This is a genomic window from Streptomyces malaysiensis subsp. malaysiensis, from assembly GCF_040653035.1.
GTDB lineage: Bacteria > Actinomycetota > Actinomycetes > Streptomycetales > Streptomycetaceae > Streptomyces > Streptomyces malaysiensis.
This window is the reverse complement of sequence record NZ_JBEZNG010000001.1, coordinates 650,881-876,462: the sequence shown is the minus strand read 5'-3', so window position 1 is coordinate 876,462 and position 225,582 is coordinate 650,881. Positions and strand designations below refer to the sequence as shown.

Here is a 225,582-nt window from a genome sequence, read left to right as displayed (position 1 = left end):
ATCATGCCGGGGCCGGGCATGATCCCCGGCGGACCCGCCGCCAAGAGGCGGCGGCGGTCACCCGGGCTACGAGAAGGGGCACATGGTGCGGAGATTCGAGGGGTACGCGGTCATGCTCACCGGCGCGGGACGCGGGATCGGGGAGGTGACCGCGCGCCGTTTCGCCGACGAGGGGGCCAGGGTGCTGATCACCGACCTGGACGGCGAACGGGCCGCCAAGGCCGCCGCGTCCATACGGGCCGACGGCGGCGAGGCCGAGTCGCTGGGCTGCGACGCGGCCCTGCGGGCGGACGCCGAGGCGGCCGTGGCGCACGCCGTAAGGAGCTTCGGAAGGCTGGACGTCCTGGTCAACGGCGCCCACTCGTGTCATGTCGACACCCCGCTGTTCGAGGACCAGCCGGAGGACGAGTGGCAGCAGGACATCGATGTCACCCTCGGAGGGGCCTTCCGCTGCTCCCGTGCCGCGCTGCCGCATCTGGCCGCCGCGGACGGCCGGGGCGCGATCGTCAACGTCGGCTCGGTCAACGGCCTCCAGGACTTCGGCAACCACGCCTACAGCGCCGCCAAGGCGGGTCTGGGCAGCCTCACCCGCACCCTGGCCGCCCACGCCGCCGGGCGGGGCGTCCGCGTCAACCTCGTGGCCCCCGGCACGATCCGCACCCCCGCCTGGGACGGCCGGGAGGACACCCTGCGCCGCGCCGCCGAGGTCTACCCCCTCGGCCGGGTCGGCGAACCCACCGACATCGCCGCCGCCATCACCTTCCTCGCCTCTTCCGACGCCGCCTGGATCACCGGGATCACCCTCCCCGTGGACGGCGGGATCACCACCACGAACGTGGCGGTGCGCAGGGCTTTCGGTCACTCCGAGACGCCCAGCGAGACATAGTCGTAACGGCCCTGCCATGGCCCGCCCGTATAGACGTTGGTCAGCCGGGAGCCGCGCCAGATCACGCTCTTCTGGAACAGGATGGGCAGAAACGCGGCGGAGTCGGAGATCCTCCGATTGATCTGGGCATAGTCGCTCCCGGCCTTCTCCGGGTCCTGTTCGGCGATGGCCGTGTCGAAGAGGTGGTCGATGGCGGGGTCGTCCAGCTCCGCGATATTGGTGTTGCCGGTGCTCCGGATGAGACGGCCGTCGGCGAGCGGCTGCAAGAAGCCCTGACCGCTCGGGAAGTCGGGGAGCCACCGGTAGATGACGATGCCGTAGCCCTTCTTCTTCACCGTCGAGGGGGAGCCCACCGTCTCGTGGTATTGCGCGAAGTCGATCCGATCGATCTCGACCCTGATACCGACCTTTCGCAGCGACGACTGGAGCGACTCGGCGACGTTCATATCGCTTCCGCTGTTACGGACCGGGATGGTGGTCGTGAAGCCGTCGGGCTTGCCACATGCCTTCAATTCCGCTTCGGCTTTGGCGGTGTTCGGCTTGCCCTTGTTCTTGAGCGTCCCGTACGGGTCGTAGGAGGAGTCGGAGCCCGGGATCGCGGGCGGGAGCATATGGGGCGCGATATCGCCGGCCAGCGGGCCGCCGGAGGCTGTTCGGACGTTCTCCCGGTCCGCCGCGTAGAGGACCGCCTTACGGCAGTGGACGTTGTCCATGGGTTTGACGGAGCGCGGGAGGGCCGCGAACAGGAGCCCCGCGGTGTGCGGGTTGTCCAGCTGATCACTGAGGCGGGAATTGCCCTTGGCCATGGCGAGGGCTTGGTCGGTGAGCCCCCAGGAATCCAGGTCCAGATCGTACTTGCCTGAGAACAGGGCCTGTGCGTTCGCCTGGTCGTCCTCGTTGAAAGCCACCGTGATCTGGTCGGGAAGGGCGGTGCGGATCGGGTCGGACGACCGATTCCACTTGCTATTGCGGACCAATTTCAGCGACTGGCCCGGCTGATAGGGGCCGAATTCGTAAGGTCCCGAGGAGAAGGGCTTCTTCTGGTACTGGTCCTTGGCGTCCTTCTCTTTTTTCACGGGGGACGCGGACGGGGTCGCGAGCATATGCTCGAAGTCGCCGTTGGCTTTCGGCAGTTTGAAGACGATGGTCCGCTCGTCCCGGATCTCGATGGCCTTCAGGCCCAGCTTGTCCTCGGAGGTGTCCTTGTACGGCCCCTTGTAGGTGAGGCCGGGGTCGAGTGCCTCCTGGAGGAAGGTCGGGCCACCCGGGATCTCGTCCTGGGCCCAGATCCGCTCGATGCCGTATTTGATGTCCTCGGGCGTGATCGGGGAGCCGTCCTCCCAGGTGATCCCCTTGCGCAGGGTGTAGGTGTACGTCTTGCCGCCGTCGGTCACCTCGGCCTTCTTCTCCGCGAGGTCCGGGACCAGTTCGTTGCCGCCCTCACCGGGTTTGGGGGCGTAGGTGACCAGTTGGCGGGCGTAGTAGCGCGAGAAATTCCAGACGCCGCCGGAATAGGTGCGCTGGGGGTCCCATGAATCCGCTTCGTTCCTGCTGATGAACTTCAGCGTCCCGCCCGGCTTCGTCGAGGCGTTGACGACGGCGTCCTTGGTCGCGGTGTCGTACCCGGAGGTGGGGCCCGGCTTCGGCTTGCCGGACGACTTCGACTCCGACGGGTGTTGCCCGGAGTTGTCCTTGGCGGAGTCCTTCATCCAGGACATCGCCAGGGGTATGCCCGCGGCCACCAGGGCGACGACGAGCGCTCCCGCCAGCCCGTAGGCGACGGCGCGGCGGCGGCCCGATGAGGCGCCGCCGGGGGAGGGGAGCGGGGCGGGCAACGGCAGGGCCATCGGCGACCAGGTGGGCATCGGCGGCACCCCGGGCGGCGACGCGGCCGCCGGGCCCGGTGCGCGGTCCGAGGACCTCGGCCCCGGCTCGTACGGCGGCGTGCCAGTGCCAGTGCCAGTGCCAGTGCCCGTGAACGTGCCCGTGAACGTGGGTGGCGGCGTCGGTTCGTGGTCGTACGGCGGGGGCGGTGGGCCGAAGCCGGGCGGCGCCCAGAGGGCATTGCGGGCCAGGGCGAGCCCGCCCGCCGTATTGCGGTCGCGCTTCTGCGGCAGCGGCCGCCCCTTGGCCCGCAGCGCGCCGTACACCTGCGCGTAGACCGTGTCCAGGTCCAGCAGTTCCGGTCCGCCCGGCACCCCTCCGCGCAGCAGCCGCAGCAGCTCGCCTGTGAAGGCCGTATGGGGCTCACCGGGCGGGGCGAGCGCGAAGCTGGTGTCGGGGACGGAGGCCAGCAGATAGGTGCCCTCGATCTCCACCTGGTCGATCACCGCCGCCGCGCCCGCCGCGCCCATGAACCCGAGGACGCGGCCGCTGAAGCAGCAGTCCAGCAGCATCACTTGACGCCCGGCCCGCCCGTCGAGCACGACGTCGCGCAGTGTGCCGTACGGCAGCCCGGTGTAGGAGCGGTGCTGGATGGATCCGCTCAGCCCCAGGAAGAGCTCGCCGCGGCGCGGTTCCACGAGGCCGTGTCCGGCGAAGTACACCAGCAGGGTGTCCGTGGCCTCCTCGGCCGCGGTCCGGACGGCCTCGAGGACCTCGACCGCGGTGGCCGGGTCCTCGATGACCGCGCAGTGCTCGGGCGCCAGCCCCCAGGACAGCGGGGCGCACAGGGCCTCGGCCAGCGCGCTCAGATTGTTGGCCACCGCCGGGATCTGCTCCAGGTGGGCGTAGCGGCTGGTGCCGATGAGCACCGCGCGGCTGGCGGCCGGGTCGGGCAGAACGGCCACGGCTATCGCCCTTCTCCGCCGTCGGCCCGACCGTCCCGGTCCCGGTCCCGGTCCGGGTCGGGCGGCTCGGGGGCGGTTGGGGGCTCCAGCACGTCGAGCAGACGCCTCAGCTCCTCGTCGTCGCCGCCGTCGAGGGAGACCGTAAGGTCGCCGCGGCGTACGGTGATCCGCCGGGCGTGCGGGCGCGTCTGCCGCCAGGTGGACAGCGCCAGCGCGAAGGATGCCGCGCTCCAGGCGTTGTCCGTGATCAGCTGGAGCACATCGGTGACCACGCCCATCTGGCCGGGCGACGGCTCGGCCTGGACCAGCTCCACATGGGCGCCGCGGCGCGCGCCCGGATCCCGGCTCAGCCAGTCGCGGAGCGATCGCAGCTCCGCCTCCCCACCGCTCACCGCTACGTCGATCCGCACCAAGTCCCCCTTGTGACGACCGTCTCCCCGATTCTGTCCTACTCGGGGCCTTTGCGCAGGATCAACGAAGCGCAAGGTCAGCGGAGTTCGGGTGCGAGCCGCCCGCTCATGGCTGCCGTGCCGATGGTGTGGCCAGCGCCCGGCGCCACTGCTCGGTGACCGACCGCCGCAGGCGTTCGGTGTCGACGGCGGGCGGGTCGAGAAGTCGTTGCAGCCCGATTCCTCGGAGCTGTCCGACGATCGCCGGCGCGACCTCCTCGGGTGCGAGGTCGTCGCGGATGGTGCCGTCGGCGATTCCGGCCGCCACCTCGACGCGCAGATCGGCCCTGAACGTCTCGTCCCGCTCGCGGAAGATCGGTGCCAGTTCGGGCATGGTGGGCGCCTCGGCCCACAGCAGCAGGAACGCGTGACGGGCGGCGCCCACCTGGCCGAGTTCGCCGATGTAGCCGTCGATCAGCCGCAGGAGGCGGTCCAGTCCTGGGGGCAGATCGGCAAGGCCCGGCACGAACCCGGCTTGTGCGGTGCGGGCCAGGAGCTCGAGGAGAGCCTGCTTCGAACCGAAGTGGTGGGCGATGATCCCGCGGCTGTACCCGGCTCGCTCACCCACCCGCGCCAGCGTCAGCGAGTGCACTCCCTGCTCGACGACCAGCTCGGCGGCTGCCGCCAGCAAGGCGGCTTCGGCCTGGTCGCGGCGCTGCTTCTGGGTGCGGCGGGGGGTCGGCATGACGAGAGTCCTCACTAACTTGCGTGTCGTCCAACAAGTTTATACGGTGCCACTCATCCTGACTGGAGGTTTCGATGATCGACATGGATGAGCGCGCCCTCGATGTCTTCCTGGCCGAAGACCCCGGCGGCCCCGTGGTGATGCTGAACCTGCTGCGGTTCCGCCCGGACGGCGGGCGCGAGAGCTACCAGCGCTATATCGAGGCGCTGGGCCTGGAGATCAACGCGCGGTACGGATTGCGGGTGGAGTACCTCGGGAACGGCGGTCATGCCCTGGTCGCCGAGGAGGGGCAGGCATGGGACGCGGTGCTCCTGGTGCGCTACCCCAGCCGCCGGACGTTCGCCGACATGGTCCGTGACCCCGACTACCGGGCGGTGTCCCATCTCCGCGCCGAGGCGCTGGTGGAATCGGTCTTGCAGCCGACCGTGCCGCTCCAGGGGAGCGTGGTCTGATGCCCGCCGTCTTCGTACACGGCAATCCCGAGACGGCGGCCGTCTGGGACCCCCTGCTCGCCGAGCTGAAGGCCGCCGGCGCTGCTCCGGCCGACCTCATCTGTCTGTCCCCGCCCGGATTCGGCGCGCCGCTGCCGCCCGGGTTCGGGGCGACCGTCGGGGCGTACCGCGACTGGCTGATCGGTGAACTGACACGCTTCGCCGAGCCCGTGGACCTGGTGGGCCACGACTGGGGCGGCGGACACGTCCTCAACGCGGTGATGAGCCGCCCGGACCTGGTACGGAGCTGGGCCAGCGACACGATCGCGGTCTTCGAACCCGACTACGTCTGGCATGAGCTCGCCCAGCGATGGCAGACGCCGGGAATCGGAGAGGCCGATGTGGCCGCACGCTTCGGCGCCCCCGTCGAGCAGCGGATCGCGACGCTCGTCGAGCGGGGGATGGGCGAGTCGGCGGCCGAGCGGGTCGCCCAGGGGCAGAACGAGGAGATGGGCCGGGCCGTCCTCGCGCTCTACGCCTCCGCCATGCCACCGGTGATGGCCGAGCTCGGCCGGGACCTGGAAAACGCGGCGCGACGGCCGGGACTCGTGTTCCTCGCCACCGAGGACCACGTGGCCGGCACCGCCGAGCAGCGCCGCCGCGCCGCGCGCCGCGCCGGTGCCCGGGTGGAGGTCCTCGATGGGCTGGGCCACTGGTGGATGACACACGACCCCGCCCGCGGCGCGGCGGCGCTCACCCGTTTCTGGGCGTCGCTGGACCACGCGTAGTCGCACACACCTGGATGCCGCACAGGCGAGGGTGCCGTCCGGGACGGAGACGGCGCCCTTGTCCATCCCCTCGCGGCTTGGAGGCGATCTATGCGGCCAGTACGAGCGATCAGGCTCGGAAGAGCGGAACGGGTCCGGGTCATCCTTCGCCGTTGCGGGATTACGCAGCCGTACCGGAAGCCGCGGCAGCACTCGTCGGACAAGAGGCGGCCTGAAACACGAAGCGGGTCAACTGGCGTGCAGCATCAGCCCGATGCCCGCCACCATCAGCCCCGCCGCCACGATCCTCGGACCGCCGAACCGCTCCTTGAAGAACAGCGCCCCGATGGCCGCGCCCACGATGATCGACGATTCGCGCAGCGCCGCGATCGGGGCGAGTTCGGCCTGGGTCTGGGCCCACAGGACCAGGCCGTAGGCGCAGACCGACAGCAGCCCGCCGAGCAGTCCGCGCGCCGCGACCGGCCGCAGCTGCCCAAGGAGCGCACCGCGCCGGATGGCCAGGGCGCAGCAGGGGATGGCGAAGCCCTCGAGGATCATCAGCCAGGCGATATAGCCGGGCGGACTGCCGGAGGCGCGCACCCCCAGACCGTCCACGACGGTGTACGCGGCAATGGAGAGACCGGTGGCGATGGCGGCCGTAAGGGCGAGCCACTGCGGTGCGCCCCCGCCGCTCGCCCCGCCGTTCTCAATGCTCTCGTCGTTCTCGTTGCCATCGTCGGCTTCGCGCTCGGCGTGCCGCGACCCCCTGATGCCCCACAGCGCCACGCCCACCAGCCCCGCCGAGGCCAGCGCGACCCCCGCCGCCTGCCAGTGGTCCGGCCGCTCACCGACGAAGACCGCGGCGGCCACGGTCACCACGAGCGGTGCGGTGCCGCGCGCGATGGGATACATCTGGCCGAAATCGCCCAGGTGGAACGAGCGCATGAGTAGCAGCTGATAGACCACATGGATGGCCGCGGAGGCCAGCAGATACGGCCAGGCGCCCGCCGCGGGCAGCGAGGCGAACGGCAGCAGCGCCAGCCCGCACAGCGCCCCGCCGCCGCCCACCAGGGTGAAGGCGATCAGTTGGTCCCTGATGCCGTGCGCGATCGCGTTCCAGCTGGCGTGGGTGACGGCCGCGATCAGCACCGCGGCCGCGACCAGCGGGGTCACGCGGACCGCTCGCGCACATCCACCAGGGTGCCGTCGGCATGCGCGACAAGGGCCTTGGGGTCGAGCGGGAAGACGGTGTGCGGATTGCCCGCCGCGGCCCACACGGTCCCGTGGTCCAGCAGCCCGCGGTCGGCGAGGACGCGGGTGCGGGTGCGGTGGCCGAAGGGCGGCACCCCGCCGATGGCGTAGCCGGTGGTCTCCCGCACCAGCGCGGCGTTCGCCCGGCGGACGCTCCCGGCGCCCAACTCGCGCCGTACGAGCTCGACGTCGACCCGTGACGACCCGTCCATCAGCACCACCACCGGCTGTCCGTCCGCCTCGAAGACCAGCGACTTGACGATCTGGCTCAGCTCACAGCCGATGGCCGCGGCGGCCTCCGCGGCGGTGCGGGTGGCATCGGGGAAGCGGCGCACCTCGACGTCCAGGCCGAGCTCGCGCAGGGCTTCGGCGAAGCGGGGGTGGGCGGCGGTGTCAGGGGTGGGATCGACCATGGAACGACGCTACCGACGCGCCCGCGGCCCACGCCATGACTTTTCCCCGCGGTCGCACCAGCGTCCAAGACCGCGCCCGGTGTTTCGAGGATGATCGGGCCATGGATACGCGACCCGTCAATGTCCACGAGGCGCTGGCCTCCTTCGACGATGTCTACAGCCCCCGGATCGTGGCCCGGATGAACGACTACGACGTCCGGATCGCCCACACCCTGGGCGAGCACGTCTGGCACGCCCACGACGACACCGACGAGTTCTTCCTGGTCCTCGACGGCCGGTTCGACATCGCCCTCAGGGACGCCGACGGCACCGAGCGCACGGTCGTGCTGCACAAGGGCGACACGTTCGTGGTCCCCAGGGGCACCGAGCACAAGCCGTCGTCCCCGGGCGGCTCGATCCTGATGTTCGAGCCCTCGGGGACCAGCTCGACCGGCGACCGCCATGACGGCGAGATTCCCGCTCATGTGGACAGCACCACCGGCCGCGCGCTCGGCTGACGGTGCCTGGCCGACCGCTGATCCCATCGCCGACCGGCCGGTCGGCCGAACGCGAAGGAGCCGGGTGGGCGCTTGAGCGCCCGCCCGGCTCCCGTGCCGTCACGCCGGCGGAACGAACCCCGGCGGAACGAACCGTGACGGAGCGAACCCCGGCGGAATGAACCGTGACGGAACGAACCGCGGTGGAAGGCCCCGCTCAGCCGCCCGCGCGCAGCAGCGCCGCCACCATCGGGCCCGCCGTGTCGCCGCCGTGGCCGCCCTCGGGGACCACACCGGCCGCCGCGACATCGTCGCGGTACGCGCTGAACCAGCCGTTGGGCTTCTCCTGGTTGTCCACCTCGGCCGAACCGGTCTTGGCGCCGAAGTCACCGCTCATCCCGGCCATCGCCTCCGCGGCGGTGCCCGAGGTGGCCGTCAGGTTCATCAGCTTCCGCAACTGGTCATGGGTGCTCGACTTCATCGTCTTGCTCGCCTTGGCCAGCGTCCGGTTGTCCAGCGACGGCGAGACCAGGTACGGCTGGCGGAAGGTGCCGGTGGACGCGGTGGCCGCGACCGACGCCATGTTGAGCGGGTTCATCCGCACCCCGCCCTGGCCGATCAGCGAGGCGGCCTTGGAGGCCGCGGACTGCACCGGCACGGAGCCGTCGAAGGTGGGCACACCGGTCTGCCAGTTGAGCCCGATGCCGAAGACGTTCCGGGCCTCGTTGGTCAGGTCGTCGTTCTTCAGCTTGCCCGCCTGGCTGATGAAGGCCGTGTTGCAGGAGCGGGCGAAGCTCTGCTCGAAGGTGCCGTTCTTGATCTCGAACTTCTTGTCGTTCTGGAACTTCCAGCCGCCGTAGGAGAAGTACTTCGGGCACGGATGCGGCTTGCCGTACGCCGCCAGACCCTTGTCGATCAGCGTCGCCGAGGTGATGATCTTCATCGTCGAGCCGGGTGCGTACGAGCCCTGGAAGGCGGTGTTGAAACCGCTCGCGGGGGAGTTGGCCAGCGCGAGGATCTCACCGGTGCTGGGCTTGACCGCCACCACCGACGCCTTGGTGCGCTTGCCCACCTGCTGCTCGGCCGTGCGCTGGAGCGATGCGTCGATCGTGGTGCGCAGCGTGCCCGGAGTGCCCTTGGAGAGCACCTTCAGCGTCTTGTCGGGGGACTTGGAGCCCTTGGCACGCGCGATCCAGGTCTCCACGCCCGGCTCGCCGCCCGCCTTCTTGCCGTACCGCTCGCGCAGCGCGGCCAGGACGGTCTTCAGGGTCGGGTGCTCGGCGGCGGTCAGCTCCTTGCCGTCCCGGTCCACCGCCTTGATCGGCGGCGCCTCGGACGCACCGGTCTTCAGCGTGTCGCCCTCGGCGAGGTCGGGGTGGACCACGGAGGACTTCCAGGCGACGACCGGCTTGCCGGTCTCGGTGTCGCGCGTCACGGTCAGCGAGGATTCATACGTCCAGGGGACGCTCGCACCGCCGGAGGAAATCTGCGCGTTGACCGAGAACGGCACCTTCGCACCGCTCGCCTGCCCCGCCTCCAGCGCCACCTTGGCCACATGGGCCTTCTTGCGGTAACCGCTCAGCGCCGTGGTGGCCGCGCCGCTGTCGTCCGTAAGGGCGGCGGCCTTGGCCGTCTCGCCCTCCGCCCAGGCCGCCAGGAACGCGCGGGCGGTGGTCTTCACCTCGGCCGCGCTCGGCGGGCCGGTCTTCACCTTCTTCAGCGACGGCTTGTCGTCACCCGAGCCGGCGCTCGCACCGTCCTTCGCGCTCGATGAATCGTCCTGGCCGCTGCCGCAACCGGCCACTCCGACCATGGCGGCGAACACCGCACCGACGATCGCGGCTCTCGCGCCACTCCGCATTGCAGAACCCCCACACTGTGTTCTCGGGTCCCTCCATCAGTCGATGGAGGTCGCGGTGCCCGGCACTCTACCGGCACCACGTGACGCCCCCGCGCCCTCACAGTAGGGGGCACGGGGGCGGTGGCCGGAACCAGACGGCGGGCCGGGGGTCAGATCCAGGTATCGAGCCACATCCGGGCCCGCCAGTCGTCCATGGGGATTGTCTGGCCGGTGTAGAGCGGGAAGAAGTAGATGAAGTTCCAGATGATCAGCAGGACGAGTGCGCCCGAGCCGACCGCGCCGATCACCCGGCGGGTTTCGCTCGCGCCCGGTGGCCCCAGCAGCGCGCCGATCATCATCGCCACCGCCAGGCACAGGAAGGGCACGAAGACCACGGCGTAGAAGGAGAAGATCGTCCGGTCCTGGTAGAGGAACCACGGCAGATAGCCCGCGGCGATTCCGCAAAGGATCGCGCCGGCCCGCCAGTCGCGCCGCAGCGCCCACCGGAAGAGCAGGTACAGCAGGGCGAAACAGGCCGTCCACCACAGCAGCGGGGTGCCGATGGCCAGCACCTCGCGGGCGCACTTCTCGGCGGCGTCCTTGGGGCAGCCCTCCTGGCCGGCCCGCGGGGACTCGTAGAAGTACGAGACCGGGCGCGACTGGATCAGCCAGCTCCACGGATTGGACTGGTAGACATGCGGTGAGTCGAGGTTGACGTGGAACTTGTAGACCTCGGACTCGTAGTGCCACAGGCTCCGCAGCGGGTTGAGCAGCCAGTCGAAGGCGCCGCCGGTGCCGTAGCCGCCGCCGTCCGGCTTGCCGGATTCGGCCCAGTGGCGGAAGTAGCCGCTGTGCCGCCAGCCGCGGGTCCGGTCGAAGGTGCCGCTCGCGGTGAACCAGCCCGACCAGGAGGCGATGTACGTGACGATCGCCACCGGCACCAGCGAGCCGAACGCCCAGCCCAGATCGCGCCGCAGCACCGCCCGGTAGGGGCGGAGGGCGCCCGCGGTACGGCGGCTGCCCACGTCCCACAGGACGGTCATCAGGCCGAAGGCCGCCAGCACGTACATCCCGTTCCACTTGGTGCCGATGGCCAGGCCCAGCAGAACCCCGGCCGCGATCCGCCATGGCCGCGCGCCCAGCTTCAGACCCTGGCCCACCGCCGGGTCCGGCCGCGCCGTGCCGTCCTCACCGGCCGGCAGGGCGGCCGCCAGCCTGGCGCGCGCCCGGTCCCGGTCGATGAGCAGAGCCCCGAAGGCGGCCAGCACGAAGAACATCACGACCAGGTCGAGCAGCGCCGTGCGGCTCATCACGAAGTGCAGCCCGTCCACGGCCAGCAGCGCGCCCGCCAGACAGCCCAGGAACGTCGACCGGAACAGCCGCCGCCCGATCCGGCACAGCATCAGCACCGAAAGCGTGCCGAGCACCGCGACCATGAACCGCCAGCCGAACGGGTGCAGCCCGAAGAACTGCTCGCCGAGCCCGATGACCCACTTGCCCACCGGCGGATGCACCACATACGAGGCCGCGTCGCCGAGCGGGATGTGCTGCGGGGCGTCGAGGATCCGGTCATTGGCGTTTTTCGGCCAGGTGCCCTCGTAGCCGTACTCCCAGACCGACCAGGCGTCCTTGGCGTAGTACGTCTCGTCGAATATGACGTTGTCCGGGCTGCCCAGCCGCCAGAAACGGGTCAGCCCGGCGCACAGCGCGACCAGCAGCGGACCGCCCCAGCCGCTCCAGCGGGCGATTCTGGCCGCCGCCGAGGGGGTCGCGCCGAGGACCTCCCAGAGCCGGGTGCCCGGCTCCGCGTACGGAGGGACCAGCCGCTCCCGTACGCCGGGCCTGGTCTGGCCCGCGTATCCGAAACGGCGCAGCCGGCGCTGCCAGGCCGGCGGCTGATGGCCGGTGGCTTTGCCCGGCTGGGCGTGGGTCGCGGTGTCACTGCTCACCGGGCCATCGTAGGGAAGGGGTCTGTGAGTGTGGCGGGGAAAGGCGGCGAACGGGGATTCGTGCCCGGGGCGGCCGCCGCGGGGCCGGACCTCGGCGCCGGGTTCGGCCTGGTTCCGCCGGGGTCGGCCTGTGGCCGGGCCCGCCGCGCCCGGCTGCGAGGATGGTGGGCGTGACTGGAACGCTCGTACTGGCAGGGACCCCCATCGGCGACACGGCGGACGCGCCCCCGAGGCTGGCCGCCGAGCTCGCGGCCGCCGATGTGATCGCCGCCGAGGACACCCGGCGGCTGCGCCGCCTCACCCAGGCCCTGGACGTGCGCCCGTCCGGCCGGGTGGTCTCCTATTTCGAGGGCAACGAATCGGCCCGTACGCCCGAGCTTGTCGAGTCGCTGGCCCAGGGCGCCCGGGTGCTGCTGGTCACCGACGCGGGCATGCCGTCGGTCTCCGACCCCGGCTACCGCCTGGTCGCCGCCGCCGTGGAGCGCGGCATCACCGTCACCGCCGTGCCCGGCCCGTCCGCGGTGCTCACCGCCCTGGCGGTCTCCGGGCTGCCGGTGGACCGCTTCTGCTTCGAGGGGTTCCCGCCGCGCAAGGCCGGGGAGCGGCTGACGCGGCTGCGCGAGGTCGCCGACGAGCGCCGCACCCTGGTCTGGTTCGAGGCCCCGCACCGGCTGGACGACACCCTGGCGGCCATGGCCGAGGTGTTCGGCGCGGACCGCCGCGCCGCGGTGTGCCGGGAGCTGACCAAGACCTACGAGGAGGTGCGGCGCGGCCCGCTGGCGGAGCTGGCCGCCTGGGCGGCGGAGGGCGTGCGCGGCGAGATCACCATCGTGGTCGAGGGCGCCCCCGCGCCCGGCCCCGACGAGGCGGGCCCCGCCGAGCTGGCCCGCCGGGTCGCGGTGCGCGAGGAGGCCGGTGAGCGCCGTAAGGAGGCCATCGCGGCGGTCGCACAGGAGGCCGGGGTGCCCAAACGGCAGGTGTTCGACGCCGTGGTGGCGGCGAAGAACGTGACGGGGAGCACGCCACGCGAAGGTAAAGCACCGTAGCGAAAAGCAAAGCTCAGGTTAGTAGCCGGGCAGTTGCTCACCGGTTTGGGAAGGCCGGGGCCAAATCTCCCTCAAAGAGAGGGAAGAGCCGGTGCGGTCGCGCCGGGAAAGGCGTCCACTGGTTGTGGAAGACCTGGGGCCATCCCATCCCGGAAGACTTGTCCTGTGTGACAAGAGGAGCTGCCATGAGCGATATAGCGGGAACCTCGAGCGGTGCTCATCCGATAGCCGCCCGCACCCCCTCCGATGAGCCCGGCGAGGTGGCCCACGAGGCGTATGCCTTCGCCTGCATGAAGTGCGGGCACGGCTGGGAGCGGTCGTACGACATCGAACACCACGTGGACGGCGAGGGCCGTGCCTTCGTCGTCTACTTCACCGGCGGCCGGCGCGTCCCGTCCCCGCTGACGAGCCCGGACTGCGTCAACTGCGGTGCGCATCTGGTGCGGATCATGCGGTCGGGCCAGGTCTCCTCGGTCCTGGAGAGTGCGCGGCGCGGGAGGCCGCACACCGCCCGGCGCCGGGGCGACGGCACGGGCGCGGCGGACGCCCCGACGGACGCCCGGACGGACACCCCGACGGACTCCGCGCCCGATGCCGCAGGGGCACCGGAAAACGAGGACTCCGCGCGGCACCGTGGGCACCATTGGCACCTTCCGAATCTGCTGCATCCCTTTCAGCACCACCGCGACTGAGGACGATCCGGTTCATATGAGCTGTTTCACATGAGCCGGTTCCGCGTCGGTTCATATGAGCCGGTTCCACGGCCGTTTCATATGAGCTGGTTCACATGAGCCGGTCGCGGGTCAACTGAGCGGGCGGACGCGATTCACCGCACATTCACCGGGATTCATAGAATCGCGACCATGGCGAAAACAGCATCGACCCGCGGCGGCAGTGACAAGGCGAACGGCGGGCAAATGGAAAAGGACGCGCCCCCGCCGCCGCCGGAGCCCCTGCGGGTCCCGGTCGCCGATTCCCACACCCACCTGGACATGCAGTCGGGCACCGTCGAGGAGGCACTGGCCAAGGCCGCCTCGGTCGGTGTGACCACCGTCGTCCAGGTGGGGTGCGATCTGGCGGGGTCCCAGTGGGCGGCCGAGACCGCGGCGGCGCACGAGAGCGTCTGGGCCACGGTGGCCCTGCACCCCAATGAGGCGCCCCGTATCGTCCTCGGCACCCCTCCTTCCGGGGGGCGGGCCCCCCGGACCCCCCGCGACGGCCGGTCCCGGCAGGGCGCGCGCGAGCCCGGCGGCGACGCCGCCCTGGACGCGGCCCTCGAACGGATAGCGGCCCTCGCCGCCCTGCCCCAGGTGCGGGGCGTGGGCGAGACGGGCCTGGACTACTTCCGCACCGGCCCGGAGGGCATGGCCGCCCAGGAGCGCTCGTTCCGCCGCCATATCGCCATCGCCAAGGAGCACGGCAAGGCGCTGGTCATCCACGACCGCGAGGCCCATGACGACGTACTGCGGGTGCTCGCGGAGGAGGGCGCGCCCGACACCGTCGTCTTCCACTGCTACTCCGGTGACGCGGCCATGGCGAAGATCTGCGCCGAGCACGGCTACTACATGTCGTTCGCGGGCAACGTCACCTTCAAGAACGCCCAGCCGCTGCGCGACGCCCTCGCCGTCGCCCCGCTCGACCTCGTCCTCGTCGAGACCGACGCCCCGTTCCTGACTCCCGTCCCCTACCGCGGACGGCCCAACGCTCCATATCTGATTCCGCTCACCCTGCGGGCCATGGCCGAGGTCAAGAACGTCCCCGAGGACACCCTGGCGACCGCCGTAGCGGCCAATACGGCGCGCGTTTTCGGCTATTGAGAGGCGGTGGCGCTCCGGAGCGGGTGATCACACAGCGTGATGATCTTCCTTTGGAGAGTCACCTCCACTCCGCTACAGTCCCGGACCCAACGCCCTGATCAGTGGACTTGTGGAGTGTTACCGGAGTGTTGTCGTGAGCCGCAGTGGCAGCCACCGCGTCCCGGGTGGCCGTGGAGCCGCCCGCCGAGCCGCCCGGCGCGGCGCCCCCGGGCGGGCCGACCCGATGCGGCGGCTGCTGCCGCAGGCGATGGTGGTCGCCGCGCTGGCGGGCGGCACCTCCGCCTTCGTCGCCCAGGACAAGGCCGTACGGCTCAGTGTCGACGGCGACGCGCGCACCCTGCACACCTACGCCGACGACGTGGGCGAGCTGCTGGCGGACGAGGACCTCCGCGTCGGCGCCCACGACATCGTCGCCCCCGCGCCCGGACAGCGGCTCGCCGACGGCGACGAGATCGCCATCCGCTACGGCCGCCCGGTCACCCTCACCCTCGACGGGGAGCGCCGCCGGGTATGGACCACGGCGCGCACGGTTGACGGCGCACTGCGCCAACTGGGCGTACGTGCCGAGGGGGCGTATCTGTCCGCCTCCCGCTCCGCCGCCATCACCAGCCGCGGTCTGCTCCTGCACGTCCGCACCGAGCGGACTGTCACCTTCCGCGCCGACGGGCACGAACACCCCGTCCGCACCAACGCGGCCACCGTCGGCGAGGCCCTCACCGCCGCCGGGCTCACGCTGCGCGGCCAGGACACCACCTCCGTACCCCTGGACAGCTTCCCGCGCGACGGCCAGACGGTGACGGTGATGCGGATCACCGGCGGCAAGGAGGTCCGGTACCAGCCGGTGCCCTTCACCACCGTCCGCCGCGCCGACCCCACGCTCCCCAAGGGCACCGAGATCCAAGGACGACCTGGCGAACCGGGCACCCTGCGCATCACCTACCGGGTGCGCAGCGTCAACGGCGTACGGCAGCGGCCGCGGAAGATCGGCAGCGAGATCGTCAAGGCGCCGGTGGCCCGGATCGTCCGAGTCGGCACCATGATCGTGCCCGCGCGGGTCGGCGGCCCGGCGGACGGGCTCAACTGGCGGGCGATGGCCCGCTGCGAATCGGGCGGCCGCCCGGACGCGGTCGACGACTCCGGCCGCTACGGCGGCCTCTACCAGCTCGACCAGGGCACCTGGCACGCCCTCGGCGGCCACGGCCGCCCCCAGGACGCGCCCCCGGCCGAACAGACCTACCGCGCCAAGAAGCTCTACCAGCAGCGCGGCGCAGGCCCCTGGCCCACGTGCGGCCGCAAGCTGCACCAATGATCCGGGTCCGGATCGCCTCCGGGACGCGCTGAGCGCTCCGCGGGAAGCGCGCTGAGGGAGGCCGTCGCTCGTCCGCGGCCGCGCGGCGGAGCCGCGCATCGGCACAGCCCCGAGCAGGGCGCGGGGCTGTGTCGAATCGCCGACTCCCGCTGCTGGGAGGGTGTCCCTGCCGACGGCCGACCGCACTCGGTCGCCCACGCGACGGCGCGCGCACGTTGACCGCAGCACGCGCTCTCAGCGCCCGCTCGCCCTTACGACAGCGACGCGCCCCTTCGGCGCCCGGCTGGGGGTGCCGCCGAGGGCGGGGATGCCCCGTCCCGTCCGTGAATCGGGCTCCGACGTGGGTGAGCCGGGTCCCGATGTCTGCGTACCGGTCTCCGATGTCGGTGGACCAGGCTCCGACGTCCGTGGGAACCGGGGCCCGAAGAGCAGCCGTAAACTTCCCAGGTGAGCTCCACCGATCCCGTCCCCGTCCCCGGTCCCGATGCCGATGCCCTGCTCGGCCCCGCCGACATCCGCCAACTCGCGGCGCGGCTCGGCGTACGCCCGACCAAGCAGCGCGGTCAGAACTTCGTCATCGACGCCAACACGGTCCGCCGGATCGTTCGGACCGCCGGGGTGCGCCCCGAGGACGTGGTCGTCGAGGTCGGCCCCGGGCTCGGCTCGCTGACCCTCGCGCTGTTGGAGGCCGCCGACCGGGTCACCGCCATCGAGATCGACGACGTCCTAGCCGCCGCCCTCCCCGCGACCGTCGGGGCCAGGCTGCCGCACCGCGCCGATCACTTCGCGCTGGTGCACAGCGACGCCCTGCGGGTGACCGAACTCCCGGGCCCCGCCCCGACCGCACTGGTCGCCAACCTGCCCTACAACGTCGCCGTGCCCGTGCTGCTCCATATGCTCGGCCGGTTCCCGACCATCGAACGGACGCTGGTCATGGTCCAGTCCGAGGTCGCCGACCGGCTCGCCGCGCCCCCCGGCTCCAAGGTCTATGGCGTCCCCTCCGTGAAGGCCGCCTGGTACGCCCACGTCAAGCGCGCGGGCGCGATCGGCCGCAACGTCTTCTGGCCCGCGCCCAACGTCGACTCCGGCCTGGTCTCGATGATACGCCGGGACGAACCCCTGCGCACCACGGCCACCCGGGAGCAGGTCTTCGCGGTGGTCGACGCGGCGTTCGCCCAGCGCCGCAAGACGCTCAGGGCGGCGCTCGCGGGGTGGGCCGGGTCGGCGGGGGCCGCCGAGGAGGCCCTGAGGGCCGCCGGGGTCTCGCCGCAGGCGCGCGGCGAGGCGCTGACGGTGGAGGACTTCGCCGCGATCGCCGAACACGGCCCGGCGGCCTGACCCGACGTAGCGCCTGCGGTCGCGCTTCGTTCCCCACCCCCAGGCCCCCACAGGCGGGACAATGGCCCCACCGGAACACCCGAACCCCACCAAGGAGCCCCGTGACCCGCCCCGTCACCGCCCGTGTGCCCGCCAAGGTCAACGTCCAGCTCGCGGTCGGCGGACTGCGCCCCGACGGGTTCCACGACCTCGCCAACGTCTTCCTGGCCGTCGGGCTCCACGACGAGGTCACCGCGACCCCCGCCGACTCCCTCCGCATCACCGTCGAGGGCACGGACGCCGGCCAGGTGCCCCTGGACCGCACCAACCTCGCCGCCCGTGCCGCCTCCGCCCTCGCCGAACGGCACGGCATCGCGCCCGATGTCCATCTCCACATCGCCAAGGACATCCCCGTCGCGGGTGGCATGGCGGGCGGCAGCGCGGACGCCGCCGGGGCGCTGCTGGCCTGCGACGCGCTGTGGGGCACCAAGGCGCCCCGCGCCGAACTCCTCGAGATCTGCGCCGACTTGGGCAGCGACATCCCGTTCAGCCTCGTCGGCGGCGTGGCCCTCGGCCGTGGCCGGGGCGAGCTGCTGACCCCGCTGGAGACCGGCGGCACCTTCCACTGGGTGTTCGCCGTGGCCGACGGCGGGCTCTCCACCCCCGCCGTCTACCGCGAATGCGACCGGCTCCGCGAGGCGTCCGGCGCGGGCGCGAGCGCCGCCGACGTCCCCGAGCCGGAGCCCTCCGAGGCGCTGCTGGACGCGCTGCGCACGGGCGATGCCACCGCGTTGGCCGCCGCCGTCTCCAACGATCTTCAGCCCGCCGCGCTCTCGCTGCGCCCCGCGCTCGCCGACACCTTGCGCGCCGGCGCGGACGCGGGCGCACTCGCCTCCCTCGTCTCGGGTTCCGGCCCGACCTGCGCCTTCCTGGCCAAGGACACCGAGGCCGCGCAGGCGGTGGCGGGCGCGCTGACCGCCTCGGGCACCTGCCGCACGGTCCGAATCACCTCCGGCCCGGTCCCCGGGGCACGGCTGGTCGGGGCCTGAGCCCTGGCCCTCGGGACGCGGTTGGTCAGGGCCCGAGCCCTGGCCCCGGGAGCCCAGCCCTGGCCCCCGGGCCCGAGCCCCAGCCCCGGCCCCCAGGGCGCAGCCGGTCGGGCCCGAGTCCCGGTCCCCAGGTCGCGCCTCCCCAGGCCCTGAGCGAGGCGCTCCGCGCGGCGACTACCCTGGGATGCCGATCGATCCGCGTAATGGAGTGTGATGGCGACCAACCTGGTCAACGTTGAATCCGTCGGCAAGGTGTACGGCACCCGTGCGCTGCTGGACGGCGTCTCCCTCGGGGTGAACGAGGGCGACCGCATCGGCGTCGTCGGCCGGAACGGCGACGGCAAGACCACGCTCATCCGGATCCTCGCCAAGCTGGAGCCCGCCGACGACGGCCGCGTGACCCACTCCGGCGATCTGCGGCTCGGCGTGCTCACCCAGCACGACTCCCTGGACCCCGGGGCCACCATCCGCCATGAGGTGATCGGCGATCTCGCCGACCACGAGTGGGCCGGTGACGCCAAGATCCGGGATGTGCTCACCGGGCTGTTCGGCGGGCTGGACCTGCCGGCCTTCCCCCAGGGGCTCGATACCGTCATCGGCCCGCTGTCCGGCGGTGAGCGCCGCCGTATCGCGCTCGCCAAGCTGCTGATCGCCGAGCAGGACCTGATCGTCCTCGACGAGCCCACCAACCACCTCGACGTCGAGGGCATCTCCTGGCTGGCCGGGCATCTGCGGGCCCGCCGCTCGGCCCTGGTGGTGGTCACCCACGACCGCTGGTTCCTGGACCAGGTCTGCACCCGGATGTGGGACGTCCAGCGCGGCGCCGTCCATGAGTACGAGGGCGGCTACAGCGACTACGTCTTCGCCCGCGCCGAGCGCGAGCGCATCGCCGCCAGCGAGGAGGCCAAGCGGCAGAACCTGGTGCGCAAGGAGCTCGCCTGGCTGCGCCGTGGCGCCCCCGCCCGTACCAGCAAGCCCCGCTTCCGTATCGAGGCGGCCAACGCGCTGATCGCCGATGTGCCGCCGCCCCGCGACAGCGCCGAGCTGATGCGGTTCGCGAACTCCCGGCTCGGCAAGACCGTCTTCGACCTGGAGGACGTGACCGTCACCGCCGGGCCCAAGGTGCTGCTCAAGCATCTGACCTGGCAGCTGGGGCCCGGCGACCGGATCGGCCTGGTGGGGGTGAACGGCGCGGGCAAGACCTCGCTGCTGCGCGCCCTGTCCGAGGCCGCCCGCAGCGAGGGCGAACGGCAGCCCGCCGGGGGCCGGATCGCGGTCGGCAGGACCGTGAAGCTGGCGTATCTGTCGCAGGAGGTCGCCGAACTCGACCCGAACCTGCGGGTCCTGGAGGCCGTCGAGCAGGTGCGGCAGCGGGTCGACCTCGGCAAGGGCCGGGAGCTGACCGCCTCGCAGCTGTGCGAGAAGTTCGGCTTCACCAAGGAGAAGCAGTGGACCCCGGTCGGCGATCTGTCCGGCGGTGAGCGGCGCCGGCTCCAGATCCTGCGGCTGCTGATGGACGAGCCCAATGTGCTCTTCCTGGACGAGCCCACCAACGACCTGGACATCGAGACCCTGACCCAGCTGGAGGACCTACTCGACGGCTGGCCCGGTTCGCTCGTGGTCATCAGCCACGACCGCTACTTCATCGAGCGCACCACCGACCGGGTGCTCGCGCTGCTGGGCGACGCCACCTTGCGGATGCTGCCGCGCGGTGTGGACGAGTACCTGGAGCGGCGGCAGCGGGTGCTGGCCGCGGCCGCCCCGGCCGCCGCCGCGCCCGCCAAGCGGAAGACCGACGAACAGGCCGCCCGGCAGCGGTCGGCGGCCGAGCAGCGCGCCGCCAAGAAGGAACTCCAGCGCATCGAGCGGCGCCTGGACCGGATCAGCGGGCAGGAGTCCGAGCTGCATACCCGGATCGCCGAGCACGCCACGGACTTCGCCAAGGTCGCCGAGCTCGATGCCCAACTGCGCGAGCTGACGGGGGAGCGGGACGAACTGGAGACCCGCTGGCTGGAGCTGGCCGACGACGCATGAGCGCCGGATGAGCAACGCACGAGCACCGGCTGAGCGCCGGATGGGCGCCGGATAAGCGGTGAATGAGCGGTTGACGGGCGGCAGGCGGACAACGGACAAGCGGACGGGCCGCCTCTCCATGTGAGTGGCCTGAAAGCATCGTGTGAAGAGGTTGTGCGGCGGTGGCGCGTGCCCTGGCAACGGTCGCGTCACAGGCCGGTCTCAGCTGGTCGATGACCTGGGCACTGGTCCCTATAACGCCCCTTACGGGTGATACAAAGAACTCCCGCCTGCCTTCCGCTCAATGGCGGGGTGCCCTGTCCGATTCGCTCCTTCCCGGAGGGTTTTGAACCACCGGGATCGCGGGGGAGGCCGGTCGGTCGATGGGCCCCGCATCTGAAGGACTTCGCATGTCACAGCCGCCTCCGCCGCCCAACCAGCCGCCGCAGGGTGGCTTCGGCGCGCCGCAGGATCCTGGTTACGGCTATCCGCAGCAGCCGCCCACGCCGCCTCCGGGCCAGCAGGGTTACGGCTATCCGCAGGCCCCCGGCCAGCCGCCACAGGCTCCCGGTCAGCCGCCGCAGGCTCCCGGTCAGCCGCCGCAGACCCCGCCTCCGCCGCCGTCGGCACCGCCGGCGCCGCCGCAGACGCCCCCGCAGGGCGCCGGCGGCTACGGCTACCCGGGGCAGCCGGCGTACGGCCAGCCGCCCCGGGGCGGCGCGTCGTCGCCGTACGCATCCGGCCAGCAGCCTTACGGGCAGCCGCAGTACGGTCAGCAGCCTTACGGACAGCCGCAATTCGGCCAGCCGCAGTACGGCCAGCCGCCGCAGGCCCAGTACCCCGGCGCCCCCGGCCCGGGCGGCCCCGGCGGCTCCGGCCAGTCCAAGCAGCGCATGGCGATCATCGTCAGCGTCGTGGTCGCGGTCGCCCTGATCATCGGCGGTGGCATCTGGTTCGCCACCCAGGACGACGACGGCGGCGGCAGCGAGGCCAAGGGCAAGGACAAGCAGTCCAGCCAGGGCGGTTCGAAGGGTTCCTCGGGCGGCGGGGACAAGCCCGCCGAGGCCGTCGACGCCAAGCTGCTCAACAAGGTCCCGATGCCCAAGGTCTCCGACCAGGTCACCGTCGAGGGCATGTGGGTCACCGACGACGCCTTCGTGAAGGCCGGTGTCTACAAGATCGTCGGCTATCCGCTGAGCGGCGGCGCCGCGAAGTGGACGATCCCGCTGGACGGCGCGGTCTGCTGGTCCTCGGACCATCTCACCAAGGACGGGCTGACCACGGTCCTCTACCAGGAGGCCAAGCCGTCGGCCGCCGACAAGTACCCCAGCTGCACCGAGGTCGGGCTGCTCGACCTGAAGAACGGCAAGATGCTGTGGCACCGGAACGTCAAGGAGGGTGACTCGAAGATCTCCTTCGACGAGGTCACCATCGGCGGCGGCACGGTGGCCGCGGGCGGCACCAGCGGCGGCGCCGCCTGGTCCAGCTCGGGCCAGGCGCTGTGGAAGCCCAAGTCGGGCGAGCAGTGCTCGGACGACGGCTACGCGGGCGGCGAGGACAAGCTGGTCGCGGTGCGCCGCTGCGGCGACTACGACAACCCGCAGATCCAGGTCCAGACGCTGAACCCGAAGACGGGCGCGGTGAAGTCGGCCTACAAGGTCTCGCAGGGCATCGACTACGTCCATGTCGCCTCCACCGACCCGCTGGTGATCGGCCTGGACGCCGGTGACTCGACCGGCTCGGCGGTCTCGGACTTCCTGTCCATCGACGACAGCGCCAAGGCCGGCAAGGTGCTCGGCAAGATCGGCACCGAGAACGGCAAGTACGACGCCAAGTGCGAGTCGACCAACGTCGAGGGCTGCCGGAAGATCGCCGTCTCCAAGTCGGCCAAGACCCTCTTCCTCGGCTCCGAGGACCGCACCGACTCCAGCGCCGCGACGGCCAACGAGGTCGTGGCCTTCAGCCTGGAGAACGGCAAGCCGATCGGGAAGACCGACGGGGTCAAGGGCGCCGCGCTCACCCCGCTCGGGCTCGACGAGGACGGCTCCGTCCTCGCCTATCAGGAGAGCACCTGGCAGGCAGGCGGCGCTGTCTGGCGGATCGACCCCAAGTCGTACGCCAAGACCAAGCTGCTCCAGAACCCCGTCACCAGCCATGAGCTGGAGTCGAAGTTCAGCCCCAGCTACTCGGAGATCATCTACTCCGCGGAGCACCTCTACCTGAGCGACGTCTACGCCAGCAAGCCCTCGGGCACCTACGACCGGGACGACCCGCTGGCGCTCGTCTTCGGCGCGAGCTGACCCTCGGCGTCCGCCGAACCACCCCACGGCGGCCCCGCCCGTACCCACCGTACGGGCGGGGCCGCCGCTTTGCGCGCCGGCGAAGCACCGGGGTGCGCGCCCCCGCGGAACCCGGCCGCGGCGATCCGATTGGGGCGTCAACCGGACGTCAAGTAGGCACGAATGGCCGGGATTTCGGCATTCCGAGGGGCTTCTCCCCGGTAAGGGGCGCGCAACGTCGAACAAGCGTGTAGCTTTCCCCCCTGAGCGAATGGGGGGAGCTCATGGGCGTGCGACTCATGGTGGTCGACGATCACCGTCTGCTCGCGGAGGCGCTCGCCTCGGCGCTGAAGCTGCGCGGGCACCGGGTGCTCGCCGCGGCGGCGCCGAGCGCGGGCGCGGCGGACCTGGTGGTGAGCCGGGCGCCGGAGGTGTGCCTGCTGGGCACGGCGTCACCCGCGGAACCGGGGGTGTTCGACCCGGTGATGCGGATCAAGAAGGAGCGGCCGCAGGTCGCGGTGGTGGTGCTCGGCCCGGTGCCGAGCCCGCGCGGAATAGCCGCCGCCTTCGCCGCCGGGGCCTCCGGCTATGTGCGCCACGACGAGCGGATCGAGGGTGTCGAACGCGCCATGATGAAGGCGCGGGCGGGCGAGGCGGCCGTGGCGCCGCAGCTGCTCCAGGGGGCGTTCGCGGAGCTGCTCAACCCCGCGGCCCAGCCCGACGACGAGGGCGCCCGGCTGCTGCGCATGCTGACCCCGCGCGAGGTGGAGGTGCTGGTGCGGGTCGCCGAGGGCGAGGACACCCGGCTGATCGCGGCGGGCATGGGGATCGCCCCCAGCACGGCCCGCACCCATGTGCAGCGGGTGCTGATGAAGCTCGGGGTGGGCTCGCGGCTGGAGGCGGCGGCCCTGGCGGCGCGCACCGGGCTGCTGGACCGCGCCGCGTCCCGCCGTACGACCGAGGAGCCCCCGCCCCAGCCGCCCGCGTCGCCCCGGCCGCCCGCGTCGGCGCCGTAGCGCGCGCTGCCGCCGTAGCCCGTACCGGCGCCGTCAGCCGTACCGGCGGGGTGGCCCGTGCGCCGCTCAGCCCTCCCCGGTGCCGGTGCCGGTCCCCGGCCCGTTCTCCGCTCCTGGCCCGGTCCCGGCCCCCGGCTCGCTCCCGGGCCGGGAGGGACCCGGCTTGGGCACGGCCCCGGGGGCGGACAGCGGCCTGAGCTTCATCCAGAGCAGGAAGAGCAGGCCGACCGCGAGCACGCACCATCCGGTCCAGAGGTTGATGTTGATGCCCGACGCCTTCTTCACATCCGCGTCGGAGGCGGTGTACCCGGCGATGAGGACGATGATCCCGTAGACCACGAACAGCCCGCCGATGATGCGCCGCACATCGAACAGCCGGGCCGCGGTCGCCGACTTCTCCGCCAGCTCCTCGACCTCGTGCCGGTATTCGTACTCCTCACTCATGGTGTGGACTCCTTGTCCGCCGGAGGGTCACAGCGAGAACGGGATGTAGCACACGGCCGCGAGGATCAGCGCGCTCCAGCCCAGCACGGCCGGGCGCCGGTACCACGCCTCGTCGCCCGGCGCCGGTGGCTCGGCCACACCGGGCGCGGTGGTGCCGTAGACCAGACCGGCCAGCGACTCCACCGGCTTGGGCTCGGTGAACAGGGTCACCGTGATCATCACCACCCCGCCGACCACGAAGGCCACGATGGCGGAGACGAAGTTGGCGCCCTGGTCGCTGGGGATGGAGATGACGTCCGCCCGGTAGAGCCAGAAGTAGTTGATCAGCGCGGCGAGCGTGCCGCAGAGCAGCCCCCAGAACCCGGCCGGTGCGGTGGCCCGCCTCCAGAACATCCCGATGATGAAGACGCAGAACAGCGGCACGTTGAAGAACGAGAACAGGGTCTGGAGGTAGTTCATGATGTTGCTGAAGGAGGAGGCGATGAAGGCCGTGCCCATACCGACCAGCACCCCGATCGCCGTCACCACCCGCCCGGTCAGCAGGTAGTACCCGTCCGACCGGTTCCGCCGGATGTACGCCCGCCAGATGTCGTGGGTGAAGACCGTGTTGAAGGACGACACATTGGCCGCCATGCCCGCCATGAAGGCGGCCAGCAGCCCGGTCACCGCGAGCCCCAGCACCCCGTTCGGCAGCAGCTCGCTCATCAGCAGCGGAATCGCGTCGTTGTACTGGAGACCGCTCTTCTTCGAGCCGATGTCCGGCCGCAGGACCAGGGAGATCAGCCCGGGTACCACCACGATCAGCGGGATGAACACCTTCGGGAAGGCGGCGATCAGCGGGGTGCGCCGGGCGGCCGAGAGATTCCTGGCCGACAGGGCGCGCTGCACCTCGGCGAAGTTGGTCGTCCAGTAGCCGAAGCTCAGACAGAAGCCGAGGCCCAGCACGATGGTCAGCCAGTTGGCCCCCAGCGGGTTGGCGGAGCCGATGCCGGTGCCGCCCCAGGCGGAGACGAAGTTGGGGCCGTGGGAGGCCACGAGCGAGTCCTTGAGCCCGCCGAAGCCGCCGATCCGCCTGAGGCCGACGACGGTGAGCGGGATCAGGGCGGCCAGGATCACGAAGAACTGGAGCACCTCGTTGTAGATCGCCGAGGAGAGCCCGCCCAGTGTGATGTACGCGAGCACGAAGAGCCCCGCGACCACGATGGCCACCCACTGCGGCCAGCCGAGCAGCGCCTCCACCACGATCGCCATCGCGTAGAGGTTCACCCCCGCGATCAGCACCGACGCCACCGAGAAGATGATCGAGCTGAGGAGGTGCGAGGACGGTCCGTAGCGGTGCAGCAGGAACTCGGGCACGGACCGTACCTTGGAACCGTAGTAGAACGGCATCATCACCAGGCCGAGAAAGACCATGGCCGGAATGGCCCCGACCCAGTACCAGTGCACGGTGTACACCCCGTACTGCGCGCCGTTGGCGGCCATGCCCAGGATCTCCAGGGCGCCCAGATTCGCGGCGACGAAGGCCAGGCCGGTGACCCACGCGGGCAGCGACCGGCCGGAGAGAAAGAAGTCGAGGCTGGTCTTGACGCTCGCTCTGGCGGCGAATCCCACGCCCAGGACGACGGCGAAATAGAGGATCAGGATCGTGTAGTCGAGCGCATTGGTGGGGAGCCGGAGCCCTTCTGCCAGATAGTGCATGGTCTCGCCTCATCGCCTGAACGGAATGCACCAGAAACGTTCGGTGAACGTATCCGAATTCTTGTGGTTTGTCCGAGCACCTTCCCCGTGCATTGACGATGCTGTTGGCTTGTGGTTCATTATGTTGAGTTGTGTTGGGTGCATCTGACAGGAGCTGGCGGAGTGAAGAAGACGGCGACGCGGCTTGCGGACGGACGCGAGCTGATCTATTACGACGCGCGCGACGACGCGGTGCGCGACGCCGTCGACCAGCGGCCGCTCGACCCCATCGCGACCCGCTCGGAGATCCGGCACGACCGCCTGCTCGGCGACCGGGTCGCGGTCGCCTCCCACCGCCAGGCGCGCACCTACCACCCGCCGGCCGACGAATGCCCGCTGTGCCCCTCCCGCGAGGGCCGGCACAGCGAGATCCCCGCCGCCGACTACGACGTCGTGGTCTTCGAGAACCGCTTTCCGTCACTGGCCGGTGACTCGGGCCGGTGCGAGGTCGTGTGCTTCACCTCCGACCACGACGCCTCCTTCGCCGACCTCGACGCCGAACAGGCCGCGCTGGTGCTCGACGCCTGGACCGACCGCACCGCCGAGCTGGCCCACCACCCCGCCGTGGAGCAGGTCTTCTGCTTCGAGAACCGCGGTAAGGAGATCGGCGTCACCCTCGGCCATCCGCACGGCCAGATCTACGGCTATCCCTTTGTGACGCCTCGCACACAGCTGATGCTCCGTTCGCTCGGCGAGCACCGTGAGGTCACCGGTCGGAATCTGTTCGATGATGTGGTCGCCGATGAACTGGCCGACGGGCGCCGGGTGGTGCTCGACGGTGAGCACTGGGTCGCGTTCGTCCCGTACGCCGCCCACTGGCCCTATGAGGTGCACCTCTACCCGAAGCGGCGGGTCCCGGACCTGCCCGCGCTCGACGAGGCCGCGCGCACAGAGTTTCCACAGATGTATCTGGAACTCTTGAAGCGCTTCGACCGGATTTTCGGTGAAGGTGAGCCGCCCACGCCCTACATCTCCGCCTGGCACCAGGCGCCGTACCACCTGACCGACCGCGGTGAATTCGCACTTCACCTCGAGCTTTTCACCATCCGCCGCACTTCCGGCAAGCTGAAGTTTCTCGCGGGTTCCGAATCCGGCATGAATGTGTTCATCAACGATGTGCCGCCGGAGGCCGCGGCCGAACGACTGCGAGAGGTAGCGAGCAAGTGAGCAATGCGCAGCAGAAGAAGTACCTGGTCACCGGCGGTGCCGGCTATGTCGGCAGCGTGGTCGCGGCGCATCTGCTCGAAGCCGGGCACCGGGTGACGGTGCTCGACGACCTGTCCACCGGGTACCGCGTCGGAGTCCCCGAGGGCGCGGAGTTCATCGAGGGCCGCATTCAGGACGCCGCCAAGTGGCTCGACCCCTCCTATGACGGCGTTCTGCACTTCGCGGCGTTCTCCCAGGTCGGCGAGTCCGTCGTCAACCCCGAGAAGTACTGGGTCAACAATGTGGGCGGCACCACCGATCTGCTCGCCGCGATGCGCGACGCCGGGGTGCGCACCCTCGTCTTCTCCTCCACCGCCGCCACCTACGGCGAACCCGACCAGGTCCCGATCACCGAGGACCTCCCGACCGCGCCCACCAATCCCTACGGGGCCAGCAAGCTGGCCGTCGACCACATGATCAGCGGTGAATGCGCCGCCCACGGTCTGGCCGCGGTCTCCCTGCGCTACTTCAACGTCGCGGGCGCCTACGGGGCCTACGGCGAGCGCCATGACCCCGAGTCCCACCTCATCCCCCTGGTGCTCCAGGTCGCCCAGGGCCGGCGCGAGGCCATCTCCGTCTTCGGCGACGACTACGCCACCCCCGACGGCACCTGCGTCCGCGACTACATCCACGTCGCCGACCTCGCCGACGCCCATCTGCTCGCCCTCGGCGCGGCCTCCTCCGGCGAGCACCTCATCTGCAACCTCGGCAACGGCAACGGCTTCTCCGTCCGCGAGGTCATCGAGACGGTGCGCCAGGTCACCGGCCACCCCATCCCGGAGATCGCCGCCCCGCGCCGCGGCGGCGACCCGGCGGTCCTGGTGGCCTCCGCCGAGCGTGCCAAGGAGCGCCTGGGCTGGCGCCCGACCCGCGCCGACCTGGCCGGAATCGTCGCGGACGCATGGGAGTTCGCGCAGCGGAGGGAGAGTCAGTGACGGACGAGCACGGCCCCGGGCGGGTCACGGCGGGGTTCCGCGAGGTCTACGGCACCGAGCCCGGCGGCGTCTGGGCGGCGCCGGGCCGGGTCAATCTGATCGGCGAGCACACCGACTACAACGACGGCTTCGTGATGCCGCTCGCCCTGCCCCACACCTGCCTGGCCGCCGCCTCCCCGCGTACCGACGGGGTGCTGCGGCTGCACTCGGGCGACGTCCCGGGCGGGGTCGTCGAGCTGCGGGTCGAGGAGCTGACGCCGGTCGCGGACGGCACCGGCGGCGGCGACCACGGCGGCTGGGCGGCCTATCCGGCCGGAGTGGTCTGGGCGCTGCGCGAGGCGGGGCTGCTGACGGGCGCGGCCGGCGGTGCCGAGCTGCACTTCGAGTCCACCGTGCCCACCGGCGCCGGCCTTTCGTCGTCCGCCGCGCTGGAGGTCGTCACGGCCACCGCGCTGAACGACCTGTACGGACTGGGGCTCACCCCGCCGCGCATCGCCCAGCTGTGCCAGCGCGCGGAGAACGCGTTCGTGGGCGTGCCCTGCGGGATCATGGACCAGATGGCGTCGGCGTGCTGCACCGAGGGGCACGCCCTCTTCCTCGACGCCCGTGATCTCACCCAGCGTCAGGTGCCGTTCGACCTGGCGGCGGAGGGGCTGCGGCTGCTGGTCGTGGACACCCGCGTCAAGCACGAACTGGGCGACGGCGCCTATGCGAACCGGCGGGCCGCCTGCGAGGCGGCCGCGCGGGCGCTCGGGGTGCGGGCGCTGCGCGATGTGCCCTTCGACGGGCTGGAGGCGGCGCTCGCCGAGCTGGAGCGGCTGGGCTGCGACGCGGTCACCCGGCGCCGGGTGCGCCATGTGGTCACCGAGGACCGCAGGGTGGAGGAGGTCATCGAGCGGCTGGACGCGGGGGACACCCGGTCCATCGGACCGGTGCTGACCGCCGGGCACGCCTCCTGCCGCGACGACTTCGAGATCTCCTGCGCCGAGCTCGACCTCGTCGTGGAGACGGCGAACGCGGCGGGTGCGCTCGGGGCGCGGATGACCGGCGGCGGCTTCGGTGGCTCGGCCATCGTGCTGGTGGCGGAGGGGGACGCGGAGGCGGTGAGCAAGGCGGTGACCGAGGCGTTCGGCGTGGCCGGCCACCGGGCTCCGCGGATCTTCCCGGCGGTGCCCAGCGCGGGGGCGCGAGGGCTGTGAGGGGCGGGTGCGACGGCTGAAACCGGGGAGCCGGGCCGTCGCACCATCCCCCTTGATCGCTTCTCGGTGGATTTCCATCGCTCGTAGATCACCGACTCCTCAAGAGCGAACAAGAAACGCACAGTGAACAGCCGAGAGCGGTCAGTTTCGCTAATCCGCTTCCGATATGAGACCACGGCCTTACTCTGAGTACAGCGTCGGTGGGGGCCGACGCTTATCAGGGGGCGAGACAGTCAGGTACGACGCCCGGGGCGGGGTAGCAATCAGAGCACGGCGGCGGCCGTGCGGGTTGTGGTGACCTTGCGCCGGGCGCCGTACCCGCACTGTTTCTCGGTGTATCCGGGATCTTCATCCGGCGACGTGGGGGGTTGTTCGTGGCACGTATTCGGGTTCTCGTGGTCGACGACCATCGTATTTTCGCCGAGTCCTTGGCGGCCGCCCTCGCGGCGGAGCAGGACGTGGACGTGGCGGCGGCCGGAAGCGGCCCGGCGGCGCTGCGCTGTCTGGAGCGCGCGGCGGCCGAGGGGCGCCGCTTCGACGTTCTGCTGGTCGACGCCGATCTGGGCACGGCCGCCGATGGCGTGGGGCCACCGCTCCACGCGTCGGCCGAGCCGGTCTACGGCGGGGCCAACGGCACACCGCACACCGGCATCCATGGCGGGCCGCATGGCGGGCCGTACGGCGGTGCCCATGGCGGGCCGCACGGCGGCCCCACCCGGGCGGTGAACGGCCGGGCGGCCGACGGTATATCGCTCGTCGGCGCGGTCCGCTCCGCACAGCCTGGGGTGCGCACCGTGGTGCTGGCCGAGCGCGACGAGCCGCGCCGCGCGGCGGCGGCGCTCCAGGCCGGGGCGTCCGGCTGGGTCGCCAAGGACTGCTCACTGGTCCGGCTGCTCGCGGTCATCCGGGGGGTGCTGCGGGACGAGACACATCTGCCGCCCGCCCTGCTCACCGGCGTTCTGCGGGAGTTGACGGCCGCCCGTAAGCACCGCACGGAAAGCGAGCGGCTGGTCGAGTCGCTGACCCCGCGTGAGCGGGAGGTGCTGCGCTGCATGGTGGCCGGGCTCGGCCGTAAGGCCGTCGCCGAGCGGCTCTTCCTCTCCCCGCACACCGTCCGCACCCATATGCAGAATGTGCTGGGCAAGCTGGGTGTGCACTCCACGCTTGCGGCCGTGGCGCTGGCCCGGCGCGCTGGCGTGGGCCCGGTCGACCTAGCCGGGGAGATTGTCGAACGGGGCGGTCAGCTGGCGTAGCAGCGCGGCCAGTTCGGCGCGCTGGGCCTGGGAGAGCTCGGCCAGGATGGCGTGCTCATGGTCCAGCAGCCCGGCCAGAGCCTGATCGGCGCGGTCACGTCCTTCGGCGGTCAGCCGGACCAGCACACCGCGCCGGTCGCTCGGGTCGGGCCCCCGCTCGACCAGCCCCTTCTTGGCGAGCCGGTCGATGCGGTTGGTCATGGTGCCCGAGGTGACCAGGGTCTGGGTCAGCAGCTGCCCGGGGGAGAGCTGATACGGGGACCCGGCCCGGCGCAGCGAGGTCAGGACGTCGAACTCCCAGGGCTCCAGATTGTGCTCGGCGAAGGCGATCCGCCGTGCCCGGTCGAGATGGCGGGCGAGCCGGCTGACCCGGCTGAGCACTTCGAGCGGTTCCACATCGAGGTCGGGGCGTTCCCGCCGCCACGCCGCGACCAGCCGATCGACCTCGTCCTCCATGGCGATCAGTGTAGTGGGTCTGTCGACATGAAGTCTCTTGACATCAAGAGATACCGTGGACCACGGTAAGGCGCGGGGCCGAGACATGGCGGCCACGGCGTCCCATACCGACCGTACCCACAGGGGGAAGACCATGACCACCGCGCCCAACTGGGATCCCCGGCAGTATCTGCGCCATGCCGGCCACCGCACCCGGCCCTTCCTGGACCTGCTGGCCCGCGTCCCCGAGCTGCCCACCGACCCCGGCCGCCCGCCCCGCATCGCCGACCTGGGCTGCGGCCCCGGCAATGTCACCGTGCTGCTCTTCGACCGCTGGCCCGGCGCCCATGTCACCGGCCTGGACAACTCCGCCGAGATGCTCGCCGAGGCCCAGCCCCTCGCGGGCCCCACCACCGGCGGTGGCCGCCTCGACCTCCGCCGCGCCGATGTGCGCGGCTGGGCGCCCGACGAGCCCTACGACCTGATCGTCTCCAACGCCGCCCTCCAGTGGGCCCCCGGCCACGCCGACTCCTTCCGGACCTGGCTGACCGGACTGCGCCCCGGCGGCACCTTCGCCTTCCAGGTCCCCGGCAACTTCACCGCCCCCAGCCACACCCTGCTGCGCGACCTGTGCAACGCCCCCGAGTGGCGCGACCGCCTCGCCGACCACCTCCGCGACCCGGCCTCCGTCCTGGAGCCCACCGAGTACCTGGAGCGCCTGGCCGCCCTCGGCTGCGAGGTCGACGCCTGGGAGACCACCTATGTGCAGGTCCTGACCGGCCCCGACCCGGTCCTCGACTGGGTCAAGGGCACCGCCCTGCGCCCGGTCCTGACCGCCCTCGCCGACGACCCGGCCGCCCGCGACCGCTTCCTCGCCACCTACGCCGCCCTCCTCCGCGACGCCTACCCCACCGGCCCGCACGGCACGGCCTTCCCCTTCCGCCGGATCTTCGTCGTGGCCCGCCCGGCCCACCGATGATCGCGGCCCTCGACCACGTCCAACTCGCAGCCCCACCGGCCAGTGAGCCCGCGCTGCGTGCCTACTACGGCGAGACGCTCGGCATGACCGAAGTCCCCAAACCGGCCGCCCTGGCGGCGAACGGCGGCCTGTGGTTCGCCCACGGCCCGGTCCAGCTGCATCTCGGCATCGACCCGGACTTCCGCCCCTCCCGCAAGGCCCACCCCGGCCTGAGGGTCACGGACATCGACGCCTTCGCCGCCCGCCTCACCGCATACGGCGCCCCGGTCGTCTGGAACGAGGAGCTGCCGGGCTACCGCCGCCTCTACTCCGAGGACCCGGTCGGCAACCGGCTGGAATTCCTGGAGCCGATCGGGTGATATCACCCGATCGGGTGATCGCGGATCCCCGTCGTCAGCTCTTGCGGTGGCCTATCAGGCGCGGTTTCGGTTCCAGCCCGTCCAGGCCGTGCCAGGCGAGGTTGACCAGGTGGGCGGCGACCTCGGCCTTCTTCGGTTTGCGGACGTCCAGCCACCACTGGCCCGTCAGCGCCACCATGCCCACGAGCGCCTGCGCGTAGAGCGGGGCCAGTTTGGGGTCGAAGCCGCGGGCCTTGAACTCCAGGCCCAGGATGTCCTCCACCTGGGTGGCGATATCGCTGATCAGCGAGGCGAAGGTGCCCGTCGACTGGGCGACGGGGGAGTCGCGGACCAGGATCCGGAAGCCGTCCGTGTACTCCTCGATGTAGTCCAGGAGGGCGAATGTGGCCTGTTCGCACAGCTCCCGCGGATGGCCCGCGGTCAGCGATGTGGTGACCATGTCCAGCATCCGCCGCATCTCACGGTCCACGACGACCGCGTACAGCCCCTCCTTGCCGCCGAAGTGCTCGTACACCACCGGCTTGGAGACCCCGGCCTTCGCCGCGATCTCCTCCACCGAGGTGCCTTCGAAGCCACGCTCGGCGAAGAGCGTGCGACCGATGTCCAGCAGCTGCTCCCGGCGCTCCTTGCCGGTCATCCGGACCCGGCGGGGCCGCCGGGTCCCGGTTCCGGAGGACCGGCCGGCCCGGCCCGGCCGGTCCTTTTCACCGCTGGTATCACTGTCGGTCGCCACGCTCTCCATCATGCCGCTCCGGCGGTCTCCTCCTGACGGCGGGCATCGATACGGGCCTGGCTGGGCCACCGGACGTCATACGCCCAGCCCGCCTTCTCGAACCAGCGGATGATCCGGGCGCTGGAGTCCAGCTGCCCCTTCATCACACCGTGCCGGGCGCAGGTCGGGTCCGCGTGGTGCAGGTTGTGCCAGGACTCGCCGCACGAGAGCACCGCCAGCCACCACACATTGCCGGAGCGGTCCCGCGACTTGAACGGGCGCTTGCCCACCGCATGGCAGATCGAGTTGATCGACCAGGTCACATGGTGCAGCAGGGCAACCCGGACGAGGGACCCCCAGAAGAAGGCGGTCAACGCGCCCTGCCAGGACCAGGTGGCCAGTCCGCCGATCAGCGGGGGCAGCATCAGCGAGACCACGGTCCACACCACGAACTGCCGGGAGACCGCCCGGACGGCACCGTCCTTGATCAGATCCGGTGCGTACTTGTACTGCGGGGTCTGCTCCTCATCGAACATCCAGGCGATATGCGCCCACCACAACCCCTTCAACAGGGCCGGAATGGTCTCGCCGTACCGCCACGGGGAGTGCGGGTCGCCCTCCGCGTCGGAGAACTTGTGGTGCTTGCGGTGATCGGCCACCCAGCGGACCAGCGGACCCTCCACGGCCAGCGACCCGGCGATCGCCAGCGCGATCCGCAGCGGCCGCTTCGCCTTGAACGAGCCATGGGTGAAGTAGCGGTGGAAGCCGATCGTGATGCCGTGGCAGCCGATGAAGTACATCGACACCAGCAGCGCCAGATCCAGCCAGCTGACCCCCCAGCCCCAGGCCAGGGGAATCGCCGCGACCAGCGCGACGAAGGGGACGGTGATGAACAGGAGCAAGGTGATCTGTTCGATGGAGCGCTTGTTGTCCCCGCCGAGCGTGGCGGAGGGAATCGGGGCCTCCGGGGCCTTCGGCGTGTCATTGACCACGTCGGGGCTTGCAGTCATGGGATCCCTCGTGGGGCTCGGGGCATGGCTACGGATCCGTAACCTACGGCGTCGTAAGTATGGCAGGGCCGGGAAGCGGGGCAATAGGGCTCTGGTTTCTCCCAGGGGTGTGCCGCCTATCCTGGGGGCGTCGGACAGCGCGGTCCGCACATGGCCGAAAGCACCGGGTCAGCAGCCCGCGGCGCCCGCCGCGCAAGCCCTGATGCCGCGCTTCGAACTCCGTTCACTGCAAGGAGCCCGCACCTGTGAGCAGTGCCGACCACACCAATGCCGCCCTGCGTGCCGATATCCGCCGTTTGGGTGACCTGCTCGGCGAGACCCTCGTCCGCCAGGAGGGACCTGGCCTCCTCGAACTGGTCGAGCGCGTCCGTGCCCTCACCCGCAGTGACGGCGAGGCCGCCGCCGAACTGCTCGGCTCCACCGACCTCCAGACCGCCGCCAAGCTGGTCCGCGCCTTCTCCACCTACTTCCACCTGGCGAACGTCACCGAACAGGTGCACCGCGGCCGCGAGCTGCGCGCCCGCCGCGCCGCCGAGGGCGGCATCCTCGCCCGCACCGCCGACCAGCTCAAGGACGCCGATCCCGAGCACCTCCGGCAGACCGTCGCCAACCTGGGCGTACGTCCCGTCTTCACCGCCCACCCCACCGAGGCCGCCCGCCGCACGGTCCTCACCAAGCTGCGCCGCATCGCCGAACTGCTCGACACCCTCGCCGTCAGCGGCGACGCCCGCCGCGCCGATCTGCGGCTCGCCGAGAACATCGACCTGCTCTGGCAGACGGACGAGCTGCGGGTCGCCCGTCCCGAACCCGCCGACGAGGCCCGCAACGCCATCTACTACCTGGACGAGCTGCACGCGGGCGCCGTCGGCGATGTGCTGGAGGACCTCAGCGCCGAGCTCGAGCGCGTCGGCGTCGAACTGCCCGCCACCACCCGCCCCCTCACCTTCGGCACCTGGATCGGCGGCGACCGCGACGGCAACCCCAATGTCACCCCCGAGGTGACCCGCGACGTGCTGATCCTCCAGCATGAGCACGGCATCACCGACGCGCTGGAGATCATCGACGATCTGCGCGCCGCGCTCTCCAGCTCCATCCGCAACACCGGCGCCTCCGAGGAGCTCCTCGCCTCCCTCCAGCGCGACCTCGAACAGCTGCCGGAGATCAGCCCGCGCTACAAGCGGCTCAACGCCGAGGAGCCCTACCGGCTCAAGGCCACCTGCATGCGGCAGAAGCTCGTCAACACCCGTGAGCGGCTCGCCGGGGACACCCCGCACCAGCCCGGCCGCGACTACCTCGGCTCCGGCGAACTCCTCGCCGACCTCCACCTCATCCAGGACTCCCTGCGCGCCCACCGCGGTCAGCTCATCGCCGGCGGTCGGCTCGAACGCTCCATCCGCACCCTCGCGGCCTTCGGCCTCCAGCTCGCCACGATGGACGTCCGCGAACACGCCGACGCCCACCACCACGCCCTCGGCCAGCTCTTCGACCGGCTCGGCGAGGAATCCTGGCGCTACGCCGACATGCCGCGCGACTACCGCCGCAAGCTGCTCGCCAAGGAACTGCGCTCCCGGCGCCCGCTCGCCCCCACCCCGGCGCCCCTCGACGCCGCCGGTGCCAAGACCCTCGGCGTCTTCCACACCATTCGCGAATCCTTCGAGCGCTTCGGCCCCGAGATCGTGGAGTCCTACATCATCTCCATGTGCCAGGGCTCCGACGATGTCTTCGCCGCCGCTGTCCTCGCCCGCGAGGCCGGGCTGATCGACCTCCACGCGGGCTGGGCCAAGATCGGCATCGTTCCGCTGCTGGAGACCACCGAAGAGCTCAAGATCGCCGACAAGCTCCTCGACGAGATGCTCGCCGACCCCTCCTACCGGCGGCTCGTCGCCCTCCGCGGCGATGTCCAGGAGGTCATGCTCGGCTACTCCGACTCGTCCAAGTTCGGCGGCATCACCACCTCCCAGTGGGAGATCCACCGCGCCCAGCGGCTGCTGCGCGATGTCGCCCACCGGCACGGCGTACGGCTGCGGCTCTTCCACGGCCGCGGCGGCACCGTCGGCCGCGGCGGAGGCCCCACCCACGACGCGATCCTCGCCCAGCCGTGGGGCACCCTCGAAGGCGAGATCAAGGTCACCGAGCAGGGCGAGGTCATCTCCGACAAGTACCTCGTGCCCTCGCTCGCCCGCGAGAACCTGGAGCTCACGGTCGCCGCCACGCTCCAGGCGTCCGCCCTGCACACCGCGCCCCGCCAGTCCGTCGAGGCGCTCGCCCGCTGGGACGCGGCCATGGAGACGGTCTCCGAGGCCGCCCACGGCGCCTACCGCGCGCTCGTGGACGACCCCGACCTGCCCGCGTACTTCTTCGCCTCCACCCCGGTCGACCAGCTCGCCGAGCTCCACCTGGGCTCCCGGCCCTCCCGCCGCCCCGACTCCGGCGCCGGCCTCGACGGGCTGCGGGCCATCCCGTGGGTGTTCGGCTGGACCCAGTCCCGGCAGATCGTCCCCGGCTGGTTCGGCGTCGGCTCCGGCCTCGAGGCCGCCCGCGAGGCCGGGCTCGACGGCGTCCTGGACGAGATGCACCAGCACTGGCACTTCTTCCGCAACTTCCTCTCCAACGTCGGGATGACGCTGGCCAAGACGGACCTGCGGATCGCCCAGCACTACGTGGACACGCTGGTCCCCGACGAGCTGAAGCACGTCTTCGAGGTGATCCAGGAGGAGCACGAGCTGACGGTGCGGGAAGTGCTGCGCATCACCGGTGAGCGGGAGCTCCTCGACTCCAACCCGGTGCTGAAGCAGACCTTCCACGTCCGGGACGCCTACCTCGACCCGATCTCGTACCTCCAGGTGACCCTGCTGCACCGCCAGCGCACCGCGCGCGAACGGGGCGAGGAGCCCGACCCGCTGCTCGGCCGCGCGCTCCTCCTCACGGTCAACGGCGTCGCGGCGGGCCTCCGCAACACGGGTTGAACACGGCGCGACGGCGGGCGGGCCCGCTCCCTCAGGGAGCGGGCCCACCCGCCGTGTATGGGTAACAAGTATTCCCGGGGGCTCCGCCCCCGGCCCCCCAGCCAGGCAGCAGCCTCCGCCGCTGCCGCACGCCCCCGCGGTGGGCACGCCATGCCCTGGGCCACGCGACCGGTTGCACGATGGCGGGGTGACTTCTTTTCCGCCGCGGCGGTGAGGACCCTCACGATGGTCTCCGGCGGTGCCGAGCGGCCCGCGCCACGGGACCGGTCACGCCACGGTGGGATGGCTCCTTTTCCCGCCGCGATGGCGAGGACCCCCACGTTGGTGTTCGGCGGTGCCGAGCTGTCCGTGCCACGGGGCCGGTTCACGCCGCGGTGGGGTGGTCCCGGGACGGAGGGTGAGTGTACGAGGACGGGGGGTCGGGGTAGCGCTACAGCGTAAGCGTGGCGAAGGACGCGCCCAGTAGTGCCGCGCCCAGTAGGCCCATGACCCAGCCCGTGCGGCGCAGGCGGAGGCCGCCGGCGACGATCAGGGAGGTGAGGAGGAGGGAGCCGCCGAAGGGGACCCAGGCGTGGAGGGTGCCGGCGATGCCGGTGCGGACGGCGTGGTCGGTGCCGGGTTTGAGGGCAACCGCCACATGGTCGCCCGTCCCGTCCGTGACCGCCTTGTCGATCCGCACCCGGCCATGTGCCTTGCCGCCCGCTTCGGCCGGGGTGAAGGAGCCGGTGCACCATTCGTCGTCGCAGTCGGAGACCGCGACCGTGCCGCGCTCGAGCCCCTTGGTGAGCATCGTGGGCTTGGCGTCGCCCCAGGAGGACCACACCCCGGCGGCCAGGATCAGCGCCGCGACGAGCACCATCGTCACGTTCTTAGCGATCAGCAGAAGTCCGTACGCGCTCTCGCCCGCCCGCCGGCCACGGCTGCGCTTGGTCACACCGGTGAAAGCCATGGCGGCGATCCTCGCCATCCCCGGGCCGCCGGTCAACCTTCCGCCGAACAAACGGGCGAACAACGTTTTTCAGGAGTTGTACGTACCCTGCGCGCGCTCCAGCCCGTCCGCGATGAGCGTCTCCACCGCGTCCGCCGCACGGTCCACGAAATAGTCCAACTCCCTGCGCTCCGCGGCGGAAAAGTCCTTCAGCACGAACGCCGCGACATCCATCCGGCCGGGTGGACGGCCGATTCCGAAGCGCACCCGGAAGTAGTCCGCACCCAGCGATTTGGTGATCGACTTCAGGCCATTGTGGCCATTGTCACCCCCGCCGAGCTTCAGCCGCAGCGCACCGTAGTCGATGTCCAACTCGTCGTGGACGGCCACGACATGACCGACCGGCACCTTGTAGAAGTCGCGCAGCGCGGTGACCGGGCCGCCCGAGAGGTTCATGAAGGACATCGGCTTGGCGATCACGACGCGGCGGCTCGCCGGTCCGGGCGGGCCGACCCGGCCCTCGACGACCTGGGCCCGCGACTTGTGCGCCTTGAAACGGGCACCCATGCGCTCGGCCAGCAGATCGGCCACCATGAAGCCGACGTTGTGGCGGTTGCCCGCGTACTCGCCTCCGGGGTTGCCGAGGCCCACCACAAGCCAGGGGCTCGTGTCGTCCGTCATCTGGATGTCTCTCCTCGAGGACGGCCGCCGCCCCACCCCCTGGCCGGCGCCGCCGTACGGAAGACGGCGGCGACGGAGACGGGGGCGGGACGGCGGCCGGGAAAGCGGTAAGGGGGCAGCGGAAGACTACGCCTCGGCGCCCTCGGCCTCGCCCTCGGCGCCCTCCTCGGCCGGAGCCTCGGCCTGGGCGGCCACCACCTGGAGTACCGCGGCGTCGTCCTCGACGGCCAGCGTGGTGCCGGTCGGGAGGGTGATGTCCTTGGCGTGGATGGTGGCACCGGCCTCGAGGCCCTCGACGGAGACGGTGACCGACTCCGGGATGTGGGTGGCCTCGGCCTCGACCGGCAGGGCGTTCAGCACGTGCTCGAGCAGGTTGCCGCCCGGGGCCAGGTCGCCCTCGGTGAGGATCGGGATCTCGACGGTGACCTTCTCGCCACTCCTGACCAGCAGCAGGTCGATGTGCTCCAGAACGCCGATCTTGATGGGGTGGCGCTGCACGGCCTTCGGGATGACCAGCTCGTCCTTGCCGCCCTCGACGCCCAGACGGATCAGCACGTTCGGGGTCTTCAGCGCCATCAGCAGGTCGTGCGCCGGAAGCGTGACATGCAGCGGCTCGACGCCGTGGCCGTAGACCACGCCGGGAACGCGCTCGGCGGCACGGGTACGGCGGGCCGCGCCCTTGCCGAACTCGGTACGGGGCTTAGCGGAGATCTTGACCTCGGCCATGGGGCACTCCTCGTAGATCGTTTACGGTGTGTGGGCGTCACCCGGCCCACGACAGACCTGCTACGAAGAGCGCGTCGATAACGGACAGCCGCGGTAAAACGCGACCTCCCTCGCCGAGCAACTCCACGATTCTACCAACGGCAGAGGCCACCCCCTCACGGGAGTGGCCTCCGGATCGGGCCTGGGGACGTTAAGCCGCTCACGCCTGCTCCTCGAACAGGCTGGTCACCGAGCCGTCCTCGAAGACCTCCTGGACCGCGCGGGCGATCGTGGGCGCCATCGACAGCACCGTCACCTTGTCCAGCTCCACCTCGTTCGGGGTCGGCAGGGTGTTGGTGAAGACGAACTCGCTGACCTTGGAGTTCTTCAGCCGGTCGGCCGCCGGACCCGACAGCACACCGTGCGTGGCGGTGACGATCACGTCCTCCGCGCCGTTCGCGAAGAGCGCGTCCGCCGCGGCGCAGATGGTGCCACCGGTGTCGATCATGTCGTCGACCAGCACACACACCCGGCCGCGCACATCGCCGACCACCTCGTGCACGGTGACCTGGTTGGCCACGTCCGGATCCCGCCGCTTGTGCACGATCGCCAGCGGCGCGCCCAGCCGGTCGCACCAGCGGTCCGCGACCCGCACCCGGCCGGCGTCCGGCGAGACCACGGTGAGCTTGGACCTGTCGACCTTGGCGCCCACATAGTCGGCGAGCACCGGCAGCGCGAAGAGATGGTCCACCGGACCGTCGAAGAAGCCCTGGATCTGGTCGGTGTGGAGATCGACCGTGAGGATCCGGTCGGCACCCGCCGTCCGGAACATATCGGCGATCAGCCGGGCCGAGATGGGCTCGCGGCCGCGGTGCTTCTTGTCCTGGCGGGCATAGCCGTAGAACGGAACGATCACCGTGATCGAGCGCGCGGAGGCCCGCTTCAGCGCATCGAGCATGATGAGCTGCTCCATGATCCACTTATTGATCGGAGCCGTGTGGCTCTGGATCAGAAAGCAGTCGGCACCGCGTGCGGACTCCTGGAAGCGGACGTAGATCTCGCCGTTGGCGAAGTCGAATGCCTTGGTCGGGACCAAGCTGACGCCCAGCTCATGGGCGACCTCCTCGGCCAGCTCGGGGTGGGCGCGGCCGGAGAAGAGCATCAGCTTCTTCTCGCCGGTCGTCTTGATCCCGGTCACAACAAGTCTCCTTGGATGTCACTTTGGTGCACTTCTCACCGTACGCCCCGCACGGCAGACCTGTGCACATGTCACTGTTGGCCCTCGTCCTCCCGACGAGCGGCCTCGGCGGCTCGCGCCGCGGCGCTTCCGGGGCGCTTACGGGCGACCCAGCCCTCGATGTTCCGCTGCTGTCCGCGTGCGACGGCGAGCGAGCCCGGGGGCACATCCTTGGTGATGACCGATCCGGCGGCGGTGTATGCGCCGTCCCCGATCGTGACGGGAGCCACAAGCATGTTGTCGGCTCCGGTCCGGCAGTGGCTGCCGATGGTGGTGTGGTGCTTGTTCACCCCGTCGTAGTTCACGAAGACGCTCGCGGCACCGATGTTGGTGTGCTCGCCGATCGTCGCGTCGCCCACATAGGACAGATGCGGCACCTTGGTGCCCTCGCCGATCGTGGCGTTCTTCATCTCCACGTACGTACCCGCCTTGGCCTTGGCGCCCAGCCGGGACCCGGGGCGCAGATACGCGTACGGCCCCACGCTGGCCCCCGCGCCGATCTCCGCGCCCTCCGCGACGGTGAACGCGACGACCGCGCCCTGGCCGACGGCGGTGTCGGTGAGCCGGGAGTTCGGCCCGACCTCGGCACGGGTGGCGAGATGGGTGGCGCCCAGCAGCTGGGTGCCGGGGTGGACCAGCGAGTCCGGTTCGAAGGTGACGGTCACATCGACCCAGGTGGTGGCGGGGTCGACGACGGTGACCCCGCTCAGCATCGCCCGCTCCAGCAGCCGGTCGTTCAGCAGCCTGTTGGCCTCGGCCAGCTGGACGCGGTTGTTGATCCCGACGATCTCGCGGTGGTCGGCCGCCACACACGCGCCCACCCGGTGCCCGGCCTCGCGCAGAATGCCGAGCACATCGGTGAGGTACTCCTCGCCCTGGCTGTTGTCGGTGCGCACCTTGCCGAGGGCGTCGGTGAGCAGCTGCGCGTCGAAGGCGAAGACCCCGGAGTTGATCTCGCGGATCGCGCGCTGCGTGGCGGTCGAGTCCTTGTGCTCCACGATCGCGGTGACGGCGCCGGTCGCGTCGTCCCGCACGATCCGGCCGTAGCCGGTGGCGTCGGGGACCTCGGCGCTGAGCACGGTCACGGCGTTCCCGTCGTCCGCGTGGGCCGCGGCGAGCCGCTGGAGCGTCTCGCCGGTCAGCAGCGGGGTGTCACCACAGACGACGATCACGGTGCCGTCGAGGGCGACCCCGCTGTCGGACAGCTCCTCCAGCCCCATCCGGACGGCGTGCCCGGTGCCGTTCTGCTCGTGCTGGACGGCGGTGCGCACCTCGGCGTCGATCTCGGCCAGATGCGCGGAGACCTGCTCCCGGGCGTGGCCGACCACGACCACGAGATGCTCGGGCGAGAGCTCACGGGAGGCGGCGACGACATGCCCGACGAGGGAGCGGCCGCAGAGGGCGTGCAGAACCTTCGGGGTCGTCGATTTCATGCGGGTGCCCTCACCCGCTGCGAGGACGACGACGGCTGCCGGGCGGTTGGCGCTCACGGGTGTGCCCTTCGGCTTCGGGGGTGGACACCCGCAGGATACCGAGAGGTTTCCGGGCGGAAAGGAAGGAGGGTCCCGAGCCGGGCGGTCAGGCCCCGGGAAGGCGGAATATAAGGCTCCCCCGCCAGGACTCGAACCTGGAACAACCGGACCAAAACCGGCCGTGTTGCCAATTACACCACGGGGGATGGCAAGAGGGGTCAATTCGGACAGTGGATCAGTCCGCCGACTTGGCCTCCACCACTATGCCGTACCGCCGGGCTTCAATGCGACGGTATAGGTCAGCCCGGTTGGGGGGTGTGGACGACGGGGTGGCGTCGGTGGTCCGCTCATCCGGGGTCGCGCGGCCGTTCGCTATGCGGACGCGCCGGGTCGAAGATGTGGGCGATTGGGGTGTTCGAGTCGAATGAGCGGTTTTACCTCGCGTTCGAGTCCCTTGTGCGCCGCCGTGTCCCCGGGAAAAGCGCTGGCGCGCGGCCGTAGGCTGGTCGCTATGACTTCGACGGGGGAAGACGCGACGGGCGCGCGGGGCGCGCCCGCGGGGCCGTTGTGGTGGGCGCGACGGCGAAGTATGGGGCTGGATGTCCTGCTCGCCGTGGCGTCGGCGGCCGAGTGCGCGGCGGAGGGCGTCGGATTCGCCCACGATGCCCGGATTCCGGTCGTCGCCGGTGTGCTGCTCGGCGCGCTCGTCGGGTCCACGCTGGTGCTGCGGCGGCGCTGGGCGATCGCCGTGATGCTGATATCGATCGCGGTCACGCCCGCCGAAATGGGTCTGCTGCTCGGCGTCGTGGGGCTCTACACCCTGGCCTCGTCCGAGGTGCCGCGCCGGATCACGGCGGTGCTGGCCGGAATGACGGCGGTGGGGAGCTTCCTCGTCACGGTGATCGGCCTCCGGCGGGACAATCCGCAAAGCGGCTTCGGGACCTCCGTATGGGAGGCCCCGATGTTCGCCACGGTGCTCACCTTGGGGCTGACCGCTCCGCCCGTGCTGCTGGGGCTGTATGTCCGGGCCCGGCGGCGGCTGGTGGAGAGCCTGCGGGAGCGGGCGGACGGTCTGGAGCGTGAGCTCTCGCTGCTGGCGGATCGGGCGGAGGAGCGGGCCGAATGGGCCCGTAACGAGGAGCGGACCCGGATCGCGCGCGAGATGCACGACGTGGTGGCGCACCGGGTGAGCCTGATGGTGGTGCACGCGGCGGCGCTGCAAGCGGTGGCCCTCAAGGACCCGGAGAAGGCGTCGAAGAACGCGGCGCTGGTGGGCGACATGGGACGGCAGGCGCTCACGGAGCTGCGGCAGATGCTGGGGGTGCTGCGGTCCGAGGACGGTCTGCGGGCCCCGGGTGCCGCCTCGGCCGCCGCCGCTTCCGTGCCCGCCGCCGGGGATTCCGCCGCGGATGCCGCTGGTTCCTCCGCCGGTTCCTCCTCCGCCGGTTCCTCGGGCGCGGGTTCCTCCGCCGAGGAGAAGCCGCTGGCGGCGGTCGCGGCCGCCGCCTCGGCCGCCGCCGAGGCGGCGGGGGGCGGCGGGCGGGGCGCGGAGGTGATCGCGGGGCCGCGGCTGGCGGAGCTGGAGGCGCTGGTCGGGCAGTCCCGGGCGGCCGGGATGGCCGTGGAGCTCTCGGTCGAGGGCGAGGAGCGGCGGTATGCGGCCCCGGTGGAGCAGACGGCCTACCGCGTGGTCCAGGAGGCGCTGACCAACGTCCACAAGCACGCCCCGGGCGCGAGCGCCCGGGTCCGGGTGGCGCATCGTACGGCCGAGATCGCGGTCCAGGTGGAGAACGGGCCCTCGGAGCGCGGCGCGGCGGACGCGGGGCTGCCCAGCGGGGGGAACGGTCTGGTCGGGATGCGGGAGCGGGTCTCGACGCTCGGCGGGGGCTTTGTGTCGGGGGCCACGGAGGCGGGTGGCTTCCGGGTGTCGGCGGTCATCCCGGACCGCACGGATCGCACGGATCGCACGGACCTTACGGATCACACCGAGCGTACGGATCGTGCAGATCGCGCCGATCGCACGGACCGCACCGATCGCGCCGACCGGACGCGCCGTACGGATGGCGCGAATCATACGGTCCGTGCGGATGAGACGGATCACACAGAGCGCGCGGACCGTGCGGATGAGTCGGCGGACCGCACCGCCGCCGAGGGCCGCGGCGGGGGCGTGGAGCGGGCGAAGAGCGCCTGAGCGCTCCGCCGGAAGTGCGCTGAGCTCGCTGGAGCTTCTCCGAGCCGCCGTCGATCGGCCGTCGCCGTCGTCGTGGCTGGTCGCCCACGCGGCGGAGCCGCATATCGACCCAGCCGCTGCTGAGCCGCGCATCGACACAGCCCCGCGCCCCTTCAGGGCGCCTCCGCACCGCGGCCGACTTCCGCCGGCCTGCTGAGTGCCCGCGCGCCCGTCCCGCCCGTCCCGTCTCATCGCGCGCGGTACGCGCGCTACGCGCGGGTCAGTCTGGCCGGGAGCGCGCCCGTGACGAGGGTGCTGAGGGCGGCGTCCAGGGTGGGGCCGAGGTACCAGTCGCCGGTGTGGTCGAGGCTGTAGATCCGGCCCTCCGCGTCGATGGTCAACAGCGCCTGCCCGTCGGCCTCTTCGCCCAGTGGGGAGACCTCGGTCTCCAGGGCCCGGCCCAGGTCGCCGAGGGTGCGGGCGAGGTGGAGGCCGTGGAGGGGGTCGATGCGGAAGGGGGTCGGGGCGATCTCGCGGCCCGTGCCGGGCGGCTGGATGTGCAGTCCGCCGAACTCCGCCCATGCCTCGACCGCCGCCGGGAAGACGGAGTGCCGGTGGCCCGCCGGGGAGGTGTGGGCGCGCAGGGCGTCGGCCCAGACCTCGGCGCGTCGCATGTCCCAGCGGCCGGGCTGCCAGCCGGCCTCGCGCAGGGCGGCGTCCACGGCGACGGAGAAGCGGGTGACGTCCAGGCGGTCGATCGGCTTCCGCGCCGGGCGTGTCGGCTGTGTCCGGGCCGCGCCCGGAGCCTGTGCCGTCTGTTGTGCTTGGTGTGCTCGGCTCACGTGCTCTCACCCACCACCCGTACGCCGAAATGGGCCAGCAGCGCGGCGCAGGACAGGCAGGGCGGGGCGTAACTGCCGTGCTGCGGATCGCCCGCCTCCCGGATCCGGCGGGTGGTGAGCTTGGACTGCTTGAGGGAGCGGCGGGCCTCACCCTGGGTGAGCGGTTTGCGGGAGGCGCGCTTGGAGCGGCCCGCTTCGACGTTCGACAGATGGCGGGAGAGCAGGATGGCCTCCGGGCAGCGGCCGGTGAATCGTTCGCGCTGGCCGCTGGCGAGCGCGTCGAGGAATTCCTGGACCAGTGGGTGGAGCGTCGGCGGCTGGTCTCCCTTGCCTCCGGTGCAGGTCAGCGTGGAGCCACGGACGGACAGCGCGGCCGCCACGGCGGGCAGGATGCCGTCGCGGCGGTGGCGGACCGGCGGCGGGCCGGCGTCGGGGTCGACGCTGCTCCATCTCAGCCGGGGATCGCCGGCCGCGGGGGCGGCGCCGTCGCCGCCTCCGTTGCTCTGCGTGATGTGCATGTGGTGCATCCCTCCCTGTGCAATCCCCCGGTTGCAATGATCAGATTGCCAAATCCCGTGGGCGCTGCGGTAGTCCGGGCCTGAACGACCTGGTGGGGGCCGGGACCGCCGCGGGGGCGGGTGGCCGCCCGGTTCGGACTGTTGCGTCACCGCATAGGCTGTGCCCAGTAGCCAGCATCAGCAGGGGGCAACCGCCATGACGACAGGTCGGCTCGGGCAGCATGCCGCGCCACCGAACACGGCCTACGCCGGGCAGGTCGTGCACTTCCCGGATCCCGTCCGGGCCGCACGCCACCCCAAGGGCGTCCGAGTGGACGAAGACGGCTTTCCGGACTTCTCGCCGTATGCGCGCGCGGCCGCCGAAATCGCCGAGCCCCCGGAGGGGTTCGGCGTCGACGAGCTGCGGCTGACGGACTACGTCTCGGCGAACGCGGCGCTGCACGCCACGGGCCATGAGCTGTGGAACGGATCGTCGGCGGTGGCCACCCCGCACGGCTGGACCTGGCACCACGTCGCCGGCACCCGCCGTATGGAGCTGGTTCCGGTCGAGGTCAAGGCCCTGCTCCGGCACCACGGCGGGCTCGCGACGGCGCAGGTCGACCAGGAGAAGCGGGGCACCCGCCCGTTGCAGGAGACCCGGCCGATCCATGTGGGCCTGCCGCTGAAGGGCGTTTCGGTCACCGAGGAGCAGGTGCTCGGCGTCGAGGAGGACCTCGGCTATCGGCTGCCCGAGTCGTACCGCTCCTTCCTCAAGGCGGCGGGCGGCTGCGCACCGGTCGGCGCGGCGCTGGACCCGGAGCTGGGGCTGCTGATCGACCAGCCCTTCTTCACGGTGCGCGACGAAGCGGCGATCAACGACCTCGTCTATATCAACAAGTGTCTGCGGGACCACTTCACCAAGGACTATCTGGGCGTCGGCTTCGTCCAGGGCGGTGTGGTCGCGGTCAAGGTGAAGGGTGACGCGATCGGCTCGGTGTGGTTCTGCGCGTACGACGACGCACGGGACCGCGACGGCTGGACCGTCCAGGAGCGCGTGGAGCGGCTGATGCTGCCCTGCGGCGACGACTTCGACGCCTTCCTGCTCCGGCTGGCGGGCAATCCGCCGGAGCTGGAGACCGTGGCGAACCTGATGGTGGACGGTGGATTCGCGTACGCCGTCCCGGTGGAGGGGTGAGCGCGATGGTGACCTACGCACAGGCGCAGGAGCGCGCGGAACTCTGGATCAACGGCGATGTACCCGCCTATCAGCAGCGCGAGGCGCGGGTCCGGGAGTTCGACCTGGGCTTCGTGGTCTGGGCCGAGGACCGCGCGGACGGGCCGGTCTCGGGCCGGAGCGCCGAGGGCGTGCGGATGGTGATCGCCCGCGACAGCGGCGAGACCACGCTGTGGCCGGGGCTGCCGGTGGGTGAGGTGATCCGCCGTTACGAGGAGCGGTACGGCACGACCGACGGCTCCCGCGACGAGTCCACCAGCGGCCGCCAGCAGCGCATCGACTTGAACGCGACGTCCTTCCTGCTCACTCCGCCGGAGTGGCTCCAGGAGGCGGCGGACGCGATGAGCAGCAGGTCCGAGGGGCGGCTGGACCTTCCCGAGCAGCGGCCGGGGGCGGAGCCGGGTGGCGGTGCGCCCGATGCGGCCGCTGCCTCCGCTGCCGCCGCTGCTTCCGCTGCCTCCGCGCCGGTTTCGGGCCCTCCCGCATCCGCCACGCCATCCGCCGCTCCGCCTCCTTCACCTCCCGCGCCCGCCCAGGACGGCTGGCCGGCGGCCGGTGGGTCGGGGCAGAGGGCCCAGAGCATGGACGACTGGCCGGCGGACGGCGGGGCGCAGGGCGCGCCGCCCGCTCCACCCGCGCCCGTCTCTGGTGCTCCCGCCCCCGGCGCTCCCGTTCCCGGCACTCCCGCTCCGGGCGCTCCCGCTCCGGGTCCGTCCCAGGGGCGGGGCGGGGCCGTGGACGACTGGCCGTCCGACGGTGTCGCACGCCCGCTCGCGGCCGACCGGCAGCAGGACGCCCCGCCCGCACCGGGTGCCCCGTCCGGCGGCGAGGGCTGGCGGAGCGCGCCGCCGGCCGGTGGGCCGAGTCCGTGGGCCCCGCCCGCGCCGGGCTCCGGTACGCCCTCCTCGGGCGGCCAGGCCGGTAACGCGGCCACGCCCGGCGGCGGTACGCCATGGGCTGGTACGGACATCACCGGCGACGATGACGACGACCGCTCGGTCGCCCCGCCCGCCACCGTCTTCGCCCCGCCGCTCGCGGGCTCCGACGACGAGGACACCCCGCCGCCGGGCGTACGGCCGGACGCCAAGACCGAGTTGATGTCCGGCGGCAGCTCGCTGCCGCCCACGGCCATCGCCCCGGGCCTCGACTTCCCGCCGCCGCAGGGCGGCCCCACCGCCAGGCCGGGCGCGGGCCCCAACACGAGTGACCTCGCCGACGCCGCCACCCACAAGGCGGGTGGCGGCGCTACGCCTCCGCCGCCCGGCGCCCCCGGGACGCCCGGCGCCCGGCCGGGCGCGGACTCCACGCCCCCGACGCCTCCGCCGGCGCCGTCCGGACCCGGCGCCCCCGGCGCTCCGGCCGGGGGGTACGTACCGACGCAGCTGGTCTCGCAGCTCGGCCCCGACGGTCCTGATGGCCCCGGTGGCCCCGGTGGCCCTGGCGGTGCCCCGCAGCCGCCCGGCCCTCCCGGTGCGCCTGGTGTGCCTGGTGGTGGGCAGACGCCTCCGCCTGGTGCTCCGGGTGGGCCCGGTGGTGGGGTGCATGCCGCCGCGACGATGCTCGCGGGTGGTCCGGGCGCCCCCGGTGGTCAGACCCCGCCCCCGGGCGCCCCGCAGCCGCCCGGTCCCCCCGGACCTCCCGGGCCGCCCGGACCTCCCGGAGTGCCCGGAGCCGGGCAGACGCCGCCTCCTCCGGGTGCGCCTGGTGTGCCTGGTGGTGGGCAGACGCCTCCGCCTGGTGCTCCGGGTGGGCCCGGTGGTGGGGTGCATGCCGCCGCGACGATGCTCGCGGGTGGTCCGGGTGCCCCCGGTGGTCAGACCCCGCCCCCGGGCGTCCCGCAGCCGCCCGGCCCGCCCGGTCCCCCCGGCGCTCCGGGCCAGGGTGCCCCGTCCGGCCCGCAGCCGCCCGGCCCACCCGGTGTCCCCGGTGCGGGTGGTCCGCATACGCCGCCGCCCCCGCCGGGCGCGGCCGGGCCGCCCTACCCGGGCGGACCCGGGGCGCCGGGCGCCCCCGGTATGCCTCCGCCCGCCGGCGCGCCCGTTCCGGGTATGGCGCCGCCTCCGGGTGCGGCCGCGCCGGGTATGGCGCCGCCGCCCGGCTATGCCTATCCGCCGCCGCCTCCCGGTCAGCCGACCGTGGGTCCGGGCTATATGGCGGTGCTGCGCTACCGCGCGCAGGACGGCTCGGAGCAGCAGCTGATCCGGCGTTCGGCGCCCGGGACCCCGCATCCGGAGTGGCAGATCCTGCATGAGCTGCGGGCGATGAACGTGCCGCCGCAGCAGGTGCTCGAGCTGCACACCGAGTTGGAGTCGTGTGATCTGCCCGGTGGCTACTGCGCCCGGATGATCCGGGAGAGCTGGCCGCAGGTGCGGATCAGCCACACCGCCGCGTACGGGCGCGATCACGCCACCCGGCAGCAGGGTGTGCGTCATCTGCTGGAGCACCAGGGCGAGCTGCACCAGGTGGCGGACGGCCCGGCGCGTCCGGCGCCGAACCGGGTGCCGCTGCCGCACCCCAGCCAGGTACAGCCGATTCCGCCGGTGCCGCCGGAGGGTCTTGCGCATGAGCTGGGCCAGGCGTTCGGGCCGCAGGGCATCGTCCGCTTCGACCAGCGCGCGGTGTCGCGGACGGGCGTTCCGGACGTGGTGGCGCAGACGCTGGTGTGGGCGGGGCTGCCGCTGGACTTCGGTCCGTTCTTCTGGGCGCAGGCCCAGGCGGGCCGCCCGGTGCCGACGCTGGCGGAGCTGGCGGCGGAGCGCGGGGTGCAGTCCGCGCCGGACGCGGGCTCGTACCTGGTCATGGGCAATGACTTCGGCCGCCAGCTGTGTGTGCAGTACGGCACGGCGAACATCGTGGCGGTGCCGCTGGAGGCGACGCCCCAGCCGACACCGCCGCAGTTCGTGAACACCGGCCTGCCGGAGTTCGTGCGCTGCATGGCGCTGCTGGGCCGGATGTGGCGGCTGCGGTACGGGCTGACGCCGGACCAGGCGGGCCGTTGGACGGTGGACTTCCAGGCGCAGCTCGCGGGCCTGGACCCGGCGGCGCTGTCCACTCCGGACAACTGGTGGGCGGTGCTGCTGGAGCAGATGTGGGACGGGCTGTTGTGAGTCCGGCCGGGCATGTCGTGAGCCCGTGAGCCCGTGCGCGCGGTCCTCAACCGCGCGCCCACCGGACGAACGGTGCACGCCACCGAACGAACCGAACGAACCGAACGAATGGCGATCGAGGCGCCCGACCCCCGTGACGGGGGCGGGCGCCTCGTCGTTGTTGTCACCGGCGGTGCTCCCGGCGTTGCCACCGGCGCGCCTCCTGGCCGGAGATATGGGCGGAGTGTCGCGTTATGGGGGATGAGAGGCCATCTATAAAGATGTGCGCCGAAGCGCGTTGCATACCGGACAAAAGGGGTTCCAAGGATGGGCGCATCGGTGTCACGTCATGGCTTCACCATCGTCGGCGGACGGGGCCGTGGCTACCGTCCCGCGCAGGTCGACCACTATGTGGCCGAGCTGTCCGAAACGCGGGACGCGGCGTGGGAGCGCGCCGCGCGCCTCACCGTGCTGGCCAATGAGCTGACCGCCGAGGCGGAGCGGCTGCGCGAGGTGATCGCCCAACTGGTCCCCCAGACCTATGAGTCGCTCGGCGACCGGGCCCAGCTGATCCTGATGGCGGCCGAGGAGGAGGTCGTCTGTCTGCGGGCGGCGGCCGAGGCGTCGGCGCAGGAGGAGTGGGAGGCCGTGCAGGCCGTGGCCCGTACGGTGCGGGACGCCGCCCGGGACGAGGCCGAGCAGGTCCGCGAGGTCGCCGAGGCGGTGGCGCGCGCCACCGTGGAGTCGGCCCAGGTGGACGTGGACGAGCTGCGGGCCGCCTCGCGCCAGGACGCCAAGGAGTGGCGGACCCAGGCGCTGGCGGAGCTGAAGGAGATGCGGCAGCGCACCGCCGAGATCCTGGCCGAGCAGGAGCGGGAGCACACCGAGCGGTGGGAGGCGGCGGGCCGTGAACTGGTCGAGCGGGACAACGCGATGACGGCCCGGCTGGCCCAGCTGGAGGAGTACGCCCAGGCGACGCTCGCCGACGCCAAGCGGGAGTACGGGATGGCCGAGCAGGCCGCGCGGCTGCGGCAGGAGGACGCGCAGGCACAGGCGGCGGAGATCATCGCCCAGGCGCGGGCCCGGGAGGAGCGGCTGGCGCGGGAGACGGAGCGGACGCTGCGCGAGCATGTGGAGCGGCGTGAGGAGCTCAAGGCGCATCTGGAGCATGTGCGCGGCAGTCTGGCGGCGCTGACCGGCAAGCCGGTGGCCGAGGACGCGGCGGCGGCCCCGCACCACGAGTCCTGACCCGCTCGCGGACCGCCCACGGGCCTAGGGGTGTCTGACGGATCGTGACGCCTGCGGCGGGCTGTTCCCCTCCCCGCCCCTTCCCGAAACTGGGGCTCCGCCCCAGACCCCCGGCCGGGGCTCCGCCCCAGACCCCCGCCCGGGGCTCCGCCCCAGACCCCCGCCCGGGGCTGTGCCCCAGGCCCCCGTTCGGGGCTGTGCGCCAGGTACCTGTTCAGGGCTGCGTCCCAGAACCCGGCCCGGGGCTGCGCCCCGGACCCCGGGGGTCCAGGGGCGGAGCCCTTGGTAACGGGAAGGGGCGGGGAGGGGGAAGGCCCGTCGGGCACCCTGTAGGCATCGGCGCACCGCTGACCGACGCACGCGTCGGCGGCCGCGGTCGCCTCCGGTCGCCGTTCAGGCTTCCGCGTCCGCGTCCGCCTCCGTACGGATCGGAAAGCGGCGCGGGGCGAGGAACACCAGGGCCAGCAGGGCCAGTAGCGCGGCGGTCGCCGAGCCCAGGTAGACGTGGTCCACGGCGGTGTCCACGGCCCGCCGGAGATAGTCGGCGGCCTGGTCGGTGAGGGTGCCGGGGTGCTCCAGGGCGCGGGAGACCGAGTCCAGGTCGTCGGGCAGCCCCGGCCGGATGGCGGCGGGCGCCTCGGTGAGCCGCGAGGCCAGGGTCGCGTTGGCCACGGCGCCGAAGAGGGCCGCCCCCACGCTCTGGCCGACCTGGCGGCAGAAGAGGATCGAGGCGGTGGCCGTACCCCGCTCGGCCCATTCGACCGACGACTGCACCCCGATGATCAGCGGCAGCTGGAAGAGCCCGAGCGCGCCGCCGAGCAGCAGCATGATCAGCGCGGGCTGCCAGGGGGCGCCCGGGTAGGGGAGGAAGGGGAAGGCGGCCAGGACCAGCGTGGCGGCCGTCATACCGGTGATGGCGCACCGCCGGAAGCCCACGCGGTTGTAGACCCGGCTGCTGAGCGCGGCCGCGATCGGCCAGCTCAGCGTCATCGTGGACAGCACGAAACCGGCCGGTATCGGTCCGAGCCCCAACACCGACTGGGCGTAGGTGGGCAGAAAGACGGTCGGGGCGATCATCAGCAGACCGAGCGCGGCGAAGGCGACGTTGACCGCCGAGATGGTGCGGCGGCGCCAGACCCAGCCGGGGATGATCGGCTCGGCGGCGCGCCGTTCGATCCATACGGTGGCCGCGACGCACACCGCGGCGCCGCCGAGCATGGTGAGCGAGGGCGCGGACAGCCAGCTCCAGGCCACCCCGCCCTGGACGAGCGCGGTCAGCAGCAGTCCGCCGGTGAGGAAGACGCCGAGCGCCCCGGCCCAGTCGACCTTCGGGCGGCTCTCCCGGTGCCGTACCGGCTCGTGCAGATGGCGGGCGATCAGGGTGAGCGCCAGGGCGCCGACCGGCAGATTGATGAGGAAGATCCAGCGCCAGTCGGCGTATCCGGCGAGCAGTCCGCCGATCGCGGGGCCCGCCACCGAGGACAGCGCCCAGACCGAGGAGAGCCTGGCCTGGATCTTCGGGCGCTCCTTGAGCGGGTAGAGATCGGCGGCGACGACCTGGATGGTGCCCTGGAGCGCCCCGCCGCCCAGCCCCTGGACGACCCGGAAGGCGATCAGGGACGCCATGTTCCAGGCGCCGGCGCACAGCAGTGAGCCGATGACGAAGACCACGATGCCCGCGAGCAGGATGGGTTTACGGCCGAAGGTGTCGGAGAGCTTCCCGTACAGCGGCAGCGAGACGGTGACCGCGAGCAGATAGCCGGAGAAGAGCCAGGAGAAGACGGAGAAGCCGCCGAGATCGCCGACGATCTGCGGTACGGCGGTGGAGATGATGGTCGAGTCCAGCGCGGCCAGCGCCATGCCGAGCATCAGGGCGGCGGCGACCGGGCGGCGGCCTCGGGGGGTGGGAGTCCCGGGATGTGGCTGGGGTGCGGGGGGCCTGGGGTCCGCGTCCATCGGCCGTCGTGCGGTGCCGCCCACGCTGGCGCGCTCCCTTCGCCGGTCCGCGCCGGCAGGTGTCCCTGACTCTCGTACGACGATTCTTGTACTACCCACGATTCCATGTCGGACCGGGGCCGGGGAAGAACGCATCCGGGCTGCCCAGAAGGCCCCACTTGAGCCTCACGCGGCGGCAGGGTGCAGGATCGACCCCGAGTCCGGGTCAGCCTCAGGACTCACTCCCCTAGGGGATGCCCACCCTGTACTCCTACTCCCGGTTCGTCCGGGCGGATGAGGAGCCCGTCCTCCCCACTTCATAAGGTTGCTACGGGCTGCGCGACCGAGGGGGTGGGGCTAGCCCCACCGCTAAGAGGGAGTCATTCCCCATCGCGGAGGTTCCCGGATCGCGGCAGTCTTGATGCGGTGATCGGGGAACAGAGCTCGCCGATCGGACACCTAAGGAGAAAGACCGTGACAACGGCTGTATCGATTCCCAGGACCGGGGGCAGCGGAGGACATACGGCCGTCGCCGCCCGTGCACGTCAGGTGGTCAAGGCATACGGCTCCGGGGAGACCCGGGTGGTCGCGCTCGACCATGTGGACGTGGACATCGCGCGTGGTCAGTTCACCGCGATCATGGGCCCGTCCGGCTCCGGCAAGTCGACCCTGATGCACTGCGTGGCCGGTCTGGACACGGTCACCTCGGGGGAGATCTACATCGACGAGACCGAGATCACCAAGCTGAAGGACAAGAAGCTCACCAAGCTGCGCCGGGACCGGATCGGCTTCATCTTCCAGGCGTTCAACCTGCTGCCGACGCTCAGCGCGATCGAGAACATCACGCTGCCGATGGACATCGCGGGCCGTAAGCCCGATCGGGCCTGGCTGGACCGGGTGGTGGAGACCGTGGGTCTGGCCGGCCGGCTCAAGCACCGGCCGAACCAGCTCTCCGGCGGTCAGCAGCAGCGGGTCGCCGTGGCCCGTGCCCTCGCCGCCCGCCCCGAGATCATCTTCGGCGACGAGCCGACCGGAAACCTGGACTCGCGGGCCGGTGCCGAGGTGCTGGGCTTCCTGAAGCGGTCGGTGGACGAGCTGGGTCAGACCATCGTGATGGTCACCCATGACCCGGTCGCCGCCTCCTATGCCAACCGCGTGCTGTACCTGGCCGACGGCCGGATCGTCGACGAGATGTACAACCCGACGGCCGACCTGGTCCTCGAGCGCATGAAGCACTTCGACGCGCGTGGACGGGTGTCATGACCGTCCTCAAGACCTCGATGCGCAACTTCGTCGCCCACAAGGGGCGGATGGCGCTGTCCGCCATCGCCGTGCTGCTGTCGGTGGCGTTCGTCTGCGGCACGCTCGTCTTCACCGACACCACCAATGCCACGTTCGACAAGCTCTTCGCGAGCACGGCATCCGATGTCACGGTCAGCCCGAAGGGCGTCAGCGACAAGGACACCCGGCAGGGCCGGATCCGTAGCCTGCCCGGTGCGGAGCTGGCGCAGCTGAAGCGGGTGGACGGCGTCAAGTCGGTGACCGGCGACGTCACCAGCCAGTCCGTGACCGCCGCCGACCGCGATGACAACAGCATCGGCTCGGACACCGGCGCCCCGACCATCGGCACCAACTGGGACCCGACCGAGAAGCGCTCGGTGGAGATCACCTCCGGCCATGCGCCGCGTGGCCCGACCGAGATCATGGTCGACGCCGACACCGCCAAGAACAAGAAGCTCGGGCTGGGCGACGAGGTGCGGATCATCGCCATCCCCGGCGAGTTCCGCGCGAAGATCGTCGGCATCGCCACGTTCCAGGTGACCAACCCCGGCGCCACGCTGATCTACATGGACACCGACACCGCGCAGCGCAAGCTGCTCGGCGCCGCCGGGGTGTACTCCAGCTACTCGCTCACCGCGCAGGCGGGCGTCAGCCACGACCAGCTGAAGAAGAACGTCGTGGCCGACCTCGGCACCGGGGTCAAGGTGCAGACGAAGGCCGAGTCCAGCAAGGAGGCCGAGGACGACATCGGCTCGTTCCTGGACGTCATGAAGTACGCGATGCTCGGCTTCGCCGGGATCGCCGTCCTGGTCGGCATCTTCCTGATCGTCAACACCTTCTCGATGCTGGTCGCCCAGCGCACCCGTGAGATCGGCCTGATGCGGGCCATCGGCTCCAGCCGGAAGCAGATCAACCGGTCGGTGCTGATCGAGGCGCTGCTGCTCGGCGTCGTCGGCTCGATCCTCGGTGTCCTCGGCGGGGTCGGCCTCGCGGTCGGCCTGATGAAGATCATGGGCAGCGCGGGGCTCCACCTGAGCACCGACCAGCTGACCGTGAAGCCCACCACGCCCATCGTCGGCGTCGGCATCGGCGTCGTCGTCACCGTCATCGCCGCGTACATCCCCGCCCGCCGGGCCGGGAAGATCTCCCCGATGGCGGCCCTGCGCGACGCGGGCACCCCGGCGGACGCCAAGTCCGGCTGGATCCGCGGCGCGATCGGCACCCTGCTCACCGCGGGCGGCGCGGCCTCCCTGGTGGTCGCCGGGAACGCGGACAAGGCGGTCGACGGCTCGATGTTCCTGGGCCTCGGCGTGGTGCTGACCCTCATCGGCTTCATCGTGATCGGCCCGCTGCTGGCCGGTCTGGTGGTCCGTGTGCTGGCCACCGTCGTACTGCGGATCTTCGGCCCGGTCGGCCGGCTCGCCGAGCGCAACGCGCTGCGCAACCCGCGGCGCACCGGCGCCACCGGCGCGGCCCTGATGATCGGCCTGGCGCTGGTCGCCTGTCTGTCGGTGGTGGGCTCCTCGATGGTCGCCTCGGCCACCGACGAGCTGGACAAGTCGGTGGGCGCGGACTTCATCGTCCAGTCCGACACCGGCCAGCCGATCACCAAGGGGATCGCGGACGCGGTGCACGGGGCCAAGGGCCTCAAACACGTCAGCGAGGCCAAGGACATCGAGGGCACCAAGATCACCCTGCCGGACGGCAAGACGGTCACCAAGGGCCTCTCGGCCGCCAGTCCGACGTACGCCGAGGACCTGCGCACCCCGGTCGTCGAGGGCGACCTGGCCGCCGCGTACGGCAAGGACGCCATGTCGGTGCCGGAGGGCTTCGCCAAGGACCACAAGGTGAAGAGGGGCGACACCCTGACCGTCGACTTCAAGGAGGGCCGGACCGCCAAGCTGACCGTCGCCGCGATCACCTCGGACGACGTCAGCCTCGACAAGGGCGCGATGTACCTCAACATCGCCACCGTCGAGCGCTATGTGCCCGCCAAGATGATCCCGGCGGACGTGATGATGCTGGCGCAGGCCAAGGACGGCCAGGAGAAGCAGGCGTACGCCTCCCTCAAGGCCCAGCTGCACCACTACCCGTCGGTGAAGGTGCGCGACCAGACCGACTACAAGCAGGAGGTCAAGGACCAGGTCGGTCAGCTGCTCAACCTGGTCTACGGGCTGCTGGCGCTGGCGATCATCGTCGCCGTCCTCGGTGTGGTGAACACCCTGGCCCTGTCGGTCGTCGAGCGGACCCGTGAGATCGGCCTGATGCGCGCGATCGGCGTCTCCCGCCGCCAGATGCGCCGCATGATCCGTCTGGAGTCCGTGGTCATCGCGCTCTTCGGCGCCCTGCTGGGCCTGGGGCTCGGCATGGGCTGGGGGACCACGGCCCAGAAGCTGCTGGCGCTGGAGGGTCTGAAGACCCTGGAGATCCCGTGGCCGACGATCATCACGGTCTTCATCGGCTCCGCCGTGGTGGGCCTGATCGCGGCGCTGGTCCCGGCGTTCCGGGCGGCGCGGATGAATGTGCTGAACGCGATCGCCACGGAGTAGCCGACGGGACGGAGCGGCCGACGGGGGAGATGAGGCCGCTGCCCTCCATAGGGGTGAGGCGGATGGCCGACCGGCCGGCCCGGTGCGCGACAGGGGAGCGCATCGGGCCGGCCGCGTGTTCCGGGGCGAAACCGCGAGAATCGAGGCAGGCTTCGTGCATTGATCGGTACGGCGGAGATCTCCGCGCCGGGGACCGATGAGTTTCACGGCGTACCGGGGTCCTGGAAGGTGAACGCAACACTCCAAGGGAGATCACCATGTCCGAGACCGCGAAAGACACCCGGCTCGCCGAGGTGGGCCGGGTCGCCGTCACCGTCGCCGATCAGGACCGGGCGCTGGAGTTCTATGTGGGCACGCTCGGCTTCGAGAAGCGTGCGGACATGCCCTACGGCGACGGTCACCGCTGGATCGAGGTGGGCCCGGCGGGCGCCCCGACCGGGATCGCGCTCGTCCTGCCGCGCGAGGACGGCAAGGGGCCGGGGCCCGGCTATGAGACCGGCATCATCCTCACCTCCGAGGACATCGACGCCGACCATGCGACGCTGCGCTCGCGCGGCGTCGACACCGACCCGGAGGTCCAGCGCTGGGGCGCGCCGGTGCCGCCGATGTTCAGCTTCCGGGATGCGGACGGCAACGCGCTGATGGTCGTCGAGAACGGCTGACCGGAACCTGGTCAGGGACTGATCAGGAGCTGGTCGGGCGCCGGTTGAAGAGCCGGTCCGCGAAACGGGGGCGGACCGGCTCTTCGGCCGTGGGGGAGTCAGTCGCGGGGGAGCAGGGTGCCCAGGGGGCCGAGGTCCAGGTTGAGGTCCTCCGGGGTCAGGCCGTGCTGGTCGCACAGCTCCGCCATGCGCTGGTCGAGCAGCATCAGCGTGGTGCCGATGCGCTCGATCTGGTCCTCGCTCAGGCCGCCCGCGTCGATACGGCGGATGGCCTGGCGCTCCATCAGCTGGCGGAGGAGTTCGACGACCGTCAGCACCAGGGCCACCAGGTCGCGGCCGACCGAGTCGCGGTCGATGTCGACGCGGGACGGGGGCGCGGAGGCGGCGGGGTCCGAGGGGGTCATAGCGGGCCGCTGTCGGTCCATGGGGCCTGGACCCGTTCGTTGACGGAGGAGAGGAGGGCGTGCAGGGAGAGGCGGACGAGGGGGACCTCGGCGATCGCGATGACCAGGTCGCCGGAGATGACGACGCCCGTGGCGAGCACCCGGTCGAGGAGGTCCACCAGGGGCACGCCGAGCGGTCCGAGGGATTCGGCGGGGGTGGTGCCCCAGTCGGGAGCCGCCTTGCGGGCGGTGGCGGCGGGGGCCGCTTCCCACAGGGCTTTTGCCGGGGCGGTTTCCCAGGAGGCTCCGGTCATGGGGTCGTCCCGGCGTCGGCGAAGGAGTAGGGGGCCCATGGGCCGGAGAGCTCGATCTGGATGTCCGTCTCGTCGTGGCGCAGCGATGCGAGGGCGGCGCGCAGTTCGCGCTCCCGGCCCAGGTCGAGGAGGTAGGCCGCGTTCAGCACATGCGTACGGTGCTTCCCGGTCACCTCGACGCCGTGCGGGCGCAGCCGTCGCGCGGCCACGGCCAGGCCCCGGACGGCGGTGTCCACCCGCTCGGCGGCCCGTAGCGACTGGGCGTGGCGCTGTTCGCGGCTCTGCCGGCGGGTGCGGACGCGGTCCAGATAGGCGCGGCCGCTGCCGGGGCCGTCTGTCGACGGGGCCTCCGGGGCGGGCGGCGGTCCCGTGGGCGCGTAGACCTTGACGCCCCATTCGGCCCGGCCCGCGATCCGGTCCAGGGCGGTCAGGAAGGATGTCTGCCGTTCGTCCAGGGCCTCTTGGACGCGTCGGTCGTCGAGGTAGAGGGTGGCCAGGGGCAGCGGGACGGTGGGGGCGAGCGCCGATGCCGCCGTGATCACCGCGTGGTGGGCGCGGGCGCAGCGCTCCAGCTCGGCGCGGTCGGAGAGCTGCCGTCGCAGCGCCTCCTCGCCGAACCCGGCCGCGGGCACGTCCTGGACCACGGCGGTGAGCGGGCCCGCCGGGAGCGTACGGACGGGGGTGCCGGTGCCGAGCCCGGGGAGTTCCGCCAAACCTTCTGCCAGCCTTTCCGCAGGCCGTTCGGCCGATGCGGTGGGCCCGCCGCCGCGGCAGACCGCGAAGACGTAGCTGAGGGTGGGGACTTGGGACGGGGTCATCGGTCGCTCCGCTCCTCCGCGGTGGCGCCGACCGCGCTCAGCTCCTCGGAGCCGATGCGCGACTCCAGGGCGTGGAGCCGCTCGCGCAGTTCCGCGTTCTCCTGGGTGAGGGCGTCCCGCGCGGCGCGCGAGGAGAGCGCGGGATCGGTTTCCCACCAGTCGATTCCGGCCTTGCGGGCGGTGTCCACGGAGGAGACGAACAACCGCAGCCGGATGGTGAGCAGTTCGATGTCCAGCAGGTCGATCTTGATGTCCCCGGCGATCACGATGCCCTTGTCCAGCACGCGCTCCAGGACCTCGGCGAGGTCGGAGGGGTGCCGCTCGGCGACCGCGGGAGCGGGGTACGCCGGCTCGCGTTCAATCACGGTGTCTCATCCTTGCCTTCCCTTCTCGGCCGCCGGATCGCTCCAGCAGGTCCAGCAGCCGGTCCTCCTCCCGGTCGAATTCCTCGGGGCCGATCGCCCCCGACTCCAGCGCCTCGTTCAGCGCGGCGAGCCGGGCGCGCAGCACCGACGGATGGCACAGCTCCTCCTCCGCGACATCCCTCATGCGCTCCGCGATCCACACCACCCCTCGCACCGGTGCCAGCGGAAAGAGCACGACCTGGCTCAGCACGCCCATGTCAGACCCGGCCTTCCGTGAAGCTGTAGCAGGGCAGCGGGCCGGTGAGCAGCAGCTCCACCCGGTCGCGGTGGCCGGTCGCGAAGCGCTCCACCACACCGTGGAACCGCCGCTCCTCGCGCCGGTGCAGCAGGAAGGAGACGTTGAGCACGCACCCGTCGACCGCCGGGCCGCGCACCTCGGCGTCCGCCACGGCGGAGAGCTCCGCGAGCACCGTGGCCGCGGCGGCCGCCGCTCTGCGCTCGAGCCCGCGCGCCACGGCCTCGCCCAGCCGCACGCTCGCCTCGTACCCCGGGGCCCGGCGGGCGGCGCTGCGCAACCGGCTCACCTCGGGGTCCTCCCGTACCAGCGAGCCCAGGCCGGTCTCGGTGGGCATGGCCTTGAGGTTCATCTCGACCCGGCCGTCGACGCGTTCGAGCGCGGCCAGGCAGTCGTGCCGCGCGGACAGCAGCTGCTGCCGCACCGACTCCTCGTCGGGGGCGACCATCCCGAAGCGCATCGGCAGCACCGGCCCGTCCTTCCCCAGCGTCAGGGCGAGGTCCTGGTGGGCGAGGAGGTCGCGGCGCTTGGCGCGCAGCCGGGCCGGGGCGTCGCTGATCACCGCGGCCAGCGCTCCGGCCCGGAGGGTACGGACCGGGGCGGGCCGCTCGCCCACGCCGGTGTGGCCGGGCGGCACCGTGTGGGAGGCGCGGACGACGCCGTAGACGTACACGCCGCGGGGCGCGGTCATGGATCAGTCCTCCTCGGAAGCGGAGCCGGAGGACGGAGCGGAACGGCGGCGGGGGCGGGCGGCGGTGGACGCGGTACCCCGCCGGGAGCGGCCCTCCCGCGCCTCCTGCTCCTCTTCCTCCTCCTCGTCGTCGTCACCGGCTCCGACGGCCCTCTTGACCTTCTCTCCCACCCCTGCCACCGCCTTCTTGGCCTTCTTCTTGCCGAGGCCGGCGGCCATCTGCCCGGCCGGGCTCCCGCCGCCGCCCGCGACCCCGCCCAGCAGTTCGGGAACGGTCTTGCTGCGGTCGAATTCGAGGTCCATGCGGTTGCAGGCTTCGGCGAAGCGGAGGTAGGTGTCCACGCTGGCCACCACGATGCGGGCGTCGATCTTCAAGATCTCGATACCCACGAGGGAGACCCGGATGAAGACGTCGATCACCATGCCCCGGTCGAGGATGAGTTCCAGGCAGTCGTAGAGGGTGCCGGTCCGCTGGATGCGGACGACCTCTTCCGTGTAGGTGCCAGTGGGCATCGCGGGGCGTCCTTTCGGCAGCGGTCTCAGCAGTCGTCGGCCGCACCGCGCCGGTAGCGGCGGACCCTCCGGTATTCCTGGAGTTCGCCCCGCTGGTCGATGTGCACCTCGTACGTGGCCAGCAGGCTGGTGGTGTCGGGGATCCGGGCGACCTCGAGGACGTCCACGCTGACGACCCAGCCGTCCTCGTCACGGGTCACGCCGCTGACGCCCTCGGTCTCATGGACGATCAGCGAGTCGAGCTGTTCACACGCGCGCCGGGCGGCCTCGGCCGGCTTGGGCGGCCGGGGCCGGGTACTCGTCCTGGTGGCCGACGGGCGCGGCTCTCGCTCTGCCATGTGCATCAGGTGATCACAGGACATGTCCGGCCGCCCGCCGGGATGGGCCGGACGCGGGACCGCCGGGCGGCTACCGCCGGGGGTCGGGGGCGCCCTGGAGGGGCGCGGGGCCGTGTCGAAATGCGGCTCCGCCGCGCGGGCGCGACCGGCCACGACGGTGCCGCGGACGATCGACGGCAGCTCGGAGAGGTTCCAGCGAGCTCAGCGCGCCTCCGGCGGAGCGCTCAGGCCCCCTCCGCCTCGTCCCGCTCCTCCGTGCTCAGCGAGGACCACAGCCGCTCGCTCGCACAGTGCATATGCTCCGCCATGGCCCGCTCGGCGGCCTCCGGATCGCGGTCGCGGATGGCCTGGAGGATCGCGGCGTGTTCCTTGAGCGTGCCGGCCACCGTGCCCTCGATGTCGCCCGCGCGCTCCATCCAGACCTGGAGGAGCGAGCGGATGCTGTGCAGGATGTCGCTGAGCACGGAGTTGCGGGCGATGGTCGCCGTCTCCAGGTGGAAGGCGATGTCGGCGTCGATGAAGGACGTGACGTCGCCGCCCGCCTCGCGCATGTGCTCCAGATGGGCCTCGAGGCGTTCCACGTCCGCTGGTTCGGCGCGTTCGGCGGCGAGGCGGGCGGACATGCCCTCCATGAAGGTGCGCACCTCGACCAGGTCATGGGTGCGGCGCTGCCCCAGCATCAGGCCCCAGTTGATGGCGCGGGGCAGGAACTCGGAGGTGCCGGCCCGGACGTACGACCCGGAGCCGGGGCGGATCTCGATGATGCCGAGGACGTCGAGGGCGGACAGCGCGCCACGGACGCTGGACCGGGCCACGTTCAGCGCCTCGGCGAGCTGGCGCTCCGCGGGGAGCCGCATACCGGGCTGTAGATGACCTTCGGAGAGATGGTCGAGCAGCCGCTTGGCCACCTCGCTCACCGACGACTCCCGGACGACGGGGCGCAGCAGGGCGGTGAAGTTCGGCTGGTCGGACTCAGCGCTCACGTGGCGTTCCCCTCAGCGGTCTGGGCTGGACACACCAGTACATCACCAGTGGCCGGAGTGGAAATCCCCGGCCATCACTTAAGCGCTCGGCGGGAGTCTGTCAAGAGGCCATTGGCCTGCGATAAAAGCGATGCTCATCACTTTGGTTAATTGGTGACCAATTTTCGACGAGTGGCTAGCGTGAGGCTCACTCCACTGGACAACGCCGTCCCGCCCCGTGAGGAGCCGCCATGGGCACCCCTGTTGTCACCCCGGTCACGACGGACGTCGAGAGATCGGCGATCAGGAAGATCTCGATCCGACTCGTCCCGTTCGTCGCCCTGATGTTCTTCGTGAACTTCCTCGACCGAACCGCGGTCTCTTTCGCGGAGCCCAACGGGATGGGCGAGGACCTGGGCCTCAGCGCCGCTCAGTTCGGGCTCGCCTCGGGCGTCTTCTTCATCGGCTACATCCTGCTGGAAGTGCCCAGCAACATGGCGCTGCACCGGTTCGGCGCCCGCCGCTGGCTGGCCCGGATCATGGTCACCTGGGGAATCGTTTCTCTGCTCTTCACCTGGGTGAACTCCACCGAGCAGCTGTATGGGCTGCGCTTCCTGCTGGGTGTCGCCGAGGCCGGGTTCTTCCCCGGTGCGATCCTCTTCCTCAGCCAGTGGGTGCCGGCCCGCCACCGCACCCGGATCCTGGCGCTGTTCTACCTCGCCCAGCCGCTCACCACGGTGATCGGGGCGCCGCTGGCCGGGCTGCTGATCAACCAGCACGGCTCGTTCCTCGGCCTCGACGGCTGGCGCTTCATGTTCCTCGGCGTCTCGGTGCCCGCGATCCTGCTCGGCGTCATCGCCTGGTTCTATCTGATCGACCGCCCGGCCGACGCCAAGTGGCTCACCGGCGAGGAGAAGAACTGGCTGACCGGCGCGCTGGCACGGGAGGAGAGCGAGAAGACGGCCGGCCACGGCGGGGGTGAGGGGCTGAAGGCGGCGTTCGCCAGCGGCCGGGTGTGGGTCCTCGCCCTCATCTACTTCGGCTTCATCTACGGCCTGTACGCCCTGGCGTTCTTCCTGCCCACCATCATCAGCGGCTTCGAGGACCAGTTCGGGACCCACTTCAGCGTGATGGACAAGGGGCTGATCACCGCCATCCCCTATCTGCCCGCCGCGATCGTCCTGTTCTTCTGGTCCCGGCACGCCACCCGGCACGGGGTGCGCGCCTGGCATGTGGCCGGGCCCGCGGTGGTCGGCGGCGTCAGCATCCCGCTGGCCCTGTCCATGGGCTCGCCGACCGCGACCGTCGCCGTGATCACCGTCACCGCCTGCTCGATCTTCGCGGCGCTGCCCGCCTTCTGGTCGCTGCCCTCGCGGTTCCTCACCGGAGGCGCCGCGGCCGCCGGTATCGCCCTGATCAACACCGCCGGGAACGTGGCGGGCTTCGCCGCGAGCTACATCACCGGCTGGCTGCGGGACCTCAGTGGCTCCTACTACGCGCCGCTGTTCCTCGTCGGCGGCTTCATGCTCCTGTCCGCCGTGCTGATGGTGCTGCTCGCCGCCCGCCGCGGACCCACGGCCCCCGCCCCCGAACAGGAGCTGATCACCGCCGGGCACTGACCCCCGCCCGCCGTCCAGCCCCAGCACCGAGCACCCCCCCCCGCGGCCCCGGGAGACCGCCAGCCATGACACGACTCTTCAACAACCCAGCCGCCTTCGCGGACGAGGCCCTGGAGGGCTTCGCCGCCGCCCACCGGCGCCTGGTCCGGCGCGTCCCCGGCGGCGTCGTCCGGGCCACCGCCACCGCCCCCGGCCAGGTGGCCGTGGTCGTCGGCGGCGGCTCCGGCCACTACCCGGCCTTCTCCGGTCTGGTGGGGCAGGGCCTGGCGCACGGTGCCGCCGTCGGCAATGTCTTCGCCTCGCCCTCGGCCCAGCAGGTGCACCAGGTGGCCAGGGCGGCGCAGTCCGGCGGCGGGGTGCTGCTGGCGTTCGGCAACTACGCGGGCGATGTCCTGCACTTCGGCCAGGCCGCGGAGCGCCTCACCGCCGAGGGCGTCCCCTGCGCGACGCTCGCCGTGACCGACGACGTCTCCAGCGCCGCGGCCGGGGAGTCGGAGAAGCGGCGCGGGGTCGCGGGCGACCTCGCGGTGTTCAAGACCGCCGCCGCGGCGGCCGAGGCGGGGCTGCCCCTGGCGGAGGTGGTCCGGCTCGCGAGGCTGGCCAACGCCAGGACCCGTTCGTTCGGCATCGCCTTCTCCGGCTGCACCCTGCCCGGTGCGGACGCCCCGCTCTTCACGGTCCCGGCGGGCCGGATGGCGGTGGGCCTGGGCATCCACGGCGAACCGGGGCTGGCCGAGCGCCCGGTGCCCAGCGCCGACGAGGCCGCCGAGCTGCTGGTCTCCACCCTGCTCCACGAGCTGCCGGAGGGGATGGAAAGCTCCCGCGGACAGCGGGCGGGCGTGATCCTCAACGGCCTGGGCTCGGTCAAGTACGAGGAGTTGTTCGTCGTCTACCGCCAGGTGGCGCGGCTGCTCGCCGAGGCGGGGGTCGAAACGGTCGACCCCGAGGTGGGCGAGCTGGTCACCAGCTTCGACATGGCGGGCGTCTCGCTCACCCTCTTCTGGCTGACCGATGAGCTGGAGCCGCTGTGGACGGCCCCGGCCGAGGCCCCCGCGTACCGGAAGGGGACGGTCGTACCGGTCGCGGCCGCCGAACCGTCCACGACCGGCGAACCGTCCGCGACCGCGGACCCGGACCCCGTTGAGAACACCGCCGTCCCCGAGGCGAGCGAGCCCTCCCGCGCCGCGGCCCGCACCGCGCTGGCGGCGCTCGGCGCCATCGAGGCGACCGTCCGGGCCCACGCCGATGAGCTCGGCCGCATCGACGCGGTCGCGGGCGACGGCGACCACGGCATCGGCATGCGGCGCGGCTCCGAGGCGGCGCACGCGGCCGGACGCCGGGCCCTGGAGCGGGGCGCGGGCGCGGGCACCCTGCTGCACCACGCCGCCGACGCCTGGGCCGACCGGGCCGGTGGCACCTCCGGGGCGCTGTGGGGGGTCATCCTGCGGGCGCTCGGCACGGCACTCGGCGACACCGAACGGCCCGACGCGCACGCCGTCAGCGTCGGCGTGGACGCCGCCGCCGACGGAGTGATGCGCCTCGGCAAGGCGGAGACCGGCGACAAGACGATGGTCGACGCCCTGGTCCCGTTCGCCGACGCGCTGAGCGACGCGGTCGGCGGGGGAGCGCCGCTGGCCGCCGCCTGGGACACCGCGGCCACCGCCGCCGACGCCGCCGCCGAGGCCACCGCCGGTCTCCTGCCCCGGCTGGGCCGTGCCCGGCCGCACGCCGAGAAGTCGCTGGGCACCCCCGACGCCGGTGCGGTGTCCCTCGCCCTGATCGTCCGCGCCGTGCACGGCGCCCTCGCCGGTGCCACGGCAAAGCCCACCGCCGAATCCACCGCCTAGCCCCCTAGCCCACCGCCAAGAAAGGCTGAGATGAACGACAAGCTCCGTATCGTCGTCGGATCCGATGACGCCGGATACGACTACAAGGAGGTTCTGAAGCGGGACCTTGAGGCCAGCGAGTTCGTCGCGGCCGTGACGGACGTGGGCGTGGACGCCGATGGGCACACCGCCTACCCGAAGGTCGCGATCGCCGCCGCCGAACTCGTGGCCGCGGGCGAGGCCGACCGGGCGCTGCTGGTGTGCGGTACCGGACTCGGGGTCGCCATCGCGGCCAACAAGGTCAAGGGCATCAGGGCCGTCACCGCCCACGACAGCTTCTCCGTCGAACGCGCCATCCTCAGCAACAACGCCCAGGTGCTCACCTTCGGCCAGCGCGTCGTGGGGCTCGAACTCGCCCGCCGCCTCGCCCGGGAGTGGCTCACCTACCGCTTCGACACCTCCTCGGCCTCGGCCGCCAAGGTCGAGCTGATGTGTGCCTACGAAGAGGGCACGGCCGCCTGATGTCCGCCCCGCATCTCCCGTCCGTCACCATCGGCGTCAGCCTGAAGATGTACTTCGGGCACCATCGGACGCTCAACTGGTGCCGTCGCATCGCGGCGATCGCCGAGCGGCACCCGGCCGTCACCGGCGGCCTCGCCGAGACGTTCGTCCTGCCCTCCTTCCCGACGCTGGTCCCGGCCGCCGGGCTGCTCGCCGGGACCGGGGTCCGGATCGGGGCACAGGACCTGAGCGCCGAGGAACCCGGCGCGTTCACCGGCGAGGTGAGCGGCGCCCAGCTCAAGGAGATCGGCTGTGCCTACGCCGAGGTGGGCCATGCCGAGCGGCGCCGGCTCTTCCACGAGGACGAGACGGTCGTGGCGGCCAAGACCGCCGCCGCGCTGCGCCACGGTCTCACCCCCGTGCTGTGCGTCGGTGAGCCGGAGCGCACCGACCCCGGGCGGGCGGCCGAGCGCTGCGCCGCCGAGGTCGAGTCCGCCCTCGCGGCGGCCGGACGGGCCGGGGCGCTCGGCCCGGTGGTCGTGGCGTACGAGCCGCAGTGGGCCATCGGCGCCCCCGAGCCCGCCTCGCCCGAGCACATCCGCGCCGTGTGCACCGCCCTGAGCACCCGGCTGGTGGAGCGGGCGGAACTCGCGGGCAGCCGGGTGGTCTACGGCGGCAGCGCCGGACCGGGGCTGCTCACCCGGCTCGGCCCCGAGGTCGGCGGGCTCTTCCTGGGCCGTTTCGCCCATGACCCGGGCGCGTTCGAGGCGGTCCTGGACGAGGCCGTGGCCCTGCACGGGACGACTGTGGCGGGGGTGGGGTGAGATGGCCCTGGGACTGAGCACCTACGCCTTCTTCTGGCAGATCTCCTCCGGGGCGCCCCGGCCGCTGACGCTGGCGGACATGCTCCGGCGCACCCATGAGCTGGGCGCCGACGTCTTCCAGATCTGCGACTACCCGCTGATCGAGACCCTCTCCGACGAACTGCTCGCGGAGGTGCGCGCCACCGCCGACTCCCTCGGCATCCGGCTGGAACTGGGCACGCGCGGGGTCCGCCCCGCGCATCTGCTGACCTATCTGGACCTCGCGGAGCAGCTGGGTGCCCGCTTCGTCCGATCCATGCTGAACACCGCCGACCACCGGCCGTCCGTCCGTGAGGCGGTCGGGCTGCTGCGCGAGGCGGTGCCCGCCTACGCCGAGCGCGGCGTCACCCTCGGTCTCGAGACGTATGAACAAGTCTCGACGGACGACCTGCTGGCCGTCGTCACCGGCGTGGACAGCCCGCACCTCGGCGTCTGCCTGGACCCGGGCAACAGCGTGGCCCGTCTGGAGCGGCCGGCCGATGTGATCGGCCGCACCGCCCCGTACGTGGTCAACATCCACGTCAAGGACTTCGCCTTCACCCGCCGGGACGGCTGGGTCGGCTTCACCCTCGCCGGCTGCCCGCTCGGCGAGGGGCTGCTCGACTACGACGGCATGATCGCCGCGGTCGGCCCGGAGGAGAAGGGCGTCAACCAGATCGTGGAGCACTGGCTCCCGTGGCAGGGCGGCTTCGAGGAGACCGCCCGGCTCGAGGACCAGTGGACACAGCACAGTGTCCGCACCCTGAACACCCTGATGAGGAGCACCTGATGGCCACCCCCGCCACCGAGCCCACGACCGTCGCCGTCATCGGCGCCGCCGGAAAGATGGGCCTGCGCGTCTCGGCGAACCTGGAGCGGAGCGACTTCCGCGTCCTGTTCAGCGAGAACTCCCCCAAGGGCCAGGAGGTCCTGGCCGAACTGGGCCGCGAGGTCATCGACTCCGCCAAGGCGGCGGCCGAGGCGGACGTGGTCGTCCTCGCCGTCCCCGACCGCGTCCTCGGCGCGGTGTCCGAGGCGCTGGTGCCGGTGATGAAGCCTGGCTCGGTCGTCCTCACCCTGGACCCGGCCGCCGCGTACGCGGGGCTGCTCGCCCGGCGCGACGACGTCGCCAACGCCTGTGCGCACCCCTGCCACCCGTCGGTCTTCCTGGAGCGCACCACCAAGGAGGAGTGGGCCGACACCTTCGGCGGGATCGCCGCGCCGCAGGAGGTCGTCGCCGCGTTCGAGTCCGCGGACGCGGCGGCGCGCGAGCTGACCGAGACCGTGATCCGCACGATGTACGCCCCGGTCGTGGACGTCCACTGGGTGACCGTGAAGCAGCTGGCCGTGCTGGAGCCCACCCTCGTGGAGACCATCGCCTGCATGGTCGGCGCGCTGCTGACGGAGGCCCTGCACGAGACCGTCCACACGGTGGGCGTCCCGGAGCCGGCCGCCCGTGCGATGCTCCTCGGCCACACCCAGGTCGCCCTCGCCAACACCCTCAAGGGCGACAACCCGTTCTCCGACGCCTGCCTGATCGCGATGGACTACGGACGGGAGTCGATCGTGCGGGACGACTGGAAGAAGGTCTTCCAGGACGAGGAGCTCGACAAGGTCATCACCCGCATGCTCAAGATCAAGGAGATCCGCCGCACGGCGTGACGCCGAACGCTGTGCGGTACGCCCCCGGTCACGGTGCGCTCACGGGGGAGCGCACCGCGACCGGGGGCTTCGTCGGCTCGGTCCGCCGTGGCGTCCGGGATGCGTTCGGGATGAGTGAGGTGTGGGGGCCTTCGGGTGTCCCGGGCGGCGCTTTTCGGTGTCCCGGCCGGACCCGGCGCGGGCTGTCGGCGGGTGGCCGTACTCTGGAAGACCCCCGGCCCGTGACACGTGTCGGGTCGTTCGCGTTGTCCGCCTCCGGGATGGAATACCCCTTTATGAGCCTCACCGGTCTGCTCGACGTCGTCGTAAGGGACCCCGCGCTCGCCGAGGCGGTGCGCGGTGCCGCCGACGGCCGTCGTCCCCACGTCGATCTGGTCGGCCCGCCGGCCGCCCGCCCGTTCGCCATCGCCGCGCTGGCGCGCTCCGCGGGCCGTCCCGTGCTCGCCGTGACCGCCACCGGCCGGGAGGCGGAGGACCTGGCGGCGGCGCTGCGCTCGCTGCTGCCCCCGGACGGGATCGTGGAGTACCCGTCCTGGGAGACGCTGCCGCATGAGCGGCTCTCACCGCGCTCGGACACGGTCGGGCGGCGCCTCGCGGTGCTGCGCAGGCTGGCCCATCCGCGCCAGGACGATCCGGCGGCCGGCCCCGTCTCGGTTGTGGTCGCGCCCGTGCGGTCCGTGCTCCAGCCGCAGGTCAAGGGGCTCGGGGACCTGGAGCCTGTGAGTCTGCGGGCCGGGCGGACCGCCGATCTGGAGGAGATCGTGGACGGGCTCGCGGCCGCCGCGTACTCCCGGGTCGAGCTGGTCGAGAAGCGCGGCGAGTTCGCCGTGCGCGGCGGCATCCTGGACGTCTTCCCGCCGACCGAGGAGCATCCGCTCCGGATCGAGTTCTGGGGCGACGACGTCGAGGAGATCCGCTACTTCAAGGTGGCCGACCAGCGCTCCCTGGAGGTCGCCGAGCACGGGCTGTGGGCGCCGCCCTGCCGGGAGCTGCTGCTGACCGACGAGGTGCGGGAGCGGGCCGCGGCCCTCGCCGCGGCCCACCCCGAGCTGGGCGAACTGCTCGGCAAGATCGCCGAGGGGATCGCGGTCGAGGGCATGGAGTCCCTGGCCCCCGTGCTGGTGGACGACATGGAGCTGCTGCTTGACGTCCTCCCGGCGGGCAGTATGACGGTCGTCTGCGAGCCGGAGCGGGTGCGCACCCGGGCGGCGGACCTGGTGGCCACCAGCCAGGAGTTCCTCCAGGCGTCCTGGGCGGCCACCGCCGGGGGAGGGGAGGCCCCGATCGACGTCGGCGCGGCCTCCCTGTGGAGCATCGCGGACGTCCGCGACCGCGCCCGTGAGCTGGGCATGATGTGGTGGTCGGTGAGCCCCTTCGCGGCCGATGAGGAGCTCGCCGAGGACACCGTCAAGCTGGGGATGCACGCCACCGAGAGCTACCGCGGCGACACCGCCCGGGCGCTGGCCGACACCAAGGGCTGGCTCGCCGAGGGCTGGCGCACGGTCTATGTGACCGAGGGCCACGGCCCCGCCTCCCGCACCGTCGAGGTGCTCGGCGGCGAGGGGATCGCGGCCCGGCTGGACGGCGACCTCACCGAGATCAAGCCGTCCGTGGTGCATGTGGCCTGCGGTTCGATCGACTACGGCTTTGTCGACCCGGGCCTGAAGCTGGCCGTGCTGACCGAGACGGATCTGTCCGGGCAGAAGGCCGCGGGCAAGGACGGGGCGCGGATGCCCGCGCGCCGCCGTAAGACCATCGATCCGCTCACCCTCGAGGCGGGCGACTTCATCGTCCATGAGCAGCACGGCGTCGGGCGCTACATCGAGATGGTGCAGCGCACCGTCCAGGGCGCCACCCGCGAGTATCTGGTGGTCGAGTACGCCCCGGCCAAGCGCGGCCAGCCCGGCGACCGGCTCTTCGTCCCCACCGACCAGCTGGAGCAGGTCACCAAGTACGTGGGCGGGGAGGCGCCGACCCTGCACCGGCTCGGCGGGGCCGACTGGACCAAGACCAAGGCGCGCGCCAAGAAGGCCGTCAAGGAGATCGCCGCCGACCTGATCAAGCTCTATTCGGCACGGATGGCGGCGCCCGGCCATGCCTTCGGCGCGGACACCCCCTGGCAGCGGGAGCTGGAGGACGCCTTCCCGTACGTGGAGACCCCCGACCAGCTCACCACCATCGCCGAGGTCAAGGAGGACATGGAGAAGTCGGTTCCGATGGACCGGCTGATCTGCGGCGACGTCGGCTACGGCAAGACCGAGATCGCGGTCCGCGCGGCCTTCAAGGCGGTCCAGGACGGCAAGCAGGTCGCGGTGCTCGTGCCCACGACCCTGCTGGTGCAGCAGCACTTCGGCACCTTCGGCGAGCGGTACGGCCAGTTCCCGGTCAACGTCAAGGCGCTCTCCCGCTTCCAGACCGACACCGAGGCCAAGGCGGTGCTGGAGGGGCTGCGGGACGGGGCCGTCGACATCGTCATCGGCACCCACCGGCTCTTCTCCTCCGAAACCAAGTTCAAGGACCTGGGCCTGGTCATCGTGGACGAGGAGCAGCGCTTCGGCGTCGAGCACAAGGAGCAGCTGAAGAAGCTCCGCGCCAATGTGGACGTGCTGACCATGTCCGCCACCCCCATCCCGCGCACCCTGGAGATGGCGGTCACCGGCATCCGCGAGATGTCCACGATCACCACCCCGCCGGAGGAGCGCCACCCGGTGCTGACCTTCGTCGGGCCGTACGAGCAGAAGCAGATCGGCGCCGCCATCCGGCGTGAGCTGCTCCGCGAGGGCCAGGTCTTCTACATCCACAACCGGGTGGAGTCCATCGACCGGGCGGCCGCCCGGCTGCGCGAGATCGTCCCCGAGGCGCGGATCGCCACCGCCCACGGCCAGATGTCGGAGAGCGCCCTGGAGCAGGTCGTGGTCGACTTCTGGGAGAAGAAGTTCGACGTCCTGGTCTCCACGACCATCGTCGAATCCGGTATCGACATCTCCAACGCCAACACCCTGATCGTCGAGCGCGGCGACAACTTCGGCCTCTCCCAGCTGCACCAGCTGCGCGGCCGGGTCGGCCGCGGCCGCGAGCGCGGTTACGCGTACTTCCTCTACCCGCCCGAGAAGCCGCTCACGGAGACCGCCCATGAGCGGCTGGCCACGATCGCCCAGCACACCGAGATGGGCGCGGGCATGTATGTGGCGATGAAGGACCTGGAGATCCGCGGCGCGGGCAATCTGCTCGGCGGTGAGCAGTCCGGCCATATCGCCGGCGTCGGCTTCGACCTCTACGTCCGGATGGTCGGCGAGGCCGTCGCCGACTACCGCGCCTCGATCGAGGCGGGCGACGGCGAGGTCGCGGAGGCGCCGCTGGAGGTCAAGATCGAGCTTCCGGTCGACGCGCACGTTCCGCACGACTACGCCCCGGGCGAGCGTCTGCGCCTCCAGGCGTACCGCGCCATCGCCACCGCCACCAGCGAGGACGACATCCGTGCCGTCCGCGAGGAGCTCACCGACCGCTACGGCAAGCTCCCCGAACCGGTGGAGAACCTCCTCCTGGTCGCCGGGCTGCGCCTGCTGGCCCGCGCCTGCGGCGTCACCGACATCACCCTCCAGGGCGCCAACATCCGCTTCTCCCCGGTGGAGCTCCGCGAATCCCAGGAGCTGCGCCTCAAGCGCCTCTACCAGCGCTCGGTGATCAAGCCGACCACCAAGCAGGTCCTGGTACCCCGCCCCGCCACCGCCAGAATCGGTGGAAAGCCGCTGGTGGGACGGGAGCTGCTGGCCTGGACCGGGGAGTTCTTGACGACGATCCTGGGGTCGTGAGGGCGATCGGGGAGCCCGCGACGGCGATCGCGGCACGCCCGGCGCCGGTGCTCATGGGCCGGTTGCCGGGCGGAGCCGTGGCGCGCCCCAACCGCCCCGCGATGCCTGTGCCATGCCGCGTAAACCCGGGCGCTATCGCGCTCAGGCGATACGGATCTGTTGATCGTCGACCTCGAGCACCAGCGTCAGGCGCGCGCCCAGGGCCTGCGCATAGGCGCGCATCACCGTGAGATCCACCGCCTTGCCCTGCTCCAGCTGGGAGACGCGGGCTTGGGTGATGCCGAGCTGGCCGGCGGCCTGCTGCTGGGTGAGCCCCCGCTCCCTCCGCAGCTGCCGCAGGTGATGTCCCAAGAGGTGAGCCTCCTGCTGTAGACGGGCCGCGTCCTTCCGTGCCGTCCACTCGGCCTCGCCCACCTCGGGGTGGGCCTCGCGACGGACTCGCTCGGCGTTTCTCTTGACCTCGTCCCACGAGGTGAAACCGTTCATTCCGCCGCCTTCTCCTTGTGGTCGAGGTACTGCTGGTAGCGCTCTTCGGCGAGTGGGACGGATGTGTCGTACCAGCGCCGCCAGTTGCCCGCCTTGTCGCCCGCCACAAGGAGGATGCACTCCCGGTCGGGGTCGAAGACGAAGAGGATGCGGATTTCGGTCCGGCCCGCCGAGCCCGGGCGTAACTCCTTGAGGTTCTTCATCGAGCTGCCGTGGATCACATCGGCCATGGGACGACCGAGGCCCGGTCCTATGTCCGCCAGCAGTTCGATGGCCTGCTCCACCGAGTCGGCCGAATGCGGATCGTGAGCACATAGGGCGAGGAACCAGTCGGCCACCTCGTCATGGATGTTGATTGACCACGTCACGGGCAAGTATAAGCACCCGCTTGTAAAAGCGCACGCTTCTATTGCCGGAGGGTTCCCTCGAAGGGGTGGGCCTGTGCCCAACAGGGACAGGGGCGGGCCGCGCGCAACACCCCCGTCGTCGCGCGGCGGCCTACCCCGGCTCGTCAAGGACATTAGGCGGGCGGGGCCGCGGCGGCGAGGAACGATATGCACAGTGAGGGCGCCGCGTGGTTCCCGTTCGAACGGTGAGTGCTCTGGTGAACGGTGAGTACGGAAGCGAATGGTGAGTGCGCCGGCGGGGCGGTTGGGCGCACCCCTTCGGCCGAGGTGCTTCCGGTCTCAGAGCGAGCCCAGCGCCCGCATCGCCAGCCACAGCTCGTACTTCGCGCTCGGCGCGGTCAGCAGGGAGCGGCCCAGCACGTCCTCCGCCCTGGTCAGCCGCTTGCGGGCACCCGGTAGCGAGATCCCCAGGGCGGCGGCCGCGGCGGGCAGCCGGGCGTCCGCGCGCAGCCAGGTCCGTACGGTCTCCAGGGCGGCCGTCGGCCTGGCCTGCTCCAGCGGGCGCAGCTGGACGCGTGCCCAGGTCCCGGCGGCGGAGGTGCCCAGCACCGCGTCCAGCGTGGCGGTGCGCCCCGGCGTTGCCAGGGCGCGGGCGGCCGCGGCCTGGGGCGCCGTGTGCAGCCGCAGTGCGAGCCAGGCGGCCGACTGCGCGGGCAGGCTGCGGCTGACCTCCACGCCCAGCAGCTCATCGAGATGGCGTATCCGCGCGGCGAGCGTATTGCGGTGGATCTTCAGATGGCGGCTGGCCGCCCCGCCGAAGCTGAGCCATGAGCCGAGGGTGCCCAGCAGCTCCTGCGGGCCGGGGTCGGCACGGCGGGCCGGTGCGTACCGCAGACAGGGCGCCAGGAGTTCGCTCGCCCACAGATAGCCCTCGGGGCCCGCCAGGACGGTCACATCCACGTCGCCGCCGAAGCCGGCGCGGTGCTCGGGCGCGTTACGGGCCACCGCCAGCGCGTGGATGGCCTGCTCATAGGCGGTCGGAGTGTCCCGCAGCGCGACCGCCGCGCTCACCCCGACCCGGCACTCGGGCACCAGCCGGACGATCAGCAGGTCCAGTGGCTCCTGGGGCGGGCCCGTTCCGGTGACGGCGGTCGGGGCCGTGACGGGTGGCGAGGCGGTTCCGGGGGGCGCGGCCGTTCCGGGGGGTACGAGCGCTATGAGGTGGTTGGGGCGGACCGGACACGGCACGATCCACGCCCCGCCCCCGGCCTCACGGTCGATCCGCTGGGCGATCTCGCGCCGCCGGGGCTGCGGACACTCGATCACATACACCTGGATCACCGAGGGCAGCGCCGCCCGCAGCGCCCCGGCGATCCGCTGCGCCGCCGGCACGCTGCCCACCATCAGCAGATGCAGCACCGCCTCCCGGCTGTGCCCCTCGGCCGACTCGATCCGCCGCCGCTCCCGCTCGGCCCACTCCAGCCGCCAGCACAGGCCGAGGGTGCGGGCGGCGTCGGCGAGCAGCGTTCCGCAGCGCGGATCGTCGGGACCGACGACGACCAGATACGTCCTCGGGTCGGCGTCGAGCGCGATCAGATGCACCGGCGGCCCCTCGCCCCCGCCCAGCACCGCGGACGGCGCCCCGCGCCGGTGCAGCTCCACGGCGGCCTCGGCGGCGAGCCGCGCGACCGAGGGGTCGCTCTCCCCGCCCGGCCTGGCCAGCACCCGGCCCGTGTCCCCGACCAGTGCGGCCGGGCCGCCGGTGCGCCAGGTCAGCCAGCCGAGTATGTCCCGTATCGCCCCGCGCCTGGTGGCCAGCCGGGCGAGGGCGAGAATGTCGTCAGCGCGGTCCGCGCGGTCGGCGCGCACATCGGATGGCGAGGCGGGCATGAAACAGCACATTAGTTCCGATCGCATGGGTTTCCGAAGTGCGCGGCCCGGCCTGTGGAAACCTGTGGAAAAGGCGGAGATCACGGGAGGGTGGGCGCGGGCGGACGCGGCTCAGCGGATCGGCGGACGTCGGCTGCGGTTCGAGGCGCCGCGAAGGGGCGCGGGGCCGGGCCGATGTGGGCTCGGCCGCGGCTGTGTCGATATGCGGTTCCGCCGCGCGGGCGATCGGCCACGATGGCGCCGCGGACGATCGACGGCAGCTCAGCGCACTTCCAGCGGAGCGCTTAGGCTCGGCCGGTGTCCACCGTCATAGCCGCCATGATCACCGCCGTCGTCGGCATCCTCGGGACCCTCTTCGCGCCCCTCCTCCAGCAGCGCATGACGGCACGTCAACGGGTCGAGGACGCGCTGGCCGAGGACCGGCGGCGGCGCTTCGAGGAGCGCCGGACCGCGTACACCGCGATGAACCGCGCCTCCCGGCAGTTCCACACGCTCCTCAAGGACGCGCTGCACCGGATCCGCGACGATGTGTACACCGACGAGGACCGCGTCCGGCTGGAGGAGGCCCGCCGCGACTACCGGGACCGCTACGCCGAGGCGCAGATGATCGTTCCCGAGCGGGTCCTGGAGGCGTCCCGTGAGCTCAATACGGTGCTCGCCGGGATCGACGCCCTGGCCAAGCGGATCGACCGGGGCCTCCAGAGCGACGGCAGGACGGCGGCGGACGCGCTGCTGGAGCTGAAGGAGGCCGAGCCCCGGCTGTCGGCGATGCGCCGGATCATGCGGGAGGACCTGGGTATCTTCGACTGAGACCCGGGCCGCGCGGCCATGACCTCACGGGTAATCGACGGCCTGGGCAGGGCCCGGCAGGCTGATCCGTATCCGCCGATCTGCCTGGAGCACCTGGAGGAGCCATGCCCGCCGCCTATGCGCTTGCGCATCTGTACGGTCGCAGTCCGCACCCCGACGTCATCGAGTACCTGGAGCGGATCCAGGCCACCCTCGACCCCTTCCACGGCCGCTTCGTCATCCACGGCGACGGGCTGGAGGTGGTCGAGGGGGAGTGGCCGGGCAGCGTGGTGCTGATCGAGTTCCCGGGCGGGATGGCGGACGCCCGCGCCTGGTACGCGTCGCCCGCCTATCAGGACATCCTGCCGCTGCGCACCGATCACATCCAGGGCGATGTGATCCTGGCCGACGGCGTCGGCCCCGGGTACGACCCGCTGAAGCGAGCCGAGAAGCTACGGTCCGCGGACCCCACCGGCTACGCCCCCTAGCGCGCCCGCCGCCCGGCGGATCTGTCCCCTCCCCGCCCCTTCCCGAAACTGGGGCTCCGCCCCAGACCCGGAGGGGTGGCGAGTTGGCCGTCGCCGTTGTGAGCACTTGCATCGGTGGGCTGATCGTGGGTGGGACGTCGGCGCGGTGGATGGCTTGGCGGGCGGTCGCGCACATTTGGGGCGTCCGGTCGGGGGCTGGGGCGGAGCACCAGTTGTGGGAAGGGGCGGGGAGGGGAGTAGCTCGCCGCAGGCGTCACGATCCGTCGGGCACCCCTTGGCCGGCCGGCGCGCCTGCCGCCCCGCAGCGGTTACCGCCCTACCGCGTACCCCTGCGCGCCCCGCGGATTCGCGGCGGCCAGTAGTACGCCCGTCTCCGGGTCGCGGGCGACCGCGCACAGGCGTCCCTCCGACCAGGGGTCGCCGATCACCACATCGTGGCCGCGGCGGCGCAGTTCCGCGATGGCGGCCGCGCCGATCCGGGACTCCACGACCACCCGTCCCGCCGTCATCGCCCGTGGGTGGAAGGAGCCGGGGAAGGACTCCTGGTGCCAGTTGGGGGCGTCGATGGCGCCCTGGAGGTCCAGCCCGGAGCGCACCGGGGCCCGCAGCGCGACCCCGAGGAAGAAGTGCGTGCTCCACTGGTCCTGCTGATCGCCGCCCGGGGTGCCGAACGCCATGACGGGGGTGTCGCCGCGCAGCGCGAGCGAGGGGGTGAGCGTGGTGCGGGGACGGCGGCCGGGGGTGAGGGAGTTCGGCAGCCCGGGGTCCAGCCAGGTCATCTGGAGCCGGGTGCCGAGCGGGAAGCCCAGCGCGGGGATGACGGGGTTGGACTGGAGCCAGCCGCCGCTGGGCGTGGCCGCGATCATGTTGCCCCAGCGGTCCACGACGTCGAGATGGCAAGTGTCGCCCCGCGTCACCCCGTCCCGCCCGACGGCCGGTTCCCCGGCGGCCGGTCCGCCGACCGTCGGCTCCCCGCCGCCCGGCCCGGCGGCCGGTCCGCCCTCCCCGGAGGCCGCGCGGGCCACGGCGGCCAGCGCCTGCTTGCTCAACCGGGGCGTACGACCCCCGGGTTGCCCGGGGCGCAGTTCGTACGAGGCGCGTTCGCCGATCAGCGTCCGCCGCTCGTCGTTGTACGGGCGGGAGAGCAGCTCCGTCAGCGGTACGTCGGCGGCGTCCCCGTACCACGCCTCGCGGTCGGCCATGGCCAGCTTGCCGCCCTCGACGAGGGTGTGCAGGAACTCGGGCGTGCCCAGGTCGTCCTCGCCCAGTCCGTCCGGCAGCAGCGCGAGTTGCTGGAGCAGCACCGGCCCCTGGCTCCAGGGCCCGGCCTTGCATACGGTCCAGCCGTTCCAGGAGTGGCGGACCGGCGGTTCGTACGTGGCCTCGAAGGCGGCCAGATCGTCCCCGGTGAGCGTCCCGGCGTTGCGTTGCCCGGAGGAGTCCATCGCGGGCCGGGCCGCCGCGTCGGCCAGCTCCCGCCCGATGAAGCCCTCGCGCCAGACCCGGCGGGCCGCCTCGATCTGGGTCTCGCGCCCCGGCCCGGCCGCCTCGGCCTCGGCGACCAGCCGCCGCCAGGTGGCGGCCAGCGCGGGGTTGGTGAGCAGCCGTCCGGCGACGGGGGACTTCCCGTCCGGCAGATACAGCTCGGCCGAGGTCGTCCACTCGGTCTCGAACAGCTCCCGCACCGTCTCGACCGTCTCGCCGATCCGTTCGACCGCGGGATGGCCGTGCTCGGCGTAGCCGATCGCGTACCGCAGCACCTCGGCGAGCGGCTTGGTCCCGTGGTCGCGCAGCAGCACCATCCAGGCGTCGAACGCGCCGGGCACCGCCGCCGCGAGCGGGCCGGTGCCGGGGACGAGGTCGAGGCCGAGCGAGGTGTAGTGGTTGATCGTGGCCCCGGCGGGGGCCGGGCCCTGTCCGCACAGCACGGTGGGTTCGCCGCCCGCCGGGGCGAGGATGATCGGCACCTCGCCGCCGGGCCCGTTGAGATGGGGTTCGACCACATGCAGGACGAACCCGGCGGCCACGGCCGCGTCGAAGGCGTTGCCACCGTCCTCCAGGACGGCCATGGCGGATTGTGAGGCCAGCCAGTGGGTTGAGGACACCATGCCATGGGTGCCCTGAAGGGTGGGCCGGGTGGTGAACATGCGGCGGGCTCCTGGTCTCGTACGGGGTGCGGGCGGGCGCGGGTGTGTGCGGGCGGGTGTCTCGGGAGGGCGGCCTCAAGGAGCGTCTCGGGAGGGCGCCCTCGAGGAAGGCCGAGGGAGCCTCAGGGGCAGGGACAGCGGTCGGGGTCAGGGGTCAGGTGATCGTCACGGGTCAGGTGATCGTCACGGGTCAGGGCGCCGCGGCGTCCGGCGCGGTGCCGTCGTCCGCCACCAGATGGCAGGACACCTGCCGCCCGCCGCCCTCCGCAAGCCGCCGCAGCGCGGGCGGCTCCGTGCGGCAGCGGTCGACGGCGAGCGGACAGCGGGTGTGGAAGCGGCAGCCCCCGGGCGGATCCAGCGGGCTGGGCAGCTCCCCGCTGAGCACGATCCGGGCGCGCGACCGCTGCGCGGCCGGGTTCGGCACCGGGGCCGCGGACAGCAGCGCCTGGGTGTACGGGTGCTTGGGGTCGGCGAACAGCTCGGCGGCCGGGGCCTGTTCCACCAGCTGTCCCAGATACATCACGGCGATCCGGTCGGCGAGGTATTCGACGGCGGCCAGGTCATGGGTGATGAACAGACAGCCGAAGTGCCGCTCCCGCTGGAGGTCCACCAGCAGATTGAGCACGGACGCCTGGACGGAGACGTCCAGCGCCGACGTCGGCTCGTCCGCCACCAGCAGCTGGGGATCGACCGACAGCGCGCGGGCGATCGAGACCCGCTGCCGCTGCCCGCCGGAGAGTTCATGGGGCCGCCGCCGCGCCAGTTCGGGCCGCAGCCCCACCTGGGCCAGCAGCTCGGCCACCCGGTCGCGCAGCGCGTCGCCGGACGCCAGGCGGTGCAGCCGCAGCGGCTGGGCGACGATGGCGCCCACGGTCATCCGGGGGTCGAGCGAGGAGGACGGGTCCTGGAAGACCAGGTGGAAGTCCTTGCGCAGCGGACGCAGCGCCCGTTTCGAAAGACGGGTCACATCGCGGCCGTTGATCGTCACACTGCCCGCGGTCGGCCGGTCCAGCCGTACGGCGCACCGCCCCACCGTGGACTTGCCGCTGCCGGACTCCCCGACCAGGCCGACGATCTCGCCGCGGCCGATGCTGAGGCTGACCCCGTCGACCGCCCTGACGGTGCCGGCGGGCCCGGTGAAGTGGCGGACCAGGCCGCTGATGTCGAGCACGGTGTCATCCCGGGACGCCTCCGGGGGCGCGATGGCGGCGGTCATGAGCGGGCCTCCTGTCCGGGATGTTCGGGTTGTCGGGGGTGGACCGGCACCGGATACCAGCATGCGGCCTCGTGCTGTACATGCCCTGCACTCAGCTCATGTGGTACGCCTCGCCCGCCACGTTCACCCTGCTCGGCCCGTTCGTCCCGTTCCCGCAACGGCCCCAGCGCGGGCCGCTGCGCGCCGCACCGTTCGTCGGCGTAGGAGCAGCGCGGCTGGAAGGTGCAGCGGTCGGGCTGTTCGGTGAGGCTCGGCACCAGTCCGGGGATCTCTTGGAGCCGCCCCCGCTCGCCCTCCGCCCGCCGCCGGCCGGGCACCGGCACCGCGCCGAGCAGCCCGTGGGTGTACGGATGGCGGGGCGTGCTGAACAGCTCGTCCACCGGGGCCTGTTCGACGCCCCGCCCCGCGTACATCACCAGCACCCGGTCGGCGATGTCGGCGACCACGCCCAGATCGTGGGTGATCAGCACGATGGCGGTGCCGAGCCGCTCCCGCAGGGACTGGAGCACCTCCAGGATGCCCGCCTGCACGGTGACGTCCAGCGCGGTGGTGGGCTCGTCGGCGATGAGCACGGCCGGATCGCAGGCGATCGCGATGGCGATCATCACCCGCTGCCGCATACCGCCGCTGAGCTGGTGCGGATAGTCGCGGGCCCGCTGTGCGGGGGCGGGGATGCCGACGAGGTCGAGCAGGTCCACGGCCCGTTCGCGCGCCTCGCGGCGGCCGATCCCCTGGTGGCGCCGGAGGACCTCGCCGACCTGGCGGCCGATGGTGAGCACGGGGTTCAGCGAGGTCATCGGCTCCTGGAAGATCATCGCGATCTCCCGGCCGCGGACGTCCCGCAGCTCCCGCTCGTCCGCCCCCACCAGTTCCCGTCCGCCCAGCCGGATGGAGCCGCCGACGCTCGCGGTGGGCGGCAGCAGCCCCATCACGGCGGTGGAGGTCACGGACTTGCCGCAGCCGGACTCGCCGACCACGGCCAGCACTTCACCGGCGGCGATGTCGTACGACAGCCCGTCCACCGCGTGCACGACACGGGTCGGGGTGCGGAAGATCACGGACAGGTCCCGCACGCTCAGGGCAGGAGTCGTCGTGGGCGTGGTCATCGGCTGTCTCCCTGGGGGTCGAGGATGTCGCGCAGCCCGTCCCCGAGCAGATTGAACGCGAGCGTCGCCGCGATGATCGCCAGTCCCGGGAAGACCGCCATCCAGGGCGCGGCGGCGATGTACGCCTGGGCGCTGGAGAGCATCACCCCGAGCGAGGGGGACGGCGGCTGGACGCCCAGGCCGAGGAAGCTCAGCAGCGCCTCGCCGATGATCGCGGTGGGGATGCCCACGGTGGCCTGGACGGTCAGCGCGGACAGGGCGCCGGGGAGGATATGGCGGAAGAGCACGGTGCCGTCCCCGCCGCCATTGGCCACCGCCGCCGCCACATAGTCCAGGTGTTTGAGCCGCAGCGTCTCCGCCCTGGTGATCCGGATGACGGCCGGGATCTGGGAGACGCCCACCGCGATCGTGGCGTTGAGCAGGGACGGCCCGAGGATGGTGGCCAGGCCGACCGCCAGCACCAGGAAGGGGAAGGCGAGCAGGGTGTCGGTGAGCCGGGAGATCACCGAGTCGGCGAACCGCCCGTAGTAGCCCGCGATCAGCCCGAGCGGCACCCCGGCCGCGAAGGCCAGCGCCACCGCGAGCAGCCCGATCTGGAGCGAGGCCCGCACCCCGTAGACCACCCGGGAGAGCTGATCACGGCCCAGGTCGTCGGTGCCCAGCCAGTGGGCCGAGCCCGGCTCCTGGAGGGCGGCGGCGAAGTCCGGCCGGGCCGGGTCGTACGGCGCGATGAGCGGTGCGAACACCGCGATCAGCACCAGGACCGCGGCGGCCACGGCCCCGGTGAGGGCCAGCTTGTTGCGGGTCAGCAGCCGGAGCCGGGACAGCGGGGCGAGTGGCGCCCGCTCCCGCTCCTCGGCGGCGGGGAGGGTGGTGGCGGCCGCGCTCACTGGGCACCTCCGAGCCGGATACGGGGGTCGATCACCGAATAGGCCAGGTCGACCGCGAGGTTGACGAGGATGTAGGCGGTCGAGGCGAACAGCACCACGCCCTGGACCATCGCGTAGTCGCGGGAGAAGACGGCGTCGATGGTGAGCTTGCCGAAGCCCGGCAGGACGAAGATCTGCTCGGTGACGACCGCGCCCGAGATGAGGTGCCCGAGCTGGAGCCCGAGCACGGTCACCACGGTGACCAGGCTGTTGCGCAGGGCGTGCCCCATGATCACCTGACGCCTCGAGAGCCCCTTGGCGCGCGCGGTGCGGACGTAGTCGGCGGACAGCGAGCCCAGCATGGCCGCGCGGGTCTGCCGCATCACGACCGCCGCGAGACCGGAGCCGAGGACGATCACCGGGAGCACCATATGGCGCAGGTTCTCCATCGGGTCCACGCCGAACGGCACGAAACCGGAGGCGGCGAAGACCGGGACGGCGATGGCGAAGGCGAGGACGAGCACGATGCCGAGCCAGAAGGCGGGCACCGAAAGCCCCAGCAGCGCCACCGCGTTGACCAGCCACTCCTCGGGCCTGCCGCGCCGGACCGCCGCCACCACCCCGGCGCCCACGCCGACCACGACCGCGAGCAGCAGGGCCAGCGCGGACAGTTCGAGGGTGACGGGCAGCGCCTCCAGGACCGAGTCGAGGACGGGCAGCCCGGTGCGTGAGGAGACGCCGAGGTCGCCGGTGGCGGCGTGCCGCACATAGCGCACGTACTGCACCACGATGTTGTCGTCGAGCCCGTAGCTCTCACGGATCTGGGCGATCGCCTCGGGGGTGGGCTCCTCCCCGGCCAGTGCGGTGGCGGTGTCGCCGGGCAGGGCCCGTACACCGGCGAAGACCACGACGCTGACCAGGAAGAGGGTGATCAGCGATTCGCCGAGGCGGCGGATCGGATACGACATCAGCTCCCTCCCTTCGCGTACCCGGCGTCCTTCACCCGGATCAGCCCGTCGCCGAAGACCTTCAGCCCGGCGACCTTCTTCGTCACGGACACGTAGTTCGTGGGCTGGATCAGATAGAGCACGGTGTGCTGGGCGCGGACGCGCTCGACGAGCTCTGCGTAGATCTTCTTGCGGGCGGCCTTGTCCGCGGTGGTGCCGCCCTCGGCGATCAGCCGGTCGATGGCGGGGTCGGAGAGGCCGCCGTAGTTCTGGGCGCCGCCGGTGCCGGCGAACACGTCGATGTTGCCCGCCGGGTCCAGCCGTCCGGACCAGTTGGTGGTCGCGGCCTGGAAGTCGCCCGCGCGGGAGTGCTCCAGGCCGGTGGCGAACTCGGTCGGCGCCAGGCTCACCGCGAACCCCGCCTCCTTGGCCATGGCCTGGATGACCTGGCCCAGCCGGTTGTCCTCCGGAGTGGTGCTGATCTGGAGCCGCACCCGGACCGGGGTGGCCACCTTGGCGGCCTTGAGCAGCCGCTTGGCCCTGGCCGGATCGCGGGCCGGGCAGTGGGTCCCGGTGGCGTACGGGGTGCCGGAGGGGAGCGGACCGCAGGTGGGCCGGTAGCGGCCCTGGAAGACGATGGTGTTGATGAGGTCGCGGTCCAGGGACAGGTCGAACGCCTCGCGCACCCGCACCTCCCGCGCGATCGGGGTGTCGATCCGGCCCGGCGGCGCCCCGGCGCCCTTGGTGTTGCCGATGTTGAGGGTCAGTCCGTAGTAGCCCAGCGAGGGGGAGTTGAACAGCTGGAGCCCGGGTTCGGTGAGCGCCCTGCCCACCTGCACCGGGTCCATCTGGTCGCCCACCTGGATGTCACCGGACTGGAGATTCGCCAGCCGTACGTTGCCGTCGGTGATGGTGCGGTAGATCACGCGCCGCAGATGGACGGCGTCGGCGTCGTAGTAGTTCGGGTCCTTGTCCAGCACGATGCGGTCGCCCACCACACGCTCGGCGTAGCGGAACGGGCCGACGCAGGTGGGGTGGCTCGCGAAGCCGTTGCCGTAGCGCTTCAGCGCCGTCGGGGACATCACCATGCCCGCGCGGTCGGCGAGCAGTGCGAGCAGCGGGACGTACGGCTTCTTCAGCCGCAGCCGCACCGTGTCGTCGCCGACCGCCTCCACGGCCGTGACGGGCTTCAACTCGCTCGCGCGGACGGATCCGGTCAGCGTGCGGTGCCGGTCGAGGGAGGTCTTGACCGCCTTCGCGTCCATCCGGGTGCCGTCGGCGAACCGGACGCCGTGCCGCAGCCTGATGGTCACGGTGCGGCCCCCGTCGCTCGTCGTGGGCGGGGCGGCGGCGAGCTGCGGTACGAACCGGTTCCGGGCGTCGACGTCGTAGAGCTTCTCGCACATCGCGGCGAACACCGTCCGGCCCACAGCGGTGCTGGCCAGGGTGGGGTCCAGCTTGTCCGGGTCCGATTTGAGGGCGATGGAGAGCGTTCCGCCGTCGCGGACGGCCCGGGGGTCGGTCATCCGGTCGGCGCCCACCTCGGCCGCGGGGGAGGCCAGGGAGGCGCAGCCGGCGGTGGCACCGGCGATCAGCACGCACAGCCCCCGGGCGGCGAGAGCCGCGGCGCGCGGTCGGTGGCGGGTGGGTGGTGGGGGCCGGTCGCTGGGTCCGCTCGTTCTTTGGCGCATGGCGGGATGCCTCACTGCTGGGGACGTGGTGCGCGCGCTGCGGTGCGGCCAGGATGGCGCAGGGGACAGCGATTGGTCCACTGGTCGGACCAACTTGATGTCGGCAGACGCTAGTGGGAAGAGCCCGCGGCTCTGGTTGCCCGCCCGTCACCACCTGGTTAAATCCGGTCGCGCCGGCGGCCGGGAGTACGGCGGGGGAGCCGCTCGGCGGATATGAGACTCTGGACCACCGGCGGGAACGGAAAAGGCCACAGGAAAGCCCGGGAAGCTCGGGAAAGTCTGGGAAAGGCCCGGGAAAGCTGAAGAAGGCGGAGGAAAGCCAGGAGATGGACTGGCGGCAACTGCGGCACTCCACCCTGTCGAGGCCGGACGCCCTGGCCGTCGGCCTGGAGCGGCTGATCCTGAGCGGAGAGCTGACACCCGGTTCCCGCGTCCCGCCGGAGCGGGAGCTCGCGGAGAGCCTCGGCGTCTCCCGGGGCTCGGTCCGCGAGGCGCTGCGCGCCCTCGCCGCCCGCGGACTGGTCGCCCGGCGCCCCGGCTCCGGCACCGTCGTGCTCGACCCGGGGGCCACACCGCGCGGCGACATCCTGGCCTCGGGGCTCGACGCCACGGCGGAACTGCTTCAGGTCATGGAGGTGCGCGCGTGCATCGAGCCCTCGGTGACCGCGCGGGCCGCCCGGCGCGCCACACCCTCCGACATCGTCCAGCTGCATGCCCTGCTGGACGCGATGCGACGGGAGCCCACGCGCCAGGAGTTCACCGAGCTGGACCGCACCTTCCACCGGGCCATCGCCCAGTACACCCGCAACCCGCTGCTGCTGCGGCTGCTGGACCGGGTCTACGAGATCGGCGAGCCGGGGCGGCGCAAGACCTCGCTGTCCGCCGCCCGCCGCCGCGCCACGATCGAGGAGCACCAGGCCATCCTGCGGGCGATCGAGGCCCGCGACCCGGAGGCGGCCCGCGCGGCCTCCGAGGCACATCTGGACTCGGTGCTGCACCGGATCGAGGAGCAGCGGCGGCGTACGGAGGCGCGGGGCGGGGAGAGTTGAGCCCGGCCGTCCGGGCGGGGCTCGGTGCGGACGTACGGGGCGGGCCCAGGGGCGGACGTGGCGATTGGCCTCGGGGTGGACGTGGAGATTGGTCCCGGTGCGGACGTAGCGGCCCGGCCAGGGGTGGACGTAGCGGTCCGGCCAGGGGCGGACGTGCCGGTCGGCTTACGGGCGGACGTAGCGGTCGGGCTTGCCCTGGGGCCAGTTGACGGTGAGGCGCTGTCCGCCGTCGCTGACCACGGCCTGGCCGCCGGAGATCGTCTCGCCCTGGCAGGTCATGGTGACGGCCATGCCGGCGCTGATGGTCCCGGGGCAGGACTTGCCCTGGTACCCCACGGTCAGGGAACCGCCGGTCACGGTCATGACGAGCGCGTTGCCGTTCGGGTCACGCACCTCGGAGTACCACGTGCCCTGAACGCTCGCCGGGGCGCCCGCGGGGGGCTGCGCGGGGGCCTGCGCGGGGGCCTGCGTCCTGGGGGCCGTGCGGCGGGGGGCCGGGGTGGTGCCGTCGGCGGTGCGGGTGGCCCGGGGGCTGCTCGGGCTCGCACCGGGGCTCTTCTCGGCGGGCTTCGTACGGCTCGGGCTGGGGCTCGCACCGGTGGGGGTGGCGGACGGGGTGCCGCGTTCCGCGTCGTCGGCCTGCTCGGCGGCCGCGGTCCTGTCGGAGGTGCCGGACGACTGGTCGCCCTTGTCGTCGTCCTTGCCGCAGCCGGTCAGCGCCAGAGCCAGTGCCGCGACGGCCACGGTGGCGGCCGCATTTATTTTCCGCACGAGAATCCCTGATATTCCTGAGTGAACGGGGAAGGCATGAGGGAAGATCTTGACAGGCGGGTCCGATGCATTTCCATGGGTTCCGGCAATGTTCTCCAGGAAATGTGAACTGGAATCCGGATCAGTTTCCGCCGTGCCCCGGCGGGCGTTGGCCATCTCACCGGCCCGGCGCCGAGCGCGCCGATGGCGTCGGCCACTCGGTGAACAAAGGGTTAAGCAGCTCAAAAGACACGGTTGCCGAGTTGGTCATTTCCTATGTGCAACTACGTTCGATCAAGGCCATGACCTGCGGCTGCCGGAAACTAGGGAAATCTCGGAGCAACCGCTCATCAGGAATCACGGTCTACCGGGGCGATCGGAAACACCAATTCGCCGATGGCCGGTACCCGGTGACTGAAACCGCGCTTTTCCACCGGCCCGATCGGCACTGATCGCACGAAGGGCAATACCCCTATGCGCATGTACCGGACCATGGCCGCCACGGCCACCCTCGCGCTCGCCCTGGGGGGAGCCGCACTCGCGGCGCCCGCAGCCCAGGCGGCCGCGACGACCTCGGGCTCCCTCGTCCATGAGGACGGCGAGCTCTGGTACAAGGCCGCCGCGGGACAGAAGAACGACCTGACGGTCTCCGAACAGATCGTCAGCCGTGGGGAATTCGAGTCCTATTACGTCCTCACCTTCCGCGACAACGGTGACATCACCATCGATCCGGAGGCGGCGAACTGGGACGAGTGCGTCCACCCCGCCGCGGGCGATCACACCGTCGCCCAGTGCGCGGTCGAAATCCCGCAGAACTCCGACGACTCCGATAACTTCGACGTCGATCTCGGTGACGGTAACGACACCGCGAAGATCGACCCCAATGGCTCGGCATACGCCGGAATTCACGGCGGCTCCGGCGACGACGTCCTCCAGGGCAGCGCCGCGCCCACGTTCTACGGCGAGGATGGCAACGACAAGATCGACGGTGGCGGCGGCGTCATGGGCTTCGGCGCCTATGGCGGCGACGGCGACGACACCATCACCAACTGCGCGCAGGAATGCCGGGGCGGCGCCGGGAACGACACCATCGTCGGCGGCTCCGAGGACAACATCCTGCGCGGTGAGTCCGGCGACGACATCCTGCGCGGCGGCAAGGGCACCGACGCCATCTACGGTGGCGAGGACGACGACGAGCTGTACGGCGAGGAGGGCGACGACACCCTCTACGGCAACAGCGGCGACGATGTGCTCTGGGGCGGCCAGGGCAATGACACCCTCTCCGGCGGCCCGGGCCACAACGAGGTCCACCAGGACTGAGCCACCGGGAGACGCGTACGGGGCCGGGGCTCCCACCGGGAGTCCCGGCCCGCCGATCCGGCCTGGCGACGCGGGGACGGTCCCCCTCCTAGGCTCGGACCATGACGGACCACCACCACAGCGCGGCCGGGGCGTCGCACGGGCCGGACGAGCCGGCCATGGCCGCACTCCTGGACCTCGACGCCGAAGTCCTGCACACCTTCCTGTCCGACGTGACGTCGACTCTGGCGGACCTCACCCGCGACGAACCACCCCGCCGAATCGTGGACCTGGGCAGCGGCACCGGCGCCGGAACCCTCGCCCTCCTCCGGCGTTTCGAGGACGCCGAGGCCACAGCCGTGGACCGATCCCCTGAGCTCCTGGACCATCTGCTCGCCAAGGCCCGGGACCGTGGAGTGGCGGGCCGGGTGCGCACCGTCCAGGCGGATCTGGACGACGCATGGCCGGACCTGGGCGCCGTTCACCTGGTGTGGGCGTCGGTGTCCCTCCACCACCTGGCCGACCCCGACCGAGGATTGCGGAAGATCTTCGAGCTGCTGCGCCCGGGCGGGCTCCTGGCCGTGATCGAGATGGCCGGATTCCCGCGGTTCCTCCCCGATGACATCGGCCGGGGCCGCCCCGGACTCGAAGCCCGCTGTCATGCCGCACGCGCCGAAGCCCACGCCGAGCACCTGCCGCACCTGGGCGCCGACTGGGGCCCCCGCCTCTCCCGCGCCGGATTCGCCGTCGAGGTGGAGCGCCCCTTCACCATCGATCTGCGACCCCCACTGCCGGAGCCCGCCGCCCGCTACGCCCATGCCTCGCTCCAACGTCTGCGTTCACACGTCGCCGAGAAGCTGAGCTCCGACGACCTGGCGACACTCGACCACCTCATCGACAGCGACGGCCCCGACAGCGTCCTGCGCCGCGACGACCTCACCGTCCACGCCGAGCGCACGCTATGGGCGGCCCGCCGCCCATGACCGGACCGAACCGGAACGGAACTTGAGACGCCGCTTCGACGTGATCCATAGGTGGTGAGCAACTGCTCGCCGTACGTGTGGTGCACAACGGGAGGCGCTCTGTGGCCGAGGGAATGGCGAACGACACGAAAGCGGAAGACGCCGAAGCGCGCTGCCCGGTGGGGAACCTGGGCGACCCGGGGGACTTGGGCGACCTGGGGGACTTGGGCGACCTGGGGGACTTCCCCTTCGTGCCGGAGCACCCCCTGGAGCCCCCGAAGCAGTGGGCGGCGCTACGGGCGGAGGGGTGCCCGGTGCCGGAGCTGACCCTGCGCTCGAGCGGCGCCCCGGTGCGCGTGCTGACGCGGTACGCGGATGTGCACGCGATGCTGTCCGATCCGCGCTTCCCACGGGACGTGAGTGAGGCGGGCCCGGACGGGATCGGCACCGGCGAACGGCACCAGCGCTGGCGGCGGTTGGTGGGCCAGGCGCTCACCGCCAAGCGGGTCACCGCACTCCGCCCCCGTATCGTCGCCATCGGCCATGCCCTGGTGGACGCCATGGAGGCCGGGCCGAAGCCCACGGACCTCTGGGCGGGCTTCGCGTACCCGTTTCCGGTACGGGTCGTCGGCGCCCTGCTGGGCGTACCGGAGGAGGACTGGGACCGCTTCGCGTACTGGTCGGGCGCCCTGTTCGGCGGGGACCGCTACGGCGAGCGGGAGACCCTCACCGCCCGTGGGGACCTCCTGGCGTATCTGCGCGAGCATGTGACCCACAAGCGCCGCGAACCCGGTGACGACCTGATCAGCAAGCTGATCGAGATCACCGACGCCGCCGACCCCCGCCCGCCCGAGGCGGTCCTGGTCCAGATCATGCAGGGGCTGATGCTCGCCGGGCACGAGACGACGTCCAGCGTGATCGGGAAGCTGGTCCCGGTTCTGCTCGACGACCGTTCCCGCTGGCAGCGCCTGCTGGACGACCGCTCACTGATCCGCCCGGCCGTCGAGGAGTTGCTGCGCTTCGACGTCAACCGGGGCCCGGGTATGCCGCGTTACCTCACGGAGGACGTCGAACTGGGCGGCGAGGTGCTCCCCAAGGGCAGCACGACCGTGTCGGTCGTCGCCTCCGCCAACCGCGACGAGCGGATGTTCCCCGACCCGGACGTACTGGACCTGACCCGTACCCCCAACCGCCACCTCGCCTTCGGCGCCGGTGCCCACTCCTGCATCGGCCAGGCCCTGGCCCGCGCCGAACTGCATATCGCCCTGGAGATCCTGCTGGAGCGCCTGCCCGGCCTCGACCTGGCGGTCCCATCGGCCGACCTGGCACGGCGCGAGGGAGTCCTCACGGACAGCTTCGAGCAGGTCCCGGTCATCTGGTAGCGCCTCCCGACCGCCTCCGGGGGCCGCGTCCCGCCCCGCGCCCCCGGAAGCCACCCGACACCGCACCGCCCCCTCCGCCGACGTGCGGTCAGCCGCCGACGGCCCAGAGGAGGGCGGCGGTGCCCGCGAACCCGACGACCCCGAGTGCGGTTCCACCGACGGCGACCCACAGCCGACCGATGCCGCGGCGGGCGTGGTGAACCCCCATGGAGCCGAGCGCGACGGCGAGCCCCCCGGCGATGACCGTCCACGGAAGGCTGACGAGCACGAACGCCGGCACCCATGCGCCTACGGCGGAGAAGAGACCGAGAACAAGCGCGATGGGACCGAGCGCGACACCAGGCGAATCACTCCGACCGGCCGCGGACCCGGCCCCGGAAACGGACCTGGACACGGTCGACTCAGCCATGACCTGCTCCCCATGGGACGAATTCCCGTTCTGCACTGATCGTACTATCCCGGCCAGGTCGACCAACTGTCCTGCGAGCCGCTCCACTTCGGCCACCACGTGAGCGGGGATGCCGCCTGCTACATGAGCGTGATCGGGGTCGTACTCCCAGCGCCAGTCGGAGCTCACCGCGGCGCGAGAAGGCATCGGACAGGGCCGCGAGGCCGGGGATCACCGCGGATGTGACCATCCCCGGCAGGCGGCGTCCCCGGATGTGTCAACCCCACCAAGGGTCCGCGGATGACCTCTTAGTCTTTCAGGATCCCGGCGGAGCGGGCGGCGGTGAGCCACTGTGGGAACTCTTGGAGCAGCTGGTCGTAGAGGGCGGCGTCGGAGAGGGCCTTCGGGGTCGGTCCGGCGGCGAAGAATCCGGCGTTGTCGACGATGCGCCGGTCCGGGACCGGCAGGTCGTCGAGCCGGTGCAGAAAGCGGAACTCGTCGTCGCCGAACCCTACGAACTGCCAGAAGATGGGCAGACTCGCGGCCGTGCACAGCACATGCTCGGCCGCGGCCTTGGACGTGGGGGAGCCATCGGTCTGGAAGACGACGAACGCCGGGTCGTCGGCCCCGGACGACTGGTAGTGGTCGATGACGGCCTGCATGGCGACGTGGTAGTTGGTGCGGCCCATGTGCCCCATCGAGTCGTGCAGGGGGTTGATCCGGTCCCGGTAGGCATCGAGGCCGATCTCGGCGGTGCCGTCGATACCCGTGGAGAAGAAGACGACCGGCACGACTCCGTCGTCATCGAGGTTCGCCGCGAGGGCGAGCGTCTGCTCCGCCAAGTGCTGCACGGAACCGTTCCGGTAGTACCTGCGCATGCTTCCGGAGCGGTCCAGGACCAGATACACCGCGGCCCGCTGCCCACCGGCGTTGTGTTTGGCCAGGGAGACCGCGGCGGTCTTGTAGAGGCTGACCAGCTCGGGAGCCCGGGCGGCGACCTTTTCCAGACTGATCGCGGGGGCGGGTGCCTTGGGGCGCTTACGGTAATCGATGGCCATAGCCGGTGATTCTCCCCCAGCCGACGCATCTCGTCATGGTCTTGGCGGATGCCTCCGATGAACCTCTGGCTACTGGCGGGAGAGCACCCGGGTGACGCCCGCGGCGAGGGCCGTGGCCAGCAGCCACCCGGCGCCGATCAGGAGCCAGGCGATCCACTGGGTCGGCCCCATCGGCTGGAACGCCCGCTCCTGGCCGAAGTCGACCACGGGGAGGAGCAGGTCCAGGCTGTACATCACGGGATGGAACACCGGATGGGGCGTATCGCCCAGCGGGTGGGGCCGGTACAGGCCGAAGACGGTGGCGCCCGTGGCGAGCAGGGCCAGCAGCCACACCGCGGCACGTTCCGGCAGATAGCCGTATCCGACGGTGGCATCCTGCACATACCCCCAGGCACGGACGTACCAGGGGAGGGTCGTACGGCGGCGACGCTGGCGGGTCAGAAGCACGGTCCGGGCGTCCCGGTCCTGGCCGATGGACTGATGGACGGTGGCGAGCTGCTGGTACGGCTGGGGCCGGTACCCGTCGGGATCACGGCTCAGCAGCTCGAGGTGGTGGTCGACGGGGTGGTGGGGTTCCAGCGAACGGTAGACCAGCCCGTCGAGTCGCAGAGGCGGCTGCTGGTGAGGGTCGTCATGGAGCCGGAGCACACCGATGGCGGCGTGCCGCAGATCCACACCCCCCGTGGCCCGCGCCGGTCGCAGAAGCAGCTCTCCGGCCTGGAGATGGGCGCAGGAGAGGGCGTTTCCCCGGGTGGGGGTGAGGGACGCCGCGTCGAAGCTGACCGTCCCGCCGACGGTGGCGCTGGTCAGCGTTATGGCTCCGGCCGCGCGGAACCCCTCGTCGCAGTCGATGTCCGTGGGGACCTGGATACCGGTGGCGGAGAGGGCCTCACCGCCAGGATGACGCAGCGTGGCCCCGCGCAGGCGCAGCCCCTCACCGAGGCGCGCCTGGAACAGCCGCAACTCCCCGTCGGCGCGGAACCCCTCGGTTCCGACGATGCCCTTCGTCTCGACACGGGTGGCGTTCAGCGCCACACCGTCGGCATGGGAGAGGTGCGCGCCCTGGAGGAGCAGACTCCCGCTGATACGGGCGTCATGCACGGTGACCCCGCCCTGGACACGGCAGTTCATGAGGTCGAGGTTCCCGTCGACCGTCGTGGCGCCCATCCCGAGCCCCGGTAAGTACGAGCCGCCGAAACTGGTCACCCGCAGTTTGGCCCCGTACAGCTGGGGCGCCTCCTCGAACCAGCACTCCTCCAGCCACAGCACACAGCACACCTCGGCGAAGACCAGGCGCAGCTTTCCCGAGACCCGGGCGCCCACCAGGTGGACCATGGGCGTTTCACCGCTGACGGAGTCGGCGGCGCCCAGCAGCAACGAGCGGATCACCGAGGCCCGCACCTGCCGCTCCGGGCCCCAGCCGCGGCCGTCCATCACGGGCCCGCCGTCAGCGCCGCCGTCCGTTTCCCCGTCAGCGCCGCCCGGACGCAGGTCGACTTCGTCCCCCGCGGCGAACGCCTCCCAGAGCCGGAGTTCCGGGCCGGTGAGGTCATCAGGGCGCATCCGGGGTCCTCCGGGGTCGGGAGGTCGTAGAGCCAGATCTTCCGCGACGGCGGTCCACGCTGTCCATGGCCTACGCGCATGAAGATCCTTTACAGATACCCGCGGTTCAGCCGCAGTGGACCCCGCCGGTACCGCTGTCGCCGGTCGCGATGGGCCTGTTCGCGCTCACCTGGCCGAACACACGGATGCACTTGCCCGCTGCCGGGATGCTCACCGGTCCGGCGTAATAGAGGAAATTCCCATAATCGTCGTCCCAGGTCTCGTCTCTCCAGTCGCATTGCGCTCCGGGCTTGGATGTGGAGCAGCGGTAGAGAGTGACACTCGCATAGCTCGATGTGCCGTATCCGCCGGTGGCGTTCTTGAGAGTGACCGCACAGTTCCGACGCGTCGACGAGTTGTAGTAGAGGCGAATCTGCCCGTAGGTGGTTCCCGCACTGGTCCGTACCGGATAGGTGTCTATCAGGGATCCGGAACAGCCGTATTCCGCGACCGAGGCATCGGCTGCTGTGGCATCGGCTGCCGTGGCGGCGGGTGCCGCCGTGAACGACAGCGCGGTAGTGGCTGCGAAGGTGGCCAGGACGGCGGTGGCCCTGCGTATGGTCAACAATGCGTTCCCCCTTTGTGTGGAGCCGTGTCTCAGCCGCAGTGCACGCCGTTGCTTCCGCTGCTGCCATCGGCGTGGGGCGGTGAATCGTTCACGGCTCCTACGACATGGATGCACCGGCCTGCGGCGGACAGTTCGACCGGTCCCGCGTAATAGGTGTAGTTGCCCCAGTCCTGGCGCCACGGTTCCCCACTGGTGTTGCACCATGCGCCGGGTGTCGAGGTCTTGCAGCGCTTGAGAGTGACGCTGACGTGACTCGCCTTTCCGTACCCTCCGAGTGAGGTCTTCACGTTGACTGCGCAGTTGCGCCCCGTCGCGGAGTTGTAGTAAAGGCGGATGTTTCCGTATGTCGCCCCGGTCGAGGTACGCACCGGGTAGGTGTCGATCAAGGAACCGGTGCAGCCGTATTCCGCGGCCACTCGTTCACTGGCGCCGGCGCTGTTCGTGACTCCGAGGAAAATCCCCAGGGCGGCGGCAACGGTGGTGTACCTGGTCAGATTTCGCGCGTATATCGAACGCATGATTCTCCATCTGCGCTCCATGGCTCATCCCTTTGAGATGAGGTCTCCAGGGCGGGAGAATGGTGGCGCCTCCTTTGGCGCTTCCATGCGTCGGCCATGCCTGGTCCACGCAAGGTCCCCCGTTTACGTGCACATCGACAGATCTATTTTTAACCTGCTTTACCAAGATCTGGAGAGTGCTTTAAGACAAGGGTGGCCTTTTTCCGGACAGCAATGGATGTGTCCGGACGGCAGTTCGACCGCCTCCGTCGTTTTGGTTGGTCGGCCGTTGCCGGGCACGCACGCGTTCATTCGGGACGGTGACAATCCGCCTCCCGCGCGACGAGGCATCGGCGCCCCGCCGAGAGCGTGTCGAGGGTCCGGGGCGAGCCGTGCAGTCGGTCGGCCAGGGCATCCGTCAGCACGAGGAGGCAGCGGGACTCGACCGAGCGGGCGGAGAGGTACCGCGCGGCGAAGGCGAGCTGGCCCGTGAACACGCGCTCGTCATCCACGAACACGGCCGCCGCCAGGGAATCCAGCAACCGGCCCAGAAAGTCGGCGCCCTCCTCGTGTTCCCTGCCCGTACCTCCCCACAGGGCGGGGAACACCTCGCGCAGGGCGTGGGCCAGGTGCTCCAGCAGTTCGGGGCGTCGCCTGACGAGGGTCGCGTACGCCGCCACGGCATCGGCCCGGACCGACGACTCCCCGCACAGCACCGGCGGCCAGCGGCGAAGCAGCGCCTCCGCCGCGCCGCGGGCGTCGGCCGCGTACAGGTCCGCCCCCAGCGCGTACGCCCATATGCCCTGGGGGCCGAACCCCGGCCCGCCGGCCATGACGGGAACACCGGCGCATCTGCACGTCGCGATCTGCCGGTGCGCGAGCGGAAGGTTCGACGACAGCGTGCACGAGAGGGCGACCACGTCGGGGCCGTTCTGATGGACGTCCGAGAGAAGCTCGCCCGGGGAGACCGATCCGCCGAGTGAGCGCACCTGGAAGCCTCGCAGCCGCAGCACCTCGGCGAGGATGTGGGAGGGCAGCACATGCCATTCGCCGTCGCCGCACGCCACCAGCACATGGCCCGGTGAGCCGGCCCCCACGGGGGCGCGGGCGGCGGCCGCCACCGCGTCCACCGCCCGCCTGCTGACATAGGTGGCCGCGTGCTCCCGCGCCACCGTCCACTCGCCGGACTCCCACCTCTCGCCGACCCTCACCTGGGCAGGTGCCACCAGTCCGAGCAGTACGTCTTCCGCGCTCACCCCGCTCGTCACAAGGCCGACGGCCAGCTCCAGCGCTCCGTCCTCGTCCGCGTCCGCCAGGCGGGTGTCGAAGTCCGCCCGGACGACGCCGGTGATCCCGGTGGCACTCATGGGTCCCCGGGCTCCCCGGATTCCCCGGATTCCCCGGGCTCCCCGGCGCGTACGGACCCGTCGGCGCTTACGGACCCGCCAGGGCCCTCGCGCTGATGGTGCGGCGGTGGGCCACCGCGGGGAGGCGCTTGAAGCGTCAGGATGGAGATGTCGTCGTGCGGGCGCCCGGCCAGCCATTCGGTCGTGAGGAGCTCCAGCCGCTCGGCGACCGACGCCGCCTGCATGCCGAGGCAGCTGGCCAGCGCGTCGACGAGGCGTTGGTCGCCGTAGATCTCCCGTCCGCTCGCACCACCTCGTGCATCGGTGACCCCGTCGCTGTGGAGAAGCATCAGCTCACCGGGTGCGAGGCGGGACTCCGTACGGCCGAAACTGGGATCCGGCACCGCCCCGACGAGCATGCCCTCGCAGACGATTTCCTCCACCCTGCCGTCGCCACGGAGTGCGAGCGGGAAGGGATGGCCGCCGCTGGCGATCTCCACCTTCACCGAGCCGTCGTCGCAGGGCCGGGCGGACCCCGTGACCAGGGTCGTGAAGCGGTGGCCGTCACCGAGGACGAGTTCGTTGAGCAGCTGGAGGTCGCGCAGGGGCTCGGGCCCCTTCTCGACCATGGCCAGGGTTCGCATGCTCTGCCGTACCCGCCCTGCCAGCACCGCGGCCTCCGCACCCTTGCCGGACACATCGCCGAAGAAGAACGTGACGCCGCCCTCGGGGCGAGCGGCCACGTGGTAGAAGTCGCCGCTGATGCGCAGAGCCTCCGCGGCCGGCCGGTAGGCGGCGCCGAGCCGGAGGCCCTCTACCACCGGCAGCGGTTCCGGAGCCATGCTGGCTTGCAGGACGGCGATGGTGTGGGCCTGCTGCGAGTAGAGCGCCGCCGTTGCCAGCGCGAGCCCGGCCCGTACGGCGAACCGATGCGCCAGGTCGATGTCCGCGTCGTCGAAGCGGGCACGCTCCGGGCCGCGCAGCATGATCAGCGCCCCGGCCGGAACGCCTCCCGCGGCGAGCTGAACCACAAGCGCCTCCGGCGCCGCCTCGCCGTGAACACTGCCCTGAACGCCGCCGGGAACTCCGCCGTGAACGTCGCCTTGGACGCGCTCATCGGGGATGACGTCATCGAGCGCGTCCAACTCCTGGGCGTGTATGACAGCGGGGCGCGGTAGGAGTCCGTACAGCGCGTCCGCGACCGGGGGCACCCGCTCGACCGCCTCGACCGCCACCTCCCCGGAGCACCGGGCACCGCCCGGACCCGCCCGGTGCCACTGCGTATGCCGCCCGTTCGCGGGCAGGACCACCACGGCCACGTCCGCCAGTTTCGGGATCACGATCTCCACGAGCGCACGGACGGTACGGCCGTGATGGAGCGAGGCGCCCAGGCGCCGGGTGGTCTCCTCCAGGAAGGCGGACCTGTCGCGCTCGTCGAAGAGCGCGGCCTCGGCCTCCTGCGCGCCGCTGACCTGATGGACCAGCCACACCGCCAGTCCATGGGCGGTACGCAGCCGCCCACGCAGCCTGCGCCCCTCATGGACGGTGTAGAAGCACTCCGCCCGTGGGGCGGCGATATGCGCGAGGGGCGCCGCCGACATGCTCACCGGCCTACCCGGGCGCAGCCCGGGGAAGAGCCGGGCGGCGGCGCGGTTGAACCCACGGACGGTCCCGTCGACCCGGTCGCAGACGACGACGCCCTCATCAACAAGATCCAGCAGCTCGCCCAGCCACGCGGGGGCACACCCCCACGTCCCCCAACCGTCGCCGTCGCCCGTCATAGGCCACCGCCTCTTGCACCGTCCGCCGCAGCGCCCATAGCGCCCAGGTAGCTCCCCTTCCATTGTGTGCGGACAACCAGAAGTCAGCCCTCCGCCCAGGCCACCCCGATCGGCCGGAGGCCATCACCTGATCGCCACCTCACGCGCCGACGCCACCGACAACTCCAGCCGTCTCCACGCCGACGAGCCTCTATGACCGGGTCGTGTCGAGCGGGAGCACGACGAGGGCCCCGGTGCCATCGGCACCGGGGTTCGTGATTGATGCCAGGGAGGCGCGACCCGGCCGGAGGACTTGAAGCGGTAGCTCAAGCAGACCGTCCTTGCCAGGACGCAGACCGCACCCCGGTGCGGGACCGACCCGCCAGCCATCTGACGCCCTACTCACTCGGCCCCTTACCCGTCTGAGCCGGTCCGTCGCTCTCGCACTCGCCCGGTCCAGGAAGACGCCCGCCGCGACTCTCGGCGATCCGGAGCGCGTCTTGTAGCGCTTCGATCAGGCGGTTCGAGAGGTAGCGGAGCTCTTGGGCAGCCGCCTTCCGGTCGCGGAGCAGTAGGCGTGCGTGGCCGATGAGTTCGGTGCCCATCTGGAGCTGAACGGCTTCCATTTCGTCGGCCAGCCGCGACAGATACCCCGCACCGTCCGCGTCCGACACCAGGTAGCACGGCTTCCCGGCAGGTCCGGGCCATGGCAGCAATCGCGGTTGCGCACTCACTTGACCACCACCATCCCGTGCGGAGCGCACAACAGCTCCACGCGAGACACGTCCTTCCCGCGTCGTTCCTGCCTCCGATCCGACCACTGATGCATACGCGGGAGTCGCAGGGTCGGCGCGTTCGCACAGGGCACCGAAGCGCATGTCTCATCGGCGCGATGACGACCGGCGCCGGGCGCCAGTAGTCGCCACAGCCGGCGCACGAATCGAGGCATATGGTCTGGCACGTTGACGCTCCTATGCGGCGTTGATCACGCCCCCGGGCCGCTCGCATCGGTCGCGGGGTCTCTTGTGTCTGCCAACTGTGCTGCGGAGGAATGACGATGGCTTCCCGCCGGTGGCTATCCCCGTCATGGGTAGGCCCCGCGGCGCGCGTCTCCGAGTAGCTGAGCTGGAAGACGGTGAATGCCGGGTCGTCGGGACGGTCGCCTGCGTCCCGCCCCGGGTACACTCGGTGCAGGATGATCAACGCTCAGTAAGATCGCAACGCTGGGGGTGCTTCTTTGGCCGGGTCCGTCGCACCCAACGTCCTCCCGGAACGGCTGTTCGCTCGCGAGGACGTGCGCGCGGCGCTGGCGCGGCACGACTTCGGCGCTTTCTTCGCGCTCGCGCGCAAATGGTCTGGCATCAGCTACATGCGGATCGCCGATGCCTGTGACATGAAGCCGGAGCGCGTCGGCAAGCTGGCACGCGGCGAGGGTCGGGTGACGAGCGTGGAGAAGATGGAGCAGATCGCAGATGGGCTGCGTGTCCCTGGTGGGTTGATGCGGCTGGCTCCCCGTCCTTGGGAGGGCCGCGAAACGCAGCGTGTTGTGGCCACTCGGGAAGGGCGCGGTCAGCCCGTGCCGTGCTCGAAAGCAAACCCTGATGCGGCGGCGGTGGAATCCTTTCGGGCGGCGGACCGGCAACTGGGCGGTGGCCATCTGTACGCCTCCGTCCTCCACTACCTCCACCACACGCTGGGGCCACGGGTCTTCGGCGGCGAGACCGGCCGTGACTCCGCTCGGACGTTCCAGGCGGCTGCCGCGCTCACGGAAATGGCCGGATGGATGGCTCATGACACTGGGCAGAACCGGCGGGCCGGCGACCACTTCACCAAGGCTCTTTCGCTGGCGAAGGCCGGAGAGGATCAGGCCCTGGGTGCGAACGTCATGGCCAGCATGAGTCATCTCGCCTTACAGATGGGGCACCTGGACAAGGCCGTATCCATGGCGAGGGCGGGACGCGACCACGTAACCGGTGGGTCCCGCGTCCCTACGCTGATCGCGAGACTCCATGCCATGGAGGCGCGAGCGCTCGCCCAGCTCGGGGAAGGCGAAACGGCCCGCCGCGCACTGACTGTGGCGCAGAAGGAGATCGCCAAGATGTCGGATATCCCGTCATCTCCATGGGTCAGCTCCTTCGACATGCCCGCATTGGCGAGTGAGACGGCGCTGTCCTTGCTGGACGCGGGCGACTTGCCCGCTGCTGTGGATGCGGCCGAAGAAGCGATCGCCCTCCGCTCCGGCGACCGTGCGAGGAGCCGGGTGTTCAGCCAGATCACCTTGGCACTGATCCGTACGCGACGCGGCGAGCCGGAGGCCGCGTGTGAGGTCGGGCGTGCGCTCCTCGGTGGGTGTGTGACGCTCGGATCGTTGCGCATCACTCAGCAACTCGACCTTTTGGGACACGCCTTGGCTCGCTACCGCGCGGAACCGATCGTGCGGGACTTCCTGGACTGCCTGGCCGAGACGAGGCGGCAACGGGCACTCCTCCTGGCCGGGATCGCCACGCCCACCGCCGCAGGAGGTGCCGTCATATGACCACTCACCCCCGGCCGGGCACAGCCGAATGGGACGCCTACCTGGCGGAGGGCAACGCCAAGCAAGCACGCAAACGTGTATCGGCCGACGTTCTCCTGCGCGATGCCGCCGGGCGCCTGCTGGTGGTCAAGCCGACGTACAAGGAGGCGTGGGATCTGCCCGGCGGGATGGCCGAAGCCAACGAGTCACCCGAGGACGCGGCGCGACGCGAACTGAGGGAAGAGCTGGGCCTTGCCGTCGCTCTACGAGGACTCCTGTGCGTCGACTGGGTCGCACCTCATAGCCCCTGGGACGACCAACTCGCGTTCATCTTCGATGGCGGAACCCTCTCACCTGGCCAGATCAGCGGCTTGTACCCGCACGATCACGAGCTCTCGGCCTGCGAGTTCTCCCCATCGGACGAGGCCCTGACCATGCTCCCGCCCCGCACCCGCCAACGGGCCGCCCATGCACTCCGAGCCCTGGCCGAGCAGCGGCCCGTGTACCTGGAGAACGGTGAACGCTCCGTTCCATAGCTTCGATCGCCGCTGAGGGGTGTCATACGGCAACTGACGCCCGTGCCGACGGGCCTGTGCTGCCTGGCGGTCCCTCGATCCGCAAGGCCATCGCCGCACTCCGCGCGGAAGGACTCATCGAGGTCATCCACGGCCGCGCCCTCCATCGCACGCTCATCCCGTTCGCCATCGCCGACCAGGTCGAACAGGGGTCCTTGACGGGAGCGTCCGTCGCGCTACAGCGGTCGATCTTGACCGTGCTGACGATCGCCAACATACGATTCATCCCATGAGTGATGACCGTGGCGAGATCCAGGACCTCAACAGTCGCTACGCGATCGCCTTCGACAGCGGGCGCCTCGATGAGTCCGTCGACTGCTGGGCCGAGGACGGCATCCTGGACGAGACCGAAACCGGCTTCGGCTTGTTCGAAGGCCGAGAGGCGATCCGTGCCTTCTTCCGTGACAACCTCATGGCCAACTCCACGAACGTCGTCCATATGATGTTCAACCACCTGGTCACCAGCATCGACGGCGATCACGGTGAAGGCAGCGTCCACTGTCTCGTTGAGATCGTGAAGACCGACGGCAGTTATGCCCGCGCCCACGTCAAATACAACGATCGCTACGTCCGAGTCGCGGGCAGGTGGAAGTTCGCGAGTCGCGTCATCACCTCATCCTTCCCTCATGAGGCACTCACGAGCTGACGCTCAGGTGGGGGGCGACGGCTTTGACGGAGCGTCTGCCCGAAGTGCCACTCCGCGTCACACCGGCACGCCGATCGCGTCGGCCAACTCCCGCATCTCAGAGGTGAGGGTGCGCCGATGGGCGATCACCCGGCCGAAGATGTCCCGCGCATAGCGCTGGTGGGGCAGCCACTGGGGGGCGTCCGCGCGGATGCCCCGCAAGATCTCGACCGTCTTCGCGTAGTCACGCGAGCGGGCATACGCCTCCGCCACGTCCAGGAGATGGCGGTTGCGGTTGTTGGACGTGGGCCGCATGCCACCGGTCGGGATGCGTGCCGAGAGCTTGAGCACCAGGTCCGGCTTGTCGACGATCACCGCGTTCTCGGCCCTTTTCAGTGCCACCGTGACCGGGCCGAACGCCTGCAAGAAGTCGTCCCGCGGAGCGAACTCCCGCCCCATCGCCACCGCCGCCGAGTTGGCGTAGCGCAAGGCGTCTTCGGCATCCCCGGGCCGGTTGTCCCGGATCGCGGCGGCGGAGGCACGCAGCAGCAGCCAGCCCCACGCGCTCAGTTCCGCCGGAGTCGCACGTGAGATACGCGGTTCCACCTCATCCGCCCACCGCATGGCCAGCTCCCGCGCCTCAGCCAGCCGACCGCGCCGCAGCAGGAGCCAGCACTGTGTACTGACCGTCGCCGCTGCCTGAAGCCGGTCCGAGGACTCTTCCAGCGACCTGGACAGGGCGACGTCCGCCGCGTCGAACTGCCGAGTCTGGGTGAGCAGCCAGCCCGTCAGCTGTGAAAGCCGAACACGTACGGCCCGTCCCTCCGGGCAGTTCTCGGCGATGAGGTCCGCGTCTCGAAGCAAGGGCGGAAGGATCACGCTCAGTTCTGCGAAACGATCACCGGAGAAGAGCGGGAGGGCTGACTCCAGGGCTTCCCGCACTCCGTGCACCGTCGGCTCTTCGGCCACTCCGTCCACCCGTACCGGAGCCATCAGCGTACGCCGGACGGGCTCCCAGTGATCATCAGCCCCCGACGCGGTCTCCGGCTCGTCCTGGTGTTCAGCGATGAGGGTCGTCGTCGGTATCCGCAGGGCCTGCGCCAGTTGGCGTGCGGTCTCCAGACGAGTGTCAGCCCGTTCCCCTTGCTCCAACTTCCTGATCAGGGACAGGGACACACCGGACGCGCTCGCCAGCTGACGCTGTGTCATACCACGCCGCTTGCGTACTTCCTGAAGCCGCTTGCCAACGTTGGCGCTCATGGTTCGAGCGTACGGCGACGACCCCGACTCCGCGGAGGCTTCCCGTACCTGTCACTCCCCGGCCGGGGCCACTCCGATCGGGCAGCTTCTCGGGTCCGGCGCGGGCTGCCGGGAGGGAGCGGATTCAGAGGAAGCTCAGAACTTCGCGTGGCAGTCTGGCGCGCCGCACAGGCCGGCACACGGGGCGCCCGTGCGCGCGCCGACTTCTCGTGGTCACTTCTGGAGGAAAACCCGATGAGCATCACCGTTGTGAACGGCCTGCCCGTACACGTCCTGGTCGTGCACTTCGTCATCGTGCTCGTTCCGCTGAGCGCTCTGGCGGTCGTGGTCGGCGCGATATGGCCAAGTGCCGCTCGGCGGATGGGGATTGCGCTTCCGCTGCTGGCCTTTGTGACGTTGGCGAGCGTGCCCGTGGCGACGAACGCCGGTGAGTGGCTGGAGGAGCACGTCGACAGCGACGCCTTGGTGCGCAGGCACGCCGAACTGGGCGATGGGTTGCTTCCCTGGGCCGCGGGTCTGTTCGTGCTGGCGACGGCGGTCTGGTGGACGACCCGCAGGTCGGCGTCGGTGGAGGGGGCCCACAGCGAGCGGACCCGGGCGGGCACGCCCCGGTCCGCGCTGGTGGTCCGTGTCGCGGCGGTGGTGCTCTCGGTCGTGGTGGCCGCGGGCGCCGTCGTGGACGTGTACCGGATCGGCGACTCCGGAGCGAAGGCCGCCTGGCACGACGGTTTCTCCAAGACCGCCGATAGCGGCGGCCATGGCGACAACGACTGACCCGCGTCGGCCGGTCGCCCTCGCCCCTTTCGTGACTCACTCAATGGAAGCGCTACCCGCCCGGCCACGGCAGAAGACATTGGCGCTCGTGTTTACGAGCGGGGCATGACCCATCAAATGTGAAGCAGCCGAGCTTCCATTCCGACCGTTCAATGCAGCGGTTAGCCGAAATAGAGTGCCCGAACCATGAACCTGGTCTCAACCTTCGGCGATCACCGGCTGAGAGGTTGTCTCACGTGGCAAGTTTCGCGAGCTTCTTGTAGCAGGTCAGGGCGGCGGCCATGGCCTGGCCTCGGCTCTGCCGGTCGTTGCGGACCATGTACCGGATCTTGAGACCACGAGCAGCCCATGGCAGGCTCATTCCGCATGATCGATGAATTCGCGAAAGACAACCTGTACGGGAGACTGCGGCGGGACCGCGAGGCGCTGCTCTGGAAACTCGACGGCTTGTCCGAATACGACGCCCGCCGACCTTTGACAGCGACCGGGACCAACCTCCTCGGACTGGTCAAACACGTGGCCACCGTCGAGGCCAGGTACTTCGGCGAGGTTTTCGACCGCCCTTCTCCGGAACCACTGTGCCGGTGGCAGGACTCCGACGGCAGCGATCAGTGGGCGACCGAGGACGAGACCCGCGATCAGATCATCGGGTTCTACCGGCGCACGTGGGAACACTCGGACGCGACGATCAACGAGCTTCCCCTCGACGCCCCCGGCCATGTGCCGTGGTGGTCGGAGCCTTCTCCCAACACGAACCTGTTTGCCGTCATGCTCCATGTCCTCACCGAGACCATCCGGCATACCGGGCACGCCGATATCCTGCGCGAGGGCCTCGACGGCCGGACCGGGTTGCGCGCCGAACACGAGAAGCAGATCGATGAGGAGGCCCGTGCGGCCTACCGCGCGAAGATCGAGCAGGCCGCCAGGACGGCCGCACCGATCAAGGCGGGCGGGGGCCGCGCCTAACAGACGCAGCGCCCCCAGCATGCGGAAGGGCCGTTCGCGAGTTCTCAGCCCTCCGCCTTGGCCACCCCGATCGGGCAGGAGACGCCCGTGCCGCCGATGCCGCAGTAGCCGGCTGGGTTTTTGTCCAGGTACTGCTGGTGGTATGCCTCGGCCGCGTAGAAGGGGCCGGCGGGGAGGATTTCGGTGGTGATCTCGCCGTAGCCGGAGCCGGTCAGGACGGACTGGTAGGCGGTGCGGGAGGACTCGGCCTCGGCCTGCTGCTCGGGGGAGTGGGTGTAGATCGCCGAGCGGTACTGGGTGCCGACGTCGTTGCCCTGGCGGAAGCCCTGGGTGGGGTCGTGGGACTCCCAGAAGAGCTTCAGGAGGGCGGCGTAGGAGGTGACGGCCGGGTCGAAGACGACGCGGACGGCCTCGGTGTGGCCGGTGAGGCCGCTGCACACCTCTTCGTAGGTGGGGTTCTCGGTGTGGCCGCCCTGGTAGCCGACGAGCGTGGTCCACACGCCCGGGGCCTGCCAGAACTTCCGCTCCGCGCCCCAGAAGCAGCCCAGGCCGAAGTCGGCGACGACCAGGCCCTCCGGGTACGGGCCGGTCAGCGGGTTGCCGAGGACCGTGTGGCGGTCGGGGACGGCGAAACCCGGTTCGGGGCGGCCCTTCAGCGCCTCCTCGGGGGTGGGGAGGTGGGTCCTGTGGCGGCTGAACAGCATTTTCGGGCTCCTCGCGTAACGGGTACGGCGGCTGCGGCATTCGTCGTATACGGGTGCGCGGCGCTATCACTGCAACGGATACGGGGCGGAGGGAATTCCGGCCCCGCCGGCGCGGGGGCCGTTCAGCGCGGCAGGCGTGTAGTGCGGCAGCCGTTCAGTGCGGCAGCGTCGCCGGGGTGCCGCCGCCGCCCTCCCAGCCCGCCACCGCGAGCGCCCGGTAGACCGTGTACTCGGCCGCCGGATCCACTCCGTACGACCACGGGACCGCGCCCACATGGCCGTCCACATGGCGCAGCTGCTCCAGCGCCTCCGCGTACCGCTCCGACCGGACCAGGAAGAAGACCAGCAGGTGGCGGACGTGCGGCAGCACCGGGTGGTCGGCGGGGGCCTGGCGGACGGCGTAGAGGGCGCCCTCGACGGCCTTGGTGATCACCTCGCTGCGGTAGAGGGTGCGCACGAGGTTGGCCTCCGGCAGGTGCTCGAAGACGCCGAAGAGGGGCAGGGCGGGCAGCAGGCTCTTCTCGGGGGCGGAGGCGGCGGCCGCGTGGGTGAAGGCGTCGGCGAGGTCCTGAGAGCCGTGCCACTTCTCGCACCAGTAGTGGAGGGCGGCCAGGTGGGCGCCCATATGGTGCGGGGCGAGCTGGGTGACCTTGGTCCACAGCTCCTCGAAGTCGGCCTGCCGATAGGCCATACCGCGGGCCACGCCGAGCTCGATGATGTGCGGCACCGGGTCCTTCGGGGCCAGCCGGGCCGCCTCGTGGCAGACGTCCCGGGCCTCCTCCAGGATCATCCGGAAGTCCTGCGAGGACGGGTCGAGCAGCGCCTGCCGGACCAGGAACTCCGCCTGTACCGCCGCCGCGCCCGGGTCCTCCGGGGCCGCCACCCGCCAGGTGCGCAGCCACATTCCGCCCTGGCCGGGCGCCTGGGCGAGCTCGAAGGCCGCCGCCCCGGCCAGCGTCTGCACCCGCTGCCAGCGCAGCTCCGAGGTGGCCTCGGTGAGCGCGAGCAGACGGGCGGCCGGCTGCCAGTCCTGCCGGGCCTGGACCTCCTCCAGCGTGTCGATCAGCTGCCGGTCCGGGCCGGGCAGCCGTACGTCCAGCCGTTCGCGCGGTACGAAGCCGTACTCCTGCGGATCCGAGGCGCGCATCGCGCCCTGTACGGCCCCGCCGCCTCCGCGCAACCGCCGCAGGGCCGGTACGACGATCAGCCCGCCGATCATGACGATGGCGATGAGGAAGATCAGAAGCTCCATGAGGTGTCCCCGTGTGGAAGTCCCGTAACGGCTTGTGGTCCAGAACGGCTTGTGGTCCAGCCTATGCGCCCCGGCGGTCGTTCCTCTGCGCCCCGGCGGTCGTTGAATCCAGCAGGGCCGTGCCGGGCGTTACGCTCGGCCCCATGAGCCACCAGCACCCCCAGGGGCATCCTCAGAGTTTCGAGACGCTCGCGATCCACGCGGGCCAGGAGGCGGACTCCCTCACCGGCGCCGTCGTCCCCCCGATCTACCAGGTCTCCACCTATAAGCAGGACGGTGTCGGCGGTCTGCGGGGCGGCTATGAGTACAGCCGTTCCGCCAACCCCACCCGCACCGCCCTCGAGGAGAACCTGGCGGCGCTGGAGGGCGGCCGCCGCGGCCTCGCCTTCGCCTCCGGCCTCGCCGCCGAGGACTGCCTGCTGCGCACGCTTCTGGTGCCGGGCGACCACGTCGTCATCCCGGACGACGCCTACGGCGGTACGTTCCGCCTGTTCGCCAAGGTCGTGGAGCGCTGGGGGGTGGAGTGGTCGGTCGCCGACACCTCCGACCCGGCGGCGGTACGGGCCGCGCTCCGCCCCCGTACGAAGGTGATCTGGGTCGAGACCCCGAGCAACCCGCTGCTCGGCATCACCGACATCGCCGCCGTCGCCGACATCGCCCGCACCGCGGGGGCCCGGCTGGTGGTGGACAACACCTTCGCCAGCCCCTACCTCCAGCAGCCGCTCGCGCTCGGCGCGGACGTCGTGGTGCACTCCACCACCAAGTACATGGGCGGGCACTCGGACGTCGTCGGCGGTGCGCTGATCGTCTCCGACACCGGCCTCGGGGACGAACTCGCCTTCCACCAGAACGCGATGGGCGCCATCGCCGGGCCCTTCGACGCCTGGCTGGTGATGCGCGGCATCAAGACCCTCGCCGTGCGCATGGACCGGCACAGCGCCAACGCCACGCGGATCGCGGAGATGCTCATCGCCCACCCCAAGGTGACCCAGGTCTACTACCCGGGGCTGCCGGAGCACGCGGGGCACGAGATCGCGGCCAAGCAGATGCGGGCCTTCGGCGGCATGGTGTCCTTCCAGGTCGCGGGCGGTGAGGAGGCGGCGGTCGAGGTGTGCGACCGGGCGCGGCTGTTCACGCTCGGGGAGTCCCTCGGCGGCGTCGAGTCGCTGATCGAGCACCCGGGGCGGATGACGCACGCCTCGGCGGCGGGTTCGGCGCTCGAGGTGCCGGCCGATCTCGTACGGCTGTCGGTCGGCATCGAGTCGGTCGACGATCTGCTGATGGATCTGGGCCAGGCGCTGGGCTGACGCGGCGCTGTGGGTTCTGGGGTGACGCCCGGATCGTCGGTCCGGTGCGGGGTTTTGAGGGGCGTCACCATCCTTCGAGGGGAGGAGTGGTGTCGGTGGGCGGTGGTGCGGTCCACGGTTCGACGATCGCCGCCCAGACGGCGAAGGCGACGACCGCGGCGAGCAGCAGCAGCCAGCCGACGGTGCGCACCGCCTGGTGGCGGCGGAGCATCCGCCGCCCCCGCTCGGCCGCCCGGCCCGCCAGATCCGGCGGCAGCGCCGGATGCGGGCCCTCCAGCATCCGGCGGACCTCGGTCTCCTTGCGGTCCGGGAAGCTCATGGCGCGACCCCGGCTCCGGCTTCGGCTCCTGATCCGGTTCCGGCCGCGGCTCCGGTTCCGGCCGCGTCGGTGGCCGCCGGGCGACCGGTGGACGAAGGCGTTCCAGCGGATGGGGACGTTCCGGTGGACGGTGGCGTCCCGGCGGACCGGGGCGTTCCGGTGGACGGTGGCGTTCCGGTGGCGCCGCGCCGGGGTGCGGCGCTCCGCATCGCCGTGACCGCGCGGGTGCAGATCGCCCGGACCCGCTCGGCCGGGAGCCCGAGCGCCGCCGCCGTCTGCTCCTCCGCGACCCCCTCGTACAGCCGCAGCACCAGCACCAGCCGTTCCTGCGGGGTGAGCCGGGCCAGGGTGCCGCCGCGCGGGTGCCGGTAGCGGTGGCCCCGGTGGGCGAAGAGGGCGGCCAGCGTCCGGCGGGTGTGGTCGTACGGATCCTCGCCGCGCAGCCGGTCCCAGCGGGCGTACGTGCGCGCGAGCGCGGCGGTCAGCAGGCGCTCGGCGGCTTCGGTGTCCCCCGTGGGCTCCCCCGTGAGCAGTGCGGCGGCATGCAGCAAACGGCCACCCGCGCCCGCGACGAATGCCTCGAACTCCCGGGCCCGGCGGCCATCCCGTGCTGCCCGCCGATCTCGCACCACGCCCTCCGCCTCCCGTTCCTTTAGGACACGGCAGGCACAGGCGAGTGGTCAAGAGGTCTGCAACGGGGTCAGGTGGCGGGCGCCGCCTGGGGCACCGTGGCGTGCGCGGCGGAGAGGGCGACGTTGAAACGGGTCAGCAGATCGCAGAAGATGTCACGCTCCTCCGCCGTCCAGTCCCCGGTCACGCGGGCCATCAAGTCGCGCCGTGAGGAGCGCACCTCCTCCAGGCGGGCCTTGCCGCGCGGGGAGAGCTGGAGCACGACCGCGCGGCCGTCCTCGGGGTGCGAGGTCCGCTTGACCATGCCGGAGTCGACCAGCGGGGCGACCTGGCGGGTCACGGTGGACGAGTCGATGCCCATGCTCCCCGCAAGCGCTTTGACCCCCATCGGGCCTTCTTGGTCGAGCCGGTTGAGCAGCAGATACGCGGCTCGGTCCATGGAGTTGCGGGCCTGGCCGACGCCGCCGAGCCGGGTCTGTTCCGCACGGCGGGCGAAGACGGCGACCTGATGCTGGAGCGTGTCCAGTACGCCGGTGTCGAGTTGAGTCGTCATGTCCGATTGGGTGGGCATGGCCTAGGGCTCACTTCATGCGGTGGTCTGTGGGATGTGGCACAGAGTACGCGGCTGGGGCCCCGCCCGTACGGGGGCTGCAAAAACCTGACGGGCCCCGAGCCACAACCTGCCGTTCTGAGTCGTTTCCTGTTGCCATAGCCGGGCCTGTGGGCTCCACGTCCGGAACCCACCCGACCACGCCCGGAACCCACCCGGGCCTCCCCCGGGCCCCGGCACCGGCCCCGCGTCGGCTCGGCCTGCGGCGGCCTGCCAGGGGTGAGCTGCCAGACTGGGGACCATGGCTGCACGACTCGGCGACGAGGACGGGCCCGGCTCCGGATCCGGCCCGGCCTCGCACCTCACCTCCTCCCCTGCCCCTGCTTCCGCCGCCGGGGGCGTGGTCTCCGAAGGCTCCGTTTCCAATTCCGCTTCGGAGGGTTCCGGCCCCGTTGCTCCCGCCCCGAAGGGTTCCGCCCCGGAGGGGTCCGCCTCCGAGGGAGCGCGGACGGTCACTCTCGACGACGTCCGCAGCGCGCAGAAGACGCTCTCGGGGATCTCCCGGCTCACCGCCCTGGAGGGCAGCCGCTATCTGTCGGGTCTGGTCGGCTCGCCGGTCCACTTCAAATGCGAGAACCTCCAGCGCACCGGGTCGTTCAAGCTGCGTGGCGGCTATGTGCGGATCGCGGGGCTCAGCCCCGAGGAGCGGGCGGCCGGGGTGGTCGCGGCCAGCGCCGGGAACCACGCCCAGGGCGTCGCCCTCGCGGCCTCGCTGCTGGGGGTGCGTTCGACGGTCTTCATGCCCGAGGGCGCACCGCTGCCGAAGATCGCGGCCACCCGGGACTACGGCGCCGAGGTGCGGCTGTGCGGTCAGATCGTGGACGAGACGATGCGGGCGGCGCAGGAGTACGCCGAGCGCACGGGCGCGGTCTTCATCCACCCCTTCGACCACCCGGACATCATCGCCGGGCAGGGCACGGTGGGGCTGGAGATCCTGGAGCAGTGCCCCGAGGTGCGCACCGTGGTGGTGGGCATCGGCGGCGGCGGGCTGGCCGCCGGGATCGCGGTGGCGGTGAAGGCGCTGCGGCCGGATGTGCGGGTGGTGGGGGTGCAGGCGGAGGGCGCCGCGGCGTATCCGCCGTCGCTGGCGGCCGGGCGGCCGGTCACGATCGACGCGCCCGTGACGATGGCGGACGGCATCAAGGTGGGGCGGCCGGGCGAGGTGCCGTTCCGGATCATCGAGGAACTCGTCGACGAGGTCCGTACGGTCACCGAGGACGAGCTGTCCAGCGCGCTGCTGCTGTGCCTGGAGCGGGCGAAGCTGGTGGTGGAGCCTGCGGGCGCGAGCCCGGTGGCGGCGCTGCTGTCGGATCCGAAGTCTTTCGAGGGGCCGGTGGTCGCGGTGCTCTCGGGCGGCAACGTCGATCCGCTGCTGATGCAGCGCATCCTGCGGCACGGCATGGCCGCGGCGGGGCGCTATCTGTCGCTGCGGCTGCGGCTCACCGACCGGCCGGGGGCGCTGGCCACGCTGCTGGGGGTGTTGTCGACGCTGGACGCCAATGTGCTCGACGTCAGCCATGTACGCACCAATCCGCGGCTCGGGCTGAGCGAGGCCGAGGTGGAGCTGCACCTGGAGACGAAGGGGACGGACCACTGCGAGGACGTCCGGGAGGCGCTGCGCGGGGCCGGGTACACGGTGATGGCCGAAGTGATGGTCTGACGTGGTGGCCCGCGTAACGGGCTGACGACGGGAGGGGCCCGCACCTCGGCGCTCGGCGCTCGGGGCTCAGCGCTCGGCGCTCGTAGCTGACGCCATGCTCACCCGGGGCCGACGGCCGCCCGGGGCATACGGCGCATGTGCCCAGGAATCGACGGCAGGCCACCCTTCCTTCGGTTCGCGTATATCGCGATGTATCGCGTCCCCGATACCTTTGCCGTCCAGTTGCTGCCGTGCGCTGCCTATTTGGGCGGACTTATGCCTTGATTGAGTGGAACCGACCCAACCCCGGGGAGTGCCAACATGCCAGGCGCTATTCACGCCGAGGGTCTGGTGAAGACCTTCGGCGACGTAAGGGCTCTGGACGGCGTCGATCTCGACGTACCGGAAGGAACCGTTCTAGGACTGCTCGGCCCCAATGGCGCCGGCAAGACCACAGCGGTGCGCGTGCTCACCACGCTGCTGCGCCCGGACAGCGGGAGGGCGGTGGTCGCGGGTGTGGACGTGCTGAAGAACCCCGACGAGGTCCGTCGTTCCATCGGGCTGTCCGGCCAATTCGCCGCCGTGGACGAGTACTTGACCGGCCGTGAGAACCTCCGGATGGTCGGCCAGCTCTACCAGATGGGAGCGCGGGCGGCCAGGGCCCGCGCGAGTGAGCTGCTGGAGCGGTTCGGCCTCGCCGAGGCGGCCGACCGCACCGCCAAGACGTACTCCGGCGGAATGCGGCGGAGGCTGGACCTCGCCGCGGCGCTGGTGGTCAGGCCGCCCGTGATGTTCATGGACGAGCCGACCACCGGTCTGGACCCGCGCAACCGGCAGGCGCTGTGGGAGGTCATCCAGGAGCTGGTGGCCGGCGGTACGACACTCCTGCTGACCACGCAGTATCTGGAGGAGGCGGACCATCTGGCGTATGACATCTGCGTGATCGACCGCGGCCGGGTCATCGCTCGCGGCACCTCCGACCAGCTCAAGGCCCGTACGGGCGGGGAGCGCGTGGAGGTCGTGGTGCATGAGCGCGAGCACATCGCGGCCGCCGATGAGGTACTGCGGGTCCTGGGCAAGGGCGAGACGACCGTGCAGGAGCACACCCGTAAGGTCACCGTCCCGGTCGTGGGCGGCGCCAAGCTGCTCGCCGAGGTGATCCGCGAACTGGACACCCGCGGTGTCGAGATCGACGACATCGGGCTGCGCAGACCGACCCTGGACGATGTGTTCATCTCGCTCACCGGCCGTGGGACCGAGGGCGGACTCCGGGGCGGCGGCGGGACCGAGGACGGACTCCGGGGTGACGGCGGGGCCGAGGGCGGACTCCGGGGCGGCGGCGGGGCCGAGGGCGGACTTCAGGGGGGCGGCCGGGCCGAGGGCGGGGGAGGCGAGTGATGGCCGTTGCCGAGGAGACCGGTGCCACCGTCACCGCGGCGCCCCGGCCGCGCGGCGGACCGCTGCGGTCCGTCCGGGATTCGCTGGTGGTCGCCAAGCGCAATCTGATCCGGATGATGCGCATTCCGGAGATGGTGGTGTTCGGCCTGGTGCAGCCGATCATGTTCGTGGTGCTGTTCAGCTATGTGTTCGGCGGCGCGATTATGGTTCCGGGGCAGTCCGGCGCGGATGCCACGGTGTATCGCGAGTTCCTGATGGCCGGGATCTTCGCGCAGACCGTGACCTTCGCCACGGCGGGCGCGGGCGCGGGGATCGCCGACGATATGCACAAGGGGCTGATCGACCGCTTCCGCTCGCTGCCGATGGCGCGTGGCGCGGTGCTCACCGGCCGTACGCTCGCGGATCTCGTCCAGACGGCGCTGACGCTGGTGGTGCTGGCGATCGTCGCGGTCATCGTGGGCTGGCGGATCCATGACGGTGTGCCGAAGGCGCTGGCCGCATTCGGGCTGCTGCTTCTGCTCGGCTACGCCTTCTCATGGATCGGCGCGCTGATCGGTCTTTCGGTGCGGACGCCGGAGGCGGCCACCTCGGGCGGGCTGATCTGGCTGTTCCCGCTGACGTTCATCTCGAACGCCTTCGTACCGTCCAGCAAGATGCCCGCCGTGCTGGGCCATATCGCCGACTGGAACCCCTTCAGCGCGACGGTGCAGGCGTCCCGGCAGCTGTTCGGCAATCCGGAGGGTGTGGTCTCGGACGCCTGGCCGATGCGGCATCCGGCGCTGGCGTCGATCCTCTGGTCGCTGCTGATCATCCTGGTCTTCCGGACGCTGGCGGTGCGCAAATACCGCTCGGCGACCGCCTGAGCGGCCCTTCCGGGAGCACGGAGATCGAGGGGGAGCCCCGGCCGTCCGGCCGGGGCTCCCCACCAGGCGTTCGGCTCAGCCCTGGTACGGCTTGGCCTCGAGGATCCGCACCGAGGCGGTACGGCCGTTGGGCAGCTCGTACTCCGCGTCCTGGCCCACCTTCTTGCCGTTCACACCCGAGCCCAGCGGGGACTGCGGCGAGTAGGTCTCGACGCCCGCGCTCGCGTACTCACGAGAGGCGAGCAGGAAGGTCAGGGTGTCGTCCGGGTCGCCGTCGAAGGCGATGGTGACGACCATGCCGGGGGCGACCACGCCGGTGTCCGCGGGGGCCTCGCCGACCTTCGCGTGCTGGAGGAGCTGCGTCAGCTGGCGGACGCGGAGCTCCTGCTTGCCCTGCTCTTCCTTGGCGGCGTGGTAACCCCCGTTCTCCCGGAGGTCACCCTCCTCCCGGGCAGCCTCGATCTTCTTCGCGATCTCGACACGTGCGGGACCCGACAGGTACTCCAGCTCGGCCTTGAGCTGGTCGTACGCCTCCTGGGTCAGCCAGGTGACGTTCTCGCTGGTCTGGGTCACAGGTGCTCCTCGTCGGTGCTGGGAATACAAATGAACGCCCTACTCAGAAGGGTGCGCCTTCGAAGCCGGGCGAAACCACGAGCCTAACAATTCCGGCAAGAAACGGGGAGGAGGGAACTGGGCGTAATGCGTAGGAAACCCGTCAGTGCTGGTCAGATCGGGTTCGTCGCTCCGACACGTCCAGTTCGATTATCGAACAGGCTCGCAGCCGATCAGCTCGGCGCTGGTCGCCCGGGCCGTGGTGCGCACCGTCACCACCTTGACCAGGTCGTCCTGGCGCTGGTCGAAGGTGAAGTCCTTCCGGCCCACCTCGGCGTGGTACTGGTCCAGGGTACGCACCGTGCAGACACCGGTGGCGCCCTTGTCCTTGGTGACCTCCAGCCGCACATCGACGGCGTCGTCGGCGACCACCTTGAAACCGGTCAACCGGCCGCTGACGTCCTGACCGGTGATGTAGTCGTACCCGAACCACGAGATCAGGGCCAGCAGCCCGGCACCGAGCACCGCGCCGACGATCTTCAGCGTACGGTCCGCACGCGCGTCCGCGGACCGGCCGTAACGCCCGTCGGGCAGACCCTCGCGCACCGCGGCCATGGGCGTTCCTCCTGCTGGGGGAGAGATCGGAATTATTCGTCCCCGGTTTAGGTCACTATAGAAGCCGTCTCCCACGACGAATCACTGAGGATCGAACTTGACTGAGCAGCTGCGTTTGATGGCCGTGCACGCGCACCCCGATGACGAGTCGAGCAAGGGCGCGGCCACCATGGCCAAGTACGTGTCCGAGGGGGTGGACGTGCTGGTCGCCACCTGCACAGGCGGGGAGCGCGGCTCCATCCTGAACCCCAAGCTCCAGGGTGATCCCTACATCGAGGAGCACATCCACGAGGTCCGCGCCAAGGAGATGGACGAGGCGCGCCAGATCCTCGGCGTCAAGCAGGAGTGGCTGGGCTTCGTGGACTCCGGACTGCCCGAGGGCGATCCGCTGCCGCCACTGCCCGAGGGCTGCTTCGCGCTCCAGGATGTCGAGGCGGCCGCGGAGCCGCTGGTGAGGCTGATCCGCTCGTTCAAGCCGCAGGTGATCACCACCTATGACGAGAACGGCGGCTATCCGCACCCCGACCACATCATGACCCACAAGATCACGATGGTGGCCTTCGAGGCGGCCGGGGACCCCGGGAAGTACCCGGAGGCGGGGGAGCCCTGGCAGCCGCAGAAGGTCTACTACAACCAGGGCTTCAACCGGGCGCGCACCGTCGCGCTGCACGAGGCGCTGCTGGCCCGCGGGATGGACTCGCCGTACGGGGAGTGGCTGGAGCGCTGGAAGACGTTCGACCGGCCCGAGCGCACGCTGACCACCTATGTGCCCTGCGCCGACTTCTTCGAGATCCGCGACAAGGCGCTGATCGCGCACCGTACGCAGATCGACCCCGACGGCGGCTGGTTCCGGGTGCCGATGGACATCCAGAAGGAGATCTGGCCCACCGAGGAGTACGAGCTCGCCAAGTCGCTCGTGGACACCTCCCTCCCCGAGGACGACCTCTTCGCGGGCATCCGCAACAATTGAGCCCATGATGAGCGCCACCAGCACCCTCGCCATGACTCATCTCGTCCCGCTCGCCAAGGACCTGGACGAGAACAAGGTGACCCCGGGCGTCCTCGGTTTCATCGTCTTCGCCGTGATCGGCGCGGCGGTGTGGCTGCTGATGAAGTCCATGAACAAGCACATGAAGCGGGTGAACTTCGAGGAGGCGCCGGAGCCGGGCAAAGCTCCGGCGGCGGCTTCCGCCGAAGGCACCAAGAGCGAGGAGCGCACGGCCTGAGCCCTGACCGGGCCTGACCGGGTGCCCGCAGCACGAGCGGGACCCCGACGGCGTCTCGGAGCACTCCCTGCGGAGCGCTCAGGCGCGGGGCCGGTCCGGCAGCACGGCCATGACCTCGCGCGAGTGGCGGCTCGGCACCATGCCGAGCTGCCATGCCTGCCACCCCGTCTCCGGCTCGACGCCGCGCGCCAGCACCAGCGCGAACGCCTCCGCGCACCCCTCCAGCCGGGAATCCCCCGCCGTGCCGTCCTCGCGCATCTCCCGCATCAGCTCCGCCAGCTCCTCCTGGGCCACCGCCGTGCCGATGACCGAGCCGCCCGCGGAGGCGAACGGCAGCAGGGTGCAGCGCAGGAACCGGGCCCAGGAGCGGCCGCGCCGGTCCCCGTACCCGGCGAACAGCACCGCCGCCTCGTCCACCAGCTCCAGGGCCTGCGCCGCCTTGCCGTTTCCCGCGTCGATCACCGCCAGCTCGATACAGGACCATGCCTCGCCATGGGCCACGCCCACCCGGCGGAAGTCCTGCCGCGCGTCCTGGAGCAGCTGCCTCGCGAAGCCGCTGTTGCGCAGCGAACCGGTCTGCGCCGCCCGCAGATCGCGGGTGACCCGCGCGGAGTGGTGACGGGCACACGCCAGCCCGTACACATCCCGCATCCGGCTGAACATCGTGCGGGCCCGCTCCAGCTCGCGCACCGCCGAGTCGTGGTCGCCGCGCTCCTCCAGCGCCTGGCCCAGGTAGTACAGCGTCCATGCCTCACCGCGCGCGTCCTCGTTCTCCCGGTGGCGGGCGAGGGCCTGGCGCAGCTGGTCGGCGGCCGTCGACGCCTCCCCGGCCACCAGCTGGGCCCGGGCCAGCTGGGTGAGCGCCCATGCCTCGCCGCGCTGGTCATGGGTGCGGCTATAGGCGTCCAGCGCGCCCCGCAGCTCGGCCTCGGCGCGCGGCACATCGCCCATCCGCAGACAAGCCTGGCCCAGCTGGAAGTGGGCCCACGCCTGGCCGTGCAGGCTCTCGCTCTCCTGATGCAGCTCCAGGGCCTCGCCCAGCAGCTCCAGCGCCTCCGCCAGCCCGCCGCGGTCGCGCTCCACCGCCGCCAGGGCGTGCATCGTCCAGGCCCGGTCGCCGCGCAGCTCCTCGGCCCGCTGGAGCTCCAGCGCCTCGCGCAGCTTCGCCGCGGCCTCCACGAGATTGCCCTGGTGGTGCAGGGTGATGCCCAGACTGCACAGCGCACGGGCCGCGCCCGCCTGGTGCTGCGCCTCGAAATACAGGTCCACCACCGAGGACAGTGTGGTGCGCGCCTGGTCCAGCTCGCCGAGCTGGCGGGCCGCGATACCGGTGCGCCACTGCACGGACCGCATCAGCAGCCCCTGGTCGACGGCCTGGGTGAGCTCGCTGATCTCACCCAGCCGGTAGAGATCGCCGCGCAGCAGGCAGTAGTCGCACAGCGCGCCCAGCAGATGGAGCACCGCGGCCTGGTCCACGCCCTCCGCATGGCGCAGCGCGGCGGTGATGAAGCTCGATTCGTCGTCCAGCCAGCGCAGCGCCGCATCCAGCGAGGTGAAGCCATGGCCGCCCGCCGCGCCCTTGCCGAAGATGTCGGCACGGGTGGACGTCTTGCCGTCGACCAGCCGGATCACCGAGTCCGCCAGCTCGGCGTAGCTGCGGATCAGCCGCTCCTGCGCGGCGGTGCGCTGCTCCGGCTGCTCCTCGTCGAGCAGCCGGGCGTGGGCGAAGGAGCGCACCAGGTCATGGAGGCGGTAGCGGCTGCCGCGCACATGCTGGATCAGCCCGGCCCGGCCGAGCGCCTTCAGATGGCGGCCGGCCTCCTGCTCATCGGCGTCCAGCAGCGCCGCGGCGGCCGCGCCGCCCAGGCTGGCCCGCCCGGCCAGCGCCAGCCGGCGCAGCAGCCGCCGGGCGCCGTCCTGCTGGTCGGTGTAGCGCAGCCACAGGGCGCGCTCGATCGCGCCCACCGGGCCGTACGCCTCCAGCTCGGTGACCAGGGCGGCGGGGGTGCGGGGGCCGAGCGAGGAGCCCGCGATCCGCAGCGCCAGCGGCAGCCGCCCGCACAGCTCGGCGATCCGCTCCATGGACTGCCCGTCGTAGGGCCCGGCGCCGGTGGGCTCCTCGGCCGAGGCCCGCAGCAGCTCCTCGGCGCCCGGCTCGTCCAGCGGGCCCACCTCCACCCCGTGCACCCGGGCGGCGAGGCCGTCCGGGAGGCTGAGCGGGGTGCGCGAGGTGATCAGGACCAGGCTGTCGGACCGCTCGGGGATCAGCGTGCGCACCTGCTCGGCGTCGCGGGCGTCGTCGAGCACGATGGTGACCGGCAGCCCGGTCAGATACTGGTGATACAGCTCGGTGAGCCGCCTGATGTGCTGGTCCTGCGAGGACCGCTCCCGGAAGAGCAGCTGGTCGCGGGGTGCGCCGAGCCGGTTCAGCAGATGCAGCAGCGCGTCCCGGGTCGGCAGCGGGGCCTGCTCGGGGCTGTCGCCGCGCAGATCGACCAGGCACGCACCGCGGAACTCGTCGTGCAGATGGTGGGCCGCCCGCACCGCCAGCATGGTGCGGCCGGAGCCCGGCGGGCCCTCCAGCAGCACCACCGTGGGCTTGGTCTCGGTGGATGCGCGGGCCTGCCGCACCCACTGCGCGATCTGGGTGATCTGCGCATGCCGCCCGGCGAACGGGCCGTCCGCCTCGGGCAGATGGGCGAAGGACTGCTCCAGCACGGTGCGCCTGCGGGCCGCCTGGCTGCGGTCCGCGCCGCGCAGCTTCGGCAGCTGACCGGTGGCGGAGGCCGAGCGCTTCGCCGAACCGCCGCCCTGGCGGGTGGCGGCCGCGGTCATCCGGTGCTGATCGATGAACGGCCGGATGCCCCGCACCTCGACCGCCGTGAGCCACTGGAGCCGCAGCTGCTCGGGCCCGCCGGGCTGGTTGCGCAGTGCGGCCTGGCGGTGGGCGGCGGGCCAGTGGCTCGCGGTGAGCTTGACGACGGCCGCCGCCGATCCGGCCACCGCGGCCGTCACCCCCGCGCCCAGCGCCGTGCCCGCCGAGGTGCCGTAGGTGAGATCCGCGCCGAAGGCCGCCGCCGCGGCGACCGTCGCGGCCAGCGCCGGAGTGCCCAATTGCCCGCGCGACAGGCGCGAAGAGAGCGGTCTGCTGCCCGCGCTGGATTCGTCCAGCGCGCGCACATACGCCCCGTACTCCTCCGCGGCGGCCGCGGCCATCTCGTCCAGCGCGCCCCGCGCCCGGCCGAGCAGCACTCCGCCGTCGGTGCGCCCGCCCGAGCGGCGCACCTCCTCCTCCACGGCGCGCGACAGCAGCCGCTCGACCTCGGTCCGGTGGCTTTCCCGCAGCACCGCCAGTGATCCCGGCATGTGATCCCCCTCCTGCGCAGCAGTGCCATCAGTCTTCCGCTTCTGGCTCTTATCCGGCAGTCCTGTGGATAACTCCCCTGTGGATAACTTCGTCTGTCTCGCCGGGTGGGGGAGGATGGAGCCATGCCGAACCGTCTGGCGCATGAGACGTCCCCCTATCTGCTTCAACACGCCGAGAACCCCGTCGATTGGTGGCCGTGGTCGGACGAGGCGTTCGAGGAAGCGCGGCGCCGCGGGGTGCCCGTGCTGCTGAGCGTCGGCTATTCGAGCTGCCACTGGTGCCATGTCATGGCGCACGAGTCGTTCGAGGACAAGGCGACGGCCGACTACCTCAACGCCCACTTCGTCTCCGTGAAGGTCGACCGCGAGGAGCGGCCGGACGTCGACGCGGTGTACATGGAGGCGGTGCAGGCCGCGACCGGCCAGGGCGGCTGGCCCATGACGGTCTTTCTGACCCCCGAGGCCCAGCCGTTCTACTTCGGCACCTACTTCCCGCCCCGGCCCCGGCCCGGAATGCCGTCCTTCCGGCAGGTGCTGGAGGGGGTGGGCGCCGCCTGGGAGGAGCGCCGCGAGGAGGTGCGGGACGTCGCCGGCCGGATCGTGGAGGACCTGGCCCGGCGCAGCGACATCGCCCTGGGCCCGGGGGCGCCCCAGCCGCCCGGCGCGGAGGATCTGCACACCGCGCTCATGGTCCTGACCCGCGAATTCGACGCCACGCGCGGCGGTTTCGGCGGTGCGCCGAAGTTCCCGCCGTCCATGGCGCTGGAGTTCCTGCTGCGCCACCACGCCCGCACCGGCTCCGAGGGCGCGTTGCAGATGGTGGCGGCCACCTGCGAGGCGATGGCCCGCGGCGGTGTCTACGACCAGCTCGGCGGCGGTTTCGCCCGCTATTCCGTCGACGCCGCCTGGACCGTGCCGCACTTCGAGAAGATGCTGTACGACAATGCGCTGCTGTGCCGGGTCTACGCCCATCTGTGGCGGGCCACCGGCTCGGACCTCGCCCGCCGTGTCGCCCTGGAGACGGCGGACTTCATGGTCCGCGAGCTGCGCACCGCACAGGGCGGCTTCGCCTCCGCGCTGGACGCCGACAGCGACGACGGCACCGGCAGGCATGTCGAGGGCGCGTACTACGCGTGGACGCCCGAGCAGCTGCGCGAGGTGCTGGGGGAGGCCGACGCGGAGTTCGCCGCCGGGTATTTCGGGGTCACGGAGGAGGGCACCTTCGAGGAGGGCGCCTCCGTGCTCCAGCTGCCCGACGGGGAGCGGCTGACGGACGCGTCCCGGGTCGCCTCCGTACGGGAGCGGCTGCTGGCCGCCAGGGGGCTCCGGGCCCGCCCCGGCCGCGACGACAAGATCGTCGCCGCCTGGAACGGGCTGGCCGTGGCGGCTCTCGCCGAGACCGGTGCCTATTTCGACCGCGCCGACCTGGTGGAAGTCGCGACCGAGGCCGCCGAGCTGCTGGTGCGCATCCACATGGACCAGCGCGGGCGGCTGGCCCGCACCTCGCTCGACGGCACCGCGGGCGGCCACGCGGGCGTGCTGGAGGACTACGGGGATGTGGCCGAGGGCTTCCTCGCCCTCGCCGCCGTCACCGGCGACGGTGCGTGGGTGGACTTCGCCGGGCTACTCCTGGACACCGTGCTGAGCCGGTTCACCGCCGAGGACGGCACGCTGTTCGACACCGCCGACGACGCCGAGGCGCTCATCCGCCGCCCCCAGGACCCTACGGACAACGCGGCGCCCTCCGGCTGGACGGCCGCCGCCGGGGCCCTGCTGTCCTACGCCGCCATCACCGGCAGCACCGACCACCGCGAGGCCGCCGAGCGCGCCCTCGCCGTGGTGCGTGCCCTCGGCCCCCGGGTGCCCCGCTTCATCGGCTGGGGCCTGGCGGTGGCCGAGGCCCGGCTCGACGGGCCGCGCGAGGTGGCGGTGGTCGGCCCCGGCGACGACCCGGCGACCCGCGCCCTGCACCGCGCCGCGCTCCTGGCCACCGCCCCCGGAGCGGTCGTCGCGGTCGGCGAGCCCGGCTCCGGGGAGGTCCCGCTGCTCCAGGACCGCCCCCTGCTGGAAGGACGCCCGGCGGCATACGTCTGCCGCGGCTTCACCTGCGACGCGCCCACGGCCGACGTCGAGGCGCTGACGGCCAAGCTGGGGGGTTGAGCGAAGGCGGGGCGGCGGCCGCTCGCCCTGGCTCTGGCCGGGCGGCCGGGCCGACCCCGGGCCGACCCCGGGTCGGCTCCGACCAACCCCAGGGCCAGCTCCGGTGGGCCCCGGGTCAGCCCGGGGGCCGATGGCAGGGCGCAGAGGCAGGGGCGTTCCCCGGGCAGATCACAGCGGTACGCCTCGGCTGAGCAGGTCCAGGGCTCGGTCGATGGCCGTCGCCAGGTCGTCGGCGCCTCGCCGGGTGGCCCGGGGGGCGCCCGACGGACGTCCCGGTGTTCCCGGCGTCCCCGGTGTCTTCGGTTCCTTCGTTCCCGCCGTTCCCTTCGGCCCGTCGCCCAGACTTTCGTCCAGGCCGTCGCCCAGGCTCTCGTCCAGGCTCTCGTCCAGGCCGCAGGCCAGACCGTGGTCCAGGCAGTGGAAGACGGCCTCTCGCAGGGCGCCGAGGACGGCGCCCACCGCGACCCGCACCTCGAAGTCGTCCGGGGCCCGGCCGCTGCGCTCGGCCAGCGCCTCGCCCAGCAGGGCGCCGCTGTCGGCCAGGCAGCCGCTCATCCGAGCGCGCAGCGCCGGGACCTGCCGGACGAGGGCCAGCCGGGCCAGCAGTTCGTCGCGTTCCGCGCCCGCCGAGGGGCCCAGCAGCTCGGCGACGGCATGGCGCAGGGAGGCGGCCGGGGGTTCGTCCCGCGGGCGCTCGCGGATCGCCTCCGCCATGAGCGCGTCGTACTCGTCGGTGAGGACGATGTCCTCCTTGGCCGGGAAGTACCGGAAGACGGTGCTGGACGAGACATCGGCGGCGCGTGCGATCCGGTCCACCGGAGTGGCCTCGTAGCCCTGCTCCGCGAAGAGCCGGAGGGCGGCGCGCCGGATCGCCTGCCGGGTTTTGATCTTCTTCCGTTCGCGCAGCCCGGGGCCGGGCCCGCGTTCGGGCTGGGGGGTGGTGGCCTTGGGCATCAGGGGTGCTGGTACGCCACCAAGGAGATGCCGACGTAGTGCACGACGAAGGCGGCCAGCGTGAAGCTGTGGAACACCTCGTGGAAGCCGAACCAGCGGGGTGAGGGGTTGGGGCGCTTGGTGCCATAGATCACCGCGCCCACGCTGTAGAGCAGCCCGCCGACGACGATCAGCGTCATCACGGCGATGCCGCCGGTGCGCAGGAAGTCGGGCAGGAAGAAGATGGCCGCCCAGCCCAGCGCGATGTAGCACGGGGTGTACAGCCAGCGCGGGGCGCCGACCCAGAAGACCCGGAAGGCGATTCCGGCGAGCGCTCCGGCCCACACCAGCCACAGCAGCAGTTGCTTCTTGCCGTGTGGCAGAAGCAGCAGCGTGAAGGGCGTGTAGGTGCCCGCGATGATCAGGAAGATATTGGCGTGGTCCAGCCGCCGCAGCACCGCGGCGGTACGCGGGCCCCAATTGCCGCGGTGGTAAAGGGCGCTGGTGCCGAACAGCGCACATGCGGTGAGCGTGTAGATGGCACAGGCCAGCCGCCCGCGCGGACTGTCGGCGAGGGCCGTCAGCACCACACCCGAGATCAGGGCCGCGGGAAACATGCCGGCGTGCAGCCAGCCACGCAGCATCGGCTTCAGGGGGAGCGGCGGGGCCGCTTTGGGCCCTGGGGGGTTCTCAACGGCGGCATCGGGCGCGGCGGCAGTCATGGCGCTCATGCTACCTACGCCACCGTAAGTTACCGATCCATGTCGAGTGGTGATGGTCACCAAGGCGCCCACTGGACAGATGGCCTACACAGTCGGATGATCAAATGAGCGCGGTCGGCACCGGATGAGCTGAGCATCCGGGTCGCAGCCCCCAAGGGGTAGCTGTCTCCATAATCGGATATGAGTGCACATATCCGTCCAAAACCCTCAATCATGACGCCGGAGCGAGTGCGGCTCCGGCGGGATGGAGCGATCGTGGCGCCCAGCAATGTGGCTTCCTCCCTCACCACCCCGAGCCCCACGAGCCACCAGGAGCTCGTCTCCTGGGTCGGCGAGATCGCCGCCCTCACCGAGCCCGACCAAGTGGTGTGGTGCGATGGCTCGGAGGCGGAGTACGACCGCCTGTGCGCGGAACTCGTCGAGAAGGGCACCTTCAAGCGCCTTGACTCGATCAAGCGCCCCAACTCGTACTACGCCGCATCCGATCCGAGCGATGTGGCGCGCGTCGAGGACCGTACGTTCATATGCTCCGAGAAGGAGGCGGACGCCGGCCCGACCAACCACTGGAAACACCCCGCGGAGATGCGCGAGATCTTTGCGGGGGAGCAGGGCGTCTTCCGGGGTTCGATGCGCGGCCGGACCATGTACGTCGTGCCCTTCTGCATGGGCCCGCTCGGCTCGCCGCTGTCCGCGATCGGCGTCGAGATCACCGACTCCGCCTATGTGGCCGTCTCCATGCGCACCATGACCCGCATGGGGCAGGACGTCCTCGATGTCCTCGGGGACGAGGGCTTCTTCGTCAAGGCCGTCCACTCCCTCGGTGCCCCGCTGGAGCCGGGCCGGGCCGACGTCCCCTGGCCGTGCAACTCGACCAAGTACATCTCGCACTTCCCGGAGACGCGGGAGATCTGGTCGTACGGCTCCGGCTACGGCGGCAACGCCCTGCTCGGCAAGAAGTGCTACGCCCTGCGCATCGCCTCGGTGATGGCGCGGGACGAGGGCTGGCTCGCCGAGCACATGCTGATCCTCAAGCTCACCCCGCCGCGCGGGGAGGCCAAGTACGTGGCCGCGGCGTTCCCGAGCGCCTGTGGCAAGACCAACCTCGCGATGCTGGAGCCGACCGTCCGGGGCTGGACGGTCGAGACGATCGGCGACGACATCGCCTGGATGCGGTTCGGTGAGGACGGCAGGCTCTACGCGATCAACCCCGAGGCGGGCTTCTTCGGTGTCGCGCCCGGCACCGGTGAGCACACCAACGCCAACGCGATGAAGACCCTGTGGGGGAACTCGGTCTTCACCAATGTGGCGCTCACCGACGACGGCGATGTGTGGTGGGAGGGCATGACCGAGGAGCCGCCCGCCCATCTGACCGACTGGAAGGGCAACGACTGGACCCCGGCGAGCGAGACGCCCGCGGCCCACCCAAACGCCCGTTTCACCGTGCCGGCCGGTCAGTGCCCGATCATCGCGCCCGAGTGGGAGGACCCCAAGGGCGTGCCGATCTCGGCGATCCTCTTCGGCGGCCGCCGGGCCAGCGCCGTTCCGCTGGTGACGGAGTCCTTCGACTGGCAGCACGGTGTCTTCCTCGGCGCCAACGTGGCGAGCGAGAAGACCGCCGCGGCCGAGGGCAAGGTCGGCGAGCTGCGCCGCGACCCGTTCGCCATGCTGCCGTTCTGCGGCTACAACATGGGCGACTACATGGCCCACTGGGTGAAGGTCGGCAAGAACGCCGACGCCGCCAAGCTGCCGAAGATCTACTACGTCAACTGGTTCCGCAAGGACGCCGGCGGGCGCTTCGTGTGGCCGGGCTTCGGTGAGAACAGCCGGGTGCTGAAGTGGATCGTCGACCGCCTGGACGGCACGGCCGAGGGCGTGGAGTCTCCGATCGGGGTGCTGCCGGCGCCCGGGGCGCTGGACACCGACGGCCTGGACCTCGACGACGCCTCGCTCGAACTGCTGCTCACGGTCGACAAGGACGTCTGGCGCGAGGAGGCGGCTCTGGTGCCCGATCACCTCAACACCTTCGGTGACCACACGCCCAAGGAGATGTGGGATGAGTACCACGCGCTGGTGAAGCGCCTGGGCTGAGCCGTACCGCGCCGCTCGACGGGACGGGGCCCGCGCTCGTGCGCGGGCCCCAGCCCATGTTCGTGCGCGGGCCCCGCCCCATGCTCATACGCGGGCCCCAGCCCATGCTCATGTCATGCCGCGCTCATGCGTGCGCTCATACGGCCGTGCTCGCCGCCGTCCTCACGCCGCCAGCCCCAGCGCGCTCGCATGGGACCGCAGCCGCTCGGCCGCCAGCTCCGTGACCGCCGCGTCCTCGCGTGACGTGGCCACGACCAGGGCCCATCCGGCCAGGGTGTGGGCGCGCTGGTGGAGGGCGGCGATATGCGCCGGGTCCGATTCCGTGGCGGAGGGCGCGGCGCGCAGTGGGGCGTGGCCGTCGCGCAGCCGGGCGGCCTGGTCGGCGAGCCGCTCGGCGGCGTCGTCGAGGCCGAGGTCCGGGGTGAGGGCGCGCAGCTCGTCCGTCACGGTGAGCAGCGCGGTCAGATGTCCGGCCAGCCGGATGTCCAGCTCTTCCTCGCGGGAGCGATGCGGGAAGTCGGGCTTGAGCTCGGCCATGCTGTGGACCGATTTGGTGCGGATCGGCTCGTACATGGATGGCCTCCAAGGGGTCAGGAGGCCATCCTAACTTAGACGCTGTCTAAAGTTGAGCGGCGGCTAAAAGATCAGGAGTCAAAAGCTCAGGAGCCGAATGCTCAGGAATCAAAAGGACAGGAGCCCCAAACTCAGGGCTGGCCGTAGCCGTCCAGGAAGTTTCCGATTCGGGTCACCGCGTCGGCGAGATCCTTCTTGGCGGGGAGCGTGACGATACGGAAGTGATCCGGCTCGGGCCAGTTGAACCCGGTGCCGTGCACGATCATGATCTTCTCGGCCCGCAGCAGATCAAGGACCATCTGCCGGTCGTCCTTGATCTTGTAGACCTTGGGGTCCAGCTTGGGGAACGCGTACAGCGCGCCCTTGGGCTTCACGCAGGTCACGCCCGGGATCTGGGTCAGCAGATCGTACGCCGTGTCCCGCTGCTCCAGCAGCCGGCCGCCGGGGAGCACCAGGTCGTTGATCGACTGACGGCCGCCGAGCGCCGTGGCCACCGCGTGCTGCGCCGGCATATTGGCGCACAGCCGCATATTGGCCAGGATCGTGAGCCCCTCCAGATAGCTGGCGGCGTGCGCCTTGGGGCCGCAGACCGCGAGCCAGCCGCTGCGGTAGCCCGCCACCCGGTACGCCTTGGAGAGCCCGTTGAAGGTGAGGGTCAGCAGATCGGGGGCGACGGCGGCGGTCGGGGTGTGGGTGGCCCCGTCGTAGAGGATCTTGTCGTAGATCTCGTCGGAGCAGACGATCAGCCGGTGGCGGCGGGCGATATCGGTGAGGCCGCGCAGCGTCTCCTCGCCGTAGACGGCGCCCGTGGGGTTGTTGGGGTTGATGATGACGAGCGCCTTGGTGCGGTCGGTGACCTTGCGCTCGATATCGGCGAGGTCCGGCAGCCAGTCCGACTGCTCGTCGCAGCGGTAGTGGACGGCGGTGCCGCCGGCGAGTGAGACCGCGGCGGTCCACAGCGGATAGTCGGGGGCGGGGACGAGGACCTCGTCGCCGTCGTCCAGCAGCCCCTGCATCGACATCTGGATCAGCTCGGAGACGCCGTTGCCGAGGAAGATGTCCTCGACGTCGAGGTCGATGCCCTGGGTCTGGTAGTGCTGCATCACCGCGCGCCGCGCGGTCAGCAGCCCCTTGGCGTCGCCGTAGCCATGGGCGTCGCCGAGGTTGCGGAGCATGTCCTCGAGGATCTCCGGGGGGCATTCGAAGCCGAAGGTCGCCGGATTGCCGGTGTTGAGCTTGAGGATGCGGTGTCCTGCCGCCTCGAGTCGCATCGCCTCCTCGAGCACCGGGCCACGGATTTCGTAGCAGACGTTGGCGAGCTTTGTGGACTGGATCACCTGCATGTCGGCCACCTTACGGCGGAGCATCCGGGGCCGCTCGGTGTTTTTCGCCACGTGGACCGTGTACGGGGGCGCCGGGTGGTGGCGGCCGCGACCCCGTGCGCCGCCCCGGAGCGGCACCTCGCGCGGATGACTCGCGCGGATAACGAGTCTGTTTCCGGCGTTAATTTCCGCGAAAGAAGGGTTGGCCCGAACGGGTTGCGTGGTTATCGTTCACGCACTTCACCCAATCGTTCGGCTGAACGAGTAAGGGAAGGGTACCCCCGTTCATGTCCCCGTTGATGTCCGAGATCTCCCACCGAACAGCCCACGCCGCGGCCGGGATACCGCGGCGGTCGGTCCTCACCGCCGCGGCGGCCGGCGGCGCGCTCGGCGGCTCCGCCCTTCTGACCGGCTGCTCGGGAGCCGCCTCCGCGTCCCCGTCCAGGGCCGTGCCCACCCGCGGCCCGGCCGGGCGCCCCGACCGCGGCGGCACGCTGCGCATCGCCCGGCCGCCCGCCTCCGACGCCGAGACCCTCGATCCGGCGAGCGCGCTGTCCGCGTACGAATACCTCGGCGCGCTCTACAACCGCCTGGTCCGGATCGGGTCCGACGGGGCCGTCGCCCCCGACCTCGCCGAGTCCTGGGAGCCCGACGCCAAGGCCACCACCTGGACCTTCCGGCTGCGCCGCGGTGTCACCTTCCACGACGGCCGCGCCTTCACCTCGGCCGACGCCGCCTACACGCTGCGCCACATCCTCGACAAAGCGACCGCCTCCCCACAGGCCCCCGTGCTGTCCCCGCTGGTCGACCCGGCCCGGCTGCGCACCCCCGACGCCCACACCCTGATCGTTCCGCTGAAGAGCCCGCACGCCGAGTTCCCCAGCCTGCTGACCCACTACAACTGTTATGTCGTCCCCGAGGGCAGCGCGCGCTCCATCGGCCGCACCGGCATCGGCACCGGCCCCTTCCGGCTCGCCTCCTTCACCGCCGCCGGGCCCGGCCGGGTCACCGCCTACCCCGACCACTGGGCCGGGCGCCCGGTGCTGGACGCCATCGACTTCTACACCGTGGCCGATATGCAGGCCCGCTCCAACGCCCTGCTCGCCGGGCAGGTCGATCTGCTCTCCCAGACCAATCTGGACTTCGCCACCGCCAGGGTCATCGCCGCCTCCGACCGCGCCACCATCGCCCGCGCCGAGAACGCCCAGTGGTACGTGCTGCCGATGCTCACCACCGAGAAGCCCTTCACCGATGTGCGGGTGCGGCAGGCGATGAAGCTCGCCTACGACCCGGCGCACATCCTGAAGGCCGCCCTCCAGGGCGCGGGCACGGCCGGCTGGGACAACCCCGTCCCGCCGAACGACCCCGCCCACCTCGCGGCCCACCCCGCCCACGACCCCGAGCAGGCCCGCCACCTGCTGAAGAAGGCCGGGTACGAGCGGCTTGCGGTGGACCTCTACACCTCCGCGTACGACCCGATCTTCACGCCCATGGCCCTCGCCTACCAGGAGTCGGCCGGGCGCGCGGGCATCCGGATCCGGGTCAGGACGGCGGCCGCCGACTCGTACTACACCCAGATCTGGATGAAGAAGCCGCTCATGGCCACCTACTGGTACACCGGGCGCCCCATCGACCAGCTGCTCAACCAGGTCTTCCGCGGCGGCTCCTCGTACAACGAGACCGCCTGGTCCGACAAGGAGTTCGACGCACTGCTCGACCGGGCCCGCCGGGAGATCGACGAGCACCGCAGGCGTGAGCTGTACGGACAGGCGCAGACGCTCGTGATCGAGCGGGGCGGGGCGATCACCCCGATGTTCGCCGACCGGCTCGTCGGGATCTCCCGGAAGGTGCGCGGCTACGCCGAGCACGGCTTCGAGTTCGACTACCTCCACATCGGCCTGAAGGGGGCATGAGCGGCATGCTCACCTTCCTCGTCCGCCGGGTGGTCGCCGCGCTCGGCACCCTGCTGCTCTCCTCGGTCCTGGTCTTCCTGGCCGTCCAGGCGCTGCCCGGCGATGTGGCCACCCAGGTGCTCGGCAGGGACGCCACCCCCGACGCGGTCGCCGCGCTGCGCAAGCAGATGGGGCTGGACCAGCCCGCCTGGGAGCGGTACGCGGAGTGGATCAAGGGCGCGCTGCACGGCGACTTCGGCACCTCGCTGGTCACCACCAAACCGGTGGGCGGCGAGGTCGCCCAGCACCTCGGCAACTCCGCCCTGATCGCCGTCGTCACCGTCCTCTTCGCGGTGACCGGCTCCCTCGTCCTCGGCATCCTCGCCGGGCTCTACCGCGACCGCTGGCCCGACCACCTGATCTCCACGGTCAGCCTGATCGGGATGAGCGTCCCCGAATTCGTCGTGGCCACCGTGCTGGTGCTCGCCTTCTCCGTCACCGTGCCGGTGCTACCCGCCGTGGTGCTGTACGGACCGGGGGCCGGGGTCGGACAGCTGCTCCCGGCGGTCTGGCTGCCCGCCGCCTCGCTCGCGATCGTCATGGCCGCGTACATCGTGCGGATGGCCCGCACCTCGGTGATCGACGTCATGGCGAGCGAATACGTCACCACCGCCCGGCTCAAGGGGCTGTCCACCTGGCGGGTGGTCACCCGGCACGCGCTGCCCAGCGCCCTGCTGCCCACGCTCCACGTCATCGCGCTCAATGTGGCCTGGCTGGTCGGCGGGGTCGCCGTGGTCGAGAACGTCTTCAACTACCCCGGCATCGGCAAGCTGCTGCTCACCTCCGTCCAGAACCGGGATCTGCCCGTCATCCAGGCCATCGCCCTCATCAGCGCCGTCGTCTACGTCGTCTGCAACCTCGCCGCCGACATCGGCTCCATGGCCCTCAACCCCAGGCTCCGCACCCGAGGAGGGAGGATCCGATGAGCTTCCTGAAGGCATCCGCGGGCGTTGCCCCCGCCGCCGTCCCGCCGTCCGCGCCCGTGCGGTCCGGTTTCGCCGCCCGCACCTGGCGCACCGTGCGCTCCTCCCGCCCCGCCGCCATCGGGCTCGCGATCGTCGCCGTCCATGTGGTGGTCGCGCTGCTCGCGCCGCTGCTCACCCCGTACCACCCCACCACCGGCGACGCCTCGCACGCGCTGCTCGGGCCGAGCGCCGACCACTGGGCGGGCACCGACCAGTACGGGCGCGATGTGCTGACCCGGGTGCTGTACGGCGGGCGGTACGCGCTCGGCGTCTCCGTCACCGCGACCGTCCTCACCATCGCCCTCGGCGCCGTCCTCGGCTGCGCGGCCGCGCTGCGCGGCGGCTGGCTGGACGATCTGCTGATGCGCGTCCTGGACGCGGTGCTGTCCATCCCCGCGATCCTCGTCCTGCTGGTGATCGTCACCGCGCTGGGCACCGGATCCTCGGTCATCGTGCTGGCCATCGCCGTCGTCTGCGTACCCCAGGTGGTGCGGGTCGTGCGCGGCGCCGCGCTCGCCGTCGTCCCCCAGGACTACGTCACCGCGGCGCGCGCCCGCGGAGAGTCCACCTGGGCGATCCTGCGGCGCGAGGTGCTGCCCAACATCACCGACGTGGTGTGCGTCGAATTCGCGATGCGGGCCTCCTGGGTGGTGCTGCTGATCTCCTCGCTGTCCTTCCTCGGCTTCGGCGCCGATCCGCCCACCCCCGACTGGGGGCTGATGGTCTCGGAGAACCGCACCGCCATCACCGTCGTCCCGATGGCCAGCCTCGCGCCGATCATCGCCCTGGCCACGATGGTGGTCGGGCTCAACCTCGCGGCCGACGGCCTGTCCAAGGCGTGGGGCGTGGACCGGATCAGGGAGGGCGCGTGATGACATCGCTTCCGGCCCCCATCGTTTCCGCGGACGAGCTGTCCGTCGCCTACCGCTCCGGCGGGCGCGAGGTGCCCGTCGTCCACGAGGTGTCGCTGGCGGTGCGCCCAGGCCGGACGCTGGCCCTGGTCGGCGAGTCGGGCAGCGGCAAATCGACGGTCGCCGCGACGCTGCTGGGGCATCTGCGGCATGGATCGCGGATCACGGGTGGGCGGGTCGCCGTGGACGGCCGCGATGTCTTCGCGCTCTCCGCGCGGGAGTTGCGGCGGCTGCGCGGCGGTACGGTCGCCATGGTCGCCCAGAACGCGGGCCACGCGCTGACGCCGTCCATGCGGATCGGACGGCAGATCGCGGAGGCGGGCGGCGAAGTGCCCGTCACGGAGCTCCTGGAACAGGTCCGGCTGCCGCGCCCCCGCGAGCTCGCCCGCCGCTATCCGCACGAACTCTCCGGCGGACAGCAGCAGCGCGTCGCCATCGCCATGGCCATCGCGGCCCGGCCCAAGGTGCTCGTCCTGGACGAGCCCACCACCGGCCTCGACGTGATCACCCAGCGCGGGGTGCTCGACCTGATCGGCGCCCTGCGCGAAGAACTCGGCCTTGCCGCGGTGCTGGTCAGCCATGACCTCGGCGTGGTCGCGCACATGGCCGACGAGGTGTGTGTGCTGCACGCCGGGCGCGTGGTCGAAGCCGCCCCCACCCGCCGCCTCTTCACCGCCCCCGCCGCCCCGTACACCCGCCGTCTGCTGTCCAGCGTCCCCCGCGTCACGGACGCCGGACTCGCGCTGGTCGGCGAGGACGGCACACGCGAGATCCGCCCCAGGGCGGAGGTGCCCGCGGACGCGGCGGAGGCGGTGTCCGTACGGGACGTGACGATCGACTACGGCACCGCCATACGGGCTGTGGACGGGGTCTCCTTCAGCGTGCGGCGCGGGGAAGTGCTGGCCCTGGTGGGCGAGTCGGGAAGCGGTAAGTCGACGATCGCGTGGGCGTTGGCGGGGCTGCGGGTGCCTTCGGGCGGGCGGATGAGGGCGGTGGCGGGGGGTTTGCCGGGTGGTGCGGCAGGGGGCTCGGCTGAGGGCTCGGCGGGCGCTGTGGCCGGCCGCTCGTCGGGCGGTTCGTCCGGTGGTGCTTCCGGCGGCCCCTCTGCCGACTTGTCCGGTGCTGCGTCTGACGGCTCGGCCGGCGGCTCGCCCGGCGGTTCGCCCGGCCTCTCGCCCGGCGGCTCGGCTGGCGGTTCGCCCGGCGGCCGGTCCGGCGCCTCGCCCGGCGCCTCGCCCGGCGGCGATAGGGATCTGGGGGTGCCCGCGCGGCGGCGCCCGCTCGCTCTGCGCCGCACCGTTCAGCTCGTCTTCCAGAACGCCGACACCTCGCTCAATCCGCGGCGTTCGGTGGGCGACGCGGTACGGCGGCCCCTGCGCTTCTTCGGTACGGCGGGGTCGAGGGGCGAGGCGGCGTCGCGGGCCCGGCAGCTGATCGCCGACGTCCGCCTCGACCCCGACTTCGCCGACCGGCTGCCCGCGCAGCTGTCCGGCGGCCAGCGACAGCGGATCGGGATCGCGCGGGCGCTGGCCGGGGAGCCGGAGGTGCTGATCGCGGACGAGATCACGACGGGGCTGGATGTGTCCGTGCAGGCCGAGGTGTTGCGGCTGCTGGACGATCTGCGGCGGGAGCGGGAGTTGGCGTGCCTGTTCATCAGCCATGACCTGGCGGTGGTGCGGGGGATCGCCGACCGGGTGGTGGTGCTGCGGCACGGGGTGGTGGTGGAGGAGGGGCCGACGGATGTGGTCTTCGCGGATCCCGGTCACCCGTATACGCGGGAGTTGATGGCGGCGGCGTTGGAGCCGGGGCCGGAGCCGGAGCGGGGGGTGGGGCGGGTGGTGGCGGTGGTCGAGGGCTGGGAGGACGCGGCTGAGCCGGATGCGGTCTGGGATGAGCTGGGTGGGGGGCATCGGGTGCGGCGCTGGCGGTCGGCGGATGGTTAGCCCCCACCCCGCCCCTTCCCGAACCGGGGCTCCGCCCCGGCCCCCGCAGGGTGAAGCCCAGGGCTTCACCGCCGGGCGCGGCCCGGTGGGCGGGTTGTGCCCATCCGTCCCTCCCCCAGCTACCGCTGGGAGGTGCCCCCTCCGCGGGACGATTGCCCACAACCGACAAGCGCCTTCGGCGTTTGAGGGGCGGGGTCCGGGGGCGGAGCCCTGGGACTGCCTGCCGCAGGGGCGGGCCCCTGAACCCTGGGCTTTCGTCGCCAGGTGCGGCCCGGCGGGCGGGTTGTGCCCACCCGTCCCGCCCTGCGGGACGATTGCCCACAACCAGGTGCCGTGCGCCCCGCCGGGTGGAGTCTTTGGCTCGCGCCCAGCTTGCCGTGGCGCAGACCAAGCCTCTCCGGCGTTTGAGGAGCGGGGTGCAGGGGCTGGGGCCTTGGTTTCGGGGAGGGGTGGGGTGGGGTGGGGGAAGGTCCGCCGCAGGCGTGTGGCCGGAGCCTTGCCCGGCGGAGCGTCTGGGGCGCGATCAAGCCGCGGGGCGTGGCTCAAGCCTCTCCGGCGATTGAGGAGCGGGGTGCAGGGGCTGGGCCCTTGGTTTCGGGGAGGGGTGGGGTGGGGGCTTGTTGCCGGAGGCGTTCACCGGCCGTGGACAACACACCAGGCAGAGGAGATACGTGAAGTACCGCGAAACCTTCGACCGCGAGGTCCACGTCGAGGACGTATGGATCCCCACCCGGGACGGGAAGACGCGGCTGCACGCCCGCATCTGGCGGCCGGCAGACGCGGAGACCGCCCCCGTCCCCGCCCTGCTGGAATACCTTCCGTATCGCAAGAGCGACTGGACGGCCCCGCGCGACGCGCAGCGTCACCCCTGGTACGCCGGGCACGGTTACGCCTCCGTACGGGTCGATCTGCGCGGCAGCGGGGACTCCGAGGGCGTGATGCTCGACGAGTACACCGCGACCGAGCTCGCCGACGGCGTGGATGTCGTCAATTGGCTGGCGCGACAGCCGTGGTGCACCGGCAAGGTGGGGATGTTCGGGATCTCCTGGGGCGGGTTCAACTCGCTTCAGATCGCCGCCCTGCGCCCGGAGCCGCTGAAGGCGATCGTCACGGTCTGTTCCACGGACGACCGTTACGACAACGACGTCCACTACACCGGCGGCGCCGTCCTGGGCATCGACATGCTCGCCTGGGCCGGGACGATGCTCGCGTTCACCGCCCGCCCCCCGCACCCGGCCACGGTCGGCGAGGACCGCTGGCTGCCGATGTGGCGGGAGCGGCTCGACGCGCTCGAGCCGTATCTGCACACCTGGCTCGCCCACCAGGAGCGGGACGACTACTGGCGGCACGGCAGCGTCTGCGAGGACTACGGCGCGATCGAGGCCGCCGTGCTCGCGGTCGGCGGCTGGGCCGATCCGTACCGGGACACCGTGCTGCGCCTGCTGGAGCACCTCGACGCGCCGGTGCGCGGGCTCATCGGCCCCTGGTCGCACCAGTACCCGGACCGGGGGCTGCCGCCGGGCCCGGCGATCGGTTTCCTCCAGGAGACGTTGCGCTGGTGGGACCACTGGCTCAAGGACGAGCCGACCGGTGTGCTGGACGAGCCGATGCTCCGCGCCTGGATCAACGACCCGGTGCCGCCCGCCACCTCGTACCCGACCATGCCCGGCCGCTGGGTCGGCGAGGACGCCTGGCCGTCGCCGTCCGTCAGCTGGGACGAACGCCCGCTCGGCGGCCGGGACGACGAGCCGGTGATCGTACGCTCGCCGCTGCACACCGGGCTGGACGCGGGCCGTTTCTTCCCCTTCGGCAACGCCACCGATCTGCCGCCCGACCAGCGCGAGGAGGACGGCCGTTCGGTCTGCTTCGACTCGGCGCCGCTGACCGGGAGGGTGGAGATCCTCGGCCGGGCGCGGGTGCGGCTGCGGCTGGACAGCGCCACCCCGCGCGCCCATGTCATCGCCCGGGTCTGCGATGTGGCGCCCGACGGCTCCTCGACCCTGGTCACCCGTGGGGTGCTCAATCTGCTGTCCCGCAAGGGGCGGGAGCGGGCGGTGGAGTGGGAGCCGGGGACGTACGAGGACGTGGAGTTCGAGCTGAACGCCACGGGGTACGCCTTCCCGCCCGGCCACCGCATCAGGGTCGCCGTCTCCGATGCGTACTGGCCGTGGGTCTGGCCGCACGGCGAACGCGGCCGGCTGACCGTACGGCCCGGCCGGAGCGCGCTGCTGCTGCCCGTACGGGATCCGGGCGCCGACGCGGGCCGTCCGCCCATCGTCTTCGAGTCGCCCGAGCAGGCCCCGCCGCTCGCGGTGACCGTGGACCCGCCCGTCGGGGCCCGCCCCGAGCGCCTCGTCACCCATGACGTCGCGACGGGGGAGTGGGTGCTGGACGTGGACCCCAACTACGGGGGCTCGCGCACGTATCCCGACGGACTGCGCTACGAGGAGAGCGCCCGCGAGACCTACCGCATCCGATCCGGCGATCCGCTGTCGGCCGTGGCAAGCTCTCGGTGGACCATCCGGCTGCGGCGCGGGGGCTGGGACGCGGAGGTCGTCACCGCCGTGGAACTGCGTGCCACGGCGGAGGAATTCATCATGGACAGCAGCATCGAGGCTCGGGCGAACGGAGAGACAGTGGTCACGCGCGCATGGCATCGCACCACGCCGAGGACGTCCGCGTGACGTCCCGTTCCGAACGCCGCCCGCCGCGCCGCGCCGTCGCGGCCTCCGCCCGCACCCGGCAGCCCACCGAGGTGCGCCGCCGGCTGATCGTGGAGGCCGCGGTGCCGCTCATCGCCGAGCGCGGCACCGCGGCGGTGGGGGTGCGCGAGGTGGCGGCCGCGGCGGGGGTGTCGGTCGGCACGGTCACGTACCACTTCGAGAGCGTGCAGGAAGTCCTCTCCGAGGCGATGGTGCTGCATATAGAGCGCTACTACGCGGCGCTCAGCGAGGCCGCCGCGAAGGCCACCAGCGGGCCGGAGGGGCTGCGGCTGCTCATCGACGCGCTCTTCACGGACGATACGGACCGGCACTGGCGGATGTGGTTCGACTACTGGAACGCGGGCGAACGGGACCAGACGTTCGCCCGTGGCCAGGCCGAACGGTACGAGCGCTGGCACGAGGAGATCCGGGCCCTGGTGGAACGGGGCCGTGTCGAGGGCGAGTTCCACTGCGAGGACCCGGCCGACTTCGCCCTCCGCTTCTCGGCCCTGGCCGACGGCCTCGCTCTGCGCCGCCTCCGCCAGGTGCCCGCGCTGACCGTGGCCGACGCCCGGCGCCATCTGCGGCGTTTCGTGGACGCGGAGCTGCGGGGCACGGCGGCCTGAGCGCTCCGCTGAAAGTGCCCTGACCTGCCGTCGATCGTCCGCGGCGCCGTCGTGGCGCCGGTCGCGCCCGCGCGGCGGAGCCGCATATCGGCACAGCCCCGCGCCCCTTTCGGGGCGCCACCGAACCGCGGCCGACTTCCGCCGATCCGCTCAGGGGCTTGTCGCCCGCACGGGGGCGGTGGCCCCGCACGGGGCCGTCGTCCTCACGGGGTGAGGACGATACGGCCGTTGGCCGAGTGGTCCTCCAGCCGTTGGTGCGCGGTGGCGGCGTCCGCCAGGGCGAGCGTTTCGATCTCCACGTCGGCGAGGCCGTCGGCGACCGCCTTCAGCGCGGCCCGCGCGGCCGGTGCGAAGGTCTCCGGGTGCGTCGGCAGATAGCCGCCGGAGTTGAACCCGGTGACGGTGAAGTTGCCGTACCAGATCCGGTTGCCGTCGATGCCGTGGTTCCAGTCGCCGCTGGCGTTGCCGACCAGCAGAAGGCGGCCAGAGGGGGCGAGCAGGTCCAGGCTCCGTGTGCGCACGAGACCGCCGACCGGGTCGACGATGACATCGAACTTCTCACCGTCGAGGGCGTCCGGCAGCCGGGCGGAGTCGACGACGGTGTCGTACGGCAGCTTGGTGGCCGCCGCCGCTGCCATCCGCTCGGCGCGGACCGTGCCGACCACCCGTGCGGCGCCCAGCTGCCGCGCGATGCCGGGGAAGGCGGCCGACAGCGCGCCCAGCGCCCCGTGGACGAGGACGCTCTCGCCTTCGGACAGGCGGCCGGCGCGGGTGAGCGCGACATGGGCCATCAGCGCGTTGGGGATCGCGGCGACGGCGAGGGCGGGGTCGATGGAGTGGCCCTCCGTCGAGACGACACTGGCCTGATCGGCGATGAACACCGACGCGTACCCACCCTGCCCATCGCCGGAGGAGAGCGACACCACCTTCTCCCCGAGCGCGAACCCGGTCACTCCCTCGCCCAGCGCGCGCACGGTGCCGGCCACCTCGAGACCGGGAACGTAGGGCGGTTGCGGCAGCCCTTCCCGGTCCTTGTAGAGCCCTTGCCGGATGTAGACGTCGATGAGGCCGACGGCGGCGTGGGTCACATCGATCGCGACCTGGCCGGGGCCGGGTGCCGGATCCGGCAGCTCGGTGAGGGCGAGCACACCCGGTTCGCCGAACCGGGTCACCTGTATGGCCTGCATGGCGATTCCTCTCGATGTAACGCACCCCATGATGCGTTAAATCGACGCTACCACGACGGACGGGGGTAACGCATCTTCGCGTGCGTTAAGCTGCTGGGGTGCATCAACGAGCTCGATCGGCCGAAGACAAAGCACGCCGTGCGGACGATCTGCTGAAGGCGGCGGAGGCGCTCGCACGCGAACTCGGCGGCGTCCGGTACGTCACGCTGGCGGCGGTCACCGAGCGGGTCGGGCTGCACCGCACCGGTGTGCGGCGGTACTACGCCAGCAAGGAGGAACTGCTGCTCGAACTGGCCGAGCGGAGCTGGGGCCAGTGGCGTGACGCGATCAGGAGCGCGGCCGGGGACCGCACCGGCCTCGGGCCCGCGCGGACGGCGGCGGTGATCAGCGAGACCCTGGTCGCCCTACCGGTGTTCTGCGACCTCCAGACGCACGTCACGCTGTACCTCGAAGGCGACGTCGACATCGACCGGGCCCGCCGGTACAAGACCAACGCCTTCGCCGCCCACGATGAGATCGCCACCACGCTGGATCGCGCGAGCACCATGACGATCGAGCAGATCGCCGACTTGCTGGCGGCGGCGATCATGCTGGCCGCCGGGTTCTGGCAGGTCTCCCATCCGACCCCCACCCTCGCGGCGCTGTATGAGCAGGAGCCGAGGTGGGGCCATGTCGCGCTCGACTTCGGCCCGCGCCTCAAGGGGCTGCTCGAAGCGTGCGCGGTAGGGCTCGACTCCGCACGATCCGATCGCTGAAAGCTCGTGGGAAGGGGGCTGGGCCGCCGGGCCCGGCCCCCGCGACCGTTCTCAGCAGGTCAGAGGAAGTCCGCTACGGTTCGGGCAGCGCCCCGAAGGGGCGCGGGGCTGTGTTGATATGCGGCTCCGCCGCGTGGGCATAGTGCAAGGACCCCTTAGGCGCGGCGGATCGCGCGCCCCGCGAGGACGTCCGTCCGCCGCCCGTCCTCGATGATGAAACGGCCGTCGATGAGGACGTGCGGAATGCCGGTCGGGAGGGTGCGCGGGGCCTCGAACGTCGAGCCCGCCGCCACCGTCTCCGGATCGAAGAGCACGAGGTCCGCGCGGTAGCCCTCGCGGATCTGCCCGCGGTCGGGGAGGCGGAGGCGGGCCGCGGGGCGGGCGGTGAGATGGGCCACGCACTCCTCCAGGGTGAGGACGCCCAGCTCACGGACGTAGCGGCCCAGGTACTGAGGGAAGGTGCCGTACGCACGGGGGTGCGGCTTGGCGCCGTGCAGGATGCCGTCGCTGCCGCCGGTGTGGGCCGGATGCTTCATGATCGTCTGGACGTTCTCCTCATGCCCGACGTGCTGGAGGATCGTCGGGCCCAGGTGGTCGTCCAGGAGCAGGCGGCGGGCGGTGACCCAGGGGGCCTCGCCGTGCTCGCGGGCGCTGGCGGCGACCGTTTTGCCGATGTAGCGGCTCAGGGCCGGGTCGCTCACACCGGAGATCTCGATCGTGTCCCAGTCGATGGGCACCCCGTGGCAGCCGTCCGCGCCGTCCACCTCCATGACGTGCCGGATGCGCTCCGCTTCGGCGTCGTCGCGCAGGCGGGCGAGGGCCGCGTCGGGGCCGCCCTCGGCCGCCCAGCTGGGCAGCATCGCGGCGAGCGTGGTGCAGCCGGGGAGGTAGGGGTAGGTGTCGAGGGTGATGTCGGCGCCGTCGGCGATCGCCGCGTCGAGGAGGGTGAGCAGTTCGGGGGCGCGGCCCTTGTTGACGTCGAAGTTCATGGTGGCGTGGGCGAGATGGAGCGCACAGCCGGACTCCCGGCTGAGGGCCACCATCTCCTCGTAGGCGCGCAGGGCACCGGCGCCGTACGAGCGGTGGTGCGGGCAGTAGTAGCCGCCGTACGCGGCCACGACCCGGCACAGCTCGGTGAGTTCGGCGTCGGAGGCGTACATCCCGGGGGTGTAGGTGAGCCCGGAGGACAGCCCGACGGCCCCCTGTTCCAGCCCCTCCGCCACCAGCGCCTTCATCCGCCCGACCTCGGCGGGCGTCGCGGCACGGTCCTCCCAGCCGAGGACGAGCATGCGGACGGTGCCCTGGGGGATGAGGTACGCGGCGTTGACCGCGATGCCCTGGCCGTCGAAGCCGTGGTCGAGACGGTCCAGGAACTCGCCGACGGTGCGCCAGCTGAAGTCGATGTCGGTGCTTCCGGGCCCACCGCCGTTCCAGCCGGTGATGGCGGTACGGATCTGGGCGAGGGTGCGGTCGTCCACGGGCGCGTACGAGAGCCCGTCCTGGCCGATGACCTCGAGGGTCACGCCCTGCGCGGCCTTCGCGGAGTGGTCGGGGTCGCGGAGCAGCGCGAGGTCGCTGTGCGCGTGCATGTCGATGAACCCGGGGGAGAGGACGAGCCCGTCGGCGTCCACGACCCGTCTGCCCGTTGGCCGTGCCCCGCTCCCCTCGGCCACGACGGCGGCGATCCGCCCGCCGTCCACGCCGACGTCCGCCCGGTAGCGAGCCCGTCCGGTCCCGTCGATGACATGCGCGTCCCGGATGACCAGGTCCATGAAATACCCTCTCCTCCAGCCAATCGCGCCTACGGCGCGCTGTACGTTCCCCACCCACCCACTTCTGCCCACGGTGGGAACCCCCCCCCGGGTTCCCCACCCCCCGGGAGGCGGCCTGTGGGTGGCCGGGCCGGTCCCGGGTTTTCGGGCGCCGCCCCGGACCGGGACCGAGACGGTCGGACCCGCCCCGGGGCGGCGACCCCGCCGGAGCATTGGACGGCCCCCGGGCGGGCTGTCGACCCGATCCTGCCCCGCCCGACAGAGTTCGGGCCCCTGCCCCACCCCTGGGCTCCGGCTGGCCGGTCCCGGGTTTCGGGGCCGGGCTCGGTCAGGCCCGACGCCCTTCGTGCCCCCGGCCCGGCCTCGGGCCTCGCGGCCCGCGAGCCGGGTGGCCTGCGCTTGCCTGGGCCCGACCTCGGGCCCGGCGCCCGTTCTCCCCGCCCGAGCCTGGCGCAGGTTCCAAGGGCTTCCGCGAGCCGGGCGCCTATGGCACGTAGCGCCTGCCCGAGGGAGCCCCCGGCGCCGCTCCGGGGCTCCGGGCCGGGACCAAATCGCTGGGCCCGGGGCCCGGAGCCGCGCCCTGGGCGGTTGCCGGGCTGGTTCCGGGTTTCGGGTCCCCGCCCGGCAGGGTTCGGGGCGGGGTTCCGATGGGGCTGACGACCCTGGTGGGGGCTGGTGTTGGCCACCGGCGGCCCCGGGCGGGTTGTCGGGCCGGTCCCGGGTTTCGGGTCTCGGCTGGCGGGTCCGGGGCGAAGCCTCAGCGGGGGCCGGGGCGCGGCCCCAGTGGGGTTTGGGGCGTAGCCCCGGTGGGGGGGGCGGGGCGTAGCCCCGGTGGGGTTTGGGGCGTGGCCCCGGAAAAGGGCGGGTGGGTGGGCTAGAAGAACGTGCGGATGTAGTCCGTGACCGTGCCGTCCGCCTCCGCCACCGGGATCAGCTGCCACTTGTCGAAGCTGGTGCAGGGGTGGGAGAGGCCGAGGCCGACCCAGTCGCCGACTTCCAGGTCCGTGCCGTCGGCGACGGTGACCCAGGCGTGCTGGTCGGAGAGGGCCGTGACGGCCAGGCCCGTGGCGGGGCGGGTGGTGGCGTCGCGGGCGGAGCGGATGAGCTGGGGTTCGGGCATGTCGAGGTCGTAGGCCGCGTCCCGCTTGCCCGCGTTGAGGAACGCCTGGCCGGGTTCGGGGCGGGAGACGACCTGGGCCCACAGGCGGAAGGCCGGGTGGAGTTCGCCTTCCTCCGGGACGCGGTTGAAGGGGGTGAGATGCCGGTAGTGGCCGTCGTCGTGGGAGACGTACGCCCCCGAGCGCAGCAGCTTCAGTACGGGCCGGGACAGTGTGGGCAGTTCCGCGAAGACGTCCGCCACGGCGTCGAACCACGCGCTGCCGCCCGCGCTGACGACCACCTCGTCCACCCCCTCGAAGCGGCCCGCCGCGTCGAAGTCCGCGGCCAGCGCGGTGAGCTGTCGCAGCCATGCCCGTACCCGCTCGCCGTCCGGCTTCGGCACCTCGCCCTCGTAGCCGGCCACGCCGACCAGCCGCAGGGTCCCGGTGGCCGCGACCGCGTCGGCGACCGTCGCGCACTCCGCCTCCGTACGGATCCCGGTGCGCGCGCCTTCGCCCCCGCCGAGTTCGACGACCACATCGACCGGCCGCCGCGCGCCCGCCTCCCGCAGTGCCGCGTCCATCAGCTCCACACCGCGCACCGAGTCGACGTAGGCGATGAAGCGGAAGTCGGGGTCGGCGTCGAGTTCGGCGGCGAGCCAGTGCAGGGCGGCGGCGTCGACGACCTCGTTGGCGAGGAAGATCCGCTGGATGCCGAAGGCCCGGTAGATCCGTACCTGGGTGGGGACGGCCGCGGTGATGCCCCACGCTCCGTGGGCGAGCTGGCGCTCGAAGAGCTGAGGGGCGAGGGAGGTCTTGCCGTGCGGGGCGAAGGCGAGCCCATGGGCGGCGGAGTAGCGCTCCATCGCCACCAGATTGTGCTCCAGCGCCTCGGCCGACAGCGCCAGCACGGGCGTGGTGAAGCCGCCGGTGAACAGCGAGCGCCGCTCGGCGGCGAGCTCGCCGACGGTGAGGCCCTCGGCGTTCGGCGGCAGCCCCTTGAAGCGGTGGTCGACGCGCTCCCGGGCGAGGGCGGCGACGGCCTGGTCGCTGTGGTCGGTGGCCATGGAGCGCCTCCATAACGATTCCGGTTGCAATCTCTGCAACGTTCATTGCGCATAACGCTTAGCGCTGTCTAACATCCCGCCCAGCACCGGGTCAACGGTGTGTGGCTGACCCCCCATCCGTCCATCCACGAGGAGCGAGACCGACCGTGTCCCCTCTCTCCAGCGTCGAGCCCGCCGACGGCGTCGCCGACGCCGACGCCGACGCCGTCGATGTTGACGTCGTATGTCTCGGCGAGTCGATGGTGACCTTCGTGCCGTCCCGTCCGGGCCGGCTGGCGGATGTCCCCTCCTTCGCCCGGGGCATCGGCGGCGCCGAGTCCAACGTCGCCTGTGGCCTGGCCCTGGCCGGGCACAGCGCGCGCTGGATCAGCCGGGTGGGCATGGACGGCTTCGGCGAGCACCTCGTACGGGAGATCGCGGCCACCGGCGTGGACACGGCGTACGTCCAGCGCGATCCGTACCGCCCCACCGGTATCTACTTCCGTACGGCGGGGGAGCGGGCCGTCGGCTCCGAGACGGCTAACTCGGGGACAGCTAACTCCGGGACGGCCAGCTCCGGGACGGCCAGTTCCGGGACAGCCGACTCCGAGACCGCCGACGGCGGCCCCACCGAGCCGCTCGCCGAGGTGGTCTACTACCGGGCCGGATCCGCCGCCGCGGCCATGTCCCCCGAGCTCATCCCCCGGGAGCGGGCCTGGTCCGGCCGGGTGCTCCATCTGACCGGGATCACCCCGGCCCTCTCCGGCGACTGCCGGGCCCTGATGCGCGAGCTCACCGTCCGCGCCCCCGGCCGTCCCCTCGTCTCCTTCGACCTCAACTACCGGGTCTCGCTCTGGCGGAAGGGGGAGGCCGAGCAGAACGCCGAATCCGGCCCCGCCGTCCTCCTCGGCCTCGCCCGCCGCTGCGACCTCGTCTTCGTCGGCGAGGACGAGGCCGAGGCGGTCTGGGGGGTGCGCGGCCCCGAGGCGATCCGGGCGGCGCTGCCCGAGCCCGAGGTGCTGGTCGTCAAGCAGGGCGGCGCCGGGGCCACCGCCTACGCCCGCCGGCCGGACGGCACCGACGCCATCACCTTCGAACCCGCCCTACGGGTCGATGTCGTCGCCCCCGTCGGCGCGGGCGACGCCTTCGCCGCCGGTTTCCTCTCCGGCACCCTGCGCGGACTGCCCGTCGCCGAGCGGCTGCGCCACGGCCACCTCATGGCCGCCGCCGTGCTCACCGTCCCCGGCGACCTCGGCGCCCCGCCCGCCCGGGACCGCGCCGACCACCTGGTGGCACTCGATGCCACGCGGTGGGGCACACTGCGATTCGGCCCCGGCTGGACAGATCTGCCGAGTCCCGCCGAAAAGTGGGCCGAGACCGCAGCGGTGGAGGTAACCGACCCATGAGCCAGACCGTCGACCGAGCGCTGAGCATCCTGCCGCTGCTGGCGGAGGGGCCGGCCAATCTGGAGCAGGTCGCCACGCGGCTGGGCGTGCACAAGTCGACCGCGCTGCGGCTGCTGCGCACCCTCCACGAGCACGGCATGGTCTACCGCCAGCAGGACCAGCGCTACCGCCTCGGTGCCCGCCTCTTCGCGCTCGCGCAGGAGGCGGTCGAGAACCTCGACGTACGCGAGATCGCCCACCCCCATCTGGTGACGCTCAACGAACGCTGCGGGCACACCGTGCATCTCGCGGTGTACGAGGAGAACGAGGTGCTCTACATCGACAAGGTGGAGAGCCGCTACCCGGTGCGGATGTACTCGCGGATCGGCAAGCCCGTGGCCATCACGGTCGCCGCCGTGGCCAAGCTGCTGCTGGCCGATCTGCCCGAGCCCGAGCGGCGGGCGCTGGCCGAGCGGCTCACCTACCCCGCGTACACGGCCCGTTCGACGCCGAACGCCGCCGCGTTCCTCAAGGAGCTGGCGACCGTGCGCGAACAGGGCTGGGCCACCGACTTCGGCGGCCACGAGGAGTCGATCAACTGTGTCGGGGCACCCATCCGGGGAACGGACGGCCGGGTCGTCGCCGCCTGCTCGGTGTCGGCGCCGAATGTCGTGGTCAGGGCCGAGGAACTGCTCTCCCTGCTGCCGCTGGTGCGCCGCACGGCGGACGAGATCAGCCGGGAATACTCGGGCGGCGGGCCGGCGTCCGCATCGGTGTCCCACGCCTCGCAGAACCCCTCCCAAGTAACAGCCGAAACACCCGAGAAGAGAGCCGAGGAGACCTCCTCATGACCGAGAAGCTCCAGAAGACCGCGATCACCCCGGCCACCCACACCGCCCCGCCCGCCAAGTTCTCCCACGGCGTGAAGAAGGGGAACATCCTCCAGGTCGCCGGTCAGGTCGGCTTCGGCCCCGCCGTCCCGGGCCAGGCCCCCGCCCCCGTCGGGCCGGGCCTGCGCGAGCAGACCCTCCAGACCCTGCGCAATGTGCAGTCGGTGCTGGAGGAGGGCGGCGCGAGCTGGGAGGACGTGGTGATGGTGCGGATCTACCTCACCGACACCGGCCACTTCGCCGAACTCAACGAGATCTACAACGAGTTCTTCGCCGACCTCAAGGAGGTCCCGGCCGCCCGTACGACGGTCTACGTCGGCCTCCCCGCCGGTCTGCTCATCGAGATCGACGCCCTCGCCGTCCTGGGCTGACCCCCGGACTTCGGGCCGACCCCCGGACCGACCCCCAGACTCCGGGCCGACCCCCGGACTCTGGACCGACCCCCGGATTCTGGGCCGACCCCCGGACTCTGGGCCGACCCGGACTTCGGGCCGACCCCGAACCCCCGCGGCGGGCGGGAGCATTCCCCGCCCGCCGCGGGTTCCACCCCTGACTCGTCCTCACCGTCCCCGTCGCCGGAAGCTCGAGCACTGATCACCCGCACCCAGGTTCTGCCCCAGGCTCCCTCAGCGCGCGGCCCCCCGCCGTGCGGCGATACCCCCTACCCACATCCCGGAGTACCCCATGATGTTCGCGGCCGCTCCCGCTGCCGAGACACCACCGCACACCGGTGGTCTGCTCGCCCTCATCGACGGCACCGCCGGTCTGCTGACCGTCGCCGCCCTCGGTATCGCGCTACTGCTCTACCTGATCATCAAGGTCCGGCTCCAGCCCTTCGTGGCGCTGCTCGGCGTCTCCATCGCGGTTGGTCTGGCCGCCGGTCTCTCGGTCACCGAACTCTTCGGCACGGTCCAGAAGTCGGACGCCGTCTCGCTCATCGAATCCGGTATGGGCGGCATCCTCGGCCACATAGCCATCATCATCGGCCTGGGCACCATGCTCGGCGCGATCCTGGAGGTCTCCGGCGGCGCGGAGGCGCTCAGCGCCCGGCTGCTCGGCCTCTTCGGGGAGCGGCGGGCGCCGCTCGCGATGGGGCTCACCGGCCTGATCTTCGGCATACCCGTCTTCTTCGACGTCGGCATCTTCGTCCTCGCGCCGATCGTCTACGCGGCCGCCAAGCGCAGCGGCAAGTCGATCCTGCTCTACGCGATGCCGCTGCTCGCGGGGTTGTCCATGACCCACGCCTTCCTTCCGCCGCACCCCGGCCCGGTGGCCGCGGCCGGACTGCTCCATGTCGACCTGGGCTGGGTCATCCTGATGGGCATCGTCGTGGGCATCCCGTCGGTGCTGGCCGCGTGGGGCTACTCGGCCTGGATCGGCAACCGCATCTTCGTGCCCGTACCGCAGGACATGGTCGAGGCGGCCGAGGAGTCCCGGGAGGCGGTCGCGGCCCAGCAGCGCGCGGCCGGCACCACCCCTGCGGAGCAGCCGGTCTCGGTGGCCACGGTCCTCGGGATCATCGGCACCCCGCTGGTCCTGATCCTCTGTGCGACCTTCTCCTCCGTCGCGCTGGACCCGAGCACCGGCCGCTCGGTCATCGAGTTCTTCGGCCACCCCTTCGTGGCGCTGACGATCGCCCTGCTGCTCGCCTACTACCTGCTGGGCATCCGGCGCGGCTGGTCCCGCAAGTCCCTGGAGACCGTCTCCACCGCCTCCCTCAAGCCCGTGGGCAACATCCTCCTGGTGGTCGGCGCGGGCGGGGTCTTCGGCGCGGTCCTCAAGGGCAGCGGTGTCGCCCAGGCCCTGGCCGACGCCTTCGACAGCGCGGGGCTGCCGGTCATCGTGCTGGCCTGGCTGATCTCGGTGGTGCTCCGGGTGGCCCAGGGCTCGGCGACGGTCGCGATCGTCACGACGGCGGGCATCGTCACCCCGATGCTCTCCGAGGGCGATTACTCCCAGGCCCATCTGGCCCTGGTCATCATGTCCATCTCGGCGGGCTCGATCTTCGCCTCGCACGTCAACGACGGCGGCTTCTGGATGGTGGCGAAGTACTTCGGCATCTCCGAGAGCGACACGCTGAAGTCCTGGACGGTCCTGGAGACGGTGCTGTCCGTGGCCGGTTTCGTGGTGGCGGCGCTGCTGAGCATCGTCATCTAGCGGACGGCGCCCGCATGACACGACGGCCCTCGAATCCCGGCGGAAACCAAGGGGATTCGGGGGCCGTCGCCGTCGGCTCAATTCCGCTCCGTGCCCAGTTGGCATTCACCGCGGTATTCACCATTGCAACTCATTCATGGGAGCATCCAACTTTGCTCAAATGATGGCAAAGAATGCCGGTTGAAGCGGAGAGTTCCCGCTCGGCGGCGACATCGCGAATGCCACGTCGTTTCGTGTTCTACGTACATTCAACTCTCCATTCCATTGCGCGGCATGATCAATCCATAGGGTCCTTGAGGCATTTGAAGGAAGGGACCCATGGAAGAACTCCGCGCAATCCGGGCTCGCGGTGTCACGAAGAGCTTCGGTGATGTCGTCGCCCTGGACGGCATCGATCTCGATGTAACGCAGGGTCAGCTCCACGGCCTGGTCGGACCGAACGGCGCCGGGAAAACGACGTTGCTCGGCCTTCTGCTGGGGCTCGCGGTGGCCGACAGCGGTCGTCTGGAGATCCTGGGTACACCGGTCGAGCGGGCACTCGACGCCCCCGACGGTGTCGCCGGCTTCGTGGACGGCCCCGCCCTCTACCCCTCGCTCACCCCACGGCAGAACCTCGCCGCGCTGGCCGCACTCCGCGGCCACGGCGCGCGCACGGCGGGGATCGACGACGTACTCGCCGAGGTCGGTCTCACCGACGTCGCCGACGACCGTACCCGCGGCTTCTCCCTCGGCATGCGCCAGCGGCTCGGGCTCGCCGCCGCCCTGCTGACCAGGCCCCGGCTGCTCGTGCTCGACGAACCGTCCAACGGCCTCGACCCGGCGGGCAAGAAGCATGTGCACGGTGTCCTGGGCCGGCTCGCGGCCGACGGAACCGCCGTGGTGCTCTCCAGCCACAACATGGACGACCTCGAGGCGCTGTGCTCCGAGGTGACCATCCTGGCCGCCGGACGCGTCGTCTTCTCCGGCCCGCTGTCCAAGCTGGCCACCGAGAACCGTGAACTCGACTACCGGCTGCTCACCTCCGACCCGCGCGCCGCGCGCCGGCTGGCGGACGAGGCGCCGGGGATCGAGGTCGTCGAGGACGCCGGGGTAGGGCAGGACGCCGAACCGCTGGTCGTACGCGCCCTGGTGCCCGCCCTCGACCAACTCGTGGTGCGGCTCGTGGAGGCGGGCGTCGCGCCGCGCGAGCTCACTCCCGTGGTGTCGCCGCTCGAAGCCGCGTTTCTCGCCCTCACCGAGCGACAGGAGGCGGCCGGATGACCGCGACCCTCACCCAGCGCCCGGAACAGGAGCACGAGCGGGCCACCGGGGGCCGTCGCGCCCCCATCGCCCGCGCCTGTCGCTTCGAGTTCGTCAAGCTCGTCTCCCAGTGGCGGATCCGCCTGCTGGTCCTCGCCTGCTGGATCGCTCCCGCCCTCTTCGTCGCCGGGGTGAGCCAGCAGAGCACGCTCCCCGTCGACACCCTCTTCGGGCGCTGGATGCTCGCCTCCGGATGGGCCGGGCCGCTGGTGCTGCTCGGTTTCGCGGGGACCTGGGCGCTCCCGCTGCTGACCTCGGTCGTGGCCGGTGATGTGTTCGCCTCCGAGGACCGGCTCGGCACCTGGCGCCATCTGCTCGTCGCGGTCCGCTCGCCCCGGCGGATCTTCGTGGCGAAGGTGGCGGCCAGTCTCACCGTCCTGCTGCTGCTCGTGGCCGGGCTCGCGATCTCCGGCACCGTCGGCGGCCTCCTCGTGGTCGGCAACCAGCCGCTGGTCGGTCTCGACGGCCATCTCCTGGCCCCGTCGGACGCCGCCGTCTCGGTCCTGCTCTCCTGGGTCTGTGTCCTCGCCCCGACCCTGGCGCTCGCCGCGCTCGGCTTCCTCGGCTCGGTCACGCTGGGACGGTCCCCGATGGGGCTGCTGGTGCCCGTGCTCGTCTCGCTCGCGATGGCGGTCGCCCAGATGCTGCCGCTTCCGGTGGCCGTGCGCGTCGCCCTGCCGAGCTACGCCTTCATCTCCTGGAACGGCCTGTTCACCAGCCCCCGGCAACTCGGCCCGCTGCTGATCGGCATCGTTGTCAGCCTCGTATGGGCCGTGGTCGCGACGGCGCTGGCGTATGTGCTCTTCGTACGGCGCGACTTCACCAGCCTGGCCCACGACGGTTCGGGCCGCCGCGCGATCACCGTCGGAGTCCTGCCGCTCGTCGGGGTGGCCGCCGCGTCGTTCGCCGTCGTCGCCGCGACGACCTCGGCGACGGGCTCCGGGATCGAGCAGGACAAGGTCCAGCGCTCGCTCGCCACCGCGTTCGCGCACCTGTACCGCATGCAGACCGACCAGCTCAACCGGCCCGCCGTCACCGAGGCCCAGTTGAAGGCCACGGCGTCGTGCAACAAGGGGAGCACCAGGGTCGCGGCGGAAGGCCCGGGCAACGACTGGCGCTGCGTCGTGACCTGGCACCTCCCCGGCGTCGAGGCCACCGGACAGGCCATCTACCAACTCGACGTCACTCCGGACGGGCGGTTCATGGCCGATGGCGATGGACCGAAGGAAGTGAACGGCTACTTCCTGGTGCGGACCCCCGACGGGGACGCGCCGAACCCGCTGTGGCAGTTCGACGGCAACGTCGAACTGCTCGACACCACCCCGAAGGGATAACCCTCAATGCAGGTCACTCGCCGCCGTAAACTCGTCGAGGAAGCCCGGATCAGCCTCATCAGCAGACGCATCGGCCGCCGGATACCGCTGTTGACGGCGGGCACCACCGCTGTCGCCCTCGTGGCCGCCGGTACGGCGCTCGCGCAGACCCACCAATTCGGCACGGACCAGGTCGGTCAGGTCACCGAGAACGGCCAGGTCGTCTCCAGCAACCAGTACATCGCCCCGTACGGCGACCGTCTGGTCATCAACCAGGGCAAGATCATGTCGTCCTCGGTCAGCCCGGACGGCACGCACATGGCCGCCTCGGTCACCGACGGCGGCGCGGCCCTGGCCATCGTGGACCTGAAGAACTGGAAGACGCAGCAGCTCGTCAGCAGCGCCGCGTCGTCGAACCCCCGCATCAGCAGCAACAACGTGGACCAGGAAGGCCCGACGTACTCGCCCGACGGCAAGCAGCTGTGGCTGGGCCAGCCGGACGGCTACACCGTGTTCACCGTGAACGCGGACGGTGGCGTCTCCAGCCCGCGGACCGTCGCCATCCCGGCGGACGGCTCCAAGCGCGCCCTGGTGGGCGAGGCCGTGTTCTCGGCCGACGGCAAGACCGTGTACTCCGCGGTCAACGGCCAGAACCGGGTCGTCTCCATCGACGCGGCCACCGGGACCATCAAGCGGAGCTGGGCCGTGGGCAACGCCCCGCGCGACATGGCCGTCGTCGGCGACAAGCTCTACGTCAGCAACGAGGGCGGCCGCCCGGCCAAGCCCGGCGAGCCCACGATCAACTCCTACGGTACGCAGGTACTCGCCGACCAGAAGACCGCCGCCACCACCAGCGGCACGGTCAGCGTCATCGACCTGGCGAACCAGGACGCCGCGGTCTCCAGCATCGAGGTCGGTCTGCACCCGACCGCCGTGTACGCCAAGAACGGCGTGGTCTTCGTCACCAACACCGCCGACAACAATGTGTCGGTCATCGACACGGCGAAGGACAAGGTCGTCCAGACCATCTCCACCCAGCCGTGGGCCAAGGCCCGGGTGGGCTACGAGCCCGACGCGGTGACCCTCACCGACGACGGCCACCTGCTGGTGACCCTCGGCCGCGCCAACGCCGTCGCCGTCTACAAGTTCACCTCCGCGCAGGAGCCGGTCTCTTACGTCGGCCTGCTGCCCACGGACTACTTCCCCTCGGAGATCACCACCTCGGGCAACCAGGTGTACGTCTCCAACACCCGTGGCGTCGACGCCCGCCGCAAGGCCACCGGCGGCCGTGGCACCCACGACACGACGTCGAGCGTGCAGAAGTTCACGCTGCCCGACGACAGCGTGATCAGGTCCTACACCGGCAAGGTCTTCAAGCAGAACGGCTGGAACGGCGAGTCCCTCAAGAAGACCGACGGTGCCCCGGCCAAGCCGGTGCCGGTCCCGGTCAAGCTCGGCGACCCCTCGACGATCAAGCACGTCTTCCTGCTCGTCAAGGAGAACCGGACCTATGACCAGGTCTTCGGTGACATTCCGAAGGGCAACGGCGATCCGTCGCTGACCGAGTTCGGCGAGAACGTCACGCCGAACCAGCACGCCCTGGCCAACCAGTTCGGCCTGTACGACAACACATACGACATCGGCACCAACTCCGCCGAGGGTCACAACTGGCTGATGCAGGCCGACAACCCGGAGTACACCGAGTCCTCGGCCGGTGAGTACACCCGCAGTTACGACACCGAGGACGACGCCCTCGGCCACCAGAAGACCGGCTTCATCTGGACCGGTGCGCAGGCGGCCCACAAGTCCGTCCGGAACTTCGGTGAGTTCCAGCAGTTCCTGACCAAGCCGTCGGGCGCCAGCTGGCAGAACCTGTACTGCGACACCAAGAACATGGCGGCGACCGGTCAGGACACCGCCTACCCGCTGAACTCGACCTCGCCGATCCCGTCGCTCAACGATGTGTCGGTGCACGGCTTCCCGAAGTTCGACACCAGCGTCCCCGACGTCTACCGGGCACAGATCTGGAAGAAGGACTTCCGGAAGAACGGTCCGGCGAACCTGAACATGTTCTGGCTCTCCAGCGACCACACCGGTGGCCCGGTGAGCCCCGCCTCCCAGGTCGCGGACAACGACCTCGCCGTGGGCCAGATCGTCGACGAGATCTCGCACAGCAAGTACTGGAAGGACTCGGCGATCTTCGTCGTCGAGGACGACTCCCAGGCGGGTCTCGACCATGTCGACGGCCACCGTGCCCCGGTCCAGATCATCAGCCCCTGGGCCAGGCACGGCGCGGTGGACAGCCACTACTACTCGCAGATCAACATGGTGCGAACCATCGAGCAGATCCTCGGGATCCAGCCGATGAACCAGAAGGACACCGCGGCCACCTCGATGGCCTCGGCGTTCACCCGGGACCCGGACTTCACGCCGTTCAAGGCGCTGCCCAACCGGACCTCGCTGACCGACGGTGTGAAGACCGCGCCCTCCTGTGGTCTGGACACCCCGGCGGCGCAGAGCCTGAAGGCGGCGGCCGTGCCGTCGTCCTCGGTGCCGGCGGATATGAAGAACGTCGCCGCCGAGTGGGACCAGTGGAAGTCGAAGCAGCGGCTGACCGGTCCCAACGCCGTTCCGGACTACGCTCCCCCCGCCCAGATGAACCACCTCACGTGGTACCAGACGCACAACTGGGCGAAGCCGTACCCGGGTGAGAAGAAGATCTACGCTCCTCAGGACGTGCCGGGCGCATACATCCCGTCGGCGGAGAACGACGGCTGACGCTCACACTCACGCTCCGGGTGGCCCCTGGCCGGCGTCATCGCCGGTCAGGGGCCACCCGCGTGGTGGCCCGCATCCTCTGTCCCGTGGCCTGTGCCGACTATCTCCCCACCTGGGTCACGAAAATCTATCCTGGCGGGAGTAGACATTGGGCGGTGGCGTGGTTATGGTTTCTCTCGTAGCCAGAGAGACAGCAGGGCCCGGCAGACACGAACTGCCGGGCAGCGTCAACCGCAGTTGCAGTACGCAGGACGGTGCGGCGGTGGAGTTTCGAAGCCAGGGTTGTTGCAGGACGGCGACGGGACTGGCGGCCGGACCGGGTGGCCCGCAGTGATCAGGGGCCGCCGCGAGCAGTACCGCAGTTCGCGCAGTAGCGCGCAGAACAGTAGTAGGTAAGTGATTGATCCCAGAGGGAAGAACGGAGGAGCCAAGCGCCATCAGGATCGCCCGGGCGGAGTCTTGAGCCCGGGTACCGCAGGACATCGATAGTGAGGTGGTCTCCGGTCAAGCAACCGCGATCCCCGCAGCCCCGACAACTTCCAGGTCGGGTCAGCGGACACAGAAGGCTGGCGCAGTACCAGGGCCGGCGGATGGTGTAGCAGTTCCTTCGGGGCCCGGGTGCCATATGGCACCCGGGCCCCTCCACCCGTTCCACAGAGAGGTGCAAATGACAGCAGGCGAATCGTTCGACCGTCTCGACGACGACGACTATCCCGCCTACACGATGGGCCGGGCCGCCGAGATGCTCGGCACCACGCAGGGCTTTCTCCGCGCCGTCGGCGAAGCCCGCCTCATCACCCCGCTGCGTTCCGAGGGCGGCCACCGCCGTTACTCCCGCTACCAGCTGCGCATCGCCGCCCGCGCCCGGGAACTCGTCGACCAGGGCACCCCCATCGAGGCCGCCTGCCGCATCATCATCCTCGAAGACCAGCTCGAAGAAGCCCAGCGCATCAACGCCGAGTACCGCCGCGCCGCCGCCTCAGAGGACCCGACGACCGCAGGCTGAGGTGGTCCGGTCCCGCCTGCGCGCGGAGCATACTGCGGGCCGGGCCCCGCGCTCGCCGAGCCGTATGTGACGACCGCTCTTGCTGGAACACTGTGCCGCAGGTGGGGCAATATCTATTGCCGCGAAACGAGGGTTGAATATGTCGCGCGGACAGTGTGTTTATCGCGGCGAACGAATTCGCTCCCTCGGCCGTACGCGGGCCAGTACCGCATGCTACTGTCGATCTCAGTTGCAGTTGTGGTTCCCAAAAACTTCGACGCTCGTGCCGGCATTTAGCTGCGGGAAGCGTTTTGTATTTCCGGTTGTTCTCCGGGCGGGGCATCATCACGGCGACCCGGTGTCCGTGGATTGCGGGTGCCGGCGTACTGCCCCACAAGGAGATATGACATGGCGTCTGGCACTGTGAAATGGTTCAACGCGGCCAAGGGCTTCGGCTTCATCGAGCAGGACGGTGGAGGTCCTGACGTGTTCGCCCACTTCTCGAACATCGCCGCCCACGGCTTCCGCGAGTTGCTCGAAGGGCAGAAGGTCACCTTCGACATCGCCCCGGGCCAGAAGGGCCCGACGGCCGAGAACATCGTTCCCGCCTGACGCTGACGCGCACTTCGTAGCTGGGGCCCGCATCCCTCGGGGCGCGGGCCCCAGCTACGGGCATTTCCCTCAGTGATGCCTCCTGTGGGGCCAGAACCGCTCCCAGCTCACTGCATGGCGTCTTCGATTTCGCATTCCATTTCGGCCCGTTCTTGTGATTCCCCGCGCGGCTCTTCCGCTGCGGGAATTCCTTGATACGTGCCGTATCAAGGAAGGTTCTCAAATGAACCCCACACGTACGAACCACCGCACCTCCCGGACCCGCCGCGCCAGCGGCCCCGCTTTCGACTCCGGCACCGGTTCGGGCCGGGGCAGTCGCTTCGGCTCGCCCGCCCCGAGCCGATCAGGGCGGCCGAGCCGCTCCGGTGGCCCGAGCCGCTCGGGTGGCCACGGTCGGCGGCCCGCCGCGGCCTCGGGCGAGTTCGCCCTGCCGAAGACGATCACTCCCGCGCTGCCCGCGGTCGAGGCTTTCGCCGACCTCGACATGCCCGCCCAGCTGCTGGCCGCGCTGACCGCGCAGGGCATGAGCGTCCCGTTCCCGATCCAGGGCGCGACCCTGCCCAACACCCTCGCGGGCCGCGACGCCCTGGGACGCGGGCGCACCGGATCCGGCAAGACCCTCGCCTTCGGCCTGGCTCTGCTGGCCCGCACCGCCGGACAGCGTGCCGAGCCCCGCCAGCCGCTGGCCCTGGTCCTCGTCCCGACGCGTGAGCTGGCCCAGCAGGTGACCGACGCACTCACCCCCTACGCCCGCTCGGTGAAGCTGCGCCTGGCCACCGTCGTCGGCGGAATGTCGATCGGCAGGCAGGCAGGCGCGTTGCGGGGCGGCGCCGAAGTCGTCGTCGCCACGCCGGGCCGGCTCAAGGACCTCATCGACCGCGGTGACTGCCGGCTGAACCAGGTCGCGATCACCGTCCTGGACGAAGCCGATCAAATGGCCGACATGGGCTTCATGCCCCAGGTCACCGCACTCCTGGACCAAGTGCGCCCCGAGGGCCAGCGGATGCTGTTCTCCGCCACCCTCGACCGCAACGTCGACCGCCTGGTCCGCCGCTACCTCACCGACCCCGTCGTCCACTCCGTCGACCCGTCGGCGGGCGCCGTCACCACGATGGAGCACCACGTGCTCCACGTGCAGGGCGCGGACAAGCACCGCACGACCATCGAGATCGCGGCCCGCGACGGTCGGGTGATCATGTTCCTGGACACCAAGCACGGCGTCGACCGGCTCACGCAGGACCTGCTGAACAGCGGAGTGCGGGCCGCCGCACTGCACGGCGGCAAGTCGCAGCCGCAGCGCACCCGGACCCTGGCCCAGTTCAAGACCGGGCACGTCACCGTGCTCGTGGCCACGAACGTCGCCGCCCGCGGCATCCACGTCGACGACCTCGACCTCGTCGTCAATATCGACCCGCCGACCGACCACAAGGACTACCTCCACCGCGGCGGCCGCACCGCGCGGGCCGGCGAGTCGGGCAGCGTCGTCACCCTGGTCACCCCCAACCAGCGCCGCGATATGAGCCGTCTCATGAGCGCCGCCGGGATCGTGCCCCGGATCACCCAGATCCGCGTCGGCGAAGAGGCCCTGAGCCGGATCACCGGCGCCCAGGCACCCTCCGGCATCCCCGTCACGATCACCGCGCCGGTGGCCGAGCGGCGTAAGCGCGGCGCATCCTCACGCGGCCGACGCAGCCCCGCCTCGGCTGCCCGACGCAGGACCGTACGGCAGACCTCCTTCGACGCGGCGGCGGCCTAGAAACTCCGTGATCAGGAAACTGACCCACCACTGTAGGAGGCACCTTTTGACGCTGGTCCAGCGCGTGTCCCCAGCCCACTCCAGCGGGCTTCCGTGATGCTCGCCGCCCCTGCCACCGTCTGACCGACGAGGGAGAGATGCCGTTCGGCGGTGGGAACCAGCGGGGGCAGCCGTTAACGGCTGCCCCCGCTGGGGAGTTGGGTGGTTCAGGTGGTGGGGAACTCCCCGCGCTTGACGGCGGAGACGAACGCCGACCACGCGGACGGCTCGAATACGAGCGCCGGGCCGTGCGGGTCCTTGCTGTCGCGGACGGGTATGACGGCGTGGCCTCGCGCGACTTCGAGGCATTCGCCCTGAGGTGTACTTCCGCCGCTGTAGCTGGACTTGTACCACCCGGTCAGGCGGGACGAGTCAGGGACCGTGTGTTTATTACTGACCATGTGCATGTTCCTCTGCTGCCGCCCTGACAAGGGCAAGTGATTCCCGTCGCGACATCGCATCGCTGAGAGCCAGAGCGTAAGCCGCCTGACTCTTGGCCACCAAGGCTGGATCATCAATCAGTTGGCCGACAACGAAACCTTCTGTATAGGCCACCGGGGCTGAGTCTTCGAAGGCCATGAGAGTGAGCAGGCCTTCCATGAGGGAGTGCGCCCCGGCGCCGTATGGAAGCACGTGGAGCCGTAGTCGCTTCCCTTCGGCCAAGTCTGCAATCTTTCGCAGCTGTTCAGCCATGACCTGTGGTCCTCCGACTTGGCGCCTGAGCACAGCCTCGTCGAGCAGCGTCCAAATTACCGGTCTTGGTGGCCCGTCCAGAAGCTGAGCACGGTGCGTCCGGGTGACAACGGCTTCGTCAAGTTCCTCGGCTGTCGGGTTGGGTTCGAAGGCGCCGAAAACGGCCCGCGCGTATTCGGGGGTCTGAAGCATCCCGGGGACCAGGCTGATTGCGAACTGCTGAATCAATGTGGCCTGTTGCTCCAGCTCGACCACAGACCCGAAGTTGGCGGCATAGCGCGACTCCAAGTCCTCCAGCCACCGCGCGAAGAATCCGTCCGTCCCCAGCGCCTGGTCGATTCGTACCGCGTCGTCCGGCCTCGGCAACCGCCTGCCCGCCTCGAAGTGACTGATCAGCGTGGGCGAGCACACCACGATCTCGCTCAGCGCCTCCTGTGTCATGTCGGCCGCTGTGCGGCGGAGCCGCAGCTCTTCCCCGTACTTCTCCCTGGGTGTGCGTGGCCTTCGATCCATCTTCATGGGCTGACTCCCCGAGTTGAAAGGTGCGTGGTCAGGCTCGCCCTGCTAGCAGCGTAGCCAGAACAACCACCACTCTGTGAGGAAAGCGCCACACAGCGTGAAGAAGCGCAAGACCCTCGCGACCGGGGTGCACCGGCCCGAGGGCGTGGCCCACCAGCTGACAGGAGCTGATGAACATGAAGGACCCTATGGGGCGGTTCCTCGCATGCGTGAGTGCACTTCTCGCCGTACTGCCGCCCGGCTGTCATCGGGCCGGGACCCGGGCGGTGATCCGCGGTGTGGTGGAGGTGCCCGGATGGGTGCGATGACCGGTCTGCGCCTGCTGCCGTGGTCGGATCCGGACGGCAAGCCGTGTTACCTGGCGTCGGACGACGGGACCAGCCCGCTGAGCCGACGTGCGGATGCGATCGAGGCCGTACAGGTGTCGATGGCGGCCGAACTCCTCCGGCACGCCCGGGTGTTGCTGGACGCCCCCAGGGCGGACAAGCGAGAACTCCGCTACCTCGCGGAGCGGCTGTGTGAGGCGCTGCGCGACGTGTTGCGGGTCGCCGAGAGCCGGGGCGCTCGCCTGCCCTCGTACGGCGAAGGCGACGACCCGGACGTGGGCACGGCGCCTGGCAGCGCTGCGGGGGCGTCGTGACCGACTGGCGAATCAATCCCGTTCCGGGCCGGGGCTTGCGCAGGGTGAACGGTGGGGAACTCGCGTTGCCGCTCCAACACAGGGCCGCGGGTGCCGTCCCGGCGGGTTCCCCGCCGGGACGGCACCCGCGTGCCATACGGTGTCGGCTCGGCTCAGGCGCAGTACTGCGCCTCCTTGCCGATCGAGCGGTACATGCAGTCCGCGTTCTCCACGAGTTGGAGCACCGCGTCGCGGTTGCGGCTGGTCTCGCGGTCGATGACCTCGTCGGGCGGGTAGAAGCCGCCGGCGCCGGAGGAGGTCGGGTACATCTCGAAGGTGTAGGCGAAGACCTTCTGGGTGCCCCACAGATAGTCGTCGATCGCGCCGTCGGTGATGTAGAGCTCGCTGGACTGCTCGGGGGTGTAGCCGTTGCTCGCGGCCATCTTCTTGCCGACCGCGGCGAAGGCGTCGTAGTCGTCCCGCGTCATGCCGGTGGTGGTCTCGTCGTACGTCCAGCCGAACGGCCACAGCACCAGTTCGCTATAGGTGTGGAAGTCGATCGCGGCCTTGATCTGCTGCTTGCCGCCGACGACGCGGCTGCGCGCGAAGTCGGCCACGACCTTCACCTCGGGGGCGGAGGCGGCGCTGGGCCCGCGGTAGGTCTCGGAGCCGGGCGATCCTGAAGAGCCGCCGCAGCAGCCCCATTTGAAGTCCCAGTTGCGGTTGAGGTCGGTGCCGACGGACGAGGAGCCGGAGTTGGGCTGGCGGTTCTTGCGCCAGCTGCGGTAGGAGCCGGTGGCGATGTCGTACTCGCCGCCGTCCGGGTTCACATCCGGGACGATCCAGATCTCCCGGCCGTTGACCGCGTTCGTGATCCGGGAGTCGCTGCCGTAGCCCTCGGTGAACTGCCGCACCAGATAGAGGGCCATCTCCACGGTCAGATGCTCACGCGCGTGCTGATGGGCGGTGAAGAGGACCTCGGGTTCGCTCTCGTCCGTGGCCACATTGTCGCTGATCTTGAGCGCGACGATATCGCGGCCCTCGTACGACTTTCCGATGACGCGCTTGCTGAGAATGGCCGGATACTTGGCCACCGCCGCGTTGATCTCGGCATTTGCCTCGGCGTAATTGTGGTATTTCGCATCGGCCGAGGGGAAGTCGAACGGCTTGGCGGACCTGCCCTGGCCGCGGTCGGGCGGGCCCGGGAGGGCGGTGAGCCGGTGGCCGAGCGTGCGCAGCCGCTCGGCCTGCGCCGCGTCGGCGGTGACGACCAGGGAGCGGGCGTCCACCTCGTCGATGGACACACCCGTGGCGGCGATCGCGGTGCGGGCGGCCGGGGTGGTGGGGCCGGAGACCTCGTACTGCTTCACGCTCGGGTCGGCTGCGGTCTCGGCGGCGGACGGGGCGGTGCGCCCGGTGCCGGGCCGGGGTGCGGGGTCGTCGGCCCGAGCTGCCATGGGTGCGGCGAGTGCGAGGGTGAGCAAGGCGGTGAGGGCGGTGGCCCGTCTGCCGCGAATGCGACGTCGCATGACATCTCCTGGGGGTTGGAACTGCTGCTAATTGACAGTGCTTGGGCGTGTTGGAGCGTGCAGGAGTGAGTGCTGCGGTGACGGCGGGTGGATTCGGGGGAACGGGAGTTCTTGCATCGAATGCGTGACCTTCCCGGGGGAGGCTCGTTGTGCGGGATGACGGATCTTCGGTATTGGGCGGGGGTGAGGAAAATGGGTGGCCGGCGGGAGGTGGCGGCGCCGTTCGTCGCGTCCGGGCCTTGTGGTGTGGCGATCCGTGCCCGACTGAAGACGCTCACGCCCGAAGATGAGAAGGTCCTGACGCTGCTGGGTGCGCACCTGGGCTCGCTCGCTTCGAAGGACCTCAAAGCGCGTTGCGTTGACGGTCTGGAGCACTCCGCTCGGACCTGGGCGGCCCGGAAGCGGGAATTGACGGCCGCCTCGTCGTCCCGGTGGGCGGGCAGCATCACGAAGGCCACTCACGATCAGTGGGCGCTTGTCCGGCGCGGGCAGTCGGCGTACGTCCAGTCTCTTGAAGCGAGCATCGGGACGCTTCAACGCCGTCTTTCCCTGCCGATCGGCGAGAGAGGAACCAGGCATTCGCCCGGCGGCTACCGGTCGGCGCACGAGTGGTTCCACAAGACACGCCGCCTGCACGCACTCGAAGACCGGCTCGTCTCCGTCAGCGCCGACCGTGAAGCCGGTGTCGTGCGTGTGTCGCGTGGCGGGAAACGTCTGTTGAAAGCCCGCCACAATCTCGGCAAGGCGGGGCTCACTGAGGCCAAGTGGCGTGAGCGATGGGAGGCGGAGCGCTGGTTCCTCCAGGCCGATGGCGAGTCCGGAAAGAGGTTCGGGAACGAGACGATCCGCGTCACGCCCGAGGGCGAAGTGAGCATCAAGCTCCCGTCCCCCCTTGCCGAGCATGCGAACGCGGGACACGGCCGGTACGTCCTCGCCGCGAAGGTCCGCTTTCCCCACCGGGGCACCGAGTGGGCCGACCGTGTCGCCGCGAACCGGGCTGTTGCCTACCGCATCCACTACGACGTACAACGCGGACGCTGGTACCTCACCGCGTCCTGGACGTTCCCCGTCGCCAAGACGATCCCGCTCGATGACGCACTTGCCGACGGAGTGATCGGCGTGGACACCAACGCCGATCACCTCGCCGCCTGGCGACTGGACACCCACGGCAACCCCATCGGTCATCCGCGCCGATTCTTCTACGACCTGTCCGGTTCGGCCGACCACCGCGACGCCCACGTCCGCCACGCCCTGTCCCGGCTGCTGAACTGGGCCAAGACCTGCGGCGTCAAAGCCATCGCCGTCGAAGACCTCGACTTCACCGCCGAGAAGACGCGGGAGAAGCACGGGCGCAGGAAGCGCTTCCGCCAGTTGATCTCCGGTATGCCCACCGGCAGGCTCCGCGCCCGGCTCACGTCGATGGCCGACTCCACCGGAATAACCATCATCGCTGTGGACCCGGCCTACACCTCGAAGTGGGGCGCCCAGCACTGGCAAAAGCCGCTCACCACCAAGAACCGTAAGACGACCCGTCACGATGCCGCGAGCATCGCGATCGGGCGACGCGCCCAAGGGCATCCGATCCGGCGACGGACGGCACCGCCCCCTGCTCACCAGAGTGATGTGCAGGGGCATCGGACCGTCCAGGCCGGTGTGGAGGCTCCTGTGCGTGAGGGAACCCGCCCCCGCATTCCAGGACCACGCACACGATGCGTGCCGCCGGACACGGAGAGAACGCGGGCAACCAGGACACCCAAAACCGTTCGGGATGTCCGTAGTGACCAGGTGTGGGTACAAGACTCACTCCTTCTCACTAATGAGGAACGGTGAGGGGCGAGCGACTGCTGCGCCAGTGTTCGGCCATGCGCATGACATGCGCAAGGGTGGGAAATGGTCGATGCCGAAGGAATCTCTCATCGAGGGAAGGAACCCCCCGCATGAACAGATCTCTCGTCGGTGCGCTCTCGGCCCTGTTACTGGGCGGCGCGACCCTCGTCGGCGCGGGTGCGGCACCCGCGACGGCCGCGTCCCCCGCCAAGGCCCCGAAGGCGGTCGACTTCGCGGGCACGGTGGCGCTCAGCAACTGCTCCGGCTCCGTCGTCCGGACGCCGGGCTCGGCCGACAGCGACCCCGCGCTCGTGCTCTCCAACGGCCACTGCCTGGAGAGCGGCTTCCCTGGCGCGGGAGAGGTGATCGTCGACCAGCCGTCGAGCCGGAGCTTCACCCTGCTGACCGCCTCGGGTGGCAGCGCCGGCACCGTACGCGCGAACAAGGTCGCGTACGCGACGATGACCGACACCGACATCTCGCTGTACCAGCTGACGTCCACATACGCCCAGATCCAGTCGGCGTACGGCATCAAGGCACTAACGCTGTCGGACAGCCACCCGACCCAGGGCTCCGCCATCAATGTGGTCTCCGGCTACTGGAAGAAGATCTACTCCTGCAATATCGACGGATTTGCATACCGGCTTAAGGAGGGCGACTGGACCTGGAAGGACTCGGTCCGCTACACCTCCGCCTGTGACACGATCGGCGGAACCTCGGGCTCTCCCGTCGTCGACCCGGCGTCCGGCAAGGTCGTGGCCGTGAACAACACGGGCAACGAGGACGGCGCCCGCTGCACCCTCAACAACCCGTGCGAGGTGGACGAGAACGGCGCGGTGACGGTGCGCAAGGGCATCAACTACGCCCAGGAGACGTACGGCATCACCAAGTGCGTGACCACCGGCAACAAGATCGACCTGAACCTGGCGGGGTGTGTGCTGCCCAAGCCGTAGCGAACACCAGTGCGCCGGTGTGCCCCGCCCATCGCGGGCGGGGCACACCGGCGCACCTCGAACCTTCGTTCCCGCTCTGTGGCCTAGAGCCCGTGGACGTGCGGGCCGACCGCCTTGGACCAGGCGTTCCCGCTGGCCGCGTCCCAGTTGGTGGACCAGGTCATCGCGCCGCGGATGCCGGGGTAGGTCTTGGACGGCTTGAAGGAGCCGCAGCCGGAGCCCTTGGCGAGGCAGTCGAGGGCGTCGTTGACCACGCCGGGCTCGACATAGCCGGAGCCGGCGCCGCTGGTGGAGGCGGGCACGCCGATGCCGACCTGGGACGGGTCGAGCCCGTTCTCCAGCTGGATACAGGCGAGCGCGGTCAGGAAGTCGACCGAGCCCTGGGAGTAGACCTTGCCGTCACAGCCCTGCATCGAGCCGCTGTTGTAGTACTGCATGTTGACGACCGTCAGGAAGTCCTTGATCCCCAGGGCGGTCTTGAAGTACTCGGTGGACGCCGACTGCATGTCGATCGTCTGCGGCGCCATGGTGACCACGACATCGCTCTTCTTGTCGTGGACGGCCTTGAGCGCCTTGGTCATGTAGGTGGAGTTGACGCCGTTCTCCAGGTCGATGTCGACGCCGTTGAAGCCGTACTTGTCCATCAGACCGGTGATGGAGGAGGCGAAGGCGTCGGCCGAGGCGTCGTCGCTGACCGAGATCGTGCCCTTCTCGCCGCCGACGGAGATGATCACTGACTTGCCGGCCGCCTGCTTGGCCTTGATGTCGTCCTTGAACTGCTGCTCGTCGCTGTAGCCGGTGGCGGGGTCGAGCTTGAAGTCGACGGCTCCGGGCGAGCCGGTGGCGTCCGCGAAGGCGACCGCGATGATGTCGTAGTCGTCCGGGACGTCCGAGAGCTTCTGGGTCGTCGCGCCGTTGTCGAAGTTCTGCCAGTAGCCGGTGACGGCGTGCTCCGGGACGGCGGCGGCGCTCTGGCCGGCGTCGGAGTGGTCCTCGGACGCGTTGGCCGAACCCGCGGATATCAGCCCTCCAGCAGCGAGGGCGACGACGGCGGCGGCTCCGAGCAGCCGCTTGGTGAACTGTGCGCGTACCACGACAGCCTCCGTAGGTGGGGGGAGAGGTGTGGGGGTGGTGTTGCGAATGCGTGGTCAGGGGCCCCTGTGGCGTGCGTATAAGGTGGTCCAGACCAATGCCGTTGTCAACCCCACGCGACATCTTCCCCGCACGGGAGGGTGAAAAATGCGGATGAGGGGGCCAAGAGCGGTTGCGCTCCCGGCCCCCTTGGGCCTTCCGGCGGAAGGCGCCGCGTCACGCTACGGCAGACCGTGCACCTTGGGGCCCACCGCGCTCGACCACGCGTTGCCCGCCGTCGCGTCCCAGTTGGTGGACCAGGTCATCGCGCCGCGCAGACCCGGGTAGGTCCTGGACGGCTTGAAGGAGCCGCAGTTCGTGCTGCGGGCCAGGCAGTCCAGGGCGTTGTTCACGATCGACGGGGAGACATAGCCGCCGCCCGCGGCCCGCGTCGAGGCGGGCAGGCCGAGGCCCACCTGGGACGGGGACAGACCGCCCTCCAGCTGGATGCAGGCGAGCGCGGTGAGGAAGTCGACCGAGCCCTGGGAGTAGACCTTGCCGTCACAGCCCAGCATCGAACCGCTGTTGTAGTACTGCATATTGACCACCGTCAGGATGTCCTTGATGTTCAGCGCCGTCTGGAAGTAGGCGTTGGATGTGGACTGCATGTCGATGGTCTGCGGGGCCATGGTGATGACCAGGCCGGACCCGGCCTTCGCCGACAGGGAGCGCAGCGCCTGGGTCATATAGGTGGCGTTGAGGCCGTTCTCCAGGTCGATGTCGACGCCGTTGAAGCCGTACTCCCGCATCAGGGCGTACACGGAGTCGGCGAAGTTGTTCGCGGAGGCCGAGTCGTTGATGGAGACCGTGCCGTTCTGGCCGCCGATCGAGATCACCACGGACTTGCCGGCCGCCTGCTTGGCCTTGATGTCGTCCTTGAACTGCTGCTCGCTGCCGTAGCCGACGGCGGGGTCGAGCGTGAAGTCGACGGCCCCCGGGGTGCCGGTGGCGTCCGCGAAGGCCACCGCGATGATGTCGTACTGGTCCTGGACGTCACGCAGCTTCTGCACGGCCGCGCCGTTGTTGAAGTTCTGCCAGTAGCCGGTGACCGCGTGCTTGGGCACGGCGCCGCCACCGCCTCCGCCGCCTCCGGCCGTGGTCGTGCCCGTGATGGCGGACGACCTCGGCGACTCGCCCGCCGCGTTGGTGGCGGTGACCTGGAACTGGTACGAGGTGGACGGCGCCAGGCCCGTCACGGTCGCCGAGGTGCCGCCGGTCGAGAGCACCTTGGAGCCGTCGCGGTAGACGTTGTAGCCGGTCGCGCCGGAGACCGGGGACCAGGACAGATCGATGGCGGACGAGGTGGCGGTGCCGGTCCGCAGCCCGCTCGGCGCGCCCGGCGCCGGGTCGCCGGGGTCGCCGCCGGGGCCGGCCAGGCTGATGTCGTCGGCGTAGTAGGCGGGCTGGCCGTACCAGCCGTGGGTGTAGACGGTCACCGAGGTGGTGTTGGGGCCGGTGGTGAAGCCGGTGCTGAGCTGCTGCCAGCCGGGCGCGGAGGCCGTCCAGGTGGAGACGTCGGTGGTGCCGGTGCCGCTCGCGCCGAGGTACACATAGCTGCCCTGGACCCAGGAGCTCAGGGTGTACGCGGAGTTGGGCTTGACGGCCACGGTCTGGGCGCAGCGGGCGTTGTCCGAGCCCGCCGGGGTGGCCTTGAGGGCGGCCGAGCCGCTGTGGACGGGGCTTGCGACGGTGGTGCCGCTTCCGGCCGAGCAGGTCCAGCCGCTGAGGCCGGATTCGAAACCGGGGTTCTGGGCGAGGTTGGCGGCCGCGGCGCCCGCGGCGGTGCCGCCGCCGAGGGCGACAAGGGCGGTGGCACCCAGCGCGGTCGCGGCGAACGCGCCGGTCAGCCGGGCGAGTCGGCGTCTGAGTCGGGTGGTGCGGGGGCGTGGGGCACGGTCCATGACTGCCTCCGTGGGGGAATCCGTTGGGAAGCCGGTGTGAAGGAGGAGATTGCGGACGGTGGCCACCGTATGAACGTAAAGTGGTCCAGACCAATGGGCTTGTCAAGAGGATGCGCGCACTGAAGGATCGGGCCCGGGGTGCGTAACCCAGAGGAACTGTTCTCTCACGCTGTTTTCGTGGATAAAGTGACGACGCACCAGGACAGGGGCAGTAAAGAGACAGGGGCAGTAAAGACCTGCGGCCGCCGCCGCTCGGCGCCGATGTGAGACGGGGTAGCCGACGTGCCCACCGCGATAGCAGTCACCGGCCGCGAGCTGGTTCTTCCGCCACCCGACGGGCAGACCCCGTCGGCCGTAGTGCTCCGCCCGCCGGACGCACAGTCGCTCGACGACGCCCTCGCCGAGGTCGCGACCCTCCTCGATCAGCAGGGCTATCTCGTCGTGCTCTACCCCGCCGCGACCCCCGCGGCCGTGGTCCGCCGGCTCCACACCGTGCGCTCCGTCCTGGAGAGCGACCGGATGGCGCTGCTGCCGCTCGAACTGCCCCCGCTCGCCGTCGCCGTGCTGGCCCGTCAGCTGCGCCAGCTGTCCATTTCGGACTTCAGCCCCGGTGTGCTGGCGTGCGCCGCCCGGCTGCTCTCCCACTACATCCACGCGGGCGCCCTGCTGGGCAGCGTGGCCAGGCTGGACCGGGTCCCGGTCAGCCTCACCTCGCACGTCAAGTCATGGATGCCCGGCGCCCACTTCGGAGTGCTCGCCCATCCCACCCCGCACCTGGTCAAGGTCGGCGGCGCGACGGAGCTGCCCGCGCCCGGGTACCTCACCGCCATGACCGTCGCCCGGGGCCAGCTGGGCAGCCATGGCTACGGGGGCGGCGGCGCGGGCCACGACGACTGGGTCACCGGCGCCCTCGCCCCCGCCTGGGGCGTACGAGGCGTGGAGGAGGTGCCGCTGCCCGCCGAGTCGGCGCGCTGGTGGGGCACTCCGAAGCTGATCGAGTTCGCCGCGGCCATCCCCGACCTCTCGGTCCTCTACCAGCTCGTGGCCTCCGTACGGAGAGAGGAATGCCACTGGTGCGGTTTCGAACTCATCGGCGACCGCTGTGCCTTCTGCTCCTGCCCGGTGGCGCGCGGCGATGAGATCCCCGCACTGCTCACGTCCCAACGTCCCGCCCTGACCAGCCGGTAACGTCCCCGAACGAGGTTGTGCGTCCCATGAATTCACGCCAGCGCCGCGGAGTCATCCTGCTGCTCCTGTCGGTCCTGTGCGCCGTCGGCGCCTTCGCCGGAGTTCTCTCCGTCATCGACGACGTGGAGTCGAAGGTCGGCCCCGAGACCACGGCCTACAAGCTCACCTCGGACGTCAAGCCCTACAAGGCGCTGGACGCGGGGGAGTTCGAGAAGGTCTCGATGCCCAAGCGCTATGTGCCCTCCACCGCCGTCACCGATCTCGACGAGCTACGCGGGAAGATCGCGGTGACCCAGCTGACCAAGGGGTCGCTGCTCCAGCGGGACATGATCGTGGACCGGCCCGCGCTGAAGGCCGGACAGCAGGAGATCGCGATCATGGTCGACGCGGCCACCGGCGTCGCGGGGAAGATCACCCCGGGCGCGCGGGTCAACATCTACGCGACCTTCGAGGGCAGCACCCAGGGCGAGGCGCCGGTCTCCAAGCTGATCGTCGCGGGCGCCGAGGTGCTCGACCTCGGCAAGATCACCGCCCTGGAGCCCGACCAGGACGACAAACGGCGGATCAACGAGGCCGTGCCGATCACCTTCGCGCTCGACACCAAGAACGCCCAGCGCGTGGCCTACGCCGAATCCTTCGCCTCGCATGTGCGGCTCGCGCTGGTCGCCCCAGGCGGGGGCTCCTCGATAGGCCCCGGCGACCGCACCTACACCCTCGACGGCGACAAATGAGTGAGGAGGTGCCGCGGTGACGATCAGGATTCTGCCGGCCGTCGGCGACCCCGACGCCGCCCGCTCCCTGAGCGGGCTGCTCGGCCAGCTGCCCGGTGTCGAACCGACGGCGCCGGTGGGCGATTCGACCCTGCTGCTCGACACCCTCGCATCGCTGGCCGCCGCCTCCCTGGAGGAGCTGCCGGAGGTCGTCCTCGTCCATGAGCGGATCGGCCCGGCCCCCGCGCTGGAGCTGATCCGCGAGATCGCGCTGCGCTTCCCGGCGGTGGGCGTGGTGCTGGTCACCGCCGACGCGGGGCCCGCGCTGTACTCGGCCGCCATGGACGCGGGGGCCCGCGGCATCGCCGGAATACCGCTGTCGTACGACGAACTGGCCGCCCGAGTCCAGGGCGCCGCCCAGTGGGCCACCGGCGTCCGGCGCCATCTCGGGGGCGGCGGCGATCCGTTGGCCGCCGGGCCCGGCGGCAAGCTGGTCGCGGTCGCGGGCGCCAAGGGCGGGGTCGGCACCACCGTGACCGCCGTTCAGCTCGCGCTCGCCGCGCGGGCCGCGGGCCGTAAGGTCGCGCTGGTCGACATGGACCTCCAGTCCGGCGACATCGCCTCGTACCTCGACGTCCAGTTCCGGCGCTCGATCGCCGATCTGGCGCAGATCAGCGACATCTCGCCGCGGGTGCTCCAGGACGCGGTGTTCACCCATCAGACCGGGCTCGGGCTGCTGCTCGCACCGGGCGAGGGCGAGCGCGGTGAGGAGGTGACCGACGGCACCGCCCGCCAGGTGATCGGCGCGCTGCGGTCGCGCTTCGAGATCGTGATCGTCGACTGCGGTACGCAGATGACCTCCGCGGGCGCCGCCGCCGTGGAGACCGCGGACATCGCGCTGCTGGTCACCACCCCGGACGTGGTCGCGGTGCGCGCCGCCAAGCGCATGGTCAGGCTCTGGGACCGGCTCCAGATCCGCAAGGCGGAGGAGACCGTGACCGTGGTCAACCGGCACACCCGCAGCGCGGAGATCCAGCCGCAGCTGGTCCAGCGGGCCACCGGGACGACCGTGGCGCGCACGGCGATCCCGGCCGGTTTCAAGGAGCTCCAGCCCGCCGTCGACTCCGGCCGGATGCAGGACCTGGACGCCAAGTCGGCCGTCAAACAGGCGCTGTGGGGGCTGGCCGGGGAGCTGGGCCTGGTCGAGGCCGCGCCCCCGGGCGGCGGCGGCCGCCGCGCCGCCCACCGGGGCGGCCACGCGGCCGGGGGCGGCGGCGAGCGCGCCCTGCCGGGGCTGCGGCGGCGCCACGCCATAGAGGCGGGCGGCGACGCGGCGCAGGGCAGCGTGGGCGACGGCACCGACGCGCTCAACGAGCTCGCCCCGCCGTCCACCAAGGGGTTCCTGCGCAAGCGGGGCGGCGACCGCGGCCAGGTGACGGTCGAATTCCTCGGCGTCCTGCCGCTGGTGCTGATCGTCCTCGCGGTCGTCTGGCAGCTGGTGCTGGTGGGCTATACCTACTCACTGGCCGGCAACTCGGCCGACAAGGGCGCCCGCGCGGGCGCCGCCAAGGGCGCGGGCGCCTGCCAGGACGCGGCGAGCAAGGACATCCCCGGCTCCTGGAGCGCCGATATCGACTGCGCCGGCGGCGACGGCTCGGTCTACAAGGCCACGGTCGAGCTGCACGTCCCGATCCTCTTCCCCGGCGCCGCCGACTTCCCCTGGACGGTCACGGGCACCGCGGGCGCGGCGGACGAGACCGACCTGGCGGGCGGAGGAGGCTGAGATGACCCGTCACCGCGTGCGCGTGCGGCGCGCCTCCGGCCGGGACCGGGGGTCCGCGTCCATCGAGTTCCTCGGCTTTCTGCCGATCCTCATCCTCGTCGCGCTCGCCGCCGTACAGCTCGGCATCGCCGCCTACGCCGCGCAGCAGGCCGGGACCGCGGCGCGGGCGGCGGCGCGGACGGCGTCGCTGGACGAGCCGCGGACCAGTCCGCAGGCCGCCGGGCTGGCGTCGATGAGCGGATGGCTGGCCGACGGGGCGAGCATCGGCAGCGGCGGCTGCGGCGGCGGGGAGGCGCGGGCCACCGCGACCGTGGAGATCCCCTCCGTCATCCCCGGCTTCGACTTCGGCAGCGCCGAGAAGAGCGCCACCATGCCCTGCGACGAAGGAGACGGCGGTGCGGGCCGTGCGGCCCAGGCCGCGTTGGGAGGCGGCCGATGAGCCTGCGGTCCCGTATCACCGCGCCCGAGGGGACCCCCGAGGGCGGCGGACGCCAGGACGGGCACCTCGTCTCCGCCTACCGCGCCAAGCTGCTCGAGGAGATCGACCTCGCGGAGATGTCCTCGCTCTCCACCGCCGAGCGCCGCTCCCGGCTGGAGCGCGTGCTCGGCCACATCATCAGCCGCGAGGGCCCGGTGCTGTCCACCGCCGAGCGCTCCCAGCTGATCCGCCGGGTGGTGGACGAGGCGCTGGGCCTCGGGGTGCTCGAACCGCTCCTGGAGGACGCCTCCATCACCGAGATCATGGTCAACGGCCCGGACCAGATCTTCGTGGAGCGCGCGGGCCGGGTCGAGCTGGTCCCGGTCCGCTTCGCCTCCGAAGAGCAGCTGATGCAGACCATCGAGCGCATCGTCTCCACGGTCAACCGCCGGGTGGACGAGTCGAATCCGATGGTCGACGCCCGGCTCCCGTCCGGTGAGCGGGTCAACGTGATCATCCCGCCGCTCGCCCTCACCGGCGCCACGCTCACCATCCGCCGCTTCCCCCGCGCCTACACCCTCCATGAGCTGATCGGCATGGGCACGCTGGACGAGCAGATGCTGATGCTGCTCGCGGCGCTGGTGCGGGCCAAGTTCAACGTCGTGGTCTCCGGCCCCACCGGCTCCGGCAAGACCACGCTGCTCAACGCGCTGTCCGGGCTGATCCCGGACGGGGAGCGCATCATCACCGTCGAGGACGCCGCCGAGCTCCAGCTTCAGCAGACGCATGTGATCCGGCTGGAGTCCCGGCCGCCCAACGTCGAGGGCAAGGGCCGGATCACCATCCGCGACCTGGTCCGCAACTCCCTCCGGATGCGCCCCGACCGCATCATCGTCGGCGAGGTGCGCGGCGGCGAGACCCTCGACATGCTCCAGGCCATGTCCACCGGCCATGACGGTTCGCTGGCCACCGTCCACGCCAACAGCGCCGAGGACGCGCTGATGCGGCTCCAGACGCTCGCCTCCATGTCCGATGTGGCCATCCCCTACGAGGCGCTGCGGGACCAGATCAACAGCGCCGTGGACTGCATCGTCCAGCTGGTCCGGCACGCCGACGGCTCCCGGCGGATCAGCGAGATCGCGCTGCTGGACAGCCATGGCCACGATACGTACCGGCTCGCCACCGTCTGCCGCTTCAACGCCCAGCCCATGGGCGCGGACCGGGTGGTGCACGGGCGGTTCGGCTACTTTCCGCTGCCGGAGCGGGTCGCCGAACGGCTGCGGCTGGCGAGCGAATCGGTGCCGCCCGCCTTCGGGGTGGCCGCCTTTCCGGCGCAGCTGGCCACCCGCGCCGCCGGATACGACCCGCACGACCGACCCCCGTTCGACCGACCCCCGTACGACCCCAGGGACCGGAGGTAGCAGGGCCCATGGACCATCTCGCGACGGCGGCCCTCGGCGCGACGCTGGTGTGCGGCGCGCTGGGCGTCGTGGGCGTGCACACCTTCGTCCGCGGCAAGGAGCAGCAGCGCGCGCTGATCGACCGGCTCTCGGAGACCGGCCCGCTGCCGGGCACCGGCCGCCCGCGCCGCTTCGCCCGGGTGGACCGGCGGCTGCGCACCACCTCCCTGGGCCGGAAGCTGGAGCTGCGGCTGGCGGCCACGGGCCTGGAGATCACGCCCGGGGAGTTCTTCGTCTACACGGCGGGGGTGGCGGCCGGGCTGTGGCTGGTCGCGGCGTCCTTCCTCGCGGCGTTCTTCGGGCCGATAGCGGCGGTGGTCGCCGTCTGGGGGTCGTTCGCGTTCCTCAGCTGGCAGCGCCAGAAGCGGATAGAGCGCTTCATCAACCAACTGCCGGAGCTGTCACGGATCCTGGCCAACGCCACCCAGGCCGGCCTCGCGCTGCGCACCGCGCTCGGCATGGCGGCGGACGAGATGGAGGCGCCGGCGGGCGAGGAGCTGGCCAAGGTCGCGGCCAAGCTGGCCGTCGGCCACTCGATCGACGACGCACTGGAGGAGCTGGCCGAGCGGCTGCCCTCCCGGGAGCTGGTGGTGCTGGTCACCACGCTGGTGCTGTCCAACCGCGCGGGCGGGACCGTGGTGAGCTCGCTGCGCAACCTCACCCAGACGCTGGAGGAGCGCAAGGAGACCCGTCGGGAGGTGCGCACCCAGCTCTCACAGGTGACCGTCACCGCCTATGTCGTACCGCTGCTGGGGATCGGGACGCTGCTGCTGATGAACCGGATCTCGGCCGGTTCACTGGACCGGATGACCTCGTCCTTCTGGGGGCAGGCCGCGGTGGTGGTGGCCTTCGGCCTGTACGGGATCGGCTTCTTCCTGATCCGCCGGATGTCCAAGATCGACGTCTGAGACCGTCCGGGACCGTCCACGACCGAATACGGGCGAATCCAGAAAACAGGAATCCAGGAAAAGGGGACACAGGGAGATGGCACTGCTGCTGGCGCTGGCGGCCGGTCTCGCGGTGGCGGGCATCGCCTACGGCATCGCGCTGTACCGCAGCGAGGCCAAGCTGCCCAGCGATCTGGCGGTGGCCCTCGAGGTCGGCTCGAGCCGTACGACCGTGGTCGGCTCGGCCGTGGACCGGCTGGGCATGCGCTACGCCCCGCTGGTGCTGCGGCTGATGGGCGACAAGCGGGTGGCCAGGGTGCGCCGCCGGATCGATCTGGCGGGCAACCCGGGCGGTCTGACGGTGGATCGCTACGCGGCCCGGCGGGCGGTCTACGGGACGCTCGGCTTCGGCGGGGCGCTGGTGATGCTGATCAAGGGTCAGGTGCTGCTGGCGCTGTTGCTGGTGGCGTTCGGCCTGTTCTGGATCGAGGTGGGCATCTGGGCGGCGGTGCGGGAGCGCAAGGACGCGATCGAGCGGACGCTTCCGGACTTCCTGGACGTTCTGGCCGTCGTGGTGAGCGCCGGGTTGAGCTTCCGTCAGGCCCTGGACCGGGTCGCGGAGAAGTATGAGGGCCCCTGGGCGGATGAACTTCGCATCACACTTCGGCAAATGGACATGGGTGTCAGCCGCCGTCAGGCGTTCGAGGAGCTACGTAAACGTAATGACTCGGAACAGGTCGCGCAGTTCGTCACCGCCCTTCAGCAGGGCGAGGAACTGGGCGCTCCGATTGTCGAGACGTTGATCGCCATTGCGAATGACATGCGCCGTACGGATGCGCAGAACGCCCGGCGGCGCGCGGCGCGCGCGGTGCCGAAGGCGACCATGGTCATCACGACCTTCATGGTGCCCGGAACCATGGTGCTGCTCGTCGCCGGGTTCTTCATCGGCTCCGGCACCGACTTCGGCTCGGTGACGGGGGACTGACGGTCTCTTTTAGGTGAAGCTCCTTCGCGGTTGCAATTGAATGTGGGACAGTCGTCGGCGGAGAACTCCTCGCTGCCGGAGGGGGTGAGACGGATGCGCGATCGCGGTTGGTCGTCACGTCCACGGTTCGAACGTGGTGAACGGGGAAGGCAATGCTTCCTGGGGCACTGTTCCGAGACGGCTGTTTCGGCGTACTTTGCTCGTGTCGCGAGCGACACCACGGGGGTTGAGTCGCCGGACCACACAGGGACGGCAGCCCATGGAGGGGAACACAATGGGGAAGCGCGTCATGCGGAACGATCGGGGGCAGACCTCGATCGAATACCTGGGCATCATCGCCGTCGTGGTGGCCATCGTGCTGGTCCTGTCGACCACGGACTTCGGCAGCATGATCGCAAACGCCATTTCCGACAAGATCTCACAGGTCGTCGGCATCTGACCGGTCCCGTGACAGCGCGCCGAGATCTCAGGAGCGACGCGGGGCAGGCGTTTCCGATCTACATCACGGCGGTGGCGGGCCTGCTCTTCCTCGCGCTCGCCCTCTTCGTCGTCGGCCAGGCCGGAGCCACCCGCAACGGCGGGCAGACCGCCGCCGACGCGGCGGCCCTCGCGGCCGCCCAGGACTACCGCGACCAGCTGCGCAAGGGGTTCCTGGAGGCGATCGCGAACGGCAGCGCATGGGACGACCTGCTGGACGGACGGGGACTGGGCGGCACCAACGCATGTGATCAGGCGCAGTGGTTCGCCGACCAGAACGGCGCGGATGTGACCGACTGCCGCGGGCCCGACTTCCTGCCGACGTCCTTCACCGTCACCGTCAGGACCCACAAGCCCGTGGGCAAGACCGTCATCCCCGGCACGGAGAGCAAGCACGCGGAGGCGACGGCCAAGGCCGTCGTCACCCCGCGCTGCACCGCCGAGCCGCCCGCCCCGCCGAGCGGGCGACCCGGCGACGGCGGTGACGGTGGTGACGGCGGCAAGGGCGGCGGCGGTGGCAAGGACGGCGACGGTAAGGACGACGGCAAGGGCGGCGACGGCGGTAAGGACGACGACAAGGACGACAAGCCGCCCATCGACCTCCTCTGCGACGGAATCGACCTGACCATCGACCCGACGCGGCTCGATCTCTTCCCCGACGCCAAGGATCTCTTCTCCGTGCACCTCGCCGACTGACGGCAGACTGACGAGCGAACGAAGAGCAAAGGACAGCGAGCGATGAGCATTCGGCACACGACGAAGGCCCGGAGGGGGGCCGCCGCGACGGCGCTCGCCGCGGCCCTGGCCCTCGCCGTGGCCGGGTGCGGCAACGGCGACGGCGACAAGGCGCCCGACGACGGCGCGGGACGGGCGTCCACCGCGGCCAAGGACGACGGCGACGAACAGCAGCCCGCGGCGGACTCCTCCAAGACCATCGGCGAGATGAAGGGCCCCGGCGGGATCGTCGTCACCCTGCACTCCGCGGTCCGCGACGACGGCGGCTTCGTCACCGTCAGCGCCACCGTCACCAACCACGGCAGCCGGCTCTTCAACGCGATCGACTGGCGCTCGAAGGAGACCGAGGTGAAGTCCCTCTCGTCCGTCTCCGGAGCGTCCCTCGTCGACGAGAAGGGCAAGAAGCGCTATCTCGTCCTGCGGGACACCGACGGTCAGTGCTTGTGCACCACCGGGCTCTCCGGGATCAAGCCCGATGAGAGCCGTCCGCTGTTCGCACAGTTCCCGGCCCCGCCGAAGAATGTCACGGAGGTCGACTTCCAGATCCCGACCATGCCGTCCGTCGGCATCACCCTCTCCGGATGAGCCGCGCCATGACACCGCAGACGACGGCCCGCCCCGCGCGCCGCGGCCCCGTGCTCGCCGCGCTGGCCTCCACCGTGCTCCTGGTCACCCTCACGGCCCCGGCGCCGCCCGCCCACGCGGACAGCGGTCCCGGCGCGCCCGCCGACACCACCCCGCCGATGAAGATCGACGCCAAGGACTCCGATCTGCGGATGCCCGAGGGCGCCAAGCTGGCGCCCGGCCGGGTCCTGGACATCAAGTCCGTGGTCGAGACGGACGACGGCGACGAGCGGCGGGAGGACACCAACGCCAAGGTGAAGTTCGCCCTCCAGGCCGAGGTGCTCTTCGGCAAGGACAGCGCCAAGCTGGGCGGCGCGGCGCGGTCCCGGATCAAGGAGATCGCCTCCGAGGTCGAGCGGCAGGACGCGAAGAGCGTCCGCGTCTTCGGCTTCACCGACGACCTGGGCTCCGCGGGCCATGGGATCGTGCTGTCGAAGCAGCGGGCCAACGCGGTGCAGCAGGCGCTCGCCGAGGATCTCGACCCCTCGGTGAACTACGAGATCCGGGGCTACGGCGAGCAGTACCCGATCGCGGACAACGCGACCGAGGAGGGGCGCAAGCGCAACCGCCGGGTGGAGGTCAGCTTCCCTCGAACCGGCTGACGCCCGGCTGACCCACGGTACGGAGCCGCACACCGCCGCTTCCCCCTCCCCGCCCCTTCCCACAACTGTGGCTCCGCCCCAGCCCCCGAACCGGGGCTCCGCCCCGGACCCCGCTCCTCAAACGCCGGAGGGGCTGGAAAGCGGGGCTCGGCCCCGGACCCCGCTCCGCTATCGCCGGAGGGGCTGGAAAGCGGGGCTCGGCCCCGGACCCCGCTCCTCAATCGCCGGAGGGGCTGGAAAGCGGGGCTCGGCCCCGGACCCCGCTCCTCAAACGCCGGAGAGGCTGCAAAGCGATGCTCGGCCACCGAGCCCGCTATCGCCGGAGGGTGGAAGGCGATGCTCGGGCCCGGAGCCCGCTATCGCCCGAGGGGCTGGAAGCGGGGCTCGGCCCCGGACTCCGCTCCGCTATCGCCGGAGGGGTTGGAAGGCGATGCTCGGGCCCGGACCCCGCTATCGCCCGAGGGGCTGGAAGGCGGGGCTCGGCCCTGGACTCCGCTCCGCTATCGCCGGAGGGGCTGGAAAGTGAGGCTCAGCCCCGGAGCCCGCTAACGCCGGAGAGGCTGGAAAGCGGCGCTCGGCCCCGGACCCCGCTATCGCCCGAGGGGCTGGAAAGCGGGGCTCGGGCCCGGACCTCGCTATCGCCGGAGGGGCTGGAAGCGGGGCTCGGCTCCGGAGCCCGCTATCGCCGGAGGGGCTGGAAAGCGGGGCTTCGCCCCTTGCCGGGGTATCGGTATGCGGCTCCGCCGCGTGGCGGGGCTCCGCCCCGGCCCCCAGGGCCTGGACCTCTTGCTCCCTGGACCCCGGGGGCCGGGACCCCTTGCCCCCTGGACCCGGGGTCTGGACCCTTTGCCCCCGTCCCTCCGTCCCTCCGTCCCTCCGGCCCTCCGGCCCCCCGGCCTCCCGGCCCCCGGGGGTCTGGGGCGCGGCGCCGCCTTTCAGCCCCTCCGGCGATTGAGGAGCGGGGTCTGGGGCGGAGCCCCAGTTTCGGGAAGGGGCGGGCAGGGGAACAGCCCGCCGCAGGCGCACCGGCCGCGGCAGGGGAACAGCCCGCCGCAGGCGCACCGGCCGCCGCAGGCGAACAGCCCGCCGCAGGGGGATCGGCCGGGCGGGGCCGGGGTGCCCGATACCGCATCATGGGTGTGTCGATCGCCCCCTTCGCCGGAGCCCGCCCTGAGTACCGCCGTCGCCGAGACCCTCGCCATCGCCCTGCTCCTCGGCGTCCTGGCCTTCGCGGTGGTGCGCCCCCATGGCCTGCCGGAGGCGGTCGCGGCCGTGCCCGCCGCCGGGATCGTGGTCGCCGTCGGGGCGGTCTCGCCCGCACGGGCCTGGGCGGAGACCCGGGACCTGCTGCCCGTCGTGGGCTTTCTGGCCGCCGTGCTGCTGCTGGCCCGGATGTGCGCGGACGAGGGGCTCTTCGAGGCGGCGGGGCAGGCCGTGGCGCGGGCCTGCGCGGGGCGTACGGACCGGCTCCTGGGCGGGGTGTTCGCCGTCGCGGCCGCCGTCACCGCCGTGCTCAGCCTGGACGCCACCGTGGTGCTGCTCACGCCCGTGGTGTTCGCCACGGCGGCCAGGCTCGGGGCGCGGTCCCGGCCGCATGTGTACGCCTGCGCCCATCTGTCGAACTCGGCGTCCCTGCTCCTCCCGGTCTCCAACCTCACCAATCTGCTCGCCCTCGAGGCCGGCGGGATCTCGTTCACCCGGTTCGCCGTGCTGATGGGCCCCGCCTGGCTGCTGACCATCGGCATCGAGTACCTGGTCTTCCGCCGCTTCTTCGCCGACGACCTGGCCGCCGGGACCACCGAGCCGCCGCCCGCCGACTGGCCCAAGGTGCCGGTCTTCGCGCTGACCGTGCTGCTGCTGACCCTCGCCGGGTTCGTCGGGACCTCGCTGGCGGGTCTCGAGCCCCAGTGGGCGGCCTGGGCGGGCGCCCTCGTGCTGACCGTAAGGGCGCTATGGCACCGCAGGACGACCGTAAGGGGGGCCGTCGGCGCGATCGGACCGCTGTTCTGCCTGTTCGTGCTGGCGCTCGGCGTGGTGGTCCAGGCCGTGCTGGCGGGCGGTCTCCAGGAGGCGCTGGGCCATGTGCTGCCCAGTGGGGCGAGCCTGCCCGCGCTGCTGGGGATCGCGGCGGTCTCGGCGGTGCTGGCCAACCTGATCAACAACCTGCCCGCGGTGCTGGCGCTGCTGCCGATCGCCTCGGGGGGCGGCCCCGGGCCCGTGCTCGCCGTGCTGATCGGCGTCAATCTGGGGCCCAACCTCACCTATGTCGGCTCCCTGGCCACCCTGCTGTGGCGGCGCGTAGTGCATCACCATGAACCGGGCACCGGCTCCGACCTGGGCGTGTTCACCCGTCTGGGGCTGCTGACCGCACCGGCGACCGTGGTGGCCGCGACGGCGGCGATGTGGCTGATGCTGAGGGTCACCGGGAGCTGAGGCTCACCGGATGCCGAGAGGCGCCCGAAGTCGAGAGGCGCCCGAAGTCGAGAGGCGCCCGAAGCCGAGGGGCGCCCGAAGCCGAGAGGCCGCCGCCGCGACGAACTGTCGCGGTGGCGGCCCCTCGACCCGCTGTCAGGCCGCGCCGCGGCCCGGCATCAGGATTCGATCCAGTTGTGCGCCTGGGCGATCTCGATGACCCGCCTGCGCACCTGCTTGATCTGGTCGGCGGTCAGACTGCCGCCCACCTCGACCAGCGCCTCGGTGAGCTCCTGCCGGAACTCGGCGACCGACAGCACATCGCACATGGTGTCGTCGCCGTCCGGCCCCGCGGAGGGCCGTACGACCGGCACCGGCGCGGCACGCTCCACGATGCGGACCTCGGATGCCTTGGGCCCCTTGTCGCCGTACTCGGGAACGAACCGCACCTTGGACCCGGGCTGGAAGAGATGCTTCTCGTCCAGCAGGTCATTGGCGTGCATAAAGACATCCTCGCCACCGTCGTCCGGAGCGATGAAGCCGTAGCCGCGGAACTCGTCGAAACGCAGAATCTTGCCCGTGGTCGTCACCGTGCCACCCCTACCCCTATTACCTCTACCTCGATTACCTCGACCGCGATCGAGGGTGTCCCAACCATGACACCGAGAGGTCAGCGTACAGAAGGCGGGGGCGGCGTTGAAGGGGTGGGGGCGATCACGATGCGTACGCCCCGCCGTACGCCCCAGCGCTCCAACGCGCCCGCCTCCGCCTCCAGCACATGGCGGGAGCGCAGCCGGGGGCGGCCGAGCCGGCCGGGGCGCAGGGTGTGGACGGCCAGGACGGTGAGCCGCCGGTCCAGATAGGCGACGTCGATGGCGAACCGCATCCGGAAGGTGTGCACCCCGCTCGCCGGGGTGAGCAGGAGCGCGCCCGTCAGGCCGTCCCGGCCGAGCAGCCCGCGGGCGCGGGCGCGGTAGGAGGCGGCGATGGTGAGCGGAATGCCCTCCGCACGCCCCGCGGTGCCTTCCACGCCCCCAGGGTCCTCCTTCGCGCCGTTCGAGCCGTCGTCCCGGCCGCCGTCCGCGCCGTCGGTGCCGCCCACCACGCGCAGCGTCCCCGTACCGTCCCGCCAGCGGCCCATGACCCGCCCCCTTCGGCCCTCCGCGCGCCGTCCGCCCGCCCCGGGCAGTGTTCCACCGGCCGGGCGCTTCCGTAGGCTCGGCCCGTGCAACCGCTGCTGATCGTGCTCGCCGCCGCGTACGGCGCGGCCGCCGGGCTGCTCGTACCGCGCCCGCTGTACCGGCTGGCCGTCGAGCCGGAGGAGCCCTGGCGCGGCGCCTGCCCGCGCGGGCACGCGCTCACCGGTCCGGCGGGCGGCTGGCTGGGCCCCGCCCGCTGCTCCGGCTGCCGGGACGGCGAGCGGGACTACGGGACCGGCCCGGTGCCCGCCGCGGCGCTCACCGCGCTGGTGTGCGCGGGCCTGGCGGCGGCCGTCGGCGCGCGCCCGGAGCTTGCGGTGTGGCTGCTGCTGGTGCCGCTGGGGGCACTGCTCACGGCCGTGGACCTGGCGGTCAACCGGCTGCCGGACGTCCTCACCCTGCCCATGGCGGGCGGGGCCGCGGCGCTGCTCGGCGCGGCCGCGCTGCTGCCGCACAGCGCCGGGTCCTGGCCGCGGGCGCTGCTGGGCGGCGCGGTGCTGGGCGGGGCGTATCTGGTGCTGTTCCTGATCAGCCCGAGCGGGATGGGGTTCGGTGACGTCAAGCTGGCGCTGACGCTCGGGGTCGCCCTCGGCTGGTACGGCTGGGACGTGCTCTTCGTGGGCGCCTTCGCCGGGGTGCTGCTCGGCTGCTGCTGCGCCGTGGCCCTGGTGCTGACCCGGCGCGCCGGGCGCCGTAGCGCGATGGCGTTCGGGCCGTTCATGATCCTCGGGGCGGGCGCCGGACTGGTGCTGGGGGCGCTCGGGGCCGGATGACATCGGCGCGCGGCCGGCCGACCCCGCCGAGATGCATGGACATCCCCTCACGAAGCGTTATGGTGGAAGCCCCCCCTCGGGCCGGTCCGTACTCCCCCCCACGGACCGGCCCGCTCTATTTCGGGCTTCTGGGGCCCAAAGGGGCGGCACGTATCCCGCACGGTCGGCTACGAAGCGTGACGGAAAGCGCTCATCCGGCCGTCCCGGTTCGCCAGCCCCTCTGCCCCGCAGTAGGGTGTCGGCCTTGGGGCGGACTGCCATGGCGAGCCATGTGAAGCACTGAGGGGCTGGAAGACGTGAAGTTGCGCGACCTGGTGTACAGGCTCTACGCACGCCGGGTGGAAGGCCGCCTCGATCACGCCCAGGTGCCCAAGCACATCGGCGTCATCCTCGACGGCAACCGCCGCTGGGCCCGTGCCGCCGGGGGCACCACCGAGCAGGGGCACAAGGCCGGCGCCAGCAAGATCCAGGAGCTGCTCGGCTGGTGCAGCGAGACGGACGTCGAGGTCGTCACGCTCTGGCTGCTCTCCACCGACAACCTGGACCGCCCCGAGGAGGAGCTGGTACCGCTCCTGAGCATCGTCGAGGGCGCGGTGCGCCATCTGGCCGCGGACGGCCGCTGGCGGGTGCACCACGTCGGCAACCGCGATCTGCTGCCCTCCCGGACCCAGACGGTCCTCAAGGAGGCCGAGCGGGACACCGAGCACATCGACGGAATACTGGTCAACGTGGCCGTCGGCTACGGCGGACGGCAGGAGATCGCCGACGCGGTGCGGTCGCTGCTGCTGGACCACGCCACCAAGGGCACCTCCTTCGAGGAGCTCGCCGAGGTCGTCGACATCGACCTCATCTCCGAACACCTGTACACCCGTGGCCAGCCCGATCCGGACCTGGTGATCCGCACCAGCGGCGAGCAGCGGCTCTCCGGCTTCATGCTGTGGCAGAGTGCCCATTCGGAGTACTACTTCTGTGAAGTTTTCTGGCCCGCCTTCCGCAAGGTCGACTTCCTCCGCGCGCTGCGCGACTACGCCGCCCGTCACCGCAGGTACGGCAACTAGTTCCCGTCTGTAGCACAGGAGTTCACCGGCGCGGGGCCGGGCGCCGACCGGCGTCCGGCCCCGCGGCCGTGTGACACGCCCGTTTCACAACGTTCATATCCGTGCCGTCATATGCCGTTGCATGCCCCCGCACGTTCGAGGGAATATCCCTTCCAGGTCGACGCCCTGTTCCACCTGTCCAGTTGGGTGTCGAACTGCCAGCGGACGGCATCGGGCCGTTCGCCCGGGAGGCCCTTTGCACACGGACGACTGTGCGGATCGTGCGTATGACGCGGAGGGCCGGCGCTCGGCCCTCCCCGTGGGGCCTGAGCCCGGTCCGTTCCCCGTCTGCGGCGGGGAATACCTCACTCCCGCGACGCCGTCGCACCCCAACCTCTCCCGAGGGGGTTCGTCCACCCGTGGTGACCAGCAAGAAACGCCGCGAGCACGACCGGCGCACCTATGTCCTCGACACCAGCGTCCTGCTGGCCGACCCCAACGCCATGGCCCGCTTCGACGAGCACGAAGTCGTGCTGCCGGTCGTGGTGGTCACGGAGCTGGAGGCCAAGCGGCACCACCCGGAGCTCGGGTACTTCGCACGGCAGGCGCTCCGCCTGCTGGACGAGTACCGCATCCGGTACGGCCGTCTGGACGCTCCGATCCCGATCGGCGATCTGGGCGGCACTCTGCGCGTCGAGCTCAACCACTCCGACCCGGGCATTCTCCCGGCCGCCTTCCTGAACCACGGCGGCAGGGTGGGGGACAACGACTCGCGGATCCTCGCGGTCGCCAGAAACCTCCAGGCCGAGGGGTATGACGTCACCGTCGTATCGAAGGATCTGCCGCTGCGCATCAAGGCGTCCTCGGTGGGGCTGCTCGCCGAGGAGTACCGCGCGGAGCTGGCGATAACCGACTCGGGCTGGACCGGGATGGCCGAGCTCGCCGTCTCGGCCGAGCAGGTGGACGATCTGTTCGCCGCCGAGACCGCGTTCGTCCCCGAGGCCGCCGGACTGCCCGTGCACACGGGTCTGGTGCTCCAGTCCGAGCGTGGCAACGCCCTGGGCCGGGTCACCCCGGACGGGCAGGTGCGGCTGGTGCGCGGCGACCGGGAGGCGTTCGGCATCCACGGGCGCAGCGCGGAGCAGCGCATCGCGCTGGACCTGCTGCTCGACCCGGAGGTCGGCATCATCTCGATGGGCGGCCGGGCCGGTACGGGCAAGTCGGCGCTGGCGCTGTGCGCCGGTCTCGAGGCCGTGCTGGAGCGGCGTCAGCACCGCAAGGTGATGATCTTCCGCCCGCTGTACGCGGTGGGTGGCCAGGAGCTGGGCTATCTGCCCGGCACCGAGGCCGAGAAGATGAGCCCCTGGGCGCAGGCGGTCTTCGACACCCTGTCCGCGGTGACCAGCGCCGAGGTGATCGAGGAGGTGGTGGGGCGCGGGATGCTGGAGGTGCTGCCGCTGACGCATATCCGCGGCCGCTCGCTCCATGACGCCTTCGTCATCGTCGACGAGGCCCAGTCGCTGGAACGGAATGTGCTGCTGACCGTGCTGTCCCGGATCGGCGCCAACTCCCGGGTGGTGCTCACCCATGATGTGGCGCAGCGGGACAACCTCCGCGTCGGACGGTACGACGGGGTGGTGGCGGTCGTGGAGAAGCTGAAGGGGCATCCGCTGTTCGCGCATGTCACCCTGACCCGCTCCGAGCGTTCGCCGATCGCGGCGCTGGTGACCGAAATGCTGGAGGACGGCCACATCTGAGCCGGTTGAGCGGTTTGCGGCCACAGGCGCCGTGCGGAAAGGCCAACGAGCTTAGCCGCGCGGCGTCTTGGTGCGCGGGGATTTCCAGAAATCCTAGGGCGTAAACAAGATGTGAGCTTTCACACCTGGCGGGGAATTGCCTCCAGGGCTCCGCGTCCGGCAGGGTGTGGTTCCTGTCAGGCCCCGCATACGGCACACCAGTACCCCCAGCGGTACCGAGTCACAGCACCACCAGAATTGAACAGAGTTCGCCGTATGCCGCCCGAGCACCTCGAGGATCTCCCGCGGGAGATCCTCACCGGGCCCGTGCCTCCCGTGACCAGTCGGCCCCATCAGCACCACCGGGGACGGAACAAGGGGAGGCCAGCGTCAGGGGCACGATTGCGCCCGCGAGGTCACCTAAGCGGGCGACGCTGGAAGGAAACCGTGTGAGCCGGATTTCGGTCCGGGGATTCGCAGTGGCTTCGGCCACCGCGGTCACCACTGTGGGCGCCGTCGTCGGTGTCGCCGCGGGCGGACAGCAGCAGGGCTCGTCCGACCCGATCGAGGCGACCGCCGCCGACTCGACGCTCCTTGCGGACATACCTGCTGGACAGCAGGCCGTGGCGCAGACCGCATCCCTGACGCAGCAGGCGGACGTTCAGTCCACCGCGGCCGACGCGGAGGCGCGCAAGTCCGCCGAGGAGTCAGCCCGCAAGCAGGCGGCCAAGGATGCGAAGGCCAAGAAGGCCGCCGCGGACAAGGCAGCCGCCGAGAAGCTGGCCAAGGAGCGGGAGGCGAAGAAGGAGAAGGAGATCGCGAGCCGTTCGGCCACGCGTGACTCCTCCAGCTTCCCCCAGCAGGCTTCGTACACCATCGCCGAGGTTCAGTCGATGGCGCGGCAGATCGTGCCGAGTGGCCAGTTCCAGTGCTTCAGCAACATCGTGGACCACGAGTCCACCTGGAACTACAAGGCCACCAACCCCTCGTCGGGGGCCTACGGTCTGGTGCAGGCGCTGCCGGCCGGCAAGATGGCCTCGGCGGGCGCCGACTGGCAGACCAACCCGGCCACACAGATCAAGTGGGGCCTGAACTACATGAACGAGCGCTACGGCAGCCCGTGTGACGCGTGGTCGTTCTGGCAGGCCAACGGCCACTACTGAGCCGGTTCCGCCGGGCTCGTACCGGCGGCGGACCACGCTCGTATGCTTCACGGAACCCCCGGCTCAGGTCGGGGGTTCCGTGCTTCCTCAGCAGGTAACGTCTCTTTGACGACCGAGGGGGAAACTGGGGGTAGGAAACGATAAATGTCCAAATTGCCGCAGTGGGTCGGCAGGCTGGGAACCGGACTTACCCGGCTCGCCCATCGGCTCGAATCCCAAGAGGCCGAGATGCGGGGGCGCGACGGCGACGGCGACACCGCCCCACGGACCCCACCGGGGCCCGAACCATCAGAGGAACGTCCACGGGGGATACATCCGTCCGGCGGGGCGCCCGGCCCCGGAGCGGGCCAGGATCACGGCGCCGGTCCCGCGGGGGGCGGCGCGGAGGGCGCTGAGGGCCGGGAGGGCCCGGAGGGCGCCAAGAGCCCCGAAGGCGCCGAGAGTCCCGCGGGCGCCGCGGGGGAGGGCGAGGCCGCCCGGCCGGAGCCGTCCAGCGTGCCCGCCCCGCCCGCCTACGCCCCCGCCGTCTCCGCCCGACCCGATCCGGTGTCCGCCGTGCCCTGGGGCGTCCGTGTGGCCGCCGAGGCGGCCTGGCGGCTGCTGGTGCTCGGCGGCACGGTGTGGGTGCTCATGAGGGTCATCAGCTCCGTCGAGCTGGTGGTGCTGTCCTTCACCGTCGCGCTGCTCATCACCGCGCTGCTGGAGCCCACCGTGACCCGGCTGCGGCGGCGCGGTGTGCCCCGCGGGCTGGCCACCGCGATCACCTTCATCTCCGGCTTCGTCATCATGGGCCTGGTCGTGTGGTTCGTGGTCTGGCAGGTCATGGAGAACATCGACGAGGTCTCGGGCGAGGTCCAGGCCGGTATCGACGATCTGCGCCGCTGGCTGCTGCACAGCCCGTTCCATGTGACCGAGAAGCAGATCAACCACATCGCCAAGAGTCTGCGCGACGCGGTCGGCGCCAACACCGAGCAGATCACCTCGGCGGGGCTGGAGGGCGTCACGGTCGTCGTCGAGATGCTGACCGGCATTCTGCTGACGATGTTCTCCACGCTCTTCCTGCTGTACGACGGCCCGAAGATCTGGAACTGGACCCTCAAGCTGGTCCCCGCCCCGGCCCGTGAGGGCGTGGCGGGCGCGGGCCCGCGGGCCTGGGCCACGCTGACCGCCTATGTGCGCGGCACGGTGATCGTGGCGCTGATCGACGCGATCTTCATCGGTGTGGGCCTCTTCTTCCTCGATGTCCCGATGGCCGTGCCGCTCGCCGTCTTCATCTTCCTCTTCGCCTTCATCCCGCTGGTGGGTGCGGTGGTCTCCGGTGCGCTCGCGGTGGTCGTGGCGCTGGTCACCCAGGGCGTGTTCACAGGGGCGATGGTGCTGATCGTGGTGCTGGCCGTACAGCAGATCGAGGGCCATGTGCTCCAGCCCTTCATCCTCGGCCGGGCGGTGCGGGTCCATCCGCTGGCCGTGGTGCTCTCGGTCGCGGCCGGTTCGCTGATCGGCGGCATCGGGGGCGCGGTGGTGGCCGTTCCCCTGGTGGCGGTCGCCAATACGGTCGTCGTCTATCTGCGCTCCTACAGCCAGGAGAACGCCCTGCGCGCACTCCCGGGCCCGCACGGCGCCACCGCCGTGGCCACGGCCCCCGTCGCGCCGCCCACCGAGCCGCCGGGCGTGCCGCCCGGGGAGGGCGGGGCCCGATAGCCCGGCAACGGCCCCGCCGTGGGCCGATACGAACGCCGAAGGGCGCCCCACCGATGGGTGGGGCGCCCTTCTTCCGCGTGCGTCCAACGGTGCGACCGTGCGCGTCAGCCGCCCGCGGCCAGGACGCCCTCGGCGTCCAGCGTGGCGCCGACGGCCTGGAGCACGGAGGCGATCTTGAAGGCTTCCTGGATCGTCTCGCGGTCCACGCCCGCCTTGCGGAGCACCTGCTCATGCGAGTCCAGGCACATTCCGCAGCCGTTGATCGCGGACACGGCCAGCGACCACAGCTCGAAATCGGTCTTGTCCACGCCCGGGTTGCCGATGACGTTCATCCGCAGCCCCGCGCGCAGGTTGCCGTACTCCGGGTCGGAGAGCAGGTGCCGGGTCCGGTAGAAGACGTTGTTCATCGCCATGATGGCGGCCGCCGACTTGGCGGCGGTGTACGCCTCCGGCGAGAGGTTGGCCTTGGCCTCCGGCTCGAGTTCGGTCAGCACCCGCGCCGAGCGCGAGGCGATCGCGCAGGCCAGCACGGTGCCCCACAGCTGCTGCTGCGGAAGGTCGGAGTTGCCGATCACCGAACCGAGGTTCAGCTTGAGGTCCTTGGCGTAGTCCGGCAGTGCGGACTTCAGATCATCGAGTGCCATGGTGAATCGGCTCACTCACCGGAGAGGAGGGCCACCGGGTCGAGGGTGTCCTCGCCCTTGCTCCAGTTGCAGGGGCACAGCTCGTCGGTCTGGAGGGCATCCAGCACCCGCAGGACCTCCTTGGGGTTACGGCCCACGGAACCGGCCGTCACCATGGTGAACTGGATCTCGTTGTTCTGGTCCACGATGAACACCGCGCGCTGCGCGTAGCCGTCCTCGCCCTCGATGCCCAGGTCGCGCATCAGCTCGTGCTTGGGGTCGGCCAGCATCGGGAACGGCAGGTCGTGCAGGTCCGGGTGGTCCTTGCGCCAGGCGTGGTGGACGAACTCGGAGTCGCCGGAGAAGCCCAGGATCTGGGCGTCACGGTCGGCGAACTCGTCGTTCAGCTTGCCGAAGGCCGCGATCTCGGTCGGGCACACGAAGGTGAAGTCCTTGGGCCATGCGAAGACGACGCGCCACTTGCCCTCGTAGGTCTTGTGGTTGATCTGCTCGAACTCCTTGCCGCTCTCCAGCGACACGCAGGCGGTCAGGTCGTACTCGGGGAACTTGTCACCGACGGTGAGCACGCGCACTCCTTGCAGCTTTTGCGTAGGAAAACCCTTGACGTCCAGGTTTTCCTGGGGTTGGACGGTCCTACCTTGGCACAGAGTGCATTGATCAGTGAAATAGCTACACTCGGTGGGGTTGATTGGAGGTGGCTATCAGTGGCCGCATCAGCCACACCGGCCGGCAAACCGCGGCAGCCCAGCATTTCCCAGCTCAGAGCCTTCGCCGCGGTCGCCGAGCAGCTGCACTTCCGCGATGCCGCGGCAGCCATCGGGATGAGCCAGCCCGCGCTCTCGGGTGCCGTCGCGGCCCTCGAGGAGGCACTCGGTGTCCAGCTGCTCGAGCGTACGACCCGCAAGGTGCTGCTCAGCCCGGCGGGTGAACGGCTGGCGATCCGGGCACGCAGAGTGCTCGAAGCGGTCGGGGAGCTGCTGGAGGAGGCGGAGGCGGCGCGGGCGCCGTTCACCGGCGTTCTGCGGCTCGGGGTGATCCCGACCGTGGCGCCGTATCTGCTGCCGACCGTGCTGCGGCTGGTGCATGACCGCTATCCCCGGCTCGACTTCCAGGTCCATGAGGAACAGACCGCCTCGCTGCTGGACGGGCTGGCCCACGGCCGCCTCGATCTGCTGCTGCTCGCGGTGCCGCTCGGCGCGCCCGGAGTGGTCGAAATGCCGCTGTTCGACGAGGACTTCGTCCTGGTCACACCGCGCGACCACTGGCTGGGCGGCCGCGACGACATCCCCCGCGAGGCGCTCAAACAGCTGGATCTGCTGCTGCTCGACGAGGGTCACTGCCTGCGTGACCAGGCCCTGGACATCTGCCGGGAGGCGGGCCGCACCGAGGGCGCCCCGATGACCACCAGCGCCGCCGGGCTCTCCACCCTGGTGCAGTTGGTCGCGGGCGGCCTCGGGGTGACGCTGCTGCCGCGCACCGCGCTCCGGGTGGAGACCGCGCGCAACGACCACCTGGCCACCGGCGACTTCGCCGATCCGGCGCCCGCCCGGCGGATCGCCCTGGCCCGGCGGGCGGGCGCGGCGCGCACGGAGGAGTTCGAGGCGTTCGCGGAGGCGCTGCGGGAGGCGCTGCGGCCGCTGCCGGTGCGGGTGGCCGGCCGGTCCGCCTGAACAAGGTGGCCGGGCCGCCGGATCGACGCCACCGGGGGCCGTTCCCATGGCTGGGAACGGCCCCCGGCGTACCCCGGAGTACCAGGGCAGGGGTGTTACTCGGTCCGCAGACCCTCCGGCCGCATCATCCGCCACAGCGGCGGCAGGCTGACGAGGGTCACCAGCAGGATGACCCCGCCGCCGATGCCGGTCATGGTGCCGAGCCCGGACCAGTCCACGGCCAGCGGCTGGCCGACCATCTTCAGCAGCATCACCCCCAGCGCCAGCCCGCCCACGATCGACAGCGCCAGGCCCAGTACCACCGGGACCGCTGTCTGCCACAGTACGGACCAGCTGAGCGTGGTGCGCCTGGTGCCGAAGGCCACCAGGACGGACAGCAGCCGCTTGCGCTCGCGGAGTTGCTCCAGGGTGGTCACGATCATGCTGGCCCCGATGAGCAGCAGGGTCGCGGTGGCGCCGATGAACAGGGCCTTGCGGATGGCCGAGAACTCATCCGACTGCGAGGTGCTGGAGAGCCGCATGACATCCATCGCCGGGGAGAGGGCCGCGCTGGTGTTGCGCACATACTCGGTGGCGTCCGGCACCTTCTGGTCCAGCCGGATCATGGCCACCGCCTGGGGGTCCGGCAGATCGGCGACGTCGAAGGCGGCGGGAGTGGCGAAGATACCGGTGCGCGTGCCTCCGGTCGGGTCCTGCCGGGGCTTCACCTGCGTGGCCGAGTGGGGGATGGTCCACAGCTTCTTCTCGCGCAGATCCGGAGTGCCGTCGTCGTCGTAGGCGAGGTTGACCTGGGCGCCAGGTTTGGCGAAGCCCTCCCCTTCCCCGTAGTAGCTATGCGAATCGACGAGGAAGACATCGCCGTTCTCGCAGCTGGTGAGGCGGATCACCTCGCGGAGCGAGGGGCAGTCGGCGACGGTGAGGGCCTCTTCCGGGACCGACGACGGGTCCTCCTTGCTGGGGCGCACATCGGAGACGTAGTCGTCCGTGACACCGAGCAGATCGCGCACGCCCTTGGTCGCGCGGTACCGGGCGAAGGCGTCGCGGGCCTCGGCACCGTTGGCCACCGGGACGTTCGCCATCAGCTGGGCGCGGTTCGGGTCCTGGCCGGTCGACTCGGTGTTGTCGGCCTGCACGCTGGCGAACAGCATCTGGAGCGCCAGCGCCCCGGCGACGGCGACCGTGATGCCGCTGACCGCGCGCGAGGCGGTGCCGCTGCTGAGCTGGAGCCGGCGGGTGGCGAGCTGCCAGGGCACCGAGCCCCTGCCGCCGAACCGTTCCACCACGGCCTCGACGACCCAGGGCAGCAGCGCGGTGACGCCGACGAGCACCAGCACGGCGCCGGCCGCGGCCTGGTACGCCTTCATATCACCGCCGGCGCTGCCGGCCCCGAAGCCGCCCGCGAGCGGCAGCAGCATGGCCATGCCCAGGAGCGGCAGCAGCAGCCGCCACCACAGGCGCCGGCGCTTGGGCTTGGCGTTCCGGACCACGCCCAGCGGTTCGATGGCGATACCGCGCAGGGCGAGCAGCGTGACCATCACGGCCGAGGCGGGCACGGCCGCCGCTATCGCCAGGGCGAGCGGGGCGGACGGCACGATGTCGGAGGCGAAGAAGCTGATGCCCCAGACGTCGACACCGCTGACGAGCTCCCGCCCCAGCAGGAACAGCCCGCCGCCGACGGCGAGTCCGAACAGGGCGCCGAAGAGCGACTCACCGGCGGCGATCCGCCGGGTCATATGGATATCGGCGCCGACCAGCCGCAGCGCGGCCAGCCTCCGGTCGCGCCGCTCACCGCCGAAGCGGGCGGCGGTGGCGATGAAGATGAGCACCGGCAGCAGCAGCACCACACAGCCCACGATGATCAGCAGCAGCAGCGCCGGGTCCAGGGGCTCGCCCTTGCCCTTGTCGTCGGCGCCCCAGTGGTCGATGTGGTAGCCGGAGTCGACGTGGCCGAACGCCTTCTGGGAGATCCCCGCGTAGTAGGTGAGTTCGGCCGGGCCGGCCAGCCCGCTGTCGCCGATGACTCCGATGGTGCGGTACGGGAAGCGGTCCCGGAGCAGCTTCCCCTCGTCGGAGGCGAGCAGGTCCTTCAGCGCCGGGGACACCCACATCTCACCGGCGGCCGGGACCCGGTCGATACCCGGCGGCCGGGGCGCGGTGCCCTTGCCGTCGGGGGCCATGAGGATGCCCCCGATGTCCTGGTCGCGGTAGGTGGTGCCGCCATTGGTGACCCGGAGCGTGTCGGGGCCGGGCTTCACCCCGACGCCGAAGCTGAACGCGGAGCGGGCGTCGCCCCGCTCGTGGCGCTGCTGGTACATGGTGGGGACGGAGGAGGCCAGCAGCAGCAGCGCGACCCCCAGGCCGACGCCCACCGCCGTCATGATCGTCCTGGCCCAGCTCTCCCGGCCGCCGGTGACCGCGAACCGGCCGCCCATGGCCAGATCGGCGGCCCAGCGGGCGATGGGGACACGGGAGCGTGGCTCCTCCGCCGGGGCGTCCCGGCCGCTCATCGGACGCCCGCCATATCCCTGGCCTTGCCGTCGCGGACGACGACCTCGCGGTCGGAGTAGGCGGCGACCCGGGCCTCATGGGTGACCAGGACCACGGCGGTCCGGGCCTCCCGGGCGGCCTCGGTCAGCAGCTCCATCACCCGCTCCCCGTTGAGCGAGTCCAGTGCGCCGGTCGGCTCGTCGGCGAACAGCACCCGCGGCCCGGTGACCAGCGACCGGGCGACGGCGACCCGCTGCCCCTGGCCGCCGGAGACCTCGCCGGGCCGCTTGTGCGCCACATCGGCGACCTCCAGCCGCTCCATCCAGGCGGACGCCCGGGACTCGGCCTCCTTGCGCTTGACGCCGTTCAGCCGCAGCGGCAGGGCGACGTTCTCGCTACAGCTCAACTCGGGGACGAGCTGGCCGAACTGGAAGACGAAGCCGAACTCACCGCGGCGCAGACCGCTGCGCTCGGTGTCCGACATGGCGGTCAGCTCGCGCCCGTTGTAGTGGACGGAGCCGGAGTCCGGCTTCACGATTCCGGCCAGGCAGTGCAGCAGCGTCGACTTGCCCGAGCCGGAGGGGCCCATGACGGCGACGACCTCGCCGGGGTGGATGGAGAAGTCCGCGCCGTCCAGGGCGGGGGTGTGACCGTACGTCTTGTGCAGCGACGTGGCGATCAGCAAGGAGCCTGCCGGGGTCATGAACGCACCGCCTTGGCGAGTTGGCCGAGGCGGGCAGCGGTGAGTTCGAGCCAGCGCAGATCGGCCTCGAGGTGGAAGAGGGCGTGGTCGCAGATGAGTTGGTCGCTGAGGTCGCCGCCGCGCTTGCGCTGGGTCAGCTCGCGCATCAGCCGCAGATGTTCGGCGCGCTGGACGTCGAGGAGATCGGCCGCGTCGCGCCCGGTGAGCAGGGCGATGACGACCTTGGTGTAGAGGACCGACTGGAGGTAGGGCTCGGGCTTCTCGGGCTGGATGAGCCAGTGCTCCACATCGGTGATGCCCGCGTCGGTGATGGCGTAGCGCTTGCGCTCCGGGCCACCGCCGTGCTCGATGCCGTCGACCTCCACCAGGCCGTTCTTCAGGAGCCGGGACATGGTCGAGTAGACCTGCCCGTAGTGCAGCGGGCGGTCGTGTCCGAATCTTTCGTCGAAGGCTCGCTTGAGGTCGTAGCCGTGGCGCGGGCCGCCTTCGAGGAGTCCGAGCAGGGTGTGGCCAATTGACATGCTCAGCACTCTACACCATGCGTATACCTGGAGTGTATAGCTGCGCTGAGGTCTGCGTTATCGCAGCTCAGGGCGGTGTGGCCAAGGTCAGGGCTGGTTCGGCGTACGGCTGCCGTCCTCGGGGCCCTCGGGGTGGCCCGCACCCTCGGCGGCGCCCTCGGCGGGCCGCCGCGGCGGGCGGCCCCGGCGCGGGATCGGGCGCGCCGCGCCGGGCAGCCGGCCCGCGTCCGCGAGCGCCTTGCGCAGCAGGAACTCGATCTGCGCGTTGGCGCTGCGGAGTTCGTCGTCGGCCCAGCGCGCGAGGGCGTCATGGACGGCCGGGTCGAGCCGCAGCAGCATCTGCTTGCGCTGCCGCGGCTGCCGTGGCTTGCGCCCGCTCTCGTCCGTCACTGGTACAGCGTGCCGGTGTTCAGTACGGGCTGCGGGGAGCGGTCCCCGCACAGCACCACCATCAGATTGCTGACCATCGCCGCCTTGCGCTCCTCGTCCAGCGTCACGATCTCCTCCTCGGTGATCCGCGCCAGCGCCGCCTCGACCATGCCGACCGCGCCGTCCACGATCTGCCGCCGCGCGGCCACCACCGCGCCCGCCTGCTGGCGCTGGAGCATCGCGGAGGCGATCTCCGGGGCGTAGGCGAGGTGGGTGAAGCGCGATTCGATGATGCGGACCCCGGCCGCCTCGACCCGGGCGTGCAGTTCGATGGCGAGCTTCTCGGTGATCTCCTCGGCGTTGCCGCGCAGCGAGAGGGCGTCCTCCTCATGGGCGTCGTACGGGTACTCGATGGCGATGTGCCGCACCGCGGCCTCGGTCTGGGTGGCGACGAACTCCAGGAAGTCGTCCACCTCGAACATCGCCTGGGCGGTGTCCTCGACCTTCCAGACGACGACCGCGGCCAGCTCGATCGGGTTGCCGTAGGCGTCGTTGACCTTGAGCACCGCGGTCTCGTGGTTGCGCACCCGGGTGGAGATCTTCTCGCGGCTGGTGAGCGGGTTGACCCAGCGCAGCCCGTCGGTGCGGATGGTGCCGCGGTAGCGGCCGAAGAGCTGGACCACCCGGGCCTCACCGGGCGCGATGGTGTTGAGGCCGCACATGGTGAGGATCGCGGCGAGGATCACCACGATCCCGGAGACGATCAGCAGCGTGGACCAGGCGCCCTTGTGCTCGGCGGCGACCGCGGCCCCGGCGAGGATCAGGCCGACGCCGCCCACGAGTCCGGCCAGGCCCCCGAGCAGGGCCAGCCCGCCGCTGACGTTGCGCGCGGGCCGCTCCCGGACCCGGGGCTCGGGAAGGGGCGGTATGCCGGCCTGGTCGGTGATGCCGTCGGTGGAGATGGTGTCGGACATGGAGGGCTCCCCGTTCGCTCGATGGTATGTCTAGCAAAGTGATAGCACATTTAGCGCCCGTGGCAACCCTTGGCACCCGTAAGCCGTCAGTTCCCTTGGAGTGGGTGCTTTTTGTCACCTTCGGAAAAAGCTCGATCGATGGGCATTTGAGGGTTGTTGCGGTGTTAGCTTCATGAGCTGACCGGGGGGGCTTATGGACTGGAGCGGCGGGAGCGATGGGTAGAGCGGAAGAGCGACGCGCGCGGCAGAAGGGCGCTCGCAGAGCCAAGCGGGCGGCGAAGGCGGGGGGCATACGCCGCTTCTTCACCTGGAAGTGGCTGCTGGGGTACGTCCTGGGACTTGGCGTGCTGCTCGTCGGGGCGTTCTTCGTCCTCTATCTGTTGGTCGAGGTTCCGCCCGCCAACGCCGCGGCCAAGGCCGAGGCCAACATCTACAAGTACGGCGACGGCACGATCATGGCGAAGACGGGTGACGTCAACCGTGAGTCCGTACCGCTGTCCAAGATCCCCAAGAAGGTGCAGCACACCTTTGTCGCCGCCGAGAACAAGGACTTCTACGGCGACTCCGGCGTCTCGTTCACCGGCACCGCCCGCGGTCTCATCAACACCGCTCTGGGCCGGGGCAAGCAGGGTGGCTCCACCATCACCCAGCAGTACGTCAAGAACTACTACCTGAGCCAGGAACAGACCGCCAGCCGCAAGCTGAAGGAGCTGGTGATCTCGCTCAAGGTCGACCAGCAGAAGTCCAAGGACTACATCCTCGCGGGCTACATCAACACCAGCTACTACGGCCGCGGCGCCTACGGCATCCAGGCCGCGGCCCGCGCGTACTACAACAAGGACGTCGAGGACCTCAGCGTCGAGCAGGGCGCCTATCTCGCGTCGGTGCTCCAGGCGCCCAGCCAGTACGACTGGTCGGCGGCGGGCCCCAACGGCAAGAAGCTGGTGAAGGCCCGCTGGAACTACGTCCTCGACAACATGGTCGAGAAGAACTGGCTGTCCAAGAGCGAGCGCGAGGGCATGAAGTTCGATGTCCCGGTCCCGCCGCGGCCCATCCCCGGACGCGACGGCCAGGCCGGATATCTCATCGACGCCGCCAACAAGGAGCTGATCAAGGCCGGGGCCTCCGAGAACGAGATCGAGGCCGGCGGCTGGACGATCACCCTCAACATCGACAAGAAGAAGCAGAAGGCGCTGGAGAAGGCGGTCCGCACCGAGCTGACGGACAAACTGGACCCCAAGAAGCGCAAGGTCGACAAGTACGCCCAGGTCGGCGCGGTCTCGGTGGATCCGGAGTCCGGCGGTGTGGTGGCGATGTACGGCGGCACGGGCTACACCGAGCACTACTTCAACAACGCCCTCCGTGAGGACTACCAGCCCGCCTCCACCTTCAAACCGCTGATCCTGGCCTCAGGGCTGGAGAACGGCTCCACCACGCAGGACGGCACGCCGGTCACGGCGAGCACCATGTACGACGGCACCAGCAGACGACCCGTCAAGGGCTCGCTCACCGGCTTCGCCCCGCCGAACGAGGACAACAAGTCCTACGGTCCCATCTCCGTCCAGAAGGCGATGAACAACTCCGTCAACTCCGTCTTCGCGCAGATGGCGGTGGACGTGGGCCTGGACAAGGTGAAGAACACCGCCATCGACCTCGGTATGAACAAGGACGCGGGCGGCTTCGACGTGCGCCCCGCGATGTCGCTGGGCGTGATGGGCGCCAGCCCGCGCGACATGGCCGGGGTCTACGCGACCCTCGACAACCACGGCAAGAAGGTCACCCCGGCGATCGTGAAGTCCGCCGAGAAGGGCGATGAGCGCCCCGAGTTGCCCGATCCCACCAACGGTCAGGCGATCAGCCGTGGCGCCGCCGACTCCGTCACCTCCGTCCTCACCGGGGTGGTCGACGACGGCACCGGCCAGGCGGTGCGCCAGCAGGGCCAGGCGGTCGCGGGCAAGACCGGCACCTCCGACGACAACAAGTCGGCCTGGTTCTCCGGCTACACCCCCGATCTGGTGACCTCCGTCGGGATGTTCGGCGAGGGCGAGAAGAAGCAGGTCTCGCTCAAGGGCACCGCGGGCGGCGGCCGCGTCAACGGCGGTGACTTCCCGGCCAGGATCTGGGCCGCGTACACCGAGGCCGCGCTGAGTGGCGAGAAGGCTTCGAAGTTCGACCTGGACACCGACATGGGGGCGGCGGTCAAGCCTCCCCCGTCGCCGAGTTCGAGCGACGCCTCCCAGTCGCCGTCCTCCAGCCCGTCGGCGAGCGAGTCCGCCAGCGAGTCGCCCTCGTCGTCCCCGTCGGCCAGCGAGTCCGCGAGCGAATCGCCGTCCGCCTCGTCGTCGGCATCGCCGTCGGACGACGCCGACTCCCCGAGCCCGCCCGACCCGTCGGATTCGGCGTCGGACGAAGGCGATCCCCTCCGCAGAGACCAGGAGTGACGACCCGGGGCGGGCGTGCCCACGGGCATGTCCGCCCCGGACCGTACCGGTGTGCGGACAGAGGCTCAGAAGTTTTCTTCGAGTTGACTCTTCAGCATCGCGAGGGCGAAGAAGCCGTAGAAGCCGATGGCCAGCAGCATCCCGAACAGCCGTGGCCCCCGCAGCCGTACGGCACCCGGCAGATCACGGCGGTTGAGCCGGATCAGCAGCGCCGAGTAGACGAGGGTGACGACGGAGGCGGTGCAGGTGGAGATGGTCAGCAGCACGATCGGCTGGTCCACCCCGGACAGCAGGATCGCCGAGCCGATGCCCACCTCGGCCCATATGACCGCGACATACAGCCGGCCCTCGGTCCAGAACGCCGACTCCCGCAGGTAGTTGCGCCTGGCGAAGTCGCTGACCACCCGTCCGATGATGTCGAGCAGCCCGATCGAGGCGGCCCAGAGCGAGACCGTGGCCACCGCGAAGAACAGGATCTTGAGCCAGTCGCCCACCTGCTGCCCCAGCAGATCGCCCTGGATCCGCAGGAACGCCGGGCTGTTCTCCACATCGTCGCGCCCGAAGAGGGTTTCGTACGCGAGCATGCTCATCAGCCCGATCGTCACCAGGCAGACCACGAAGAACGACACGATGTGCTCGGTGTTGGCCCGCCGCCACCACACCCGCCAGCGGGCCAGATTCGCCTCGTCCTGCGGAAAGGTGTAGCGGTCGGCGCCGGACGCCTCCGACTGGCCGGTGATGGGGGAGACCAGCTTGGGCACATGGGCGCCCATGCCGTAGCCCTTGTCCCGGATCCAGTTGCTGAGCACGAGGTTGTGCACCCCGCCCGCCCCGGCGGCGCCGATCGCGCTGAGGATCATGGTGAAGGTGATGCCGTCCGGGATCCGGCCGGCGCCGGTGACGGTCTTCTCGCCCGCCGTGCTCCAGGTGTGCCAGCCGATGACGGCGACCGCGACGACGGCGAGGAAGAACAGCGTCAGCACCACCTTGACCAGCTCGACCTTCTCGATCGTGCGGTAGACCACCGGGGATACGGTCAGCACCACCCCGAAGCCCACCAGCGAGCCCACGGTGATCCAGACGACATCGCCGCCGCCGGTCAGATAGGTGAGCACCGTGGACCCGGAGGTGGCCCAGCCAGGCCAGACGTACTGGAACGCCCCGGCCAGACAGATCAGGATGCCCCACACCCTGGACCAGCGGGAGAAGCCGGCCACCACGGTCTGCCCGGTGGCCAGGGTGTAGCGCTCGATCTCCAGGTTGATCACCGTCTGGATGGCCAGGGTCACCACCGCGAGCCACAGCAGCCCGAGCCCGCCGACCGAGGTCAGATAGGGCCAGAGGATGATCTCGCCCGCCGCCATACCGATCCCGACGGCGACGACTCCCGGGCCCACCATCGTGCGCAGCGGCGGCGGATCGGGCAGATCGAGCAGATCGGGCGCGGCGGCCGGGCCGGACGGGCGCTGGGCGGACGGTGTCGACGACGCTGACGACATGGCGGCTCCTCGGGGGACGGCGAGGTCGTATCGGGACAAGGGGGATCGGGGCGTTCAGCGGACACGGGCGTGCTGGGCGGCCAGGCGTACGGGGGCGTTGGCCGCGCCGTAGCCCTGGTAGCCGTCGATCCGCTGGACGACCTCGAAGAAGACCCGGCCCACGGTGGCCGTGTACAGGTGCAGGAAGCTGCCGCCGTCGTCCTGGTCGTAGAGCAGCCCGAGCTCCCGCAGGGTGCGGTGGAGCCCGGGGTCGAGCTCATGGCGGGCTTCGAGGTCGTCGTAGTAGTTGCCGGGGATGGGCAGCGGGGGCGCGCCGAGCTCCCGCAGCCGCCGCGCGGTGGCGACGATGTCCCGGCTGTGCAGCGCGATGTGCTGCCGCAGGGAGCCGGACGGCCCGGAATCCGGGCGGATCTGGGCCACGTTGAGCGCCAGCCGCACCGAGCCGTCGGCGTTGGAGACGGCCCGGCTGCGCAGCAGCCCGTACGGATCGGCCAGCTCCAGGGAGTCATGCGGGCGCAGCCCCAGGACGGCGCGGTAGAACAGCGACGCCTCGTCGAAGTGGTGCCTGGGCTGGGTGAGCGCCACATGGTCGATATGGGTGATGCCGGCGGGGGAGGCGGCGCGGGCGCGCGGGGTGAAGTCGCCGGTCCAGCTGGGGTGGTCGGGGTGTTCGGTGCGGCAGAAGAAGAGCTCGGTGGAGTCGGGCGCGGCGACCGCGTCCAGCGGGGCGTCCGCCACGGCCCGGTGGCGCGGCAGGACGGGGGCGAGCAGGGCCCGCGCCCGGCCGGTGGACGCGGCCGGGTCGGGGGTCTCCAGTCCGATGGCGGCGAGCGCCGCCTCGGGGTGCCCGGTGGTGGCGTCGAGGCCGGAGTTGAGGACGATACGGGCCTCGCCCTGCTCCCACAGCTCCACGGGCTTGGAGTGGTGGCGCCCGGTGCGGGCGAAGCCGAGCGCGGTCAGCAGCGCGGGCAACTCGGTGCCGCCCGCCGCCAGTTCGGCGAAGGCGAAGCCGGTGGGGACGACCGGGGCGGGCAGATCGGTGCGGTCCGCGGCCTCCTCCAGGGCGATCAGCGAGCGCAGCGCGTCCACGGCGGTGCGGGCCGTGTCGCCCTGCCGGAAGACGTCGTTGAAGACCTCCAGGGACAGCGGCCCGTCGTATCCGGTCCGCAGGACGTGCTCCAGCAGCCCCGTCACATCGAGGCCGCCCTGTCCGGGGAAGCAGCGGTAGTGGCGGCTCCACTGGAGGACGTCCATGGCCATCAGCGGGGCGTCGGCGAGCTGGAGGAAGAAGATCTTCTCGCCGGGGATCTCCTCGATGCCCTTGGGGTCCGAGCCGCGGGAGAGGATGTGGAAGCTGTCCAGGCAGATGCCGAGCGCCGGATGGCCGGCCCGCCGGACGATCCGCCAGGCGTGGTCGTAGGTGTTCACATGCCGCCCCCAGGCCAGCGCCTCGTAGGCGATGCGGATGCCGTGGGCGGCGGCCCGTTCGGCGAGCAGCCGCAGCTGTTCGGCGGCGAGGGCGTCGTCGCCGAGGGCGGCGGGGGAGACGCTGGAGCACACCAGCAGCAGATCCGCCCCGAGCCGCTCCATGACCGCGAACTTCTTCTCGGCCCGGCGCAGATTGCGGGCCAGCAGGTCCCCGGGGACGGCCTCGAAGTCGCGGAAGGGCTGGAAGAGGTCGAGGCTCAGGCCGAGTTCGGCGGTGCGGTCCCGGACCCGCTCGGGGGAGAGGGGGCTGGCCAGCAGGTCGTTCTCGAAGATCTCGACCCCGTCGAAACCGGCGGCCGCGATGGCGGTGAGCTTTTCCTCGAGGGTGCCGCTGAGGCACACGGTGGCGATGGACTTGCGCATGGTCAGCCTCCGGCGGGGAGCTCGAGCAGTTCGGAGAGGTCGGTGAGCATCCGTGTCGCGTCGGGTTCGCGGCCGGTGAAGAGCCGGAAGGCGTCGGCGGCCTGGAAGACGGCCATGCCGCCGCCGTCCAGGGTGCGGCAGCCGACCGCGCGGGCGGCCGCCAGCAGCGGGGTCTCCAGCGGGCGGTAGACCACCTCGGCGACCCACAGCCCGGCCCGCAGCAGCCCGGCGGACAGCGGCAGCCCGGGGTGGGCGGCCATTCCGGTGGGGGTCGCGTGCACCAGCCCGTCGGCGCGATCGACGGCCGCCGGGAGCCCTTCGGGGGGCACGGTACGGACCCGGGCGGCGCCGAACCGTGTCGCCAGCGTCCCGGCGAGCCCGGCGGCCCGCGCCGGATCGGTGTCGGCCAGCGTCAGCCGGTCGGCGCCGACGGTCAGCAGCGCATGGGCCACGGCGGCGCCCGCCCCGCCCGCGCCGAGCAGCACGATCTCGCCGGTGGGCGCGTCGGGCAGACCGCGGGCGAAGGAGCGGGCGAAGCCGGACCAGTCGGTGTTGTGGCCGATCGCCCGGCCGTCCTCGCCGAAGACCACCGTATTGACCGCGCCGAGCAGCGCGGCGTCCTCCGACAGCCCGTCGAGGTGCTCGATGACCGTCTGTTTGCAGGGATGGGTGATGTTCAGCCCGTCGAAGCCCAGCCGGGCGGCGGCCCGCACCAGTTCGCCCACCCCCTCCGGGCCGATCCCCAGCGGATCGATGTCGATCAGGCGGTAGAGACAGCGCAGCCCGTGGCGGTCGGCCTCGCGCTGATGCAGGGCGGGGGAGAGCGAGGGGCCCACTCCGGAGCCGATCAGCCCCACCAGACAGGACTCCCGCGCCTCCCGCCCGTCCTGTGACCGGCGCGCACCGCCTCCCATACGGGTGACCTCCCGCCTTCCCGGCTAATGTACGAACTGGTTCGTTAGTAGCGTGGCCAGTAAAGGCCCCGGAACGGCTTCTTGTGAACCCCCTGGACGTAGAGTGGGCCCAGCATGAGCGATCAGCCGCCGAAGAACAGCCGTCTCCGCGACGCCGTCCGCACCCAGGCCGAGATCCTGGACGTCGCCACCCGGGAGTTCGCCGAGCGCGGCTACGCCGGGGCCCGCGTCGACGAGATAGCCGCGCTCACCCGCACCACCAAGCGGATGATCTACTACTACTTCGGCGGCAAGGAACAGCTCTACATCAAGGTCCTGGAGCGCGCCTACACCGGTATCCGCGAGGCCGAACAGGCCGTGGACGTGACCGGTCTCGACCCCGCCGAGGCCATCCGGCACCTGGCCCAGCTGACCTTCGACCACCACACCGAACACGCCGACTTCATCCGGCTGGTGTCCATCGAGAACATCCACCGGGCCGAGCATCTGGCCAAGTCCGAGACGCTGGCCAAGGCCGGCACCCCGGTGATCGACCTGATCTCCGGGATCCTCGCCCGCGGCCGTGAGCAGGGCGTCTTCCGGGACGACACCGACGCCGTGGACGTCCACATGATGATCAGCTCATTCGCCGTCTTCCCGGTGGCCAACCAGCACACCTTCGGCACCCTCTTCGGCCGCGACCCCCTCGACCCGGCCCGCCGGGCCCACTACCGCCGGATGCTCGGCGACATGGTCGTGGCGTACCTGCGCACCGGGTCCTGAGCCATACGGCGCGGGACCCGGCTCACCGGGGCGGGGCGGCTCAGGACGGCATCGCGAGCTCGAACCAGACGACCTTTCCCGTGGACAGCCGGGTCGCGCCCCAGCGCCGTGCCATCCGGTTCACCAGGTACAGCCCGCGGCCGCCCTCGTCGGACGGCCGGGCCTGGCGCAGCCGGGGCAGCTGGGGGACGTCGTCGCCGACCTCGCAGCGCAGGACGTCCGTACGCAGCAGCCGCAGCGTGATCGGCCGCTCGGCGTAGCGCACCGCATTGGTCACCACCTCGCTGACCAGCAGCTCCACCGCGTCCGTCAGATCGTCCAGATCCCAGCGGGCCAGCGCCCGGCGGGCGAGCCGGCGCGCCTGTCCGGCGGTCTGCGCCTTGGGGTCCAGGAACCAGTACGCCACATCGCTGGGCGCGATGCCCTCGAAGCGGGCCGCGAGCAGCGCCACGTCGTCGTCGCGGTCGCCGGGGCCGAGCATGTCCAGCACCTCGTCGCACAGCGGCTCCAGCGGCGGCGGGTTGGGGCCGGTGAGCCGGGCGGTGGCGGTCAGTCGCTCCCGCAGCTGCTCGATCCCGGTCCACACGTCGCGCATCCGCGACTCGACGAGACCGTCGGTGTAGAGCATGAGGGTGGCCCCGGCCGGGGCGTCCAGCTCGACCGCCTCGAAGTCCACACCGCCGACCCCGATCGGCGCGCCCGGCGGCACCCGCAGCACCTCGGCGCGGCCGCCCCGGTGCAGCAGAAGCGGTGGCGGATGGCCCGCGTTGGCCACCACGATGCGGTGCGCGACGGGGTCGTAGACCGCGTACAGACACGTGGCCATGCGGTCGGTGCCCAGCCGCTGGGCCTGCTCGTCGAGGTGGTGCAGCACCTCCTGCGGCGGCAGATCGAGCCCGGCGAGGGTCTGTGCGGTGGTGCGCAGCTGGCCCATGATCGCGGCGGAGGTCATCGAATGGCCCATCACATCGCCGACCACCAGCGCCACCCGGTTGCCCGGCAGCGGGATCGCGTCGTACCAGTCGCCGCCGACCCGCGCGGTCTCGGCCGCAGGCAGATAGCGGCTGGCCAGCCGGACGCCGGTGGGCTGCGGCAGCGAGTCGGGCAGCATGGTGCGCTGGAGCTCGTCCGCGATGTACACCTCGCGTCCGTACAGCACCGCCTTGTCGACGCCGAGCGCGGTGTGGGTGGCCAGCTGGGCGGCCACCAGCAGATCGTCCGGTTCGAACGGCGGCCGGTCCGGGCGGCGTACGAACACGGCCGCGCCGATCACCCGGCGGCGGCCGCGCAGCGGCGCCAGCACGGTGCGCTGACCGGTCGCCACCGAGGGCCCCTCGCCGAGCAGTTCCGGCAGCGCGGCACGGGCGGCCTGCGAGTCGCCGAACACCGGCCGCACCCCGCGCAGCACCTCGGCCAGCGGACCGCCCGCCTCCACCTCGCACAGCTCGGCGGCCGGGCCGCCGCCCACGGCGGGGGAGAGGTCCGGCTGGGAGGGCAGCAGCGGCAGCCGGCCGCTGTCGGTGTCCGGGTCCAGCGGGATCCGGTCGGTGCGGCGCAGCCGCAGCACCACCGGGCCGACCGGGCGCTCGTCGCCGACCGGCAGCGGATCGCGCAGATACACCAGGATCGCGTCGGCGAAGGTGGGCACGGTGGCCCGGCACAGGCCCAGCACGATCTCGTCCAGGTCGATGCCCCGCGCGATCCGCCGGGTGGCGGCCCCCACGAACCGCAGCCGGTCACCGCCCCGGTCCCGCGCGGTGGCGGCGTCGGCGGCGTCGGCGGCGGTGCCGCCCGCGGGCGGCACCGGGGGCACCCCGCCCGCCGGGCCGCTGTACGCGACCTCGCCCGCCGCGGCGGCCGCCGCATGGGCCTCGCCGGCCGGATGTTCACCCGCGCCGGTGCCCCGGCGCGCCGTTTTCCTGCCCCGTCCGTCGCTCTGGGCGGCCGGGGCCTGCTCGTCGGGGCCCGTGCCGCCGTTCCGCGCTCCGGGTCGGTGCGCCGCGCCTCTTGCGGCATTGCGATCCGCGTCCCACACAGGCTCGCCCTCCGGTGTGCCGTGCTCCGGCTGCGCCGGGTGCTCGCTCTCCGCCGTGTTCCGGCGCTCCCTGCCTCCGCCACCGCGCGCCGCGGCGGCGCTCCCCGGCCCGTCCGCGCCGTCCGCGCCGCGGCCACGGCGCGCGGACCCCGGCCCCGTTCCGGCGGCGCCGCGCTCGGGGGCGGGACCGCGCCCTCTGGCACGGGGCGTGGGCTCTCCCGCGGGGCCCGGGGGTCCCTCATGGGCCGCGGGGCCCGCGGGGCCTTCCGTGGGGAAGGCCGGACGCGGCCGGCCGTCGCCCGGCTCCTGGCCGGGAGCAGCCGTCTGCCGCACGGCGGTCCGCGGGTCCGGGACCGCGCCGTGCGCGTCGTCGGGCGCGGGCGCGCCCGGGGCGGCGGCAGAGGTGGCCGCCTGCCGCCTGTTGTGGGAGGTGGGGTGCTCCGTCACGCGTGGGTTTCCATCCGTCCGGGGCTGTGCGCCCGCCCGTCGTGGGCGCACCGAGTGTCAGGCACGTCGTCGGCAGTTCAGATAGAGCTGGATCTCAGGTGGTACGTCCGTGCTGGCCGGGGCGTACGCGTGCGAGTCCTCCCCGGTGATCTCGAAGCCCGCATCGCGGACGACCTGGCGCAGTTCGTCCCGCAGATAACCGGATACCCGGACCGAGTTGCCGAGGAACGGAATGGGGAAGTCGTCGATGTCCGACTCCACCATGCCCAGCCCCAGCAGCCCCTCGGGCCTGAGCGCCGTGTACAGGGTCCGCAGTGCGTACGGGATCTCCGGGCGGGGCAGCAGCAGCAGCGTGAAGAAGGCCGCGATGCCGTCGAAGGGACCGAGCGCCCGGGGGCCTCCCGGGCCGTAGCGGCCGCCCACCCGCAGATCGACGATGTCCACATGGTGGAAGGTGGCCTCCGGCACATTGTCCCGGGCCAGCTTGAGCATGCCCGGGGAGATGTCGATGCCGACCACCTCGTGCCCCGCGTCGAACAGCTGACGGGCCGTGGGCAGGCCCGTACCGCAGCCGACGTCGAGCACCCGGGAGCCGGGCGGAAGGGTTTCGGCCAGCCAGCGGCCGGCCTCGACCTGGCCCTCCTTGTGCGGAAAGGCGTCGTCGTAGCGGTCGCCGATGGTGTCGAAGGCGTCCGCCTGACCGCTGCGGTCCAGTGCGAGACGGTCGAAGTCCTCGTAGCCCTCGTAGCCGTCTCTGTACTCTTCCTCACCGCTCACGACTCCGCCCCCTCCTGTGAGATTACGTCAGATCTTGCGCATCGCCCGAGACTTGCGCCGCCGTCTGGTGTCCCGCATGGGCAGTGTTCCGGACGACGATCCTACGTTTGAAACACTGGGACACGACAAGAGGTTCATGACCTCGAGTGTGCCGAGGTGTGCTTCTTGTCCGTACGGCCCCAGTCCGCCGGAAGGGCGGGCACGGACCACGCCGGGTCGGGCCGCCAGTCCTCCCACCCGTCCCGGAACGGCGCTCCCCAGGACTCGATGGCCGCCGCGGCCGCCCGCCCCGCGGCCCGGACCCGCTCCGCCTGCTCGGGAGCCATCAGCCCGGCCCGCTGCGCCTGCGCGAACTCGTCCTCGTCCTTCCATTCCCAGCTCCGGTCGGCGTAGACCGCGATGTCCAGGAAGTGGTCCTCGGAGTCCACTCCGTGGCCCCAGCGGACCAGTGGCTCCTCCAGGTTCACGTACCAGTTGCGGAAGTGCCAGCCATGGTCCCAGAACAGCCACACCGACCACGGGTCGCCGGGCCGGGCCAGCTTCAGCACGCCCGTGCCGAACCACTGGGACAGCGCGGTGGTGCGCGGCTTGGTGTAACGGGTGGGCAGCGGCTCATGGTGCACCGAGGTGCCGTCGGTGAGCTGCGGTTTGACGCAGACGGTGCCGGGGGCGAGCCAGACGGCGAGCAGTTCGGCGGTGTCCTCGACGACGGTCACGGGACGGCAGATGTGGATGACGTCGGAGGCGTTGGCCCGATAGCGCCACAGGATATGGTCGCCCGGTGCCCACCGGGCGATGTCCGCCGTCCCCGTCGTCTCCACGATGTCCGCTGTCATGAGCAGATCTTAGGTGCGCGCGGGCCGCGATGCCGTGACCTATGACGCAACCGGGGGCCAACGTCCAGGGGCGGGTCCGTGAAACCGCGCCGGGCCCGCTAAGGATGTGTCATGCGCAGCACGTCGAGCGCCTCGTCCAGCTGTTCCAGGGTCAGCAGCCCGCGCTCCACATAGCCGGACTCCAGAACCACCTCGCGGATGGTCCTGCGCTCGGCCAGCGACCGCTTGGCCACCTTCGCCGCCTCCTCGTAGCCGATATAGCGGTTGAGCGGGGTGACGACGGACGGGGAGGACTCCGCGTACTCCCGGGCCCGCTCGGCGTTGGCGGTGATGCCGTCGATGGTGCGGTCCGCCAGCAGCCGGGAGACATTGGCCAGCAGCCGGATCGACTCCAGCACATTCTTGGCGATCACCGGGAGCATCACATTGAGCTCGAAGTTTCCGGCCGCCCCCGCCGTGGCGACGGTGGTGTCATTGCCGGTGACCTGCGCCGCGACCATCAGCGTGGCCTCGGGGAGCACCGGGTTGACCTTCCCCGGCATGATCGAGGAACCGGGCTGGAGATCGGGCAGCGCGATCTCGGCGAGCCCGGTGCGGGGGCCCGACGCCATCCAGCGCAGATCGTTGGCGATCTTGGTGAGGCCGACCGCGATCGTCCGCAGCTGCCCGGACGTCTCCACCAGCCCGTCCCGCGCGCCCTGCGCCTCGAAGTGGTCCCGGGCCTCGGTCAGCGGCAGCCCGGTGGTGCGGGTCAGCTCGGCGATGACGGCGGCGGCGAACCCGGGCGGGGTGTTGATCCCGGTGCCCACCGCCGTACCGCCCAGCGGCAGCTCGGCCAGCCGGGGGAGCGCGGCGCGCAGCCGCTCGATCCCGTACCGCACCTGGGCCGCGTAGCCGCCGAACTCCTGACCGAGGGTCACCGGAGTGGCGTCCATCAGATGGGTGCGCCCCGCCTTGACCACATCGGCGAACTCGCCCGCCTTGCGCTCCAGCGCCTCTGCCAGATGGGCCAGGGCCGGGATCAGATCGCCGGTGACGGCCGCGGTGGCCGCGATGTGGATGGAGGAGGGGAAGACGTCGTTGGAGGACTGGCTGGCGTTGACGTGGTCGTTGGGGTGCACCGGCCGGCCCAGGCGCTCGCTCGCCAGGGTGGCCAGCACCTCGTTGGTGTTCATATTGGACGAGGTGCCCGAGCCGGTCTGGAAGACGTCCACCGGGAAGTGGTCGTCCCAGCGGCCCGTGGCGACCTCGGCCGCCGCCTCCGCGATCGCCCCCGCGACGGCCTTGTCCACCACGCCCAGCTCGGCGTTGACCACGGCGGCCGCACCCTTGATCCGGGCCAGCGCCTCGATGTGCGCCCGCTCCAGGCGCTGCCCGCTGACGGGGAAGTTCTCCACCGCCCGCTGGGTCTGGGCGCGCCACTTGGCGTGTGCGGGCACCCGGACCTCGCCCATGGAGTCGTGCTCGATGCGGTAGCCCTCCCGGGGGCCGCTCTCGCGGTGGCTTTCGTCGGTCATGGGGACACCTCCGTCCAGCTCAGCGTCGTCACGCCACGCCGTGTTCCCGCGCCCGCTGAGCCGAACGGGTGAGCCCGGTCACCGTACGGCCTCCGGCGCCCGCGGGGTGTCCACCTCGCCGGTGCGCTTGAGCTTCTGCCACGGCAGCAGGGCGCCGGTCGCCGCGGTCACGAAGGAGTGCAGCAGCACCAGATACATCAGCTGCCGGTAGGCGATCTGCTGGAGCGGCAGTACGGCCAGCGCCCGGTAGCTCTCCCGGTCCAGCCGGAACGCGTACGCCGCGCCCAGCAGCTGCACCAGCAGCAGCGCGCCCCACGCCAGCAGCGAGCGCAGCGGGTCCAGGAAGATCACCCCGTAGAGGGTGAAGAGGTCGATCAGCGGTGCGCACAGCGGGGTGAGGATCTGGAAGAGCACCACCAGCGGCATCCCCACCCGGCCGAACCGGCCCGAAGGCCCCCGGTCGATCAGCGAGCGGCGGTGCTTCCACAGCGCCTGCATGGTGCCGTAGCTCCAGCGGTAGCGCTGCTTCCACAGCTGGCCCACGGAACCGGGCGCCTCGGTCCAGGCGCGCGCGTGCTCCTGGTAGACCACCCGCCAGCCGGCCCGGTGCAGGGCGATGGTGATGTCGGTGTCCTCGGCCAGGGTGTCCGCGCTCATGCCCCCGGCCTCCAGCAGCGCCCGGCGGCGGAAGGCGCCGATCGCGCCGGGGATGGTGGGCATGCAGCGCAGCAGGTCGTACATCCGCCGGTCGAGGTTGAAGCCCATCACATACTCGATGTGCTGCCAGGCGCCGATCAGCCTGCCCCGGTTGCCGACCTTGGCGTTGCCCGCGACCGCGCCCACCCGTGAATCGGCGAACGGCCGCACCAGCTCACGGATGGTGGTGGGCTCGAAGACGGTGTCGCCGTCCATCATCACGATCAGCTCGTGGCCGGCGTGGGCGATGCCCCGGTTGAGCGCGGCGGGCTTGCCCGCGTTCGCCTGGCGCAGCACCCGTACGTTGGGCAGCCCCATCGCCTCGGCGATATCGGCGGTGCCGTCGGTCGAGCCGTCGTCCACCACCAGGATCTCGATCGGATGGGTGGAGGCCGACAGCGACTTCAGGGTGTTGGCGATGCACTCCTTCTCGTTGTACGCGGGCACGATCACGGTCACCGGATCGGTGACCTCCTGCACCCGGCTCCAGCGCCGCCGCTCCCGGGAGCGCCGGTGCCACCAGGCGAGGACCACCATCAGCAGCAGCCGCCCGATCACCGAGAGGCCCACCAGGCCCAGCAGTCCCACCAGCACCGGCAGCGCGCTGTGGGTGAACGCGGCGGCCCAGATCAGCGCCCGGCCCTCCCAGATCGGCAGGGTGTGGGCCGGGTGGTTGGCGCCGCGGGCGCCGAGCGCGCCGGTGACGGTGGTGAAGGAGTAGCCCTTCTTCTGCATCCGCTCGATATAGAGCCCCAGGGCCTTCACGGTCCGCGCGCGGTTGCCGCCCGCGTCGTGGAAGAGCACGGACGCGCCCTTCCCGCGCTCGGGAGTGGCGTTCTGGACGATCTCCTTGACCGGGGGCCGCTGCCAGTCCTCGCTGTCGGTGTCCACGAACGCGCTGATGTAGCCCTTGGAGCCGATGTGCTGCTGCACCGGCCAGGTGCGGTCGTCCAGCGCGCGGACCTTGGAGGCGTACGGCGCGCGGAAGAGCGAGCTGGTGATGCCCGCCGCACCGGCCAGGGCCAGCTGGGACTGGGCCAGTTCGCGGTCCATGCGCCCCTTGTCCTGGTAGGACAGGTCGACATGGGAGAAGGTGTGCACCCCGACCTCATGGCCCGCGGCCCGCATCCGGCGGACCAGCTCGGGATGGCGGACCACCATCTGGCCCAGTACGAAGAAGGTCCCCCGCACCTTGTGGCGGCGCAGTACGTCGAGGATCTCCGGGGTCCAGCGTGGATCCGGGCCGTCGTCGAAGGTCAGCGCGATCGTCCTGGACGGGATGGCGTGCTCGGTGGCCTTTCCCTTCCGGTCGAAGGTGATCACCGGGCCGCCCTTGCGCAGCCGGTCAGGGACGGTGCGCGAGGCGTGTGAGCGGTACACCCGGGCGTCGTTGCCGACCTCGGCGTGCAGATAGCCGTCCAGCAGCAGGGTGCACACCAGCGCGAGCAGGGTCGCGAGGGCGAGCACCATCCGGGTGCGGGTGCGGAGCTTGCGCAGCTTGACGGTACGGAGCCGGACGGGGCGGAGCTTGGGGGCGGGGGGCTTGGGGGTGCCGAGCCCGGGGGCGGGGAGCTTGGTTGCGCGGAGTTCAGGGGTGCCGAGTTCGGGGGCGGGGAGCTCGGGGGTGCGGACTTCAGGGACGCGGCCCTCGCCCTTGGGCGGCCGGCCGCGGCGGAGCCAGGGCTTGCGGATGAGCCCGAGCATGCCCGTGAGCCTCGCGGCGCGGCGGCCGGGGCTGGTCAGCCGGAACACCGTGCGCGGCGCCCCGTCCTGACGGGGCGCGGGGGGCCGACGGCGTGGCCGCGGCAGCTTCGGCGGTCTGCCGCCGCTCATGACTCGCCGTCCGCCGGCTCGGGTGCCTCGGGGGCGCCCGCCCCACCGGCCGGGGTGCCGTCTTCGGCGGGCCCCTTGGGGGCCTTGGGGCCTTTGGGGCCTTTGGGGGGCGTGACCGTGTCGGCCCGCGGGGGCTTGTGGGACTGGGGCTTCTGGGGGGACTTGGCGTGGCCGGGCTTCGTGGTGCGGCTGGGGGCCTGCGGGTGGCCGGAGCCCTTGGCCGGTGGCTCGGCGGTGGCGGGGTGTTTCTTGGGCGGGGTGTGCGAGGCGTCCACGGGCCGCTTGGCGGGCGGGTGGGCGGCCGGATGCGAGGGCGTGTGACCGGACGTGCGGTGCCCTGTGGACCGGTGCGCCGCCGACCGGTGCCCCGCGGCGGACTCGCGGTGGCTGGGGCGGGGGTGCGCGGAGGAGTGCCGCTGCGCCGCGTGTCGGGCCTCGGCCTTGGGCCGGTCGGGCCGCGGCGGCGCGGGCCGCGGCCGGGTGGTGACGGGGGGCAGGGCGATGGGCTGCCGGGCGGCCAGGGGTTCGGGGTGCCCGGAGGAGTGCCGCTGGCGCCGGTGCTGACGGTGGGTCGGTGCGTCCTCGTCGTATCCGTACCCGTCGTACTCGCCGTACTCGTTGGTGTCCCGCCGCTCTCGCGACCCGGAGGGCCCCGAACGTCCCTCCGGGGTGTGCTTCGGCTGCCGGCCGAACGCCTCGGTGGTGACGGAACGACCGGGGATCAGAGTCTGCGGTGCGAAGGGCGTACCGCCCGCGTAGCCCAACCCGAGGACAGCCGAGTAGCCGAGGCAGGCGGCTCCCGCGACGACGCCCACATGTCGTACCAGCCGGCCACGGCGCCCGGAGAGGTCCACGAACACGGGCCCCTTCCGGGCCACGTCAGCGCGGAGGGGACGCGAAGGCGCGCGCTCGGCCACATCTGACTGAGGATCCATACGCATGAGGTTAATGCAGAAAATACGACATGCGACATATAAGTCAAACATGCGGTGTGTCATAGTTCGGTAGGTTTACCGAATATGCGAGGTTTGGTCGGAAGGACGGTGCGGGGGCGCGGGCCCCCGGCGCCTCGTACCGGACCGCAAGGAGGAGCCAGAGCCATGAGGGCCAGCCCCCGCATGAGCGCAATCGCCGTGGCCGGCGCGGTGGTCTGCGCCACCATCGCCGTATGGGCGGGACAGCACAAGCCGCCGCCCGAGCCGCACGCCGCGCCCTCACAGGCCGGGGCCTCACGGCCCCCCGCGGCCCGGCCACCCGCCGAGTTCACGCCGTACGTCAACGCCTGGTCGGACTCGGCGTACGACATGACCGCGGCGGCGGGGCGCGGAGTCGAGGAGTTCTCGCTGGGCTTCATCGTCGCGGGCGACGGCTGCGCCCCGGTGTGGGACGGCGGCACCTCCCTCGACGACCAGGCGCTGGACGTCCGGATCGAGGGCGCCCGCCGGGCGGGCGGCGACGTACGGATCTCCTTCGGCGGCGCCGAGGGCGCCGAACTCGCCACCGTCTGCACCGATGTCCCCGAACTCGCCTCCGCCTACGCCGAGGTGATCGAGCGATACCAGGCGCACCGGATCGACTTCGACCTGGAGGGCGAGGCGCTCGCCGACACCGAGGCGGCCGCCCGCCGCGCCCAGGCGCTCGCGCTGGTCCAGCGCACCCACGAGGGCCTGAACATCTCCTTCACCCTGCCCGCCATGCCCGACGGGCTGACCCCGCAGAGCGTCGCCCAGTTGGAGGCCGCCAAACAGGAGGGGGTCATCCTCTCGACCGTCAACATCATGGCGATGAACTACAGCGGCGACCACACCGGCGACATGGGCGACTACGCCGTCCAGGCGGCCACCGCCGCACAGGCCCGGATCCGCGAGGTGTTCGGCATGTCCGACGCCGCCGCCTGGAAGATCCTCGCCGTGACGCCGATGATCGGGGTCAACGACGTCACCGGCGAGGTCTTCACGCTGGAGGACGCGTCCGGGCTGGCGCGGTTCGCCGCGGAGAAGGGGATCGGACGGCTGTCGATGTGGTCCGCCGAACGCGACCAGCCGTGCACCCCGGAGATGACCCAGTCCGCCACCCCCACCGACCCCACTCCCTCCGCCGATCCCACGGCCGGTGCCGCGGCCCCCGAGTCGACCGAGAACGTCGTCCCGAACACCCGGTGCAGCGGCGTCACCCAGCGCCCCGGCGCCTTCGAGGCGGCGCTGAGGGGCTGAGGGGCTGAACGAACGCGCGGCCGACGGACTTGTCCTGTCGTCGGGCGGCGTGCTCGGGCCCGTCCGGGTGGCGTGTTCCGGCCCGTCCAGTGGCGTCCCGTCCGGGCGGTGCGTTGCGCCCCGGTGCTTTGCGCCCCGTCCGGTGGCGCCCTCCGCCCCGTCCGGCGTGTGCGGATGACCCCCGTCCAGCCCTGGACGGGGGTCCGGGGGCGGAGCCCCTGGCGGGGTCGAAGGGGCGGAGCCCCTGGGTACGGGACGGGTAGGGGCGGCGGGGGCGCATCCGTCCCGTCCCCCTCCCGCCCCGAAGGCGTTACGCGAGCCCCGGGCCCCGCACCGGAATGCTGGTGAACGTCGGCTGGGGCGCCGGGTCTTGGAAGAAGTCGTTCCCCTTGTCGTCCACCACGATGAACGCCGGGAAGTCCTCGACCTCGATCTTCCAGACCGCCTCCATGCCCAGCTCCTCGTACTCGAGGACCTCGACCTTCTTGATGCAGTCCTGGGCCAGCCGCGCCGCCGGGCCGCCGATCGAGCCCAGGTAGAAGCCGCCGTGCGCGGCGCAGGCGTCGGTGACCTGCGTCGAGCGGTTGCCCTTGGCCAGCATGACCTTCGAGCCCCCGGCGGCCTGGAACTGCTCGACGTACGCGTCCATCCGGCCCGCCGTCGTCGGCCCGAAGGAGCCGGAAGCGTAGCCCTCAGGGGTCTTGGCCGGGCCCGCGTAGTAGACCGGGTGGTTCTTCAGGTACTCCGGCATCTCCTCGCCCGCGTCCAGCCGCTCCTTGATCTTCGCGTGGGCGATGTCCCGGGCGACCACCAGCGTGCCGGTCAGCGAGAGCCGGGTCTTGACCGGGTGCTTGGTCAGCTCGGCCAGCACCTCGTCCATCGGCCGGTCGAGGTCGACGGCGACCGCGTCCAGATCCGGGCCCGCGCCCTTGACCAGCTCCTCGTCGGTCGTCTCCGGCAGGAAGCGGGCCGGGTCGGTCTCCAGCTGCTCCAGGAAGACGCCCTCCGGCGTGATCTTGGCCAGCGCCTGGCGGTCGGCGGAGCACGAGACCGCGATCGCGACCGGGCAGGAGGCGCCGTGCCGCGGCAGCCGGACGACCCGGACGTCATGGCAGAAGTACTTGCCGCCGAACTGCGCGCCGATCCCGATCTTCTGCGTCAGCTCGAAGACCTTCTCCTCCAACTCCTTGTCACGGAAGCCGTGGCCGGTCGGGGAGCCCTCGGTGGGCAACTCGTCGAGGTAGTGCGCGGAGGCGTACTTCGCGGTCTTCAGCGCGTACTCGGCGCTGGTGCCGCCGACGACGATCGCCAGGTGATACGGCGGGCAGGCGGCCGTGCCCAGCGAGCGGATCTTCTGCTCCAGGAACTTCATCATCGATGCCTCGTTCAGCACCGCCTTCGTCTCCTGGTAGAGGAAGGACTTGTTCGCCGAGCCGCCGCCCTTGGCCATGAAGAGGAACTTGTAGGCGCCGCCGTCGGTCGCGTACAGCTCGATCTGCGCGGGCAGGTTGGAGCCGGTGTTCTTCTCCTCCCACATGGTCAGCGGGGCCATCTGGGAGTAGCGCAGATTCAGCTTGGTGTACGCGTCGTAGACGCCGCGCGAGAGGGCCTCCTCGTCGCCCCCTCGCGTCAGCACGTTCTGCCCGCGCTTGCCCATGACGATCGCGGTGCCGGTGTCCTGGCACATCGGGAGCACCCCGGCCGCCGCGATGTTGGCGTTCTTCAGCAGGTCCAGCGCCACGAAGCGGTCGTTGGCGCTGGCCTCCGGGTCGTCGAGGATGCGGCGCAGCTGGGCGAGGTGGGCGGGGCGCAGATAGTGCGAGATGTCGTGCATGGCCTCGGCCGCCAGCGTGCGCAGCGCCTCCGGCTCGACCTTCAGGAAGGTGCGCCCATCGGCCTCGAAGGTGCTCACGCCCTCGGAGGTCACCAGACGGTAGGCGGTCTGGTCTTCTCCCAGGGGGAGCAGATCCGAATAGGCGAACCCAGGGGGGGCAGGGCGGGGGCTGGGGGGCATCGCGGCCGTTCCTCACTCGACAGGGCTTCGGCTGACTTCATCGACAGCGCGTCCATAAGCGTAGAACGGGGCCGCCGGACGGGACCTGTGAGGTAAGGCTCAGTAGGACTCAGTAGTAGGGGAAGGATCAGGGATCCGTCCCCTAGTCGCGATCTATCGCGACTGGGTACGCTGAGCCCGTGGATGAGCAGCAGCCTGTGCCCCTGACCAAATCCGCCCCCGCACAGTCGGCCCCGGCGGCTCCGGCGCCCGTCGCGGAGGCGGAGCTCCGCGCGTCCGACGCGGACCGCGACCGGATCGCGGACATCCTCCGGGAGGCCCTCGCCGAGGGGCGGCTCCAGCCAGAGGAGCACGCCGAGCGGATCGACGCGGTCTATCGCGCCAAGACCATCGGCGAGCTGGAGCCGCTGGTGCGCGATCTGCCCGCCGCCCCCGTCCACGGCGCCGCCTCGGCGCCGGGGCGCGACGCGGGGGAGGGGTGGTCGCGCTCCCTGCCCGAGGGGGAGAACCTGGTGGCGATCTTCGGCGGCTCGACGCGCAAGGGCCGCTGGCGGGTCCGGCGCCGTACGAACGCCCTGGCGATCTTCGGCGGCGTGGAAATCGACCTCACCGAGGCGGTCTTCGAGCAGCGGGAGATCGTCATCCATGTCGTGGCCGCGTTCGGCGGGGTGGAGATCAAGGTTCCGGAGAACGTCTCGCTGCGCGGTTCGGGCGCGGGCATCCTCGGCGGCTTCGACGTGCGGACGTACGAGGCGCAGGACCCGGAGGCGCCGGTCATCCATGTCACCGGGTTCGCGATATTCGGCGGTGTGGAGGCCAAGCCCAAGCGGGGTAAGCGGCTGAAGAACCTGCGAACATAAGCCCTGAAGAAGGGGTGTGCAGGGGGAAGTTCCGGGTGGGACAACGGTGTGCATAAGCACGCGCACAGCGGGTAAGGCTTGGTGCATCGTCTCTCGTACGGCTGATGGGGGTGCTAACGGGGCCGTACACCTCGAGGCGGGCAAGGGTGACCACCGGAGCCGTCGTCAGGAGTAGACCGTGCTGCAACCGCATCAGCCCCTGCTGGAAGCCGCCGTGCCCCCGCAGCGCGTCCCCGCGCGGGATCAAGCCGGCCCCTGGCACTCGGAGGCGGTGTGCCGACGGGACGAGGCGGGACTGTTCTTCGCTCCTTCCAAGGAGCCCACGGCTGCCAGGCTGTCGCGGGAGGAGGCCGCCAAGCGCGTCTGCGCACGCTGCCCGGTCATGGTCGAGTGCCGGGAGCACGCACTCCTCCAGCCCGAGCCGTACGGCGTATGGGGCGGGCTGACCGCGGCCGAGCGCCGGGTCGTGCTGGCCCGCCGCCGGCGCCGGGAGGCGGAGCTCCAGCGCGCGGTGCGGGTCGCCGCCGCGGGCTGAACTCTTCGGGACCTGGGCCGGGCGCCGCCGGGAGGCGGGACCCGGCCCTCGTCATGTGCGGTCCGCGTCATACGCCGCGGACGCGATCGGGTCGGCCGTTCGCTCAGCTCGGCCGTTCGACGTGCCGTTCGACGTGCCGTTCGGCTCAGCTGGGCCGTTCGAAGTCGACGGAGGCGTACGCGCGCAGCTTGGCCAGCCGGTGAGTGGAGTCGATCTGCCGGATGGTCCCGGACTTGGACCGCATGACCAGCGACTGGGTGGTGGCGGTCTCCGCGCGGTACCGCACCCCGCGCAGCAGATCGCCGTCGGTGATCCCGGTCGCGACGAAGAACACGTTGTCGCCGCTGACCAGGTCGTCGGTCTCCAGGACCTGGTCGAGGTCATGGCCCGCGTCGAGGGCGCGCTGCCGCTCCTCGTCGTCCTTCGGCCACAGCTTGGCCTGGATCGTGCCGCCGAGGCACTTGATCGCACAGGCGGCGATGATGCCCTCCGGCGTACCGCCGACGCCCAGCAGCAGATCCACACCGGTGCTCTCGCGAGCGGCCATGATCGCGCCGGCCACATCGCCGTCGGAGATGAACTTGATCCGGGCGCCCGCCTCCCGGATCTCCTTGACGATGCCCTCGTGGCGGGGGCGGTCGAGGACCACGACGGTGACGTCCTCGGGGCTGGACTTCTTGGCCTTGGCGATCCGGCGGATGTTCACGCCGGGGGGCGCGGTGATGTCGACGAACTCGGCGGCGTCGGGCCCGGTGACCAGCTTGTCCATGTAGAAGACGGCCGACGGGTCGAACATGGTGCCGCGTTCGGCGACCGCGAGTACGGAGACGGCGTTGGCCATGCCCTTCGCGGTGAGCGTGGTGCCGTCCACCGGGTCCACGGCCACATCGCACTCCGGGCCGGTGCCGTCGCCCACGCGCTCACCGTTGAAGAGCATCGGGGCCTCGTCCTTCTCCCCCTCTCCGATGACGACGACGCCGTTCATCGAGACGGTGTGCACGAGGGAGCGCATGGCCTTGACGGCGGCGCCGTCGGCGCCGTTCTTGTCGCCACGGCCCACCCAGCGGCCGGAGGCCATGGCACCCGCCTCGGTGACCCGGACGAGTTCCAGGGCGAGGTTGCGATCGGGAGCCTCGGGGCTGACCTCTAGCTGGGACGGGAGATGATGCTCGGTCATCGGAGCGCACCTTTCTGTACGACGACGGACCGGGGTGAGGGTGCTCATGACTTTATCCGCTGATTGGCTAAGTGAGCAGATAGCCCCACGCATGAGCGCGGCCCTGTTGTGAGGTCCGGCGACCGGATGAGGGACGATAGGGGGCGTGGCAGGTATGCGTGGCAAAGAGACGGTCCGGGACATGGTGCTGTCGCTGGCGGCGATCGGCGTCGTCGCGGCGGCCATCTACCTCTTCGGTATCCCGCACGACGAGGGCGCCAAGGGCGCCGGGGTGAAGACGGTGGACTACCGGGTGGAGCTGGACACGGCCCGCCGCGCCGCCCCGTACCCGGTGGCCGCCCCCGAGCCCGGAAGCCTGCCCGAGGGCTGGCGCGCCACCTCGGTGACCTACCGCCCGGCCGCCGCCGAGGACGGCGCGGTCTGGCACCTGGGCTTCCTCGACCAGGATCAGGAGTACGTCGCGGTCGAGCAGAGCGACGGCAAGCCGGTGCCGTTCGTGGAGGAGGTCACCCAGCAGGCGCGGGAGACCAAGCGGACGGAGCGGATCGACGGCAAGGAGTGGACCCGCTACGAGGGCGACAAGTACGACGCGCTGGTGCGCAAGGAGCCGGGCGTGACCACGGTGGTCACCGGGACGGCGGGGCACGGACAGCTGACGAAGATGGCCGCCGCGCTCACCGAGAAGAAGGGCTGAGCGCGACGGCCGGGGGCGCGGCCCGGACTTCCCGTCCGGGCCGAGGGCCCGTGGTTGATCGGGCGTTCGATCAAACCGTGGTGATGACCTCGTCGTAGTCCAGGCGCGGGCCACGGGGGAACCAGGCGTCCTCGCCCGGCTTGCCGATGTTGATGACCATCAGCGGGGTGTGGTCCTCGTCCAGGAACTCCTTCTGGATCCCGGCCGGGTCGAAACCGGTCATCGGGCCCGCGGCGAGACCGGCGGCGCGGATGCCCAGGATGAAGTAACCGGCCTGGAGCGAGGCATTGAGGGCCGCGGCCTGCTCACGGGCGGCGCGCTCGCCGAAGAAGACGTCCTTGGCCTGCGGGAAGTGCGGGAAGAGCGCGGGCAGCTCCTCGTGGAACTCGTTGTCCGCGGCGAGGATCGCGACCAGCGGGGCGGTGGAGGTCTTGGGCTGGTTGCCCTCGGCCATGTGCTGGACCAGACGCTCACGGGCCTCGGGCGAGCGGACCAGCACGATACGCAGCGGCGACTGGTTGAACGCGGTCGGCGCGTACTTGATCAGGTCGTAGATGGCCTGAACCTGCTCCTCGGACACCGGCTCATCGGTGAAGGTGTTGGCGGTACGGGCCTCGCGGAAGAGCAGGTCCTGGGCGGTGGGGTCAAGGACGAGTGCCATGGAAGAAACCTCTGCATAAGCGCGGATATCGCTGACGGGAAACCACTCTACGACGCTTAGATTAATGTTCAACTAAAATGTTGGCGCAGTGCGCGGAAGGTGCTCCGAATCACACATTGCGCCCCGCGTAGGCGCTCCGCTGGAAGTGCGCTGAGCTGCCGCTGATCGTCCGTGGCGCGGCGCCGTCATGGCCGGTCGTTCCCACGCCCCGCGCCCCGTTGGGGCGGGCGCCTTCGAACCGCAGCCGCCTTCCGCCGATCCGCCGAGAGCGGGCGCGGCTGATCAGGTGCGGCGGGTCGCCCGCTCCGGTCTCGGCGCATGGAGCGCCAGCGTGGCCGCCCGACGGCGCACGGAGCGTCGCGCGGTCAGCCCTCCCCGGCGCTTTCCGCATCCTCGGCGCCTTCGGCGCCATCGGCGCCATCCGCCAGCGCCGCGTCCAGCCGCGCCCGCGCGCCCTCGAGCCAGCGGCGGCAGACCTTCGCCAGCTCCTCGCCCCGCTCCCACAGCGCGAGCGACTCCTCCAGGCTGGTGCCGCCCGCCTCCAGCCGGCGGACCACCTCGACCAGCTCGTCCCGCGCCTGCTCATAGCCGAGCGTGGCCTCCGGGCCAGCGGTCCGCCCGGCCTGCCCGTCCGTCTGCTGCTCGTCCGTCTGCTGCTCGTCCGTCTGCCCCTGCATCTTCGACATATCGCTCACCCTATTCAGCGGGTCCGACAGCGACCCGCACCTGGAACTCGCCCTCGGAGACCCGCGCCCGCAGCTCCTCGCCCTCCGCGACCTCGTCGGCCGCCCGCACCACCGAGCCGTCGGGGTGCTGGAGCACCGCATAGCCGCGCCGCAGGGTCGCGGCGGGGGAGAGGGCCACCACCCGTGCGTGGGTGTGGGTCAGCTCGGAGTCGGCCCGGTCCAGCAGATGGCCGAGGCAGCGGCGGGCGCGCTCCAGCACCGCCGTGATCCGCTCCTCGCGCTCGTCCACCATCCGGTACGGCTCCCGCATGCACGGCCGGGCCAGGGCGGCGGCCAGCCCCCGCTCCTCCCGGTCCAGCAGCCCGTGCACACTGCGCAGCGCGCGCTCCCGCAGCTGCTGGACGCGCATCAGCTCCTCGCCCACATCCGGCACGATCTTCTTCGCCGCGTCGGTGGGCGTGGAGGCGCGCAGATCGGCGACCAGGTCGAGCAGCGGGGAGTCCGGCTCATGGCCGATCGCGGAGACCACCGGCGTACGGCACGCCGCCACCGCCCGCACCAGCTGCTCGTCCGAGAACGGCAGCAGATCCTCCACACTGCCGCCGCCGCGCGCCACCACGATCACATCCACGTCCGGCAGCGCGTCGAGCTCCTTGACCGCCTCGATCACCTGCGGCACCGCGTGCACCCCCTGCACGGCCACATTGCGGACCTCGAAGCGGACGGCGGGCCAGCGCAGCCGCGCGTTCTCCAGCACATCGCGCTCGGCGGCCGAGGCGCGCCCGCAGACCAGCCCTATCAGCTGCGGCAGAAACGGCAGCGGCTTCTTGCGGTCGGCCGCGAACAGCCCCTCCGCCGCCAGCGCCTTCTTCAGCTGCTCCAGCCGCGCGAGCAACTCGCCCACCCCGACCGGGCGGATCTCGGCGGCCCGCAGGGACAGCTGGCCCCGCGGTGCGTACCACTCCGGTTTGGCGTGGACCACGACCCGCGCGCCCTCGGTGACCGTGTCCGCGATCTTGTCGAAGACGGCGCGGAAGCAGGTGACGGTCAGCGAGATGTCGTAACTGGGGTCGCGCAGGGTCAGGAACACCACACCGGCGCCGGGGCGCCGGGACAGCTGGGTGATCTGCCCCTCGACCCACACCGCGCCGAGCCGGTCGATCCAGCCCCCGATCAACCGGGACACCTCGCCGACCGGAATCGGCGCCTCCGCGGACGTGTTGACAGCCATGACCGCGAGGGTATCGGCCATCACCGACAGACCCTTGGGCCATCGCCCCTACCATGGGCACATGACTGCAACCTCCGCCCGCCGAGTCCTGCTCGCGGCCCCCCGTGGCTACTGTGCCGGTGTCGACCGTGCCGTGATCGCCGTCGAGAAGGCCCTCGAGCAATACGGCGCGCCGATCTATGTGCGCAAGGAGATCGTCCACAACAAGTACGTCGTCCAGACCCTGGAGAAGAAGGGCGCCATCTTCGTCGACGAGACGGAGGAGGTGCCCGAGGGCTCCATCGTGATCTTCTCGGCGCACGGTGTCGCGCCGGTGGTCCACGAGGAGGCGGCGGAGCGCAAGCTGGCCACCATCGACGCCACCTGTCCCCTGGTCACCAAGGTCCACAAGGAAGCAGTCCGGTTCGCCAAGGAGGACTACGACATCCTCCTGATCGGCCACGAAGGCCATGAGGAAGTCATCGGGACCAGCGGAGAGGCCCCGGAGCACATCACCCTGGTCGACGGCCCCGGCGATGTGGAGAACGTCAGGGTCCGCGACGAGTCCAAGGTCGTCTGGCTCTCCCAGACCACCCTCTCGGTCGACGAGACCATGGAGACCGTGGACGCGCTCAAGGAGCGCTTCCCGGAGCTCATCAGCCCGCCCAGCGACGACATCTGCTACGCCACCCAGAACCGTCAGATCGCCATCAAGCAGGTGGCCGCCGAGTCCGACCTGGTCATCGTGGTCGGCTCCAAGAACTCCTCCAACTCGGTGCGGCTGGTGGAGGTCGCGCTCGGCGCGGGCGCCAAGGCGGGCCATCTGGTCGACTACGCGAGCGAGATCGACGAGGCGTGGCTGGCGGGCGTCACCACGGTCGGGGTGACCTCGGGCGCCTCGGTTCCGGACGTGCTCGTCGAGGGCGTTCTGGAGTGGCTGGCCGAGCGCGGCTTCGGCGATGTCGAGGTCGTCCAGCCCATGCAGGAGTCCCTGACCTTCTCCCTCCCCAAGGAGCTGCGCCGGGATCTGCGCGCCGAGGCCGCCGCGGCGGCCGACCGGCCGGAGGCACCGGCGGCCGCGGGTCGGCAGGAGGGGTCCCGGCGGTGACATACGGCCAGGGGGCCACGGGGGCGTCCGCCGCGACCGTGTTCGGCATCGACATCGGCGGTTCGGGCATCAAGGGCGCCCCGGTGGACCTGCACCGGGGCGAGCTCGCGGAGGAGCGCCACAAGGTGCTCACCCCGCATCCGTCCACGCCGAGCGCGGTTCTGGACGGTGTGGTGGAGGTCGTCGGGCACTTCGACTGGCCCGGGCGGCCGGTCGGGGTGACCTTCCCGGGCGTGGTGAAGAGCGGTGTCACCCTTACCGCCGCGAATGTCGACAAGAGCTGGATCGGCACCGATCTGGCGGCCCGGCTCGGCGAGCGGCTGGGCTGCCCGGTCACGGTGCTGAACGACGCGGACGCGGCCGGGGTCGCGGAGGTGACGTTCGGCGCGGCCCGCGGCGCCAAGGGCACCGTGATCGTCCTCACCCTCGGCACCGGCATCGGCAGCGCGGTCTTCACCGACGGACATCTGCTGACCAACACCGAGCTGGGCCATCTGGAGCTGGACGGCCACGAGGCGGAGAAGCGGGCCTCGACCAAGGTCAAGGACGACCATGAGCTCAGCTGGTCGCACTGGGCGCGCCGGGTGGAGAAGTACCTCCATCACCTGGAGATGCTCTTCTCCCCGGAGCTCTTCGTGCTGGGCGGCGGGGTGAGCCGTAAGGCGGACAAGTTCGTGCCGCTGATCGAGGGCGTCAGGGCCGAGATCGTGCCTGCGCAGCTGAAGAATAATGCGGGGATCGTGGGTGCCGCGATGGCCGCGGCCGCTGCTGCCGGCGACGTCGGGTGACCAGCACGGCCCGCCGTACGAGCACGATCACCACGGCCAGCAGCGTGCCCGCGTAGAGCCAGCCGGCCTGGAGCGACAGTGCGGTGAACACCCCCACCGCCTGTCCGCTGAACCCCGCCGACCCCTCGTTGATCGGCAGCAGCCCGACCGTGTAGGCGAGCGGCGCCGTCACCGGCGCCGCGAGCAGGTCGGCGGGGCGCACCCACAGTCCGCAGGCCGCGCAGGCCGGCAGGAAGAGCACGCTGTAGACGGTGGGGGAGCCGGAGAACAGCAGCGCGTCCAGGCAGCCGATGGTGAGCATCATGAGCGTGGTCAGCAGCCCCGCGCCCAGCCCGGTCAGCCGGGGACCCGGGACGGACAGCCCGCGGACCCGCCGTAAGACGGCGGGCAGCGCCGCGGCCGGGCCGGACGGCCCCGTCCGGCGCACCGCGGGCCGGGGGCCCCGGACCGCGCCGCCGGGCCGCGCGCGCCCCTGATCGGTACTCCTGCCCCGGCCCGGATAGGTGTCGTCCGCGGCCAGGCGGGGCGGCGGGGCCGCGGCGCGGCGCGGCGTACGCGTGCTGTAATGCTCCACCCGCCCAACGCTAGGCCGCCGGAGGGCGAGAATCCGGTCTTGGACACGCCCTTCGCAGGACCTTGGCAGTGTGTTCGACCGATTGTCAGCCCGGCCGGGTGATCGGGGACGGCCCCGTAGACTGGTGGACCGGCCCCACAGGGGCCCGTCCTCTGTCCTCACATCCCCGCTACGGGAAGTTACGGGAAGTCGCCAACGTGTCGCTCACGATCGGAATCGTCGGTCTGCCGAATGTCGGTAAGTCGACCCTGTTCAACGCCCTGACCAAGAACGACGTGCTGGCGGCCAACTACCCGTTCGCCACCATCGAGCCCAACGTCGGCGTGGTCGGCGTCCCCGACCCCCGCCTCGACAAGCTCGCCGAGATCTTCGGCTCGGCCCGCAAGCTGCCCGCCACCGTCGACTTCGTCGACATCGCGGGCATCGTCAAGGGCGCCTCCGAGGGCGAGGGCCTGGGCAACAAGTTCCTGGCGAACATCCGTGAGTCGGACGCCATCTGCCAGGTCATCCGCGCCTTCAAGGATGAGAACGTCGTCCATGTCGACGGCAAGATCTCGCCGAAGAGCGACATCGAGACCATCAACACCGAGCTGATCCTCGCCGACCTCCAGACCATCGAGAAGGTGCTGCCGCGCCTGGTCAAGGAGTCCCGGATCAAGAAGGACAAGCAGCCCCAGGTCAAGGCCGTCGAGGAGGCCAAGGCCATCCTCGACGAGGGCCGCACCCTCTTCTCCGCCGGCATCGTCCAGGGCAGCGAGCGCGCCGCCCTCCTCCACGAGCTGCACCTGCTCACCACCAAGCCCTTCCTCTACGTCTTCAACGTCGACGAGGAGGAGCTCACCGACGACTCCTTCAAGGCCGAGCAGCGCGCCCTCGTCGCCCCCGCCGAGGCGATCTTCCTCAACGCCAAGCTGGAGGCCGACCTCGCCGAACTGGACGACGAGGAGGCCCTCGAACTCCTCCAGTCCGTAGGCCAGGACGAACCCGGCCTCGCCACCCTCGCCCACGTGGGCTTCGACACCCTGGGCCTCCAGACCTACCTCACCGCGGGCCCCAAGGAGTCCCGGGCCTGGACCATCAAGAAGGGCGCCACGGCCCCGGAGGCGGCCGGTGTAATCCACACCGACTTCCAGAAGGGCTTCATCAAGGCCGAGGTCATCTCCTTCGCCGACCTCGTCGCCACCGGCTCGGTCCCCGAAGCCCGCGCGGCGGGCAAGGCCCGCATGGAGGGCAAGGACTATGTGATGCAGGACGGGGATGTGGTGGAGTTCCGCTTCAACGTCTAGCGGCCGCCAATGCGCAGGTCAAGCGGGGTCGGCCCCCACCGGGGCCGACCCCGTTGCCGGCTGGCAGTCCCGAAGATCGATGAGTCTGTCAGGGATTTCCGTGGCCGGGTCATAAGCCGCACATCCTGGGCCGGAGGCGTCCCTACTTCCGAAGGCGATACATCACCTTGCCGTCATGCGGCTCCACACCCAGCGCCGCGTAGAACGCCAGGGCCGGAGGGTTATCGCTATCGGCGGTCCACTCCACACGCGAGCACCCCGCCTCAGCGGCCGCCTCGCGCAGCGCAGCCATCAGTGCGCCTGCCACACCACGGCGCCGGGCTGAGGCGCGGACGTACAACTCCTTGAGGTACAGGCTGGTGTCAGCTCCAGCTGCTGGCCAAAGGAAGGAGTACGACGCCATGCCGACTACCCGAGCGTCCTCGTCCCGGGCCAGCAGCACGGTTGCCGCTGGACGATCGCCGAACAGTGCGCCGCGAATCTGGTCGAGGTCGCCCGGCACATTCTGACCGCCGTAGTACTCCTCGATCTCCCCGAGTATCTCGGAGATCACGCTTGCGTCGGTTGCTGTCGCCCGATCGATCGTCACCATGTCAGCCCTCCACATCACCAGGGGGCAGTGCCAGCACCTTGCGCAGCACCCGCATCTCCGGCAGCGTCTGCCGTGCCCGAGGCACACTAGCCGTCAGCTCTTCGGCGCGGTACATGATCAGAGCGCTTCGGTGCTGGACGGGAAGGGCCACGATCGTCCGCGTGGCTTGGTCTGCCGCTTCGGCTGGTTGGCCGTCGGCCAGCAGGCATAGGGCTTGGTCGAGCTGGATCAGAGCGCGGTCGGTGTGGTCGTCGGTGGGGTAGAGCTCCAACGCCCGCTCGTGCTCATCGCGGGCGCGAGCAGTCTGGCCAAGGTGTGTGCAGGCGTTACCAGCGTGGAACGCCAGCTGGGCCTCGGAGTAGCCGAACGCGCTGCCGATTCGGTCGACCGCGTCGAGCCGCTCCAGTGCCACCTCGGCACGGCGGAGAGCGTCGGCTGTCGCGTCGGCGCGCTGGTGTATCGCATGGGCGCGAGCCTCCAAGGGGGCTGCGAGCGCATCGCCGACGCACGGCAGCCCTCCGGCAAGCTGCTGCGCGCGAGCGGCGCACTCGATGGCTCCTGGAACGTCGCCGCTGTAGTACAGCTGGTAGGACTCGTGTGCGTAGATCCACGACAAGGTAGCCCGGTCTTCGGCTGCTGCGGCTGCTGCCCGTCCGGTGCGCCACCAGCTACGTGCCGACGGCTCCCCGAGTTTCAGCAGAGTGAGCGCCATCAACCCGGCCATTTGCGCTGTTGCGATGGTGAGGGCGCGTCGTATCGGGGCGGCATGACGGTGGGAGAGCAGGAGTCGCAGGTCTGAGAAGTCGCTGATCAATTCGGGCAGATGCTCGGCCTCTGGCCGGTAGCGGGTGGCTCGGCCATGGCGGGCGATCGTGTACGCCCACTCCTCCAAGGCGGCGTCAGTCATGGGCCCGGCTGCGAAAGCCTCGTACAGGCCGCGTTGGAGTGCATCTGCCTGTTCTAGGGGCGAAGTGCCCGGCCGGATGGAGGCCAGCGCGACGAGTTCGCCACCGGCATCGAGCGCGGCGTCGAGTGCTTCTGCAATCTCCGGAGTGGGGAACTTCTTCCCTCTTTCGAGGTCGGAGACGTGGCTCTTGCCGCAGTTGGCGAGCTGAGCAACGTCGCGTACGGAACGGCTGCCGCGTAGCCGACGTAGGGCCTGGCCGAAGGTCTCGTGCATGTGCGCGCTCCGTGTCCGCAGTGTCCGCAGCGGTGCGGACAGCGGCGGACACTCAACTCCTGTGCGTGAGCATCCGTGTCGGAAACGCTACCTGCAACGCGCGCTGCGGCGCGGGGGAACAGTCTGTTCAGGGAGCGTCATGACGACCAATGCCACATTGTGGACACCGCCAAACAGCCGGGGCGTTGAAGCGTTACCGGTCAGCGAATGGTGGGATGCCGTACGGGCGGCCCCGGCCATCGGCGAACACGCCCTCGGCCTGCTCGGCGACGAGAGCGGCGCCGTGATCCAGGACGAGCACGGCAGTCTCTACTGGCTCGTCAAGGTGGGCTCCGCGACGAGCTGGCATCTGCGGGAGGTCAGGGTCCTCGCCGAGTTGACCGACGAGAGTACGTACCTCGGTGTGCCGCCCGCCTCGTGGACGACTGGCCCCAAGACCCATTGGCGCGTGGCGCTCTCGGTCGACCGCTGCCTGACCGACGCCTGGCGCCTGTGGGGGGCACTGGCCGAGGCCGACCGCGCTGTGCTCGGCCCGGTCCCGCAGGGCCGCCAGACCTGCTACCGCTGCGAACTGCCCACCGACGAACCGGTCATCGTTGATATCGAGCACGGGGGGAGCGGCGCCGGCCGCACCGTCTACGCCTGCCCGCCCCATGCCCGCCTCTACCAGCGTGACCCGGTCACCGAAGCCGCTGCCATGCGCCGCGCTCTCGACCAGGGCAGGTCCTGATGACGACCCCCGAGCAGGCACCGGTCTCGGCCCTGGTGGACCCGGACACGCTCACCTACGCCCAGACCGGCGGCTGGGACTGCGTCCTGTGCGGCCTGCGCCTGATCGACGCGCCCAGTCGGCCGCTGGGGACCGTGACCGTCGAGCGCGGCTCTGCCCGCGTGGTCTGCGAGGTGTGGGCCTGCGCCCCCACCTGCGGCGCCGCCCCCGCCCCGCAGGACACCTCGGAACCGGGCCACGCCGGGGCGGCCACCTCCACCGACCCGGCCACCGAGACCGAATGGCGCGCCGCCATCGAGCACGCCGCAGGCTGCCCGGCCTGCCGGATACCGGGCGCCGGATGCGAGACCGGCGAGCAGCTGCTCCACGCCTACGAGAAGGCCATCCGGAAGGCCCGAGCGGAGGAGATCGCGTGACGTCGGGGACCGCGGCGAGCAGCAGGCCCATCCGGGCGGCGCGGAAAGCGAGCAGTCCGGCCCTGGCGGCGGCCGGGTGCCGACGGTGCCGCCAGGACCCGGACGACGGCGACACCATGCCGGACACCGACACCCCCTCACCGAGCGGTGGGACGCCCGGCGACTCGGACGACGGCCGCCAGTACGCGAAATAGGCGACGCCTGGTGCCGTAGATAAGCGGCGGCCCTCCCCGGCTGGATCCCACCCGGCCGGGGCGGGCCGCTCCCACTACGCAGGAGGTACCCCGGATGACTGCTCCGCCCCCGCCCATGCCGGCTCACTGGCACTGCTACCGCTGGACTGGAGAGCGCCGCGCCCTCGATGAAGAATCTGCCCGGCGGCCTCCGCACATGGTGGTGCGGGACATCTCGGCCCAGGAGTGGAAGCAGATCGCGGCGGCCAGCCCCGCGTTCATGGCGAGCGACATGCCGCCGTTGGAGGTACCGCACTGGCTGCTCCGACCGGCCAGAATGATCAAGGCCACCTTCGCGGCGCCCGACAAGGCTGCCGCCTGGTACAGAGACCAGGTGAGCGAGTTGAGCCCGTCGTTCACGGCTGATCACGACAAGGACCCCTCGCGGCAGGCCGAGTGGTTCGCGGCCGCGGACAGCCGACTCCGCTGGGGCGGGGATGTCGTCGGCGGCTGGTACCTGCGAGGTACCCGATTCGCCTCGGTCCAGGTGGTCGCGTGCGCGAACCGCATTCGCCCGACGATCCCGTGCCCGATGCACTGACGGTTGCGTGAGGAAGGACATCGCATGAGCCGGGTCGCGCTCGCCACCCTCCTGCCCAAGCAGCCGATCGCATTGAGGCGCGCTGACGAGCATTGGAACGCCGTCGCGGTACCAACCACCTGGAGCCGTCTTGTCCTTGCCAACCTGGCCGGCCGTAACGGGGCTGTCTTCGAGGACACGAGGTTCCGCCACCTGGTGTGGGTCATCCCGTCTGGTGGGGCCGACGACTGGCCCGAGGCCCATGGGATGGGCGTGATCGTGTACCGCACTGGGGAACAGCTGGCCGTCCCCGGACTGGGCGGTTTTCATGGCTCCCACTGGCTGCGCACGCCATCGGGACAGCTCCTCTTCACCGATCCGGACGAGCTGCGCACGGCCGTGGAGAACGTTGCCGGACCGCTGGCCGACGCCGAGCGGTTGGGGCCCATGGTGGTGTGCTGCTACTGCGACACCCCGACACGGGACTCCAAGATCGTCGATACCTGGACGTCCCCGTGCGATGGCAGTGTTCACAACACCTATGCCTGCCGTGGGTGTGACTCCGCCCGGGGCCGGTGACGGCCGGGGCAGGTCCGCGCCGAGGTGGCCGCGGCGGAGCACCGCGATCTGGCCACCTCGGAAGCCAGGACCGGTAGCCCGCGTGGGCGGGTTTCCCATCGACGTCAGGGTCGGGCCGCGGCCTGCATGCGCCTACGACCGCGCGGCGCAGAAGGCGTCGCCCATGGCCTGATAAGTGTCGGTCTGTCCCTTGGTGGGGGACAGTAGGTGGTATTCGTTGTTCGCGTGGATGACCTGTGTGCTGCCGTCGTCGCTGATCAGCCATTCGCTGAAGTAGCCGAGCACGGCACCGTTGTGCCCCCAGGCCCACGTGCCGCAGGGCGTCTTCATGTGGGCGATGCCCAGCCCCCAGGTCTTGTCCGCACTTCCCGTCGGCACCGTGGTCTTGAGTTCTTTGAGCTGCTCCGGGGCGAGGAGCTTGCCGGTCATGAGTGCCCGCTGGAACGTGGCCATGTCGTCCAGGGTGGAGATGATGGCCCCGGCGGTGCCGCCGATCTGCACGTTGGAGTTGGTGACGTCACGCGTGACGATGTTGAGCGGGTGCACGTAACCGTGCAGGTAGTTCCCCGATATGGAGGAATCGGTGGGGAAATTCGTGTCGTTCAGGTTGAGCGGCTCGATGATGCGCTTCTGGATCTCGTCACGGGGTTCGTTGCCGGTGACTGCCTTGATCACCATGCCGGCCAGGACGTAGTTGGTGTTCGCGTAGCCGAATTTCTCACCTGGTGCGGACTGCGGTGCGTGCTGGCGCAGGGCGATGTTCACCAGCTGCTGCGGCGCCCACGCCTTGTCGGGATCGGTGTTGAGGAAGTAGTCGCTTTGGACCCCGAGGTCAGTGAAGTAATCGGGCAGGCTGGAGGTGTGGTTGAGCAGTTCGCGGATGGTGATCTTCGAGCCGTCGTAGCCGTTGGCGTTGACCGCGTCCGGCAGCCACTTGGCGACCGAGTCGTCCAGCGACAGCTTCCCCTCACCCTCCAACTGGAGAAGCACGGTGGCCGTGAGGACCTTGGTGTTGCTGCCGATCCGGAACTTCGCCTTCGGGTCGGCGTCCGTCTTGGTGCTGACGTTCCCCACGCCCGCGTGCACGTAGTCCGTGGAGTCGCCGCTGCGGATCAGGCCGATCACACCTGGATATCCGTCGGAGACGCCTTTCTCGGCACCGGCCTGGAGGATGCTGGACGGCGTCTCGTCGTCGGCCTGCG

General features: G+C 71.2%; 203 protein-coding genes and 1 tRNA gene. 107 read left to right on the top strand and 97 right to left on the bottom strand.

Annotated elements, in window-relative coordinates; all coding sequences use genetic code 11:
- The first annotated feature begins 85 nt into the window (after positions 1 to 85).
- Complete coding sequence (locus AB0E24_RS03870) at positions 86 to 886, top strand: SDR family NAD(P)-dependent oxidoreductase (protein WP_079260624.1); 801 nt, start codon at positions 86 to 88, stop codon at positions 884 to 886.
- On the opposite strand, the gene AB0E24_RS03865 is transcribed toward AB0E24_RS03870, so the two are convergent.
- From AB0E24_RS03865 to AB0E24_RS03855, 3 genes are all read right to left on the bottom strand, one after another.
- Entirely contained in the window at positions 859 to 3,675 is a 2,817-nt protein-coding gene (locus tag AB0E24_RS03865; RefSeq protein ID WP_359374699.1) for a caspase, EACC1-associated type, read from the bottom strand. The two genes, AB0E24_RS03870 and AB0E24_RS03865, sit on opposite strands and share 28 nt — an antisense overlap.
- 2 nt (positions 3,676 to 3,677) lie before the next feature.
- Complete coding sequence (locus tag AB0E24_RS03860; RefSeq protein WP_174885012.1) at positions 3,678 to 4,085, bottom strand: effector-associated constant component EACC1; 408 nt, start codon at positions 4,083 to 4,085, stop codon at positions 3,678 to 3,680.
- A gap of 106 nt (positions 4,086 to 4,191) precedes the next feature.
- A complete protein-coding gene (locus tag AB0E24_RS03855) occupies positions 4,192 to 4,809 on the bottom strand; it encodes a TetR/AcrR family transcriptional regulator (protein ID WP_069864783.1) in 618 nt (205 codons plus the stop codon).
- A 74-nt stretch (positions 4,810 to 4,883) separates the two neighbouring features.
- On the opposite strand from AB0E24_RS03855, the gene AB0E24_RS03850 reads away from it, so the two are divergent.
- Together AB0E24_RS03850 and AB0E24_RS03845 are read left to right on the top strand one after the other, a co-directional pair.
- Complete coding sequence (locus AB0E24_RS03850; protein WP_359374697.1) at positions 4,884 to 5,261, top strand: DUF1330 domain-containing protein; 378 nt, start codon at positions 4,884 to 4,886, stop codon at positions 5,259 to 5,261.
- The gene (locus AB0E24_RS03845; protein WP_079258714.1) at positions 5,261 to 6,028 is read left to right on the top strand and encodes an alpha/beta fold hydrolase; all 768 of its coding nucleotides are present in this window, start codon (positions 5,261 to 5,263) and stop codon (positions 6,026 to 6,028) included. Before AB0E24_RS03850 ends, AB0E24_RS03845 begins: the two co-directional genes overlap by 1 nt.
- A gap of 228 nt (positions 6,029 to 6,256) precedes the next feature.
- Here AB0E24_RS03845 and AB0E24_RS03840 read toward each other — a convergent pair whose 3' ends face one another.
- A complete protein-coding gene (locus AB0E24_RS03840) occupies positions 6,257 to 7,180 on the bottom strand; it encodes an EamA family transporter (protein WP_359374696.1) in 924 nt (307 codons plus the stop codon).
- Positions 7,177 to 7,671, bottom strand: a complete 495-nt coding sequence (locus tag AB0E24_RS03835; RefSeq protein ID WP_206333151.1) for a YbaK/EbsC family protein — start codon at positions 7,669 to 7,671, stop codon at positions 7,177 to 7,179. Before AB0E24_RS03835 ends, AB0E24_RS03840 begins: the two co-directional genes overlap by 4 nt.
- 101 nt (positions 7,672 to 7,772) lie before the next feature.
- On the opposite strand from AB0E24_RS03835, the gene AB0E24_RS03830 reads away from it, so the two are divergent.
- Positions 7,773 to 8,168 (top strand): cupin domain-containing protein, encoded by a 396-nt coding sequence (locus tag AB0E24_RS03830; RefSeq protein ID WP_093700280.1) that lies wholly within the window; start codon positions 7,773 to 7,775, stop codon positions 8,166 to 8,168.
- Positions 8,169 to 8,364: 196 nt separating this feature from the next.
- Here AB0E24_RS03830 and AB0E24_RS03825 read toward each other — a convergent pair whose 3' ends face one another.
- On the bottom strand, positions 8,365 to 10,008 hold the full coding sequence (locus tag AB0E24_RS03825) for a penicillin-binding transpeptidase domain-containing protein (RefSeq protein ID WP_079258717.1): 1,644 nt from the start codon (positions 10,006 to 10,008) through the stop codon (positions 8,365 to 8,367).
- A 149-nt stretch (positions 10,009 to 10,157) separates the two neighbouring features.
- Complete coding sequence (locus tag AB0E24_RS03820; protein WP_079258718.1) at positions 10,158 to 11,936, bottom strand: dolichyl-phosphate-mannose--protein mannosyltransferase; 1,779 nt, start codon at positions 11,934 to 11,936, stop codon at positions 10,158 to 10,160.
- A gap of 170 nt (positions 11,937 to 12,106) precedes the next feature.
- Here AB0E24_RS03820 and rsmI point away from each other — a divergent pair, with 170 nt between their 5' ends.
- The 9 genes from rsmI (at position 12,107) to AB0E24_RS03775 (ending at position 23,782) form a co-directional block, all read left to right on the top strand.
- Positions 12,107 to 12,982 (top strand): 16S rRNA (cytidine(1402)-2'-O)-methyltransferase, encoded by an 876-nt coding sequence (gene rsmI, locus AB0E24_RS03815; RefSeq protein ID WP_069864765.1) that lies wholly within the window; start codon positions 12,107 to 12,109, stop codon positions 12,980 to 12,982.
- 185 nt (positions 12,983 to 13,167) lie between these two features.
- Entirely contained in the window at positions 13,168 to 13,674 is a 507-nt protein-coding gene (locus AB0E24_RS03810) for a hypothetical protein (RefSeq protein ID WP_359374692.1), read from the top strand.
- 171 nt (positions 13,675 to 13,845) lie between these two features.
- On the top strand, positions 13,846 to 14,799 hold the full coding sequence (locus AB0E24_RS03805) for a TatD family hydrolase (protein ID WP_359374691.1): 954 nt from the start codon (positions 13,846 to 13,848) through the stop codon (positions 14,797 to 14,799).
- 109 nt (positions 14,800 to 14,908) lie between these two features.
- On the top strand, positions 14,909 to 16,108 hold the full coding sequence (locus AB0E24_RS03800; protein WP_435865241.1) for a resuscitation-promoting factor: 1,200 nt from the start codon (positions 14,909 to 14,911) through the stop codon (positions 16,106 to 16,108).
- A gap of 447 nt (positions 16,109 to 16,555) precedes the next feature.
- Positions 16,556 to 17,446 (top strand): 16S rRNA (adenine(1518)-N(6)/adenine(1519)-N(6))-dimethyltransferase RsmA, encoded by an 891-nt coding sequence (gene rsmA / locus AB0E24_RS03795; RefSeq protein WP_359374688.1) that lies wholly within the window; start codon positions 16,556 to 16,558, stop codon positions 17,444 to 17,446.
- A gap of 101 nt (positions 17,447 to 17,547) precedes the next feature.
- Positions 17,548 to 18,474: a 4-(cytidine 5'-diphospho)-2-C-methyl-D-erythritol kinase gene (locus tag AB0E24_RS03790; RefSeq protein ID WP_359374687.1), complete on the top strand. Its 927-nt coding sequence runs from the start codon at positions 17,548 to 17,550 to the stop codon at positions 18,472 to 18,474.
- Between the two features lie 213 nt (positions 18,475 to 18,687).
- Positions 18,688 to 20,508: an ABC-F family ATP-binding cassette domain-containing protein gene (locus AB0E24_RS03785; protein ID WP_069864753.1), complete on the top strand. Its 1,821-nt coding sequence runs from the start codon at positions 18,688 to 18,690 to the stop codon at positions 20,506 to 20,508.
- A 389-nt stretch (positions 20,509 to 20,897) separates the two neighbouring features.
- Entirely contained in the window at positions 20,898 to 22,787 is a 1,890-nt protein-coding gene (locus AB0E24_RS03780; RefSeq protein WP_359374685.1) for a hypothetical protein, read from the top strand.
- 263 nt (positions 22,788 to 23,050) lie between these two features.
- On the top strand, positions 23,051 to 23,782 hold the full coding sequence (locus AB0E24_RS03775) for a response regulator transcription factor (RefSeq protein WP_079258726.1): 732 nt from the start codon (positions 23,051 to 23,053) through the stop codon (positions 23,780 to 23,782).
- A gap of 66 nt (positions 23,783 to 23,848) precedes the next feature.
- Here AB0E24_RS03775 and AB0E24_RS03770 read toward each other — a convergent pair whose 3' ends face one another.
- Together AB0E24_RS03770 and AB0E24_RS03765 are read right to left on the bottom strand one after the other, a co-directional pair.
- Positions 23,849 to 24,226: a hypothetical protein gene (locus AB0E24_RS03770; RefSeq protein ID WP_251770761.1), complete on the bottom strand. Its 378-nt coding sequence runs from the start codon at positions 24,224 to 24,226 to the stop codon at positions 23,849 to 23,851.
- A 27-nt stretch (positions 24,227 to 24,253) separates the two neighbouring features.
- Complete coding sequence (locus tag AB0E24_RS03765; protein ID WP_069864745.1) at positions 24,254 to 25,924, bottom strand: sodium:solute symporter family protein; 1,671 nt, start codon at positions 25,922 to 25,924, stop codon at positions 24,254 to 24,256.
- Between the two features lie 162 nt (positions 25,925 to 26,086).
- On the opposite strand from AB0E24_RS03765, the gene galT reads away from it, so the two are divergent.
- From galT to AB0E24_RS03745, 4 genes are all read left to right on the top strand, one after another.
- Positions 26,087 to 27,130 (top strand): galactose-1-phosphate uridylyltransferase, encoded by a 1,044-nt coding sequence (galT, locus tag AB0E24_RS03760; protein ID WP_079258728.1) that lies wholly within the window; start codon positions 26,087 to 26,089, stop codon positions 27,128 to 27,130.
- A complete protein-coding gene (gene galE / locus AB0E24_RS03755) occupies positions 27,127 to 28,104 on the top strand; it encodes a UDP-glucose 4-epimerase GalE (RefSeq protein WP_079258729.1) in 978 nt (325 codons plus the stop codon). Before galT ends, galE begins: the two co-directional genes overlap by 4 nt.
- Positions 28,101 to 29,303 carry a galactokinase gene (galK, locus tag AB0E24_RS03750; RefSeq protein WP_099014699.1) on the top strand — a complete coding sequence of 401 codons (1,203 nt, stop codon included), beginning with the start codon at positions 28,101 to 28,103 and terminating at the stop codon, positions 29,301 to 29,303. Before galE ends, galK begins: the two co-directional genes overlap by 4 nt.
- A 374-nt stretch (positions 29,304 to 29,677) precedes the next feature.
- Entirely contained in the window at positions 29,678 to 30,556 is an 879-nt protein-coding gene (locus tag AB0E24_RS03745) for a response regulator transcription factor (protein WP_100809231.1), read from the top strand.
- On the opposite strand, the gene AB0E24_RS03740 is transcribed toward AB0E24_RS03745, so the two are convergent.
- Positions 30,515 to 31,012, bottom strand: coding sequence for a MarR family winged helix-turn-helix transcriptional regulator (locus tag AB0E24_RS03740; protein ID WP_069864737.1), 498 nt, complete (start codon positions 31,010 to 31,012; stop codon positions 30,515 to 30,517). The two genes, AB0E24_RS03745 and AB0E24_RS03740, sit on opposite strands and share 42 nt — an antisense overlap.
- Before the next feature lie 133 nt (positions 31,013 to 31,145).
- On the opposite strand from AB0E24_RS03740, the gene AB0E24_RS03735 reads away from it, so the two are divergent.
- Both AB0E24_RS03735 and AB0E24_RS03730 read left to right on the top strand, forming a co-directional pair.
- A complete protein-coding gene (locus tag AB0E24_RS03735; protein ID WP_079258731.1) occupies positions 31,146 to 31,970 on the top strand; it encodes a trans-aconitate 2-methyltransferase in 825 nt (274 codons plus the stop codon).
- The gene (locus tag AB0E24_RS03730) at positions 31,967 to 32,329 is read left to right on the top strand and encodes a VOC family protein (RefSeq protein WP_147966957.1); all 363 of its coding nucleotides are present in this window, start codon (positions 31,967 to 31,969) and stop codon (positions 32,327 to 32,329) included. Before AB0E24_RS03735 ends, AB0E24_RS03730 begins: the two co-directional genes overlap by 4 nt.
- Before the next feature lie 34 nt (positions 32,330 to 32,363).
- Here AB0E24_RS03730 and AB0E24_RS03725 read toward each other — a convergent pair whose 3' ends face one another.
- Positions 32,364 to 33,074, bottom strand: coding sequence for a TetR/AcrR family transcriptional regulator (locus AB0E24_RS03725; protein ID WP_069864731.1), 711 nt, complete (start codon positions 33,072 to 33,074; stop codon positions 32,364 to 32,366).
- Positions 33,071 to 34,051 (bottom strand): acyl-CoA desaturase, encoded by a 981-nt coding sequence (locus AB0E24_RS03720; RefSeq protein WP_359374678.1) that lies wholly within the window; start codon positions 34,049 to 34,051, stop codon positions 33,071 to 33,073. The genes AB0E24_RS03725 and AB0E24_RS03720 overlap by 4 nt, the downstream gene beginning before the upstream one ends.
- Positions 34,052 to 34,296: 245 nt before the next feature.
- Here AB0E24_RS03720 and ppc point away from each other — a divergent pair, with 245 nt between their 5' ends.
- Positions 34,297 to 37,017 (top strand): phosphoenolpyruvate carboxylase, encoded by a 2,721-nt coding sequence (gene ppc, locus AB0E24_RS03715; protein ID WP_069864728.1) that lies wholly within the window; start codon positions 34,297 to 34,299, stop codon positions 37,015 to 37,017.
- Positions 37,018 to 37,447: 430 nt separating this feature from the next.
- On the opposite strand, the gene AB0E24_RS03710 is transcribed toward ppc, so the two are convergent.
- From AB0E24_RS03710 to AB0E24_RS03685, 6 genes are all read right to left on the bottom strand, one after another.
- The gene (locus AB0E24_RS03710; protein ID WP_093704900.1) at positions 37,448 to 37,966 is read right to left on the bottom strand and encodes a hypothetical protein; all 519 of its coding nucleotides are present in this window, start codon (positions 37,964 to 37,966) and stop codon (positions 37,448 to 37,450) included.
- Between the two features lie 69 nt (positions 37,967 to 38,035).
- Positions 38,036 to 38,626, bottom strand: a complete 591-nt coding sequence (gene pth, locus AB0E24_RS03705; RefSeq protein ID WP_069864726.1) for an aminoacyl-tRNA hydrolase — start codon at positions 38,624 to 38,626, stop codon at positions 38,036 to 38,038.
- A 126-nt stretch (positions 38,627 to 38,752) separates the two neighbouring features.
- A complete protein-coding gene (locus AB0E24_RS03700; RefSeq protein WP_079258735.1) occupies positions 38,753 to 39,352 on the bottom strand; it encodes a 50S ribosomal protein L25/general stress protein Ctc in 600 nt (199 codons plus the stop codon).
- Between the two features lie 199 nt (positions 39,353 to 39,551).
- Positions 39,552 to 40,529 carry a ribose-phosphate diphosphokinase gene (locus AB0E24_RS03695; RefSeq protein WP_069864721.1) on the bottom strand — a complete coding sequence of 326 codons (978 nt, stop codon included), beginning with the start codon at positions 40,527 to 40,529 and terminating at the stop codon, positions 39,552 to 39,554.
- 71 nt (positions 40,530 to 40,600) lie between these two features.
- Positions 40,601 to 42,058, bottom strand: coding sequence for a bifunctional UDP-N-acetylglucosamine diphosphorylase/glucosamine-1-phosphate N-acetyltransferase GlmU (glmU, locus tag AB0E24_RS03690; protein WP_359374674.1), 1,458 nt, complete (start codon positions 42,056 to 42,058; stop codon positions 40,601 to 40,603).
- A 116-nt stretch (positions 42,059 to 42,174) separates the two neighbouring features.
- Positions 42,175 to 42,246: transfer RNA gene (locus tag AB0E24_RS03685), tRNA-Gln, on the bottom strand.
- A 305-nt stretch (positions 42,247 to 42,551) separates the two neighbouring features.
- Here AB0E24_RS03685 and AB0E24_RS03680 point away from each other — a divergent pair.
- Positions 42,552 to 44,231, top strand: coding sequence for a sensor histidine kinase (locus AB0E24_RS03680; protein ID WP_435865240.1), 1,680 nt, complete (start codon positions 42,552 to 42,554; stop codon positions 44,229 to 44,231).
- A 248-nt stretch (positions 44,232 to 44,479) separates the two neighbouring features.
- On the opposite strand, the gene AB0E24_RS03675 is transcribed toward AB0E24_RS03680, so the two are convergent.
- Entirely contained in the window at positions 44,480 to 44,968 is a 489-nt protein-coding gene (locus tag AB0E24_RS03675) for an SUKH-3 domain-containing protein (RefSeq protein ID WP_069865559.1), read from the bottom strand.
- 80 nt (positions 44,969 to 45,048) lie between these two features.
- Positions 45,049 to 45,570: a YwqJ-related putative deaminase gene (locus AB0E24_RS03670; protein WP_069864715.1), complete on the bottom strand. Its 522-nt coding sequence runs from the start codon at positions 45,568 to 45,570 to the stop codon at positions 45,049 to 45,051.
- 196 nt (positions 45,571 to 45,766) lie between these two features.
- Between AB0E24_RS03670 and AB0E24_RS03665 the strand changes: the two genes are divergently transcribed.
- The 3 genes from AB0E24_RS03665 (at position 45,767) to AB0E24_RS03655 (ending at position 51,117) form a co-directional block, all read left to right on the top strand.
- Complete coding sequence (locus AB0E24_RS03665; RefSeq protein ID WP_069864712.1) at positions 45,767 to 46,744, top strand: SMI1/KNR4 family protein; 978 nt, start codon at positions 45,767 to 45,769, stop codon at positions 46,742 to 46,744.
- A 5-nt stretch (positions 46,745 to 46,749) separates the two neighbouring features.
- Positions 46,750 to 49,890: an SUKH-4 family immunity protein gene (locus tag AB0E24_RS03660; protein WP_359374787.1), complete on the top strand. Its 3,141-nt coding sequence runs from the start codon at positions 46,750 to 46,752 to the stop codon at positions 49,888 to 49,890.
- A 306-nt stretch (positions 49,891 to 50,196) separates the two neighbouring features.
- On the top strand, positions 50,197 to 51,117 hold the full coding sequence (locus AB0E24_RS03655) for a coiled-coil domain-containing protein (protein ID WP_069864708.1): 921 nt from the start codon (positions 50,197 to 50,199) through the stop codon (positions 51,115 to 51,117).
- Positions 51,118 to 51,510: 393 nt separating this feature from the next.
- On the opposite strand, the gene AB0E24_RS03650 is transcribed toward AB0E24_RS03655, so the two are convergent.
- Complete coding sequence (locus AB0E24_RS03650; RefSeq protein ID WP_079258739.1) at positions 51,511 to 53,073, bottom strand: MFS transporter; 1,563 nt, start codon at positions 53,071 to 53,073, stop codon at positions 51,511 to 51,513.
- Positions 53,074 to 53,526: 453 nt separating this feature from the next.
- On the opposite strand from AB0E24_RS03650, the gene AB0E24_RS03645 reads away from it, so the two are divergent.
- The 3 genes from AB0E24_RS03645 to AB0E24_RS03635 all read left to right on the top strand — a co-directional run bounded on the left by AB0E24_RS03645 (position 53,527) and on the right by AB0E24_RS03635 (position 57,544).
- Positions 53,527 to 54,315: an ABC transporter ATP-binding protein gene (locus AB0E24_RS03645; RefSeq protein ID WP_069864704.1), complete on the top strand. Its 789-nt coding sequence runs from the start codon at positions 53,527 to 53,529 to the stop codon at positions 54,313 to 54,315.
- Entirely contained in the window at positions 54,312 to 56,882 is a 2,571-nt protein-coding gene (locus tag AB0E24_RS03640; protein WP_359374671.1) for an ABC transporter permease, read from the top strand. Before AB0E24_RS03645 ends, AB0E24_RS03640 begins: the two co-directional genes overlap by 4 nt.
- Positions 56,883 to 57,139: 257 nt before the next feature.
- Positions 57,140 to 57,544, top strand: a complete 405-nt coding sequence (locus AB0E24_RS03635; RefSeq protein ID WP_069864700.1) for a VOC family protein — start codon at positions 57,140 to 57,142, stop codon at positions 57,542 to 57,544.
- A 98-nt stretch (positions 57,545 to 57,642) separates the two neighbouring features.
- Here AB0E24_RS03635 and AB0E24_RS03630 read toward each other — a convergent pair whose 3' ends face one another.
- The 9 genes from AB0E24_RS03630 to AB0E24_RS03590 all read right to left on the bottom strand — a co-directional run bounded on the left by AB0E24_RS03630 (position 57,643) and on the right by AB0E24_RS03590 (position 62,244).
- Complete coding sequence (locus AB0E24_RS03630) at positions 57,643 to 57,948, bottom strand: gas vesicle protein K (RefSeq protein ID WP_147968345.1); 306 nt, start codon at positions 57,946 to 57,948, stop codon at positions 57,643 to 57,645.
- Entirely contained in the window at positions 57,945 to 58,115 is a 171-nt protein-coding gene (locus tag AB0E24_RS03625) for a gas vesicle protein (RefSeq protein WP_069865557.1), read from the bottom strand. The genes AB0E24_RS03630 and AB0E24_RS03625 overlap by 4 nt, the downstream gene beginning before the upstream one ends.
- Before the next feature lie 122 nt (positions 58,116 to 58,237).
- Positions 58,238 to 59,059: a GvpL/GvpF family gas vesicle protein gene (locus AB0E24_RS03620; protein WP_359374668.1), complete on the bottom strand. Its 822-nt coding sequence runs from the start codon at positions 59,057 to 59,059 to the stop codon at positions 58,238 to 58,240.
- Positions 59,056 to 59,424 carry a gas vesicle protein gene (locus tag AB0E24_RS03615; protein WP_069864694.1) on the bottom strand — a complete coding sequence of 123 codons (369 nt, stop codon included), beginning with the start codon at positions 59,422 to 59,424 and terminating at the stop codon, positions 59,056 to 59,058. Before AB0E24_RS03615 ends, AB0E24_RS03620 begins: the two co-directional genes overlap by 4 nt.
- Positions 59,417 to 59,680, bottom strand: a complete 264-nt coding sequence (locus tag AB0E24_RS03610; RefSeq protein ID WP_102937453.1) for a gas vesicle protein GvpG — start codon at positions 59,678 to 59,680, stop codon at positions 59,417 to 59,419. Before AB0E24_RS03610 ends, AB0E24_RS03615 begins: the two co-directional genes overlap by 8 nt.
- Before the next feature lies 1 nt (position 59,681).
- Positions 59,682 to 60,410, bottom strand: a complete 729-nt coding sequence (locus tag AB0E24_RS03605; protein WP_359374666.1) for a GvpL/GvpF family gas vesicle protein — start codon at positions 60,408 to 60,410, stop codon at positions 59,682 to 59,684.
- A 3-nt stretch (positions 60,411 to 60,413) separates the two neighbouring features.
- Positions 60,414 to 60,923, bottom strand: a complete 510-nt coding sequence (gene gvpJ / locus AB0E24_RS03600) for a gas vesicle protein GvpJ (RefSeq protein ID WP_099014712.1) — start codon at positions 60,921 to 60,923, stop codon at positions 60,414 to 60,416.
- Between the two features lie 26 nt (positions 60,924 to 60,949).
- A complete protein-coding gene (locus AB0E24_RS03595; protein ID WP_069865555.1) occupies positions 60,950 to 61,261 on the bottom strand; it encodes a gas vesicle protein GvpO in 312 nt (103 codons plus the stop codon).
- A 224-nt stretch (positions 61,262 to 61,485) separates the two neighbouring features.
- Positions 61,486 to 62,244 (bottom strand): FadR/GntR family transcriptional regulator, encoded by a 759-nt coding sequence (locus tag AB0E24_RS03590; RefSeq protein WP_102937451.1) that lies wholly within the window; start codon positions 62,242 to 62,244, stop codon positions 61,486 to 61,488.
- Between the two features lie 230 nt (positions 62,245 to 62,474).
- Here AB0E24_RS03590 and AB0E24_RS03585 point away from each other — a divergent pair, with 230 nt between their 5' ends.
- The 7 genes from AB0E24_RS03585 to mfd all read left to right on the top strand — a co-directional run bounded on the left by AB0E24_RS03585 (position 62,475) and on the right by mfd (position 72,485).
- On the top strand, positions 62,475 to 63,842 hold the full coding sequence (locus tag AB0E24_RS03585) for an MFS transporter (RefSeq protein ID WP_093704757.1): 1,368 nt from the start codon (positions 62,475 to 62,477) through the stop codon (positions 63,840 to 63,842).
- A 65-nt stretch (positions 63,843 to 63,907) separates the two neighbouring features.
- Positions 63,908 to 65,689: a dihydroxyacetone kinase family protein gene (locus tag AB0E24_RS03580; protein WP_359374663.1), complete on the top strand. Its 1,782-nt coding sequence runs from the start codon at positions 63,908 to 63,910 to the stop codon at positions 65,687 to 65,689.
- 30 nt (positions 65,690 to 65,719) lie between these two features.
- Entirely contained in the window at positions 65,720 to 66,190 is a 471-nt protein-coding gene (locus AB0E24_RS03575) for a ribose-5-phosphate isomerase (protein WP_069864682.1), read from the top strand.
- Positions 66,190 to 66,993, top strand: a complete 804-nt coding sequence (locus tag AB0E24_RS03570) for a triose-phosphate isomerase family protein (protein ID WP_099014715.1) — start codon at positions 66,190 to 66,192, stop codon at positions 66,991 to 66,993. Before AB0E24_RS03575 ends, AB0E24_RS03570 begins: the two co-directional genes overlap by 1 nt.
- A 1-nt stretch (position 66,994) precedes the next feature.
- Entirely contained in the window at positions 66,995 to 67,801 is an 807-nt protein-coding gene (locus tag AB0E24_RS03565; protein WP_359374660.1) for a sugar phosphate isomerase/epimerase family protein, read from the top strand.
- Positions 67,801 to 68,673 carry a phosphogluconate dehydrogenase C-terminal domain-containing protein gene (locus tag AB0E24_RS03560; RefSeq protein WP_069864675.1) on the top strand — a complete coding sequence of 291 codons (873 nt, stop codon included), beginning with the start codon at positions 67,801 to 67,803 and terminating at the stop codon, positions 68,671 to 68,673. Before AB0E24_RS03565 ends, AB0E24_RS03560 begins: the two co-directional genes overlap by 1 nt.
- Positions 68,674 to 68,948: 275 nt before the next feature.
- The gene (mfd, locus tag AB0E24_RS03555) at positions 68,949 to 72,485 is read left to right on the top strand and encodes a transcription-repair coupling factor (protein ID WP_102937447.1); all 3,537 of its coding nucleotides are present in this window, start codon (positions 68,949 to 68,951) and stop codon (positions 72,483 to 72,485) included.
- A gap of 141 nt (positions 72,486 to 72,626) precedes the next feature.
- Here the strand turns inward: mfd and relB (AB0E24_RS03550) are convergent, their stop codons facing one another.
- From relB (AB0E24_RS03550) to AB0E24_RS03540, 3 genes are all read right to left on the bottom strand, one after another.
- A complete protein-coding gene (gene relB, locus AB0E24_RS03550) occupies positions 72,627 to 72,971 on the bottom strand; it encodes a type II toxin-antitoxin system RelB family anti-toxin (RefSeq protein WP_359374657.1) in 345 nt (114 codons plus the stop codon).
- A complete protein-coding gene (locus tag AB0E24_RS03545; protein WP_435865239.1) occupies positions 72,968 to 73,339 on the bottom strand; it encodes a type II toxin-antitoxin system RelE/ParE family toxin in 372 nt (123 codons plus the stop codon). Before AB0E24_RS03545 ends, relB (AB0E24_RS03550) begins: the two co-directional genes overlap by 4 nt.
- A 318-nt stretch (positions 73,340 to 73,657) precedes the next feature.
- The gene (locus AB0E24_RS03540; RefSeq protein WP_359374655.1) at positions 73,658 to 75,208 is read right to left on the bottom strand and encodes a PucR family transcriptional regulator; all 1,551 of its coding nucleotides are present in this window, start codon (positions 75,206 to 75,208) and stop codon (positions 73,658 to 73,660) included.
- Positions 75,209 to 75,505: 297 nt separating this feature from the next.
- Between AB0E24_RS03540 and AB0E24_RS03535 the strand changes: the two genes are divergently transcribed.
- Together AB0E24_RS03535 and AB0E24_RS03530 are read left to right on the top strand one after the other, a co-directional pair.
- Positions 75,506 to 76,018: a hypothetical protein gene (locus tag AB0E24_RS03535; RefSeq protein ID WP_359374653.1), complete on the top strand. Its 513-nt coding sequence runs from the start codon at positions 75,506 to 75,508 to the stop codon at positions 76,016 to 76,018.
- A 104-nt stretch (positions 76,019 to 76,122) separates the two neighbouring features.
- On the top strand, positions 76,123 to 76,485 hold the full coding sequence (locus AB0E24_RS03530; RefSeq protein WP_079258753.1) for a DUF1330 domain-containing protein: 363 nt from the start codon (positions 76,123 to 76,125) through the stop codon (positions 76,483 to 76,485).
- 308 nt (positions 76,486 to 76,793) lie between these two features.
- Here AB0E24_RS03530 and AB0E24_RS03525 read toward each other — a convergent pair whose 3' ends face one another.
- The 6 genes from AB0E24_RS03525 to AB0E24_RS03500 form a co-directional block, all read right to left on the bottom strand.
- A complete protein-coding gene (locus AB0E24_RS03525) occupies positions 76,794 to 78,632 on the bottom strand; it encodes a gamma-glutamyltransferase family protein (RefSeq protein WP_359374651.1) in 1,839 nt (612 codons plus the stop codon).
- 190 nt (positions 78,633 to 78,822) lie between these two features.
- Complete coding sequence (locus AB0E24_RS03520; RefSeq protein WP_093701243.1) at positions 78,823 to 79,848, bottom strand: ABC transporter ATP-binding protein; 1,026 nt, start codon at positions 79,846 to 79,848, stop codon at positions 78,823 to 78,825.
- Positions 79,845 to 80,954 (bottom strand): ABC transporter ATP-binding protein, encoded by a 1,110-nt coding sequence (locus AB0E24_RS03515; protein ID WP_359374650.1) that lies wholly within the window; start codon positions 80,952 to 80,954, stop codon positions 79,845 to 79,847. The genes AB0E24_RS03520 and AB0E24_RS03515 overlap by 4 nt, the downstream gene beginning before the upstream one ends.
- Positions 80,951 to 81,844 carry an ABC transporter permease gene (locus AB0E24_RS03510; RefSeq protein ID WP_079258757.1) on the bottom strand — a complete coding sequence of 298 codons (894 nt, stop codon included), beginning with the start codon at positions 81,842 to 81,844 and terminating at the stop codon, positions 80,951 to 80,953. The genes AB0E24_RS03515 and AB0E24_RS03510 overlap by 4 nt, the downstream gene beginning before the upstream one ends.
- On the bottom strand, positions 81,841 to 82,791 hold the full coding sequence (locus AB0E24_RS03505; protein WP_359374648.1) for an ABC transporter permease: 951 nt from the start codon (positions 82,789 to 82,791) through the stop codon (positions 81,841 to 81,843). Before AB0E24_RS03505 ends, AB0E24_RS03510 begins: the two co-directional genes overlap by 4 nt.
- Positions 82,791 to 84,461 (bottom strand): ABC transporter substrate-binding protein, encoded by a 1,671-nt coding sequence (locus AB0E24_RS03500; protein ID WP_107474549.1) that lies wholly within the window; start codon positions 84,459 to 84,461, stop codon positions 82,791 to 82,793. Before AB0E24_RS03500 ends, AB0E24_RS03505 begins: the two co-directional genes overlap by 1 nt.
- A gap of 326 nt (positions 84,462 to 84,787) precedes the next feature.
- Between AB0E24_RS03500 and AB0E24_RS03495 the strand changes: the two genes are divergently transcribed.
- Positions 84,788 to 85,510, top strand: a complete 723-nt coding sequence (locus AB0E24_RS03495; protein WP_079258758.1) for a FadR/GntR family transcriptional regulator — start codon at positions 84,788 to 84,790, stop codon at positions 85,508 to 85,510.
- A gap of 165 nt (positions 85,511 to 85,675) precedes the next feature.
- On the opposite strand, the gene AB0E24_RS03490 is transcribed toward AB0E24_RS03495, so the two are convergent.
- Complete coding sequence (locus AB0E24_RS03490) at positions 85,676 to 86,281, bottom strand: hypothetical protein (RefSeq protein ID WP_359374645.1); 606 nt, start codon at positions 86,279 to 86,281, stop codon at positions 85,676 to 85,678.
- Positions 86,282 to 86,385: 104 nt separating this feature from the next.
- Here AB0E24_RS03490 and AB0E24_RS03485 point away from each other — a divergent pair, with 104 nt between their 5' ends.
- From AB0E24_RS03485 to AB0E24_RS03470, 4 genes are all read left to right on the top strand, one after another.
- A complete protein-coding gene (locus AB0E24_RS03485) occupies positions 86,386 to 86,712 on the top strand; it encodes a hypothetical protein (RefSeq protein WP_359374643.1) in 327 nt (108 codons plus the stop codon).
- A 28-nt stretch (positions 86,713 to 86,740) separates the two neighbouring features.
- Entirely contained in the window at positions 86,741 to 87,580 is an 840-nt protein-coding gene (locus AB0E24_RS03480) for a calcium-binding protein (RefSeq protein ID WP_347231700.1), read from the top strand.
- Positions 87,581 to 87,681: 101 nt separating this feature from the next.
- Positions 87,682 to 88,542 (top strand): class I SAM-dependent methyltransferase, encoded by an 861-nt coding sequence (locus AB0E24_RS03475; RefSeq protein ID WP_099014727.1) that lies wholly within the window; start codon positions 87,682 to 87,684, stop codon positions 88,540 to 88,542.
- A gap of 113 nt (positions 88,543 to 88,655) precedes the next feature.
- Entirely contained in the window at positions 88,656 to 89,903 is a 1,248-nt protein-coding gene (locus AB0E24_RS03470) for a cytochrome P450 (RefSeq protein ID WP_359374641.1), read from the top strand.
- Positions 89,904 to 89,991: 88 nt separating this feature from the next.
- Here the strand turns inward: AB0E24_RS03470 and AB0E24_RS03465 are convergent, their stop codons facing one another.
- From AB0E24_RS03465 to AB0E24_RS03430, 8 genes are all read right to left on the bottom strand, one after another.
- A complete protein-coding gene (locus tag AB0E24_RS03465) occupies positions 89,992 to 90,183 on the bottom strand; it encodes a hypothetical protein (protein ID WP_232565235.1) in 192 nt (63 codons plus the stop codon).
- Positions 90,184 to 90,599: 416 nt separating this feature from the next.
- Positions 90,600 to 91,349 (bottom strand): vWA domain-containing protein, encoded by a 750-nt coding sequence (locus AB0E24_RS03460; RefSeq protein ID WP_099014729.1) that lies wholly within the window; start codon positions 91,347 to 91,349, stop codon positions 90,600 to 90,602.
- A gap of 69 nt (positions 91,350 to 91,418) precedes the next feature.
- Entirely contained in the window at positions 91,419 to 92,912 is a 1,494-nt protein-coding gene (locus AB0E24_RS03455; protein ID WP_359374639.1) for a membrane-associated oxidoreductase, read from the bottom strand.
- A 106-nt stretch (positions 92,913 to 93,018) separates the two neighbouring features.
- Positions 93,019 to 93,516 (bottom strand): hypothetical protein, encoded by a 498-nt coding sequence (locus AB0E24_RS03450; protein WP_359374638.1) that lies wholly within the window; start codon positions 93,514 to 93,516, stop codon positions 93,019 to 93,021.
- A gap of 32 nt (positions 93,517 to 93,548) precedes the next feature.
- Positions 93,549 to 94,037 (bottom strand): hypothetical protein, encoded by a 489-nt coding sequence (locus AB0E24_RS03445; protein ID WP_069864640.1) that lies wholly within the window; start codon positions 94,035 to 94,037, stop codon positions 93,549 to 93,551.
- Between the two features lie 287 nt (positions 94,038 to 94,324).
- Positions 94,325 to 95,383 carry a cobalamin B12-binding domain-containing protein gene (locus tag AB0E24_RS03440; RefSeq protein WP_359374635.1) on the bottom strand — a complete coding sequence of 353 codons (1,059 nt, stop codon included), beginning with the start codon at positions 95,381 to 95,383 and terminating at the stop codon, positions 94,325 to 94,327.
- Positions 95,380 to 97,143, bottom strand: a complete 1,764-nt coding sequence (locus AB0E24_RS03435) for a PP2C family protein-serine/threonine phosphatase (protein WP_359374633.1) — start codon at positions 97,141 to 97,143, stop codon at positions 95,380 to 95,382. Before AB0E24_RS03435 ends, AB0E24_RS03440 begins: the two co-directional genes overlap by 4 nt.
- Positions 97,144 to 97,520: 377 nt before the next feature.
- Positions 97,521 to 97,856, bottom strand: coding sequence for a hypothetical protein (locus AB0E24_RS03430; RefSeq protein WP_102937434.1), 336 nt, complete (start codon positions 97,854 to 97,856; stop codon positions 97,521 to 97,523).
- Positions 97,857 to 98,359: 503 nt separating this feature from the next.
- Here AB0E24_RS03430 and AB0E24_RS03425 point away from each other — a divergent pair.
- Genes AB0E24_RS03425 through AB0E24_RS03410 form a run of 4 tightly spaced genes read left to right on the top strand, consistent with a single transcriptional unit; the run spans position 98,360 to position 100,858 of the window.
- On the top strand, positions 98,360 to 99,658 hold the full coding sequence (locus tag AB0E24_RS03425) for an NsdA family TPR-like regulatory protein (protein WP_359374632.1): 1,299 nt from the start codon (positions 98,360 to 98,362) through the stop codon (positions 99,656 to 99,658).
- Positions 99,655 to 100,173: an NUDIX domain-containing protein gene (locus tag AB0E24_RS03420; protein ID WP_359374630.1), complete on the top strand. Its 519-nt coding sequence runs from the start codon at positions 99,655 to 99,657 to the stop codon at positions 100,171 to 100,173. Before AB0E24_RS03425 ends, AB0E24_RS03420 begins: the two co-directional genes overlap by 4 nt.
- Before the next feature lie 56 nt (positions 100,174 to 100,229).
- Entirely contained in the window at positions 100,230 to 100,445 is a 216-nt protein-coding gene (locus tag AB0E24_RS03415; protein ID WP_147966773.1) for a hypothetical protein, read from the top strand.
- On the top strand, positions 100,442 to 100,858 hold the full coding sequence (locus AB0E24_RS03410; protein ID WP_359374627.1) for a nuclear transport factor 2 family protein: 417 nt from the start codon (positions 100,442 to 100,444) through the stop codon (positions 100,856 to 100,858). Before AB0E24_RS03415 ends, AB0E24_RS03410 begins: the two co-directional genes overlap by 4 nt.
- Before the next feature lie 57 nt (positions 100,859 to 100,915).
- Here the strand turns inward: AB0E24_RS03410 and relB (AB0E24_RS03405) are convergent, their stop codons facing one another.
- A complete protein-coding gene (gene relB, locus AB0E24_RS03405; protein ID WP_359374625.1) occupies positions 100,916 to 102,097 on the bottom strand; it encodes a type II toxin-antitoxin system RelB family anti-toxin in 1,182 nt (393 codons plus the stop codon).
- A gap of 234 nt (positions 102,098 to 102,331) precedes the next feature.
- Here relB (AB0E24_RS03405) and AB0E24_RS03400 point away from each other — a divergent pair, with 234 nt between their 5' ends.
- Complete coding sequence (locus AB0E24_RS03400; RefSeq protein ID WP_173963231.1) at positions 102,332 to 102,871, top strand: DUF2231 domain-containing protein; 540 nt, start codon at positions 102,332 to 102,334, stop codon at positions 102,869 to 102,871.
- Between the two features lie 232 nt (positions 102,872 to 103,103).
- Here the strand turns inward: AB0E24_RS03400 and AB0E24_RS03395 are convergent, their stop codons facing one another.
- The gene (locus AB0E24_RS03395) at positions 103,104 to 103,232 is read right to left on the bottom strand and encodes a hypothetical protein (RefSeq protein WP_359374623.1); all 129 of its coding nucleotides are present in this window, start codon (positions 103,230 to 103,232) and stop codon (positions 103,104 to 103,106) included.
- A 5-nt stretch (positions 103,233 to 103,237) separates the two neighbouring features.
- On the opposite strand from AB0E24_RS03395, the gene AB0E24_RS03390 reads away from it, so the two are divergent.
- Entirely contained in the window at positions 103,238 to 103,837 is a 600-nt protein-coding gene (locus AB0E24_RS03390) for a DinB family protein (protein WP_359374622.1), read from the top strand.
- A 44-nt stretch (positions 103,838 to 103,881) separates the two neighbouring features.
- Here AB0E24_RS03390 and msrA read toward each other — a convergent pair whose 3' ends face one another.
- Positions 103,882 to 104,541: a peptide-methionine (S)-S-oxide reductase MsrA gene (msrA, locus tag AB0E24_RS03385; RefSeq protein ID WP_359374620.1), complete on the bottom strand. Its 660-nt coding sequence runs from the start codon at positions 104,539 to 104,541 to the stop codon at positions 103,882 to 103,884.
- A 154-nt stretch (positions 104,542 to 104,695) separates the two neighbouring features.
- Positions 104,696 to 105,793, bottom strand: coding sequence for a hypothetical protein (locus AB0E24_RS03380; protein ID WP_102937427.1), 1,098 nt, complete (start codon positions 105,791 to 105,793; stop codon positions 104,696 to 104,698).
- A gap of 143 nt (positions 105,794 to 105,936) precedes the next feature.
- Between AB0E24_RS03380 and AB0E24_RS03375 the strand changes: the two genes are divergently transcribed.
- Positions 105,937 to 107,100, top strand: coding sequence for a cystathionine gamma-synthase (locus AB0E24_RS03375; protein ID WP_099014736.1), 1,164 nt, complete (start codon positions 105,937 to 105,939; stop codon positions 107,098 to 107,100).
- A 64-nt stretch (positions 107,101 to 107,164) separates the two neighbouring features.
- On the opposite strand, the gene AB0E24_RS03370 is transcribed toward AB0E24_RS03375, so the two are convergent.
- The 3 genes from AB0E24_RS03370 to AB0E24_RS03360 all read right to left on the bottom strand — a co-directional run bounded on the left by AB0E24_RS03370 (position 107,165) and on the right by AB0E24_RS03360 (position 108,620).
- Positions 107,165 to 107,419 (bottom strand): hypothetical protein, encoded by a 255-nt coding sequence (locus AB0E24_RS03370; RefSeq protein WP_093703727.1) that lies wholly within the window; start codon positions 107,417 to 107,419, stop codon positions 107,165 to 107,167.
- Positions 107,416 to 108,051 (bottom strand): sigma factor-like helix-turn-helix DNA-binding protein, encoded by a 636-nt coding sequence (locus tag AB0E24_RS03365; protein WP_435865238.1) that lies wholly within the window; start codon positions 108,049 to 108,051, stop codon positions 107,416 to 107,418. Before AB0E24_RS03365 ends, AB0E24_RS03370 begins: the two co-directional genes overlap by 4 nt.
- Positions 108,052 to 108,119: 68 nt before the next feature.
- Complete coding sequence (locus AB0E24_RS03360; protein WP_173963230.1) at positions 108,120 to 108,620, bottom strand: MarR family winged helix-turn-helix transcriptional regulator; 501 nt, start codon at positions 108,618 to 108,620, stop codon at positions 108,120 to 108,122.
- Between the two features lie 280 nt (positions 108,621 to 108,900).
- Between AB0E24_RS03360 and ilvA the strand changes: the two genes are divergently transcribed.
- From ilvA to AB0E24_RS03345, 3 genes are all read left to right on the top strand, one after another.
- Positions 108,901 to 110,319 (top strand): threonine ammonia-lyase, encoded by a 1,419-nt coding sequence (gene ilvA, locus AB0E24_RS03355; protein WP_359374616.1) that lies wholly within the window; start codon positions 108,901 to 108,903, stop codon positions 110,317 to 110,319.
- A gap of 300 nt (positions 110,320 to 110,619) precedes the next feature.
- On the top strand, positions 110,620 to 111,696 hold the full coding sequence (locus AB0E24_RS03350) for an efflux ABC transporter ATPase subunit, DrrA-related (RefSeq protein ID WP_359374614.1): 1,077 nt from the start codon (positions 110,620 to 110,622) through the stop codon (positions 111,694 to 111,696).
- Complete coding sequence (locus AB0E24_RS03345) at positions 111,696 to 112,559, top strand: ABC transporter permease (RefSeq protein ID WP_069864620.1); 864 nt, start codon at positions 111,696 to 111,698, stop codon at positions 112,557 to 112,559. Before AB0E24_RS03350 ends, AB0E24_RS03345 begins: the two co-directional genes overlap by 1 nt.
- Before the next feature lie 75 nt (positions 112,560 to 112,634).
- Here the strand turns inward: AB0E24_RS03345 and greA are convergent, their stop codons facing one another.
- Together greA and AB0E24_RS03335 are read right to left on the bottom strand one after the other, a co-directional pair.
- Entirely contained in the window at positions 112,635 to 113,132 is a 498-nt protein-coding gene (gene greA / locus AB0E24_RS03340; protein ID WP_069864618.1) for a transcription elongation factor GreA, read from the bottom strand.
- A 189-nt stretch (positions 113,133 to 113,321) separates the two neighbouring features.
- A complete protein-coding gene (locus tag AB0E24_RS03335; protein WP_069864616.1) occupies positions 113,322 to 113,726 on the bottom strand; it encodes a DUF4307 domain-containing protein in 405 nt (134 codons plus the stop codon).
- 97 nt (positions 113,727 to 113,823) lie between these two features.
- Between AB0E24_RS03335 and mca the strand changes: the two genes are divergently transcribed.
- Positions 113,824 to 114,696 (top strand): mycothiol conjugate amidase Mca, encoded by an 873-nt coding sequence (gene mca, locus AB0E24_RS03330; RefSeq protein ID WP_174884624.1) that lies wholly within the window; start codon positions 113,824 to 113,826, stop codon positions 114,694 to 114,696.
- A gap of 7 nt (positions 114,697 to 114,703) precedes the next feature.
- Positions 114,704 to 114,952 (top strand): hypothetical protein, encoded by a 249-nt coding sequence (locus tag AB0E24_RS03325; protein WP_069865534.1) that lies wholly within the window; start codon positions 114,704 to 114,706, stop codon positions 114,950 to 114,952.
- Positions 114,953 to 115,030: 78 nt separating this feature from the next.
- On the opposite strand, the gene AB0E24_RS03320 is transcribed toward AB0E24_RS03325, so the two are convergent.
- A complete protein-coding gene (locus tag AB0E24_RS03320; protein WP_359374612.1) occupies positions 115,031 to 118,318 on the bottom strand; it encodes a tetratricopeptide repeat protein in 3,288 nt (1,095 codons plus the stop codon).
- Between the two features lie 123 nt (positions 118,319 to 118,441).
- On the opposite strand from AB0E24_RS03320, the gene AB0E24_RS03315 reads away from it, so the two are divergent.
- Positions 118,442 to 120,478: a thioredoxin domain-containing protein gene (locus AB0E24_RS03315; RefSeq protein WP_206333189.1), complete on the top strand. Its 2,037-nt coding sequence runs from the start codon at positions 118,442 to 118,444 to the stop codon at positions 120,476 to 120,478.
- Between the two features lie 168 nt (positions 120,479 to 120,646).
- On the opposite strand, the gene AB0E24_RS03310 is transcribed toward AB0E24_RS03315, so the two are convergent.
- Together AB0E24_RS03310 and trhA are read right to left on the bottom strand one after the other, a co-directional pair.
- Positions 120,647 to 121,432 (bottom strand): TetR/AcrR family transcriptional regulator, encoded by a 786-nt coding sequence (locus AB0E24_RS03310; RefSeq protein ID WP_359374610.1) that lies wholly within the window; start codon positions 121,430 to 121,432, stop codon positions 120,647 to 120,649.
- On the bottom strand, positions 121,432 to 122,142 hold the full coding sequence (gene trhA / locus AB0E24_RS03305; protein WP_100806356.1) for a PAQR family membrane homeostasis protein TrhA: 711 nt from the start codon (positions 122,140 to 122,142) through the stop codon (positions 121,432 to 121,434). Before trhA ends, AB0E24_RS03310 begins: the two co-directional genes overlap by 1 nt.
- Positions 122,143 to 122,388: 246 nt before the next feature.
- Here trhA and AB0E24_RS03300 point away from each other — a divergent pair, with 246 nt between their 5' ends.
- Complete coding sequence (locus tag AB0E24_RS03300; protein WP_359374608.1) at positions 122,389 to 124,221, top strand: phosphoenolpyruvate carboxykinase (GTP); 1,833 nt, start codon at positions 122,389 to 122,391, stop codon at positions 124,219 to 124,221.
- A 162-nt stretch (positions 124,222 to 124,383) separates the two neighbouring features.
- Here the strand turns inward: AB0E24_RS03300 and AB0E24_RS03295 are convergent, their stop codons facing one another.
- Positions 124,384 to 124,794, bottom strand: a complete 411-nt coding sequence (locus tag AB0E24_RS03295) for an SCO4983 family protein (protein WP_359374606.1) — start codon at positions 124,792 to 124,794, stop codon at positions 124,384 to 124,386.
- A 131-nt stretch (positions 124,795 to 124,925) separates the two neighbouring features.
- On the bottom strand, positions 124,926 to 126,137 hold the full coding sequence (locus AB0E24_RS03290; protein ID WP_069865530.1) for a pyridoxal phosphate-dependent aminotransferase: 1,212 nt from the start codon (positions 126,135 to 126,137) through the stop codon (positions 124,926 to 124,928).
- Between the two features lie 266 nt (positions 126,138 to 126,403).
- Here AB0E24_RS03290 and AB0E24_RS03285 point away from each other — a divergent pair, with 266 nt between their 5' ends.
- From AB0E24_RS03285 to AB0E24_RS03260, 6 genes are all read left to right on the top strand, one after another.
- Positions 126,404 to 128,029 carry an ABC transporter substrate-binding protein gene (locus AB0E24_RS03285; RefSeq protein ID WP_186000237.1) on the top strand — a complete coding sequence of 542 codons (1,626 nt, stop codon included), beginning with the start codon at positions 126,404 to 126,406 and terminating at the stop codon, positions 128,027 to 128,029.
- A 5-nt stretch (positions 128,030 to 128,034) separates the two neighbouring features.
- Complete coding sequence (locus AB0E24_RS03280; protein ID WP_147967460.1) at positions 128,035 to 128,994, top strand: ABC transporter permease; 960 nt, start codon at positions 128,035 to 128,037, stop codon at positions 128,992 to 128,994.
- Positions 128,991 to 129,905, top strand: coding sequence for an ABC transporter permease (locus AB0E24_RS03275; protein ID WP_187286920.1), 915 nt, complete (start codon positions 128,991 to 128,993; stop codon positions 129,903 to 129,905). Before AB0E24_RS03280 ends, AB0E24_RS03275 begins: the two co-directional genes overlap by 4 nt.
- Positions 129,905 to 131,887 (top strand): dipeptide ABC transporter ATP-binding protein, encoded by a 1,983-nt coding sequence (locus AB0E24_RS03270; protein ID WP_359374604.1) that lies wholly within the window; start codon positions 129,905 to 129,907, stop codon positions 131,885 to 131,887. Before AB0E24_RS03275 ends, AB0E24_RS03270 begins: the two co-directional genes overlap by 1 nt.
- A gap of 671 nt (positions 131,888 to 132,558) precedes the next feature.
- Complete coding sequence (locus AB0E24_RS03265; protein WP_359374602.1) at positions 132,559 to 134,571, top strand: CocE/NonD family hydrolase; 2,013 nt, start codon at positions 132,559 to 132,561, stop codon at positions 134,569 to 134,571.
- Complete coding sequence (locus tag AB0E24_RS03260) at positions 134,568 to 135,215, top strand: TetR/AcrR family transcriptional regulator (RefSeq protein ID WP_231981315.1); 648 nt, start codon at positions 134,568 to 134,570, stop codon at positions 135,213 to 135,215. Before AB0E24_RS03265 ends, AB0E24_RS03260 begins: the two co-directional genes overlap by 4 nt.
- A gap of 203 nt (positions 135,216 to 135,418) precedes the next feature.
- Here AB0E24_RS03260 and AB0E24_RS03255 read toward each other — a convergent pair whose 3' ends face one another.
- On the bottom strand, positions 135,419 to 136,402 hold the full coding sequence (locus AB0E24_RS03255) for a quinone oxidoreductase family protein (protein ID WP_102937420.1): 984 nt from the start codon (positions 136,400 to 136,402) through the stop codon (positions 135,419 to 135,421).
- 98 nt (positions 136,403 to 136,500) lie between these two features.
- Here AB0E24_RS03255 and AB0E24_RS03250 point away from each other — a divergent pair, with 98 nt between their 5' ends.
- Complete coding sequence (locus tag AB0E24_RS03250) at positions 136,501 to 137,157, top strand: TetR family transcriptional regulator (protein ID WP_107474548.1); 657 nt, start codon at positions 136,501 to 136,503, stop codon at positions 137,155 to 137,157.
- A 155-nt stretch (positions 137,158 to 137,312) separates the two neighbouring features.
- Here the strand turns inward: AB0E24_RS03250 and AB0E24_RS03245 are convergent, their stop codons facing one another.
- A complete protein-coding gene (locus tag AB0E24_RS03245) occupies positions 137,313 to 138,929 on the bottom strand; it encodes an N-acyl-D-amino-acid deacylase family protein (RefSeq protein ID WP_359374600.1) in 1,617 nt (538 codons plus the stop codon).
- An 874-nt stretch (positions 138,930 to 139,803) separates the two neighbouring features.
- The gene (locus tag AB0E24_RS03240; protein ID WP_359374598.1) at positions 139,804 to 141,093 is read right to left on the bottom strand and encodes an amino acid deaminase; all 1,290 of its coding nucleotides are present in this window, start codon (positions 141,091 to 141,093) and stop codon (positions 139,804 to 139,806) included.
- 239 nt (positions 141,094 to 141,332) lie between these two features.
- On the opposite strand from AB0E24_RS03240, the gene AB0E24_RS03235 reads away from it, so the two are divergent.
- From AB0E24_RS03235 to AB0E24_RS03190, 10 genes are all read left to right on the top strand, one after another.
- On the top strand, positions 141,333 to 142,478 hold the full coding sequence (locus tag AB0E24_RS03235) for a sugar kinase (protein WP_359374780.1): 1,146 nt from the start codon (positions 141,333 to 141,335) through the stop codon (positions 142,476 to 142,478).
- The gene (locus AB0E24_RS03230) at positions 142,475 to 143,308 is read left to right on the top strand and encodes an IclR family transcriptional regulator (RefSeq protein ID WP_359374596.1); all 834 of its coding nucleotides are present in this window, start codon (positions 142,475 to 142,477) and stop codon (positions 143,306 to 143,308) included. The genes AB0E24_RS03235 and AB0E24_RS03230 overlap by 4 nt, the downstream gene beginning before the upstream one ends.
- Positions 143,305 to 143,718, top strand: coding sequence for a RidA family protein (locus AB0E24_RS03225; RefSeq protein WP_079258784.1), 414 nt, complete (start codon positions 143,305 to 143,307; stop codon positions 143,716 to 143,718). Before AB0E24_RS03230 ends, AB0E24_RS03225 begins: the two co-directional genes overlap by 4 nt.
- Before the next feature lie 313 nt (positions 143,719 to 144,031).
- Positions 144,032 to 145,504 (top strand): GntP family permease, encoded by a 1,473-nt coding sequence (locus AB0E24_RS03220; protein ID WP_069864583.1) that lies wholly within the window; start codon positions 144,032 to 144,034, stop codon positions 145,502 to 145,504.
- Between the two features lie 318 nt (positions 145,505 to 145,822).
- A complete protein-coding gene (locus AB0E24_RS03215) occupies positions 145,823 to 146,764 on the top strand; it encodes an ABC transporter ATP-binding protein (RefSeq protein WP_102937415.1) in 942 nt (313 codons plus the stop codon).
- Complete coding sequence (locus AB0E24_RS03210) at positions 146,761 to 148,137, top strand: ABC-2 transporter permease family protein (RefSeq protein ID WP_359374593.1); 1,377 nt, start codon at positions 146,761 to 146,763, stop codon at positions 148,135 to 148,137. The genes AB0E24_RS03215 and AB0E24_RS03210 overlap by 4 nt, the downstream gene beginning before the upstream one ends.
- Positions 148,138 to 148,143: 6 nt before the next feature.
- The gene (locus AB0E24_RS03205; RefSeq protein ID WP_359374591.1) at positions 148,144 to 150,894 is read left to right on the top strand and encodes a bifunctional YncE/alkaline phosphatase family protein; all 2,751 of its coding nucleotides are present in this window, start codon (positions 148,144 to 148,146) and stop codon (positions 150,892 to 150,894) included.
- Between the two features lie 667 nt (positions 150,895 to 151,561).
- Positions 151,562 to 151,900, top strand: coding sequence for a MerR family transcriptional regulator (locus AB0E24_RS03200; RefSeq protein ID WP_069864579.1), 339 nt, complete (start codon positions 151,562 to 151,564; stop codon positions 151,898 to 151,900).
- 387 nt (positions 151,901 to 152,287) lie between these two features.
- Positions 152,288 to 152,491 carry a cold-shock protein gene (locus AB0E24_RS03195; protein ID WP_102937412.1) on the top strand — a complete coding sequence of 68 codons (204 nt, stop codon included), beginning with the start codon at positions 152,288 to 152,290 and terminating at the stop codon, positions 152,489 to 152,491.
- 223 nt (positions 152,492 to 152,714) lie between these two features.
- A complete protein-coding gene (locus AB0E24_RS03190) occupies positions 152,715 to 154,247 on the top strand; it encodes a DEAD/DEAH box helicase (RefSeq protein WP_359374589.1) in 1,533 nt (510 codons plus the stop codon).
- Positions 154,248 to 154,453: 206 nt separating this feature from the next.
- Here AB0E24_RS03190 and AB0E24_RS03185 read toward each other — a convergent pair whose 3' ends face one another.
- Together AB0E24_RS03185 and AB0E24_RS03180 are read right to left on the bottom strand one after the other, a co-directional pair.
- The gene (locus AB0E24_RS03185; RefSeq protein ID WP_359374587.1) at positions 154,454 to 154,687 is read right to left on the bottom strand and encodes a DUF397 domain-containing protein; all 234 of its coding nucleotides are present in this window, start codon (positions 154,685 to 154,687) and stop codon (positions 154,454 to 154,456) included.
- The gene (locus tag AB0E24_RS03180) at positions 154,677 to 155,498 is read right to left on the bottom strand and encodes a helix-turn-helix domain-containing protein (protein ID WP_359374585.1); all 822 of its coding nucleotides are present in this window, start codon (positions 155,496 to 155,498) and stop codon (positions 154,677 to 154,679) included. Before AB0E24_RS03180 ends, AB0E24_RS03185 begins: the two co-directional genes overlap by 11 nt.
- 295 nt (positions 155,499 to 155,793) lie before the next feature.
- Between AB0E24_RS03180 and AB0E24_RS03175 the strand changes: the two genes are divergently transcribed.
- Positions 155,794 to 156,138, top strand: coding sequence for a hypothetical protein (locus AB0E24_RS03175; protein ID WP_206333204.1), 345 nt, complete (start codon positions 155,794 to 155,796; stop codon positions 156,136 to 156,138).
- Positions 156,139 to 156,290: 152 nt separating this feature from the next.
- Here AB0E24_RS03175 and AB0E24_RS03170 read toward each other — a convergent pair whose 3' ends face one another.
- Complete coding sequence (locus tag AB0E24_RS03170) at positions 156,291 to 157,646, bottom strand: M14 family metallopeptidase (RefSeq protein ID WP_359374583.1); 1,356 nt, start codon at positions 157,644 to 157,646, stop codon at positions 156,291 to 156,293.
- Positions 157,647 to 157,838: 192 nt separating this feature from the next.
- Here AB0E24_RS03170 and AB0E24_RS03165 point away from each other — a divergent pair, with 192 nt between their 5' ends.
- Both AB0E24_RS03165 and AB0E24_RS03160 read left to right on the top strand, forming a co-directional pair.
- A complete protein-coding gene (locus AB0E24_RS03165; RefSeq protein WP_359374779.1) occupies positions 157,839 to 159,476 on the top strand; it encodes an IS200/IS605 family accessory protein TnpB-related protein in 1,638 nt (545 codons plus the stop codon).
- A gap of 107 nt (positions 159,477 to 159,583) precedes the next feature.
- Positions 159,584 to 160,426 carry a S1 family peptidase gene (locus AB0E24_RS03160; RefSeq protein WP_069864572.1) on the top strand — a complete coding sequence of 281 codons (843 nt, stop codon included), beginning with the start codon at positions 159,584 to 159,586 and terminating at the stop codon, positions 160,424 to 160,426.
- A gap of 83 nt (positions 160,427 to 160,509) precedes the next feature.
- Here AB0E24_RS03160 and AB0E24_RS03155 read toward each other — a convergent pair whose 3' ends face one another.
- Positions 160,510 to 161,520 (bottom strand): chitinase, encoded by a 1,011-nt coding sequence (locus AB0E24_RS03155; RefSeq protein ID WP_069864570.1) that lies wholly within the window; start codon positions 161,518 to 161,520, stop codon positions 160,510 to 160,512.
- Positions 161,521 to 161,739: 219 nt separating this feature from the next.
- Positions 161,740 to 163,458 (bottom strand): chitinase, encoded by a 1,719-nt coding sequence (locus AB0E24_RS03150; protein WP_359374581.1) that lies wholly within the window; start codon positions 163,456 to 163,458, stop codon positions 161,740 to 161,742.
- A gap of 282 nt (positions 163,459 to 163,740) precedes the next feature.
- Between AB0E24_RS03150 and AB0E24_RS03145 the strand changes: the two genes are divergently transcribed.
- From AB0E24_RS03145 to AB0E24_RS03090, 12 genes are all read left to right on the top strand, one after another.
- A complete protein-coding gene (locus AB0E24_RS03145; protein ID WP_069864566.1) occupies positions 163,741 to 164,646 on the top strand; it encodes a hypothetical protein in 906 nt (301 codons plus the stop codon).
- Between the two features lie 26 nt (positions 164,647 to 164,672).
- Complete coding sequence (gene cpaB / locus AB0E24_RS03140; RefSeq protein WP_079258793.1) at positions 164,673 to 165,377, top strand: Flp pilus assembly protein CpaB; 705 nt, start codon at positions 164,673 to 164,675, stop codon at positions 165,375 to 165,377.
- A 16-nt stretch (positions 165,378 to 165,393) separates the two neighbouring features.
- Positions 165,394 to 167,139: a CpaE/TadZ family protein gene (locus tag AB0E24_RS03135; RefSeq protein WP_359374578.1), complete on the top strand. Its 1,746-nt coding sequence runs from the start codon at positions 165,394 to 165,396 to the stop codon at positions 167,137 to 167,139.
- A gap of 1 nt (position 167,140) precedes the next feature.
- Positions 167,141 to 167,578 carry a TadE/TadG family type IV pilus assembly protein gene (locus AB0E24_RS03130; protein WP_102937406.1) on the top strand — a complete coding sequence of 146 codons (438 nt, stop codon included), beginning with the start codon at positions 167,141 to 167,143 and terminating at the stop codon, positions 167,576 to 167,578.
- The gene (locus AB0E24_RS03125; protein ID WP_079258795.1) at positions 167,575 to 168,978 is read left to right on the top strand and encodes a TadA family conjugal transfer-associated ATPase; all 1,404 of its coding nucleotides are present in this window, start codon (positions 167,575 to 167,577) and stop codon (positions 168,976 to 168,978) included. Before AB0E24_RS03130 ends, AB0E24_RS03125 begins: the two co-directional genes overlap by 4 nt.
- Before the next feature lie 8 nt (positions 168,979 to 168,986).
- Positions 168,987 to 169,925: a type II secretion system F family protein gene (locus tag AB0E24_RS03120; protein ID WP_069864557.1), complete on the top strand. Its 939-nt coding sequence runs from the start codon at positions 168,987 to 168,989 to the stop codon at positions 169,923 to 169,925.
- A gap of 76 nt (positions 169,926 to 170,001) precedes the next feature.
- Positions 170,002 to 170,889, top strand: coding sequence for a DUF5936 domain-containing protein (locus tag AB0E24_RS03115; protein ID WP_069864555.1), 888 nt, complete (start codon positions 170,002 to 170,004; stop codon positions 170,887 to 170,889).
- A 289-nt stretch (positions 170,890 to 171,178) separates the two neighbouring features.
- Positions 171,179 to 171,328, top strand: a complete 150-nt coding sequence (locus AB0E24_RS03110; RefSeq protein ID WP_162496074.1) for a hypothetical protein — start codon at positions 171,179 to 171,181, stop codon at positions 171,326 to 171,328.
- An 8-nt stretch (positions 171,329 to 171,336) separates the two neighbouring features.
- The gene (locus tag AB0E24_RS03105) at positions 171,337 to 172,062 is read left to right on the top strand and encodes a pilus assembly protein TadG-related protein (protein ID WP_359374576.1); all 726 of its coding nucleotides are present in this window, start codon (positions 171,337 to 171,339) and stop codon (positions 172,060 to 172,062) included.
- 42 nt (positions 172,063 to 172,104) lie between these two features.
- Positions 172,105 to 172,686: a hypothetical protein gene (locus AB0E24_RS03100; protein ID WP_079258797.1), complete on the top strand. Its 582-nt coding sequence runs from the start codon at positions 172,105 to 172,107 to the stop codon at positions 172,684 to 172,686.
- Positions 172,687 to 172,694: 8 nt separating this feature from the next.
- Entirely contained in the window at positions 172,695 to 173,327 is a 633-nt protein-coding gene (locus tag AB0E24_RS03095; RefSeq protein ID WP_069864549.1) for an OmpA family protein, read from the top strand.
- A 1,137-nt stretch (positions 173,328 to 174,464) separates the two neighbouring features.
- A complete protein-coding gene (locus tag AB0E24_RS03090; protein ID WP_250853945.1) occupies positions 174,465 to 175,760 on the top strand; it encodes an SLC13 family permease in 1,296 nt (431 codons plus the stop codon).
- 158 nt (positions 175,761 to 175,918) lie between these two features.
- Here the strand turns inward: AB0E24_RS03090 and AB0E24_RS03085 are convergent, their stop codons facing one another.
- Positions 175,919 to 176,329 (bottom strand): cold shock domain-containing protein, encoded by a 411-nt coding sequence (locus tag AB0E24_RS03085; protein WP_069864547.1) that lies wholly within the window; start codon positions 176,327 to 176,329, stop codon positions 175,919 to 175,921.
- An 80-nt stretch (positions 176,330 to 176,409) separates the two neighbouring features.
- Positions 176,410 to 176,880, bottom strand: coding sequence for a DUF192 domain-containing protein (locus AB0E24_RS03080; protein WP_359374574.1), 471 nt, complete (start codon positions 176,878 to 176,880; stop codon positions 176,410 to 176,412).
- 84 nt (positions 176,881 to 176,964) lie between these two features.
- On the opposite strand from AB0E24_RS03080, the gene AB0E24_RS03075 reads away from it, so the two are divergent.
- From AB0E24_RS03075 to AB0E24_RS03055, 5 genes are all read left to right on the top strand, one after another.
- Positions 176,965 to 177,711 carry a prepilin peptidase gene (locus AB0E24_RS03075; RefSeq protein WP_359374572.1) on the top strand — a complete coding sequence of 249 codons (747 nt, stop codon included), beginning with the start codon at positions 176,965 to 176,967 and terminating at the stop codon, positions 177,709 to 177,711.
- A gap of 296 nt (positions 177,712 to 178,007) precedes the next feature.
- The gene (locus AB0E24_RS03070; RefSeq protein ID WP_069864541.1) at positions 178,008 to 178,769 is read left to right on the top strand and encodes an isoprenyl transferase; all 762 of its coding nucleotides are present in this window, start codon (positions 178,008 to 178,010) and stop codon (positions 178,767 to 178,769) included.
- Between the two features lie 398 nt (positions 178,770 to 179,167).
- A complete protein-coding gene (gene phoH2, locus AB0E24_RS03065; protein WP_069864539.1) occupies positions 179,168 to 180,505 on the top strand; it encodes an RNA 5'-3' helicase PhoH2 in 1,338 nt (445 codons plus the stop codon).
- A gap of 428 nt (positions 180,506 to 180,933) precedes the next feature.
- Positions 180,934 to 181,647: an aggregation-promoting factor C-terminal-like domain-containing protein gene (locus tag AB0E24_RS03060; protein WP_069864537.1), complete on the top strand. Its 714-nt coding sequence runs from the start codon at positions 180,934 to 180,936 to the stop codon at positions 181,645 to 181,647.
- Positions 181,648 to 181,791: 144 nt separating this feature from the next.
- Positions 181,792 to 183,348, top strand: a complete 1,557-nt coding sequence (locus AB0E24_RS03055) for an AI-2E family transporter (protein ID WP_359374570.1) — start codon at positions 181,792 to 181,794, stop codon at positions 183,346 to 183,348.
- 104 nt (positions 183,349 to 183,452) lie between these two features.
- Here AB0E24_RS03055 and AB0E24_RS03050 read toward each other — a convergent pair whose 3' ends face one another.
- A complete protein-coding gene (locus tag AB0E24_RS03050; RefSeq protein ID WP_069864533.1) occupies positions 183,453 to 183,992 on the bottom strand; it encodes an alkyl hydroperoxide reductase in 540 nt (179 codons plus the stop codon).
- Between the two features lie 11 nt (positions 183,993 to 184,003).
- Complete coding sequence (locus AB0E24_RS03045) at positions 184,004 to 184,558, bottom strand: peroxiredoxin (RefSeq protein ID WP_100806322.1); 555 nt, start codon at positions 184,556 to 184,558, stop codon at positions 184,004 to 184,006.
- Between the two features lie 138 nt (positions 184,559 to 184,696).
- Here AB0E24_RS03045 and AB0E24_RS03040 point away from each other — a divergent pair, with 138 nt between their 5' ends.
- Complete coding sequence (locus AB0E24_RS03040) at positions 184,697 to 185,662, top strand: hydrogen peroxide-inducible genes activator (protein ID WP_079258800.1); 966 nt, start codon at positions 184,697 to 184,699, stop codon at positions 185,660 to 185,662.
- A 95-nt stretch (positions 185,663 to 185,757) separates the two neighbouring features.
- Here AB0E24_RS03040 and AB0E24_RS03035 read toward each other — a convergent pair whose 3' ends face one another.
- The 5 genes from AB0E24_RS03035 to AB0E24_RS03015 all read right to left on the bottom strand — a co-directional run bounded on the left by AB0E24_RS03035 (position 185,758) and on the right by AB0E24_RS03015 (position 190,716).
- A complete protein-coding gene (locus tag AB0E24_RS03035; protein WP_359374567.1) occupies positions 185,758 to 188,169 on the bottom strand; it encodes an ABC transporter permease in 2,412 nt (803 codons plus the stop codon).
- Positions 188,166 to 188,852: an ABC transporter ATP-binding protein gene (locus AB0E24_RS03030; RefSeq protein ID WP_093702482.1), complete on the bottom strand. Its 687-nt coding sequence runs from the start codon at positions 188,850 to 188,852 to the stop codon at positions 188,166 to 188,168. The genes AB0E24_RS03035 and AB0E24_RS03030 overlap by 4 nt, the downstream gene beginning before the upstream one ends.
- Positions 188,849 to 189,373 (bottom strand): PadR family transcriptional regulator, encoded by a 525-nt coding sequence (locus AB0E24_RS03025; protein WP_069864524.1) that lies wholly within the window; start codon positions 189,371 to 189,373, stop codon positions 188,849 to 188,851. The genes AB0E24_RS03030 and AB0E24_RS03025 overlap by 4 nt, the downstream gene beginning before the upstream one ends.
- A gap of 87 nt (positions 189,374 to 189,460) precedes the next feature.
- On the bottom strand, positions 189,461 to 189,712 hold the full coding sequence (locus tag AB0E24_RS03020) for a type II toxin-antitoxin system antitoxin (protein ID WP_232640100.1): 252 nt from the start codon (positions 189,710 to 189,712) through the stop codon (positions 189,461 to 189,463).
- Between the two features lie 47 nt (positions 189,713 to 189,759).
- Entirely contained in the window at positions 189,760 to 190,716 is a 957-nt protein-coding gene (locus AB0E24_RS03015; RefSeq protein ID WP_069864519.1) for an SPFH domain-containing protein, read from the bottom strand.
- 215 nt (positions 190,717 to 190,931) lie between these two features.
- Here AB0E24_RS03015 and AB0E24_RS03010 point away from each other — a divergent pair, with 215 nt between their 5' ends.
- Positions 190,932 to 193,157 (top strand): transglycosylase domain-containing protein, encoded by a 2,226-nt coding sequence (locus AB0E24_RS03010; RefSeq protein ID WP_102937399.1) that lies wholly within the window; start codon positions 190,932 to 190,934, stop codon positions 193,155 to 193,157.
- A gap of 65 nt (positions 193,158 to 193,222) precedes the next feature.
- On the opposite strand, the gene AB0E24_RS03005 is transcribed toward AB0E24_RS03010, so the two are convergent.
- The 3 genes from AB0E24_RS03005 to AB0E24_RS02995 are packed head-to-tail and all read right to left on the bottom strand — an operon-like array spanning position 193,223 to position 197,421.
- Positions 193,223 to 194,656 carry an Nramp family divalent metal transporter gene (locus AB0E24_RS03005; protein WP_100806317.1) on the bottom strand — a complete coding sequence of 478 codons (1,434 nt, stop codon included), beginning with the start codon at positions 194,654 to 194,656 and terminating at the stop codon, positions 193,223 to 193,225.
- Between the two features lie 54 nt (positions 194,657 to 194,710).
- Positions 194,711 to 196,507 (bottom strand): bifunctional sugar phosphate isomerase/epimerase/4-hydroxyphenylpyruvate dioxygenase family protein, encoded by a 1,797-nt coding sequence (locus AB0E24_RS03000; RefSeq protein WP_359374564.1) that lies wholly within the window; start codon positions 196,505 to 196,507, stop codon positions 194,711 to 194,713.
- A 2-nt stretch (positions 196,508 to 196,509) separates the two neighbouring features.
- Positions 196,510 to 197,421, bottom strand: coding sequence for a shikimate dehydrogenase (locus AB0E24_RS02995; protein WP_359374563.1), 912 nt, complete (start codon positions 197,419 to 197,421; stop codon positions 196,510 to 196,512).
- A 114-nt stretch (positions 197,422 to 197,535) separates the two neighbouring features.
- Here AB0E24_RS02995 and AB0E24_RS02990 point away from each other — a divergent pair, with 114 nt between their 5' ends.
- Positions 197,536 to 198,183: a TetR/AcrR family transcriptional regulator gene (locus tag AB0E24_RS02990; RefSeq protein ID WP_069864509.1), complete on the top strand. Its 648-nt coding sequence runs from the start codon at positions 197,536 to 197,538 to the stop codon at positions 198,181 to 198,183.
- Positions 198,184 to 198,223: 40 nt separating this feature from the next.
- Here the strand turns inward: AB0E24_RS02990 and AB0E24_RS02985 are convergent, their stop codons facing one another.
- From AB0E24_RS02985 to AB0E24_RS02960, 6 genes are all read right to left on the bottom strand, one after another.
- Entirely contained in the window at positions 198,224 to 200,665 is a 2,442-nt protein-coding gene (locus tag AB0E24_RS02985; protein WP_359374561.1) for a SpoIIE family protein phosphatase, read from the bottom strand.
- A gap of 57 nt (positions 200,666 to 200,722) precedes the next feature.
- Positions 200,723 to 201,442, bottom strand: a complete 720-nt coding sequence (locus tag AB0E24_RS02980) for a class I SAM-dependent DNA methyltransferase (protein ID WP_069864505.1) — start codon at positions 201,440 to 201,442, stop codon at positions 200,723 to 200,725.
- 134 nt (positions 201,443 to 201,576) lie between these two features.
- Complete coding sequence (fomD, locus tag AB0E24_RS02975) at positions 201,577 to 202,278, bottom strand: cytidylyl-2-hydroxypropylphosphonate hydrolase (RefSeq protein WP_167503040.1); 702 nt, start codon at positions 202,276 to 202,278, stop codon at positions 201,577 to 201,579.
- Between the two features lie 98 nt (positions 202,279 to 202,376).
- Entirely contained in the window at positions 202,377 to 203,795 is a 1,419-nt protein-coding gene (locus AB0E24_RS02970; RefSeq protein ID WP_093701640.1) for a class II fumarate hydratase, read from the bottom strand.
- A gap of 78 nt (positions 203,796 to 203,873) precedes the next feature.
- Positions 203,874 to 205,961, bottom strand: coding sequence for a bifunctional polysaccharide deacetylase/glycosyltransferase family 2 protein (locus AB0E24_RS02965; protein ID WP_359374777.1), 2,088 nt, complete (start codon positions 205,959 to 205,961; stop codon positions 203,874 to 203,876).
- 359 nt (positions 205,962 to 206,320) lie between these two features.
- Positions 206,321 to 207,259, bottom strand: a complete 939-nt coding sequence (locus AB0E24_RS02960) for a hypothetical protein (RefSeq protein ID WP_359374559.1) — start codon at positions 207,257 to 207,259, stop codon at positions 206,321 to 206,323.
- 183 nt (positions 207,260 to 207,442) lie between these two features.
- On the opposite strand from AB0E24_RS02960, the gene AB0E24_RS02955 reads away from it, so the two are divergent.
- A complete protein-coding gene (locus AB0E24_RS02955) occupies positions 207,443 to 208,537 on the top strand; it encodes a chitinase (RefSeq protein WP_359374558.1) in 1,095 nt (364 codons plus the stop codon).
- A 310-nt stretch (positions 208,538 to 208,847) separates the two neighbouring features.
- On the opposite strand, the gene AB0E24_RS02950 is transcribed toward AB0E24_RS02955, so the two are convergent.
- Positions 208,848 to 210,551, bottom strand: coding sequence for a fumarate hydratase (locus tag AB0E24_RS02950; RefSeq protein ID WP_069864492.1), 1,704 nt, complete (start codon positions 210,549 to 210,551; stop codon positions 208,848 to 208,850).
- A 179-nt stretch (positions 210,552 to 210,730) separates the two neighbouring features.
- On the opposite strand from AB0E24_RS02950, the gene AB0E24_RS02945 reads away from it, so the two are divergent.
- Both AB0E24_RS02945 and AB0E24_RS02940 read left to right on the top strand, forming a co-directional pair.
- Positions 210,731 to 211,411: a DUF1707 SHOCT-like domain-containing protein gene (locus AB0E24_RS02945; RefSeq protein ID WP_079153008.1), complete on the top strand. Its 681-nt coding sequence runs from the start codon at positions 210,731 to 210,733 to the stop codon at positions 211,409 to 211,411.
- A 178-nt stretch (positions 211,412 to 211,589) separates the two neighbouring features.
- Positions 211,590 to 211,946, top strand: coding sequence for a WhiB family transcriptional regulator (locus tag AB0E24_RS02940; protein WP_020868722.1), 357 nt, complete (start codon positions 211,590 to 211,592; stop codon positions 211,944 to 211,946).
- 145 nt (positions 211,947 to 212,091) lie between these two features.
- Here the strand turns inward: AB0E24_RS02940 and glpX are convergent, their stop codons facing one another.
- The gene (glpX, locus tag AB0E24_RS02935) at positions 212,092 to 213,123 is read right to left on the bottom strand and encodes a class II fructose-bisphosphatase (protein ID WP_020868721.1); all 1,032 of its coding nucleotides are present in this window, start codon (positions 213,121 to 213,123) and stop codon (positions 212,092 to 212,094) included.
- Between the two features lie 154 nt (positions 213,124 to 213,277).
- Here glpX and AB0E24_RS02930 point away from each other — a divergent pair, with 154 nt between their 5' ends.
- The gene (locus tag AB0E24_RS02930) at positions 213,278 to 213,817 is read left to right on the top strand and encodes a DUF4245 domain-containing protein (protein WP_079153007.1); all 540 of its coding nucleotides are present in this window, start codon (positions 213,278 to 213,280) and stop codon (positions 213,815 to 213,817) included.
- Positions 213,818 to 213,887: 70 nt separating this feature from the next.
- Here the strand turns inward: AB0E24_RS02930 and AB0E24_RS02925 are convergent, their stop codons facing one another.
- From AB0E24_RS02925 to xseA, 3 genes are all read right to left on the bottom strand, one after another.
- On the bottom strand, positions 213,888 to 214,478 hold the full coding sequence (locus AB0E24_RS02925) for a malonic semialdehyde reductase (RefSeq protein WP_069864488.1): 591 nt from the start codon (positions 214,476 to 214,478) through the stop codon (positions 213,888 to 213,890).
- Between the two features lie 365 nt (positions 214,479 to 214,843).
- A complete protein-coding gene (locus AB0E24_RS02920; RefSeq protein ID WP_359374555.1) occupies positions 214,844 to 215,164 on the bottom strand; it encodes an exodeoxyribonuclease VII small subunit in 321 nt (106 codons plus the stop codon).
- Positions 215,165 to 215,174: 10 nt separating this feature from the next.
- Positions 215,175 to 216,395, bottom strand: coding sequence for an exodeoxyribonuclease VII large subunit (xseA, locus tag AB0E24_RS02915; RefSeq protein WP_099017070.1), 1,221 nt, complete (start codon positions 216,393 to 216,395; stop codon positions 215,175 to 215,177).
- 61 nt (positions 216,396 to 216,456) lie between these two features.
- Between xseA and AB0E24_RS02910 the strand changes: the two genes are divergently transcribed.
- Both AB0E24_RS02910 and ppgK read left to right on the top strand, forming a co-directional pair.
- Entirely contained in the window at positions 216,457 to 217,482 is a 1,026-nt protein-coding gene (locus AB0E24_RS02910; protein WP_351386080.1) for a 4-hydroxy-3-methylbut-2-enyl diphosphate reductase, read from the top strand.
- Positions 217,479 to 218,270 carry a polyphosphate--glucose phosphotransferase gene (ppgK, locus tag AB0E24_RS02905; RefSeq protein ID WP_359374553.1) on the top strand — a complete coding sequence of 264 codons (792 nt, stop codon included), beginning with the start codon at positions 217,479 to 217,481 and terminating at the stop codon, positions 218,268 to 218,270. Before AB0E24_RS02910 ends, ppgK begins: the two co-directional genes overlap by 4 nt.
- Here ppgK and AB0E24_RS02900 read toward each other — a convergent pair.
- A complete protein-coding gene (locus AB0E24_RS02900; RefSeq protein WP_102937391.1) occupies positions 218,176 to 218,844 on the bottom strand; it encodes a DUF6542 domain-containing protein in 669 nt (222 codons plus the stop codon). The genes ppgK and AB0E24_RS02900 overlap by 95 nt on opposite strands.
- A gap of 197 nt (positions 218,845 to 219,041) precedes the next feature.
- Between AB0E24_RS02900 and ychF the strand changes: the two genes are divergently transcribed.
- A complete protein-coding gene (gene ychF / locus AB0E24_RS02895; RefSeq protein WP_079258815.1) occupies positions 219,042 to 220,130 on the top strand; it encodes a redox-regulated ATPase YchF in 1,089 nt (362 codons plus the stop codon).
- A gap of 142 nt (positions 220,131 to 220,272) precedes the next feature.
- Here ychF and AB0E24_RS02890 read toward each other — a convergent pair whose 3' ends face one another.
- Entirely contained in the window at positions 220,273 to 220,722 is a 450-nt protein-coding gene (locus AB0E24_RS02890) for a GNAT family N-acetyltransferase (protein ID WP_079153058.1), read from the bottom strand.
- 1 nt (position 220,723) lies between these two features.
- Positions 220,724 to 221,902 carry a helix-turn-helix domain-containing protein gene (locus tag AB0E24_RS02885; protein ID WP_251770830.1) on the bottom strand — a complete coding sequence of 393 codons (1,179 nt, stop codon included), beginning with the start codon at positions 221,900 to 221,902 and terminating at the stop codon, positions 220,724 to 220,726.
- A 139-nt stretch (positions 221,903 to 222,041) separates the two neighbouring features.
- Here AB0E24_RS02885 and AB0E24_RS02880 point away from each other — a divergent pair, with 139 nt between their 5' ends.
- The 5 genes from AB0E24_RS02880 to AB0E24_RS02860 all read left to right on the top strand — a co-directional run bounded on the left by AB0E24_RS02880 (position 222,042) and on the right by AB0E24_RS02860 (position 224,380).
- Positions 222,042 to 222,632, top strand: a complete 591-nt coding sequence (locus AB0E24_RS02880) for a hypothetical protein (RefSeq protein ID WP_359374550.1) — start codon at positions 222,042 to 222,044, stop codon at positions 222,630 to 222,632.
- Positions 222,632 to 223,048 carry a hypothetical protein gene (locus tag AB0E24_RS02875; RefSeq protein WP_359374548.1) on the top strand — a complete coding sequence of 139 codons (417 nt, stop codon included), beginning with the start codon at positions 222,632 to 222,634 and terminating at the stop codon, positions 223,046 to 223,048. Before AB0E24_RS02880 ends, AB0E24_RS02875 begins: the two co-directional genes overlap by 1 nt.
- The gene (locus tag AB0E24_RS02870) at positions 223,045 to 223,242 is read left to right on the top strand and encodes a hypothetical protein (protein WP_359374547.1); all 198 of its coding nucleotides are present in this window, start codon (positions 223,045 to 223,047) and stop codon (positions 223,240 to 223,242) included. The genes AB0E24_RS02875 and AB0E24_RS02870 overlap by 4 nt, the downstream gene beginning before the upstream one ends.
- A 196-nt stretch (positions 223,243 to 223,438) precedes the next feature.
- A complete protein-coding gene (locus AB0E24_RS02865) occupies positions 223,439 to 223,822 on the top strand; it encodes a hypothetical protein (protein WP_232637594.1) in 384 nt (127 codons plus the stop codon).
- 24 nt (positions 223,823 to 223,846) lie between these two features.
- A complete protein-coding gene (locus AB0E24_RS02860) occupies positions 223,847 to 224,380 on the top strand; it encodes a hypothetical protein (protein WP_359374544.1) in 534 nt (177 codons plus the stop codon).
- Positions 224,381 to 224,512: 132 nt separating this feature from the next.
- On the opposite strand, the gene AB0E24_RS02855 is transcribed toward AB0E24_RS02860, so the two are convergent.
- Positions 224,513 to 225,582: serine hydrolase domain-containing protein (locus tag AB0E24_RS02855; protein WP_359374542.1), on the bottom strand; the 1,070-nt coding region annotated here is incomplete at its 5' end.

What these genes read in the sequence shown, in the direction of transcription:
- AB0E24_RS03295 (WP_359374606.1), bottom strand. Translation starts at nt 124,794, where the DNA reads ATGTACGAGCCGATCCGCACCAAATCGGTCCACAGCATGGCCGAGCTC.
- AB0E24_RS03055 (WP_359374570.1), top strand. Translation starts at nt 181,792, where the DNA reads ATGTCCAAATTGCCGCAGTGGGTCGGCAGGCTGGGAACCGGACTTACC.
- AB0E24_RS03845 (WP_079258714.1), top strand. Translation starts at nt 5,261, where the DNA reads ATGCCCGCCGTCTTCGTACACGGCAATCCCGAGACGGCGGCCGTCTGG.
- AB0E24_RS03640 (WP_359374671.1), top strand. Translation starts at nt 54,312, where the DNA reads ATGACCGTCCTCAAGACCTCGATGCGCAACTTCGTCGCCCACAAGGGG.
- AB0E24_RS03620 (WP_359374668.1), bottom strand. Translation starts at nt 59,059, where the DNA reads ATGACCCCGTCCCAAGTCCCCACCCTCAGCTACGTCTTCGCGGTCTGC.
- AB0E24_RS03810 (WP_359374692.1), top strand. Translation starts at nt 13,168, where the DNA reads ATGAGCGATATAGCGGGAACCTCGAGCGGTGCTCATCCGATAGCCGCC.
- AB0E24_RS03165 (WP_359374779.1), top strand. Translation starts at nt 157,839, where the DNA reads ATGGGTGGCCGGCGGGAGGTGGCGGCGCCGTTCGTCGCGTCCGGGCCT.
- AB0E24_RS03710 (WP_093704900.1), bottom strand. Translation starts at nt 37,966, where the DNA reads ATGGCTTTCACCGGTGTGACCAAGCGCAGCCGTGGCCGGCGGGCGGGC.
- AB0E24_RS03460 (WP_099014729.1), bottom strand. Translation starts at nt 91,349, where the DNA reads ATGGCCATCGATTACCGTAAGCGCCCCAAGGCACCCGCCCCCGCGATC.
- AB0E24_RS02950 (WP_069864492.1), bottom strand. Translation starts at nt 210,551, where the DNA reads ATGCCCCCCAGCCCCCGCCCTGCCCCCCCTGGGTTCGCCTATTCGGAT.
- AB0E24_RS03700 (WP_079258735.1), bottom strand. Translation starts at nt 39,352, where the DNA reads ATGGCCGAGGTCAAGATCTCCGCTAAGCCCCGTACCGAGTTCGGCAAG.
- AB0E24_RS03150 (WP_359374581.1), bottom strand. Translation starts at nt 163,458, where the DNA reads ATGGACCGTGCCCCACGCCCCCGCACCACCCGACTCAGACGCCGACTC.
- AB0E24_RS03540 (WP_359374655.1), bottom strand. Translation starts at nt 75,208, where the DNA reads ATGCCCGCCTCGCCATCCGATGTGCGCGCCGACCGCGCGGACCGCGCT.
- AB0E24_RS03830 (WP_093700280.1), top strand. Translation starts at nt 7,773, where the DNA reads ATGGATACGCGACCCGTCAATGTCCACGAGGCGCTGGCCTCCTTCGAC.
- AB0E24_RS03190 (WP_359374589.1), top strand. Translation starts at nt 152,715, where the DNA reads ATGAACCCCACACGTACGAACCACCGCACCTCCCGGACCCGCCGCGCC.
- AB0E24_RS03050 (WP_069864533.1), bottom strand. Translation starts at nt 183,992, where the DNA reads ATGGCACTCGATGATCTGAAGTCCGCACTGCCGGACTACGCCAAGGAC.
- AB0E24_RS03270 (WP_359374604.1), top strand. Translation starts at nt 129,905, where the DNA reads ATGACATCGCTTCCGGCCCCCATCGTTTCCGCGGACGAGCTGTCCGTC.
- AB0E24_RS03765 (WP_069864745.1), bottom strand. Translation starts at nt 25,924, where the DNA reads ATGCACTATCTGGCAGAAGGGCTCCGGCTCCCCACCAATGCGCTCGAC.
- AB0E24_RS03030 (WP_093702482.1), bottom strand. Translation starts at nt 188,852, where the DNA reads ATGACCCCGGCAGGCTCCTTGCTGATCGCCACGTCGCTGCACAAGACG.
- AB0E24_RS03325 (WP_069865534.1), top strand. Translation starts at nt 114,704, where the DNA reads ATGAGCGCCACCAGCACCCTCGCCATGACTCATCTCGTCCCGCTCGCC.
- AB0E24_RS03530 (WP_079258753.1), top strand. Translation starts at nt 76,123, where the DNA reads ATGCCCGCCGCCTATGCGCTTGCGCATCTGTACGGTCGCAGTCCGCAC.
- AB0E24_RS02875 (WP_359374548.1), top strand. Translation starts at nt 222,632, where the DNA reads ATGACGACCCCCGAGCAGGCACCGGTCTCGGCCCTGGTGGACCCGGAC.
- AB0E24_RS03370 (WP_093703727.1), bottom strand. Translation starts at nt 107,419, where the DNA reads ATGAGCTTCCCGGACCGCAAGGAGACCGAGGTCCGCCGGATGCTGGAG.
- AB0E24_RS03000 (WP_359374564.1), bottom strand. Translation starts at nt 196,507, where the DNA reads ATGCGCAAGTCCATCGCCACCGTGTGCCTCAGCGGCACCCTCGAGGAA.
- AB0E24_RS03680 (WP_435865240.1), top strand. Translation starts at nt 42,552, where the DNA reads ATGACTTCGACGGGGGAAGACGCGACGGGCGCGCGGGGCGCGCCCGCG.
- AB0E24_RS03585 (WP_093704757.1), top strand. Translation starts at nt 62,475, where the DNA reads ATGGGCACCCCTGTTGTCACCCCGGTCACGACGGACGTCGAGAGATCG.
- AB0E24_RS03610 (WP_102937453.1), bottom strand. Translation starts at nt 59,680, where the DNA reads ATGGGCGTGCTGAGCCAGGTCGTGCTCTTTCCGCTGGCACCGGTGCGA.
- AB0E24_RS03740 (WP_069864737.1), bottom strand. Translation starts at nt 31,012, where the DNA reads ATGGAGGACGAGGTCGATCGGCTGGTCGCGGCGTGGCGGCGGGAACGC.
- AB0E24_RS03660 (WP_359374787.1), top strand. Translation starts at nt 46,750, where the DNA reads ATGGTGACCTACGCACAGGCGCAGGAGCGCGCGGAACTCTGGATCAAC.
- AB0E24_RS03835 (WP_206333151.1), bottom strand. Translation starts at nt 7,671, where the DNA reads ATGGTCGATCCCACCCCTGACACCGCCGCCCACCCCCGCTTCGCCGAA.
- AB0E24_RS02925 (WP_069864488.1), bottom strand. Translation starts at nt 214,478, where the DNA reads ATGGCACTCGTCCTTGACCCCACCGCCCAGGACCTGCTCTTCCGCGAG.
- AB0E24_RS03015 (WP_069864519.1), bottom strand. Translation starts at nt 190,716, where the DNA reads ATGTCCGACACCATCTCCACCGACGGCATCACCGACCAGGCCGGCATA.
- ilvA (WP_359374616.1), top strand. Translation starts at nt 108,901, where the DNA reads ATGGCTGCACGACTCGGCGACGAGGACGGGCCCGGCTCCGGATCCGGC.
- AB0E24_RS03410 (WP_359374627.1), top strand. Translation starts at nt 100,442, where the DNA reads ATGAGTGATGACCGTGGCGAGATCCAGGACCTCAACAGTCGCTACGCG.
- AB0E24_RS03205 (WP_359374591.1), top strand. Translation starts at nt 148,144, where the DNA reads ATGCAGGTCACTCGCCGCCGTAAACTCGTCGAGGAAGCCCGGATCAGC.
- AB0E24_RS03825 (WP_079258717.1), bottom strand. Translation starts at nt 10,008, where the DNA reads ATGCGGAGTGGCGCGAGAGCCGCGATCGTCGGTGCGGTGTTCGCCGCC.
- AB0E24_RS03005 (WP_100806317.1), bottom strand. Translation starts at nt 194,656, where the DNA reads ATGTCGTCAGCGTCGTCGACACCGTCCGCCCAGCGCCCGTCCGGCCCG.
- AB0E24_RS03455 (WP_359374639.1), bottom strand. Translation starts at nt 92,912, where the DNA reads ATGCGCCCTGATGACCTCACCGGCCCGGAACTCCGGCTCTGGGAGGCG.
- AB0E24_RS03020 (WP_232640100.1), bottom strand. Translation starts at nt 189,712, where the DNA reads ATGCTGCTGCGGCTCGACCCGGCCGTCCATGACGCCCTCGCGCGCTGG.
- AB0E24_RS03210 (WP_359374593.1), top strand. Translation starts at nt 146,761, where the DNA reads ATGACCGCGACCCTCACCCAGCGCCCGGAACAGGAGCACGAGCGGGCC.
- AB0E24_RS03445 (WP_069864640.1), bottom strand. Translation starts at nt 94,037, where the DNA reads ATGCGTTCGATATACGCGCGAAATCTGACCAGGTACACCACCGTTGCC.
- AB0E24_RS03115 (WP_069864555.1), top strand. Translation starts at nt 170,002, where the DNA reads ATGGCACTGCTGCTGGCGCTGGCGGCCGGTCTCGCGGTGGCGGGCATC.
- AB0E24_RS03235 (WP_359374780.1), top strand. Translation starts at nt 141,333, where the DNA reads ATGGTGACCTTCGTGCCGTCCCGTCCGGGCCGGCTGGCGGATGTCCCC.
- AB0E24_RS03380 (WP_102937427.1), bottom strand. Translation starts at nt 105,793, where the DNA reads ATGGAGCTTCTGATCTTCCTCATCGCCATCGTCATGATCGGCGGGCTG.
- AB0E24_RS03420 (WP_359374630.1), top strand. Translation starts at nt 99,655, where the DNA reads ATGACCACTCACCCCCGGCCGGGCACAGCCGAATGGGACGCCTACCTG.
- AB0E24_RS03480 (WP_347231700.1), top strand. Translation starts at nt 86,741, where the DNA reads ATGTACCGGACCATGGCCGCCACGGCCACCCTCGCGCTCGCCCTGGGG.
- AB0E24_RS03400 (WP_173963231.1), top strand. Translation starts at nt 102,332, where the DNA reads ATGAGCATCACCGTTGTGAACGGCCTGCCCGTACACGTCCTGGTCGTG.
- AB0E24_RS03285 (WP_186000237.1), top strand. Translation starts at nt 126,404, where the DNA reads ATGTCCCCGTTGATGTCCGAGATCTCCCACCGAACAGCCCACGCCGCG.
- AB0E24_RS03280 (WP_147967460.1), top strand. Translation starts at nt 128,035, where the DNA reads ATGCTCACCTTCCTCGTCCGCCGGGTGGTCGCCGCGCTCGGCACCCTG.
- AB0E24_RS03240 (WP_359374598.1), bottom strand. Translation starts at nt 141,093, where the DNA reads ATGGCCACCGACCACAGCGACCAGGCCGTCGCCGCCCTCGCCCGGGAG.
- AB0E24_RS03665 (WP_069864712.1), top strand. Translation starts at nt 45,767, where the DNA reads ATGACGACAGGTCGGCTCGGGCAGCATGCCGCGCCACCGAACACGGCC.
- AB0E24_RS03200 (WP_069864579.1), top strand. Translation starts at nt 151,562, where the DNA reads ATGACAGCAGGCGAATCGTTCGACCGTCTCGACGACGACGACTATCCC.
- AB0E24_RS03435 (WP_359374633.1), bottom strand. Translation starts at nt 97,143, where the DNA reads ATGACGGGCGACGGCGACGGTTGGGGGACGTGGGGGTGTGCCCCCGCG.
- AB0E24_RS03670 (WP_069864715.1), bottom strand. Translation starts at nt 45,570, where the DNA reads ATGCACATCACGCAGAGCAACGGAGGCGGCGACGGCGCCGCCCCCGCG.
- fomD (WP_167503040.1), bottom strand. Translation starts at nt 202,278, where the DNA reads ATGACAGCGGACATCGTGGAGACGACGGGGACGGCGGACATCGCCCGG.
- AB0E24_RS03655 (WP_069864708.1), top strand. Translation starts at nt 50,197, where the DNA reads ATGGGCGCATCGGTGTCACGTCATGGCTTCACCATCGTCGGCGGACGG.
- AB0E24_RS03320 (WP_359374612.1), bottom strand. Translation starts at nt 118,318, where the DNA reads ATGCCGGGATCACTGGCGGTGCTGCGGGAAAGCCACCGGACCGAGGTC.
- AB0E24_RS03100 (WP_079258797.1), top strand. Translation starts at nt 172,105, where the DNA reads ATGAGCATTCGGCACACGACGAAGGCCCGGAGGGGGGCCGCCGCGACG.
- AB0E24_RS03635 (WP_069864700.1), top strand. Translation starts at nt 57,140, where the DNA reads ATGTCCGAGACCGCGAAAGACACCCGGCTCGCCGAGGTGGGCCGGGTC.
- AB0E24_RS02890 (WP_079153058.1), bottom strand. Translation starts at nt 220,722, where the DNA reads ATGGTGACGATCGATCGGGCGACAGCAACCGACGCAAGCGTGATCTCC.
- AB0E24_RS03215 (WP_102937415.1), top strand. Translation starts at nt 145,823, where the DNA reads ATGGAAGAACTCCGCGCAATCCGGGCTCGCGGTGTCACGAAGAGCTTC.
- AB0E24_RS03650 (WP_079258739.1), bottom strand. Translation starts at nt 53,073, where the DNA reads ATGGACGCGGACCCCAGGCCCCCCGCACCCCAGCCACATCCCGGGACT.
- AB0E24_RS03730 (WP_147966957.1), top strand. Translation starts at nt 31,967, where the DNA reads ATGATCGCGGCCCTCGACCACGTCCAACTCGCAGCCCCACCGGCCAGT.
- AB0E24_RS03575 (WP_069864682.1), top strand. Translation starts at nt 65,720, where the DNA reads ATGAACGACAAGCTCCGTATCGTCGTCGGATCCGATGACGCCGGATAC.
- AB0E24_RS03855 (WP_069864783.1), bottom strand. Translation starts at nt 4,809, where the DNA reads ATGCCGACCCCCCGCCGCACCCAGAAGCAGCGCCGCGACCAGGCCGAA.
- AB0E24_RS03595 (WP_069865555.1), bottom strand. Translation starts at nt 61,261, where the DNA reads ATGGCAGAGCGAGAGCCGCGCCCGTCGGCCACCAGGACGAGTACCCGG.
- AB0E24_RS03395 (WP_359374623.1), bottom strand. Translation starts at nt 103,232, where the DNA reads ATGAGCCTGCCATGGGCTGCTCGTGGTCTCAAGATCCGGTACATGGTC.
- AB0E24_RS02860 (WP_359374544.1), top strand. Translation starts at nt 223,847, where the DNA reads ATGAGCCGGGTCGCGCTCGCCACCCTCCTGCCCAAGCAGCCGATCGCA.
- AB0E24_RS02965 (WP_359374777.1), bottom strand. Translation starts at nt 205,961, where the DNA reads ATGGTGCTCGCCCTCGCGACCCTGCTCGCGCTGGTGTGCACCCTGCTG.
- AB0E24_RS03390 (WP_359374622.1), top strand. Translation starts at nt 103,238, where the DNA reads ATGATCGATGAATTCGCGAAAGACAACCTGTACGGGAGACTGCGGCGG.
- AB0E24_RS03570 (WP_099014715.1), top strand. Translation starts at nt 66,190, where the DNA reads ATGTCCGCCCCGCATCTCCCGTCCGTCACCATCGGCGTCAGCCTGAAG.
- AB0E24_RS03175 (WP_206333204.1), top strand. Translation starts at nt 155,794, where the DNA reads ATGGGTGCGATGACCGGTCTGCGCCTGCTGCCGTGGTCGGATCCGGAC.
- AB0E24_RS03350 (WP_359374614.1), top strand. Translation starts at nt 110,620, where the DNA reads ATGCCAGGCGCTATTCACGCCGAGGGTCTGGTGAAGACCTTCGGCGAC.
- xseA (WP_099017070.1), bottom strand. Translation starts at nt 216,395, where the DNA reads ATGGCTGTCAACACGTCCGCGGAGGCGCCGATTCCGGTCGGCGAGGTG.
- pth (WP_069864726.1), bottom strand. Translation starts at nt 38,626, where the DNA reads ATGACGGACGACACGAGCCCCTGGCTTGTGGTGGGCCTCGGCAACCCC.
- AB0E24_RS03470 (WP_359374641.1), top strand. Translation starts at nt 88,656, where the DNA reads ATGGCGAACGACACGAAAGCGGAAGACGCCGAAGCGCGCTGCCCGGTG.
- AB0E24_RS02990 (WP_069864509.1), top strand. Translation starts at nt 197,536, where the DNA reads ATGAGCGATCAGCCGCCGAAGAACAGCCGTCTCCGCGACGCCGTCCGC.
- AB0E24_RS03080 (WP_359374574.1), bottom strand. Translation starts at nt 176,880, where the DNA reads ATGGGCCGCTGGCGGGACGGTACGGGGACGCTGCGCGTGGTGGGCGGC.
- AB0E24_RS03315 (WP_206333189.1), top strand. Translation starts at nt 118,442, where the DNA reads ATGCCGAACCGTCTGGCGCATGAGACGTCCCCCTATCTGCTTCAACAC.
- AB0E24_RS03130 (WP_102937406.1), top strand. Translation starts at nt 167,141, where the DNA reads ATGACCCGTCACCGCGTGCGCGTGCGGCGCGCCTCCGGCCGGGACCGG.
- AB0E24_RS03335 (WP_069864616.1), bottom strand. Translation starts at nt 113,726, where the DNA reads ATGGCCGCGGTGCGCGAGGGTCTGCCCGACGGGCGTTACGGCCGGTCC.
- AB0E24_RS03565 (WP_359374660.1), top strand. Translation starts at nt 66,995, where the DNA reads ATGGCCCTGGGACTGAGCACCTACGCCTTCTTCTGGCAGATCTCCTCC.
- AB0E24_RS03010 (WP_102937399.1), top strand. Translation starts at nt 190,932, where the DNA reads ATGGGTAGAGCGGAAGAGCGACGCGCGCGGCAGAAGGGCGCTCGCAGA.
- AB0E24_RS03605 (WP_359374666.1), bottom strand. Translation starts at nt 60,410, where the DNA reads ATGACCGCGCCCCGCGGCGTGTACGTCTACGGCGTCGTCCGCGCCTCC.
- AB0E24_RS03560 (WP_069864675.1), top strand. Translation starts at nt 67,801, where the DNA reads ATGGCCACCCCCGCCACCGAGCCCACGACCGTCGCCGTCATCGGCGCC.
- cpaB (WP_079258793.1), top strand. Translation starts at nt 164,673, where the DNA reads ATGAATTCACGCCAGCGCCGCGGAGTCATCCTGCTGCTCCTGTCGGTC.
- AB0E24_RS02970 (WP_093701640.1), bottom strand. Translation starts at nt 203,795, where the DNA reads ATGACCGACGAAAGCCACCGCGAGAGCGGCCCCCGGGAGGGCTACCGC.
- msrA (WP_359374620.1), bottom strand. Translation starts at nt 104,541, where the DNA reads ATGCTGTTCAGCCGCCACAGGACCCACCTCCCCACCCCCGAGGAGGCG.
- AB0E24_RS03095 (WP_069864549.1), top strand. Translation starts at nt 172,695, where the DNA reads ATGACACCGCAGACGACGGCCCGCCCCGCGCGCCGCGGCCCCGTGCTC.
- AB0E24_RS03515 (WP_359374650.1), bottom strand. Translation starts at nt 80,954, where the DNA reads ATGACCACGCCCACGACGACTCCTGCCCTGAGCGTGCGGGACCTGTCC.
- relB (WP_359374657.1), bottom strand. Translation starts at nt 72,971, where the DNA reads ATGAACGGTTTCACCTCGTGGGACGAGGTCAAGAGAAACGCCGAGCGA.
- AB0E24_RS03170 (WP_359374583.1), bottom strand. Translation starts at nt 157,646, where the DNA reads ATGCGACGTCGCATTCGCGGCAGACGGGCCACCGCCCTCACCGCCTTG.
- glpX (WP_020868721.1), bottom strand. Translation starts at nt 213,123, where the DNA reads ATGACCGAGCATCATCTCCCGTCCCAGCTAGAGGTCAGCCCCGAGGCT.
- AB0E24_RS03720 (WP_359374678.1), bottom strand. Translation starts at nt 34,051, where the DNA reads ATGACTGCAAGCCCCGACGTGGTCAATGACACGCCGAAGGCCCCGGAG.
- AB0E24_RS03805 (WP_359374691.1), top strand. Translation starts at nt 13,846, where the DNA reads ATGGCGAAAACAGCATCGACCCGCGGCGGCAGTGACAAGGCGAACGGC.
- AB0E24_RS03225 (WP_079258784.1), top strand. Translation starts at nt 143,305, where the DNA reads ATGACCGAGAAGCTCCAGAAGACCGCGATCACCCCGGCCACCCACACC.
- AB0E24_RS03775 (WP_079258726.1), top strand. Translation starts at nt 23,051, where the DNA reads ATGGGCGTGCGACTCATGGTGGTCGACGATCACCGTCTGCTCGCGGAG.
- AB0E24_RS03025 (WP_069864524.1), bottom strand. Translation starts at nt 189,373, where the DNA reads ATGTCAATTGGCCACACCCTGCTCGGACTCCTCGAAGGCGGCCCGCGC.
- AB0E24_RS03290 (WP_069865530.1), bottom strand. Translation starts at nt 126,137, where the DNA reads ATGCAGGTGATCCAGTCCACAAAGCTCGCCAACGTCTGCTACGAAATC.
- AB0E24_RS02920 (WP_359374555.1), bottom strand. Translation starts at nt 215,164, where the DNA reads ATGTCGAAGATGCAGGGGCAGACGGACGAGCAGCAGACGGACGAGCAG.
- AB0E24_RS03230 (WP_359374596.1), top strand. Translation starts at nt 142,475, where the DNA reads ATGAGCCAGACCGTCGACCGAGCGCTGAGCATCCTGCCGCTGCTGGCG.
- AB0E24_RS03440 (WP_359374635.1), bottom strand. Translation starts at nt 95,383, where the DNA reads ATGAGTGCCACCGGGATCACCGGCGTCGTCCGGGCGGACTTCGACACC.
- AB0E24_RS03580 (WP_359374663.1), top strand. Translation starts at nt 63,908, where the DNA reads ATGACACGACTCTTCAACAACCCAGCCGCCTTCGCGGACGAGGCCCTG.
- AB0E24_RS03160 (WP_069864572.1), top strand. Translation starts at nt 159,584, where the DNA reads ATGAACAGATCTCTCGTCGGTGCGCTCTCGGCCCTGTTACTGGGCGGC.
- trhA (WP_100806356.1), bottom strand. Translation starts at nt 122,142, where the DNA reads ATGAGCGCCATGACTGCCGCCGCGCCCGATGCCGCCGTTGAGAACCCC.
- AB0E24_RS03505 (WP_359374648.1), bottom strand. Translation starts at nt 82,791, where the DNA reads ATGTCGTATCCGATCCGCCGCCTCGGCGAATCGCTGATCACCCTCTTC.
- AB0E24_RS03495 (WP_079258758.1), top strand. Translation starts at nt 84,788, where the DNA reads ATGGACTGGCGGCAACTGCGGCACTCCACCCTGTCGAGGCCGGACGCC.
- AB0E24_RS02880 (WP_359374550.1), top strand. Translation starts at nt 222,042, where the DNA reads ATGACGACCAATGCCACATTGTGGACACCGCCAAACAGCCGGGGCGTT.
- AB0E24_RS02995 (WP_359374563.1), bottom strand. Translation starts at nt 197,421, where the DNA reads ATGGGAGGCGGTGCGCGCCGGTCACAGGACGGGCGGGAGGCGCGGGAG.
- AB0E24_RS03725 (WP_069864731.1), bottom strand. Translation starts at nt 33,074, where the DNA reads ATGATGGAGAGCGTGGCGACCGACAGTGATACCAGCGGTGAAAAGGAC.
- AB0E24_RS03310 (WP_359374610.1), bottom strand. Translation starts at nt 121,432, where the DNA reads ATGCCCAAGGCCACCACCCCCCAGCCCGAACGCGGGCCCGGCCCCGGG.
- AB0E24_RS02885 (WP_251770830.1), bottom strand. Translation starts at nt 221,902, where the DNA reads ATGCACGAGACCTTCGGCCAGGCCCTACGTCGGCTACGCGGCAGCCGT.
- AB0E24_RS02955 (WP_359374558.1), top strand. Translation starts at nt 207,443, where the DNA reads ATGAGCGCAATCGCCGTGGCCGGCGCGGTGGTCTGCGCCACCATCGCC.
- AB0E24_RS03120 (WP_069864557.1), top strand. Translation starts at nt 168,987, where the DNA reads ATGGACCATCTCGCGACGGCGGCCCTCGGCGCGACGCTGGTGTGCGGC.
- AB0E24_RS03275 (WP_187286920.1), top strand. Translation starts at nt 128,991, where the DNA reads ATGAGCTTCCTGAAGGCATCCGCGGGCGTTGCCCCCGCCGCCGTCCCG.
- AB0E24_RS03780 (WP_359374685.1), top strand. Translation starts at nt 20,898, where the DNA reads ATGTCACAGCCGCCTCCGCCGCCCAACCAGCCGCCGCAGGGTGGCTTC.
- AB0E24_RS03035 (WP_359374567.1), bottom strand. Translation starts at nt 188,169, where the DNA reads ATGAGCGGCCGGGACGCCCCGGCGGAGGAGCCACGCTCCCGTGTCCCC.
- AB0E24_RS02910 (WP_351386080.1), top strand. Translation starts at nt 216,457, where the DNA reads ATGACTGCAACCTCCGCCCGCCGAGTCCTGCTCGCGGCCCCCCGTGGC.
- AB0E24_RS03360 (WP_173963230.1), bottom strand. Translation starts at nt 108,620, where the DNA reads ATGCCCACCCAATCGGACATGACGACTCAACTCGACACCGGCGTACTG.
- AB0E24_RS03850 (WP_359374697.1), top strand. Translation starts at nt 4,884, where the DNA reads ATGATCGACATGGATGAGCGCGCCCTCGATGTCTTCCTGGCCGAAGAC.
- AB0E24_RS03525 (WP_359374651.1), bottom strand. Translation starts at nt 78,632, where the DNA reads ATGTTCACCACCCGGCCCACCCTTCAGGGCACCCATGGCATGGTGTCC.
- AB0E24_RS03770 (WP_251770761.1), bottom strand. Translation starts at nt 24,226, where the DNA reads ATGAGTGAGGAGTACGAATACCGGCACGAGGTCGAGGAGCTGGCGGAG.
- AB0E24_RS03110 (WP_162496074.1), top strand. Translation starts at nt 171,179, where the DNA reads ATGCGGAACGATCGGGGGCAGACCTCGATCGAATACCTGGGCATCATC.
- mfd (WP_102937447.1), top strand. Translation starts at nt 68,949, where the DNA reads ATGAGCCTCACCGGTCTGCTCGACGTCGTCGTAAGGGACCCCGCGCTC.
- AB0E24_RS03500 (WP_107474549.1), bottom strand. Translation starts at nt 84,461, where the DNA reads ATGCGCCAAAGAACGAGCGGACCCAGCGACCGGCCCCCACCACCCACC.
- AB0E24_RS03375 (WP_099014736.1), top strand. Translation starts at nt 105,937, where the DNA reads ATGAGCCACCAGCACCCCCAGGGGCATCCTCAGAGTTTCGAGACGCTC.
- AB0E24_RS02930 (WP_079153007.1), top strand. Translation starts at nt 213,278, where the DNA reads ATGCGTGGCAAAGAGACGGTCCGGGACATGGTGCTGTCGCTGGCGGCG.
- AB0E24_RS03735 (WP_079258731.1), top strand. Translation starts at nt 31,146, where the DNA reads ATGACCACCGCGCCCAACTGGGATCCCCGGCAGTATCTGCGCCATGCC.
- AB0E24_RS03255 (WP_102937420.1), bottom strand. Translation starts at nt 136,402, where the DNA reads ATGCAGGCCATACAGGTGACCCGGTTCGGCGAACCGGGTGTGCTCGCC.
- AB0E24_RS03630 (WP_147968345.1), bottom strand. Translation starts at nt 57,948, where the DNA reads ATGACCCCCTCGGACCCCGCCGCCTCCGCGCCCCCGTCCCGCGTCGAC.
- AB0E24_RS03345 (WP_069864620.1), top strand. Translation starts at nt 111,696, where the DNA reads ATGGCCGTTGCCGAGGAGACCGGTGCCACCGTCACCGCGGCGCCCCGG.
- AB0E24_RS03520 (WP_093701243.1), bottom strand. Translation starts at nt 79,848, where the DNA reads ATGACCGCCGCCATCGCGCCCCCGGAGGCGTCCCGGGATGACACCGTG.
- AB0E24_RS03785 (WP_069864753.1), top strand. Translation starts at nt 18,688, where the DNA reads ATGGCGACCAACCTGGTCAACGTTGAATCCGTCGGCAAGGTGTACGGC.
- relB (WP_359374625.1), bottom strand. Translation starts at nt 102,097, where the DNA reads ATGAGCGCCAACGTTGGCAAGCGGCTTCAGGAAGTACGCAAGCGGCGT.
- AB0E24_RS03125 (WP_079258795.1), top strand. Translation starts at nt 167,575, where the DNA reads ATGAGCCTGCGGTCCCGTATCACCGCGCCCGAGGGGACCCCCGAGGGC.
- AB0E24_RS03220 (WP_069864583.1), top strand. Translation starts at nt 144,032, where the DNA reads ATGATGTTCGCGGCCGCTCCCGCTGCCGAGACACCACCGCACACCGGT.
- AB0E24_RS03195 (WP_102937412.1), top strand. Translation starts at nt 152,288, where the DNA reads ATGGCGTCTGGCACTGTGAAATGGTTCAACGCGGCCAAGGGCTTCGGC.
- gvpJ (WP_099014712.1), bottom strand. Translation starts at nt 60,923, where the DNA reads ATGCCCACTGGCACCTACACGGAAGAGGTCGTCCGCATCCAGCGGACC.
- AB0E24_RS03475 (WP_099014727.1), top strand. Translation starts at nt 87,682, where the DNA reads ATGACGGACCACCACCACAGCGCGGCCGGGGCGTCGCACGGGCCGGAC.
- AB0E24_RS02865 (WP_232637594.1), top strand. Translation starts at nt 223,439, where the DNA reads ATGGTGGTGCGGGACATCTCGGCCCAGGAGTGGAAGCAGATCGCGGCG.
- AB0E24_RS03180 (WP_359374585.1), bottom strand. Translation starts at nt 155,498, where the DNA reads ATGAAGATGGATCGAAGGCCACGCACACCCAGGGAGAAGTACGGGGAA.
- AB0E24_RS03245 (WP_359374600.1), bottom strand. Translation starts at nt 138,929, where the DNA reads ATGGACCTGGTCATCCGGGACGCGCATGTCATCGACGGGACCGGACGG.
- AB0E24_RS03185 (WP_359374587.1), bottom strand. Translation starts at nt 154,687, where the DNA reads ATGGTCAGTAATAAACACACGGTCCCTGACTCGTCCCGCCTGACCGGG.
- AB0E24_RS02960 (WP_359374559.1), bottom strand. Translation starts at nt 207,259, where the DNA reads ATGGATCCTCAGTCAGATGTGGCCGAGCGCGCGCCTTCGCGTCCCCTC.